Below are 211,427 nucleotides of genomic sequence, written 5' to 3' on the forward strand. Positions count from 1 at the left end.
CCTTTAAGGGGTATAATGGCTTTCCAGGCAGTATATGCACATCCGTCAACGATGAGTTGGTGCACGGGATTCCTGGAAACCGCGAATTAAAAGAAGGAGATATTATCTCTCTGGATATCGGTGCATGTTATGAAGGATATCACGGAGATTCGGCTTGGACTTATCCGGTCGGAAAGATCAGTCCGGAAGCGGAAAGATTGTTGAAGGTTACGGAAGAGTCTTTGTATAAAGGACTGGAGCAAGCCAAAGCCGGGGCCAGAGTGGGTGATATTTCCCATGCCATCCAGACCGTTGCCGAAGAAGCCGGTTTTTCCATCGTACGGGAGTATGTCGGGCATGGTGTGGGCCGGAACTTACATGAAGGTCCGAGCATTCCGAATTACGGGATTCCCGGAAAAGGACCCCGTTTGAAATCCGGAATGACCATTGCGGTCGAGCCGATGGTCAACTATGGAAAACGGTTTGTCAATACACTCGCTGACAATTGGACGGTCGTAACGGCGGATGGTTCTCTCTGCGCGCACTTTGAGCATACCATCGCGATCACAGATGACGGCTATGAGATTCTGACCAAAGCGTAATCCAGGTGAAGGGTGATGGACGTGACAGATGTGGATTGTCTCCCGAGTCCCGGACAGATTGTACGCATTTTGCGCGGACGTGATGCAGGGAACTTCGCAATCGTGGTCGGCTGTCAAGAACCGTATTTCGTTCTTCTGGCGGACGGGAACCGGCGAAAGATGGAATGCCCGAAAAAGAAGAATGTCAAGCACATTCAAGTGACGAATACGATTAATCAGGAGATTGCAGCTGATTTGAAGAAGTATCGTCGAGTGGATAATGCGAAGTTACGATACGCCCTGAACCAATATTTGCTCAAGCAGGAGCATAAAGGAGTGTGAATCGATGGCCAAAGAAGATGTGATCGAGGTAGAAGGGATTGTAAAAGAACCTTTACCGAATGCGATGTTTCGTGTAGAGTTGGAAAATGGTCATGAAGTTCTGGCCCATGTCTCCGGAAAGATTCGCATGCACTTTATTCGTATTTTGCCGGGAGACAAAGTAACTGTTCAACTTTCTCCTTACGATCTATCCCGTGGACGGATCACTTATCGTTACAAGTAAAGACCTGTGAGCAGTTGCTGAAAGACGCTTAAGACAGGAGGGTGCTGAAATGAAAGTGAGACCTTCAGTAAAGCCCATTTGCGAAAAATGCAAAGTGATTCGTCGCAAAGGGGCAGTCATGGTAATTTGTGAAAATCCGAAGCATAAGCAAAAACAAGGTTAATGACGGGAGGTGTAAAGTATGGCGCGTATTGCCGGAATCGATTTACCACGTGAAAAACGCGTAGAAATTGCCCTCACTTATATCTACGGAATCGGTCGTTCCCAATCGAAAAGAATTTTGAAAGAGACGGGGGTCAATCCGGATACCCGGGTTCGTGACCTGACGGAAGATGAAGTAGCAAAATTGCGCAGCTTCATTGACAAAAACCTGGTCATCGAAGGGGATCTTCGTCGTGAAGTGGCATTAAACATCAAACGGTTGATCGAAATCGGATGTTATCGCGGAATTCGTCATCGTCGCGGGCTGCCTGTTCGCGGTCAAAGCTCCAAAACGAATGCACGCACACGCAAAGGTCCTCGCCGCACTGTAGCGAACAAGAAAAAATAAGAATAGCAAGGAGGGAAAATTGTGGCTAAACGTAAAACGACAACTCAACGTGTCAAACGCCGTGCAAGAAAAAACATTGAAGCCGGTACGGCTCACATTCGTTCCACTTTTAACAACACCATCGTAACAATTACCGATCCGCGCGGAAACACCGTTGCATGGGCAAGCTCCGGTACGATGGGATTCAAAGGTTCCCGTAAAAGCACGCCTTTTGCAGCTCAAATGGCTGCGGAACAAGCTGCGAAAGTAGCGATGGAAAACGGAATGAAATCTGTGGATGTTCTGGTGAAAGGGCCGGGAGCAGGTCGTGAAGCAGCGATTCGTTCTTTGCAAGCGGCAGGTTTGGAAGTAAGTCTGATCAAAGACGTAACACCAATCCCTCACAATGGATGTCGTCCGCCGAAACGTCGCCGTGTTTAATTTTTGCTTCCAATCTGTTCCATTGTTTATTTTTGCATGAGATGGTGTATACTGGATAAGACTAATTCTTTTATCCTGTTATACCAAATCCGTGCAATCATGAGGTTGGATTTCGCCCGGAACGCGACGTTCTGAAGGAGGGTTTGTGAGCCGTATGATTGAAATTGAAAAGCCGAAGATCGAAGCTGTGGAGATCAGTGAAGATCATCGATATGGAAAATTTGTGGTGGAACCTCTTGAACGCGGATACGGCACTACCCTGGGCAACTCTCTGCGCCGTGTACTGCTCTCTTCATTGCCAGGAGCGGCCGTTAATTCCATTCAGATAGATGGGGTATTGCATGAGTTTTCCACAATTCCCGGAGTTGTGGAAGATACGACGGAAATTATTTTAAACTTGAAGCAGTTGGCTCTGAAGATTCATTCGGATGAAGAAAAAATCTTGGAGATCGATGTGGAAGGCCCTGGAGATGTAACCGCAGGCGACATTCGTGCAGACAGCGATGTGGAAATTTTAAACCCGGATTTGCACATTGCCACATTGAGCGATGATGCGCATTTGCGCATCCGGATGACGGCGAATCGTGGCCGCGGATATGTATCTGCTGATAAAAACAAACGTGAAGATCAACCGATTGGTGTGATTCCGGTCGATTCGATCTACACGCCGATTGAACGGGTAAACTATCAAGTGGAGAACACACGGGTTGGACAAGTCACCAACTATGACAAGCTGACATTGGAAGTTTGGTCCGATGGAAGCTTGAAACCGGACGAGGCGGTAAGCCTTGGTGCGAAAATCCTGAACGAACATCTCATGTTGTTTGTCGGCTTGACGGAAGAAGCAAAAGATGCGGAAATCATGGTGGAAAAAGAGGAAGACAAGAAAGAAAAAGTCATGGAAATGACGATCGAAGAGCTCGACCTTTCGGTTCGCTCTTACAACTGTCTGAAACGGGCCGGCATCAATACGGTTCAGGAACTGACGCAAAAAACGGAAGAAGACATGATGAAAGTGCGTAACCTTGGACGCAAATCTTTGGAAGAAGTACAAAGCAAATTGGCTGAGCTTGGATTGTCTTTGCGTAAAGAAGACTAATCTCTGAAGGGGGAGGGAAAAGCATGGCATACGCAAAACTTGGCAGAAACAGCAGCGCACGCAAAGCAATGCTTCGTGACTTGGTTACCGATCTGATCATTCACGAACGCATCGAAACCACGGAAGCAAAAGCAAAAGAAGTGCGCTCGATCGTTGAAAAAATGATTACGCTCGGAAAGCGCGGCGATTTGCACGCACGTCGTCAAGCCGCTGCCTATGTGCGTACCAATCGTTCTTACACGGTGAAAGAGGGAGAAGAAGTCACACATCAAAAAGTGAACGCAGTGAAAAAGCTTTTTGATGAGATTGCTCCCCGTTATGAAGACCGGAATGGTGGTTACACACGCATTCTCAAATTAGGACCTCGCCGTGGAGACGGTGCACCCATGGTCTTCCTTGAATTGGTAAAATAATCTTTTTTTGTTGGAAAGGGTGAGGCAGGATCCAGCATTTGGTCCTGACGTTTACCCTTTTTTCTTTTAAGGTGAAAAAATGGAACCGATCATTCAGTATGAACGAGTATGGTTTCGGTATGAACAGGAGTCAGAATCCCCTTGGGTGTTGAAAGATGTCTCGCTTGCCATTGGTTCCGGGGAATATGTGAGCATTGTCGGAAGTAATGGTTCCGGCAAGTCCACACTTGCCCGGTTGGCAAACGGACTGTTGCTTCCGGTAAAGGGCCGGGTCCGGGTGGCGGACATGGATACCCGGTCGGAAGAAGATCTGTGGAATATCCGCCGGAAAGTCGGGATGGTTTTTCAAAACCCGGATAACCAAATCGTTGCGACATCCGTGGAAGACGATATTGCCTTTGGATTGGAAAATATCGGTGTTTCACGTTCGGAAATGAAAAGCAAAATCGATCAAGCGGTGAAAGCGGTCGGACTTCAGGGATTGGAACATGTCCAGCCCCATCACCTTTCGGGTGGACAGAAGCAAAGGTTGGCCATTGCCGGGGTGCTGGTGTTGGAACCGGATGTGATCATTTTTGATGAATCCACGTCCATGCTTGATCCGGTTGGACGGAAGACGTTGCTCCGTTTGATGCAATCGTTAAATGATCGTGGAACCACCATTATCCACATCACCCACTCTGCGGAAGAAGCTTTTCTGGCGGATCGTGTGATTGTCATGTATCAGGGAGAATGCAAATTGGATCAGACGGTGAAGCAGCTGTACCCCCGGGCCCATAGTTTGAAACAATGGGGTTTGGCGGTTCCGATCGAAGTGGAGTTGAAACACCGGCTTCAGAAAAGAGGCTGGCCGCTGGGAGAGATCAACGGTAAAGAAGATCTGGTGAGGGAAATATGGAGATTGTTATCCAAAACCTGAGCGTGAAATATTTGCCGAATACTCCTTTTGAGAAAGAAGCTTTGTCCCGGGTTGGCCTTCGCATTCCGAAAGGAAGTTTTGCCGCTGTGGTCGGCGGAACCGGCTCCGGAAAATCGACATTGATCCAGTGTATTGCCGGGCTGATCCGCCCCGGTGCGGGACACGTCCGGGTGGGGGATCTGGTGTGGGATGCCCGGGGCCAATCGGGAGCGTCGCTCAGGCGGCATGTCGGATTGGTTTTTCAATATCCGGAACACCAGTTATTTGCGGAAACCGTGGCGGCCGATATTGCCTTCGGCTTGAAAAACCGGGGGACAGAGGAACCGGAACGAAGCCGCCGGGTCCGATGGGCCATGGATTTGGTCGGGCTTGCGCCGGAATTATGGGATCGTTCTCCTTTTCATTTAAGCGGCGGACAAATGAGGCGGGTGGCGATTGCCGGGGTTTTGGCCTTGCAACCGGATATATTGATTCTGGACGAGCCCTCGGCCGGATTGGATCCGAAAGGGGAAGAAGAGCTGTTTGCTTTGCTCAAAAAGCTTCATCAGCAGGGGAAGACCATCATCTTGGTGACCCATGACATGAATCACGTCGTGCGCTATGCCGATCAGGTATTTGTGCTGGCAGATGGAAAGCTGGTCTTGTCCGGAACGCCGGAAGAAGTGTTCAGCCAGGAGCAAAAGTGGCAGGAACTTGCTTTGGAATTGCCGCATGTCACGCAGTTGATCCGGAAAATAAACCGGAAACTGGATCCGCCGCTTCCTTTATCCATTTTCACCTTGGACGCGCTTGAAAAAGCTTTGCAAAAACGGTTTGCTTCCGGGGGGAATTCACAATGAAAGGGTTTGTGGTGGGTTCGTATCTTCCCGGCAATTCCTTTGTTCACCGGCTGGATCCCCGGGCCAAACTGGGATTTGTTTTTGTCTTCATGCTATATGTTTTCTTTTTGAAAGCTGTTTTGCCAAGTACCTTGTTCCTGTTGTTCACGCTTGCCGCCGTCCGTGCGGCCAGGATTCCATACAAGCTTTTTTTCAGCGCACTGAAACCCGTCCTTTGGATTATCCTGTTGTCTTCCTTTTTGCATTTGTGGATGAACAAAGGGAGGGACGTGGTCTTCTCTTTTTCTTTCATCACCGTTTATGAAGAGGGCATCCGCCAGGCCGGGATGATCGCCATCCGGCTTTCCTTGCTGGTCGCCATTGCTTCTCTGCTCACGTTTACGACGTCTCCGATGGACTTGACGGACGGGATCGAAAAGATTTTGTCTCCGTTTAAAAAATTCGGGGTTCCCGCACATGAGTTGGCTTTGATGATGTCCATTGCACTCCGGTTCATCCCGACACTGTGGGAGGAAACGGAGAAAATCCGAAAGGCGCAAATGGCGCGCGGAGTGGATTTTGAAGCGGGGAATTTGCTGACCCGGTTGAAAAAATATTTTCCGATCCTCATTCCGTTGTTTGTGTCTTCCTTTCGGAGAGCGGAAGATTTGGCGCTGGCCATGGAAGCCAGATGTTACCGGGGAGCGGAAGGGAGAACGAAATGGCGCCGGCTTCAGCTCACCCCACGGGACGGGTGGCTGGTTGCAGTCCTGATCCTGTTGGGAGGCATTGTGTGGATGTTTGGCCGATAGGGAGGTGCAAAGCCCGGATTGAAAAAGATTAAACTGGTCATCGCTTACGATGGAACGGATTTTTCCGGTTTCCAAAGCCAACCTGGACAAAGAACGATTCAAGGAACACTGGAAGAAGCATTGCGGAAGATTACCGGAGAGGCGGTTTCGGTTCACGGTTCCGGACGGACCGATGCGGGGGTTCACGCTCTTCACCAGGTTTGTCATTTTACGACTTCCAGTCCGATCCCGGTTGAAAAATATCCTTATATCTTAAGGCGCACCTTGCCGCGGGATGTATTGGCCCTTTCGGCGGAAGAAGCCCCCATGGACTTTCATGCCCAAAAAAGCGCAAAGTGGAAAACGTACCGCTACCGGTTGGACTTGAGGCCGATCCCCGATTTGTTTGAGCGCCGGTTTCGCACCCATGTCCCCGTTTCGCTGGATGTGGAAAAGATGCGGGAAGCGGCGGGTTATCTGGTGGGAACCCATGATTTCACCTCTTTTTGTTCCGCCAAAACCGAGATCCAGGATAAGGTCCGCACGATTTACCAATGCCGCTTGGAACAGGAGCCGGGCGGATTGGTCATCGAAGTGACCGGCAACGGTTTTCTTTATAACATGGTGCGGATTATCGCGGGGACGCTGGTGGAAGTCGGGAAAGGGAGAATCCGGCCGGAAGCGATTCCCGGAATCATTCTGGCAAAGGACCGGCAAAAAGCGGGGCCCACGTTTCCGCCGGAAGGACTGGTCCTGGTCAAAGTCGGCTATACACCTTGGAAAAATTCCGGTTTCACCGCGTCTTTTTCTTGACATCGCACCTCATTTGCGATATTATAACGCTTGGTATTTTCCACTCCATGCCCCGGTGGAGTTATGTTCGGCGCAAAATCAGTCACTGATTAATGCTTCTAAAACTTGAAAATGATTAACGGTTTACCGTTTGTTGATAGAGGAGGGAATACGGATGCGTACCACCTATATGGCGAAACCCAATGAAGTGGAACGGAAGTGGTATGTGGTTGATGCCAAAGGCAAAACCCTGGGTCGTTTGGCATCGGAAGTTGCAGCATTGCTTCGCGGAAAACATAAGCCTGAGTTTACCCCGCATGTGGATACCGGCGATTTCGTGATTGTGATCAATGCAAGTCAAATTGAATTGACCGGTAAAAAATGGACCAAAAAGATCTATTACCGCCATTCCCGTTATCCGGGCGGATTGAAAGCGACTGCGGCTCACGAAATGCGTGACAAACATCCGGAACGTATGATCGAATTGGCCGTCAAAGGAATGCTTCCGAAAGGAAGCCTTGGTCGCAAGCAACTCAAAAAATTAAAAGTATATGCAGGTTCCGAGCATCCTCATCAGGCACAACAGCCGGTTGAGTGGGAACTGCGTGGATAATAAAAGGAGGTAACCGATTTGGCACAAGTTCAATTTTACGGAACCGGTCGCCGTAAGGAATCGGTCGCTCGAGTTCGCCTCGTTGCCGGAGATGGACGAATCGTGATCAACGGCCGCAGCATTGATGAATATTTCGGTCTGGAAACTTTGAAAGCCATTGTTCGCCAACCGTTGGTGCTGACGGATACACAAGATCGTTATGATGTACTGGTCAATGTTCATGGCGGCGGCTTCACCGGACAAGCCGGAGCGATTCGTCACGGAATTGCACGGGCTTTGTTGAAAGTTGATCCGGAACTTCGTCCAGCTTTGAAAAAAGCCGGTTTCCTGACACGTGACCCGCGGATGAAAGAGCGTAAAAAATACGGTCTCAAAGGCGCTCGCCGTGCACCCCAATTCTCCAAACGTTAAGCTTTATATTTCAACGTTTTACAAAACCCTTTCCCGGACAATTCGGGAAAGGGTTTTTTCCATTCAAACCAAAACAAAAAAACTAATCCTTTATGGATTCAGTGTTTTTTTGTTTTGATGTGCGCAAAATGGTTTCCATTGATTTTCCACGTGCCAATTCATCGATCAGCTTATCCAGGTAGCGAATTTCCCGCATCGTTGGTTCTTCAATGTCTTCCACCCGCACACCGCAGATCACCCCTTTGATCAAAAACCGCGAAGGATTCAATTGAGGAGCTTCCAAAAAGAAGGTCTCAAGGTCTGTTTGTTTTTCCAAGTGCGCTTCTAATTCTTCTTGGCGGTATCCAGTCAACCAACGGATGATTTCATCGACTTCTTCTTTTGTTCGTCCTTTTTTCTCTGCTTTTTTTACATACAGGGGATAGATTTTTGAAAAACTCATTTGGTAAATCCGGGGTTTGCTCATCATGGATTCTCCTTTTGCAATAGGATGGGATATCGGAGGGAAGTCCGTGTTGGAAACTGAAGAGAAAGAGGCCTGTGGGTTTAAAAAGCCAACCCTCCATACGCCTCTTTCACAACGGGATTATTTGTTTTTCAGCATGGAGATATATTTGCTTACCACGTGATACACATATTCCTGGCAGGCTTCAGCGGTATCGGGGTTGTATTTACCCGCGTTTGTCTTATTGTTGGACAAAATCCGGATGCCCAAAAACGGAACATCATAGGCATCGGCAATTTGCGCGGCGGAGGCACCTTCCATCTCCTCGACGGAGGTTCCGTATTTTTCATGATACCATTGGATCCGGTCCATCTCATTGTTCCAAAGGTCGGCCGAACCGATGGTGCCTTCCACCACTTTGCCGTTTTTGTATTGGTTTTTGACGGCCAGAGCGGCTTTCAGCAATTCCGGATGGCCTTCATAATAACGGATTTTTTCCGCATTTTTGTCTTCCCCGGCACTTCCTTCCGAAGCCATCAGGTCCATCGGTTTCCATGTGGATGGATCGGTTCCTTCGCCTTCTTCTTTGTCCGTGGTTTTAAACGACCCGATGTGAGTCACCCTTTTTCCCAGGACAATGTCAAAAACATGAAGGCCGGGGTCGTGTCCGCCGGAGGTTCCCTGGTTGATGATGGCAACCGGTTGGTACTTCTCAATGGCCAAGGCAGTGGCAGCCGCCGTGTTTTCCATGCCTTTTCCGGTTTTTACGACAATCACCGGATATTGGTTCAGGGTTCCTTTATAAAAAACAAAGTTTCCCGATTTTTCGGTTTGCACGTTTTCCAGGCGGTTGGCCAGTTTTTCCGCTTCAATGGGCATGGCGCCTTGGATGATGACGGGTTTTTCCGGGTTTCGGGGGGACTGAGAGGTTTCTTGTTGCGGCTTTGTGCCACATCCTGCAATCAATAAAATCATGAAGGAAAAAACAAAAATAAGTGCAGGGGAAACCCGTTGCAGAGGCCCGAATTTTTTCATTGATTCACGCTCCTTTTCCACGAAACGATCTGGAGGTATTATGAACTGCACCAAGGCAAATCATTCACTCCACTATCATAGGATGAACCATTTTAAAAAACAAGAAGAACTGTTCATTCCAAGGGGCAGGGAAGATGGCCAAAGGGGATCCTTTCGGGCGGCTTCCGGGAGCCGGAAGCAGGAGAACCGGAAAGGGAACTCCCTTGCCCCAAAGGAGTTCCCTTTGATTCCTCACGAAGCATGGCCGATTTGTTTCAGCCACGCAAACGTATTTTCAGCGGAGAAACAGCGCATTCCCTCTTTGACAAGGAAATCGGCTTTCTGGAAACGGTCAGGCAAAGGCTTTTCCGTCAAGTAAGGAATCGCCACACAATACATCCCGGCCCTTTGGCGGCCTCAACCCCGTATGGGGAATCCTCCACCACCAAACAGCATTCCGGACAGATGGCAAGCTGTCTGGCGGCTTCCAAAAACACATCCGGTTCCGGCTTGCCTTTTTTACATCTTCCGAAGAAACCACCGCATCGAAGAAAGCGGACAACCGGGTCACGGACAAGATCTCCTCAATGATGTCCGGAGAAGACCCCGAAGCCAGGGCCAATTTCATTTTGTTCTCTTGAAGGATGTGCAAAAACTTTTTCATTTCGGGAAAAACATGTGTTTTTTCTTTGCAATCTCTAAATAAATTTTGTTCTTTTTCGCGATCAACACTTTGACGGGATCCGAAAAAGCGTACGTTTTATTCAAGTCTTCCAGCATTTCTTTTGTGCTGATGCCCACATACCGCTTTTTTATTTCAAAGTCAAAACCGGTGATCCCGTATTCCACCAGCAATTTTTTCTCTGCTTCAAAATAGTTGGGTTCGCTGTCAATCAGCGTGCCATCCAAATCAAAGATCACCGCTTGAATCTCCGACATTGGCATCTCCCTCCTCACGGTATGAAACAAAAAATCGAGAGCCGGTTGCATCATTAAATTCTTTTCAGGCGAAGGTTTTCCTGTGTGAAACATCGGTGTTTGCTCTGTGGGAAAGCAGGAATACCTTCGTGATTTTTCGGGGATTTATTAAGTAAAATGCAGCTAAAAGGAGATTGCTTTTCGCCATGTTTGACGCGTTTTATGCTCTTTCCCCGGTGATGAAGGCTTTGATTGCTACGTTGTTCACCTGGTTCATGACCGCATTGGGAGCTTCCTTGGTTTTTTTTACTAAGAGATTCAATGAAAAGTTGTTGGACGGCATGTTGGGGTTTGCAGGAGGAGTGATGATTGCCGCCAGTTATTGGTCGCTGTTGGCCCCGGCCATTGAAATGTCCCGCGGCCATGCGATTGCCGATTGGTTCCCGGCGGCAACCGGCTTTATGGCCGGCGGGATTTTTTTGGGGGCCATCGATAAAATATTGCCCCATCTCCATCCAAACGCGCCTATTGCCGAAGCGGAAGGTTATCTGTCAAAGGAAGTGAAAAAAAGTACCTTGTTGGTGCTTGCCATCACGTTGCACAATATTCCCGAAGGACTGGCGGTGGGGGTTGCTTTCGGCTCCATCACAGGCGGGGGAACGGAAGCGTCCCTGGCAGCCGCCGTGTCGCTTGCCGTCGGAATCGGAATCCAAAATTTCCCCGAAGGAATTGCGGTTTCCATGCCGCTCAGGGGAGAAGGAATGTCCCGCAGAAAAAGTTTTTTTTACGGACAGTTTTCGGGGATGGTTGAACCCGTTGCCGCCGTCATCGGCGCATTGTTTGTCACGTTCATCGGGGTGCTGTTGCCCTATGCTTTAAGTTTTGCAGCGGGAGCGATGATTTTCGTGGTGGTCGAAGAAGTGATTCCCAGCTCGCAAGAAAGAGGGAATAAAGACCTGGCCTCCATGAGCTTGATGGCCGGTTTTGTTGTGATGATGATTTTGGATGTTGCTTTCGGCTGAGTCCGGATGCTTGCCCGGGATCCAAAGAGGTTGGATCCGTTTTTCTTTCCGGAGGCAATCGGCTGTTCTTCCCCCGGTTTTGGTTTTTTCTCATGCTTCTTTGTCAACAATGAAGAAAAAGAGAAGTTCGGACAAAGGAGCAAACCACCGGTGGCACAAATTTTTTACTGGGATGAATGGCAGATTAAAAGAGAGGAACAAATCCGGTTAAAGGCATTGAATCGGTTTCCCTGGTCCCAATTGAAAAAAATCAAGGAAGATTTTGTGGACCCGTTTACCCATTATTGGCCCGAGTCAAGCAAAATTATGCTGTTGGAATTGGTGTACCGCATGGTTTTTGAAGCGTATGCGGCCGGGATGATCGAGCGGAAAAAGGCGGGGAGGCAAAAAGTGACGTTTTCCCAACCGTTTGACGCTGCTTCCCGGACTTCCCACTGCAACCAACCGGAAGAGAAAACGATTTTTCTGTCCGAATCGCTTTGCCTGATCGTCACCCAAAACGACCCGGTGGATGTTTTTATCACCAACCGCGAAAAAATATGCAGCCAATTGACGGATCAGCTGGTGAAGGAATTTTCCATCTTCCGGTGGATGGATGAATGGAATGTGCAATCGGTGATGATTTTGCTGGAAGAATTGAGCCGCATTTGGTTCCAGAAAGGCTGGAGCGAGTGAGCGATGGTTTGTACATATCTGTCCGTTTCGTCCATATACATGAAGATAGACAGGTTTAAGTAAGTGAGGCGAAATGGATGGGAAAATGGTTGAAAGAACACGGGATGTGGGCGGGAATCATTCTGCTTTTGCTCCTGTTGCCGGCTTTGTTTTTCATGTTGAAAAATCTCATCGTATCCACATGGTCCATGCCGTTGAACGGCAAAGTCATTGTATTGGATGCCGGGCACGGGGGAGCGGACGGGGGAGCGGTCAGCAAAACCGGGATCATTGAAAAAGACATCACGTTGCAAATGGTTTTGTATTTGCGGGATTATTTGCAAGAAGCAGGGGCTTTGGTTTATCTGACCCGGGAGAGTGACCGGGATCTGGCTTCCCCGGACACTGACAGGCTCCGTTCCCGGAAAGCAGAGGATCTCATGCGCCGGATTCATTTGGTCAAAGAGAAAAAAGCGGATGCTTTGATCAGCATTCATTTGAATGCCATTCCTTCACCCAAATGGTCAGGGGCCCAAACGTTTTATCATCCGGCGAAAGAAGAAAACAAAAGGCTGGCAGCTTTTATCCAGTCTGAGCTGATGAAACAGCTGGGAAACACCAAACGTCTGGCGAAACAAAAAGGGGATGTGTATATTTTGAATCATTCCCCGGTTCCGACGGCTTTGGTCGAGGTTGGGTTTTTGTCCAACCCCGCGGAGGCCGAACTTTTGTCGCAACCGGAGTATCAAAAGAAAGTGGCGGCATCCATTTATCTGGGGATTCTCCAATATTACACAGGGAAAGAACCGCCTCCAATCGTTGATCAGTAGTGTGTTATAATGGATAAGAAATCGCTTTCGATTGAGGTGTCAGCCATGCTAACCCAGGAAAAAATATTAGAAGCATTAAAAAATGTGAAAGATCCTGAAATTAACCGAAGCCTTGTCGAGTTGGACATGATTCGAAATATCCGGATAAGAGGGAAAGAAGTTTCGCTGGATGTGGTTTTGACCATTCAGGGTTGCCCTTTGAAATTTAAAATCCAGGAAGATGTGGAGAAGGCCATTTACCAGCTGGGAGCCGAAAAAGTGAATGTGCGCTTCGGATCGATGACGGATGAAGAACGGCAAAAACTGGCGGCTAGTTTGCATCAGGAAGGACAAAAAAACCGCCAAAGCCAGGTTCCCCCGTTGTTGGATCCTTCCTCCAACACACAGTTTATCGCCGTGGCCAGCGGAAAAGGCGGAGTGGGAAAATCGACCGTGACCGTGAATCTGGCCGTGGCTTTGGCCCGGAAAGGGAAAAAAGTGGGTATTATTGATGCCGATATATACGGATTCAGCGTTCCGGACATGATGGGCATCGAAACGCGTCCCGTGGTGATTGGCGAGATGATTTTGCCCGTGGAACGTTTCGGCGTGAAAGTCATGTCCATGGGATTTTTTGTTCAAGACAATTCACCGGTGGTTTGGCGCGGACCCATGTTGGGGAAAATGCTGAGAAACTTCTTCAGTGAAGTTTACTGGGGAGACCTGGATTATTTGTTGATCGATTTGCCTCCGGGAACAGGGGACGTGGCGCTGGATATTCACCAAATGATTCCGCAAAGCAAAGAAATCCTTGTGACGACTCCCCATGCAACGGCGGCGTTTGTTGCCGCACGGGCAGGCGCCATGGCACTGAATACGACCAAACATGAACTTCTCGGTGTCGTGGAGAACATGTCCTGGTATCAAAATAAATACGGGGAGCGGGAATACGTCTTCGGCCACGGCGGAGGCAAGAAGTTGGCCGAAGAGTTAAAAGTGGATCTGTTGGCCCAGATTCCGCTCGGGGCTCCGGAGTCCAAAGACATGGATGATCCGGATTTTGCCCCGGCGATCTATGATGCCGATCACCCCAATGGCAAAAGATATGAGGAATTGGCGGAAAAATTGTTGGAAAAAGCACCGGTCGCTGGATGACGGGAGGCGGTTTTCACCGCCTCTTCATTTTCATTATTGGGACTGTCCGCCTTCCTGATTGCCGCCGCCACCTTGTTCGCTTCCGCCTTCACCGCCGCCTTCCTGTCCGCCCTGTTTCTTGCTTTGGGCTTGTTTGAGTTGTTCACCCAGCTTTTTCTGGATGCTCGGCACTTGAATCAGTTCTTCCATGATTTTTTTGGTTTCTTCCCGGTATTGTTGGCTTTTCAGGATTTGCAGGATCTGATTGGACATTTGCGGATCTTTGAAGATCTCGATCAGCATTTTTTGATATTCCGGATCTTTCAACAAGATTTTCATCAGCTTTTTGTTTTGTTCTTCCGTGACCTGAAACAGATTGTTGGCCACTTCCGGCTTTTGTAAAATGGTTTCCCACTCTTTTTTGGTTTTGGCATCGGTAAGGGATTGGGCGAGAGCCTTTTCCATTTCTTGCGATTCCATCATGATTTTTTGTTTGAATTCCGGCTCCTGCATCAGATCCTCCAGCACTTTTTTCCCTTCTCCTGTATGCAAAACGTCCAGCGTGATTTCCTTGATTTTTTGATAATCCGGTTCGGATGGCTGGGACTGATTGGAACTGCATGATACGACCATCAATACAGGGACAATGATGGCAACGATCCATTTTATCTTCTGCATCTTCTTTGATCCTCCGTTTCGCGAGCTTACTCTTTTTTAATATGCGAGTTTGCCGGTGGCTTTATGCCTGACTGTCAAATCAGGATCAATTTTGGTACAATCGGTTAAGAAAATAAAACAGGAGAGACCGCTATGACTTTAAGGAAATTGATTTATTGGTTTTTCTCGACACTGATCCTCGGATGTGTTACGGCAATTATTTTGGGTTTTCTTTTTGAACAGGCGGCGGGGGAAGTGTTGTTCGGTTCTTTGACCAGTCAGCTTTTGCTCGGTTTGACCTTGGCGGCCGTCGCGGAACTCGGCTTCTTTGCCTATCTGGTGTTTAACTGGTTGGCCAAGGGGTTGTTGCGAAAGAAAACGGTTTATGATACGGTGATGCTTTTGTTGATCCTGATTCTGATCGGGAATTTGCTGTACTTGAATTTTGCAAAATATCAGGGAGAAGAATTTTGGCTTCACTTGCTTGTTCCCACGATCATTGTTTTGTCGGCCATCCTGATCGCCGGCCTGAAACAAAAGTGGACGAATCAAAGCGCATACATACCAACGCTTTTTTTTGTCATCGCCGCAACAACGATTGAAGCGATTCCTTCCATCAATCCCAAGAAAGGGGAAGTCCCGCTTCTGATCATGATGCACACGGTGTTGGTCCTTTTGGTTTGCAATGCATGGCAAATTTTGCAGCTGCACCGGTGGGTGCAACCGTCTTCCGCCGAAAAGGAGAAGAAGGGGAAGTCCGCCAAGAGCAAGAAGGCCGGTACAAAAAATGCCCGTAAACCGAAAAAGAAAAAATAAAGGAGTCGGTTGCCGTTCAAACGAACGGAATCGACTCTTTTTTCGTGGGGAAAACGCTGATCTTATGCTATGCTTATGTAGGTGCAACGTTATTCAACGGATTGGGTATCCACCTCGGAGCCGGAGATCAATTCGGACACTGTGACAAATTCATATCCTTTTGACCGCAATCCGTCAATGATTTCCGGCAAGGCTTCGTGGGTTTGGCGACAAGAATCGCTGGCGTGCAACAAAACGATGTCTCCGGGATGGGCTTTGGATAAAACCCGATTGACAATTTCATCTTTGCCCGGATTCATCCAGTCACGGGAATCGGTGTCCCATTGAATGGTTTTATAACCGAGACTGTCGGCAATTTTGAGGACCCTTTTATCAAAGTCCCCGTTCGGGAACCGGATCAGATTCGGTTTTTTGCCTGTGGCTTTTTGCAAAATCTGGTCTGCTTTTAAAATTTGAGTGCGAATTTGTTCTTCGTTGTATTCGCTGTAGTTATCATGCCGGTGACCGTGGCTTCCGATTTCATACCCCATGTTCACAATCCGTTTGACCAGGTCGGGATGGCTTTCCGCCCACGGAGAAGATAAGAAGAACGTCGCTTTTTTCAGCCCTTTTTGTTCCAAAACGTCCAAAATGGGGCCGGTGCGTTCTTCCCCCCAACTGATATCAAAGGTTAAGGCGATTTGTTTTTTATTTGTATCGACGCTGTAAATCGCAGACGGGCCCGGATCCAGCGGCACAAAGACCTGAATGTTTTTGTTTTCCGCATAAAAGATCCCGGCTGCAAAGAATAGAACAAGAAGGATAAGAATACTCCGTTTCAGACGTTTGCCTGAAAGAACAAGAAAAAAATTCATTGTGTCGGTCCCTCCCCCGAATCAACATCTATCCTTAATGTATGCGTGAGGACGAGGGTTATGATTGTTTGTCCATAAAAAGGAGTGGAATTATGAAAAAGTGGTGGTCCGCCATTCGCGCAGAAAGAAGATATTTTACGATGATGGCTGTCGTGTTTGTCACCAGTGCCGTGACCGGTTACTTCCAAGGGGATTCGTTGACAACCTTTCTGAAACAAGCCGGGGTGTTTGAGGAAATTGAAAAAGTGGTGCTATCCATTCAAAGCCAGCCGACGTTTTTGAATGCATTTGTCTCGATCTTCCTGAATAACTTGTTTGCCACGATGATGATCATTTTACTCGGCGCTTTGTTTTTCGGGATCTATCCTTTTTCAGCCATGCTGATGAACGGAATGCTGCTGGGAACCACCCTTCACATCGCATCCCATACTTCCGGACAAAACCCCTGGGCCATCTTTGTTCAGTCGATCCTGCCCCATGGTATTATGGAATTGCCGGCGTTGTTTATGGCCGCCGGTTTGGGGATTCATTTGGGAATGGCAGTGTTGCGGCGGGTTTTATCGGTCTTTTCAAGCGAACGGATGCAGGCCAGCATTGCGGAATGGAAAAGGATTCGCAGCCGGCTGGTGCCCAATCTTACAGCCATTGTGGTGCTGCTGTTTTTTGCGGCCATTGTTGAAGCGGCCTTGATTATATATGGAATGTCCTAGGAGGAATGAAAATGAAAGTGAATGTGACATGGCAAGGTAAAATGCGGTTTGAAACGGAAACGCCGTCAGGACATACGGTGACAATGGATGCTGCACCGGAAGTCGGCGGGGAAAACAAAGGCCCGCGTCCGACTGAAATGGTTTTGTCGGCAGTTGGAACCTGTTCCGCGATTGATATTGTCGATATTCTGCGGAAGATGCGTTTGAATGTGGAAGGATTTGCAATGGAGGTGGAAGGGGAACGGGCAGAAGATCATCCCCGTCGCTTCACCAACGTGCACATGCATTATGTGTTAAAAGGGGATCTTCCCGAAGAAAAAGTCCGCCGGGCTGTCCGGCTTTCCGTTGAGAAGTATTGCTCGGTTTCCAACTCATTAAATGCCCGTATTACTTCCAGCTTTGAAATCAACGGGAAAAGATATGAAATGGATTGATCCGGCTGCTTGGTCGCGGGGATTTTGGGTTCCCCGCGATTTTTTCGATTTTATTTTAAAAAAAGTGTTGACTTGTGTCGGAGAAGATGATAGTATCGTATTTGTCGCCGCGTGAGAGCGACACAAACAAAACGAAATGAAGTGTTCCTTGAAAACTGAAGAGTGAAGACATGACTCGTTAATTCTTGAGAGTACACATCAAACTTTTTTGGAGAGTTTGATCCTGGCTCAGGATGAACGCTGGCGGCGTGCCTAATACATGCAAGTCGAGCGGGAGAATCATCCTCCGGGATGAGGATCCAGCGGCGAACGGGTGAGTAACACGTGGGCAACCTGCCCGCAAGACCGGGATAACTCCGGGAAACCGGGGCTAATACCGGATAGGCCTTTTCCCTGCATGGGGAAAAGGGGAAAGGCGGCTTCGGCTGTCACTTGCGGATGGGCCCGCGGCGCATTAGCTGGTTGGTGAGGTAACGGCTCACCAAGGCGACGATGCGTAGCCGACCTGAGAGGGTGATCGGCCACACTGGGACTGAGACACGGCCCAGACTCCTACGGGAGGCAGCAGTAGGGAATTTTCCGCAATGGGCGAAAGCCTGACGGAGCAACGCCGCGTGAGTGAGGACGGCCTTCGGGTTGTAAAACTCTGTTCTTGAGGAAGAATTCCTTCCAGGCGAACAGCCTGGGAGGTTGACGGTACTCAAGGAGAAAGCCCCGGCTAACTACGTGCCAGCAGCCGCGGTAATACGTAGGGGGCGAGCGTTATCCGGAATTATTGGGCGTAAAGCGCGCGCAGGCGGCCGGTTAAGTCAGGTGTGAAAGGCTGCGGCTCAACCGCAGAGCGGCACCTGAAACTGGTCGGCTTGAGTGCAGGAGAGGGGAGCGGAATTCCCGGTGTAGCGGTGGAATGCGTAGAGATCGGGAGGAACACCAGTGGCGAAGGCGGCTCTCTGGCCTGTAACTGACGCTGAGGCGCGAAAGCGTGGGGAGCAAACAGGATTAGATACCCTGGTAGTCCACGCCGTAAACGATGAGTGCTAGGTGTTGGGGGGCTACGCCCCTCAGTGCCGAAGGTAACCCATTAAGCACTCCGCCTGGGGAGTACGGCCGCAAGGCTGAAACTCAAAGGAATTGACGGGGGCCCGCACAAGCGGTGGAGCATGTGGTTTAATTCGAAGCAACGCGAAGAACCTTACCAGGGCTTGACATCCCGCTGACCCCTCCAGAGATGGAGGTTTCCTTCGGGACAGCGGTGACAGGTGGTGCATGGTTGTCGTCAGCTCGTGTCGTGAGATGTTGGGTTCAGTCCCGCAACGAGCGCAACCCTTGTCGTTAGTTGCCAGCACTTCGGGTGGGCACTCTAACGAGACAGCCGGTGAAAGCCGGAGGAAGGTGGGGATGACGTCAAATCATCATGCCCCTTATGTCCTGGGCTACACACGTGCTACAATGGCTGGTACAAAGGGCAGCGAACCCGCGAGGGGGAGCCAATCCCAAAAAGCCAGTCTCAGTTCGGATCGCAGGCTGCAACTCGCCTGCGTGAAGCCGGAATCGCTAGTAATCGCGGATCAGCATGCCGCGGTGAATACGTTCCCGGGCCTTGTACACACCGCCCGTCACACCACGAGAGTCTGCAACACCCGAAGTCGGTGAGGCAACCTTTTAGGAGCCAGCCGCCGAAGGTGGGGCAGATGATTGGGGTGAAGTCGTAACAAGGTATCCCTACCGGAAGGTGGGGATGGATCACCTCCTTTCTAAGGAGCTCATTTCGAGCAAAAACGATTTTTTCAAAGAGTCATGTCTCACACTCTTTGGTTTTCAGGGAACACTGGGAAAAGCCCCGCAGACATAGTCTGCGGGGCTTTCCTTACATCATGAGACCCAAAAAGGGTTTTCTTTTTCCAGCAGATGGATAAACGCAGGAATCAACAGCCCATAATACGGTTCCGGTTGAAAGGGCAGATCCTTTTCAATCCACAAGGTCCCGTATCCGGATTCAAAAGCCAGTTCCTGGCAATGTTTGGCCGTCTGCACGGGCAAAATGGTCAAGGTGTACGGATGAAGCGTGGGTATCAGAGAGCATAAAACATATTGCAGGGGTTCCAAATAATGGTTGGCTAATTGAAAGAAAAAACGGACATAAGGATGGCTGACCGGGTCCGAAGAAGCGAAATGGCTTTCGTTCCATTTGCCGTCACGGATCACCCATGCAAACCGTTTGGACTTTTTGGCGTGTTTGGTGCTGAACCAGGCGGAGATGAGGGATTCGTCGAATGTGAAAATCAAATTTCGCTGTTTCAAAGAGTGAATCAATGCAAACCAGGGAAGATTACTAAGAGGGACGGAATCCATCATCATCGTGGTTAATAAATATTCTTTGGGATTTTTTATGCAAAAATTGACTTCTTCGACCAAGGTTGGATCATTGGGAAGCAAAAAATGCGCAAGATCCAAAAGTTTTTCAGGCTGATATTGCATAGCGACTCCCCCACCACAAGATATCGAACATATGTTCTGGGATCATTATAAAAAAAGATTGAATCAGGAACAAGGGGAAATGTGAAATTAACCATAAAGAGGTTTGACGGGGGGAGTCCGGGTGGAAAGGTTCATATGGTGACAAAAGAAACATCAATCAAAGGGAGTCTGGTAACATGAATATTTTGCTCCTTGGCGCCAATGGAAAAATCGGCAGGAAATTGGTATCGCTGTTGAAAGAAACGCCTCATCACCTCCGGGCGATGGTCCGCAAAGAAGAACAAGTGCCGGTCATTCAAAGACTGGGCGCGGATGAGGTGGTCATCGGCGATTTGGAAAAAGATTTTTCCCATTGGGCAGAGGGTATGGACGCAATCATATTTTCAGCCGGTTCAGGCGGTCACACCGGTCCGGATAAAACCATTTTGGTGGACCTGGACGGGGCCTTCAAGGCAATTGAGGCTGCTGAACAGCATCAAGTCGGTCGGTTTGTGATGATCAGTTCCATCGGGGCGGATCAACCGGAAAAAGGGCCGGATTCCATCCGCCATTATCTGGTTGCCAAAAAAAGGGCAGATGAACGATTGCGCAACAGTTCCCTCAATTACACCATCATTCGCCCCGGAGCCTTGACAAACGACCCGGCCAAAGGTACGGTCTTGCTCCGTGAACATATCGATCAACCGGCTTCCATTCCGAGGGCTGATGTGGCGAGAGTCGTGGGGGAAGCATTGGAACATGAAAATACTTATCGCCGTTCGTTTGATCTGGTCACAGGGGATCAACCGATTCAAGAGGCTTTAAATAACTTGTGACCCAAAGAAAAGCGCCGGAGTGTGAGCATTCCGGCGCTTACTTGTTTATTCAAAAATCAAATGAAAAATTTAAATCAAAATTATTGATTCCTTAAAAATTATATGCTAAATTAAAGAAACTGATGAAAACTGAATAAACGGATCAGATTCTCTTATCCAGAGAGGTGGAGGGACAGGCCCGAGGAAGCCTCGGCAACCATCTGCTTGAAGCAGAAAGGTGCCAATTCCTGCAGGACACGGAGCGGTTCTGACAGATGAGAGAAGGTGATAATGATAGATCGATTTATCCCTTTTTGCATCTGTGCAGAAAGGGATTTTTTTCATTACCCGGCATAAACGGGCGGGTACCGCTGTATGGTAAAGCATCATTGATTGAGGGATGGTGATGGCAAGTGGCAACCGATCGGGAGTATATCATTGCGACCTATCTGATTCAGGGGAAGCATGATTTCCACAAAAAAGCCAAAAGCATTGCTGTCGGTTTGACGGCGGGAACTTGGACGGAGTTGCCGGAGACCCGGAAAAAACAGATGGCGGCCCATCTCGGTGAAGTGATTGAGGTGACCGGGCTGGCACCGGGAAAGGACGGAGAACCGCGTGCCCTTTGCAAAATCGGGTATCCGCTCCGCAATCTGACACCGGATTTTCCCGCTCTTTTGACCACGGTGTTCGGCAAGTTGTCTTTGGACGGAAAAATCAAGTGCTTGGATATTGAAGCACCCGATTCGTTTTTGGACGCGTTTCCCGGCCCCAAATTCGGAATCGAAGGCATCCGCCAAAAGTTGGATGTATCCGGCCGTCCGCTGTTGATGAGCATTTTTAAACAATGCATCGGCATGACATTGGATGAGTTGGAGGAAGCTTATCAACAACAATTGGATGGCGGGGTGGATCTGGTCAAAGATGATGAGATTTTCTTCCGGGAGGATTATGCACCTGCCGAAGAAAGAGTCCGCATTTTCAAAAGGATCAACCGGGAGAAGGAAGAACGGACCGGGAAAAAAACTTGGTATGCGGTCAACCTGACCGGCCCGGTGACACAACTGGCCGACAAAGCCAAGCGTTTGGCAGAACAAGGGGCGGACTGTTTCCTCTTAAACGCGGTTCCTTACGGGCTGGATATTCTCCACCGGTTGGCAGAGGATCCCGATATCCATGTGCCGGTCATGGCTCACCCGGCTTTTGCGGGAGCGGTTTGCGCCTCTGATGATTACGGTTTGAGTTCGCCGCTGCTGTTGGGAAAATTGTTGCGATGGGCAGGGGCGGACATGGTGTTGTATCCTTCGCCTTATGGTTCGGTGGCCATGCCGAAAGAGGATGCGCTCCAAGTGGCTGAAAACTTGCGTCAACCTTCCACCGTTCACCGGCCATCCCTACCGGCCCCGTCGGCAGGCATTCATCCGGGGTTGGTACCGGCCATGGTGCGGGATTTTGGAACGGATCTCATTGTCAATGCAGGCGGGGGCATTCACGGCCATCCGCAAGGCTCGACGGCAGGGGGAAAAGCATTTGTCGAAGCGATCGGCGCTGCGGTAAAAGGGCGTCCGTTGGAAGAAGCGGCCCAAGATTCCCCGGAATTAAAGCAGGCGTTGGACAAATGGGGGAGTATCACATGACGTCTTCGTTGAAACAGGTGATTTTCTGTGATTTTGACGGAACAATCACCAATCAGGATAACATCGTCAACCTTTTCAAGCATTTTGACCCGCCCGGCTGGGAAGCGCTGAAAGACGACATCCTCGCCCGGCGCATCAGTATCCGGCAGGGGGTGGGGCAAATGTTTTCGCTTCTTTCCACGGCAAAAAAAGAAGAGATTGTGCGTTACGCCGTGGATCAGGCGGAAATCCGCCCCGGGTTTGAAGATTTCATCCGCTTTTGCCGGGCAAATGATATCCGGCTGTTGATCACCAGCGGAGGGATCGACTTCTTCGTGTACCCGATTTTGACCCGCTTTGCGATTCCCGCTGAAGACATTTTTTGCAATGGCAGTGATTTCAGCGGGGAGACAATTCGCATTGTCTGGCCGCATCCCTGTGACGAGCATTGTGACGGGGACTGCGGCATGTGCAAAACCAGTGTGATCCGTTCTTATGATGAAAAGGAGTATGAACGGATTGTGATCGGAGACAGCATTACCGATTTGGCCGCTGCCAAACTGGCTGATTTTACGATTGCCCGGGACTTTTTGCTGGAACAATGCCGTAAGCAGGGGCTGAATCACCAGCCTTTTGACACGTTTTATGATGTGATCGAAATTTTGAGCCATCATCGGGGCCATGGGAGGTGCAAACAATTTGACACGACTGGAACATCCTGAACGGATCCGGGTGGAAATGGAAAAGGTGGAAGAGGCTTTTGAGGAATTGCGAAAGATCAAAGAGCTTTTTGCCCGTCGGGGATGGTTTCCGGCCACCAGCGGAAACCTTTCGGTCCGGATGGACGTCCAAGAGGGGGAGCCGGATCTGATTGCGATTACGGCCAGCGGAAAAGATAAGACCGTCCATACCCCGGAGGATTTTTTGCTGGTGGACCGGGAGGGGAAACCGGCGTTTCCGACCCGGCTTAAACCTTCGGCTGAGACTTTGGTTCACACGGCGATTTATCAAAAAATAAAAGACTGCCGTGCAATCTTCCATATTCATACTGTTCATAATAATCTCATTTCGGAGCAGTGCGGGGATGCCGGGTATGTTTCTTTTTCAGGGCATGAAATTATCAAGGCGTTGAACATCTGGGAGGAAGGAGCCGTGATCCGGGTGCCGATTGTCCCCAATCATGCCTCGATTCCCGACTTGGCCCAAGCAGTCCGCGAAGTGACCGACCCGCGGGTTCCTGCGGTTTTGATCCGCAATCACGGTATTTATGCATGGGGTGACAGCATATTTGCTGCCAAACGTCATTTGGAAGCTTTTGAGTTTTTGTTTGAGTATCAGGTGAAGCTTCAGCTTTTAAATCAATAGACCGACGGAAAGGGGTTTTTCACATGGCGCAAATTTACATCAGAAATTCGGGAAAACGGTTGGAATCAGAAGAAGTCCGTTCCTTTCTCGAAGAACAGGGCGTGTTGTATGAACAATGGCCGACAGAGAAACTTCCGGAACATCTCAGGGAAAAGTTTGTGTTGAATGAGGAAGAGCAAGAAGAGATTCTCAAGGCCTACCAAGAGGAAATCCAATCGCTCGCCAAGCGAAACGGCTATGTCCAATGGGATGTGGTGGCGTTGTCCGAAGCGACTGAAAATCTGGATGAGCTTTTGAAGAAGTTTGAAAATGTGCATACCCATTCGGAAGACGAAGTGCGGGCCATCGTCTCGGGAAACGGGATTTTCACGATTAAAGGAAAAGAAGGAACCGGTTATTTTGATGTGGAGCTTTCTCCCGGAGATGTGATCTCCGTGCCGGAAAACACCCCTCACTTTTTCACGTTGATGGAGAACCGGAAAGTGGTGGCCGTGCGTCTGTTTATCGATCCGTCCGGATGGGTGGCTCATCCTTATCAAGATCCGGAGTTCACGGCTTGACGGTGTCTCGCCCTGTGTGCGGGACTTCCCGGAGGAAGGAGGAAACAACCGATGTTTGAAAATTATAAACCTTTGACGGAAGAAGATGCGGTGCAATATGCCCGCTCGAAAAAAGAATGGTTTGCCCCCGGTGCAGAGCTGGACTGCAGGGAAATCGGCGACGGAAATCTCAATTTGGTCTTTCGCATTGCTGACCGTTCGTCCGGACGGAGCCTCATCTTCAAACAGGCGCTTCCGTATGCCAGGGTGGTCGGGGAGTCATGGCCGTTGACGCTGGAGCGGTCCCGCATCGAGGCAGAAGCCTTGAAGCTGGCGGCCCGACGGGTGCCGGATTTGGTGCCTCGCGTTTATTTCTACGATGATCAATTGGCTTTGACCGTGATGGAAGACTTGTCCGATCACATCATTTTGCGGAAAGGGCTGATCAAAGGAGAGGTGTATCCCCGGTTGGCGGAGGATTTGGCGGAATATCTGGCTCAAACGCTCTTTTTCACTTCGGAATACTACCTGGATGTCAGGGAAAAAAAGGAGAAGGTCCGCCGCTTCATCAATCCGGAAATGTGTAAGATCACGGAGGATTTGGTGTTTACTGATCCTTATTATGATGCCGAAACCAATTCATTCAACTCTTTGATCCGGGAAACGGTGGAAGCGATTTGGAACGATGCCCGCCTGAAAAAAGAAATTGCCCATTTGAAAGAAAGTTTTATGACCCGGGCACAAGCTTTGCTGCACGGGGATCTTCACACCGGTTCCGTCATGGTGAAAAAAGACAGCACCAAAGTGATTGATCCGGAATTTGCTTACTACGGGCCCATCGGCTTTGACGTGGGGGCTGTGATCGCCAATCTCTTCCTTTCTTTTGTTTCCCATGAAGCGCACACCCGGGACCGGAAGCAGAGGGAAACCTACCAAAACTGGCTGCTGGAAACCGCCGAAAAAATTTGGAGCGGCTTTGAACAAACGTTTCGGGCACTTTGGAAAGAGCATGTCAAAGATGAAATGTGGTCCGTACCGGGCTATGTGGATGATGTATTGTACCAGGTGCTTCAGGATGCGGCGGGCTTTGCCGGTTGTAAAATGATGCGGCGTGTGATTGGTTTGGCTCCCGTGGTGGATTTGGAATCGATCGAAGACACGGCTGTCCGCGCCGAAGCGGAAACCAGGGCTTTGGAAATCGGGCGGCAATTGGTGCTGCAGCGTCATTTGGTACATTCAGCGGCTGACCTGATCCGGATTGCCCGGGAAGCCGGGGAAGGGTTGACGGTGAAATGAAGCAGGATTACACAATTCCCCATCCGCAATCGGTTTTTTGGGAAAACGACCATCTGGTTTTGCTGGATCAAAGAAAGCTTCCCCGTGAAACCGTTTATTTGCACCTTTATACCCCGGAAGAGGTTTGGGATGCGATTGTCACATTGGCTGTGCGGGGGGCGCCGGCCATCGGCATCGCCGCTGTTTACGGTTTGTATCTCGGCGTGCGCCACGTCACCGGGCGGGAAGAAATATTCTTCTCCGAGCTGGAACGGATGGTTGACTATTTGAGTTCGGCCAGGCCGACCGCGGTGAATTTGTCATGGGCCTTAAACCGGGTGAAAACCAAGGTGGAATCGTTCAAAGGGAGACCGGTATCCGTTTTGAGGCAGGCAGTATGGGAAGAAGCGAAAGCCATTCATGAAGAGGATGTGAGGGTGTGCCGGAAAATCGGGGAGCATCTGCTGCCTTTTTTGCACGACGGCATGGGCATCCTCACTCACTGCAATGCCGGAGGGCTGGCCACCGGTGCGTACGGGACCGCCTTGGCTCCGCTGTATCTCGCCCGGGAGAAGGGATGGAACCTCAAAGTGTATGCCGACGAGACACGGCCGGTGTTGCAGGGATCGCGGCTGACCGCCTATGAGTTGATGCAGGCGGGAATTGACGTCACACTGATTTGTGACAATATGGCGGGGGCCGTGATGAAACAAGAAAAGATTCAGGCGGTCATTGTCGGAACGGACCGGGTTGCGGCCAACGGGGATGTTGCCAACAAAATCGGTACGTACAGCTTGGCTGTCCTGGCCAGGGCTCACCAAATCCCTTTTTATGTGGCAGCCCCTTCTTCATCGATTGACTTGGCGACGGAAACGGGCGACGGGATCCCGATTGAAGAGAGGCCGGCGGAGGAAATCGTGAGCGGCTGGGGCAAGCCGACTGCTCCCGAAGGGGTCCGTGTCTATAATCCCGCTTTTGATGTGACGCCCGCGGAGTATGTCACCGCGATCATCACGGAGTACGGTGTGATCCGTCCGCCCTACCGGGAAAATTTAAGAAAATGTCTTCGGCAAACGATGACGGTATAAACAAACATTTGAAAAAGGGAATTTCATGTCGGATGAAAAAGGCGCCGGTGAAAAACCGGCGCTTTTTTATGATGAAGATTCAGGGGAGAGGAGAACTCCCAATTCTTGAATGACGGTGGTGAAGGGGACCGTTTCGTCATAAATGCCGTGAATTTCGCCCTCCGGTGTGATCAGGACATCGGTGGGAACCGAGGAGAGACGGTAAGCATCGTAGGTCCGGGTGCCATGGTCGCGCAGCACCGGAAAATGAAAACCGGCTTCTTTGACAAATTGGTATACCCGGTCCGGATCGGGTTCGCGCCCGGAGACATGGATCGTGAGAAAAGCGACCTGGTTGGTTTTTAAAGATCGGTAAAAAATTTCTTTTTTGGCCAGGGCCTCCTGGCAAGCCGCACACCAGGTCGTCCAAAACTCAAGCCAGACTATCCGGCCCTGGTAATCGCTCAGTTGATGGATGTTTCCGTTTAAATCGGGAAGGGAAAAATCGGGTGCTTTCATCGGTCATGAACTCCTTTGCGTAAGGATGCCGGTTAAAAATGGCGCTGAAAGATCCGGGCAGTTCGGGATCCCGGTTCCAAAAGGAAGAAGATCCGCCCGGCGAATCCGGTCACTCACCGGTGATGTAGCCGGCTTTCAAGGCGTACAAAAAGGTGATGAAAAAAATGACCAGGTTGGGATACATGATTTTTTTTCCAAACTTTTCACTGACGGGCCACACCCGGTGCCGGGACCGGGGGGATGGAAAAACCAAAGGTTCATAAGTCATCATGATCCATAAAGATTGCGAAAACACGGACATCATTTTGGCGTCGAAAGTGGGAACGAAGATCACATGGAGAACGGTCACGGCAAGCGATACATACAGCATGATTTTCATGGTCAAAAACGCTTTTTCCCGAAACCGGGTATCCAAAAGAAAGAAACAAACATAATGGATGACACCACATAAAATCAAAAGAAGGATTTGCAATGCCAACATTTCGATCATCAGACAAATCTCCTTGCTTGCATGGATTATACATAAGTAGGAATTAATAATAACAAAAGTTCGAAAAGAATCGAAGGACCACCGGAGAACTTTTTCCCGATTCAAATGCGGATCAGAACCAGTCCGGCAAACAACAGGATCAAAGACACGGATTGCATCAGCGATAAGCGTTCACGAAAAACCAGGATGGATAGCAGCGCAACCACCAGGCTGTTTGTGGAAAAGATCGGGGCAATGATGGATGCAGGGCCAAGATCCAGAGCGATGGCATAGAGTTGCATTCCGGCAAATGAAAAAAATCCTGCTCCCAACCCCCAGACCATTCCCGTGAGACGGCTTTTTTGGCAAAACCCGGCCGGCGACACCTTGCGGAGAATTTGCCATGTGAACCAAACCCATCCGAATAAATAGCTGATCAACAAAATGGATGTGTTGGAAAGATTCATTTCTTCCGTAATCTTTAATCCGCCGTTTCTGAAAAAGAACAACAACATGGCCAGGAAAATCAGCAGATACCAGCGCCTGTTTTGGATCCGTAAGTTTTCATTGGGGTCCACCGGCAACAGCATGATGGCTGAAATCAACAGAAATGCACCGGCCGCTTCGGTTACCGTGATGCTCTCGCCGTAAACGAGCATGGCCATGGCCATGGTTAAAAGGATGTTCGCATTGGCCAAAGGAGATGTAAGGCTGGCAGGGCCGATCAAAAGGGCTTTCATAAATAACAGGTTTCCAAAAGCCGAACCGATCCCCACCAAAGTTCCGGCCACGAGGTTGAGCCATGTGAACCGGATATCACAGGTTTTAACCGCCCACCAACCAAAACCGAGGGAGCCGGTCAAGTATAATCCCCATAACAAAAAGTCATCATCCCCGCTTCGGGCTGAACTGACTTTCATCAAAAATCCGGACAACCCGAAAGTAACGGCACTGGCCAGTGAGATGAGAAACCAGGTACTCATACAGGTTAACCCTTTCTGTTATGATATAAACTTTTATTATTATCGCATTTTTTGTTGATGAAGTTTACAGATAATAATTTAAGTGTGAAACACCAAAACGGTGAAACAAGGATCAATGAGGACGGATGGCGGGGAAAGAGCGGTGATCAATCAAATGAAAAGAAACGGGGAAAGGACACCATGGACTCCGCATGCAGGGAGTCCATGGGATTAAGCATGAGCTTCTTCTTTGGTTTTGCCGGTTTGGTTTTCAAATTCCAGCAAAAGCTCGTTCAATGTCATTTGGTCATCCAAATACAATTGAACAAGTTCCAAAAATAACGTGTGGGCTTCATCCGGAAGCTCCAATATTTGAATCAGTTCATTAAACGGATCAAAGTCACGGGCTAAAATATGTACGCTGCTGGCTTGAAAGATCTTTTCCAAATGAATCGTTTTTCCATAAATTTCTTTGACCATGCGTAAGATGATGCCGATCAATTGTAGTTTTTGCTGATCCATTTTCATTTCCTTTCTGTTATAAAAAAGCTTTCTCAATATTGGTTCAAGATCTTACTCTATTTTAAAATAATATATTTCTTAATGTAAAGATAATAACTGTAGTTACAGAAACAGATTTGAATATTTGTATATTTTTCTTTTTCTCTGGAAAACTAGTCCTGGAAGGAGAGATGAATGATGCAAGAAAACTTTGTCAAGCAATCCCTGACGGATTATAAAAAAGGAATCGGCCAACTCCAAGAGCAACTTCCGCATGTGGTGGAAACGTACAACGCGTTCACGGAAGCTTGCTTTCAAGACGGCGCCCTGTCCAAGAAGGAAAAACATTTGATCGCGCTGGCACTCGGCGTTTATACGAATGATGAATACTGCATTGTTTATCACACCAAGGGAGCCTGTGACCAGGGAGCCAGCGCACAAGAGGTGCTGGAAGCGGCATGTGTAAGCAGTGCCTTCGGAGGGGGAATGGCGATGTCACAAGCTGCCACGCTGGTCCAACAAAACCTCTCCCAGATTCAGGGGCAAAACCTCTCCCACTAAGGTTGACAATCCGGCAAATCGCCGGATTGTTTTTTAATGGCCGTAATATTTCAAGGATCAGCGGCGATGTTATAAAATAAGGTTAAGGAATGGATAAAAGAGTGATAAGAGCGTTGACAGCGGTTTCGGGAACAAGATAACATGGTTGGGGAACTGTTATCATTACAAAAAAGAGAAAAGATTTTGACGGGAAATCGGGCTTATCTTTATCACTCTGTGGTAATGGCCGGAGGGATTACCAAGAGTAAGGGAGTTTTTGCTTATGCAGAAACGGGATCAAAACAATTATTTATTTTCACGCGAGATTACTCCTTACATTATTCCGAAGGAAAAGGTTGTTGTTGTCCACACAGACTGGTCACTGGAGCGCGCTTTATTGGTACTGACCCGCAAGGGAACCAATTCGGTGCCCGTGGTGAATGATCAGGAACAAGTCGAGGGGATCATCAGCAAAACCGACATTCTGGATTTTATGTTAAAGATCAGCCAAGGTAACGAAATTGATTTTTCGCAATTGAAAGGATATACGGTTAATGAAGCGATGAATAAAAATCATTCAGGTATTTTGGCCAATTCCATTTTTTCGTTTGCTTTCGAAGTGCTGATCAACCGTCCCTACATCCCGATCATTGATTTGAAAGGGAAGTTGGTGGGCATTTTGACGAGAAAAGTGATCATGGAACAAGTGATTAACTATTTTAAAGAAGAATATATGATGATGAACAAACTGCAGGGTTCCTGAAAAGTTTTACCAATGAAAAACACCGCCTGACGGGCGGTGTTTTGCCGTTTTATATCTCATCCTGATTCAGGTTGCTTTTGAATGGAATCATACAAAGATGAATGAATGAAGCCTTGTTCATTTGTTTATCATTACACATAGTCATACAGTCCTATTGATCCAGAGACTTGTTTACAGGCCTTTGCTCAAAGAGGTCGGTCAACAAATGGTTTTTGTGACATTGCTGGAAAAACAGCGCCAATTCATCCCATTGCTTTGCATCTTTGGCTTTGCCCGTGATTTGCGCGGTGAGTTTGACATACTGCAACCAGCCGAACAAAGTGAACGGGATTAAAGGGATGTTGAAATCTTCCTCATAGGATTGGATCAAAAGCATTTTTAATTCTTCGTAGATCTGTTTTCTTTCCTGGTTTGTTTTTTCTTCGGACGGGTGTGAAACGGAGAGGATGTGGCGATGTTTTTTCCAAAGCTGCAGCAATTTTTTTTTAAGGAAGCTGTTCAAATACCGTTCTTGATCTTTTTTTTTCAGGGGTATGCTGAAGTTTGACGGCTCTTCGGAAATGATCACGTTGCCAAATAAAAAAGACCGTTGCTTTTTGGTTTTGTATTGTGTGTCTGTGGCAGGTTTGGTGTAAATTCCGATCGGAGAGCTGAGAGATGGGGGCATACAAGATGGTTCTTTCGAAACCCTGTAAGTGCTTTTTTCCATAAAAATTCCTCCTACCAACGCGCTTATTCAAAAAGGTGCGGAAATAAAAAAAGATGATCAACCTGATGATGGCAGAAAAAATCTCCCGAGGCAAAATATTTCGATGAATTCCGAAAAAAACCTCCTAAAGATATTTTGCCTGAAAACGGGCTGAAAAGCAAGGGAAAATTAAAGATTTCGGGGGCATTTGCGGGAAAATGCGACAATTTTGAAAGGGTTTGCATCCGTTTTCCGTTTTCCGGAGAATGAAGTTTCATGTGCGGCGATGAAATGTTATATTTATGAGTAGTTTTGTGCTCATGAAGAAAAAATACCAATAACTTCACATTGAAAGAACAGGACTGAAACCGCACGATTTCCAATCTTCACTTGATATACCCCAGATCGTGAAGTAAAATGAAATGAGAATCAGGTGATAATCACTTTAATTTAGGGTGATTGTCTGATTGGTTTTTCTTTTCACGCCGTCCACACGGGCGGTGTTGAGGGAATATCTCCGGTTGATGACAACCCGTTGCGGTTCAGGAGATAAACAAGGGCAAAAGACATGATGGAGGATGAGACTATGTCGACAGCACCAAAATTGATAATAAAGGATTTGCATGCATCCGTGGATGGGAAAGAAATCCTGAAAGGCGTCAATTTGGAAGTCAATGGCGGAGAAGTTCATGCGATCATGGGTCCGAACGGGACCGGTAAGAGCACCCTGGCTTCCGCTTTGATGGGTCATCCGCGTTACGAGGTCACCCAAGGGAGCGTCACGCTCGACGGGAAAGATGTTTTGGAAATGGAAGTGGATGAAAGGGCGCGTGCCGGCTTGTTCCTGGCGATGCAATATCCGGCTGAAGTAAGCGGCGTGACCAACTCCGACTTCATCCGCAGCGCCATTAACGCCAAAAACGGGGAAGGCAAAGAAATTTCGCTGATGAAGTTCATCCGTGAAATGGATAAAAAAATGGAAATTCTTGAAATGGATGAGAAGTTTGCCACCCGTTACCTGAACGAAGGTTTCTCCGGCGGGGAGAAAAAACGGAACGAAATTTTGCAAATGATGATGTTGAAACCCCGCATTGCCATCTTGGATGAGGTGGACTCCGGACTCGATATTGACGCGTTGAAAGTCGTGTCCAAAGGGGTTAACTCGATGCTGAGCCCGGAATTGGGCGTGATTGTGATCACCCACTATCAACGCCTGTTGAATTACATCAAACCGGACCATGTCCATGTCTTTATGCAAGGACGGATTGTGAAATCAGGAGGGCCGGAACTGGCTGAACGTTTGGAAGCAGAAGGTTACGACTGGGTGAAAGAAGAGTTGGGCATTGAAGACGAAACCGTTGGTCAAAAGGCGTAAGGTTGGTGATTTTGGATGAGTACAGATACCCGATTGCTTTTTGATGAAAATGTTGTAACGGAAGTATCCCAAAAGAATCAGGAACCGGCCTGGATGCTTCAAAGTCGTTTGGATGCACTCAAAAAAGCTGCCCAACTTCCACTGCCCAAAGTACAACAAACCAACATCAGCCGTTGGAACTTCACCGGGTTTGAACCCTTCCGGGAAGAGGCTCCCGTCCAATCTTTGGATGAACTCCCGGAAGGCGTCAAAGAGTTTGTGTTTGGCGAACAGCCCAGTGTGGTGGTGCAAAAAAACGCCAGTGTCATTTTCAAGCAACTGTCCGCGGAATTGAGTGAAAAAGGCGTGGTCTTCACGGACCTGGGCACGGCCGCCAAAGAATATGAGCCGTTGATCAAAAAATACTTCATGACGGACGGGGTGAAGAAAGACGAACATCGTCTGACCGCCATTCATGCTGCGCTTTACAGCGGCGGGGTGTTCTTGTTTGTACCGAAGAATGTGGATGTGCAAATTCCGTTGAACGGATTATTCTGGTTGTCCGGTGAAGGGGCTGCCCTTCTGCCTCATATTCTGATCGTTGCCGAAGAAGGAAGCCGTGTTGATTTTGTGGCCAACTTTATTTCGGATCCGGATGAACCGGGGGCCATGAACAACAGCGTCATCGAGGCATTTGTCGGGGCACAGGCAAAAGTCCGGGTGACCACAATCAGCAACCTGGGTGCTTCTGCGGTGAATGTGGTTTACCGTCGTTCACTGGTCGACCGGGACGGCCATTTGGAATGGATTATCGCGGATTTGAGCGACGGAAAGGTTGTCTCCGACAATACTACCCATCTCAAAGGGGAAGGCAGCCGGGCCGATGTGAAGGCGGTTGTGCTCGGAACAGGTGAGATGAGTGCCAATGTGACGTCATCGGTTTACCATTGGAACCGGCATACCGAAAGCTTTATCAATGCCCGTTCCGTCATGACGGATAAAGCCTCGAGCATTTTGAACAGTATTACCAAAATCGAAAAAGGTGCCAGCAAATCGGACGGGCAACAATCCGGAAAAGTGTTGATGCTTCATCCGGAAGCGCGCGGGGACGCCAACCCCATTTTGTTGATCGATGAAAACGACGTCGTCGCCGGACACGCGGCAAGCGTGGGAAAAGTGGATCCCCTGCAAATGTATTACCTCATGTCGCGTGGAATTCCCAAAAGGGAAGCAGAGAAACTGATTATCCACGGTTTCCTGGATGCAATCATTTCGGATATTCCGTCAGAATTATTGCGTGAACAGATTCATCGGCTGATTGAAAGGAAAATCAAATCATGAATGAATTCCGCAAAGACTTTCCCATATTGGATCAGGAAGTAAACGGCCACCCGTTGGTTTATTTGGACAGTGCTGCAACATCACAAAAACCGTTTCAAGTGATTGAAGCGGTGGAAGCCTATTATAAAAAGGACAACTCCAATGTGCACCGCGGTGTCCACACATTGGGTTCCAGAGCGACGGATGCCTATGAAGGAGCCCGTGAAAAGGTACGCCGTTTCATCAATGCGGATTCAACCAAAGAGATTGTCTTCACCAGAGGAACCACCACATCGCTGAATCTGGTCGCAAGAAGTTTTGCCACTTCCGTGCTGAATCCGGAGGACGAGATTTTGATCACTCCGGCTGAACATCACAGTAATTTGATTCCGTGGCAGCAAGTGGCCAAATGGACCGGAGCGCGGTTAAAATATTTTCCGCTCAAAGAAGACGGCTCCCTGACGATGGATTTGGTGCGCCAAGCCGTGACCGACAAAACCAGGATCATTGCCATCCAGCAAGTGTCCAACGTGTTGGGAACGGTTCATCCCATCAAAGAAATCGCGGAGTACATCCATCAAAAAGGCGGATATATCGTGGTGGACGGCGCGCAAAGCATTCCCCACATCAAAGTGGATGTCAAGGATTTGGATGTGGATTTCTTCGCTTTCTCCGGACACAAGATGTGCGGTCCGACCGGAATCGGCGTTTTGTACGGCCGGGAGCATTTGCTGAATGAAATGGAACCCATCGAATACGGTGGCGAAATGATTGATCATGTGGGCGATTATGAGTCGACATGGAAAGAGCTGCCCTGGAAATTTGAAGGGGGAACTCCCATTATTGCCGGAGCGGTCGGACTCGGTGCGGCCATTGATTATCTGGAATCCATCGGCATGGACCGGATCGAAGAGCACGATCGCAAACTGGCTGCTTATGCTTATGACAAGTTGCAACAGATTGACGGAATCACCATTTACGGCCCCAAAGAAGGGCGGATCGGGTTGGTTACTTTCAATTTGGGTGAAGTGCACCCGCATGATGTCGCAACCGTCTTGGACGCGGAAGGAATTGCCGTCAGGGCGGGGCATCATTGCTGCCAGCCGCTGATGCGCTGGTTGAAAGTACCGGCAACAGCAAGAGCCAGCTTTTATTTGTACAATGATGAATCGGACATCGACCGGTTGGCGGAAGGTTTAATCAAAACGAAGGAGTATTTTGGCCATGTCTTTGGATGATCTGTATCGTCGCGTGATTTTGGAACACTATCAAAAACCGAAGAATCGGGGCAGAATTGAAGACGGAGCAATAACCATCGATCTGAACAACCCGACTTGTGGTGACAAAATCTCTTTGCAGATGCGGATTGAAGACGGCCGGGTCCAAGACGCGAAGTTTTTGGGGGAAGGTTGTTCCATCAGCCTGGCCTCCGCTTCCATGATGACCGAAGCGGTCAAAGGATTGACCGTGGAAGAATCGCTGGAACTGGTTGATCTGTTTTCCCGGATGATGCAAGGAGAAGAAGTCGATCTGGATAAATTTCCGCTGGAAGACATTGAAGCGCTGACCGGCGTTGCAAAATTTCCGGCACGCATCAAATGTGCGACCTTAGCGTGGAAAGCACTTGAAAAAGGGATGAATGAATATCGCGAATCTAAATCATAAGGAGGAGAAAACCGTGACGACAAACAACCAATTGCCGGATCTGTCGGATTACAAGTACGGTTTTCACGATAAGGATGTCTCGGTTTTCCGTTCGAAAAAAGGGCTGAGCCGGGAAGTGGTGGAAGAGATTTCCCGCATGAAAGGTGAACCGGACTGGATGCTCAAGTTTCGCTTGAAAGCATTGGAGCAGTTTTACAAAATGCCGTTGCCCAATGCCGAAAACAGCCAATGGTTTTCCCTTTTGCCCGGAAAACTGGACGATCTCGACTTTGATGATATCACTTATTATGTAAAACCGTCTGAACGCCAAGGAAGATCTTGGGACGAAGTACCGGATGAAATTAAACAAACGTTTGATAAACTGGGAATTCCAGAAGCTGAACAGAAATTCCTGGCCGGGGTTTCTGCACAGTATGAATCGGAAGTGGTTTATCACAACATGCAAAAAGAGCTTGAAGAGCAAGGCGTGATCTTTTGTGACACCGACACAGCCGTTCGTGAGTATCCGGAGCTGTTAAAAGAGTATTTCGGAACGGTGGTTCCGCCTTCGGACAACAAATTTGCCGCATTGAACAGTGCCGTGTGGAGCGGCGGAAGCTTTATTTATGTTCCAAAGGGAGTGCGTTGTGAAGTTCCGCTTCAGGCATACTTCCGGATCAATTCGCAAAACATGGGACAATTTGAACGGACTCTCATCATTGTCGACGAAGATGCTTTTGTCCATTATGTCGAAGGTTGCACGGCTCCGATCTACAGCACGGATTCGTTGCACAGTGCGGTGGTGGAAATTATCGTGAAAGACAATGCCCGCTGCCGTTACACGACCATCCAAAACTGGTCTCCCAATGTTTACAACCTGGTAACCAAACGGGCAGTTGCTTATAAAGGGGCACACATGGAATGGGTGGACGGCAACATCGGAAGCAAGCTGACGATGAAATATCCGGCTGTCATCATGAAAGGCGAAGGGGCCAAAGCGGATGTGTTGTCCATTGCCGTGGCAGGAAAAGGGCAACATCAGGATGCCGGGGCAAAAGTCGTGGCACTGGCACCAAACTGTACTTCCACGATTGTTTCCAAATCCATCAGCAAACAAGGTGGAAAAGTCACCTACCGCGGTTTGTCCAGCTTTGGAAAAAATGCAACGGGATCCAAAGCCAATGTGAAATGCGATACCTTGATTTTGGATAACGAGTCGACTTCGGATACGATTCCTTACAATGAAATCAAAAATGATGATGTGGTGTTGGAACACGAGGCAACCGTATCCAAAGTGAGTGAAGAGCAATTGTTCTACCTGATGAGCCGCGGGTTGACCGAAGACGAAGCCACACAAATGATCATCATGGGCTTCATTGAACCTTTCACCAAAGAATTGCCCATGGAATATGCGGTGGAAATGAACCGGTTAATCCGTTACGAGATGGAAGGCTCCATTGGTTGATCCCGGATCAAACCTGCCACAACTTTAGGTGGCAGGTTTTTTTATGGAAAATGGCTTTTATAAAAAAATCCCCCTTTGGAAAAAGGGGGATTTTTTTGTTTAGTGAATGAACCATTTGGCCACCGGGTACTCAAAGTACTTCTCTTTCCATGCGTAAACCATTCCCTTGACCGGATAATAAAGACCCATGATGGAAAACATAACAAGAAATGGAATACCGATCAAAACAAACGAAAACACAAAAGAGACGGAAATCAGCAGCCAGAACACGGCATGAAACACAATGGCCTGCAGTGACAGACGTTTCAAATCCCGATCTTTAAAGATGAGATAGACAATGAGCGGGAGAAGCACGGGAGCAAACCAAGTGCTTGCATGAACCAAAATTTTGATGCCTTTCTTATCCAAAAACAAAACCTCCACAACATAACAATGTTTCATTATAAAGATTCCCGGCCTCAAGGCATTTAAAACCTGTTTCTTTATCCCCCAAAACCCAAAAACCCGGTACACATGCTTACCGCATCATCCTGAGCGGGAAAAGCGGCACGAATTCTTTGCGGAAAACGTTTGGCTCTTATGAACGAGGTTTGCCCTTCTCTCCAAAAGTATTTCAATATCACTCCACCCTTTCTGAAGACCTCAAATGCCTTGGAATTTCAAAGGATGAAAAGATCCGGGCCGAAATCGACTGCTGTGAAAAAGCCAAATGCAACATACAACAAAACATGAACAGAGAGGGGAATCCGAATTGGATCAACTCAAACAGATCGGAAAAGAAGTCCTTTTATCAATTCTTCCCATGACGGCAGTGATTTTTTTGTTGCAATTCACGGTCATTGGTTTGCCTGTTGAAGTGTTTTTGCAGTTTTTAACCGGCGTGGTCATGGTGGGATTGGGATTGTTCTTGTTTTTTGTCGGGGTGGACATCGGGTTGCTTCCCATCGGTGAAATGATCGGCTCTTCCATGTCAAAGTCCGGGAAACTGAGTGTGGTAGTTTTCATCAGTGTGGTTTTGGGGTTTGCCGCCACGGTGGCTGAGCCGGATGTGATTGTCCTTGCTTCTCAAGTGGATATGGTGACCGGCGGAACGATTCCCAAAGGCATTTTGATTTCCACCGTGGCATTGGGTGTGGGTATGACGGTGGGAATTGCCATGCTTCGCATGATCTTCAACATCCCGATTCTGTATCTGTTGATGGGAGGTTACGCCATTATTTTTGTGCTTTCATTATTTGCTCCCACCGAATTTGTTCCGGTCGCACTGGACTCCGGCGGTGTCACCACCGGTCCGATGACGGTTCCCTTTATCATGGCATTGGGTGTGGGCGTGGCTTCCGTCCTGGGCGGTAAAAGTGCCTCCACGGATGGTTTCGGGTTGGTTGCATTGGCTTCGGTCGGCCCGGTGCTTTCCGTATTGTTGTTAGGGGTGGTGTATGCATGATCAATCCATTGCACGGACTGACAGATGCCATGGTTGAAGTGGCCCTTGCATTGTCTCCTTTGTTTGTGATCTTCTTGCTCTTTCAGTTCTTTTATTTAAAACTTCCTTGGCGCAAAGTGGGGAATATTGCCGTTGGATTTATCATTACTTTCTTGGGATTGGTCTTCTTTTTACAAGGGGTGCATATCGGCTTTATGCCCGTCGGTGAACAGATGGGCTTGATTCTCGGGGATCTTTCGTATAACTGGATTCTTGTTCCCATCGGGCTGTTTCTCGGATTTGCTGCCACTTTTGCAGAGCCGGCCGTAAGAATTTTGAACCAGCAGGTGGACAAAGTGTCGACCGGATCCATTCCGGAAAAGGTCATGTTATATACTGTATCCATCGGGGTTGCCGTATCGGTGGCTTTGTCCATGTTACGGGTCCTTGCTGGAATTCCTTTGTGGTACTTTATTATTCCGGGATACTTGTTGGTGTTTTTGTTGGCCCGCTTCTCAAAAGACAGTTTCACAGCGATTGCGTTTGATTCGGGAGGGGTTGCCACCGGTCCCATGACCGTGACTTTCATTTTGTCCATGGTTGTTGGCGTGGCCACCGTCATTGAGGGGCGGAACCCTTTGATGGAAGGGTTCGGCATGGTTTCGCTGGTGGCACTGGCTCCGATCCTTTCTGTATTGGTTCTGGGGATTTTATACAGAAGGAAGGAGAAAGAAAATGAGCAAAGTACCTGATCACAAATTAATTGTCACGGTGGTGAAAAAAGGGCTGGCGAAAAGGGTGGTGAGAGCCTCCAAACAAGCCGGGGCCGAAGGAGGAACGGTGATGTTCGCCAGGGGCAGCGGAATCCGTGAGTGCGTGTCGTTTCTGGGCATTCACATTGAACCGGAGAAAGAAGTGATTTTGACCTTGGTTCCCGAAGAGAAGCTGCAACCGATTTTGAAAGCGGTGAAAGAAGCGGGGCGGCTCGACCGGCCGGGAAACGGGATCGGTTTTGTCATGGATACGAAAAAAATCGCCGGGATTTCCCATTTGTTTGAACCCGGATCCCGTAAGGAGGACGAAAACAATGACTCAACCGGACATTGAATATGATTTGATTGTGACCATCGTGAACAAAGGGTTTGCACAAGAGGTCGTGGAAGCTTCCAAAAAGGCAGGCGCCGAAGGGGGCACCATCCTGCAGGGACGCGGTACTGGAATCCGCGAAAAAGCCAAGTTGTTCAATATTGTCATCGAACCGGAAAAAGAAGTGATTCTGACGCTGATTGACCGCAAAAAAACTGAACGGGTCCTGGATGCGATCATGAAAAGCGGCCAATTGGACAAACCCGGAAAAGGAATCGCTTTTGTCATGAAAGTGGAGCACACGGTCGGAATCAACCACATTCCTGCTGATTGTTTCTGATTACCGGAAAAGATCGCGATGTTTAGGTGGAACGCCCTGATCCGGCGTTATTTCACAAACGCGGCAACGATCGATTAATGATTGAGGAGCGATAAAAAGAGGCTGCCTGGACGGAGATGAGCGGGCAGCCTTTGTTCGTTTGCAGCCTGATGCCAAAAAGCACACCACCGTCCGGCATGATGTGCTTTCAAGAAACCGGACGGGCCGGAAAAAATTCGCTATTTTAATGGATAAACCATTTGGCAACAGGGTATTCATATGGTTTTTCCCACCAGGCATAAGCAATTCCCTTGACCGGGAAATAGATCAACATGATGCCGAAAATAATGGCAAAAGGAACTCCGATGATTAGAAAGGAAAGAACTTTGGAGATGAAAAACAACGGCAAGAAAATGGCATGAAAGACAAGAGCTTGTAAAGACAATCGTTTGACGTCCCGGTCCTTTACGATTAACCAAGTAATCAGCGGGAGAAGAACCGGTGCAAACCAAGTGCTTGCATGAATCAGGATTTTAATCAGCTTATTCAACGATGCAACCTCCATAACATAACATTGTTCTATTATATAGTACCCTGAGATGATCAAAAGGTAAACCTTTCTTTTCGATTTTGGGCTAAAAAAAAACATCCTCATCAGAGGATGTCATCATGTTTGCGGGCGGTTGCCCAGGTGTTCCAGGTATTTGGTCATGACTGAAACGGCGACGGGAATCGCTTCATCCCGGGGTTCCATTTGGGGATGGTGCAATCCGTACGGGGTCTCCACCCCCAGCCAAAACATAAAGCCGGGGATTTCATTTAAAAAGTAGCCAAAATCTTCTCCGGCCATCGATTCATCGCATTGCACGAGCTCGTAAGGGGTATGTTTGTCGACAAACTCCATGAAGGATTTTGTCCATTTTTCATCATTGTAGACTTGGCAGTAGTTGCATCCCCAATCGATGTCCGCCCGGCATTGAAAGCCGGTTTCGATGCCCCGGACCAATTCCCGGATCCGGCTTTTGACCAAATTCATGGACTCGATGGATTTGGTGCGGATGGTTCCTTCCAGACGCGCATGGTCCGCAATAATGTTTTGTTTCGTTCCGGCTTCGATTTTTCCGATCGTGATGATGGCGGCATCCAAAGGATCCAAATTGCGGGAAACAATGGTTTGAAGTTGTTGGACCAGTTGGGCACAGGCGATGACCATGTCATTGGCCAGATGGGGACGGGCTGCATGGCCGCCGGTCCCGTGAAGATCGATGAAAAGTTCCGATGTATTGGCAAAGAGCAACCCCGGACGCAAGGCAATGGTTCCGACCGGATATTCCGGAGCGACATGAAGCGCAAAGATGACATCCGGTCTCCATTCATTAAATTCGGGGCTTTTTAACATCGGCAAAGCGCCTCCGGGCCCTTCTTCCGCCGGCTGGAAAATGAACAGTAGGTCATCATCCGTCTCATGATGGACAAAATGCGTTAAAATGCCCAAAGCGATTGCCATGTGCATGTCGTGCCCGCATGCGTGCATATAACCTTCGTGAAGCGAGCCGAAGGGATAGGAAGTTTGTTCTTCCATCGGGAGCCCGTCCATATCCGTCCGGTAACCGATGCATTTTTTCGGGTTTTTCCCGGGAACTTTCACCAAAATGCCCGTTTTCCAAGTGCGAATGATCCGCCGGTGTTCTGGCAAGGTTTCCAGATAATTCAACAGATGCTGTTGGGTTTTGAATTCCTGAAAGCCGGGTTCCGGAATTTGATGCAACTGATGCCGCAATTCGATAAAAGGCGAAGCTTGCTTGACATCCAATCTGAACCCTCCTCTCATTGCTTTCTTGCTTGCAGGTGTTTGTTCAACGCGTTCATGAGGGTGTCAATTTCTTCTTCCGTCAGTGTCAGGGGAGGAAGCAGCCGCATCACGGTCCCGGCGGTGATATTGACCAAAATTCCGTCTTCCATCAGATTTTTTTGCAAAGATTGGAGCGCCTCCGGGGAAAGATTGGTCCGGATTCCGATCATCATGCCGCGTCCCCGGATGTTTTTAATCAGGGTTGGAAAGGTTTCTTTGAGTTCATGTAAACGGGACCACAGCAAACCGGCTGTTTTCTTTCCTTGTTCCAACATGCCTTGTTCCAATAAGACATCCAACACCGCATTTCCGAGGGCGGCGCTCAACGGGGAAGGGGCAAAGGTCGTTCCGTGATCCCCGGGTCGGAATTCATTTTGCAGTTTCTCGCCGGCGATGATTCCGCTCAGCGGCAAGCCGCCTCCGATCCCTTTTCCAAACAAAATCAAATCCGGTTTCAGTGAATAAGCCTGATAGGCGAAAAGGGTGCCCGTGCGCCCGAGCCCGGTTTGGATCTCGTCAACCAAGAAAAGCATTTCTTTGGATTGGCAGATCTGTTGAATGGTTTGCAGATATTCTTCCGTCAGCGGGATGATGCCCCCGGATCCCAAAATCGGTTCCACCAGAATGGCGGCGGGCCTGGCTTCTTCACAAACCCGGACCAATTCTTCCGGTTGGTTGGCTTCCACTTCATAAACCGGATAGTCAATCAGCGGATAATCCTGATACACCCCGGGTTGGCGGGTTAATTTTAAAGCGCCCAACGTACGGCCGTGGAAACTGTTTTTCATCACGACGATCCCTTTTTTGTCCGGTGCATGTTTCACCGACCATTTATGGACCAGCTTGATGGCTGCTTCGGTGGCTTCGGCTCCGGAATTGCCAAAATAAACCCGGCCGGTGCCGACGGTGTTTTGGACCAGCCGCTGAGCAAGGCGGATGGCCGGCGGATTGAGAAAAAGATTGGAGATGTGTAAAAAGCGGTGTCCCTGTTCATCCAACGCTTTCATCAAATGGGGATGGGAGTGCCCCAAAATATTGACGGCAAGGCCTGTGAACAGATCCAAATAGCGCTTTCCTTCCGTGTCGATCAACCAATTGTTTTCGGCCGCGGCAATGGTGACCGGCAGCCGCCGGACGGTTGGAAAAAGATACGTTTGATCCAGATGTTGCCAGTCTGACATACTTGTTCCTCCTGCAAATATAAAATGAGCTCCTGAATGGGGCCGGGATGTTTTAAAGTTCGCGCAATGCCTGAATCACTTCAGTTTTGGAACGGGTTTGGCTGTCAATGGATTTGATGACGCGTGCCGGGGTTCCTGCCACCACGCTGTTTGGGGGAACGTCTTTGGTCACGACCGCACCGGCGGCCACAACCGCTCCTTTTCCGACCCGGACCCCTTCCAGAATCACGGCATTGGCACCGATCACGACATCGTCTTCAATTACGACCGGTTTTGCAGAAGGAGGTTCAATCACGCCGGCAATCACGGCACCTGCGCCAATGTGGCAGTTTTTCCCGATGGTTCCGCGGCCGCCGACCACCACGTTCATATCGATCATGGTTCCTTCGCCAATGACGGCTCCGATATTAATCATGGCCCCCATCATAATGACTGCATTTTTCCCGATTTCCACATTTTCGCGGATGATGGCGCCCGGTTCAATCCGTGCCGGAATGTCTTTCAAATCCAAGAGAGGAATGGCCGAGTTTCGGCGGTCGTTTTCGATGACATAGTCTTCAATTTTATCTTTGTTTTCTTCAAGAATGGGTTGCAGTTCTTTCCAATCGCCGAAAACAACACCCACACCGTTTTGGATGAAAGTTTTGGCACCTTTAAAATCAATATGTTCCAAATCCCCTTTAATGTGTACTTTCACGGGAGTCTTTTTTTCGCTTTTTTGAATAAACTCAATGATTTGATGTGCATCCATTTCCTTCATTTGATACATCCTTTCTTTGTCGAAGGGTAAGGGGACACTTTTTTGTGTACCGTATCACATGAACAAAAGTATATCATATCTCCTCATTCATCGAAAACCGAAAGACTTAACGGCATTAAAAAAAGATCCTCTGAAGAGGATCCAATGCATGAATCTTCCAATTTTAAAGTCCGCCCGGCTCGCTTTGAAAAGGAGTTGCCAATCCGCCCGGTTCGCTTTGGGAGGGATCCGCTTCAATGGATAATCCACCCGGTTCGCTTTGAAAGGGAGCGATCAATCCGCCCGGTTCACTTTGAGCTGCATGAACCGCGGGACAGGCAAATCCGGTCAATCCCACTGCAGCAGCCACAACCCCGGAGAAAATAAATTTAGATGTTATTTTCATAATCCTCTACCTCCCATCTATTAAAACCTTTTTTTACATTATACATATTTCGCATGCAATTCTGAAATTCCTTTTCATCATATCCGTCATAACAGCGTGCCAAACTAAACCAAATTTTGAATTCTTTATCCTGATACTTATGTTTTTGAGTTATTTCAAGCGCTTTCTTATAAGTTAAAATTGCCTCATCCCTTTGGTCGCACATCAGGCACAAATCACCGAGAATAATGAGACTGGTGCTTAAGCGGGGAGCGTCGTTAAACTTTTCAGCCAACCTGATCGCCGTTTTTAACGTCTGGCTGGCCTCGTCGTTGCGGCCTTGTTTGATGTAGAGGATGCCCAGGCGGGTGTAAACCGTGGTCAGCCGCTGGTCAGGCGGGAATTTTCCTTCCAGTTTCAAAGCCATTTTGAACGAAGTTTCTGCCATTTCCCATTCTTTTTTCGCGGTGTAAACACTGCCGAGAACCGTCCACAAATCACACATGCTGTCATACTGCTTGTTGTTTCTCGAAATCTCGATGCCTTCTGTCGCATAATCGATGGCTTCATCCAACAAGCCGGACAAGCGGGAAAATTCGGCACGCAACCAATAGAAACTGAGCAGGGTGCTGATGTCGTTGATCTGGGGGATCATATCCCATATATCTTGAACCAGGCGCATCCCTTCGGTGATTCGTCCCATGCGCTGGAGGTAAACCCCTTTGTTGCGGTATAATAAATATTTGATGTGCTGATTATCTCCTGAGTCTTTAAATGCTTCGATGCCGTTGTTTGTCATTTCCAAGGCCTGTTCGATATTGTTTTGTTTGTAACGGATCAAGCCGAGCAAAAGGTAACTGGCTGCCTCCATATTGCTTTCTTTATAAGGGTTTTGCTGTGAAATGCGAAGGGCATTATACAAGGTTCGCTCAGCCTGTTTCCATTTTTGCTTGCTCATGTAGCATTCGCCTTTGTAATAGTATGCCTGGGCGATGAACGGGTTGTTTTCATCCAGATTAAGCGCATCCAGGCGTTTTAATGCTTCATCGATCAGGCCGATTCTTCGCAATGTGGCAATGGAGAGAAGTTCGAACTTAACTTTTTTTAATTTTTCTTGCTCTTTCATGAGCATTTCTGGTAATTTACGCATGGGGAGATTCAATTTTTCCAGAAGATATGAAATTTTCTCAGGACTCACATGAGCGACCCCACGCTCGATGTTGGAAACCGTCGCCGGTGATATGTTTTCATCGGCAAGGTCTTCCAATCTCAAACCGCGGTCTTTTCGAACCTTGCGAATCACTTCACCGATTTCGTGAAGGGCCAATTGTTTCAAACCGATCACCTCACAATCCGTTAATTATTATTATATTACACCTTTTTAAAAAAAATGGGAATGAGTGTTTTTTAAACTTCTTAAATATAAAAGGAAGTTTTTTGCGGGATTTTTAAATTTGTCACTACTAAAGCAGACGGGACAAGGAAATAAAAGTAAGAAGAAAAAGAAGGAGGTTTAAAAAAGCAGAAAAGACGAAAAAAAAATTAAAAAAAGGATTCCGGTGATCCAACCGTTGCAGTTGAAATAAAATGGTTCAGCTTTGGAGGTTAACATGGTGTTTTGGGAATTCATCAGGGAATTGAAACAACGGATCTTAAAAGAAAGGCTTTATGATCTTGCCGCCCAGTTGGCATATTACTTCTTGATGTCTTTGTTTCCGTTTTTATTGTTTACGGTAACCGTGCTGGCATACCTTCCCGTTTCCAGCGATAACATTCTGCGTTTGATCCGGCCTTTTGCGCCGGAAGATACGTATGTGCTTGTGGAGAACAATTTGCGGATCATATTGGATCAACAGCGGGGAGGAATTTTTTCGGTCAGTCTGATCGTCACGTTATATTTGGCTTCCATCGCTTTTCAGTCGGTTATCCGCATCTTGAATAATGCTTATCAGGTCAAACAAACCCGGCCGTTTTTCATCCAGTGGCTTTTGGGGATTGTTTTAATGATGGGGCTTTTGATCGCCATCACGGTTTCTTTGATTTTGCCGGTGTTTGGAAAGATCATCGGAGAGTTTGTGTTCGGTTTACTCGGGTTGAGTGACTTTTTTTATGAAGTATGGATTTGGCTGCGGTGGATTTTAAGCAGTTGTGTTCTGTTTCTGGTGTTTTTCTTTGTGTACAAATTTGCCCCCAACCGGAAAATCGGCACGATGGAAGCTTTGCCCGGGGCCGTTTTTTCGACGATCGGCTGGCAACTCAGTTCGCTGGCTTTTTCTTATTATGCTTCAATCAACAATTATTCACATATTTACGGAAATCTGGGTGCTATTATTGTATTGGTGGGATGGATATATTTGTCTGCGATGATATTGATATTAGGCGGGATGATTAATGCCACCTTTGGACAATTGAAAAAACGGGACAGATGGGAGAGTTGAAAGCTTATGCCGGATACAAAGGCATTTCGGATCGGATATGGGATCATTATTATATTATTGATTATTTTGCTGGCGAATCAAGTGAACTTTATTTTTCAGCCTTTGGTGGTGCTGGTGCAAACCTTGTTTTTTCCCTTTTTGCTGTCGGGGATTTTGTTTTATTTGTTCCGGCCGTTGGTCCGCTGGCTTGAGAAGAGAAAGATTCCCCGTACCATCTCCATTTTGTTGATTTACCTTGCCATTTTTGGCTTGTTGTTTTTGCTCGGCTCGTTGGTGGTACCGGTTCTTCAGGATCAGTTGACCCATTTAATCCAAAATTTGCCGGCGATCACGGATGCGGCCAAAGAAGAGTTAATCCGGTGGAGCCATCATCCGTGGGTGAGTGACAACCTGGATTGGAAGAAAATCATGACTTATGTAACCAACTATTTGAATTCCAGTTATAAAGCAATCGGCGCCAATGTCGCCAACTTTTTCCAGGTGCTCGCCAATATCGTGATGGTTTTTATCACGGTTCCCTTCATTCTTTATTTCATGTTAAAAGAAGGGGATCGCTTTCCCCATTTTATTTTGCAATGGCTCCCTGAAAAAGAACGGGATCAGGGATTGCGGATTTTGTCGGATATGGATTTTGCGCTCAGCTCATACATCAAGGGACAAATATTGGTGAGTGTTTGTGTCGGGGTTTTGGTTTACATCGGATATTTGATCATCGGCTTGGAGTATTCATTGATTTTGGCCATCATCACCATGTTTACCAACGTCATTCCGTTTCTCGGTCCGTTTCTCGGAACCATCCCCGCCGTGATTGTTGCATTGATCGATTCTCCGGGCATGGTGGTCAAAGTGCTGGTGGTCGCCATCGTTGCTCAACAGATTGAAGGGAATCTGGTTTCTCCGCTGGTGATGGGAAAAAGCTTGAACATTCATCCGTTGACCATTATCGTTTTGCTCTTGGTTGCCGGAAGCTTGGTCGGTTTTTTGGGGCTGTTGTTGGCGGTTCCGGTTTATGCCGTCGCGAAGGTGGTGTTGAGCCATCTGTACCGGTTCTTTCTGCTCCGGTGGCGCCAAAAAAGGGCGGAAGGGTGAGATTCAAATCAGTCCATCTTATGATGGGCTGATTTGAAAAAGATGAAAGAACCGCTATCTTTTTTCATATTGTAAAAGGAATAATTTAAATATTGTATAAAATATATTAATAATCACCAATCATTTGCCATCGATCCGTTGGGTTATTTCCATTTCTGATTCGCCATTCATCCAAAAAAAAGGGGGAAAAGGAATGGGAAAAGAATGGGATCCGACAGAAATCAAGATTGAATTACCCGACCCGGAATTCGAGGCGGGAATCAAAGAATTCGAGTTGACTCTCGATGAGGAATGTACTGAATTGGATATCGATATTTAAGCCGGTGGACCGCTCCGAGGAGCGGCTTTTTTATTTTTTGAAATGTAAATTCGAAAAAAATGAATTTTTCTGTTGTTATATAACAGAAACTGTGCTAATATAAATGTTGAAATCAGGATCTGTTATATAATAACAGGTGGCCAAAAATGGGGAGGAATCATGGAATGACTGAGCTGGTGTCAGAGGGAATCAGGGTTTCTAAAGAGGTGCCGCCCTTATATCGGGAAATCTTGTCCGACGATGCGTTGCAATTTATTGCCAAGTTGGCACGTGCTTTCACCCCGATGCGAGACAAACTGTTATTGAACAGGAAGGAAAGGCAGAAACGGTTGGATCAGGGGGAATTGCCGGATTTCTTGCCGGAGACCAAACACATTCGGGAAGGGGATTGGAAGATTGCCCCGTTGCCGGAGGATTTGAAGGACCGGCGGGTGGAGATCACCGGGCCGGCCGGGGACCGGAAATTGGTAATTAATGCGCTGAATTCCGGAGCCAACGTTTTTATGGCCGATTTTGAAGATGCCAATTCCCCGACCTGGAAAAACACCATTGGCGGTCAAATCCATTTGCGGGATGCGGTGAACGGGACCATTGAATATCGCAATCCGGACGGAAAAGAATACCGGCTGAAAGAGAACCCGGCTGTGTTGATCGTACGGCCGCGCGGATGGCATCTGGATGAGACGCGGATTTTGGTGGATGGAAATCCGGTTCCGGGAGGATTGGTCGATTTCGGCCTCTACTTTTTCCACAATGCCAAAAAATTGATCGAAAAAGGGTCCGGTCCTTATTTTTATCTTCCCAAACTGGAGAGTCACTTGGAAGCGCGGTTGTGGAATGATGTCTTTTTGTTTGCCGAGCATGAGCTTTCCCTCCCGAAGGGAACGATCAAAGCCACGGTATTGATTGAAACCATCATGGCCGCATTTGAAATGGACGAAATTCTCTATGAATTGCGTGAGCATTCGGCGGGACTAAACTGCGGCCGTTGGGATTACATCTTCAGCTATCTGAAACGTTTGAGAAACCATGAAAATGTGATTCTGCCGGACCGGGAACGGGTGACCATGACCGTGCCCTTTATGCGGGCATACACCTTGCTGGCCATTCAAACCTGCCACCGCCGGAATGCCCCCTGCATCGGAGGAATGGCCGCACAGATTCCGATCAAACATGATGAAAGAGCCAATGCGGAAGCCATGAAAAAAGTGCGTTTGGATAAAGAGAGAGAAGCCAAAGACGGCCATGACGGGACCTGGGTGGCTCACCCCGGTTTGGTTCCGGTGGCAAGGGAAGTTTTTGATCAATATATGACTACCCCAAACCAAATTCACAAGAAGAGAGAAGATGTCAAGATCGAGGCGAAAGATCTGTTGGCCGTGCCGGAAGGCATGATCACGGAATATGGACTTCGGAAAAACATCCGGGTGGCCATGCAGTATCTGGAGGCATGGCTCAAAGGATCCGGAGCCGCTGCGATTGACCATTTGATGGAGGATGCCGCCACGGCGGAAATCTCCAGGGCGCAGGTTTGGCATTGGATCCGGCATGAAAAAGGAATTTTGTCCGACGGCCGGAAAATCAATGCGGAATTGGTCCGCCAGTGGATTGATCAGGAATTCAACAAATTGCGCAAGAATGCGCAGGATGACAGCGTGTTGAGCCAGGCAAAAGAAATATTTTCAGAATTGGTGTTCGAGGATGAATTCAGTGAATTTTTGACCCTGAATGCCTCCCGCTATCTGGATTGATTTCATCAAGAAGAAAGGATGAGCGTAATGACTCAACAACAAGAAGCGTTGGAATTAAAAAGAGATTGGGAAGAAAATCCGCGCTGGAAGGGAATCAAACGTCCGTATACGCCTGAACAAGTGCTGAAATTGCGGGGATCGGTGAAAATCGAATATACTTTGGCCCGCAGAGGGGCTGAGCGTTTGTGGAAATTAATGGAAGAAGAATCCTTTGTGCGCGCACTGGGTGCCTTGACGGGAAACCAAGCGGTCCAACAAGTGAAAGCCGGCTTGAAAGCCATTTATTTGAGCGGTTGGCAGGTTGCCGCCGATGCCAACCTGGCCGGACAAATGTATCCGGACCAAAGCTTGTATCCGGCCAACAGTGTTCCGCATGTGGTCAAACGCATTAACCAGGCTTTGCAAAGAGCTGATCAAATTGAGCATTCGGAAGGAAAAAGGGAAAGAGAATGGTTTGCCCCGATTGTGGCGGATGCCGAGGCCGGGTTCGGAGGGCCGTTGAATGTCTTCGAGTTGATGAAGGCGATGATTGAAGCCGGAGCCGCCGGGGTGCACTTTGAAGACCAGCTGGCCTCCGAGAAAAAATGCGGGCATTTGGGCGGAAAAGTGTTGACTCCGACACAACAAGCGATTCGCAACCTGATTGCAGCCCGCTTGGCAGCGGACGTTATGGGGGTTCCCACCATCTTGATTGCCCGGACCGACGCCAATGCCGCCAAATTGATCACCAGCGACATCGATCCCTATGATCATCCGTTCATCACCGGTGAGCGGTCTCCGGAAGGGTTTTATTACCTGAAAAACGGTCTGGACACCGCGATTGCAAGAGGATTGGCTTATGCTCCGTATGCCGACCTGATCTGGTGTGAAACGTCCGAGCCCAACCTGGAGGAAGCGCGCCGGTTTGCAGAAGCCATCCATGAAAAATATCCCGGCAAATGGCTGGCTTACAACTGCTCACCGTCTTTCAACTGGAAGAAAAAATTGGATGAAAAAACGATTTCCACCTTCCAGGAAGAGCTCGGGAAGATGGGCTATAAATTCCAATTCGTCACCCTGGCCGGCTTCCATTCACTCAACCACGGAATGTTTGAACTGGCCAAAGGCTACAGTGAAAGAGGAATGGCCGCTTACTCGGAATTGCAACAGGCGGAGTTTGCAAGTCAGGAAAAAGGCTATACGGCCGTCAAGCACCAGCGTGAAGTGGGCACCGGTTACTTTGACGAAGTATCCATGGTCATTTCGGGTGGAACTTCATCGACCACCGCTTTGAAAGAGTCGACCGAAGCAGAACAATTTACGACTTAATCCCAAAAAAGAAGGACCTGCTCCAAAGCAGGTCCTTTTTGACTGATTTTTTTTCACGGGGTGGAATCATCGGATGATTCAGTGTGGCCGTTTTCCTCGGTTTTGATCGTTTGATACACTTTTTGGATCATTTCTTCTTTCGTTTTCCAAAGTTTGGTCGACAAGTTCACATGATATTCTTCAGGGTTTAAGATCCGTAAATATTCTTCCCAAAACTGGGAAAGCTGTTCCCGGTGATAAGCGCGGATCTCGCTGAGTGAAGGGAGATCATAAACCAGTTTTCCGTTTTGAAAAATTGGTTTTAATAACGGAACCGCCTTAAAACGCTTCATTTTTTTGCGGCGGAACGTGTGAACCGGATGGAACAGCGTGAGCGGTTTGTTTTCATCGATTCGTTCATCGGTGAGTGTGAGCAAGTCACCGTGTGCTTTGTTTTTCCGGTCGAGAATCCGGTATACGTTTTTACGGCCCGGTGTCGTCACTTTGGCCGGATTGGAAGAAATTTTGATCGTGGGTTCCCACACCCCGTTTTCATAGCGGGAAACCATTTTATACACGGCTCCCAAGGCGGGGGTGTCATAAGCCGTGATCAGTTTGGTGCCGATTCCCCATGAATCCACTTTAGCCCCTTGCGATTTCAGGTTTAAAATCGTGAATTCATCCAAGTCGCTCGAGGCGACGATTTTTGTTTCCGTCAGTCCGGCTTCATCCAGCATCCGGCGGGCTTGCTTGGACAAATAAGCGAGATCCCCGCTGTCGATCCGGATTCCCTTCAGGGTTTTTCCTTGTTTTTTGAGTTCTTTTCCAACTTGGATGGCATGCGGAAGGCCGCTTCGCAAGGTGTTGTAAGTGTCCACCAAAAGTACACAATGGTCGGGAAATGCTTTGGCATAAGCGCGAAACGCTTCCAATTCGCTCGGGAAATCCTGAATCCATGCATGGGCGTGGGTTCCGCTGGTGGGGATGCCGAATTTTTTCCCGGCCAATGTGTTCGAGGTTGCATCAAAACCGGCCAGATAAGCGGCGCGGGCGCCCCAGATGGAAGCGTCTTTTTCCTGTGCACGCCGGGTCCCGAATTCCATGAGCTGTTCATCGGGTGCCACATGCCGGATTCTTGCCGCTTTGGTTGCGACCAGGCTTTGGAAGCCGATAAAATTGAGAAGCGCGGTTTCGATCAATTGCAATTCAATGATGGAGCCTTCGGCACGCAGCATGGGAACTCCCGGGAACGTAAGGGTTCCTTCCGGGAGGGCATAAATATTTCCGGTGAAACGAAAGTTTCTCAGGTAATCGAAAAACGCCGGGTCAAATGGTTCGTCAAAGGATTTGATATATTCAATGTCCTCTTCCGTAAAACGCAGATTCATCAAATAGTGAACGGCTCTTTCGAGCCCGGCGAAAACCGTATATCCGTTGCCGAAAGGAAGTTTGCGAAAATATAAATCAAATGCCCGCTGATGGTGGTGGGTTCCATTTTTAAAGTGGGCATACATCATTGTCAGTTGGTATTTGTCGGTGTGCAATGCTGAAATCTGTTCATTCATGGTGTAAACTCCTGTTCTACATTCATTCGATGATCTTAAACATGAGCGGAATGGCTTTGCGATCATGTATATAGTAAGCGCAAAATTGCATTTCTTTATCCTTTAAGGACATGATCCACAAGCTTTTGTTTGCAAAACTCCATGCAGACAGATCCCGGTTTGAGGGGTAGGCTTGAGTCAGCGGGTGTGAACGCATGACGCCCAGCCACTCCAATTGATTGGAACGGATTTGTTTAATGATGTCAAAATAGGCGCTGGGTTCCGGTTCCAATGAACAAGGTGTGCGGTTTTGGCTGGGAACGGGAAAAAAATGCGTGATGGTGGTGAGATGTCCCGCTAAAAAACCATACCCTTCGTCAGGGTATTTTTTATAGCAATACTCTTTGATTTGCTCTACGACATGCTGATGAATGGTATAATAGGACGGCATGAATCCGGCCCCCTCATCGGAATTTGCATTTAAAGGAGTCTGCCATTATTTTATATTTCTATAAATAGAAAGTCTATGCCGGATTTCAAAGCGGGAAGCCGCTTGCGCCCCTTTCCCCGTTTTTGGTTGCCGGCGGAGAGGGGGGTTCCGGATGCCTTTCATTTTTTTTGCTTTATACAAATGGTAAAATAAAAGATATTTAGTCTTTTGTTGAATTGGGGAAAGGCGGAGGAAAGATGAGCGAAATCATAAACCCGGTTCAGGTGGGTTTATGCGGGTGGGGCGACCATGACATCTATCCGCCCGGAACCCGGTCCCATGAGAAACTGGCCATTTATGCCGGTCATTTTCCGGTGGTTGAATTGGACAGTACATTCCATGCCATTGCCCCGCCGGACAGGATGGAGCGTTGGGCACAGGAAACACCGGTTTCTTTCCGGTTTGTGGTGAAGGCTTACCGGGAGCTGACCGGACATGGCCGCCTGGAGCGTGCTCCGGTCCGGACGTGGATGGAGCTGGTGGAGGAAATGAAAGATTCGGTGGAACCGTTGATCAAACATGGAAAATTGTCGATGTTGCTGTTTCAGTTTCCACCGTGGTTTGACTGCACCAAAAAGCATGTGAAATATATCCGGCGGGTTCGCGAAGCATTTCGTGATTATCCGGTGGCGATTGAGTTCCGGCATCAAAGCTGGTTTTTACCCCGGTTTAAATCTTCCACCCTTCGTTTTTTGCGGGAGGAAAAACTGATCCATACCATTTGCGATGAACCCCAGGCGGGGGAAGGATCGGTTCCTCCGGTTGTCGAAGTCACCCATCCGCAGCATGCCCTCATCCGCATGCACGGAAGGAATTTGGAAGGATGGAACAACACCGGGCAACCCAACTGGCGGGATGTGCGGTATGCGTACCGCTATTCGGACGAAGAATTGGATGAATGGAAACATATCATCGAGCAGTTAAAGCACCGGACAGGTCAGGTGACCGTGCTTTTCAACAACAACTCACAAGGGGACGCAGCCGGAAATGCCAAGCAGATGATTGGCAAACTGAATCTTACCTTTAGCGGACTGGCTCCGAGACAGCTGACTTTTTTCGAAGAGTTGTGAGAATGTCGCAGCCAAAAACAGGGGTGAGGGGATTTTCTTGAGCCGATTGAAACGAATTCATCTATTGCATACCAACGACTTGCACAGTCATTTGGATCAGGCCGGGAAGATTTACACGCAAGTGGATTTGTTGCAGAAGCAATTCGAAGAAAAAGGAGAACCGCATTTTCTTTTGGATATCGGGGACCATATGGACCGGTTCCGGTTGGAAACCGAAGGGACCGACGGCAGGGTCAACCGCGCTTTGCTGGAGAGAACCGGTTACGATATGGTTACTTTTGGCAACAATGAACTGTTGACCTTTTCCAAAGAACAATTGGGGATGTTGTATGATGATGCGCCTTTTTCGGTGGTGTCCACCAATGTTTTTGATGTAAACGGGGTGGAACGGCCGGATTGGATTGTTCCTTACGAATGGAAAGATGCCGGCGGCATCCGTGTGTGTTTTCTGGCGGCGACGATCCCTTATCCCCGGGTGTATGAAATGATGGGCTGGCAGGTGAAAAATCCTTTTGCCATCCTTGGGCAAATGGTTGAATCATTGCGCAACCAGGCGGACATCATTGTATTGCTTTCCCATTTGGGTTTGGGAAACGACCGGAAGCTGGCCGAACAAATTGACGGAATCGACATCATCATTGGCGCACATACCCATCACTTGCTGGAAAAAGCCGAGAAAGTGCGAAATACATATTTGGCTGCAGCGGGTAAATTCGGGCAGGCGGTCGGCCAAGTGACGGTTTTCTTTGATGAAACCACCCGGTCGGTTCAGGATGTAACCGCATGCTGCCATGATCTGGCAGGGCAGGTGCCTGATGAAAGCATCAATTTGTTGATTCGCCGCTACAAAGAGCGGGCCGAGCAAAACTTGGCCCAACCCGTTGCCCGTTTGGAGGAACCGCTCACCGTCGACTGGAATGCGGAGTCGCCTTTTGCCAATTTGTTGGCGGACAGTATCCGGGATTGGGTCGGGGCGGATGTGGCCTTGGTCAACAGCGGTCAATTATTGTGTGATTTGCCCAAAGGAACAGTTACCTTGGAAATGATTCACCAGACGTGTCCGCATCCGATTAATCCGGTGTTGGTTGAAATCAGCGGAAGGGATTTGAAAAATGCGCTGGAAGAGTCTCTGCTTTCAGAGTTTCAACAAAAACCGATCCGCGGTTTCGGCTTTCGCGGAGAAATTTTGGGGACCCTGAGTGTATCGGGAATCGAGGTGCGGTTTGACCCGAAGCGCAAGCCGTATCAAAAGATTACATCCATCCGGTTTGGGGAAAAAGGGGAATGGAAAGAAGAGGAAACCTATTTGGTGGGCATGATTGATATGTTTATATTCGGGGCCGGTTATCTGTCTTTAAAAAACGCGAGGTTAATCAAGTACTTTCTTCCTGAGTTTTTGCGGGATTTGCTGGCTTATCAGCTTAAGAAACCGGTGGCCGTCGAACGATGCAAAGAACGCAGGTTTTTCAAAGCCGGCAACTGAGAACGAACGTAAGTCCCATGAATTCAATAAGGATTTGGAGGTTGTTGCATGAGTTTTGTGGATGAAGTTTACGATTTGTATCGCGATCAATTAAATGATGATGAAGAAGATGCCGTGGCCATTGTACTCAGCATCCTGGAGGAGCAGTCCCGTGAACATATGATGCAGCTCATTGAGCAGATGGATGATGATGAAATCACGCAAATGCTGGGAGTTTATCTGGTCGAAATGTTGAAGCTGAAAATGGTTCAGGACGGGAAATTGCCCCGTTTGCGTTCGGTTTCCCCGGTCACCCGTTATCATTGATCCGGAAGATTTCCTCACATGCACCGTTTGTGGCACATACATTGTATAAAAACGGTTCGCATGAGGAGGGAATCGGATGATCCAATTGAAACCTTTGGATATTGAAGGAAAGCAAGTTTTGGGAATCGAAGTCAAATTGCCGAAAACAACCTTGTTGGTGATTACGACCGATAAAGGATATATTATGTGTGGTGCTTTGGATGTCGCGTTGTTAAATGAACGGCTTTCGGAGCGGAATATCATTGCGGCGCGGGCGCTGGGGGTCCGAACCTTGGAGCAGTTGTTGGATGCACCGCTGGAATCGGTCACGCATACGGCGGAGGAGAAAGGAATCAAGCCGGGGATGACCGGACGGCAAGCACTGCTGCGGATGATTTGAAAAAAGATGAAAAAAGCACTTTCCATTGGAAAGTGCTTTGTTGTCTGTGTTGAATCAGCGTACGGAGTTCAAACGTACGACATTGGCAGATTGGGGACCGCGGTCTCCTTCCACAATGTCGAATTCAACAGGTTCGCCTTCTTCAAGTGTTTTGAATCCTTCAGATTGAATGGCCGAATAATGAACAAATACATCTCCGCCGTCTTCGCGTTCAATGAATCCATAACCTTTTTCGGCGTTAAACCATTTCACTGTTCCCTTCATCTCAGGGCCTCCTTCTTTCCATTAAAAAGCGGCCAAACTCAAGCACTTGAAAACCTATTGTTTCGAAACAAGAGGCCACAAGATGAAACTTGACTTACGATACCAGCTTTTTAACTCATTATGTACCTAAGTTTACCACGTTGAGCGGGAAGTGGCAAGTTTTTTCCGTGTCATTCCAAAAGATGTTGGTATTTGGAAAGATCAATCTGTTTTTCTTTCAGTTTTTTGATGAGCCACTTGTGGTCCCGTTTCGGGGTGGCCAGAATATAACCGCGGATAATATATTCCTCATTTAATGCCTCGGCTTGGTCTTTCAAAGCCAATTCCCCGATTTTTGCCGCAATCTTTTGTTTGGCCACATCCCGGAACAATTGGGGGACCGGCTGGACAAGTTCGTTTAAAAGTTCTTTTTGCTCCTGATTCCACAAATGAAGGGTTTCTTTTATGTAATATTCCTGCCAATCAAGAACCGATTTTCCATCTTCTTTGGGAAGGGCTTTTAAAAACTTGCGAAACATAAAATAACCGCCAATGGCGAGAAAAACGAGAAAACCAATCCAAAAGAACAAATAGATCCACTGCAGCCAGGCTGGTCCGATGCTCATCGCGGCTTCACCTCTTCTCTGCTTCTATCTAAAGAGTTATTATAAAGGAGAGGAAAAACGGAGTAAATAAAAAACGCCTTCATCCTTGTTTTCCCGGATGAAGGCGTTTATAAGATCCACTGATTATACCAACAAACTAATTCCATAACCGATCAGTCCCCAACATGGAATGCTTAATAACACCGCGTTAAATAATCCTGCCATTGGTTTCATCTGGCATACCTCCCGTGAATTCTCCAGTGAATTGGTTTCTGTGTATGATCAGGTTCAGCCGGCCAGCAAGCGGATGCCGAAGTAAATCATCGTCCAAACCGGAACACTCATCAACACTGCGTTAAATAATCCAACCGATGCGTGATTCATTGGTGTTTTCCCTCCGTGACCTCTTTGTTGATTTTATTATAGCGGCCCCGGGAATGGTTTGTCTTTGATTTCGGGTAAATGTAAAGTACATGTAATAATGGGGTTAAATTAAAGAAACAGATCGACCGGTTTGTTACATACGGAAGCTTTTTGTAAAAATAAGCGGGCATTGCGCCCGAAAGATCGTTGCGTTATATTCATAAACAGTGTTTCATGTATTGCAGGCTGGTTAAAAGGAGCAATGGCCATGATAAGTATGACAAATGAAAAAAAAGAACTGACACCTGATTGGGATCCTTGGGACCCTTGGTATACAAGAGTTGAAAAAGGCAGGTACGAATTGACAAGCGTGGAATTCACAGTGACACAGTTGTGTAATCTTCGCTGTGAACATTGTGCGGTCGGGGAGGAACTGGTGGAAAGGGAAGGCATTCCGATTCCGGTCGAACAATTGATTGCGGCTTTGGAGGAGATCGATACCTTACAAACGGTCAGCATCACCGGCGGCGAGCCGGTTTTAAATCCCAAAGTCGTCCAAAACACCATCCAACCCTTGTTGAAATATTGCAAGGAGCGCGGGATCTACACGCAATTGAATTCCAATCTTACGTTGCCGCTGAACCGGTATCTGGATTGGATTGACGATTTGGATGTCCTGCATATTTCATATAATTACCGGGATGAAAAAGATTTTTACCGGATGGCCTTTAAAAACTTCGGAAAGGAAATCAACCCGAAAGTGGCGGACCGGTTGTATGAACAGATGATCGATAATGCCCGTGAGCTTTCAAAAAGGGGGGTTTTTGTTTCGGCGGAATCCCTCTTGAGCCCGTTTACGGCCAAATATATTGAAAAAATGCACCAAACCGTTGCAGAAATGGGATGCAAACGGCATGAAGTCCATCCTTTGTACCCCAGTGACTTTGCCAAAAACATGGAGCTTTTGAGCCTGGATGAATATCGGGAAACCGTGTGGAAACTGTTGGACCACCGGCATCCGGACGTATGGATTTTGTTTGGAACCCTTCCTTTTTATCCGTGCAGTGACCGGGAAGAAGACCGCGAATTGTGGAGGCGTCTGCATCAGGAGGACAACGTGACCGTCCGCCAAGATCCGGACGGACGCAACCGGTTGAATGTGAATGTTTTCACCGGGGATGTGATTGTGACCGACTTCGGGGATGTTCCTCCGCTCGGAAACATTCATCGGGACCGGCTCAGCGATGTGTTTGACCGTTGGCTCAACAGTCCGGTTGCCAAAGAAGTTCATTGTTTTTGCAAAGAAGCACGTTGTGCCGGGCCCAATCTGCTGGTGAAAAACGCTTACTATCCCCGTTGGGATTTCCAAACCCGGCAGGCCAAAGTCAGGGTGGATCGCCGTGAAACATCAGATCTTCTGTAGAAAACCATCTTAAAAAAGGAATATAATAGAAGTGAGGGCCGAACAAAGTTCCGGCCACCGAAAGCGAATGTCCGGCAAGGCATTCTTGTCACCGGGTGAAAATGAGGGAGGCATTCGTTTGCACGATACTTTTTCCAAAGAGGAACAGGAAGTGATTTACCGGGTGATCCGCGCCCGTCGGGACATCCGTCATTTTTCAGGTAAGCCGGTTCCCAAGGATGCGTTGAAGAGAATTTTAGAGGCGGCTCATTTTGCGCCTTCAGTCGGGTTTATGCAACCGTGGAATTTTATTTTTGTAAACTCTTATGCATTGCGCCGGTCCATTAAGGATCAATTTATCAAGACCAACCATGAACAATTGGAGAAAATCCCGGAAGCCCAGCGGAAAAAGTTGTACCGGGATTTAAAGTTGGAAGGGATCATGGAAGCGCCGGTGAATGTGGCAGTCACCTGTGACCGGAATCGCGATGCCCCTTTTGTGTTGGGACGCGGGCCCATGCCGGAGACCGATTTGTTCAGCACGTGTCTGGCCATCCAAAACATGTGGCTGGCAGCCCGTGCCGAGGGCATCGGAATCGGCTGGGTCAGCATTTTGGATCAAGAGAAAACGGAGAAACTTTTGAAGCTGCCGGAAGGCGTCCGGTTGGTTGCCTATCTTTGCATCGGGTATCCGGTTGAATTCCGGCCCAGGCCCATGCTGGAAGAGAAAGGCTGGAAAAACCGCTTGGATTTGTCCAAACTGATTTATGAAAACGAGTGGGGAAACCCGTTGGATCTGGAGCAGATGGAGTGAGACCCGGAAGCCAAATTTCTTGTTTTGGAAGTTTGGCTTTTCTTTTTACAAGAAAGGGGGAAGCTATGATGGATGTTTTTCAACGGTTTGTACAGCAAAATGTGGATCAGGTTCAAACGGCAAAGTCGGAACGGGTGGTGATTTTGCCGAGGGAGTTGGAAAGGTCGTTTGAGCATTATTGCCGAAAAAGGAACCTGAGTTTCAACGAAGCCCTTGTAAAGTTGATGGAAGAAGCGTGCAAATCGGAGCAAAAAGGAAAAAAAGATCAAAAGAAAGATGAACAGGAACCCGATGCGGCTTTGTTTATGAATGACGCTTTATAAAGCGGTGTAAAGGGCTTGAAAAGGAGAGGCTTCGAATGATCGTCAGAAAACGGGGGAAGTATTTCATTCTGATTAAACAACATGACCATGCGTTGATCGCAGGGGAAATGGCGGCGCACATCGATGAGCCGATTCAGCCCCTCGCCAAAACGCTGTTTGCCATTTCCCACCATGATATCGGGTGGGAAGAGCTGGACCGATCCGTGCTTTGGGATGAAAAAACCAATCATCCGGTCAGCTTTTACGAATATCCGTTATTGCCCAAATTGGAAGCCTATACCCGGGGGATTTCCAAAGTGGTTGCCAATGATCATTATGCCGGTTTTTTATGCAGCAAGCATTACGCTTCTTTTTTTACCAATGAGACCGATCCCGCCTGCCGCAGGTTCCGGGAACAGGAATTGGCCAGACAAAATCAGTTGCGGGAATATTTCACGGAAACCGAAGAAGAAAATATCGCGCGCAACTTCCGGTTGCTGCAATTTTGTGATCAGTTGTCGCTTTTTGTTTGCCTCAATGAACCCGGGGAAAATACCTTCCCGTTGTATAAAGACGGGATCTTCTATCAGGGGAAGCGGTATGAGTGGATCTGGGAAGGAAAAGACCGGTTGCGTCTTTCCCCCAACCTGTTCAAACAGTCCTACTCCATTGAAATCCCCTATCAAATGGTGGATTCCTACCGCCGCCTGGTCGGAAGCCAGACATACACACTGCATGTGACGGTGTGACGGAAACGGAGGAGAAGGGCGGATGAACGTCAGCGGTTTCAATCACCTCACCCTGAGAGTGAGGGACTTGGAGCAAAGTCTTCGGTTTTATTGCGGTCTTTTGGGAATGAAACTGGTGCACAAAGGCCGGAAGGACGTTTATCTGGAATGGGGGAATGCCTGGATATGCTTATTGGAAAGGCCGGATGATGGTTCCATCGCAGCCGGCCCGGGAATGGACCATGTGGCTTTTTCCATCCGGGAACCGGATTTTTTTCGAGCAGTTTCCCTGTTAAAAGAGCATCGGGTGGAGATGGTGAGGGAACCGGTTTACCGGGGAGGAGGATGGTCCGTTCAGTTTAAAGATCCGGATGGCATCGTGCTGGAGCTTTTTACAGGAAATTTAGAGAAAAGAATGATTCATTGGACAGCTTGAATCACGCAGGGAAAGGCCGGTTCACAAAAATTGCCGTTTTTTTTGGTCTGCAATGTCGCAGATGAAAAAAAACGGCTTTTTTAATATAAAAAATTTAATAATATATTAATAAAAATAATGTTTTGCTTGTAATCATTTATTTTTATAAATAATAACACCGTCAAAAAAACAAGTCCCGGCTGAAAAAATGTGTGCAAAAGAATAAAATTGATAAAAAATTCGCATCTGCAAATTTTACAAAATTGTGTTGAAAAAAGTACGATTTATGTAATATTATATGGAAAAGGAAGAGTTATGACGACGGTTTTTACAAGGGGGGAGGATGTCTGCTCCCATTTTTGATAAAGAAGTGATTGGAGCCGGGCGGATGAATGGCCGCCTGATGCTTGACTGAACCGGTTTGGCATGGAGTTTTTCTTTCGCTGTTTATTTTTAATGAGGGACAGGAGGGATTGAAGTGAAAGATCCCAAACAAATTTTAGAGTCGTTTCGTACAGATGTTCAGTCGCGAAACCTTTACTCCAGCCTGTTGAGGCAGTTTGACCTTGAATATCCCAATCCGAGGGGAAACCGGCGCAAACCCAAGCCGTTGGCGGGAAAAAACGTGAATCAGATGGCGGCGGCGTTGTCGGTTTGCCTTGTGACGGGCTTGTCGGCAGGAGTGGGAACCGCTTTTGCCAACAGCGATTTCGGACCCGGCCAACATCCGCTGGATGAGCCTCCGAGCAAGTTGGACCGGAAAATCGAGCAACCGCAGTTTGAAGGAAAAGAATTGGAAAGAAATTTGTCGGACCAACCGGTGGAATTGGAAAATAAGCAAGAAACCCCGAAACCTGAAAAGGATCATCAACCAACAGAGAAAGAATTTCCCTCCATGAAAGAAATTCCTGAAGACATCGGCAAAGCGGTCATTCCATCCGATTCCCCAAAAGTGAAGGAAAAAGAAGCGGTATCATCCGATAAACCATCAGACATGGAAAATTCATCCTCTGACGAGAAGCGTCCGCCCGTGTCGAATCTTCAAGAAGTTCCCAAAGCATCCGCACAACCCGAATCCCGACAGCAAGAGGAAGTGAAACCATCCGAAGTACGGAAAGAAAACCCGGTGGCAAACCAGGTTGTCTCCGAAGTGACGAAGCCAAAAGAGTCCATCGAGGAGAAGCAATATTCGCCCAAAGCGGCAAACGCTGAAAATAATGAAAACGACGGGTCTGAGACCAAACAGTTGGCGGCAGCCGGTGACGGGGAACAAAATCAGAAGCAAAACCGGCCGCAAACGGAAGAAGGAGGGGTTTTGCCGGATACCGCCGGGAATGACTTGAACGGCGTTTTGTTGGGAAGCGCTTTGTCCATGCTGGGCTCTGTTTACGTTCTCCGCAAGAATAAGGTGGAATCGTCTTGAAATGGGACAAAGCCGTCGCGCTCTCGATCGTGATTCTGGGAGCCTTTTATGCCGGTTATTCAGGGGTTTCGTATTTCCTGAAACGGCAAACGGTGGAAACCACGTCGGAGGCCGTTTCCCAAGCGGTGGTGGAGACCGGAAACGTTTCTTCCCCGCAAGAGGATTGGCTGATCGTCCCCGAGGAGAAAAGGCCAAAGAAAGGGGAACATTTTGCTGATTTGATCATTCCCGGGTTGGAGGCCAAAATGCCGATCATTGAGGGAACGCATGAGGATGAGCTGGACAAAGGAGTCGGGCATTTTGCCGGGAGTGTGCTTCCGGGGGAACCGGATAACGCCGTTTTATCGGGACACCGGGACACGGTGTTCCGTAAAATCGGCCGGTTGAAACCGGGAGATTCGTTGATCGTCCAATCTGAATACGGCAAATTTGCATATACGATTACCAAAACGTGGATCACCACCCCGGATGACCGCACGGTGATCGTTCCGCATGAAAAACCGGTACTCACTCTGACAACCTGCTATCCGTTCACATATGTCGGGCCGGCTCCAAAACGATACATTATCCAGGCAGAAAAAATGATAAAACTTGAGTGACTTCTCAGATCATTAAGGAGGAGAAAAATGGAACGGCCGATCATTCGCCGCAAGATTCCGAGGATTTTGTTTTGGCTGCTCATTATTTACACGGCATGTGTTTCCACGGTGGTTTTGGCCATTCAATTCGGCTTGATTCAATTGCCCCCGCGCCAATTGGAAGCAGCCGGAGAACCTGCACAGAAAAACACGCAGCCTGTCATCGGGGAACTGGCTTTTGCAGAACAATTCGCCAGAGAATATCTCTTTTGGACGCAAGGCAAAGAGGAATCCAGGGCAGAGCGGTTGAAACCCTTTTGGAAACCGAATATGGATGTGCAAGGGGGGCTTGATTTTAAACAGGTTCAGTGGAATTCTTATGCCCGCAACGTGAGTGCATGGGCGGTCAAAGAAAGGGATGACCGGTCCGGTGTGACGGAAGTGACGGTGTATGCCGAAACCATTCTGAGCAACGTGAACAATCCCAATGACCAAAAGAGAGTGGACCGGTATATGATTGTTCCCGTCAAGAAAGCCGGTGAGTCCTATCTTGTCGTGGGATACCCCCGTTTTATCCCGCCGCCGGTTGCCAAGGCACCCGCTGAGGAGGAAGAGAACCGGAAAGAAAGTGGCGGGGAAGCGGTGGATCAAAAGGTTCGTGACGAAGTGGAACAGTTCATGAAATCTTTTTGGAAGGTGTATACCACCGGAACATCTGAAGAAATCGCTTATTTTGAAAAAAATAATCAATCTTTGCCGGGTTTGACCGGAATCTTGTCATTTTCCGAGATGAAACAGCTTACCGTCCGCAAAAAACAGGATGTCTATCTTGCCGATTGTGATGTCTTGCTGGAGGATCTGGCTTCGGGAGCCAAGATCACGGATCATTACCGCTTTGAGCTCGTCAAAGAAGGCGGACGTTGGTATGTAATCAGTATGGAACAAGGAGAGGTCTGACGAGATGACACACATGATGTTACTGGTAGCAGGCCCTGGCGAAAAACTCCAGGAAACGCTCGGGGCGGAAATTGGATCGTTGTTTTTTCTGGCAGTGATTTTTATCAGTTTGACACTGTTTTGGAAACGCGCATTTACTGCATTCATCGGTTTTGCGTTGTTTGCGATGCTGGTCAGCGTCTTCATTTTCCAACCTGAATTGATTTCATCACTGGGCTCCGACGGATTTCGCTGGTTGTTCGAGGCCTATTTGAAATGAAGCAAATTCGTGTGTACAACCAGGTTTTTCGCATTGAAAAAACCGTCTATTCCATACAGGGAATCCATTTACCATTACCGGTATCTTACCGGCAAATGGCGTTTTTTGTCGGAGCCTTGATTGTGATGGTGATTTTAAACAAATTTCCGCCGGTCAGCTGGATCGATTTTTTTCTTGTGAAATTTGTGGGGATTCCGGCCCTGGTTTCTTGGTTTTTCACAAGAAAAACGCTGGATGGCAAAGCGCCGCACCGGTTTATCATACGATGGATCGAACATTTTTTCAGTCCGCATCACTTTGCGCGTTACAAGGAAATTGAAAAACCCAGAGATCATGTTTATCAATACGAAGGGGAAGTATCATACCGATTTGCATCCAGGAGGGAGTTGCCGTGACGCGCATACCTTTTCCCGTGAAATATTTTGAAGACAACTTGGTTTTCGGGCAAGATGGAGCCGTTTACGCTTATTACGAATTACAGCGGTTTAACTATGATTATCGGTCAATGGATGATAAGCTCAGCCTCCATGCGAATTTGGAGGCTTTTTATTGGAATATCCATGCGGATACGCACGCATTGGTGGTGCCTCAGTACCAAAGCCTGGAAGAACAGCGCCGGGTGATGGAGGCAGGTTTGTGTGACGAATTGAAAGAGACGGGAAAAAAGCATATTCAGGCGGCAGTGGAACATTTACGCGGAAAAGAAATACACCAAAATCGTTTTTTTATGGGGGTCAAGTTGAAACCGGCCACGGTCAAAGGGCTTTCTTTTTTAAATGAGCTCCGGTATATCTGGAAAGATTTTAAAAGGTATTTAAACAATCAGGCCGGAACGGATGCCCCGGAAATTTTTGAAGAGGAAATCCAGGCGTATCGTGTGCAGGAGGAAATGATTTTTTCCAGGATCAATGGTTATTTGCGTGCCAGACGTGTGGATACCGCTGATCTGGAATGGCTGATCCGACGGGGATTTTATCGCGGGATCGGGGAAGCGCCGCGGCGGAAAGACTGGAAACCCAAGGCCCTTCCGGCAGAAGTCAAAGGGAAAAAAGGAATCCGTCCGGCCAGGGATATTTTGACATTGGCGGAAGGCCGGTTTGATGATTCACACGGCCGGAATTTGATCGTTGAACAACACGTGTCGGGAAAAACCAAAAAAGGATATATGGCTTTTCTGACGATTTCCCACATCCCTGATAAATCGCCTTTCCCGGGATTGGAATGGTTATATCACCTGCAAAACCTTTCGTTTCCCGTGGAGGCCTCGGTCCGGACGGAGACGATCGAATACGCCAAAGCGTTATCCCAGGTGTTGAAGAAGAAAAAAGAACTGAAAGCCGAGGACGAACACGCGGCGGAAAGCGGCGTGGAAACCGCATATCACATTTTGCACAGCCGCCAGGATGCCAATGAACTGGAAAACCATTTGCGTACCGACAAATTTCCATTAATCACAACTTCTGTCGTTTTATGTGTCTACGCTTCTTCACCCGAAGAGTTGAATTTACGGATTCAGCTGGTGAAGGATTTGTACAGCGACATGATGATTCAGGTGGAAGTTCCCTATGGAGACCAATGGCGTGGGTTTAACGAATTCATTCCCGGTGCGAAAAGGTACATCCATGACTATATTCATTACATGGAACCGGCTGCCGTGGCCGCCGGCATGATCGGAGCCACCCGACAGCTCGGGGACGGACAAGGTCATTTTATCGGGATGTCCCGCAATTTGCCGGTCTTTTTCCAACATGACCGGGGACCCAAGGATAAAAAGTTAAGCACGACGGCATCCGCCGCATTTATCGGGGCGTTGGGGGCCGGAAAATCGCTGGGTGCCAACTTGCTTGCCTATCAAGCACTGTTAAACGGCGCCAAAGTGCTGATTTTCGACCCCAAAGATGAACGGGCGCACTGGGTGGATGTGCTGCCGGAATTAAAGGACATGACCCGGGTGGTCACCCTGCGGGCAAGCCGTGAAGACCGCGGGAAGCTGGATCCGTTGGCGGGCGTGGTCAGTCCGTCCGAAAAACAAGCGGCGGGCGAGACCGCCAAAAAAATATTGCAGTTTCTGGCGCGGTCTGAAGACGGCACATATGAGGCGATTGTGATCGGAAAAGCTGTCGATGAAGTGTTGAAACATCCGGAACCGAGCATGATGAAAGTCATTGATCAATTGCGTGAGGTGACCAAAGAAGCTCCGGAAAAACGGCAGGACAGCCTGGAAGAGATTGTGGATGTGTTAAGTTATCTGGCGACGTCCGGGCAAGGCCAACTGTTGTTCGGGGACGGCACGCAAAAGGCCATTGATCTGTCCATGCGTTTGACCATTTTGCAGGTGGAGGATTTGAAACTTCCGGATGAAAGCAAATCCGATTATGGCCGGATGGCCATTGCCCTCTTGATGGCGATTTCCGATTTTTCCCGCCGCTTTTCCAACCAGTCTTCAAATGAGTTTAAGCTGGTGTTGTTTGATGAATCATGGCGGTTGGCCAAAGTCAGTGAAGGAAGAGCGATTTTGGAAGAATTGGTACGGACCGGACGCAGCAAAAACGCCGCCATTTACTTAATCAGCCAGAACGCCAAAGATTTGTTGGGAGAAGAGATTCGGTCCAATCTGGGGTGCCGGTTTGTTTTCCGGTGCCGGGATGCGAAAGAGGCGGAAGCGGCCTGCCACATCCTCGGCATTGAACCGAATGAAGAAAACATTGAAACGATCCGGAGCTTGCCGACCGGAACCTGTTTAATGTCCGATTTGGAGAAGCGGGTGAATGAAGTCGAAATCCGCGTGCTGGAAGAGCGGCTGTTTGAGGCTTTCGACACCCGTCCCGGTTTCAGGAAGCAAAAACAACCCGAAGATGTGCAACCGGATGCATATCAATCTGTCCCATAAAGGGGTTTCCGATAAAGAATAAAGCGGAGGAGACCTGCTCGATGAACAGAAGACAAAATCTGCTAAGATTTCTTGTCGTTTTCATACTGATCGCCGGCATGTTGGGAAATCATCCCGTCACCATGGCGCAGGAAGAGCAAGAGCAGCAGCAAAAATCGGATGGCTACAGCCTGATCACCGATTTGTTGACGATTTTCCCGAAGGAACAAGTTGAAAAAGCCAAAGCCAAAGGATATGACGTACGGTTTGCCAAATATCAGCCCAGCCAGTACAACCTTGAAATTTATACCGAAGAGACGTCCATGTTTGAATGGGATGCCAAAATATCCAATCAGGCGTACATTCTGCTCAATGAGATTAACAACTTTATCTGGCAAGCGTTGTTGTCGTGGAACTTTACCGTGATTTTGATTGTGGAGAATGCCTTTTCCCTTGATGTGGTCGACCAGTTTGCCGATGCCGTGGAAAAAGCGGTTCAGCAATTGGCCGGTTTTACCGGGGCAGGTTACGGAGACACAGGGCTGATGGGCAACTTTATGACATTGATGATCATTATTGCCGGTGCCTGGATTGCTTACAAAGGATTGATTAAGAAAAACACGACGGAAGCGCTGACCGGCATGCTCACCAGTGTGGCTGTATTGATCCTGGGGATCGCTTTTTTTGCCAATGCCGGCAGTGTGATGAAATATTTGAATGAAATCAGCAGCGGACTGAGCCAGGAGTTGATGGGCGTCGGCATTGAATTTCAGGAAGACCTCGATGAAGACGAGATGAATTATCCAGCGGAGGTTTCGTCCCTGGTCATTTCCGACAAGCTCTACAATATGATGGTTTATGAGCCTTACATCATGTTGCAGTATGCCAAAACTTCCAATGATTCCGAGTTGACCCAGGGAAGAATCGAAAAGATCCTGGCCTTTAAACCCGGAAGTACGGCGCGGGAACAGGCCGTGGAATACGAGGCCAAAGAAATGAACAACCCGATGGTGAAAAAAGACGGGGTATTCCAACGCTTAACCTTGTTGATCCTGCTCTGTGTTTCCCATTTTATCCTGGGATTGCTCTTTTTCATCATTGCTGGGGCGATGATTGTGTATCAATTTTTGTTCGTGCTGATTGCCTTGTTTGCCCCCTTCGCCTTTTTGATCGCGTTAAATCCGTCTTGGTCAAGTGTGGCCGTCAGTTGGTTTAAAAAGTTTGTCGGTTACCAGTTGATCAAATTGATCATCGGTGTTTTCTTCAGCATGTTGCTTACCATCTCGCAATTCCTCTATCAAATGAGTCCGCCGGAACGGGTGGGTTATATCTGGACCATCGCCATGCAACTGATCTTGGTGATTGGAGTCATTTGGAAACGGGAGGAATTGTTCAGCATCATGAAAGCCCCCATGGGCAAAATCGATGACAGCTTAAAAGGGCAATTCAATATTCAAATTCCGATCCAACAGATGACCAAGTACACCCAAACACTCGCACAACAAGCCGGAAAAATCAAAGTGCGGAAATAGCTGCTGTTTTGCATCGGCGGTTTTGGCAAGCAGGAGGGAAAATGATTGTTTAACACAAATTTGCCCAGTGGACGCCGTCGCCTGTTTTTACTGGTTTTGTTTGTTTTTGTGGTTACCGGGTTTTCAGCCAAGTATTTGCTGATCCATCTTGGCTGGGTGGGAAATGCCGGTCAGCAGGAAAAAAATCCCCAGGCCCGGCCGGAGCAAACCGCAAATCCGGCGGAAGTGTTGCCCGCTTTGTCACCGGAAGAGCTCCAAAAGGCGCGACAAACGGCAGATGCTTTCATGCGGGCTTATGCGAACCGCAATACGGATGAAGCGGACCGGTGGCTTCAGTCCGTGAAGCCTTATGCCTCGGATTCCTTGTTGGCCTTGCTCAAGGAGGAGACAAATTTCCTGAAAGAAAAAGGTGTGAAATTCATCAGTGCGTTGAAAGAAATCCGCAATCTCCAATGCCAGGAGCAATCGGGTGAAGTCCGGTGTTTGGCAGAAACCGTCACCGAAGAAAGCGAGAACGGAAAAACCATTCCCATCGAGCGGGTTTATCAGGTGACATTGACGGAGCAAAACGGAAATTGGATTGCACAGGAGGTGGAAGTGCGTGGAAGTTTTGACTAGACCGGAACTTTCCGCCTTCCGCCGCCGCAAGCCCCGGAGAAAACAGGGGATGTCCCGGAACGTCAAAGGGTTTGCCTTGCTTTGCTTGTTGGGGCTGGCCACATTTGTTTTCTTTTTCATTTCCGTTTTGGGAGCAGTGTTTGTCAGTTTGTTTTCATCTTCTTCTTCCGAAACAAACCGGATGGAACAATGGGACGTGGCGGAAAGTTTTCCGAAAGAGGCGGAAGCCTATTTGCCCATCTATCAGGAAGCCGGAAAAAAATACGGCGTGCCTTGGCAAATCCTTGCTGCCATCCACAAAGTGGAGACCGATTTCGGCCGGGATTTGAGTGAAAGTTCCAAAGGGGCGCGGGGCCACACCCAATTCATGGATAAGACGTGGGTCGGATGGGATTACCCGGGCGGAACGCGTTTGGGGGATTTGCCGGATTCCGTGGATATCACGGATCCGAAGTTGATTGAAAAATACGGGGGATATGGGATTGATGGGGATCAGGACGGCAAAGCGGATCCGAACAACCCTGTCGATGCCATTTATTCCACCGCCTATTATTTAGCGAGAAATTATCAGGAGGGAAAAGATTGGTTTGCCCGGGGCGGACCCGTCTGGCAATACAATCATGACTATGAGAATTATGTGCTGAAAGTCAAGGAATATGCTGAATCCTTTGCCAAGCCGGTGATTTCGAAAGCAACCGGCCTTGCTTCCGGAGGGTTTCTCTGGCCGGTGGAAGGGGGAGAAGTGACGTCCCCGTTTGGGCTCCGCTTTCACCCCTTGAAAAAGGTGTACCGAAAACACGAAGGAATTGATATCGCCAAACCTTTGGGATCCCCCATTTATGCCAGCAATGGCGGTGTGGTGGTGGAATCGGGGAAATCCAGCGGGTATGGCTGGAAGATTGTGATTGATCACGGAAACGGCTACCGGACCTTGTATGCCCATATGTATCCGCAAGATGTTCAAGTCCGTGTCGGACAGGAAGTCAAAAAAGGGGATGTGATTGCTAAAGTGGGTTCCAATGGGTGGAGCACCGGTCCCCATTTGCATTTTGAAATTTTGAAAGACGGGCAAGTGGTTGATCCGATGAAAATTGTGAAAAAATGAATCCTTGCTCCGGTTTGGGGAAGGAAAAGAAGGACAACGGGAGAATGCCTGATACAGGACTGGACGGAGTGAAAAGAAAGGTGGGGTTGGATTGTTTCCTTGGAATAATGTTCCCAAGGGCGGTGAAGAGCAGATGCGACAGGTCGCCAAATGGTTTTTTTACGCGATTATCGGCGTTGCATCTGTGATCGGGATCTTGTATTTGTGGAAGTTTCTTGCAGAGTTGTTCGGGGAAAGTGATCAAGCCAAAACGGCGGGAAAAGCGACCAACTGGGCATGGGATACACTCTCATCCATCGGAATCTGGGCGCTTGCCGTGCTTCCCTGGTTGATTTTACTCGTGATTTTGATTGTCATTGCCATTTTGGCCGGGCGTTGGTCCACCAAATCCCATTATCGGAGCCGGGCCAAAAGGGGAGTGAAATATTTACGCATTCTGCCTTCGTACGACACCGAACTCGATTTGGATAAAATCTCAGAATTGACAAGAACTTTCGGGAGCATGATTCGTCCGATCCGTATGCGGATCCAATACGGGCGCCCTTGGTTCCGCTGGCGATTTGCCATTCCGGAAGGCAGCAACCAAATTGGCATTTACCTGGCTTACCCCGAGGACAAAGAGAATAGTGTAAAGGACACCTTGCGCAGTGTTTATCCTTCTGCAGAGTTGCATGATATCAAGGAAGAAGAATTCCCCACCCCGAAAAAAGGGGGAATCGGCGGACACTTCATCTTTAAATTCAAAACCAAAGGGTATCCCTTGACCTCGTTGCTCCAAAGCAAACAGAGCCAATTGGGAAGCATTTTAAACTGTCTTCGTTCCGGAACCTATTTGGATTTGCAATTTTCCCCGGTCAGCTGGCGGGCTGTGGAGGAACGTTCGGGAAGTGCCCGGAGCCTGTTGACCAGCAAAAAGAACAAAGACATGGGACCGGAAGAGCGGATCCGTCGCGCCGGGTTGATTCAACGCTTGACCGGGCGTGAACTTTCCTTTCAAGTGCGCCTTTCGATCTGGTCCAATCACGAAAATGCGGAAGCGGTGGTCCGTTCCACGGCAGAGTCGGTTCAAACCGCGATGAAGTATGACGGGGAACTCCGTTTTATCCGCCAACCTTGGTGGAATCCCATGAAAGACAACAACCTGGTTCCGATTCCCTGGCCGTTGACCTTGATGGCTTGGACGTCGGATGAGATTTCGAGCTTGTTCCATTTGCCTCCGGCCAATCATTACATTTATCGTCCTCCGGCAGAAGATGGCCCCAACGCGCGGGGATATGTGGCGCATTTGCAGGAAAACGAAAGGACATTGGAGCCGGGCGAATTGACCGAGGGCGTGAAAATCGGAAAATTGAAACATCCTTTTGATGACCGGGAAGTGCGCGTCAACTTCGAACAGCTGAACAAACATTTTGTTTTAACGGGTGCCAGCGGCATGGGGAAATCCAGTGTCGCGATGGATATGGTTCAGTCGCTTTTGGATGAGTGGTTTGACAATCCGGATGAAAGCCCGGGATTCACTATTATTGACCCGGCCAAAGAGTTGGTGGCGATCATTGAAAACCGTTTGCGCATCGCAGAAAAATTCGGTGTGAAGTTCCCCCGGGAGAAAATCCATCACCTGAATCTGTCGGATGATACCACTCAACTTCCGGCATTGAATATGCTTCATCGTCCGGAAAACGTCACGCCCGGACAGATGGCCCATCAGTTGGCCGCCATCTTGGTGGACTTTGAATTTAAAGAAGAATCCATTGAACGCTCGCGCCGGCTCGTTGAAATTGCGGTGCAGAGCCTGTTGGAAGATGAGGAAACCCATACGATTTTGGGCATCGATGATCTGTTCAGAAACCATCAGTTCAGGGAAAAAGTGGTCAAAAACGTGCAAGATCCTTATATCAAACGTTTCTGGGCCAACACCGATGAGCAGGAAATCAGAAGAGAAGTGGAGCCGGTATTGTACCGGTTGGACCGGATCTTGCAACATTCCACGCTCCGCCGTCTGTTCTGCCAAAAAGGGTTGAGTCTGGATCCCCAAAAGTATATGGATGAAGGGCATATTGTCCTGATTGACACCAATGGAATCAAGGACTACAACTTGCGGGTTCTGGTCGGTTATTTGATCAACCTTTACTATCAGGCAGCGCGAAAACGGAGCACTTCTTCCAAATTCCATTTAATGTTGGTGGAAGAAGCCCATATGATTCAAATTCCGCTCATTACCGAGATTTTGCAAGAGGATAAAAAATATCCGTTTGGACTGGGGCTTGTGACCAGGGAGATCGATCACTTCGAAAACCACGAATTGATGCAAGCGATCCGTTCCTATATCGGGATGGTCATCAGTTGCGGCCAGACGGAAGGTTCGGATGAAGTGGAAAGCCTGACGCGGAAATATATCAAAACCAGTCTGGTGGAATCGTTGCCTGAACGAAATGCCGCGGTCTACATCCGCTCCAAGCGGAAAGGCCGGAGCGATGTAACGACATGTGTGGTTACCAATGAACCGCCGGTCGTGTACCGGCCTGACGGCAAGCCGGCAGACCATCGCACGGCGGAGAAAGATGAAGCCATGAATTGGGGATTGGAATGGGGTTTAAACGCTCTTCACCATGACGGGGAGACCCGTCCCATTGAGCAAGTGGACAAAGAAATTTCGGATTATATGGATCGTACTTTATATGAAAATCCGCCTTCGGAAAATGCCAACTGATCGTAAGCATAAGGGAACCGGTCCGGTTGAAGGATCGGTTCTTCTCCACTTTTCGACAGAGAGGAAGACAGAAATTGGGCAACCTGATCAAAGCAATCTTTGGGCTTTTTGCCAATCTGATTCCTATTATTGAAACGCTTTTTTTGACGTTTGTGATTGCCAGGTATTTGGAGTCGACTTCCACCGGGATCATTTTGTTTATCGTGTTGATGATCGGTTCGTTTATCTGGCATTCCCTGGTCAAGGGGATTGCCTGGGGGGCCATGGTTTATTTGACGATGACCCAAGGGGATTCCTCCGGCATGCTCTTTGCCGTCATCTTCGCATTGGTGGTCGGGGTTTTGCGTTTTTTCTTGGAAAAATGGTTGCGAAAATAACCGCCAACGTCTTTATTGGATCGTATGTTTTGAAGGGAAAAGTAGAAGAATACTCCTAAACAATTTCACTTGTTTAGGAGTGTCTGTCATGCCCAAAATCCTTGCCGTGGGAACTGCAGTCCCCCCCTATTCCGTGAAACAGGAAGAAGCCCAGGCGTTTGCCAGGGAATTATTTGCCCCGTCTTTTCCGCAAATCGAACGTTACATGTCCGTTTTTGATCACGCTTCCATCCACAACCGGTATATCAGCCAACCGATCTCTTGGTATAAACAACAACACCCGTTCACGGAAAAAAACCGGATTTACGTCGAAACCGCGACCGAACTGGGGGAAAAGGCCATCCGGACGTGTCTGGATAAGCAAGGATGGACTCCAAAGGACATCGATCATTTGGTGTTTGTCTCGACGACCGGGATAGCAACGCCCAGCATGGATGCCCGTTTGATCAACCGGTTGTCGATGAAAAGCGATGTGAAGCGTACCCCGGTTTGGGGCTTGGGCTGTGCCGGAGGGGTGGCGGGACTGGCCAAAGCTTATGAATTTGCCAGAGCTAATCCGTCGGAAAAAATATTGCTGCTGGCCGTGGAATGTTGCAGTTTGACCTTTTGTCCTTCGGATCATTCCAAAAGCAACTTGGTGGCCACTTCGTTGTTTGCAGACGGGGCGGCCGCCGTTTTGATCTGCGGGGATCAGGTATCTCTTCCGGACGGGACATTTCCGGAAATTGCCGCGACTCAAAGTTTTTTGTGGCCGGAAACGGAAGAGGTGATGGGATGGGATTTGACCGCAGACGGATTGAAAGTCATTTTTTCCCGCAGCATTCCCGAACTGGTGCTGAAAAAAGCGAAGCCGGTGGTGCAACGGTTTTTTGATGAAGCCGGGGTCCCTTTATCACAAGTTGATGTGTTTTTAACCCACCCGGGCGGGAAAAAAGTGTTGGAAGCTTATCAAAAAGCGTTGAATCTCCCTCCCGGGAGCCTGGACGGAGCCTTTGAAATATTGGCCGGTTACGGCAACATGTCATCAGCGACGGTCTTGTTTCTTTTGGAACGGGAGCTCATGCAACCACATCCTGCGGGAAGTTACGGCCTCATGGCAGCGATGGGCCCGGGTTTCAGCCTGGAATTATCTTTGTTGCATTGGGAAAAGGAGGGATGATCATGCCGATCTGGGGAAGTTGGCTGTTATGGATCCTGGTCATTGTGCAAAGGCTTTATGAACTGCGGATTGCACAAAAAAACGCCCGGTGGATCCGGGAACAAGGAGGCGTTGAATACGGCGGAAAACATTATCCGTGGCTGGTTTTGATTCATGGATGCTTTTTTCTCAGTTTGCTTTTGGAGGGGCGATGGGGAAGGACAGAGCCGGTTTCATGGTGGTGGGTGCCGTTTCTGTTGTTTTTGGGGGTGCAGGGGTTAAGGATATGGGTGATGCGATCCCTGGGGAAATACTGGAACACCCGGATTTATGTGATTCCGGGCAGAAAACCCCAAAACCGCGGCCCTTACCGCTATATAAGGCATCCGAATTATGTTGTGGTCCTGTTGGAGTTTGTTTTGTTGCCGCTTTGTTTTGGAGCCTACGGCACGTTGATCGTTTTTCCCCTCGTAAACTTCCTGTTTTTGTATTTAATCCGCATTCCGGCGGAGGAAAAAGCTTGGCAAATGTATGGGGAAGACCCGGATGAAATCATGAAGAAACACCGTTTTTTCCCTTCGTTTCAGAAATAAAAAATCCCCCGGGCGGGGGATGATGTCAGCCTGTCCGACGGGCGGACCCGCTTTTTTCCCAGCAATCGGCATTGGTCAGGTCTTGGATCTGATCGCTGGTGAAACTCGGGTTTTTCCCTTCTTTCAGTTGTTGATGATAGTTTTGGAGCACGGCAAACGCCACTTTTCCCAAGAGGAGGATGGCAATCAGGTTGAGTATCGCCATCAAGCCCATAAATAAATCGGCCAAATCCCAAACGACTTGAACTTGAGTGACAGAGCCCCAAATGACCATGGCAACCACGGCCAAACGGTAAATCAAAAGCCAGGTTTTGTTTTCGCGAATAAATTCGATATTGGTTTCCCCGTAATAGTAGTTCCCGATCAAAGAGGAGAAAGCAAACAGGAAAATGCTGATGGTCAAAAAGTGTTCCGCCCACACGCCTACTTGCTGGTTCAAAGCCAATTGGGCAATTTCAATGCCGGAAAGGTTGTCGTGAGTAAACGCGCTGGAGAACAAGACAATCATGCTTGTACAACTGCAGATGATCAACGTATCCACAAAGACGCCGAGAGCTTGAATCATCCCTTGTTTGGCGGGATGTGAAACCGTGGCGGTTGCCGCCGCGTTCGGTGCACTTCCCATCCCGGCTTCATTGGAAAAGAGTCCGCGCTTGATTCCCTGCATCATGGCCGCACCGATTCCGCCGCCGACGGCTTGTTCCAGCCCGAAGGCACCAGCGAAAATTTGCTTGAATACGGCCGGCAACTGCGTAATGTTTGTCAACACGACATAAAGAGCGAGCAAAATATAGATGACTGCCATGACCGGAACCATCCACTCCGTGATACGGGCCACCCGTTTGACACCACCGAAAATAATAACCGCAAAAACCAAAGCAATAATGAGTCCGAGTACGGCCCGGTTGATGCCGTAGGTGGATTCAAAAGCCACCGTAATGGTGTTGGCCTGTACGGAGTTGAAGACAAGCCCGAAGCACAGGGTGATCAGGATTGCAAACAAAATCCCCATCCACCGTTTGTTGAGTCCTTTTTCCATATAATAAGCGGGTCCGCCGCGAAACGTATCCCCGTCCTTCACTTTATAAACTTGCGCCAGGGTTGCTTCGATGAATGCGGAGGCACTGCCGATGATGGCAATCAGCCACATCCAAAAAACAGCACCCGGACCGCCGATTGCAATCGCCATGGCGACACCGGCAATATTCCCGACGCCGACACGGGACGCCGTACTGATACAAAATGCCTGAAACGATGAAATCCCGTCTTTTTTTCCCATTCCTTCGCCGAGCAAACGAAACATTTCTTTGATAAACCGGAACTGGACAAAGCGGGAACGAATGGTAAAATATAAACCCGCAACAATTAACAAAGCCACAATGACATACGTCCATAACACATCATTGATTGCCAGTACATACTTGTCTAATAGATCGACCATCCGATCACCTCTGTTCAAGAAATTTACACATTTACACAATTTATTTTATATCACAAAAAAATACATTTCGTCATTGGATGAATATAACAATCCAAATGAACAGAGGTGATTAATTGGAAGATGAATTGTTTTCAAATCCTTCCGACAAATCTCTTTTCTTGGTTCGTTGGTATACATCATGGGGATTGCGGGGCTTTTGGGCGATGCGAAATCCGACGGCAACAAAATAGATGGTTTTTTTTTCGGGAATATACCGGTAGATCAATCGGAGATCAGGGCGTTGTCTTTTGCGGGGTCGTGCGACGGAAAAAAATTTTTTCTTCCGGAATCCGGTCAGCGGGGGATATTTCAACCGGGCGGCTTTGTAAGGGTTTCGGATGACTTGGACAATGGCGCGGTCCAGTTGGATCAAAAATTCCTTGAATCGTTTTCGTCCCAACCTGCTGGCGATGAATAACAAGTCGTCGCGAAATTGCGGGTGATACTTTTCAATCATGAGGACGATGATCCTTTGTCGATCGTTTGTTCAAAGAAGGCAAGGCGGGACATTTGTTCCGGCTTTTCCAGCCATTGGGTTTCCGGAAGCCGGCTCCGTTCCTGCAACATTTCGTTCCATTTCATGTCCTCCAAAATTTCCTCCAGTTCTTCCAAACGGTGCATCAGCTGTTCATACGTCTTTATATCCAGAATCACGGCCCGCAACTGATTGTCATGGACCAATCCGAGCTTTTTGCAGGTGTTCAACAGATCATCAAAGAGATGGCGGTTATTCATTTCCTTGAGCTCGCTGGTGGAAATCAGTTCATTTTGAGCAAAAGGTTTGGACACGGGATCGAACACCTCCGTTTCTGTTATAAGTCTATTATACCTTTTATCGGGTAATTCATGAATATTTTGCTTTTACTGAAACAGAATAATACATCACGGCATGAAAACGGGTTCCATGCCGTGACAAACCGGTCAGTTGCCGATCCGGCGCTGTGCATATTTGGCCAGTGCCGGATGATGGGTTTTCAGTTCTTCAAACAAAGATAAAAACGTTTGGCGAATATCCCATTGCGCTTCCGGGGATGTTCGCAAATTGATCAGGTGGTACAGCTCCCACAAACTGGCCGTGGCGGTGACTTGCCGGTGGTGCGCGTTCGTCACCACATAGGCGGCGGCTTCCGGATTCCATGACTCGATGTCTTGGTAGACGTTTTCCGCTTCATGGAGGAAGGATTCAAAACGTTCTTCCAGTCCGGCTTCCCGGATGTGGGGAGGGATGGTATATCCGAGATGAATGGTTGGCAAGCCGTGGCTGAAGTGTGTACGACGGTTGTGACGGAGCAGTTGGTGCCAATTTGCCTCGGAAATGAGCAATTCAAACTGGTAATGAATATGATCAAATTCCCATCGGGGATTGTCAAAAAAGCGCAGTTCGCTTAACGCCGTTTCGGCAATATGTTCCTTTTGTTCTTTGGAATACGAACGGGCTTGTTGCTGTGCTTGCTCATAAGAAAGAGCTGTTTCGCTGATGAGCAGCCGGGTGACCAGTTCCGTCAACGCTTCTTCATAGTCCGGAATGTGAACCATGCGGGCGCGCGGGCCATGAACCGGTTGCAAAGACGGGACTTGCCCGGAGAAAAGTTCTTTCAGCTTTTCTCTGGTGTGCAGCAGATAATCGTTCGGTTTTACATATTTCAACAGCGTCGGGATCACCTGGCTGATTTCACGTTCCATTTCTTTGGCCAGCTTGCGGCATTCGTCGTAGGGGCTGGACAGAAGCCGGACCAAAGTGTCCCGTAACGCACGTCCGTTGCCGGTCATGCCCAGGTTGGTGAACGTGGCCAAAGTGAGGACATAGCGGGCATCTTCAAACGCGATTTTTTCAATCCGCATCTGGCAGGCGCGTTCCGATTCGCCCGGGTTTTGCGGGATCACCTTCACCAAATATGAGATCAGGCCATCGAGCAATTGCTCATATGTGTCATAAGCTTTGTCCTGCAAAGACAAAAATTTTTCTTTCAACCCGGGGTTTTGTTCCAGAACGGGAGGTACATAAAAATCGCCCCGTTTCGGCCGCTGATAACGCTGGCTGTATTCGGTGAAACTGTTAAACGGGTTGGCCAATTCCAATTCCGCCGATGCCAGCCGGCTGATCTTTTCAATTCCGATGTGTGCAACGGCGTGTTCCGCCACGCTGCTGTGGCCGTAACCGACAACCCATTTTTCATGAAAGCGGGCCGCTTTTTCCGAATGCTCCCGGGCGGCACCGGTCGTCTTCAGATTGACGTTTAATTCTTCATCGGACAACAACTTTCGCAAATTGTCGCGGAAGCTGGCTGAAGAGCGGCTCACATAGGCAAAAATGACGGCAATCACTTCTTCAGGCAAATTAAAAATGGTGTATACATTTTTATCAAGATTGGATACATAATGGGATAAATCGATTTTTTGCTCCTGTTTCATACTTCCACCCTCCCTGTCATTGCCTTACATTCTAGCAAAATTCCTGCCAATGGAAAATGGAGAAAAATGTTGTGAAATGATGTGAGAAAGTTTAAGCTAATTTTGAGCTGACGAAAGGTAGGAGGATGAAGATGACAACCAGATACAAAGTCCTGACGATTGCAGGTTCCGACAGTAGCGGAGGCGCAGGAATCCAAGCAGACTTGAAAACATTTCAGGAACGCGGCGTCTATGGAATGTCAGCCATCACCACCATTGTGGCGATGGACCCGGATCATCAATGGAATCACAAGGTGTTCCCCATTCCTTTCGATACATTTCAGGATCAATTAAAAACGATTTTGCAAGGGATCGGCATCCATGCGTTAAAAACGGGCATGCTGGGATCAGTGGAGATCATTGAATATGTGGCCCAAACCATCCGATCCCAAGATGTCCCGGTGGTGATTGATCCGGTGATGGTATGCAAAGGGACGGATGAGGTGCTCAATCCCGAAACAGCCGATGCATTGAGGGAAATCCTGATTCCGCTGGCGACCGTGGCAACCCCCAACTTATTTGAAGCCGGCCAGCTGAGTAAAATGCATCCGATCCGCACGGTGGAGGAAATGAAAGAAGCGGCGGCGCGCATTCACGACCTGGGGGCAAAAGTGGTCATTATCAAAGGCGGAAGCAAGTTGGAGCACGAAAAAGCAGTCGATGTCGTCTATGATGGCCATACCTTCGAAGTGATGGAAGAAGAACGGGTGGAAACCCCTTATGTTCACGGGGCCGGTTGCACATTTTCCGCAGCCATTACCGCCGAATTGGCCAAAGGAAAAACGGTTCCGGAAGCCATTCGCTTGGCCAAAGCCTTCATCACCGAAGCCATTCGCGGCGGATTTCCGTTAAATGAATATGTGGGTCCCGTGCTTCATATGGGTTACCGGCTGAAAAACGGGAACGAGGATTTGAAATAACAGGGCAGATGGACCAATCTGCCTTGTTTTCTTTTATTTTTAATGGAAAAAACAAGGGTTTATTTTCCATTTCGGGAAGGAAGTATCCAAAAGTAGAAAGGAAAGGATTTATTTTTTAAAAGGGATTTTTGATTATACAGAGAATATAAGGAATTGATAATATTTTTATTCAAAATAAAAAATAATTAATCGGAAAAATGGGAATCAAAAGAAGAAATCCGCTTATGATCGGATTTAAGAGGTTTTTAACAAATCGAGGTGATCCATTTGACTCAGCCCGTGTTGGATATCCGGCAATTGAAGCTGCATTTTTTTTCGGAAAAAGGAGTGGTCAAAGCCGTTGACGGGATTGACCTGACCATCCGCCGGGGAGAAATCGTCGGTCTGGTGGGAGAATCAGGATGCGGAAAAAGCGTGACCTCGCTGAGCATTATGGGGCTGGTTCCGCAACCGCCCGGAAAAATCGTCAATGGTTCCATTTGGTTTGAAGGACAAGACCTGACCAAACTTTCACAGAAAAAAATGCAGAAAATTCGCGGTAGAGAGATTGCAATGATTTTTCAGGAACCGATGACCTCCCTGAATCCGTTGTTTACGATTGGAAATCAATTGGTGGAAGCGGTACGGGCGCATGAAAAATGTTCCAAAAAAGAAGCGGAAGCCCGTGCTGTTGAGATGTTGGAAAAAGTGGGGATCTCCCGGAAGGGGATTTTGCGTGATTATCCCCATCAGTTGTCCGGCGGAATGCGCCAACGGGTCATGATTGCCATGTCCATGATCTTAAATCCGAAGTTATTGATCGCTGATGAACCCACGACCGCACTGGATGTCACCATTCAGGCACAAATTCTTGATCTGATGAAACAATTGAATGAAGAATATCAAACGGCGATTTTAATGATCACTCATGATTTGGGGGTTGTCGCGGAGATGTGTGACCGCATTGTGGTCATGTATGCCGGGCAAGTGGTGGAGGAAACCGACCGCCACCGTCTGTTCAGAGATCCGAAGCATCCTTACACCCGGGGATTGTTAAAGTCGATTCCCAAGTTGAATGAGAGGAAAAAACGGTTGTATGCCATTCCCGGCCAAGTGCCGACTCCCCGGAACATGCCCGCAGGATGTCGGTTTGCTCCGAGGTGTGAGTTTGTCATGGATCGTTGCCGCAAAGAAACACCTGAACTGACCGAAGCAGACAAGAACCATTACAGCCGCTGTTTTTTGCATCAGAGGGAGGAAACGGCACATGGTACTGATTAACGTGAAAAATTTAAAGAAAAGTTTCCCGGTTTACGGGGGATTGTGGAGCAAAAAAGTCGGGGAAGTCAAGGCGGTGGATGACGTCAGTTTCACCATTGAAGAAGGAGAAGTGTTGGGGATTGTCGGGGAATCGGGCTGTGGGAAATCGACAACCGGGAGAACCATCATCCGCTTGTATGAACCCAGCGGCGGCGAAGTGGAATTCAACGGGAAAAATTTGTTTGCCCTGGGCAAAGAGGAGATGAGAAAAACCCGCAGAGACTTGCAAATGGTTTTTCAGGATCCTTTTGCATCCCTCAACCCCCGGCAAAAAGTACGGGAAATCCTGGAAGAACCTTTGATTGTCCATTCCATGGGGACGCCCAAGGAAAGAAAAGAACAAGTGCAGGAATTGCTCCGGGTGGTGGGGCTCAATGCATTTCACGGTGAACGGTATCCCCATCAATTCAGCGGGGGGCAGCGGCAGCGGATCGGAATTGCCCGCGCACTGTCGACCAAACCCAAACTGATTGTTGCTGATGAGCCGGTATCGGCATTGGATGTGTCGATTCAGTCGCAGGTTTTGAATCTGATGATGGATTTAAAGGAACAGTTCTCATTGACCTATCTCTTTATTTCGCATGATTTAAGTGTTGTCAAACATATCAGCGACCGTGTCGGCGTGATGTATCTGGGGCGCATGGTGGAAATATCCCCGCGCGACGAGCTTTATGAAAAGCCGCTGCATCCTTACACCCAGGCCTTGTTGTCGGCCATTCCCGTTCCGGATCCGACGGCCAAGCGGGAACGCATCATTCTTGAGGGGGATGTGCCGAGCCCCGAAAATCCGCCGCAAGGCTGCGCGTTTCATCCGCGTTGTCCATATGTGACGGACCGTTGCAAGGAGGAACGTCCGGAATTGAAAGATGCCGGCGGCGGACACATGGTTGCCTGCCACTTGGTCCATGAGGGGTGAAAAAAGATCCTTTTTTGACTTGATGGGGGAGGTGGTTGGTCGGGAAAACGTGATGATGCAATCAAACAAGAAACTTATAAAGGAGGATGAAAGATGAAAAATCGTTTTTGGATTGTCAGTGTGATGGCTATTTTCCTTCTTTCCACCATCCTGGCCGGATGTGTCGAAAAAGATTCGGCGAAAAGCGGAAAGACATTGATTTACGGGCGGGGAGCCGACTCCAAGTTGTTGGATCCCATCCAGGTGACGGATGGAGAATCGTTTAAGCCGACAGACCAGATTTTTGACAATTTGGTCGAATATGACCAAAAAACAACCGAAGTGGTGCCAGGACTTGCTGAAAGTTGGGAAACCAGCGAAGACGGGCTCACATGGACGTTCCATTTGCGAAAAGGCGTAAAGTTTCATGATGGCACCCCGTTTAACGCCGAAGCGGTGGTTTATAACTTCCAACGTTGGATGGATCCGGAACATCCCGAGCATAAAGGCGGGGAATTCCCTTACTACGGATATATGTTTGGCGGGTTTAAAGGGGATGAAGGTCACGTGATTGACAGTGTGAGTGCCCTGGATGAATATACGGTGGAATTTAAACTGAAAAAGCCTTTGGGGCCTTTCCTCAGCAATCTGGCCATGTCTCCGTTCGGAATTGCATCCCCGACGGCCGTGAAAAAAGATCCGGTGCAGTTTGCGCAACATCCGGTCGGAACCGGTCCCTTTAAGTTTGAAAGCTGGAAGAAAAATGACACGGTCGTGCTCGTGAAAAATGAGAACTATTGGAAAAAAGGGCAATCGAAACTGGACCGGGTGATTTTTAAATCGATTCCGGATAATGCGGCCCGCTTTTCTGCATTGAAATCAGGGGATATTGACATGATGGACGGACTCAATCCCAATGATGTCCAACTGGTCAAACAGGATCCAAACTTTGAACTGTACGCACAAGAAGGCATGAATGTGGGTTATTTGGCTTTAAATACCGAGAAGGAACCGCTGAACAATGTCAAAGTGCGGCAGGCGATCAACCATGCGGTGAATAAAGAAGCCATTATCAAAAACTTTTATGCAGGCCAGGCCGTGCCGGCGGTCAACCCCATGCCTTCCATGATGTGGGGATACAATGACCAAGTGAAAGATTATGAATATGACCTGGATAAAGCGAAGCAATTGCTGGAAGAAGCCGGATATCCGGATGGCTTTGAAGTGGAATTTTACGCGATGACCGAACCCCGTCCGTATATGCCGAACGGAAAGAAAATTGCGGAATTTATTCAGGCGGATTTGGCCAAAATCGGCATCCGGGCCAAAATTGTGACTTATGACTGGCAAACGTATTTGGACAAAACCGGAAAAGGGGAACATCAAATGGCGTTGATGGGTTGGAACGGCGACAACGGAGACCCGGATAACTTCTTGTACGTCTTGTTGGATAAAGACAACACGCGGACGCCGGACGCCGGAAACATTGCTTTTTATAAAAGCGATGACGTGCATGACCTTTTGATTCAGGCACAAAGCTTAACCGATCAGGAAGAACGTGCCAAACTTTATGAACAAGCACAGGAAATCATCAAAGCGGATGCGCCTTGGGTTCCCATAGCGCATGCGACTGTCAGCTTTGCCGGGCGGAAAGAAATCACCGGCTTTGTTCCTCACCCGACCACACAGTTGAAATTGGAAGTTGTTGATCTGAAGAACTGAAAACAGGTGTAAAGGCGGCATTGCGGGGAGTCCGCAGTGCCTTCTTATTCATTGCAAGAGTCAGGTGGTGAATGGATGTTATGTTGGCTTACACGATACGCCGGATTTTGATGTTGATTCCTGTGTTGATCGGCATGTCGCTCATTACCTTTTCCATCGTGCATGCCATCCCGGGGGATCCGGCCAAAACGATCGCGGGTGACAAAGCGACACCGGAACAATTGCAGGAAATCCGGGAAAGTCTGGGATTGGATCAACCGTTTTACATTCAATATTTCAACTATGTCAAAGGACTGTTGCATGGGGATTTGGGGACATCCTTGATCACCAACACCCCCATTTCCGAAGAAATCGTTCCTTTTTTGGCCGCCACGGCGGAACTCACCTTGGCCGCCATGTTGATTGCCGTCTTTTTCGGGGTAAATCTCGGGATTTTATCGGCTTGGAAGCAAAATTCATGGCTGGACTATGGATCGATGCTGATTGCGTTGGTCGGGGTTTCCATTCCCGTGTTCTGGCTGGGGTTGATGGAACAGTGGCTTTTTGCCCAGGTTTTGGATTGGTTGCCGTCCAACGGGAGAGTGGATCCCCGTCTCGGTTTTGAGCCGCTCACCCATTTTTATATCTTGGATTCCTTGTTATACGGGGATTTTGAGTGGCTGGGCGATGTGTTGAAGCATTTGATTCTGCCGGCGGTTGCACTGGGGACCATCCCGATGGCGATCATTGCGCGGATGACGCGCTCCAGCATGTTGGAAGTCATGAGATCCGATTATATTCGTACGGCCCGGGCCAAAGGATTATCCGAGTTTTGGGTGATTTACAAGCATACGTTAAAAAATGCATTCATCCCGATCCTGACCGTGATGGGGCTGCAGATGGGCTTGTTGCTCGGGGGAGCGGTTTTGACAGAGACCATTTTCAGCTGGCCGGGAGTGGGCCGATATATTTATGACGCCATCACACAAAGAAATTATCCGGTGATTCAGTCCGGAATATTGGTGCTTGCAACGATTTTTGTCGTGATCAATCTGATCGTCGACCTGTTGTATGCATGGATTGATCCCCGCATCCAATATGGGAAGGAGTGATGAAGGTGCAGCAAATTTCATCCGGGATTCAGCCGCCCGCGCCGGATGCGGCCGCTCATTCGGGGCTGGAAGAAAACATGGAAACCCATTCCCTTCGTGATTTTTTTCAAGCTTTTGTCCGGCACCGTTCGGCATTGATCGGCACTTCTTTGGTGATGATCTTTATCTTGCTGGCGATTTTTGCCCCGGTCCTGACTCCTTATGATTATCAATCTTCCAGTCCGGATACATTACAGCCCCCGTCGTCGTCCCATTGGTTTGGAACGGATGATTTGGGACGGGATATTTTTACCCGGGTGGTGTATGGTGCGCGGATTTCCTTGTGGATCGGTTTTGTGGCGATCACCGGGTCCATCGTGATCGGGAGTTTTTTGGGATTGATTGCCGGTTATTACGGCAAATGGGTTGATTCGGTTATTTCCCGCTTGTTTGATATTTTGCTCGCTTTTCCGAGTATTTTGCTGGCCATTGCAATTGTGGCCATGCTGGGGCCGAGTTTGAACAATGCTTTGATTGCGATTGCCATCATCAATATCCCCAACTTTGGCCGGTTGATGCGTTCTAGGGTGTTAAGCGTCAAGGCGGAAGATTATGTCCTGGCGGCCAAAGCTCTCGGGATGAAGAACAGCCGCATTTTATGGAAACATATCCTGCCCAACTGCTGGACACCGATCATGGTGCAAGGGACGCTGGGCTTTGCCACGGCGGTGATTGAAGCCGCGGCACTCGGGTTTTTGGGATTGGGAGCCCAGCCTCCCCAGCCGGAATGGGGAACCATGTTGTCCGATTCGCGTGAATTTATCCAGCTCGCACCTTGGACCATGATTTTTCCGGGAGTGGCCATGATGTTGACGGTTCTCGGGTTTAATCTGTTGGGAGACGGCCTCAGGGATCTTTTCGATCCGCGGATGAAACAGTAAGAAAACGGTGTGCCCGGTTTCGGGACACACCGTTTTTGCATTCTCAGGAACCAAAATATTCTTTCCAGCGTTCGTCCACTTTTTTTGTGATGGAGGGGGCGGGCACCAGTTCATCGGGGTATCCCGGCTTCATCCGTGCATCCACGATGAAGGGGAATTGGTAATGTGGATGGTGGTGCTGAAACCTGGTTTGTGCATGGATGTCCGTTGCCGGGTTGAACCGGGTGAAAATGGTCCACAAAAATGCGGTTTGCCCGCCGGCCGCCCGGATGTCATCAACCAAAAAGACAAAGGGCCATCCGGACAAGTCCTCTTTATGGTTGCGGAGGATCTGTTCTGCCAGTTCCGGATTTTGTTCATAAGGCTCCGCTTCCAGGACAAGGGCGCCTTTGCAATATACCCGGGCGTCGCGGATGCCTTTCATCTCCGGCCCGTCAAAGGATGCCGGCAACGTGCGTTTCGGTTTCCCGGTGCCGATCAGCACGGCTTTGCTTCCGTGATTGAGCCGTTTGCCGGTATAATCAAGGGTGTCCATCGAAGTGTGGTTAAAGATGAACAAATCGGTGGCCGGATCCATCCGTTCAAGAACAGTTTCAAATAATGTCGGGAAATCTTCGAGCGATAACGACTGATCGGTTAAGATCAGGAACTTGGTGAGTGTCAGCTGCCCTTCGCCCAAGATCCGGAAAGCATTGGCCAGCACCTCGCGCTGGTAGCTTTCCCGTACGACGGCAGCCGCCAGCGAATGGAAGCCGGTTTCAGAATACGTCCATAAATCACGCACACCGGGCATGACCATGGGGAAGGCCGGGGACAACAAACGCTGCAAAAACTCACCCATGTAATAATCTTCCTGGCGGGGTTTGCCCACAACCGTGGCGGGATAAATCGCATCTTTGCGATGATAAACTTCTTTCACATGGAAGACGGGGAATTCATGCGCCAGGGAATAGTAGCCGTAATGATCCCCAAACGGCCCTTCCAACCGGCGCTCATGCGGGGGGACCATCCCTGCCAGTACAAATTCCGCTTCCGCAATGAAAGGATAGCCGTTTTTACCGGTGACGACCGGCAGTTTTTCGCCCATGATCAAAGAAGTCAGGATCAATTCAGGCAAAAATTCCGGAACCGGTGCAATGGCCGAGGCAATCAGTGCCGGAGGCCCGCCCAGGTGAACATGGACCGGCAACGGCTCGTTAAGTTTTTCGGCTTCATAATGGTGAAATCCCCCGCCTTTATGGATTTGCCAATGCATGCCGGTGGTTTGTTTGTCAAAAATTTGCATGCGGTACATGCCGAGATTGTGTTGTTTGCTTCGGGGATGCTGCGTATACACGAGCGGAAGCGTGATGAAAGGCCCGCCGTCTTCCTGCCATGAAGTGATCACCGGAAGCCGGGTGAGATCGGTTTTGTTTTGTTTGGTTTCCAAAACCGGCGCTTTGTTTGCCGGCACGGTTTTAAGGCCGACTTTCAACAGCTCCTTGAAGACGTTCCGTTCGTTCCAAATCGCTTTTGGGGTCGGGGGCATCAACTTGTCCATGAGCGACACAATTTGTTTCATCAATTGCTCGGGACGCGGGCCAAATGCCATTTCCACCCGCCGGGGGGTGCCGAATAAATTGGAGACCACCGGGAAGGAACTTCCTTTTACCTGTGTAAATAATAAAGCAGGTCCGCCTTCTTCGATTACGCGGCGGTGTATTTCTGCCAACTCGAGGAAGGGATCCACTTCGGCATGGATTTCCACGAGCTCGTTTTCAGCTTTTAATTTTTGGATGAACTGACGTAAATTTCTATACAAATTGCATCTCTCCCAGTTTGATGGACTATTTAGGCTCTAGCCACATTATAACGGAAAACGGACGGTTTGCTTGCGCGGGATCATGAGGAGCAAAGGAGTGTCAGACATTGAAAGTGATCGTATATTCGAGGCCCCATTGTTTGGAATGCAATGTGCTGAAGCGGTTTTTGAATGACTATAAAATCCCGTATGAAGAAAGAGATTGCTCAAAAAATCCGGCCTACTTGGAAGAAGTGAAAAAAATGGGATTTTTGGGCGTTCCGGTGACAGTCGTGCATGGCCGGGCCATTGAGGGATTACAACCGGATGCGATTTTAGCCGCTTTGGAAAAACAAGACAAAAATGTCAATGTGGATTAAACCGGACGAAGGATCAACCCCCTTTGGAAACCAACGGTTTCAAAGGGGTTTTTTCTTTGATAAATTCTTTTGATTAAGCAAGAATTTATTATTTAATTTTACAAAAATTTAATATATAATATATACACAGTTTTATTTTCAAAATAATTTAATAAGAGAGATTTTTCGAAATCAAAAAGGGTTAGGGGGTTTCTGAGTGGAGATTTTCCGTAAGAAGAGTATTCAAGAAATGATTCAAACAACTCAACAAGGCACCACGCTCCGTAAAGAATTAAACGCGGTGGATCTGGCGATGCTGGGCGTTGGGGCGATTATCGGGACGGGGATTTTTGTATTGACGGGACTGGGATCCCTGGTCACCGGACCGGCACTGCCTCTCTCTTTTATTATTGCGGGATTTACGTGTTTGCTTGCCGCATTTACTTATGCTGAATTTGCCTCATTGGTCCCCGTGTCCGGATCCACCTACACCTACAGTTATGCCACATTGGGAGAATTTTTTGCCTGGGTGATCGGTTGGGATCTGATTCTGGAGTATTTGCTTGCCGTCAGTTCCGTCTCGGTGGGTTGGTCCGGCTATTTCCAGTCATTGCTGGCCGGGTTTGGAATCCAAATTCCTCATGTGTTAACCCAGTCACCCCTGATTGACGGCACAAGCATCATGAATTTGCCGGCCTTTTTGATCATTCTCTTCATTACTTGGTTGCTTTCCATCGGCGTGAAAGAATCGAAACGAGTCAACAATATCATGGTTCTGATCAAAGTGGCAGTGATTTTGCTCTTTATTCTGGTGGGTGCCTTTTATGTGAAGCCGGAGAACTGGACCCCCTTCATGCCGTTTGGAATCAAAGGCGTCTTTCAAGGAGCCGCACTGATCTTCTTCGCTTATCTTGGATTTGATGCAGTGAGTACGGCGGCAGAGGAAACCAAAAATCCGGCAAAAGATTTGCCGAAAGGGATTTTGTGGTCGCTTGGGGTCGTCACCCTGCTTTATATGGTTGTGTCTGCATTGATGACCGGAATTGTTCCGTTTCAACAATTTGAAAAGCATGCCGATGCTCCGGTTGCTTACGCCATCAGCATAACCGGACAGGATTGGCTGGTCGGGATTGTCAGCTTGGGGGCTGCCATCGGCATGATCACGGTCATGCTGGTCATGTTGTACGGCCAAATCCGGATCATTTTTGCGATGTCCCGGGACGGATTAATGCCGAAGTTTTTGTCCAAAGTGCATAAAAAATACCGCACGCCGTATGTTTCCACCTGGACGTTGGGGTTGATTGCCGCATTCCTCGGCGCGTTTGTTCCGTTGGATCAGCTTGCTGAACTGGTCAACTTGGGAACATTGGCGGCTTTTGTTCTCATCTCGGTCGCCGTGATTGTCCTGCGTTACAAACAGCCGGATTTGCCCCGGAAATTTAAAACCCCGTTGGTTCCGTATGTCCCGGTTTTGGCCATTATCTTCTGTTGTGTGTTGGCATTCAATCTCGAGGTGATGACGTGGGTCCGTTTTCTGATCTGGTTTGCTGTGGGGCTCCTCTTTTACCTCGTGTACGGATATGAACATTCGAATCTTCGCAAAAAATCGAATTCCAATTCGGAATGAATAAGGGAATGGATTTCAAGCAAGCATGGTGTGGGAAATCACACCATGCTTTTTCCATTTATTCCTCAATCGATCCATCTCCAAGTGTTTTTGAACGAAGCAGATTTTTTCTTTTTTTGCTTTTTTTGTTTGTAAGCTTCCCGTTCCCATTTTTTCAGTTGGGGATAGGGGTCAAATGAAAAAGTGTTTTCCCCGTTGAAACGGTAAATGCCATAATGCAAATGGGGAGGGAACTTGCCGGAGGTTCCCGGGGGTCCGTATCCGGAAGAGCCCACCGTGCCGATCAACTCTCCGGGTCGGACGATATCCCCTTTTTTCAGCCCTTTGCGGAAATGGTTCAGATGGGCGAAATAGTGATAGTTGTTATGGATGTCGCGAATTCCGATCCGCCAACCGCCATAGCGGTTCCAACCGATTAATTCCACATAGCCGTAGCAGGTGCTTAAAACCGGGGTCCCGTAACCGGCAAAAATATCCGTCCCTTCATGAATGCGCAACCCGCCCCAACCACGGCGGTCGCCCCAGGTATCATGGTATGTGTAATTATACCGGATCGGAATCGGAAAATTTTTTTCTTCCAGATCCAATCGGTTGAATTTTTGATAAATTTTCGCAATATGGGTGATCACATCCACTGCCACGGGATGTTGGTAATAGTCCCATAATCTGGCCCGGATCTGGTCTTCTTCCACTCCGTTTCCGGACAGGAAAAGAGCGACGGAATACAGGACGTCGATATCATTCTCCCGATTGGCCAGATGGTCGCCGTTCCCGTCTCTGCCGATGCCTTGAAAAAATGATATCGACTCCGGGATGTTGTCATCCGGATCCGGATTCAGCTTTCCGGCCCAACGTTCTTCCGGGATTTGAATGGATAATAATTTACGGTCGGGGTTTTTTTCTTTGTCGTCTTTGGCTTGGTTCCGGTTTTTCCGGATATTTTTTTCATACTGGTTCATCGCCGCCAGATAATACCAAGGAACCCCGGATATGGATTCCATGGCTTCAAACAGATGAAGAAGTTCCTCTTGGCCGGCTTGATCCCGGCCGGTGGCGACGGCGGACGGGGAAGGAAAGAGAAATGCAAGAAAGAGAGCGAGTGTGATCAACTGTTTCATCATGAGAATCACCATGTGTCTGAAGTGAATGATAAGGATAGTTTGCACCGACCGGAAAAATTTATGTACGGATAAAAAAACAGCCCGGTGGCAGGCTGTTTACTCCGATGTGGCAGATTCTCTTTGTTTGATCATATTGATGTGCTGATTTAACTGATCCAGCATCAAGAAAGCGGCTTTGGCTCCTCCCGCAGTGTTCCAGATCACATCGTCCACTTTAAAAACCATGTTGTTTTTTACGGCTTTAAAATTTTTCCAAAGCGGATCGGACGTAAATTCTTTTTCCTGGGCATCGCCTTGGGTATCTCCGAAGTTATAAGTAAAGTAGAAAAGAATATCCCCGTCCGCCTGAGGGATTTGTTCTTTGGTGATCACGGTGGCGAAATCGTTTTTGTTTTGGATTTCCGGACGTTTAAAGCCGATATCTTTTAAAATGACTCCCGAAAAACTGTTCAATTGGTAAAGACGGGTGTTTCCCGCTATAAAACGGACGACGGATACTTCTTTGTTGATCAGATCCCCGGCATTTTTCCGTACGGCTTCCACCTTTTTGCGATACTCATTCAAAACTTCTTGTGCTTTCTTTTCCTGTCCCACGGTTTTCGCATACAACAAGAAGTTTTGTTTCCAATCCCCTCTCAGATCTTCAGAGAAGACGGTGGGGGCGATGGCACTCAATTGATTATATACTTTTTCCTGACGCATTTTATTGCCGATGATCAAGTCTGGTTTTAAACTGGCGATGGTTTCCAGATTGGGCTGAAGTTCCGTTCCCACGGATTTCACACCGGACAATTCCGATTCCAGATGGTCATACCACAGATCCCCGTCCGGGGTAAACCCTTGAACCGCACCCACGGGTTTGATTCCGAGTGACAAAAGGGCTTCCAAGCCTTCATTGGTCAGCACCACGATGCGTTTGGGATGCTCAGGAACGGGAGTGGTTCCCATGGCATGCTTAACCGACCGGGTGGGTGAGTTGTTTTCTGTGGTGGTGGAGAAGTTGGCGCATCCGGTGACGATGAGCGTCAGAAGCAAGCAAACGAGGATCCCGTTTTTGATCCAGCGAGGCATGTCCTTGACTCCTTCCTAATTGAAAATGATTATCATTTACCATGTATTTTTAATATAGGGGAGTGTGACATTCTTGTCAAACCTTTTTTGATAATGATTTTCAAAATCGTTGACACCTTTTAATGGATCACATAGACTAAAATTGATTTTTAAAAGAATATGTGCGTGTTTAACGGGGGAATGGGTTGGATAGAAAGGGGACGGGCATGGAGGAAATTTTTGCAACCAAGGGATGGAAATGGACGGGACTTTTTCTGGGAATATTTTTGGCTGGTTTCCTCATTGTGGTAAGTATCAGTGTCGGGGTGACGCCGGTTCCTTTTGAAACGGTGATTGAATCCTTCACCAATTTTCAGAACACGAATGAACATTTAATCATCCGGACAACCCGGGTGCCAAGGACGATCATTGCCGTTGCAGTGGGAGCCAGTTTGGCCGTTGCCGGCGCGGTGATGCAGGTTTTGACCCGGAACCCGCTGGCCTCGCCCTCGACTTTGGGCGTGAACCAAGGAGCTGGTTTGTTTATTGTTTTGGCGGTGTCGTTGTTTTCTGTCACCGCGATGTCATCCCTGATGGCGATGGGTTTTGTCGGGGCCGCGTTTGCCATTTTCATCGTGTATGTTTTGGGATCGGCCGGCCGGGACGGGATGACGCCGGTGAAGTTGACTTTGGCCGGCGCTGCGGTGATGGCGCTTTTTTCGTTGCTTACACAAGGATTTCTGACCATGAATGAAAGAAGTTTGGAAGAATTGTTGTTTTGGCTGGTCGGATCGGTGGAAGGAAGAAGTTTGGATTTGGCCATTCCGGTTTTTCCGTTTCTTTTGGCCGGCGCGGTGATGGCGCTTTGTCTGGCACGGACTTTCAATGTGCTCATGATGGGGGAGGACGTGGCCAGAGGACTGGGAATGAATGTCGGAATCATTAAGCTTTTGGGTGTGGTCATGGTTGCATTTTTAGCGGGCGGATCGGTGGCCATTGCCGGTCCGGTTGTTTTTGTCGGGCTGATTGTGCCGCATTTGGTTCGTGTGCTGGTCGGGAACGACCATCGTTGGCTCTTCCCTTATTGTTTGGTGTACGGTGCCATTTTGCTTTTACTTGCGGACATATCGGGACGGCTGATCATGCAGCAACAGCCCATTCCGGTCGGCGTGATGACGGCACTGATCGGAACGCCGTTCTTTATCAGTTTGGCCAGACGAAAAGGGAGGGAGCGGGGATGAAGCATTATTTTTCCGTGCGTTGCGGCTGGTTTTCCGTCATGATGGACAAAAAAGCGGTGTGGATCATCAGCTCGTTTGCCGTGCTGACGGGATTGGTTTTCACTTTCGGGTTGATGATCGGGGAAACCCCGGTTTCTTTGCCGGAAGTGATTCAGGCTTTTTTCGGCCGGGGAGAAAATGCTTTTGTCATCCTGACGCTGAGATTTCCAAGGATCTTGATCGCCATGATGTCCGGGGCGGCACTGGCCTTGTCCGGAGCGATCTTGCAGGCGGTGATCCGAAATCCTTTGGCTTCTCCGGATATTATCGGGGTCACCGGCGGCGCTTCCGTGGGTGCGGTTGGCGTGATCACTTTTTTCAGCGATTGGTCCAGCAACTTGTCCATTCATTTGTTTTGGGTTCCGTTTGCCGCTTTCATCGGAGCTTCCGTGGTTGGAGCGCTCATTTATTTGCTTTCATGGAACCGGGGGGTTTCCCCGCTTCGTTTGGTCCTGATGGGAATCGGCTTTTATACGGCAACCCAGGCATTGACCAATCTCATTATTTTATTCGGCCCCGTTTTCCATGCCAGCCAGTCCAAGATGTGGATCACCGGAACGGTTTACGGGAGCAATTGGGACCAAGTGGCGGTCTTATGGCCCTGGCTTTTGCTTTTGATTTCGGTCGCCTTGCTGTTTGCCCGCCATCTGAACAGCGGTCAGTTGGGAGAAGAAGTGGTCAAAGGGCTGGGGGGAAACAGTGACCGGATCCGGATCGGGTTCTTGTTGTTGAGTACCGGTCTGGCCGGATCGGGAGTGGCTTTTGCCGGGGGAATCAGTTTTGTCGGCTTGATTGCGCCGCATTTGGCCCGTCGGCTGGTGGGGGCTTCGTATGGGGCGATGTTGCCTCTGTCCGGATTGTTGGGGGCCGTTTTTGTGATGGTGGCCGATATCATCGGCCGGACTGTCCTGGCGCCGGCAGAGATCCCGGCAGGCGTGTTTACCGCTGTGATTGGTGCCCCTTATTTCATTTATCTTTTGATCCGGCAGCGCCGGTGAAAGGCCGGCTTTGTACACGGCTGGTCTTTTGATTATGCAAAAATGATTTTTTGCGTTATAGTATAAAGGAACATCGATTTTGCCATTTTAAGTGAAAATGATAAAAACACTTGTGGAAAAAACATTTTTTTGCAATGGTGAAAACGGAAACGATCCGGCTGTTCCCTCTTGTACTTTGTGAAATTTTTTGCAAGGTTGGGAAAGGCGGTTTGGTGTCGATTTTGATTGTGGAGGGATTCAAGTGGCAAGCGATAACCAAGCAAAAAACCGGCAGCGGAAACCAGAATGGCTGAAAGTGCGTTTAACCACCAATGAAAATTTCCGCGAATTAAAGAAGATGATGCGGGGAAAAACCTTGCACACGGTATGTGAAGAAGCGCGCTGCCCGAACATTTATGAATGTTGGGCGAACCGCACCGCGACTTTCATGATTTTGGGGGACATTTGCACCCGGGCCTGCCGTTTCTGCGCCGTGAAAACCGGGCTTCCGACCGAACTGGACTGGGCTGAACCGGAACGGGTGGCGGAAGCGGTGGAACAGATGGGAGTCCGTCATGCCGTTGTCACATCCGTGGCCAGGGATGATTTGAAAGATGGCGGGGCTGCCATTTTTGCCGCAACCATCAAAGCCATCCGCAAACGGAATCCATTTACCAGTGTGGAAGTGTTGATCCCTGATTTCCAAGGAAATTGGGATGCTTTAAAAGTCGTGATGGATGCAAAACCCGATATTTTGAACCACAATATTGAAACGGTTCGCCGCCGTTCCGACCGGGTCCGTTCCAAGGCAAAATACGACCGTTCTTTGGAATTGTTGAAACGGGCCAAAGAAATGCAACCGGATATTCCCACCAAATCCAGCCTCATGGTCGGTGTGGGGGAAACCTTTGAAGAAGTGGTGGAAGCGATGCAGGATCTTCGCGATCACCAAGTGGACATTGTCACCATCGGACAATATTTGCAACCGACGAAAAAGCACCTGAAAATCGAACGGTATTACACGCCGGAGGAATTTGAAAAATGGAAAGAAATCGGGTTGGAAATGGGCTTTTCCCACGTCGAATCCGGTCCGTTGGTGCGCAGCTCTTATCATGCGCATGAACAAGTCCGGTCTGCCAAACAAAATAAAGAAAAAATGGCTTGAATCTGCAAAAGCAGTGCCGTCCTTTACGGGATGACACTGCTTTTGTTCATTTTTCCAGCGGGTTGATATCCCGAAGCCCGTTGGGTTCGATTTGTTCGTTCACATCCGGTGGGGTGTCGTCTCCCAGCCGGCGCAACAAATCTTCCAAATCTCCCCGGACACCTTCCACATCGTTATTGGTGGACATCCGCATCCCGATATCGGTGATTTTCTCATTCAGGTTTTTGTCGCTGGTGACATGAACCCGGTAATAACGGGGGGTTAAGCTTTCGGCCGTGCGTTTCGCTTCTTTGACTGTCTTCGGGTCGACTTTCCCGTTTTTTGTGTTCACGCCGATGAACACCCGGTCATCCGTGACCAGTGCGGTGGCTTCTTTGACATTGGGCAGGTTGGTCACCATTTCCGCAATATGTCTTGCCAGCAAAGGACGGTCCACAAACACATCGGTTTTTCCCGCGCTTTTTTCGTCATAATTTTGGGGGGTGTATTTGAAATATCCGATTTCGTTTTGTCCCCCGCCGCGTGCTTCTTCATTCCCGTTGATCGAATCGTTGCTCGTTCTGCCGATGCGTGTGTCATTGTTTTGTTCGCGGTAAAGCGGTTCTTCATCACTTTGATTTTCCATTCCCTGATTTCTGTGGTTTTCTCCCCGGTTGTCAGGAGAACAAGCGGTCAGCGAAAAAGCAAAGATGCCAGAGAGTAAAAAGATGATCCATCGATTCATGCCATTCCCTCCTTTTGTTTTATAAACTGCCCAAAAGGAGTCCGTCATAACGGGGCTAAATTTTTCCGGAAAATAGGAGGGATATGGTAACATATAAGTAGAGATTTGTAATGGAAAAGGTAGGTCGTTATGGAGCGAATTTATATACATGGCCATGAGTATGAGTTATTGACCAACCATCGGGAAGGTTGGGATCCGGAAGCGTTTAAACGCCGTTTTAGCGAAATTCTGGAAAAATACGATTATATTGTCGGGGATTGGGGGTACGGACAACTGCGGTTAAAAGGATTTTTTGCCGATCACCGGTCACGTGCCACGGCTGAAACCAAAATCAGTTATTTGGAAGAATACCTCAATGAATTTTGCAATTTTGGCTGTGCCTATTTTGTGTTGAGAAAAGTGAATTCAAAAGCAAAAAGTTAACGTCAAACCGGCCCGTCGTGATTGAAGAGACGGGCCGGTTTTCGATGGAAAGCGGGTTGATTCATTGATCATCGGGTTCATCATGGGTCGGATGGCTGCCTGGAAACTGTCGTTGCAACCCTTCATGAAACTCCCGCATTTCATATGTAAAACGGGGAGAAGCGTGTTGTGCGGGCCGCCAGGGAGATGATTTTCCCGGCTTGCCGCTTACAGCCGCCCCGTAAGGTCCTTCGGGAAATTCTTCCGGAACCAGCTCGTTTTGTTGGGATTCCACCGTTTTCAGTTCCCGGAAATTCTGCTTTTTTTTCATGCACTGTTCCTCCCTTTGGGATTAAGGTGTGTGAACCAAAGGAAGGTTATACATTTAAACAAGGGTATGCAAAAATTGCCGTAATTCGTCCGCTTCGTCTTCTTTCAATTGATACACTTCTTCCAGATAACCCGGCTCATCCACGTCGTCCGGGCCGATGATGGCAAACCGGTTGGATTGGAGGTCCAAAACCAAAAGTTTGCCGTAGAAACGATCCGTAAAGGTAATGGCAAGGTCAAACCGGTTGGTGTTTCCGACAAAACTGACAAAACGGGTTCGGGTGTTTTCCTTTTCATCATATAAAACCATGAGGTCCTGATTTTCCATCTTTCTGCTCCTTTGTTGTCGTTTGACCCCATTATACATGAAAAGGATCCATTATAAGAGTCCGAAAAAACGGGCTTTTTTCTGCCGTCTGGGCAACAGTCCCTGTTCCCCGGTTGCCGCTGTCAGCCGTTGGGTGAAGGTCACATTGCGCAGCTCCATCCGCAATTGATCCTGTTTTTTTCGGATTTCATCGAACATTTGGTGAACTTCGTTGGCAGAGGCGGATTCGTATTGGACCGACAACAGTTTATGTTGCATTTCGTCCAGGGAATTAAACAAGCTCATCATATGCTTTTCGATATGATTGATCCGGTTCATCATCTCTTCCAGTAAATCGGTCATGCCATCCATCATCTCCATCATGTCTTGCAAGCTTCTTTCCGTCTCTTCCATGAACTCCTGGGAAGGGGAAGCGGGATAAGGGCTCATTTTCCCTTCCTGGATCAATTCCTCTTTGACTTGTTTCATGGAACGGTGCGGTTCTTGCAGCCGGCTTTTAATGTGGGACAGGCGTTGAAAGCTTTCTTTGGATAACAGATAATGTCCCCGTTCGTTAATATCGGGTTGAATATATTCTTCAAAAGTATCAATCCATTTCCGGATGGTGCGGGCATGGACTTGCAGTTGTTCCGCGGCTTCTTTGGTGGTCATGTGTGACTCTGCCATAACCGAATCCTCCTTTTTGCGCTGTATATTTGTTAACGATTTCGAGATCTGTAAATAAATTCCTTCCCTCTGACAAAGGAAGTCATTTGCTGACAATTTCCTTGTTCAACGGACAGAAAAAACCTCTCCGCTTTAAGAGGCAGGAGAGGTTTATCCTTCAGGAATAGGGGAATTGTGTACGGTAGTTGCTGAATTGCTGGAATTTCTGGCTGATTTTATCAGGTTGTGCCGCTTCGAGTTTGTACCATCCTTTTTGATGCATCAGATTGAACAGGTCGCGGCTTGCTTTTTGGACATCCGACAAACACTGCATTTGCAATTGAAACAATCCTTCTTGGCTTGCTTCATGGCAGGCTGTGTTGTAACCGTATGCCAAATATTTTTCCGTGGCCAGGATATCATTGATCCGGTCCTGGTCATTCAATTCCGGACCTTTGACTTTCGGCAATCCGGTTGATTGCTGAGGTCCCATGTTTTGTTGGGGTGTGGATTGCATCAATCATTCCCTCCCTTATTGTGTGACCGACGGATTTCCGGCGCCGGGCGCTCCGGTCGGTCCTGTGGCTTGTTGTAATTGATTTAAAAGCATTTCGTAGTGATTTTGATGCATTTGGCCAACTTGGTGAAGCAGTTGGCGAACTTGTTCATCTTGGCACTCTTGGGCGAAGTGATAGCATTTTTTCATCGCCAAAAGTTCCCAGGACATTTCATCGCTCAAGTACGAAAGATCTTTGGTGGAGATCTGCATCACGGATCCTCCTTTACAGGAAATTTACTATTAATCTTTGTTGGATCGTTTTCATTTATTCTTGAACAGGCTTCCCTTATAATTTTTGTTTGAAGGATTCATTTATCGCGGTTGGAAACCGGCAGAAAGAGGGGAAAATCATGGTTTATGATGTGGATGTGGAGCGGATTGAAAAGCAGTTGGAACATTTGGAGCAATGCGCCATCGTGTTGGAACGGTTGGGAAAAGAACCGTCAAACACGGAAGACCGCTTTGCGTTGGAGCGGGCTTTGCACTTGGCCGTGGAATGCATGATTGATGTGGGAACGGTCATGATTGACGGATTTATCATGCGGGATCCCGGCGGATATCTGGACATAGTCGACATTTTGCTGGATGAAAAAGTGATTGATTCAAAAGTGGGCAACCGGGTAAAGGAGCATGTTCATTTGCGGGACCGCTTGGTCCGGTATTATACTGAGGTCGACCTGGACGAGCTGAAGCCGTTTCTCAAAGACAGCGGCCTTTACCGTGAGTTCCGCACGCAAGTGCAGGAATATCTGAAAAGAGAGTTATAACGGAGCCATTTGGCGGGGAGGGGGTGGAAGAAATGAATGAAACCGGATCGACACGAATGCAGATCATGACGATGCTTAAAACCGAAGGGGGCTTGACCGTCAGCGAAATCGCCGAGCGGTTGGGTGTTACGGAAATGGCGGTCCGCCGGCACATGAACCAATTGGAGCGGGACCAATTAATTGTGCCGCAACTGCTTCGAAAGTCCATGGGGAGACCGAGCAACCAATACTTCCTCACGGAACGTTCCGAGCAGTACTTTCCAAAAATGTATGCCGGGTTTGCGATGGAGATCCTGAAGGATCTGGAAGAGAATTACGGGGAGGAGATGATCCAATCCGTCTTCAAAAACCGGGAAAAGCGCCTTTTGAACGAACACTTGTCTGATTTTCAAGGAAAGAGCCTGGATGAAAAGGTGAGACAGCTGGCTGAACTTCAGGACGAAAAAGGATACATGGTGAAATGGGAAAAAGAAGGAGAAGGGGTTTACCGGTTTGTCGAATGCAATTGTCCCATTTCACAAGTGGCCAGTGTATACAATCAGGCATGCCAATGTGAAATGAATTGGTTTTGCCAGCTGTTGGATGCCGAGGTGGAACAGGAAGAATGCAAAGCGATGGGCGGTCAAAATTGTGTCTATGTGATTCGTGAGCGGAAGGAATGAAAACAGGGAAACTGTTAAAACGGCACGAGGATCGGCGTGTCGTTTTCTTTTTCGAAGTTTCTGGTACTTGTGATACAATTTAAAAGGAGAATAGTTCCTTTTACACAAGCAGGAGGGAAATCCATGCCGCAATGGTATGAAGAAAGTTTTGGAGAAGATTATCTCATCGTATATAAGCACCGGAATCAGCAGGATGCATCCAAGGAGGTGGAACAAGCCGCCAAATGGCTGAATTTGACCCGGGATGATTTGATTTTGGATTTGTGCTGCGGAATGGGCCGTCACAGTATATCGCTGAAGAGAAGGGGTTATCAAGTGGCCGGCCTTGATTTGTCCGCGGTGTTGCTGAAAAAGGCCCTGGAACAATCGGAAGGCTTGGCGATTCCGTTTATCCGGGCGGATATGCGGACGCTGCCTTTTGTTGACGGGTCTTTTGACGTGGTGCTCAATTTGTTCACCTCGTTCGGGTATTTTCAAGAAGACGCGGATAATGAGCGGGTTTTGTCGGAAATTGCCAGGGTGTTGAAACCCGGTGGCCGCTTTTTGATTGACTTTTTAAACCGGACATCGGTGGAGAAAAACCTGGTTCCGGAAAGCCGGCGGCAGGTCGACGGACGATGGATCAAGGAAAAACGGTGGATTGAAGGCGATTTCGTCTGCAAGTCGATCGAATTGAGCGATGAACGTGGAAAACGCACCTATCAGGAACGGGTCAAAATGTACGACTATGAACAATTGATTTCCATGTTGGAAAAATACTCATTAACGTGTCAGCAAGTCTATTCGGATTTTAACGGGGAACCTTATTCTCCTGAAGGAAAAAGAATGATTGTGACAGGTTGTGTGAAAAAATGAAGCAATACAAAGGATATTTAATCGATCTGGATGGAACCTTGTACCGCGGGGATCAAGTGATCCCGGGAGCCTTGGAATTTGTGAAACAGCTTGACGAGGAACAAATTACTTATCTTTTTTTGACCAATAATTCGACGCGTTCGCCGGAACAGGTGGCCGAAAAATTGCGCCGCTTTGGTTTTCCGGCAGAAGCGGAGCAGGTCTATACCTCATCGTTGGCCTGTGCCCGCTATCTTGAGGAAAAAGAGGATGTGAAGTCAGTTTATATTGTCGGGGAAGAAGGGCTTTACCAAGCGATCACACAAGCCGGGTTTGTGGTGACCGATGACCATCCCGATGCGGTGGTGGTGGGATTGGATCGCGATTTCACTTACGAAAAAATGAAAAAAGCCTTTTTGGGCATCCAGGCTGGAGCCGAATTGATCGGAACCAATGCGGACCGCGCTTTGCCCACTGAAGAAGGTTTTTGGCCGGGATCCGGTTCGCTGGCGATGGGCATCGCCGCAGCGGCGGGAGTGGAACCTCGTTTTATCGGAAAACCGGAACCGGTGATCATGCGCTACGCCCTTGAAAAACTGGGTTGTCAGAAAGACGAAGTGCTGGTGGTCGGCGATAATTTGCAAACCGATATTTTGGCAGGAGTTCGTGGCGGGATGGATACGCTTTTGGTTTACACGGGAATCACGACCCCGGAAATGGCAAAACGTTCGGAGATTCAGGCCACTTATGCGGTGGATCGCTTGACAAGCTGGATGAAATGAAAAGAGAGGAGACAACCCCATGAAACAGTGGGAGGACATCATCGAAGTACCGATTCCTTTGCCGTTTGCTTTAAAGATCATGAATGCTTATTTGATCAAAGGAAAGACGGGATACACCATTGTGGACACCGGCCTTCATGACGAAGCCGGTCTGGCTCGGTGGGAGCAGGCGCAAAAAGAAGGGAACTGGTCGTGGGCGGATGTGGAAAAAATTGTCCTGACCCATTATCATCCGGATCATTACGGTCTGGCCGGACTGCTGCAACAAAAAACGAAAGCTCCGGTGTATATGTCCAAAACCGACTTTGATCAGGCGCAGCTTTTCTTTTCCCGGGAAAGCAACATGCCGGAGCAGTTGGCTGATTTTTACGCGAAACACGGGCTGACACCGGATCGGATCGCGCAAATTTCCGGCCACATGCAAAGCTTTTACCCGTGGGTGGAGCCTCACCCTGAACCGGAATTCATTGAGGCCGGAGAAACGATTCGACTGGGGGACCGTGAATATGTCATCTGCCATACCCCCGGCCATGCGGACGGTCATTTGAGTTTCTACGATCCCGAACGCGAATTTCTCATCGGCGGGGATTTCTTGTTGCCCAAGATTACTCCCAATATCAGTTTATGGCCGGCTTGCCACCCGAATCCCTTGCAAGTTTATCTGCAAACTTTGGAAAAAATGAAAAGCTTGCCGGTGAAACGGGTGTTTCCGGCCCACGGATCATCGTTTACCCATTACCGGGAACGGATTGACGCATTGATCCGGCATCACAAAAAACGGTTGGCTTCCATCAAGGACAAGCTGAAAACGCACGGGCGTTGCACTGCTTATGATCTGTGCAGGGATTTGTTCGGAACCAACTTGAACATCCACAATTTGCGGTTTGCCCTGGCAGAAACGTTGGCTCATTTGGAATACTTGAGAATCAACGGAGAGATTGGCCGCGAGTGGTCCGAAGACCAATACCGGTATTTTGTGAACTGAGAAAAAAGGCACGGAGCGATGGAAGAACCCTTGCTCCTTGCCTTTTCCGTTACAGATCAAAGCTCTGGCTGTGTGCGATTCTTGCGGATGCGGAAGCGGCGATGGCCCCCACCAGATCGTCCAAAAAGGTGTGCGTTTGTTTGCCGTCATGATTGTTTAACCGGGCAAGCACACCGGGTTTGACCCGGTCGATGTACCCGTAATTGGTCAGGCCGATGCTCCCGTAAACGTTTAAAATGGCAACGGATAAAATTTCGTCGATTCCGTATAATCCTTCATCATTGTTGATGATACTCAGTAAAGGTTCTTCAATCTGTTTTTTTTCAGCGAGCATATCCAGTTGAATGCCGGTCATCACGGCATTTTGGACTTCTCTTTTGGTCAGGACGTGACGGACGCTTTCAAGACATTTCTCCATGGTCAAATCCGGGATATAGTCCTTCTGCAGGAAAAAAGTGAGTTCTGCAATCTCTTCAAGGCGGACGCCCCGTTTTTGAATCCAATCCAGTGTGGCTTGGTAACACTTTTCATCAGCAACCGGTGGAAATGCTTCTTGATCCATGCTATCTCTCCTTTCAGGAGCTCGTGAAAATTATTTTTTCCGTAACCGATCGAAATATGAGTTTGATAAAGGAAGGAGACCCTTCAGGAATGAGTCACAAGAAAGTGGCATTGATAACAGGAGGATCCGGTGGTTTGGGAAAAATGGCCGCCGTGGTTTTGAGTCAGGACCAATGGTCTTTAATGGTGAATTGCCGGCGCCGGAGAAAAGAAGTGGATGAATGGGCGGATCAAATGGCCCGCCAGGGGACGGAGATCGGGATCAGTGTCGGAGATCTCCGCCGGCGGGAAACGGCCCGTCAGGTTGTTTCGGAGACCATGGAACGATACGGGCGGATTGACGCCTTGATTCATGCGGTCGGCCCGTTTATTCGGGAACGAAAATGGTTTATTGAACATACCCCCGCCGAGATCGAAGAAATGGTGGAAGGGAATTTGTTAAGTGCCATGTGGATGGCGCATTCGGTGATCCCGGTGATGCGCAGGCAAAAGTGGGGAAGGATTTTGTTTTTTGGATTTGGCAGGGCGATGGAGGCCCCGGCCTGGCCGGACCGCTCGGTATATGCCGCGGCTAAAACCGGATTGGTTTCCTTTGCCAAAACGTTGGCGGTGGAAGAAGCGCCGTTCGGAATCACGGTCAACATGATTTGTCCGGGGGATATCGTCAAGGAACGGAAAGAAATGTGGATCGATGAGGTCAAAGCGCTGGACGACGGGGAAACGCCGCGTGGACGGCCCGGTTCGGGGGAGGATGTGACCCGGCTGATCCAATTTTTGCTCGAAGAAAAATCCGATTTTGTGACGGGAAACATCCTGCAAGTGACGGGCGGGTTGGATGTCATTCATCCGACTTCCAAGCGCGAAGCGTGACAGGGAACCATCCCTTACCTCCGCACATATCATGGTGGATGAGAGGTGAGGGATCAATGCCTGTATTGAAAAACAAAGAGGAGTGGGCCTTCTTAACCGGGGAAGAACGGCTGGATGACTGGATCCGCTATCATTACGGACTTGACTTGGTATCGGTGGAACCGGTCGGAGGCGTGTTAAAGTTGGAAACCGACCAAGGTTTTTTTGTATTGAAACGGGTCCGGATGAGGGAAAAAGACCGTTGGCAACAGATTGCCCGGCTGGCTGATTTCTTGTCGCGGCAAAAAGGGCTGTCGTTTACGATGCCAAAGCCGGTCCGGACGAAACGAAAAAAAATTTCTTTTGATGGTTACCGCTATCCGTATGTTCTCCTCCCGTGGCTGGAAGGAGAGGCTCCGCAGCTGAACAAGGCGGAGGAGTGGCGGCAATTATCCCGGGGAATGGCTTCTTTTCATTTGGCAACCGCCGGGTTTGAAACCTGGAGAATGCCTGATCCGTGGAACCGGATTGGGAAATGGGGAGATTGGTGGTTGCAAGTGTATAAAGAAATGGAAATTTTCCATCTGGCGGCCCGATGGACATCGGTTCCCACGGAACTGGATGAAATCTGGCGGAAAGTTTCCCATTATTCGCTGGGCTTGATGAAAAATTTGTTGAAATATTCGGGGAAAACGGAGCTTGACCGGTTATGCCTGGAAACGGCAAAGTACGGGAACATCAGCCACGGACGCTGGCACCGGCGGAATCTGTTGATCCGACCGGATGGGGATTTTGCCTTCATTGATTGGAATGAAATGGTTGCCGACGTCCGTGCGGCCGATCTCGCCGACTGGTTAATGTATGCCTATGGAAGAACCCAAAGCCCGGAAGTGATCAAAACCATCCTGAACGGTTATCAGGAGGCATCGGAATTGACTGACGCCGATTATGCTTTGATTTATGCCCGGTTGCTCTTTCCCGGGCGATTGGTCCGACATCTGCGGAATGTTTATCTGAATGAAAAAAAACCGGGGAATTTCACCGTCCGGTTGGTACATCAGGCTATTTTAACCGAACAAAAAAAGACGAATTTGCTGAAGTGCTATGCACAATTGGTGCGTGACCATTTTCACGCATCCATCCCGGAAATTGATTGGATTCATAAAAAAGAGGATCCGGTGCCGGAAGGAGGGGATCGTTTCCGGGAAAATGACAACGGTTGGGAAGAGGATTCATTTTTCAATGATCCGTACTCCTGAGCAATCCAAACAAGTATTCAAGCCAAAACGGGTCATCCATTGGACTCGATTCCAATGATGACCCGTTTTGACCAGTCAGCCATTCTTTTGAACCGGACGTTTGAAGAAAGCGACCAAACGATTTCCGTGGGGAACAACAGACACCAGTTCCCAGCCGTTTCTTCCCCAGGCGGCGAGGGCATGGTCCAGATAGGATACCTCCACTTCCCCGCGCCCGGCATTCAGGTAATCGCCGAGGCCGGTTTCCACACTGTATTCCCAGCCGTCGGTTCTTTGCTCTTGCCAGACCCCGCGGTATTTTTGGTTCAGGCGGATCGAAGCGTTGCTGATGGCATTCAGGATCGCTTCTCTTTCTGTTACCTCCAGACTGAACACATCCGGAGCGTGTGGAACGTTAAACCGGACATGGGAGTGGAACACGCGGAGGACCAAGGTTCCCAATGGGGTTCCGGTTTGATCCTTCACCACACACCACATGCATCTTTCCCGCTCTTCCGGCGGACCCCAGTGTTCGATGGAGTTGGGGAGGATAAAGCCCGGTTTGGTGACAAAGCCGGCTTCCGAGAGTTCATGAAACACGGGGATTAACACTTTGCCCAAATACACTCCGTACACCGGTTCCCCGATTTCATAAAATTTCCGGTTCAGCTCTTCGCGATGTTCCTTCAAAATCACTTCCCATTGTTCTTGGATCACGTGCTGAAAATATTTTGCGATCCCCTGGATGGTGATCGTTTGCTCCGGTTTGAAAAATTCGTTCCATGACTTCATTTGGATCATCCTTTCCGCGTACAAGAAAAGAACAACCGGGCTTTTTACCCCCGGTGATCCTTCCGTTCAAATCTCCCAACGATTATCGTGCGGCAATAAAATCGTTTAAGAGGTGTTTTTACCTGATCGAATACTTTCATTCAAATCATAGAATTTTATTCGCAAGCGATCAAGATGGATGTTCTTGCTTCTTCGCGCCGGGTTCCAGGGTGGAGGCCAGAAAGTCAACGAGGTGCATGACTTTGATTTGATTTTGCAATCCGGCTCTTTTCACTCCCAATGCCATTTGCAGAAAACATCCCGGATTGCTGGTGATCAACAGATCCGCCTGCGTGTTTTCAACATGATTCATTTTTTCGTCCAACAAACGGTTGGCCATTTCCGGTTGCAATAAATTGTAGATGCCGGCAGACCCGCAACACCGGTTGGCTTCTTTCAATTCGACAAACGTGGTGTTTTTGACTTGCTTTAACAACGTTCTCGGCGCAAAGACCCGCATGCCGTTGATTAAATGGCAGGAATCCTGATAAGTGATCCGTTGGTGCCGGTCGGAGGAGAAGGAGATGGAGCCGGACTCCGCTTGTTCCAGAATCAGTTCGCTGACATCTTTCACTTTGCGTTGGAATTCGAGGGCTTTTTCGCGCCACTTGGGTTCTTTGAAAAGCTCTGCATACTCGGCAAGCATGGCCCCGCATCCGCCTGCATTGGAGCAGATGAAATCCACCTTCGCATCTGCAAAAGCCCGGATATTTTGTTTGGCCAGCCGGACGGCTTGCTCCCGGTCCCCGGCATGGGCATGCAAAGCGCCGCAACAATTTTGGCCGCCGGGAACAACGACTTCATAACCCGCCGATGTCAACAACCGGATGGTGTTACGATGGGTCCTGTTGAAGAGGACATCCATGACGCAACCTTGAAACAGACCGACCCGCCCGGCTTTTTTACCGGAAGATGGGTACACCCGGATCCCGGGGGAAACTTCGGGGGATTCCACGTCCGGCAGGATCTGTTCCATTTCCCGGACCGGCTCCGGCAACAGGCGGTAAAGAGGCACCTTGTGGATCCATTGGGACATTCCGGACCGCTGATACAGACGGAGCAGGGAACCCAATGCTTTTAAGCGGCGGGGATGCGAAATCACTTCCCGCAATAAAATGTGTTGCAGGATGCGGATTTTTTTGCCGGCCGGCCGTTCCATACGGATGGCCGCGCGCGTGTGTTCCAACAGTTGCCCGTAGGGGACCCCGGCGGGGCAGGCCGGTTCGCAGGCACGGCAACCCAGACAAAGGTCGATTTGGTTGATGAAGTTTTGGTCCGGCTTGATTTGACCGTCATAAACCGCTTTCATCAATGCGATTCTTCCCCGGGGAGAAGCGCCTTCAAAACCGGTTTCCCGGTAAGTGGGGCAAGCCGGGAGGCAAAAGCCGCAACGCATGCATTGGGTCAGTTGGTCTTCATCCAACGTGTTTTGCAACTGTTTGGCAAGCGAATCGTTCCATTTGTCCATGATCATTCCTCCTCGGATGGCCGCAAAATTTTCCCCGGATTCAGGAGATGGTGAGGATCAAATGCCTCTTTGATGCGTTTTAACAGCTCCATGCCTGCTTTTCCCCACTGTTTTTCCATGTAAGGGGCTTTGGCCAGTCCGACCCCGTGCTCCCCGGTGATGGTGCCCCCCAGTTTCAAAGCCGTTTCAAAAATTTCGTCAAATGCTTTATGGACCCGCCGGATTTCTTCTTTGTTGCGGGCATCCGTCATGCATGTCGGGTGCAGGTTGCCGTCTCCTGCATGGCCGAACGTACAAATGCGTATATTGTATTTTTTCGATATCTCGCTAATTTTGCGAACCATCTCCGGAATCGAAGCGCGCGGAACGGTGGCATCCTCCAAAATGGTGGTGGGGGTGGACCGGGCCAGGGCGGAAAGGGCCGTCCGGCGTGCTTCCAACAGCGATCCCCTTTCTTTTTGTGTACGGGCGATGTCGATCTTGGTGGCTTGAAGCCGGCGGCAGATCTCAGCCATTTGCTCCAGATCCCGTTCCACCACTTCCTGCGGGCCGTCCTGCTCCAGAATCAGCATGGCTTTTTGATCCGTCGGCAGCCCGATGTTTGTGAAAGCTTCCACCACTTCCATTGTCCCTTGATCCATAAATTCCAACGTGCATGGAATGATCCGGGAGGAAATGATGTCGGAAACGGCTTCCGCAGCCAAATCCAGCTCCGGGAAATAAGCGACCATGGTTTGTTGGAAAACCGGTTGGGGAAGGAGTTTCAACGTTGCCTCGGTGATAATGGCAAGAGTTCCTTCGGAGCCGACCAAAAGTTTGGTGACATCATAGCCGGAAACATCTTTGGCCAATTTTCCTCCCGTCCGGATGACTTCCCCGTTGGCGAGTACGGCTTCAAGGCCGAGCACGTAATCTTTGGTGGTCCCGTATTTTAATCCTCTCAATCCGCCGGCACCCTGGGCAATGTTTCCGCCAATGGTGGAAATGGACATGCTTCCGGGATCCGGCGGATAAAAAAGCGAGTGGGCTGAAACGGCTTCATGCAAATCCCGGGTGATCACGCCGGGCTGCACCGTGGCCGTTAAGTTTCGGGTGTCGATTTCCAGGATACGGTTCATTCGGTTGAAAACCATGACAATGCCGCCATTTACCGGTACGGCGGAAGCGCTGAGATTCGTTCCGGAACCGCGGGAAATGACGGGGATTCGGTATCGGTTTGCCACTTTCATGACGGCTTGGACTTCTTCTGTGCTTTTCGGATAAACAACGGCATGGGGGAAGGCTTGAAACAGCGGAGTGGCGTCATAGGAATGGGTGAGACGGGCCTCTTGATCCGTCCGGCAGTATGGTTGCCCCACAATTTGTTCAAGTTCACGGATGATTTGAGGATCCAATGACATCTTTTCACTTCCCATCCAAACTAAATGAAAAGGCTTTAACAGAAGATTTATCTTTATGCTATCACAATCTTTGTTTTGCTGGTATCCGCCTTCATTGCCGGGATAATATAAAATATTTAATAAATTTAATTTTTTCAAAAAATAACAAAGTGGATAAATGCCATTGTTTTCAGAGTGGATAGGAGTGGGCGGACGATGGGCAGTTGATGTAACAGTGATAATTTTCTTTTTTAATAAAAAACGTTTAATAAATTTCGGTTTCCATGTTATGATGAACTAGGTCATGCCATTTTACTTAAATTGTCAAATGATATACATCAAAGGCGGTGAAAAAAGTGTCAAAAAACAAACAAAAGTTTGTCCCTTATATTCCAGCATCCAAGTCATTGCCGGAATTAACGGTTGTGGCAATGATTCTCGGAATTTTGCTGGCCATTGTTTTTGGCGCGGCCAACGCTTATTTGGGGCTGAAAATTGGATTGACGGTTTCCGCTTCCATTCCTGCGGCTGTGATTTCAATGGCCATCTTGCGCGGATTGTTCCGCAGAAAATCCATATTGGAAAACAATATTGTGCAAACGATGACCACGGCCGGGGAAGCAGTGGCGGCCGGTGCGATTTTTACCCTGCCGGCTCTTTACTTGTGGGATTTGAGTCCAAGCCATGTCATGATTGCTTTTATCGTTGTGACCGGTGGGATGCTTGGCGTTTTGATGATGGTTCCTTTGCGCCGTTTGTTGATCGTCAACGAGCATGAAGTGCTGCCGTATCCGGAAGGAACCGCATGTGCAGAGGTTTTGAAATCGGGCGAAACCGGCGGAACCAATGCCAAACTGATTTTGTCCGGGTTTATTGTCGGCGGCTTGTTCAAAGCGTTGGGAGACGGTTTGCGGTGGTTTAAAACTTCAGTGGAAGCACAAATCATCGGTTATAAAAATGCTGTGCTCAGCATGAGCACCATGCCTGCCTTGCTCGGGGTGGGATACATCATTGGTCCGCGCATCGCGGGACAAATGATTGCCGGAGGGCTTCTGGCTTCCGTTGTTTTCATTCCGATGATCTCCTTTTTTACCCAAGGGAGTCCTGCGGTCTTTTTCCCGTCGGAAGATCCCGTGGGAAAAATGGATGCTTCTGCGATCTATTCCAGTTACATCACATACATCGGGGCCGGTGCGGTGGCCATGGGCGGTTTGATCACGTTGGTGAAGACGTTGCCCATGTTGTACACTTCCGTGCGCGATACGCTGCAAGGTTTGTTGAAGCATGACCGCAATGCGGCCTTGCAAATCGAAAGAACCGACAAGGATCTGCCGATGCATTATATTTTGGGCGGTTCGATTTTGTTGATATTGATCATTGCCTTTGTGCCGGTAACGGAAGTCGGCATCGTCGGTGCGATTTGCATCACTTTGTTTGGGTTCTTGTTTGTGGCGGTTGCTTCCCGGATTGTCGGGATTGTCGGAAGTTCATCCATGCCTGTGTCCGGCATGACCATTGCCACCTTGCTGATCACCACCTTGATTTTTAAGGCGATCGGCCTGACCGGTCAAACGGGAATGATTGTTTCTCTGACCACCGCTGCCATCGTTTGTGTGGCTATTGCCGTTGCGGGGGATATTTCCCAAGACTTAAAAACCGGTTATCTGGTGGGAGCGACTCCGTGGAAACAACAAATCGCCATGATGATCGGGGTGCTGGCCAGCGGTTTGTTGATCGGATACGTTTTGTACCTCTTTGATCAGGCTTATGAAATCGGAAGCGAAGCCTTGCCGGCTCCCAAACCCATGTTAATGAAGATCATCGTGGAGGGCCTGATGCAAGGAAACTTGCCGTGGGAACTCATCATGATGGGGGCGGCAATGGCGATTACGATTGAATTTTTGGGAATCAATTCCTTGACGGTGGCCGTCGGATTTTATCTGCCGATTTCCATCAGTGCGCCGATCATGGTCGGAGGCATTGTCCGCTGGCTTACGACCCGGTTCAGCAAAAGCGAAGCTGAAAAGCAAGGCCGGGAAGAAGCAGGAACGCTCTTTGCTTCCGGTTTGATTGCCGGGGAAGCGCTGCTCAGCGTTGTCGTTGCCTTGCTCATTGTGCCGGGCATCATTGATCCGGAAGCTCCGTTTAAAGTGGATAGCCAGCTCTTGCCATTGGTGCTCTTCCTTGCATTGGTCGCCTTGTTGGGATTTGTTGCAGTGAAATTTGCCAACAAAAATGCGAAAGGATCTTCTTCTTCCAAATGATGAAGAAGAAAAAAGAAAATCTGCTGGAATTAATCCCGTGTTTAAAGCCGCATCTTTCCCTGCAACCGGCAAGGGAAGATGAGGAGCTGGTTTGTGTGGTGATCCCCCGGACCAGCTGGATCGAACGCTTTTCCATCCGTTTTTTGAAACAGCCGGAAACCATCAAGGTGAAACTGGATGAGTTGGGAAGCTTTGTGATCCGGCTGTGTGACGGGCGCCATACCGTGGATGAAATTCAGAAAAAGCTGGAGGCGGCATTCGGGGAAAAGGCTGAACCGGTATTGCCCAGATTGGCGACGTTTTTGCAAATGGTGGAAGAAAACGGATGGATCCGGTGGGAAAAATCCGGCGAAAAAAAAGGCTGTTGATGTTCAACAGCCTTTTTTATTTGGGATTGGAAATGATTATTGAAAAAAGAGGAAAAGAAGCGATGCCAAAATGAGGATGATTCCAACGTTCAGACAAACGAATTGCAGGTTTTTGTAAAAAGCCCTCCGCTCCTCTTTGGCCAAGGGGGAATCATCTTCGTCTTCATCGTCCCGCTTCTGTCCGGGGAGTTTGTTAAATTTTTTAAAAGTGCGCAAAAAGACGGAAAAGAAACCGCCTTGGACGACAAAAATGCCGGCGGCAAGGATCAAAAAGAACAATCCGGTCAAAAAGGATTGATCGATAAAGGCAAGCACGTTTCCTTTGGAAATGAAGCCGAGAAACAAAAACAGGACCAGCGTGATGAAAATGACGGACCAAACACGTTTCTTTCGCATCATCATGGCGTTCCTCCGTTTAAGGTCTGACATGGAAATATGGTTTATTTTGGACAATATCCATATAGTCTTTTCTAAAGCTAGCAATTCATTTATAATGTTACAAGTTAACCTGGTCCAGATCACGATCTGAAGGGGAATTGTCAGAAAAGAAAGTATCCAAGGTTCGACTGCAGGGAGGGGGAGTCATGCTCAAGACAGGGAAAGTATTGTTGGCAATCGCAGCCTCTTTCAGTTTAGTATTGAGCGGGTGCGGTTTTCAAGCAAACAGTGGTTCCAATACGAAATTGAGTGACAAGCAGGTGCTGAGGATTGCCGAAGAAGGCGGCATCACGACACTGGACACGGTCAAGGCCAATGATGCGATCACGTTTAATGTCCTGAATAATGTGAATGAGGGCTTGATGCGATTGGGAAGGGAAAAGCAACCGGAATACGGGATTGCGTATGAATATGAAATCAGCCCGGACAAAACCAAGTATACCTTCAAACTGCGGGAAGACGCCAAATGGAGTGACGGCGAACCCGTGACGGCGCGCGATTTCGAGTATGCATGGAAACGGGTGCTCAATCCTCAAAGCGATTCCGGGTATGCCTATGTCTTTTTCCCGATTAAAAATGCCAAACAGTATAACCAGGGGCAAGTGGATGCGTCGGCTGTCGGAATCAAGGCGGTGGATGATCACACCTTGGAAGTGCAATTGGAAAAGCCGACGTTGAACTTTATTCAACGTACGACCATGATCGCCTTCATGCCGCAACGAAAAGATGTGGTTGAAAAGTTTGGGGATAAATACGGTACATCCGCGGAAGAAACCATTTATAACGGACCATTTAAAGTCGTCAGTTGGACACCGCAAAAAGTGTTGTTGGAGAAAAACGAAAATTACTGGGATAAAAACGGGGTGAAATTGGAAACCGTTGAAATTAACGTGGTGAAGGATTTGGCAACGGGAATCAATCTGTACAACTCCGGGCAAATTGACACCGCCACACTGAACCAGGCGTTTGTGGATGCCTTTAAAAATACAGAAGAATACGTGGAAGCGGAAAGAGCAAGAAACTATTATATTCTGTTCAATCATGACGATCCTTTTTTTAAAAATGAAAAAATCAGGAAGGCAATCAATCTGGCGATCGACCGGGGAACCATTGCCAATGATATCATGAAAGGCGGATCCAAACCGGCGGATGCTTTGATTCCTTCATCGATCAGCGGGGTGGGCGGCAAAAACTTCCGTGAACTTTCAGGATCCTACGTCAAAACCGATGTTGCCCGTGCCCAAGCCTTGTTTCAGGAAGGTTTAAGGGAGTTGGGAATGTCCGAACCGCCCAAGGATATCGTGATGGTCAGTTATGACGCAACCCCGCTGAGGGATGTGGCGATCAACATCAAAGAGCAATTGCGGAAAAAGCTGAATTTGGAGATCAAGCTGGATTCCCCGACTTGGAAAACCCATGTCAACAAAGTGAAAAACGGAAACTTTGACATGGCCATGCTGGGTTGGGTGGCCGATTACAATGATCCGTTCAATTTCTTTGAAATTTGGGAGTCGGACAATGAAATGAACTTCTCCCATTACAAAAACCCCAAATTTGACCAGTTGATGGATCAGGCAAGGCAAACTTCCGACCCGAAAGCGCAGTTTGAGTTGTTAAAACAGGCCGAAGCGGTCCTCTCCGGAGTGGATGATCAGGGGAGTGCCGGTTTTGTGCCATTGATTTACTACTCTAAAGCGTTTGTGCAAAAGTCTTATGTCAAAGACTTGTACCGCCATCCGTTTGGTCCGGAATACAGTTTGAAATGGGCATATATTGTGGAGAAAAAAGAAGAATGATGAAAAGCTCAAGCCTCTTTTGACAAGGGCTTGAGCTTTTTTGTGCAGCTTGTTTTCAAAAGCGAAAAAAGGATATTTCTTTATTGTAGACTTTTATTTAATATAACAAAAGATAAACCCCTTTACAAATCATTGAAATATGAGTTAAATATAAATAACGCCTAAAATTTGATAAAATTAGAATAAAAAATTGTTAGAAATTTGAGTTGACTTCTCGTTCGATTTTCTTGGTGAACCGCTCATCTTGCCTTAAAATAACAGATGAATTATTTATTTTCAGATTATTGGGCGGGAGGGAACCACCAATCTTTTTCCATTCAGGGTTTATGACCATTTTTTGGTCTAAACTATATACCTTATTTTAAAAAAGGGGGCAGACGTTTTGAGGCGGAGAATCAAATTATTTTCCATGCTGTCATTGGTTTTGGCTTCAGCGATGGTGTTGACGGCTTGTTTTGGCGGGGGGACCGAGACCAAAAACAGTCAGGTGTTGAACTTGGTTGAAAGACAAGAACCGCCAAACTTGGACAGTGCCAAATCGACGGATGTGGTGTCTTTCATGATTTTGGGAAACACCATGGAAGGGCTTTATCGTTTGGATAAAGACAGCAAACCGGTTCTCGGGATGGCAGCCAAGGAGCCGGAAGTGAGCGAGGACAATTTAAAATGGACTTTTACATTGCGTGATGCCAAATGGAGTGATGGAAAGCCGGTGACGGCCCATGACTTCGAATATGCATGGAAGCGGGCGCTGGATCCCAAAACGGCATCCGAATATGCCTATTTCCTCTATCCCTTGAAAGGAGCTGAAGCTTACAATACCGGAAAAGGATCAGCTGACGATGTGGGAGTAAAGGCTTTGGATGACAAAACGTTGGAAGTGGTTTTGGAGCGTCCGATTCCCTACTTTAAAGACATCTTGTGTTTTGCGACTTTCTTGCCGCAGCGTCAGGATATTGTTGAAAAGTTCGGAAATAAATATGCTTTGGAAGCCGATGCGTTGGTTTACAACGGACCGTTCGTTCTTTCCGATTGGAAACACAACCAAAGCTTCCAAATGAAAAAGAACCCCGAGTATTGGGACAGCGGGGTTGTCAAATTGGAAGAAATCAACTGGCAGATTGTAAAGGATAATGCGACACAAGTCAACCTTTATAACACGGGAAAATTGGATTTTACGTACCTGTCTTCGGAATTTATAGACGCTTTTAAAAACGATCCCAACACTTTTAACATTGACGATGGTTCCAGCTGGTATCTGGAAATGAACCAAACCAAAGATTTCTTTAAAAATGAAAAAATCAGAAAAGCGATCAGTTTGGCAATTGACCGCAAAACATTAGTGGAGAATATATCCAAAACCGGATCGGTTCCATCCGGTGCTCTGGTTCCGCCGTTTATCAAAGCCAGCGGTGTGGATGACAACAAAAAATACCGTGATTTGGTGAAAATGGACCCGCAGCATGATCCGAACAAAGCCAAACAGTTATGGCAAGAAGGATTGAAAGAGTTGGGATTGTCCCAAGCACCGTCCATCGAATTGGTTGGAGATGATGTAACGACGGCCAAGCAAGAAATGCAATTTATTCAAGAACAATTGCGTGTCAATTTGGGAGCGAATGTACAAATCACCTCGGTGCCGTTTAAAGAGCGTCTGGAAAGAGGGAAAAACCAACGGTTTGATTTGTTATATTCCGGATGGGGACCCGATTACAACGACCCGATGACTTTCCTCGACCTCTTTACCAGCGACAACTCCTTTAACCGCGGGAAGTACAACAATCCGGAATACGATCAGTTGATTAAAAAGGCAAAAGAAAACGGAAACTTCAAACAACGTTTTGAAGAAATGCAAAAAGCCGAAGAATTGCTGATTAGCGAACAAGCCATTGTTCCGCTTTATTATCGCACGCAAAAAGCTGTGAAAAAACCATTTATTAAGGACTGGTACTGGAGCCCGATTGGTCCGGAATACACTTTGAAATGGGCATCGGTGGATACCGGAAAATAAGATCCGAGTTTTGCCGGGAGAAGGTATATGTCACCTGTTTGACATATACCTTCATCCATGCTGAATCAAGAAGGAAAGGAAGTGAAGCGGTATGCTGCGATATATTCTGAGCCGGTTGGGTTATATGGTGCTTACGCTTTGGATTATTGTCACGGCTACTTTCTTTTTGATGCACTCTTTGCCGGGAACTCCGTTGAAAAATGAAGAAAAATTGCCTCCATTGATCCGGGATCAAATCATGGAAACCTATGGCCTGAAGGATCCGCTCCCGGTGCAGTATGTAAACTTTATGAAGCGTTTGGTGCAGGGGGATTTTGGTCAGTCCTTATCGTATGACGGCCGCTCCGTGACTGAAATGTTGTTGGAAGGATTTGAAGCGTCTGCTTTTATCGGGGCGCAGGCACTGGTTTTCGGAGTTTTGGTCGGACTGTTACTCGGAGTGGGTGCGGCGCTCCGGCGCGGAGGTTGGTTGGATAATGTGGCCACAGTGATTGCCGTCGGGGGAATATCAATCCCAAGCTTCGTTCTGGCGGCTCTTTTATCCTATTGGGTTGGCGTGAAATGGCAAATACTTCCGGCGGGGTTGTGGGGAACTTATGAGCATACCATTTTGCCGTCATTGGCTCTTTCTTTCACCGTCATTGCACAGATTTCCCGTTATGTGAGGACCGAAATGGTGGAAGTGATGGATCAGGATTATATGAAAACGGCCAAAGCCAAAGGATTGGGAAGACAGGCCATCGTTTTCCGCCATGCTTTGCGTAATGCGCTCATTCCTGCGATTACCGTGTTGGGACCTTTGGCGGTGAATATTATTACCGGTTCGTTGATTGTGGAAACCATCTTTGCCGTACCCGGAATCGGGGAATTCTTCGTTCAGTCGATCCAGGTCAATGATTATACCTTGATTATGGGGGTTACCATTTTTTACTCCATTTTGATTCTTGCCACCATCTTTCTTGTCGATATCTTATACGGAGTTATCGATCCCCGGATTCGACTAACGGGTGCAAAGGAGTGAATCAGCGATGAGTGAGAAAACAATCAACGAGATCACACCGGAAATGTTTGAGCCGATTGGAGCCGATGAATCAGGCGGGGAGCAGCTCACCCGGGAGCGGGTCGGTTTTTGGAAAGATGCGGCACGCCGTTTTCGTTCCAACTGGGGAGCGATGATCGGCCTTGTCATTATTTTGGTTATTGGATTTTTCGCTTTTGCCGGTCCCATGATGAATGATTATGATTACCGGACACAGGATTACTCTGCTCAAAACAAGGAGCCGTTTGCCGACCATTATTTCGGAACCGACAATTTTGGCCGTGACTTGTGGCAACGGACATGGTACGGGGCCCAGGTTTCCTTGCAAATCGCTTTTTTGGCTGCTTTGTTTGATCTTTGCATCGGTGTGACCGTCGGAAGTGTTTCCGGATATTTCGGCGGCCGGGTGGACATGATCTTGCAGCGGGTGGTGGAGATTTTATATTCCATTCCCAACCTGATCATCATTATTTTGATGCTTCTGATCTTTGAACCGGGGATTATCCCCATTGCGTTGGCGTTGTCAGTCACGGGATGGGTGCCGATGGCCAGGGTGGTTCGTGCACAGATCCTGAAACTGAAATCCCAGGAATACGTGTTGGCGGCCCGTACGTTGGGGGCCGGACACCGGCGCATTTTGCTCAAACATTTGATCCCCAATGTGATGGGGCCGATTATTATTGCGGTGACGTTTGCCATTCCTTCAGCCATTTTCTTTGAAGCATTTTTGAGCTTTATCGGCCTGGGGATCCGTCCGCCGCTGGCAAGCCTTGGATCACTTGTAAATGACGGCGCCAGATATTTGCAGATTTTTCCGTATCAAGTGTTTTATCCGGCAACGATTCTCTGTTTGATCATGCTCGCGTTCAACCTTTTGGGAGACGGCTTGAGGGATGCACTTGATCCAAGAATGCGCAAATAAAGGGGGGAATCAGTATGGAGAAATTACTCGATGTGAAAGACTTGCATGTTTCATTTAAAACGTATAACGGCGAAGTGAAAGCGGTAAGAGGTGTGAGCTTTCACGTCAACAAAGGGGAAACCGTGGCTGTTGTGGGAGAATCGGGATGCGGGAAAAGCGTGACCTCGCAAACCATTATGCGCTTGATTCCCCAACCCCCGGGCATCATCAAAGAAGGAGAAATCCTTTTTGAAGGAAAAGATTTGACAAAACTCAGCGACAAAGAGATGGAAAAGGTTCGCGGGGCCGAAATCGCCATGATTTTCCAGGATCCCATGACTTCTCTCAACCCGACCATGACGGTGGGACGGCAAATCACGGAAGGGTTGATGAAACACCAGAATCTGAGTGCGTCGGAAGCCAGAGAAAAAGCGGTGGAAATGTTGAGATTGGTCGGAATTCCCAGCCCGGAATCCCGGATCAAGCAGTATCCCCACCAATTTTCCGGAGGCATGCGGCAACGGGCCATGATTGCGATTGCCCTGGCTTGTCAGCCCAAACTGCTGATTGCGGATGAACCGACAACGGCTTTGGACGTAACCATTCAGGCGCAAATCATTGAGTTGATGAAAGAATTGCAACGGAAAACAGGAAGCTCCATTATTTTGATCACCCACGATCTCGGGGTGGTGGCCGACATTGCCGACCGGGTCGTGGTGATGTATGCGGGACAAGTGGTGGAATCCGGCACTTTGGAAGAAGTGTTTTATCACCCCCGCCATCCGTACACCTGGGGGTTGATGGATTCCATGCCACGGCTGGACTTGTCGCATGAGCAGGAATTGCTTCCGATTCCGGGCTCCCCTCCCGATTTGATTTCCCCTCCGAAAGGGTGCCCGTTTGCAGACCGTTGCAAGCATGCGATGAAGGTTTGCAAGGAATATATGCCGGAAGTTACCGAGGTGTCATCCACGCATCAGGTGACTTGCTGGCTGGAACATCCCATGGCTCCGAAGCCAAATGTCCAGAAAGGACCGATTGGAGGGGAGAAAAGTGAGTAAGCAGGAAAATAAAAATCAAGGGATACGGCCGGAAAAAGATGTGATTTTGTCGGTGAAGGGATTGAAAAAACATTTCCGGCTCAGTAATGGTCAAGTGGTCAAAGCGGTGGACGGGGTTACTTTTGACGTTTACCGGGGAGAAACCCTCGGGTTGGTCGGTGAGTCCGGTTGCGGAAAGTCCACCATTGGCCGCACCTTGATCCGGCTGTACCATGCGACGGAAGGTTCGGTTACGTTTAACGGGGACGATGTGTATCAATTAAAAGGAAAGAAACTGAAAGAATTTAACCGGAAAATGCAGATGATTTTCCAGGATCCGTATGCTTCGCTCAATCCACGCATGACGGTCATGGATATCATTGCGGAAGGGATCGACATCCACGGGCTGGCTCAAGGGGAAGAACGGAAAAAACGGGTTTTGGACCTGTTGAAAGTGGTCGGGCTCAATGAAGAGCATGCCAACCGTTTCCCGCACGAGTTCAGCGGGGGGCAACGGCAGCGGATCGGAATTGCCCGGGCCTTGGCAGTCAATCCCGAGTTTATCATCGCCGATGAACCGATTTCGGCGTTGGACGTTTCCATTCAGGCACAAGTCGTCAACTTGATGCGAAAACTCCAAAAAGAAAAAGGGCTGACTTATCTGTTTATTGCCCATGATTTGTCGATGGTGAAATATATTTCGGATCGTGTGGGCGTGATGTATCTGGGAAGCATGGTGGAGCTTGCAGACAGTGAGGAACTGTATGACAAACCGTTGCACCCGTATACGGAAGCGCTGCTCTCTGCCGTTCCCATTCCGGATCCGGATGTTTCCAAAAAACGGGAACGCATTATTTTGGAAGGAGACGTCCCCAGTCCCATTGATCCTCCCAGCGGCTGCCGGTTCCGGACCCGGTGCCCGAAAGCGATGGACATCTGTGCCAAGGCCGTTCCGGAATGGAAAGAAGCCGAGCCCAAACACTGGGTGGCTTGCCATTTGTATAATGAACAATAAAGAAAACCCGGTTTCATACCGGGTTTTCTTTTCACAATGATTTTAAGGATGGTCAGACCATATCCATGATTTCGTTGACCGCAAGGATGGCAAACAAGACCAGGCTGATGATCAGAACGGCATTGGCCCACCAACGGTTCCGGTAGGCCGGATCCAATTTTTTGGAATTTAACAAAATCAACAAAGTGACGGAGATAAAAGGCATGAACAAGGAGCCGAGAACTCCGTACAAAATCACAAGGCCGACCGGTTTTTCCAAAAACAAGAGCAACATCGGAGGGAATGTCATCCACAAGAGAAAGCCGCGGTAGAAAGGGTCCCGCACAGAAACAGGAGCGGGTTCCTTTGTTCCGGGGACTTCTTTTTTGAAATGGCGAACCAAGTCGGCGAAAAGATAGGGAACGCCGTTAAACACCCCTAAGACCGATGTAAATGACGCAGACCAAAAACCAAGCAGGAACAACCAATAGACCGGGGTGCCAAATTCTTTGCCCAAAAGGACGGCAAGGTGGATCAATCCTTCTTCGTTTTGCAATTCGATGCCCGATCCGTATAAAAATTCAGCTCCCACGATCAAAAGCGAAAGGGTGAAGATGGCGGTCAGCGTGTAAGCGACACAGGTATCCAGGCGCATGACCGGGATCCAGGGAGGACCCGACCAGTTTTTTTCCCGCACCCAATAGCCATAGGAAGCGATGGTGATGGATCCGCCAACGCCGCCGATCAATCCCAAGGCATACGTGATGGAGCCGTTTGGCGTACGGGGGATGAGTCCCATGGCGATTTGATCCAGCTGGGGAAGAACGATGACAGCGGTCCCGACGACGGTGATGAACATAATACCGGTCAGCAGGGACATCACTTTTTCAAAAAACTGATATCTTCCGATCCATGCGAATAGTAAGCAAATAATGGCGTGCAGGATGGCCCAGCTTTTCAACGGGATCTGTGGAAAAATGGCGGTGGCGGCCAGCGCGGCGGAGGAAGATCCGGCGGCTCCGTATATGAATCCCCATATCACGATATAAATTCCAAAGTAGATCAATGCCCAGCGTCCCAGAGATTTCCATCCCTGCAAAATGGTTTGCCCGGAGGCAAGCTGGAAGCGGCCTACTCCTTCATTCAGGAAATACTTGATGATGGCCCCGGCAATAATGGCCCAGACAAAAACCATTCCAAACTTGGTTCCGGCCACTAGGGCGGCGACCAGGTCCCCGGCTCCCACACCGGTGGCGGCGGCAACCAGCCCGGGTCCGATCAGTAAAAAACGTTCTTTTAGTGTTTTGGGAGGCGTTTTGGTTTGTACGGGGGATCCCTCCTTCATCACAATTGTATTTATACAATAAATAAGTTTCTTTTTTTGTTTTCGAGATGAATATAAAAAATCCCTCTTTACAAAAAGTAAGAGGGATTTAAGAAAGAGCTTATAATACCTGCTCGACTTCGCGAACTTCCGGTACTTCTTCCATCAACGCCCGTTCAATTCCGGCTTTCAGTGTAATGGTGGAACTGGGGCAGCTTCCGCAGGCACCGAGCAAACGTACGCGCACGATTCCGTCTTCGACTTCGACCAATTCCACGTCTCCACCGTCACGCTGAATGAAAGGGCGCAATTTGCCCAATACTTCATTAACGCGTTCTTCTACTGACACAACCATAACCCCTTTCCAAATAGGAGTAACAAACCACGCAGATATCTCAATATCAAATTTATTGTAGGGGGTTTTTCAGGCAAAATCAATGTTTAATTCACGGAAACCGGCGGGGAAAAACGAGTCTTTTTTCCAAATCAGAAAATTGATATGATGGATATGTCTCAGTTTCATTTCAAAGGAGTATGTATATGAAGAAGCGTTATGAGGACGTAAAGGAATTGATTGGTCAAACCCCGATGTTACGTCTGAAACGGATGGGAACTCCGAAGAATATAAAGCTGTATGCGAAGTTGGAGTTTTTTAATCCCGGCGGCAGCGTGAAAGACCGCTTGGGAGTGGCGTTGATTCGAGAAGGGGAAAGAACGGGGAAACTGAAACCGGGCGGGACGATTATCGAGCCGACAGCCGGGAACACGGGCATTGGCATTGCTTTGGCCGCTGTGGGGACGGACTATCGGGTGATTTTTGTCGTTCCGGAAAAGTTTTCAGTGGAAAAACAAGAATTGATGCGCGCGTTGGGAGCCGAGGTGATCAATACGCCGACCGAGCTCGGGATGAAAGGGGCCATGGAAAAAGCGAAAGAATTGGAACAATCCATTCCCGGCGCCTATTGCCCTCAACAATTTGTCAACCCGGCCAATCCAAGGGCGCATTATGAAAGCACCGGCCCTGAAATCTGGGAACAGATGGACGGCCAAATTGACGTGTTTGTGGCCGGGGCAGGTTCAGCCGGAACGTTTATGGGGACGGCCCGCTACCTGAAAGAGAAAAATCCGGCGATCAAAACGGTGATCGTGGAACCGGAAGGGTCCATCATCGGGGGCGGAAAGCCGGGCCCGCACAAGACAGAAGGAATCGGCATGGAAATGTTCCCGGATTACTTTGACCGGTCTTTGATCGATGAAGTGTATACTGTAAAGGACGAAGATGCCTTCCGGCTCGTCAAAGAACTGGCGACCAAGGAAGGGTTGCTGGTGGGAAGTTCTTCCGGGGCCGCTTGTCATGCCGCTTTGGAAGAAGCCAAAAAATGCTCCAAAGATGCACGGATCGTGGTTATTTTTCCTGACAGCAGCGAACGTTATCTCAGCACAAAAATTTACCAAGGTGGGGTGTAAACGATGAAAACGGATACAAAACTGATTCACGGAGGCGTTTTTGGCGATGCCCAAACCGGAGCCGTCAGCGTTCCGATTTACCAAGTGTCAACCTATAAACAAAAACGGGTGGGTGAACATTCGGGTTATGAATATTCCCGGACGGGAAACCCGACCCGGGCGGCTTTGGAACAACTGATTGCAGAATTGGAAAATGGTGCGGCCGGGTTGGCTTTCAGCTCGGGAATGGCAGCCATTTCGACCGTCCTTTCTTATTTCAATCAAGGAGACCATTTGGTGATCGGGGATGATGTTTACGGCGGGACGTACCGGGTGGTTACCAAGGTGTTTAACCGCATGGGGTTGAAAGCCACGTTTGCGGACACCAGTGATCCCAAGCAAATTGAAGCGGCCATTCTTCCCGAAACGCGGGCCATTTATATGGAAACACCGAGTAATCCGCTCTTAAAAGTATCTGATATTCGGGCGATCGCACAGTTGGCCAAAGAAAAAGGGTTGTTGTTGATTGTGGATAACACGTTTTTGACTCCTTACTGGCAAAACCCGCTGGATCTTGGGGCTGATATTGTTCTTCACAGTGCCACCAAATATCTCGGGGGACACAGTGACGTGGTCGCCGGGCTGGTTGTCACCAAAGAAAAATCCCTCGGGGAGGAACTCCACTTTTTGCAAAACTCGATCGGCGGCATTCTCGGACCGCAAGATTCCTGGCTTTTGATAAGAGGAATGAAGACGCTGGGATTGAGAATGCGCCAACATGAACAAAATGCCCGGCGGATTGCCGAGTGGTTGAATGAGCATGAGCAAGTGGAGAAAGTGTATTATCCGGGATTGGAAAGCCATCCGGGGCATGAAGTGGCATCCGTGCAAGCCAAAGGTTATGGCGGGATCATCTCATTTGATGTGGGCAGTGCGGAAAAAGCGGATCAATTGTTGGAGAACACCCGCTTCTTCACCCTTGCGGAAAGCTTGGGAGCGGTGGAAAGCCTGATTTCTGTCCCGGCCCGCATGACCCATGCATCGATTCCTGCCGAACGCAGGGCGGAACTCGGAATCACGGACGGATTGGTCCGCATTTCCGTTGGTGTGGAGGATGTGGAAGACTTGATCATGGATTTGGATCAGGCGCTTCGGTAATTGAAAAGAGAAGCGGAGGGAAGCCGGTGAATCAGGTCGTTGTATACGTCTATGGTGCGGAAGAAATTTGTGCCAGTTGCGTCAACCTGCCTTCTTCCAAGGAGACCGCAACCTGGTTGGAAGCGGCCCTCGGGCGAAAGTATCCCGGGCAAGTGACGGTAAAATATGTGGATATTTTCCATCCGCAGACAGAAAAAGAAAAATCATTCAGCAAACGGGTTATTGAAGAAGATTTATGGTATCCCGTCGTCGTCATTGATGATGAAGTGGTTGCGGAAGGAAATCCGAAACTGAAAAAAATCTGTGAAGTGATCGACCGCTTGATTGCTGTGTAGAGGCTTCTGCACAGCATTTTTTTGTTTGTTTGCGGGGATCAAGGTTTTCATCAGTAACTCAAAAAGGTTTAATATTTTTGTGCTATTTTTGCTACGAGTTCCGGCGGGTTCGTGATATCTTATAATGTGTCTGCTATTTGCCGTTACAGTAAAATCTTATTAATTGTCATTAATAGTATAATATAAACAGATAAAAAATGGATGTTCCGGATGGGTGATGAAGTGGCCATCACCGCTTGGATTACGGAGGAACCGAGGAGTTGATGGGTATGTGGTTGATCCCCCTGTCGCTTGGGGCGCTTTTTGGCCTGGGGGTCTGGGAAAAGAGAAAACACCAAAAAAATATTAATTCCATTCCATTAAGGATCAATGTGAACGGCATTCGCGGGAAATCCACGGTGACCAGACTGATTACCGGCGTCATGATTGAAGCCGGATATCGCGCGGTCGGGAAAACCACGGGAACGGCCGCCAAGATGATCTATTGGAATAAAAAGGAAGAAAAGCCGATTCGCAGACGTCTGGAAGGGCCCAATATCCGGGAACAAAAAGTGGTTGTGGAAGAAGTGGCCAAGCTCGGGGCCAATTGTCTGGTCAGCGAATGCATGGCCGTGAATCCGGATTATCAGATTGTCTTTCAGGAAGAAATGTTGCAAGCCAATGTCGGCGTGATTGTCAATGTTTTGGAAGACCATATGGATGTGATGGGGCCGACGTTGGAAGAGGTGGCGGATGCTTTTACGGCGACGATTCCGTACAAAGGATATCTGATTGTATCCGAAGGGCCTTTTGTTCCCTTTTTCAAAAAGGTGGCCCGTCGCCGCCGCACGCGTGTTTATGTTGCAGATACTTCCAAGATCTCGGAAAAGTTTTTGCGCCAGTTCGATTACATGGTGTTTCCGGAGAATGCCGCATTGGCATTGGCTGTTGCCGAAGCGTTGGGCATTGACCAGGAAACGGCTTTCCGGGGTATGCTGAAGGCAAATCCCGATCCGGGAGCCATGCGGATCCTTCCGCTGAGTGCGGATGAACATCCTGCTTATTTTGTCAACGGATTTGCAGCCAATGATGCTTCATCCACCCTGAATATTTGGGAACGTGTCGGGATGCTGGGATATCCGGTCAAAGATCCCGTGGTCATTATGAATTGCCGTCCGGACCGGGTGGATCGGACTGAACAATTCGCAAGGGATGTTTTGCCGCATATGTCCATCGATACGCTTGTCGTCATCGGACAAACGACACAGCCGATCGTGGAAGCCTGCCAAAAAGGCCTGATCCGGTGCCGGGAATTGCTGGATTTGGAAAATCAGCCGTTGGAACAAATTATTCAAGCCATTCAAGGCAAATTACATAACCGGTTGGTTTACGGCGTCGGTAACATTCACGGGGCTGCGGAGCCTTTGTGTGAATGGTTTGAACAGATGAACCAAAAAGCCAAAAAGCAGTTTACCGCCCGGCTGGAGTCTGAATCGAATCAACCCGAAGATGAACAAAAAGCGGTACAAAACAAGAAAATGGCACATATTGTCAGCTAGGAGGAAAGTTCGTTGTTTGGATCAGACTTATACGTATCGTTAATTATCGGAGTGGTCCTCAGCCTGTTGTATGCGGAAAAAGTGGGGGTTATGCCTGCAGGACTGATTGTTCCCGGATATATGGGATTGGTTTTTGATCAGCCTGTTTTTATTTGTGTGATTTTGTTAATTAGTTTTTTAACATTTATAATTGTGACAAAAGTCGTCGGGCGCTTTACCATTTTATACGGGCGGAGAAAGTTTGCCGCCATGTTGTCCGTCGGAGTTGCCCTGAAGCTGATTTTTGACTATTTCGCCCCCATGACCTTTCCTTATTTGCCTTTTGAAATGCAGGAATTCCGGGGGATCGGTGTCATTGTTCCCGGGCTGATTGCCAACACCATTCAAAAACAGGGCGTGATTCCGACCGTCGGAAGTACGTTGTTGTTAAGCGGGGCGACTTTCGTCATCATGTTTTTATACGAATTTGTGTTGCTGAAGTTTTTCTAAACATCAAAGAGAAGCCAAACCATGCGGGGGTGGAGAAAGAGACAGGCTCTAACCCCGAACTTTATTTTTTATGCAAGGTGTAAGGATGGATTCTACATGTTAACTTGGAAACAAAAATTTCAACGCTATATCAAAAGGCAAAAGAAAAAAACGATGCAGCACGCGCTGATTGCTCTGGGCATCACCGCTTTTTTCATCGTCCTCAGCCAGGTTTTGGATTCGCCGCCAAAAGTGGAGGAACAAGATGATCATAGCCTTTTGACCATCAGCATGGCCGGGGACATGTTGTTTGGGCGGTATGTCGATGACGTGGTGGTCCCCGATCAGGGATATCACTCGTTGTTTCAGTATGTGCGGCCTTATCTCAAGAAATCGGATTATATTACCGGAAATTTTGATCAGCCCGTCATCGAAGACGAAGATTACCCCAAAGCGGACAAACGGGTGCATATTTCCACCAAACCGGAAATTGCCAAAGTGTTGAAAGAAGAAGGCTTCACGACTGTCAACCTGGCCAACAACCACATCAAGGATTACGGGAAACAAGGCTTGTTGGATACCGTTCGGGTGTTTCAAAACCAAAAGGTGAACACGGTCGGAGCCGGCTACAATATCCAAGATGCTTCCACCGTTTCCTATCAGATGGTCCGGGGCATCAAAATTGCCACCCTTGGATTTTCCGATATCCTTCCTAAAGATTTTCGTGCTTTGTCCGACCGGTCCGGTGTGGCCCCGGCGGATCCGGACGTGTTTTTTTATGATGTGGCCAAAGCCAAAAAAAATGCCGATCTGGTGATTGTCCATATGCATTGGGGTGAAGAGTATGACAGCACCTTCCACCCGAGGCAGCAGGATTTGGGACGGTCGTTGATCGATGCCGGAGCCGATATCGTGATCGGTCACCATCCCCATGTGTTGGAACCGGTGGAAGTTTACAAACACGGGGTCATCTTTTACAGCCTTGGGAACTTTATTTCGGATCAGGGGTGGTCCCGGACCCGGGAAAGTGTTTTGGCTCAGTATAAAGTGATGAACGGAAAGGTGAATTTGGTGATTCGCCCGCTTGTCATCCGGGATGGAACCCCGAGGCCGCTGACCGGGTTCGGTTCTTTTTACCGTCGGGAGAGGATTTTTATGCAAATCACCGATGAACCGATTTTTTCAGAAGAATGGAGCCGTTTGTGGAAACGGGAAGGAGAAGCGTTGGTGCGCACCATCGATCTCCCGCCGAAATTAAAAGCTAAATTGGCTCCGTCGAGATAAAGGAAATTTTCTTCCATTTGAAAATGATTTTGGTTAAGATTACATCGTGAAGGGACGAATGGAGGAAATGTTGACTTATCGGCAGAGGTTCCAACGATATCTGAAACGCGAGAAAAAAAAGGCCGTGTTCCATTCGTACATTGCTTTGTTCCTCATTATTGTGTTGATGACGGGATGGACGGTCTTGGATCGCGTGAAAGCCGTATCCGTTCGGGAGGATCCCGACAGCCGGCTGACGGTTACGCTTGTGGGGGACATGATGTTCGGACGGCATATCGAGGATGTGATCGTCAAAAACTACGGCTATGAATATTTATTTCATTATGTTCGTCCTTATTTTCAGTATTCGGATTATGTGACGGGAAACTTTGAGAATCCCATCGTAAACCGGCGGGGTTATCCCAAGGCGGACAAATTTATTCATCTGAGCACAAAACCCGAAGCGGCCAAAGCATTGAAAAAAGTAGGTTTTTCCACCGTCAATCTGGCTAACAACCATATGAAGGATTATGGGAAACAAGGGTTGTTGGATACGTTGAAAGCTTTTCGGGATGCCGGAGTGGAGACCGTCGGGGCCGGCAGTCATTTGGACGAAGCCGTTGAAGTGGTGTATCAAACCGTCAACGGGATAAAAATTGCCACCTTGGGCTTTTCCGATGTGATGCCGGTCGATTTCCGCGCGACACATCAACGCTCCGGAATCGCTCCGGCGGATCCGGATGTTTGGTTTCCGCAAGTGGCCAAAGCCAAACAAAATGCGGATTTGGTGATTGTACATATGCATTGGGGATTGGAATATGACAGCCGCAATCATCCGCGGCAGAGGGATCTGGGGCATGCTTTGATCGATGCCGGAGCGGATCTTGTGGTCGGCCATCATCCCCATGTGTTGGAACCGGTCGAGGTGTATAAAAACGGCGTGATTTTTTACAGCTTGGGCAATTTTGTGTTTGATCAGGGTTGGACCCGTACCCGCGAAAGCGTGCTGGTGCAATACAAGGTGTTAAACAATGATACAGCCCGGTTGGAAATTTATCCGTTAATGATCCGGGAAGGGCAACCGCGTCCGCTTTTGGGATGGAGTCAGGTGTACCGGCGTGAGCGGGTGTTTATGCAAATGACACAAGAAAGGATTTATTCGAATCTGTGGAATCGCACATGGAAACGGGAAAACAACATTCTTGTCCGAACGGTTCCGCTTCCGCCCGGGCTGAAAGGAGGGAAAAAGGTTGAACAATAAGAAATTTCATGTCATCTTGGCTGTTTTTGTGATTGTCGGTACGATTTTTGCTTATTTTTATAAAAGCAATGAGTATGATTCCAAAGCTTTTGAGCAAACCGTCGACCAAAAGAACAAGCATAAATACGGAGTGGCTGCGGCGCATCCGGAAGCGGTCAAAGTGGGGATGCGCATTTTGGAACAAGGCGGCAATGCGGTGGATGCGGCGATTGCCGTCGGATATGCATTGGGAGTCGTTGAGCCTTACGGATCGGGGCTTGGCGGCGGCGGAACAATGTTGATTGATTTTTACAGCAAGGAGAAAGACCCCGTGGTTATCGATTATCGGGAAACGGCACCATATACCGGGATCATTCCGGATAACGGAGTGGGGGTTCCGGGGTTTGTGAAAGGAATGGAACTCGCTCATCAACGATACGGCAAATTGCCGATGGAGCAGTTGATTCAACCTTCAATAGAGCTGGCGGAACAGGGGTTTGAAGTCACCCCGATTTTAAACAGCCGCTTACAGGCGGCCAAATACCGGTTGCCGGTCAACGATCTGAAGCACATGTTCCCGGACGGGGAACCGATTCAGGCACACCGCTTGCTGGTCCAAAAAGATCTGGCCAATACACTGAAGGCGATTCAAAAGGACGGATCCAAAGCGTTTTATGAAGGCTTGATCGCCAAAGATATCGAGAATAAATCCCAAGGCGTGAAAGTCAGTGATTTACACAAGTATCAGCCATTGGTCAAAGAACCGCTTGTTGTAAAATACGGGAACTATGAAATGATCACCCCTTCTCCGCCAACCGGAGGAATTATGTTGGCCGAGTCGTTGAAAATGGCTGACAAACTCAAGGTGGGCAAAACCCGGGACTTGTCTGCCGATCAAATTCATTTGCTCGGGGAAATTGACAAAAGGGTGAACCATGCGCGGCGCCAAAACGTGGGAGATCCGCAGTTTGCCAAGGTTCCGGTAAAGGAGATGCTGGCGGATCAATATATTCAACAATTAACAAAGGATGTCAACCTCAAACAAATTTCGAGCCAGTATCAAACCGTGGCCGATTCGCTCGCGGATAAAGAGGAGCATGACAATACGACCCACTTTGTGGTTGTCGATAAAGACGGAAACATGGTGACGGCCACCAATACCCTGAGTAACTTTTTCGGATCGGGGATTTACGTGGATGGCTTTTTCTTAAACAACCAGTTAAAAAACTTCAGTCTCATCAAAAGCTCTCCCAATCGTCCCCAATTGGGGAAACGGCCCGTCAGTTATACGGCTCCGACCATTTTTGCCAAAAACGGACGCCCGGTTTTGGGAATCGGAAGTGCAGGGGGAAGCCGGATCACGCCGGTGTTGACACAAGTGGTATTGCGTATTTTGGAATATGATCTGCCGGTCCAGTCGGCCATCAACCGCCCCCGGTTTATCGTGGAGGATAATATCGTTTATGTCGAAAGAGCGTTGCCTGCCAATGTCCAGAAAGAATTGGAACAAAAAGGATATCAGGTGATTGTGAAACCGACGGGCATGTATTACGGGGGAGTGCAAGGCATCCGGGTGAACCGGAGTAAAAACAAGATGGAAGGAGGGTTTGACGGACGACGGGACGGAGCCTTTCGCTTTGGTGCAGACTAATGGAGACGGGTTGGAGGCATGGGTATGAAGCGTTTGTTGCAAATACTTACTCCTTTTTTGATCATTGGAGCCATATTGTTTTTTTTAATGGATTTTCGTCATGTGGAACAGCTGAGTCCTGAAGAAAAACAAGCGATTGAAAAATATCGGGAACAGCTGGTGAAAGGAACCTTGCTGGACAAGCCGGATGAAGGGATTTTCCGACGGGAAGATTTCGATGCGATTGCCAGATCTTTGGACGCACTGCATCAGCATGATCACTATTATGTGTTCGGGCCGGAATGGGGGGCTCCGCTTGATCATCCGGAAAGCGAATTTCAAAACATTGAATCCATCATCAATCAACCCGAATATGTAAACAACGGAAAGTACTTTGCTTTTTTCCAGGCTTTTCGTCAGGATTTGAACCAGGCAAAGAATAACTTGGGAACGAGAGCTTCCCATGACATTTTGGACGACTTGTCCACTTTGGTTTTTACGGATGAAATTGTCGAGGACCGGCAATGGAGCCAATCGGAGACGATCCGGGTCATGAAAGAAACCGGCCTGAAATTAATCAAAGAAGAAAATCAGAATGCACCAAACTCCGGGTGAATCCATGACCCGGAGTGCTTTTTTTTCTGGAAATGGGAAAAATCATGGAATCGTTATATAATAACAACCAAAAGATGAAGTCAATCATGATGGAGTGAATATAAATGATCCCTCTTGTCGAGTTTTGCATCAATAATTTGACGGATGAAGTGCTGGCCGTAAAAAACGAGCTGGAAAAAGACCCGGGGATCGATGTGTTGGAGTATGACTGTTTGGGAAACTGCGGAATCTGTGCGCAAGGTCCCTATGCATTGGTCAACGGGGAAATCGTCACGGCAGACAGCGGAAAAGAACTTCTCAAGAAAATTTATGAGGAGATTGAAGACATGGAAATTCGTTATTAAAAAAAGCATCCGGTTAAAACAACCGGATGCTTTTTTTAGTAAACCGCAATTTCGTTGTAGAACGTGTCCCGTTCGACCGGTGTGCGGTTGGCGCCTTTGATCAGCCAGATCAGTTCGTCTTTGGTCAATGCTTGTTGCGTCAAAGCGCCGGCGGCATGGCTGATTCGTTCCTGAACCAGGGTTCCGTGCAGATCGGAAGAACCAAATTGTGTGGCCAATTGGGCCAGCTGTGTTCCAATATTAATAAAATACGCCTTGATATGCGGGAAATTATCCAGCATCAGCCGGCTGATGGCAATGGTTTTCAGATCGTCCATCGCCGAAGTGCGGCGTTTGATGGAAGCATTGACGCTTTTGGGTTGCACCGCCAGGGGAATAAATACCAAAAAGCCGTTTGTTTCGTCTTGCAATTCACGCAGGCGGATCATGTGAATCAACCGTTCTTCCTTGGTTTCAATCGATCCGTACAGCATGGTGCTGTGTGTTTTCATTCCCAGCTTGTGCGCGGTGCGGTGGACGTTCAACCAGTCGTCGGTGCTTGCTTTGTCAGGGCTCATTTTTAAGCGGTAACGCTCGGTCAGGATTTCCGCACCGCCGCCGGTCAGGGAGCTGACACCGGCGTCCATCAGTTCTTTCAAGACCGTTTCGACCGAACGCCCGGACAAGCGGGAGAAAAATTCCACTTCGGCCGCCGTGTAAGCTTTAATGGTCACATGCGGATAGTGTTTTTTCAAGATGGCCACCGTTTCAAGATAATAGTCAAACGGCACCGTGTGGTTATGTCCGCCGACAATGTGGAATTCCCGGATTCCTTCCGTGTACCGCTCGCCGACATGTTCCAGCAATTCCTCGGGCGACATGGTGTAAGCCCCTTCTTCCCCGGGATCCCGCCGGAAAGCGCAGAATGCACATCTGGCTTCACAAACGTTTGTCGGGTTTAAGTACATATTTTGGATAAAGTAAACACGATCCCCGTTCTTTCTCCTGTTTACTTCATTGGCCAATTGACCGATGGTGAGCAGGTCCGGCGATTCGTATAAGGTGAGCCCGTCTTCCAATGTAAGGCGTTCCCCGTGTTTCACCTTCTCCACAATCGTATCCAAATTGCGGTCTGAAACCGTGGTGGTTAACGACATGGAGGGTTCCTCCTCTCATTACTGATCAAACAAACAACCAATGATATCTGAAATTATTTCGAATGTCTAAATAACCAATCGAACTTATATTATTCTACCACAAAGGATAATCATTGGAAAACAAGCGGGAAGGCATCTTCCGGCCGCCCGGATTTTGTCAATTTCCCGGGAGGGAAGGGGTTTACAATTTTTTACATGATGTCTCAAAAAGTTTGGAAAGGATGGAGATAACAAGAAGATGTGTCTAAATAATATATTTAATTGAATAATTTGTAAAAAATGCAGCTTTTCTTTTCAGTTTTGTCATTGTATACTGAAAATAACTGGCAGATTTCGAACAAATGTGCCTTGTTTTGTGAGAGATGGGTCAAGATAGGGAAGAGGAGGTCATGAGATGAGTGGGGGTCCGGCGTTAAAAGATCAGTTGGAAAAAGCAAGAAAACGCATGGAAGAAGCGGCGGATCGTTTCGGTTTGAATCATCCGGCCGTTTATGAACTGAGCCGGGAGCTCGATGAACTGCATAATTTGTGGGAACAGGAAACGATTCTTCACCAAAGGGAAGATGAAATCATCTATCCGCTTCGGATGCAAAGAACGAAAAAACGATCCAAACAGGCGATGATGGAAGCGATCTGAGCTCATTGGTTGTATCAGGGGAAGATTCCCTTGTATACTGTAAGAGAAGGAGGGAATGCCCCGTGATTAAATTGACGGAACAAGCCGCTTTAAAAGTGAAAGATATGTTGAGCGAGCAAGAGCATCCGGAAAATCTCTATCTGCGCGTCGGCGTGGAATACGGCGGATGCAGCGGTTTTTCATATAGTATGGGATTTGATGAAGAAAAGAAAGAAAATGATCTGGAACTGGACCAGTTCGGTGTCCGGATTTTGATCGACCAACGAAGCCAACCGTTGCTGAAGGGAACGGTGATTGATTACAAAGAAACCGTCATGGGCGGCGGATTCAGTATTGATAATCCGAATGCAACGGTGACTTGCGGTTGCGGCTCTTCATTCCGGACGGCAACGGAATCCGGCCGGCCCGACGAGAATTGCTGAAAAAAACCCGTCTCCATGTGAGATGGGTTTTTTTCAGGATATCGGGATTTCATCCACCATCATTACTTTGGAATGCCCGCAAGCGGGACAGGTGAGTGCATGGGGACATTGACGGGTTTTCAGATCAGTCAGCCCGTCGGTCATTTTCAGATCATCAATCTCACGATACGGGCTGTAGTCACTGAACAGATCGGTCAACCGACCGTTGTCTTCCAAAACATGCCCGCATCCGGGGCAACGATGATCTTCGAGGGCGGAAAACCCGTTACATACGGGACAAGCATAATGAGTACCCAAAAAAATCCCTCCTTTGATTTTATCTTTATCGTTTCAAATCAAAGGAGGGATCATGCAACCATTTAGCGGTCCAATTTTAAATTGGAGCTGTGTTGAGGCTGAACGCGGGCATCCGGATCGATGTATTGTTTGGCATGGTTGACGGCGATGGGAGCCTCCCCGAAACCGACGGTGATCAGTTTGACTTTTCCTTCATAGGTGGCAATATCGCCGGCGGCGTAAATGCCGGGGATGTTGGTTTCCATTTTGGAATTGACGAGGATGGCTCCTTTTTCGATATGAAGCCCCCACTCTTGAATCGGCCCCAAGGAAGAGACAAATCCAAAGCTGACAATCACTTCATCCACTTTCAATTCCTCGGAAACCCCGCTTTTTTTATCAGAAATCGTCACTTTTTCGATGTGGGTGTCTCCTTCGATCGCGGTAATTTCCCGCGGGGTTAACACCCTGATGCCGGAATTCATCATTTTTTCGACACTGTGTTCATGAGCGCGGAATTTGTCCCGGCGATGGATCAAGGTCACACTTTTTGCGACCGGTTCCAACATCAAAGCCCAATCCACCGCGGAATCTCCCCCGCCGGCAATCAGTACATCTTTTCCTTCAAACTGCCGTTTGTCTTTGACAAAGTAATGAATGTGGGTGTTTTCAAATTTTTCGGCTTCCGGCAGTTTCAATTTGCGTGGTTCAAAAGCTCCGCATCCTGCGGTGATAATCACGGAACGACCCAAATGCACTTGTTTTTGGGTGACAACCTCAAATAACCGTTCTTCTTTTTTATGAACTTGTAAAACCTTTTCATCCAAACAATAGGTGGGATGAAAAAGGTCGGCTTGCTCAATCAGATTATCCACCAGGTTTTGGGCGGTGACTTTGGGAAAACCGGCGATGTCATAAATATATTTTTCCGGATAGAGTGCAGACAATTGGCCTCCCAATTGCGGCAGGCTTTCGATGACCTTGACGGAAGCTTGGCGCATTCCGGCGTAAAAAGCAGCAAAGAGACCGGTTGGCCCTCCGCCGATCACGATGATATCGGTTATGTTTTGTTCAACTTGTTGTGTTGTCACAAGCGCACCTCCAAAATATTATTGCGAAAATGGAGAAAATTATATAATAATCATATAACACGATGTGATGATCGAATCCATAGCTTTAAAAAATTTACCAATTCGTTTTTGCCGGATAGACTGAAATGAAGTGGAGAAAATGTGAACAAAAGCTCTTGCTAAAAGTTCGTGAAAATAATATCATAATCAATGGCATGATTCAATGATCACGAAGCGTTCGAACCTTTTCAGATTGTGAGAAATCAATCATACTAAATAATACTTTAGATGGATGTGATTTGTGATGAGTATACCGAAAATCGTGATCCTTGGAGCAGGGTATGGCGGACTGATGACAGCCAAAGGATTGGCCAAAAATCTGAATGCGAACGAAGCAGAAATTACCCTGGTCAACCAAAACAGTTACCACTATATCACGACGAAATTGCATGAGCCGGCGGCAGGAACTTCCCATCATGATCACGCACGTGTTTCGATCCCGTCGGTCATTGACACCAACCGGATCCGTTTTATCCAAGACCGGGTGACCGGAATGAAGTTGGACGAAAAAACGGTTTTGTTGGAAAACAATGACCCGATCCAATATGACTACCTGGTGGTTGGATTGGGAAGCGCACCGGAAACGTTTGGTATTAAAGGTTTATTGGAAAATGCGTTCTTTATTCGCAATATCAACAGCGTGCGCATGATTCGCGAACACATGGAATACATGTTCTCGCGATATGCCATTGAGAAAAAAGAAGAATTGATCACGATCGTGGTCGGGGGAGCCGGATTCACCGGAATTGAGTACGTGGGCGAATTGGTGGATCGCATGCCCGAACTGTGCCGGGATTATGACATTCCGCTTGAAAAAGTCCGTATCGTGAATGTGGAAGCGGCACCGACAGTTTTGCCGGGATTTGACAAAGAACTGGTGGACTATGCAGTGAAATATTTGGAAAATAAAGGTGTTGAATTCATTGTCAACACACCGATCGAAGAGTGCACCAAAGACGGTGTCATCCTGAAAGGCGGACGTGAAATCAAATCGGCCACCGTGGTTTGGACCGGTGGTGTGCGCGGGAATAAACTGGTTGAAGAATCCGGCATTGAAACAATGCGCGGCCGTGTGAAAGTGGATGAATATCTGCGTGCTCCCGGCCATGAGAATGTGTTTATCGTGGGAGACAGCTCCCTCGTGTTCCCGGGAGAAAGTGAAAATGAGCGTCCTTACCCGCCGACGGCCCAAATCTCCACACAGCAAGGCCAATATCTCGGCCAACAATTGGCCAAAGTGGTTCGCGGGGGTCAATTTGACCAACCGTTTAAATATCAACCGAAAGGAACCGTTGCTTCTCTGGGAAGAAAAGAGGCCATCGGTGTGGTCGGAAATAAAAAATTGACCGGCGGAACAGCTGCGTTCATGAAGAAAATCATTGATCTTCGCTGGCTCTTCTTGTTGGGTGGCGTTTCTTTGGTTCTTCGCAAAGGAAAACTGTAATCATTTATGATTTTTACAAAAAACCCTTCTTGTTTAAGAAGGGTTTTTTGTTATGGAATAAAGCAATTTTCCGAAAGAAAAGGCATCATTCCGATGGTATCGCTTACATGGAGTGTGAACGCGTTTCCCGCTCCTGAATGGAATTTTTCATTTTGATTAGAATATTATATCATTTCTGAAACTGATACCACAGGGGGGCGATTCCATGAAAAAATTTATGTCGGAACTGTCGGAAAATAATTGCCATTATTGCAGCGGAAAAGGGTATTTGGAGCTTTTGCTGGGCGGTACGGAAGAGTGTTATGCCTGTCACGGAACCGGAAAAGAAGATAAAAAATGAAGTGAACCCGCGTTTGGCGGGTTTTTTTATATCGTTGACCTTCTGAAAGATATTCAGTAAAATGAGTGGGAACTTTGCGATTTGGAGGCGATGACTCAAGTGACGCTCGCCCAATTGATCATTTCCATTCCGTTGTTATTTGTTTTATTTTTTGGATTGGGCTTTATTTTGAATATGATTTTAAAAACTACTTGGTTGCCGCTCGCCCTTTTTTTCGGGGTTGTTTTGTATGTGGGGCGGGATGTGACGCAAATTTTTACCATTGTCAATGCTGTCTTGTTCTTTTCGGGTTTTTTGGGAGTCCTTGGCGGGATTTTTACCATTCGTACGTTGCGCTTAAAAGGATATCGGATGTTCTAGAAACCAGGGATGCACCCTGGATTTTTTTTAGCATGCATTCGGACAGAAGGTGAGAACATGATTTTATTTGTGGTGAATCCGGAATCAGGTAAAGGAAAAGGGAAAGTTTTCTGGGAAAAAGCGGAAACATATCTCAAGGCCCGGTCTGTTGCTTACGAAGTCTGGCATACGAAGCAAAACGAGAAACTGACTTCTCAGATTCTTGATGGAGCCAAACAGAAAAAGTGGCAAGCGGTGGTTGCCATCGGCGGCGACGGAACGGTGAACGAGATCGGGAGCGGATTGATTGGCGGAGCGGTTCCGTTCGGGATTATTCCATCCGGAACCGGAAATGATTTTGCTTTTGCCCACGGCATCCCTTCCCGGCCGGAGAAAGCGCTGGCGCGTATCTTGAATTTTCAACCGGAACTGGTGGATACGGCGACCGTGAACGGACAACCCATGTTCGGATCCACAGGAGTGGGATTTGATGTCAGTGTGGTGGATCGGGTGAACCGGTCCGGTTTAAAGAAGTGGTTCGGATCGTTTTCATACGGGATGGAAGCGATGAAATGCCTGTTTTCTTACAAAGCCCGGTCCATGACACTGAAGATGGACGGAAAAGAATATCGGCTGGAGAAATGTTGGATGGTGTCCGTGGCCAATATCCGCCAATACGGTGGAGGGATCCGGATTTGTCCGCAGGCGGACACCCAAGACGGATATTTGGATGTGTGTTGTGTGCAAAATCTGAGCAAAGGTCAGTTTATTCGCGCTTTTCCATTAACTTATTTCGGTTGGCATACCCGGCACCCGGTCATCCGGTTTGAGAGGGCACAACAAATTGAAATACCGGGACCCGAATCTTTTCCTTATCATATTGACGGGGAAGTCAAGGGGACGACTCCGGTCCGGATTAAAGTGCAACCCCGTTCCTTACTCCTCCTGTAAGGGGAAAGGGTGATCCGGATCCGGCGTTGAAAACGTTTCCGGATATAACAAGTGCGCCAAATGGTAAAGGCCGGTCAAAATCCGGGGGGAGGGTCGGCAATACCATCCTTCGTCCAACAGAAAAATATTTTGCTCCTTTGAAAGCGGCGTTCCTTGCCAGGGCGGACGGGATTGGATCATTTCTTTTTTGATCCGCTTCAGCGGAACCCCGGTCCAGACGACCAAAATATAATCGGGTTTTTTATCCCGTACGGTTTCCCAATCCGTCTGCACGCTTTCTTTGTCAATGTCGGAAAAGATGTTGACGGCCCCGACCAATTCACTCACCTCGGTGAGCCAGTTTCGTCTGCCCGGGGTGAAAACCGGCTTTGGCCACCACTCCCAATACAGGCGCGGCTTTTTTTCTTTGCCGGGAATCCGGGATTCGAGCCGTTCGATTTGATCTGTAAACCGGCGGGAGGTTTGTTCCGCTTTGGTTTGGAGGCCGAGGACGTCTCCGAGCCGGATCAAATCTTGTGCAATATCCCGGAGGGTTTTGGGGTTCAAAACGATAAAGGGGAGATTTTCTTGTTTTAATCTTTCGATATTTTTCTCCATTCCCGGGACACTGAGGGAAGCGATCACCAGATCCGGATTCAATGCTTTGATTTTTTCGATATCCACATTTAAATCCGGACCGACGCGGGGAAGGTGTTGGCAGGACGGGGGCCAGTCCGAGTAATCATCCATTCCGACAAGCCATGTGTGCGCTCCCAGAAAATAAAGCATTTCCGTATTGCTGGGACAAATGGAAACCAGTCGCATCCTGATCCTCTCCTTTGAGTGCATTGCGCTTCTTCGGAAATGTTGAAGCGGGCATTGTTTAAATGTCCCGCTTCACTTAATACCAGAGAAAGTACATCGCGACAGAAACCAATATGCCCAACCAGGCACCGGTAAAGACTTCGATGGGTTGATGGCCCAGGATTTCCTTCAAGCGGATCCGGGTTTCCGAGGTCGGCTTTTCTTTGATGTTCCTGAGTTCCTTCAACAGTAAAGCGAAGTCGTCAGCCAACTGGTTAAGAGCCTGGGCATGCATGCCGGCCTGTCGGCGGACACCGGTGGCATCGTACATCACAATGATTCCGATGATGGTTGCAATGGCAAAGGCGGAAGAATCCCATCCCTCCGTGATTCCCAGGGAGGTTGCCAGTGCGGTCACAGCGGAAGTGTGTGAACTGGGCATGCCCCCGGAGCTGACCATCCAGTTCCAATCCCAATGATGCGTGATAAAAAAATTCCAAGGGACTTTTAACAGTTGTGCCAAGACAATGGCAGTGAGAGATGCCCAAAGAGGAAAATTGGCCATGAGTTCAGCCGGTATCAATGCCTGGTCATCCTTTCCATTCGGTGTCGGTTCTATTTCATCCATGCGTTGTTTTCGATTCCTTTGTGAAACTATTTTATTATATCTCATCAAGAGACGATTTTTAAATGATTCTTGGCAAATTGTTGCAGGAAAAACCTGAGTGTTTTTCGAAGGATTAATATGAAAAAAGCAAACATCGTTCATTGTCTCCAAAAAACGTTTCATTAAGGAGTTTTTTTATGAGGGACTATTTACCGGATCCGTTGCCAGTCAGCCATCGTTTGCAATGCCGGGAGTGCCGGGAACAGTTTAAAACGTTACATTCCGGGCCGCTCGAAGAAAAAATGGTGTGTCCGTCCTGCGGCTGGTCCGGGACATTATCCGAATGGATGACGGAAGAAGCCGTCCTCCGTGAACTTGCTTTGGCACGCAAGAAATTGGAAAAAGTTTTTTTCAAGATGAAAAGCTCCCATAAAAGCTGATGACGGGTTTTTGACCGTTCTTTGTTTTTACCTGTTTTAAAAAAATCGTTGACATTTATTCTTATTGCTGATATGATATTTTTTGTCGATTCGATAATGATTTTTCACCTCAAGCCGAAGTGGCGGAATTGGCAGACGCGCACGACTCAAAATCGTGTTCCTTTATGGAGTGTGGGTTCGACTCCCACCTTCGGCACCAAGCATGCTGGGGTGGCGGAATTGGCAGACGCACAGGACTTAAAATCCTGCGGTGGGTGTACCACCGTGTCGGTTCGAGTCCGACCCTCAGCACCAAAGTGTGAATCGGCCCGTGAAAAAAGCTCCGCTTGAAAAAGCGGAGCTTTTTTTTTGCGTGGTTTGACCTGTACATGAAAGATGCCCCGCTCTTCACGGGACATCTTTCATGTTATGAACTGAGAAGAGGAGTGGATGAAGAAGGTTGGTCTTCCAACCGCAGGACCTCTTCTTTGTCCGGAAGTTCATAAACTTCCTCCAATACATGTTTTAACACCAAATAAGCGGAGTAAGGCTTTTTCAGGTAGTTTTCGGTAAAAAAACGTTTTGTTTCGGGACAGAAGATAAATGCTTTTAACTCTTCCAGTTCCTCAATTCGTTTTTTAATCACTTCCAAAACTTCGGGACAGTCGCTGAATAATTCTCCTTCTTTCCACGTCAAAGTGATATGTTCATATAACCATCCTTTGATGGTAAATTGACGTAACATGTTGTACCACCTCCAGAGGTGATAAATCAAAGACCTGCTCTTTTTTTATACGTCGTATGGCCGGAAAATCCTGCCGCTTGACTGTATCCGCAAACATTCGAAAATTTTGACCGTAAGTCTCCGGCGATGGAAGCCGGAAACGGAAAAACAGGTTTCCAATAATCAGGAAGGATAATTTCCGATTTTTTACCTGTCATTTTTTCTTTTTAATATCTCAATATTTGAATGTTTCGCATTTGCTTATTTTTTTATCCGCTCCCGTTTTTTCCCCTCCTTCCCCTGTGTGTCCCGGTGATTGCCCGGGATGCTTGTGGTTTTTTAACATTTTTCCCCCGTCAGGTGACGGGGATGGATCCGGTTGAAAGCATCATGATTTGATGAAAAGAAAGGTAGTAGATCCATACTTGATCAATTAATATAAAAATAATTATAATCTTTGTATGATTGTTTTTGAATTAAAATACAAAGGTGCTTGAATTTTGAACACTAGAAAACAGGGTGAAGCCGGATCATGTTAAATGAACAACATCATCGCCAGTTACAAATGATTGCTTCCTATTTGCCAAGTATTCAATTTGATTGGGATAAGGAGCAAATGGTTCATTCATTCTCTGTACTAGCCGAACTCTTGGATTATCGCATGATGTGGGAAAAGGAAGAAGGTGTGTGTTTTTGCAATCATTTGGACGGATATCCCCGCATTCTGTTGGAGAAAAAGGAAGGGCGCATTCAATCGGTATGGCTGGATATTGATACATACCGGGAAATGGATGAGATCCTGAAGGATCCCGGTGATGACCGGATGAACGAATTAACCATGGAAATGTTGAGGAGTTTGGACGTTGTTGTGCGCTTTTTGTCGGCCAATTGGGGAGCTCCTTTTTTTTATGGGGAATTTTGGGATCCTCATTTTCCGCGTGACCAGTATGTCAGCATCCGGATGGCATTGTGGAAAGTGCAAGATGCCCACATCGCCGTGCAAGTGGAACATCAGGACCGGGAATACCCCATCAGCCTGAACATGCTCATCACACCTGAACAAGAATTGAGTTCGCACCGGTTTGATGCATTGATGAAGCGGAAATGAACCTCCTTTCCAATATTCTACAATTTCAATGCTTCGGATTTATGTTAGACTGTGAAGCAAGTTGAAGGGAAAGGGGTTGCATTATGAGTTTTCAATTGATTCTCGCCGGATTGACGGCACTGTTGTCCACGGTTACCGGTTGGGGGTTTTTGGGAAACCAAAATCAAGCCGATCCCAAGGAGACGTTGCAACCACAGGAGGCAGTCCGGGAAACGCAACCGTCTTCTGCAGCGGCAACCGGTGATCAAAATGCAGAGATTCTGCCCGTTGAAAAAGAGGTTTTGACCTTGGTGAATCAGGAACGGGAAAAGCACGGCTTGAAACCGTTGCAACTGGATGCCGCGGTTTCCAAAGCAGCGGACATGAAATCCAAGGACATGAGGGATCATCATTATTTTGACCATCAATCCCCGACCTACGGTTCTCCTTTTGAAATGATGAAACAGCAAGGCATTGATTTTAAAGCGGCCGGAGAAAATATTGCGGCGGGACAAAAAACGGCGGAAGAAGTGATGGACGGCTGGATGAACAGTGAAGGACACCGGGCCAATATCTTGAATCCTGATTTTACCCATATTGGAATCGGTTATGTTCAAGGTGGAGATTACGGCACTTATTGGACACAATTATTTATTCAAAAATAAAGAGACAGAGTGAACCCCCTGCATGAGCAGGGGGTTTTCGTTTAAAGGAGTCCCAATTGTTTTTGCTCTTCTTCGGTAAACAAACGGGAACGAATGATAAACCGGACCCCGAGCGGGATTTCCAGGGAGAAAGACGCACCGCGGCCTTTGGTGACATCGATGGTCAGGTGGGTGTGTTTCCAGTATTCATATTGGGCCCGGGACATATAAAAAGGGCAACCGGCCACATCCCCGAGGTAGACATCGTTGGCTCCGACCCGGAAGGTTCCCGCTTTGAAACACATCGGGGAAGATCCGTCACAACAACCGCCGCTTTGGTGAAACATTAAATCGCCATGTTCTTTCCGCAAAGCCTCAATCACTTTGGCGGCTTCTTCCGTCACAGACACCCGCTCCACTTGTTTCATTCCGGTCACCTTAAAACAATCCGGTGGGGTTTTGATCGTAGGAGATCAGCATGTTTTTGGTTTGCTGGTAGTGTTCCAACATCATTTTGTGGGTTTCCCGCCCGATCCCGGATTGTTTGTATCCGCCGAAGGCAGCGTGTGCAGGGTAGACGTGGTAACAGTTCACCCACACGCGGCCGGCTTCAATTTTCCGGGCGATCTGGTAAGCTTGGTGAACGTCTCGGGTCCACAATCCGGCTCCCAGGCCATAGAGCGTGTCATTGGCAATTTCCAACAGTTCCTGTTCATCTTTAAATGTGGTGACGGAAACAACCGGCCCGAAAATTTCTTCTTGGAAAATGCGCATTTTGTTGTTTCCGACAAAGACGGTCGGTTCAATATAAAAGCCGTCCGGATATTTCGGGTTGTCATACGGCTTTCCGCCGGTCAGGCATTGTGCCCCTTCTTCACGCCCCAATTCGAGATAGCTCAGGATTTTTTGAAATTGATCCGATGAAGCCTGTGCCCCCATCATCGTTTCCGGATGCAAGGGATCCCCCATTTTGATTTTGCGCACCCGCTCGAGGGCCCGATCCATGAATTCTTCATAGATCGATTCCTGGATCAGGGCACGGGACGGACAGGTGCAGACTTCCCCTTGGTTTAACGCGAACATGGTAAATCCTTCGATGGCTTTTTCCAAGAAGCTGTCATCTTGCCGCATGACGCTTTCCGTAAAAATATTGGGGGATTTTCCGCCCAACTCCAGCGTGACCGGAATGATGTTTTCAGAAGCATATTGCATAATAAACCGGCCCGTGGTTGTTTCGCCGGTGAAAGCGATTTTTCCGATCCGCGGGGAGGTGGCAAGCGCTTGGCCGGCCTCGGGACCGAAACCGTTTACAATATTGAGGACGCCGGGAGGAAGCAAATCTTGAATCAACTCTGCAAATAACAGGACGGTGACGGGCGTTTGTTCAGCGGGTTTCAGTACGACACAGTTTCCTGCGGCCAGTGCCGGTGCCAGTTTCCATGCGGCCATCAACAAGGGGAAGTTCCAAGGGATGATTTGTCCGACCACACCGATCGGTTCCTTGATGTGAACCGAAAGCGTTTTGGCGTCAATTTCGGAAACGCTGCCTTCTTCTCCGCGGATGACGCCGGCGAAATACCGGAAATGGTCAACAGCAAGCGGGATGTCTGCCGCCAGTGCTTCACGGATGGGTTTTCCGTTGTCCCATGTTTCCGAAAGTGCCAGTTTTTCTTTGTTGGCTTCAATCCGGTCGGCAATTTTAAGGAGGATTTTGCTTCGCTTGGCAGGCGGGGTGTTGGCCCATTTTTCCCTGGCTTGGTGCGCTTTGTCCAAAGCCAGTTCGATATCTTCTTTTTGTGAACGCGGAACTTTGGTGAACACCTTGCCGTCAACCGGAGACGGGTTGTCAAAATACTCGCCGTTTACCGGAGGCACCCACTCGCCGCCGATAAAGTTTTCATACCGGGGTTTGTAGTGAAGCAGGCTGCCTTCCGTGTTGGGGGCTTTGTAACCGGAAAGTTTGACGCTCATGGCCTCATCCTCCTTATGTTTTTTGAAAAATATAAATGTTCCATATATAAATTTCTTGAAAGATGATTTGATTCCTGCTTGACCGCCGGGTTTTATCCTTTTAAAACGGCCTTACAAAAATCGCCTCTTTCTCTCTTTGTATATGTTCGATACAATAAGTAAATGACTCGAATCATTCCAATGTGGTACGGGAAGAGAAACCAAGTATTTGGAGGTCTTTAGCAATGAAGGGGAGGCAAGCACTGGTTAACCTGTTCCATGAAGCCGAATTGCCGGAAGAATGGCTGAATCATGCCTTTCGGGATGGTGTGATTAAAGAAGTGCAAGTCCGTCTCCAAGACAGAACATGGAATATTCACCTTCATTTGGTGGAGCCGATGGATGCGGAGTTATGGCAGGATTTTCAGATGCGCGTGAAAAAACATTTTCAGCCGTGGGTCCGGGTGAATATGTACTTCACCTATGACCGCTTGCAACATGAAATCGTTCTGCAAAAATATAAATATTTTATCCAAAAATGTTTGCAAGAACAGGTCACACCCGCCGCCGCCACTTGGTTCGGACAGGCTGAATGGCGGGTGGAAGGGGACCGGATTGTTGTCGTCTTCCCCAACCCGGCGGTTTTGAAAATGGCTAAACAACGGGAAACGGACCGCTATATCATGAAGTATTACGAACGCATCACCGGAACCAAACTCCCCGTCATTTTATCAGCAAAAGAAACCGAACCGGAGCAGGCCGCCGAACAATTCCGCGAGCAGAGAATCCAAGAGGAAAAGACCTTGATGCAAAAGGCGTTGGCCGAACAAAAAGAGCGGGCCAAGAAACAGAAAGAAAAGAGCGAGCATCCGGAGGAACCGGTTGTAAGCAAAAAATTGGGCTACAGCATCAAGGGAGAACCGGTGAAAATCAACGACATTGTCGAAGAAGAGCGGAATGTGGTCATCAAAGGCAAAGTGTTTAAAAGCGAGTTGAAAGAGTTAAAAAGCGGTCGGAAGTTGTTAACCTTCAATTTGACCGACTTTACCAATTCCATTTCGTGCAAAGTGTTTGCCCGTGACAAGGAACAAGCCGCCGTTTTGGCCATGATCCAAGACGGTGATTGGTTAAAAGTGCGCGGAAGTGTTCAATATGACACGTTTTCCCGTGAACTGGTCGTGATGGTGAACAGCTTGGAAGAAACCGAACCCGATTCGTTTGTGCGCCGGGATACGGCGGCAGAAAAACGGGTTGAGCTTCATTTGCACACCTCCATGTCCGCAATGGATGGGATTGCCAGTGCGGGGAAAATGATTCAAAGAGCGGCAGAATGGGGGCATCCCGCCGTGGCGATTACCGACCATGCCGTGGCGCAAGCCTATCCGGAAGCATACAAAGCGGCCGGCGAACATGACATCAAAGTGATTTACGGAGTGGAAGCCAATATCGTCGATGATGGCATTCCCATTGTGATGAATGAAGTCGAGATGGATTTACTCGAGGGTACATATGTCGTCTTCGACGTGGAGACCACCGGGTTGTCCGCCGTTCACGATGTCATTATCGAACTGGCAGCGGTCAAGATGAAAGACGGAAAAATCATCGACAAATTTTCCTCCTTTGCCAACCCTCACCGCCCGTTGTCCAAACACATTGTCGAGCTGACGCATATCACCGACGACATGTTGAAAGACGCACCGGAAGTGGATGATGTGGTGGCGGATTTTCTGGAGTTTATCGAAGGCACCGTGCTGGTGGCGCACAATGCGCGATTTGATATGGGATTTTTGCAGGAAGCGGTGAAACGGATCGGCAAGGAGCCGGTGAAAAATCCGGTGCTGGATACCTTGGAACTGGCACGGATGTTGTTCCCCGACATGCGGAACCACCGCTTGAACACCCTGTCGGATAAGCTCGGCATCAAACTGGAACAGCACCACCGGGCGATTTATGATGCGGAAGCCACCGGCCATGTGATGTGGAAAATGTTGCAAATTGCGGTGGAGAAAAAGAAAATCACCCATTTGCACATGTTGAATGAAAACCGCGGGGAACGGGATTTAAAAAGGGTCCGTCCTTTCCATGCCATTTTGCTTGTGCAGAACCAGGAAGGGATGAAAAACCTGTACAAGCTTATCTCGATGTCCCATTTAAAATATTTTTACCGGGTGCCGCGCATTCCCCGCAGCGAGCTCGTCAAGCACCGGAACGGCCTTTTGGTCGGGTCGGGCTGTGAACGCGGAGAATTATTTGAAGCGGCGTTAAACAAGTCGCCTTCCGAAGTGGAAGAAATCGCGCGTTTTTATGATTACCTGGAAATCCAACCGGTGGAGTACAACATGCATCTGGTGGAAAAAGGCTTGGTGGAAAATGAAGAGCGGTTGCGGCAAGCGAATCAATTGATTGTCGAGATCGGCGAGAAGCTGGGCAAACCGGTCGTCGCCACTTCCAACGCCCATTATTTGGACGAACAGGATGCCATTTTCCGCGAAATCATCGCCGCAAACCAAACCGGTGCGAAACCGCAAGGGCCTTTGCCGAAAGCGCATTTTCGGACGACGGACGAGATGTTGCGGGAATTTCAATATTTGGGCGAGAAAAAATGCAAAGAAGTGGTGGTGGACCATCCCCGGGCGATCGCGGAGCAGATTGAAGTGGTCAAGCCGTTCCCGGATGAAACGTACACGCCCCATTTGGAAGGAGCCGAAGAAGAGTTAAAACGGATTTGTTACCAAACGGCGCACGAATGGTACGGGGAAGAGTTGCCGGAAATCGTGAAAAACCGGTTGGAACGGGAGTTGAACTCCATTATCAAACACGGATTCAGCGTGCTGTACATGATTTCGCAAAAAATCGTCAGCAAATCGCTGGAAGACGGATACCTGGTCGGTTCCCGGGGATCGGTCGGTTCTTCGGTCGTTGCCTGTTTGAGCTATATTTCCGAAGTGAATCCGTTGCCTCCCCATTACCGTTGCAAAAAATGCAAGTACAGCGAGTTTATTACCGACGGTTCTTATGAAAGCGGGTTTGACCTGCCTGACAAAAAATGTCCCCGGTGCGGGGAAGAGCTGTGGAAAGACGGGCATGACATCCCGTTTGAGACGTTCCTCGGCTTTGAAGGGGACAAAGCGCCTGATATCGATTTGAACTTTGACGGTGAATATCAATTGCGCTCGCACCAGTACACCGAGGAACTTTTCGGGAAAGAGTACATCTATCGTGCAGGAAGCATCAACACGGTGAAAGAAAAGACCGCGTTTGGTTATGTGAAAAAGTATGCGGAACAACATAATTTGAATTTGCGGCGTGCCGAAATCGAGCGCCTGGCGCAAGGTTGCGTCGGGGTGAAAAGGTCCACCGGGCAACACCCCGGAGGGCTGATGGTGGTACCGCAGGAACGGGAAGTCTATGATTTCACGCCCATTCAGCACCCGGCGGATGACACCAAATCCGGGGTGATCACGACCCACTTTGATTACAAAGCCATCTCCGGGAAAATTTTGAAACTGGATTTGCTCGGGCATACGGGACCCACCATCCAACGCCTGTTGCATAAACTGACCGGTGTGGATCCCACCAAGGTTCCGCTCGGGGATCCCAAGGTGATTGAACTGTTCCGCAGCACCAAAAGCATCGGGGTCCGGCCCGAAGACATTAACGGAATTGAACACGGCACGCTGGGGATTCCGGAATTTGGCACCTATTTTGCGCGTGGGATTTTGCAGGATGCCAAACCCAGTTGTTTCAGTGAATTGGTGCGTGTGTCCGGATTGTCGCACGGGACGGACGTCTGGCAGGGCAATGTGCAGGATTTGATCAATGACGGCGTTTGTACCATTTCAGAAGCCATCTGTTGCCGCGATGATATCATGTTGTATCTGATTCGCATGGGATTGCCGTCCAAAGCGGCATTTAAGATCATGGAAAAAGTGAGAAAAGGAAAAGGGGTTTCCGATGAAGAGGAAGCCTTGATGAAGGAGCATGGCGTGCCGGATTGGTACATTGAATGTTGCCGGAAGATCAAATACATGTTCCCGCGTGCGCACGCCGCGGCTTATGTGACGGCGGCCGTTCGCATCGGGTGGTTTAAAGTGTATCATCCGGAAGCTTTTTATGCGGCATTGTTCAGCACCCGCGTCAATGAATTTGACATTGAGCTTGTTTTAAAAGGATATGATGCGGTCAAACGGAAACTGAATGAGATCAACGAGATGGGCTTCCAGGCATCGGCGAAAGACAAGGCCATGGCGGCCACCTTGGAATTGGTGATGGAAATGTATGCACGGGGAATTGAATTTGCGCCCGTGGACTTGTATCAGTCGGATGCCGTCAAGTTTTGGCTGGATGACCAAAAACGCCTGATCCCTCCGTTTGCTTCGATTTCCGGAGTCGGGGAGAGCGCGGCGCAAAACATTGTCCAAGCCCGGGAGCAAGGAGAGTTTTTGTCGATCGAGGATTTGCAAAAGAGGGCCCGTTTGTCCAGCACGGTGATCGAAGTGCTGGAGCGGCTGGGTTGTTTGCAGGGGCTTCCGGAAAGCAACCAGTTGGCATTGTTTTAAAAAAGGAGCCGGTTTTTTCCCGGCTCCTTTTTTGGTCAAAATTATTTTAATTTCTTTAAAAACTCCCGCATAAATCCGGGAAGATCCGGCCAAGCATGAGCCGAGACCAAGTTGTTGTCCACATGAAGCTCTTTGTTGACGTACTCGGCTCCTGCGCTTTCCACTTCCGGCTTACAAGTGGTGAATGCCGTCATCGAACGGTTTTTTACGGATTCCGGAATCACGCTGAACACCAGTGCGGCATGGCAGATGGCCCCCACCGGTTTGTTGTTTTCGAAGAAATGGCTGACAATTGCAGGGACTTCTTTTTCCATGCGGATGTATTCCGGAGCCCGTCCCCCGGGGATGATCAAACCATCATAATCGGCCGGATTGATTTCGGAAAATGAGGCGTGGGAGTCAATGCCGTATGCCAATTTTTCCGTGAATGTTTCCATGTCCACAAAATCATGGCAAACCGTTTGCAATTTCTTTTTATTCGGGGACGCGATGGTGACTTCGTGCCCTTCTTCCAGCAACCGGTAATACGGATAGAAAATTTCCAGGGCTTCCACGGCATCACCGGTCAAAATCAACACTTTTGCCATAAAAAATCCCTCCATCTTGTGATCATAAGTTACTTACTATTTTATTGTACATAATTTATTTTAAAACAAATAGACCTGCATGTAAAAATTTATCTTTCTTTTAAAAAAGTTGAATCCATTGAAGGAAACCATACCCTGCTCCGGTTTCCAAGGCGACGGATGGAATTTTGCCCACGGCAGTGGAACTTGAGAAGATGAAAAAGCGGGTTCCCGCCCATACGGCAAAAAGGTTTACGGCTCCCGTCGGAATCCATGGCACCAACCGGGCAGCGGCAAGCAAGGTCCATTGCCGCCACAGCGGCTGTGCTTGGATGGATTCCAGCCAGCGCCAGCGGTTTCGGTATTTTTTGGGAAGAATGCGCATGCCCCGCTGATAAATCACAAAGGCAAGCATGGCTCCCAAAACTTCGGCGGTCCAGGACAGAACCCCGCCCCACCAGGCTCCCCAAAGCCAGACGTTTGTTGCCGTCATAAAGACTGAAGGGAGAAATCCGGTCAGGTTGACAAGCGTATTGACCAAAAGGCTGACAGGAATGGCCCAAATGCCGAGTTCCAGCAAAATGTTTCTCCACATCTCTTCCATGCAACGTTCTCCCTTGCTTCGAATTAAGTTTATTATACCGGGAATTGCAAAAACCACCCGGTTTCCGGGTGGTTTTTAAAAAAATCCTCATCTTTTCAACACCCTCAAGGCGGCGGCAACTTTTCTGGCAAAGGTGATCGGATTTTCTACGGATTCAAAATGAATGTAAAATAAACGGGGGTTTTCAAATAACCAGTGGTTGTGAAGAGCGGTTACAATTATTCCCCGTTTTCGCAATTCGGAGATAAACGGATTAATTTCTCTTTGTAAAATCACCGTTTCTCCCAAATTGAGCGCGCGGCCCCGGCGGTCAAGGCTCTCAAAACTGAAAAAGGTGGGAAGAACCAGCGGGGAACGGGATCGTTTGCCCAAAATGGTGACGGGGATGTTCCGGAATTTTTGAATAAAACAAATCCCGTTCATGGTGCTTGGCTGGCCGTTGACAATCCGTGCGAATTGACGGCACAAGCGCTCAAGCGATGACATGGAATCACCTCCCGTGCTTTTCAAATCGCTATAGCATATGAAAGGAGAACCGGGGGGGAAGGGTCAGTACCCAAGGGAAAGGAAGTTTCAATGCAAAAAGAGGCGTTTGGGCAGAGGAAGGCCTTTTGGAACCAAAGCAGGGAGAGGAACTAAAAGTGAATAATCCGTGACAAAAAAACTTTTTTCGTACAAAAAGACCATAATTTAGAAAGTCCGTCCGAATAAATCATCAGATGGACTCCCTATTAAATCTCTTCGAATCCCCATTCGAACCGGGTTTAGATCAGGCCAGGGCAATTGCCCTGGTTTTTTTATGAGGTTTTTGTGAAAAATCATTGACGATGGTCCTTTCTTGTCATTATAATAGAGTCAATTCAATAAAATAATACTATTCTTATCAGATTTTGCTCTTATCCAGAGAGGCTGAGGGACTGGCCCAATGACGCCCGGCAACCCCGGATGAAGATCCGGAAGGTGCCAATTCCTGTAGAAATCCTTTGGGATTTCTAGAAGATAGGAGAGACTTCGATGAGTGATCAAGCCTCTTCTCTGGATCAGAGAAGAGGCTTTTTTACAACAAAAGGGGGAAAAAGACCAATGAGTGAATCCACGAACTATCGAAGCGAAACCATTGCCGTACACGGAGGACAGGTGCCGGACCCGGTCACGAAATCAAGAGCCGTGCCGATTTACCAAACGACCTCGTATGTGTTTGACAATACGGAACATGCCGCCAATTTGTTCGCGCTGAAAGAAACGGGAAATATTTATACCCGCATCATGAATCCCACCCAGGATGTTTTTGAAAAACGGGTGGCGGAATTGGAAGGCGGAGTCGGAGCGTTGGCAACCAGCTCCGGGCAGGCAGCCATCACTTATGCCATTTTGAACATTGCCAAAGCCGGAGATGAAATCGTCGCTTCCAGCGCGTTGTATGGAGGAACTTATAATCTCTTTTACCATACTCTTCCCAAAATAGGGATTAGCGTGAAATTTGTGGATCAATCGGATCCGGAAAACTTCCGGAAAGCGATCACCGACCGGACCAAAGCCATTTTTGCCGAAACCATCGGAAATCCCCAATTGGATGTGCTGGATTTTGAAGCCGTTTCGAAAGTGGCTCATGATCACGGAATTCCGCTCATTGTGGACAATACTTTTGCCTCCCCGTATTTGTGCCGTCCTTTTGAGCACGGGGCCGACATTGTCGTTCACTCGGCCACCAAATTCATCGGGGGACATGGAAACAGCATCGGCGGAGTCATTGTGGATTCCGGAAAATTTGACTGGACCAACGGCAAGTTCCCGGATTTCACGGAGCCGGATCCGAGTTATCACGGAGTGGTGTATAGCGAAGCGCTCGGACCGCTTGCTTACATCACCAAAGCGCGGGTGCAACTTTTGCGTGACACCGGAGCGGCAATTTCCCCGTTTAATGCCTTTTTGTTGCTGCAAGGATTGGAAACATTGCATCTGCGGATGGAACGGCACAGCGAAAATTCACTGGAAGTTGCCAAATATCTGGAAAAACATGAGTCGGTTGAATGGGTCAATCACCCGGGGCTTCCGAACCACCGGTCTTATGAATTGGCTCAAAAATATCTTCCGAAAGGTCAAGGAGCGATTTTCACTTTCGGCATCAAAGGCGGATTGGAAGCCGGCAAGAAGTTCATTGAAAGCCTGGAGCTCTTTTCACATTTGGCCAATGTCGGCGATTCCAAGTCCCTGGTGATTCATCCGGCCAGCACCACACACCAACAATTGACGGAAGAAGCGCAAAGAAGCGCGGGAGTGACTCCGGATCTGGTTCGTTTGTCCATCGGAATTGAGTCGGTGGATGATATTATTGCCGATCTGGATCAAGCCTTGAAAAAAAGCCAACAATAACCGTTAAGCCAACCCCCTTTACCCGTCAACCCCTTTCCATTTTTTATGGAAAGGGGTTTGTTTATTTTAATAATGTCAACAATTAGAAGGACAAAATAGGATTTTCTATAAATTGAACCGGATTGGACCGACGTCTTATGATAAAAGTAACCAGATGTTCACAAAATATAAATATATATTTCAATAAGAGAAAGGAGAGAAGAACATGGCGGAATCGGGTCAGGCAAATCCCGGATTCAAAATGAAGGTACAACGTTTCGGAAGTTTTTTAAGCGGAATGATTATGCCTAATATCGGTGCTTTCATTGCCTGGGGATTGATCACGGCTTTATTTATTCCTTCGGGATGGTTCCCGAATGGGGATTTGGCTAAACTGGTCGACCCCATGATCCAATATCTGCTTCCGGTATTAATCGGATACACCGCCGGAAAAATGATTTATGACGTGAGAGGAGGCGTGGTGGGAGCCACAGCCACCATGGGTGTCATCGTCGGTTCCGGCATTCCCATGTTTTTGGGAGCGATGGTGATGGGACCGCTTGGCGGTTACTGCATCAAAAAGTGGGACCAATTGATCGAAGGAAAAGTGAAACAAGGCTTTGAAATGCTGGTAAACAACTTTTCCGCCGGGATCATCGCCGGAATTTTAACCATCCTCGGTTATAAAGCCATCGGTCCGGTGGTACTGTTGTTGAACAGCACGTTGGCAGCGGGGGTTCAAGCCATCATCGATGTGCATTTGTTGCCGCTTGCCAGTTTGTTTGTGGAACCGGCAAAAGTCTTGTTTTTGAATAACGCCATTAACCATGGAATTTTAAGCCCGATCGGGATCGAACAAGTGACCGAATCCGGTAAATCCATCTTATTCTTGTTGGAAACCAACCCGGGTCCCGGACTTGGCATTTTGCTTGCTTATATGTTGTTTGGCAAAGGAACAGCCAGACAATCCGCTCCGGGTGCGGCAATCATTCATTTCTTCGGGGGAATTCATGAAATTTATTTCCCTTATATTTTGATGAAACCCTTTCTTTTGGTTGCGGCCATTGCCGGCGGAGCCACCGGCGTCTTCACCTTCTTGATGACGGATGCCGGATTGATCGCCGTGCCGTCACCGGGAAGTATTTTCACCTTGATGGCCATGACGCCGAAAGGGCATTATGTCGGTGTCCTGGCGGGGGTCATCGCCGCGACGCTCGTTTCTTTCCTCATCGCATCCTTGATTTTGAAAACATCCAAACAAAACGGCGAAGACTTGGACAAAGCCGTTGAAAAAACCAGTGAATTAAAAGGAAAAGAAGGCAGAGCGGCCGAGCTTTTGAAAAAAGAAGAAAAACCGGCAGACGAAGAGCCGAAAGCCGAATCGGTTGAGTACGACAAAGTGAAAAAAATTATTTTTGCCTGTGATGCCGGAATGGGTTCCAGCGCCATGGGGGCGTCCATTTTGAGAAACAAAGTGCAAAAGGCCGGTCTGGATCTGTCTGTGACCAACACATCGATCAACAACCTGCCGGATGATGCCGACATTGTGGTGACACACAAAGACCTGACGGACCGGGCCAAAGCCAAGATCCCCCATGCTCATCATATTTCCGTGGACAACTTCTTGAGCAGCCCGAAATACGATGAACTCGTGGAGGAATTGAAAAAGGCCAAAGAATAACGGGAAAGCGCGGTTTGTCCGAAGCTTTCCGGGCGACGTCGTTATAATGGAGTGGACAAGATGTATATCACTGCAAGGGAAAGGTTGATTTTAAAACGTTTGCTATCCACCCGGCCGGAAAATTTGACCACGAAGCAACTGGCGGAAGAACTGGATGTCAGTGTCCGCACCATCCACCGGGATTTGAAAGGGATCGAACAATTGCTTCAAAAGTATGACCTGGAACTGGTCAAAAAGCCGGGGGTCGGCATTCAGCTATTCGGTGCGGCCGGCCAAAAGGAGGCGTTAAAACGGGATCTGTTCCGCCAATCCCGCCGGGAGTATACGCCGGAAGAACGGAGGATCCTGATTTTATGCACGCTTTTGGAAGCAAAAGAACCGGTGAAACTGATTTCGCTGGCAAGTGAACTGGACGTCACCATGGCAACCGTCAGCCATGACCTGACCAAGCTGGAAAGCGGGCTTGAGAAGTTTGATTTGTCGTTGATTCGAAAACGCGGGTACGGGGTTGAAATTGTCGGAAGCGAGTCAGCCAAGCGGCGGGCCATGAGCAATCTGATTGCCGAAAATATTGATGAAGTCCAGTTCTTATCCCTGATCCGCGAAAACATTCAAAACAAGACGAAAAAAACACCGGAATCCCTTTCCGGAAGATTGCTGGGTCTGGTTGAAAAGCGCAAGCTCATCCTGGTGGAGAAAGTGGTCGAAGAAATCAGCAAACAACTGCCTTATTCTCTTGCGGACAGTGCCTACATCGGATTGGTCGTCCACTTGGCGCTGGCGATCGAACGCATTATGCAGGGGGAAAACATTGAAATGGATCCCGTGCATCTGAACCGGTTAAAAAACGCACCGGAGTATGCGTTCGCCCGGCAATTGATCGCCCGGTTGGAAACGGTATTCCGCCTGTCGATCCCCGAAGCGGAAGTCGGCTATATCACCATGCATCTGCAAGGGGCCCGGCTGAGACACGATCAGGAATACACGATCGAGGAAGAGGATTATCCCGTTCTGCTTTGGACCAAAAAGCTGATCCGGTTTGTGGAAGAAGAGCTGCATTGCCGGTTGTCGGATCAAACGTCGTTGGTTCAGGGGCTGATTTCCCATTTGAAACCGGCCCTTTACCGCATCCGGCGAAACATGAAAATCACCAACCCCATGTTGCCCAAAATCATGGAAGATTACAGGGATTTGTTTGCGGTCGTCAAAAAAGGGGTGGCGGCCGTCTTCCCGGATGTTTCCGTTCCGGACGAAGAAATCGGGTACTTGGTGATGCATTTCGGTTCGGCATTGCTCAACAAACAAGAGCAGGATTTGCATGCGCTCATTATTTGTTCCAGCGGGATCGGCACATCCAAGATGCTGGAAACCCGGATCCGGCAGGAGATTCCGGAGATCAAAAACCTGACCAACCGGTCGGTTTTTGGAATCGATCAGGAGGATCCGGAGGCGTTTGACCTCATCATTTCCACCATCCAACTCCCTTATTTCCAAGGGGATTATCTGGTGGTCAGTCCCATTTTGACCCGCGATGAGGTGGAAAAGATCCGGGCCCGTATCCGGGAAAAGCTGCGCAAAAAGAGAACGGGCTTCAAAACTTCTCCCGGGAATCCGGATCCGGCTCCTTCCCCGAAGCTGGAACAAACCATCTCCAACATGCAAAAGATCCATCAGTATTCGGGAGGGATCGCCACCATCCTCCGGGGATTCCAATGCTTTGTTGCGGAAGAGGCCGGCTCTGTCCCGGAAGCTTTGGAAGCCGCCTGTTTGCGGTTGCGGGAGGAAGGGGTGATCCAAAGGGTGGCGCCGGTGGTGGAAGCTTTGTTAAAGCGGGAGGAAAAAGGGGGACTGGGAATCCCCGGAACACGGCTGGCGCTTTTCCACACACGGAGCCAACAGGTGGTCCGTCCCTCTTTTACGGTTTGTTTCCTGAAACAGCCGTTTGTGATGAAGGGCATGGACCAGTCGGACATCCGTGCCGATACGTTGCTCTTGTTGTTGGCACCGGAGAAGGTTTCCGGTCCGGTGTTGGAAGTCTTGAGTTACATCAGTTCCCTGTTTATTGAAAACGACGAGGGGATTGCCTTGTTCCAGTCGGGAGACCAGCAGGCAATTTCCGCTTACCTCGCCAAACGGTTTGAACGATTCTTTGAAGAAAAATTAAAAGAAACAAGGAGTGTTTGACATGGCATCATCGATCTTATCCCCGGAAAACATCCGCTTCAATGCAAGCGTGGACAGCAAAGAAGAAGCGATCCGCTTGACGGGTCAATTGTTGGTGGAAAGAGGTTACGTCAAACCGGCTTATGTGGATACCATGCTGGAGAGGGAACAATTGACTTCGACGTATATGGGCAATTATGTTGCGATTCCGCATGGAACGGAAGCGGGCAAGGAAAACGTCATCGAATCCGGTATTGTGATCGTACAGGTTCCTGACGGTGTGGACTTTGGAGACGGCAACATCGTCAAACTTTTGATCGGAATTGCCGCAAAAGGCGATGAGCACTTGGAGATTTTATCCAAGATCGCCTTGTTGGTTGCTGAGGAAGAAAACGTGCATCAAATCGTTCAAGCGGAAACAGACGAAGAAATCATGAAATTCTTTTAAGAGGTGGACACACATGCTGGCAGTACATTTTGGAGCTGGAAATATCGGACGCGGATTTATCGGCAGCCTGCTTCACCAATCCGGATATGAAGTATGCTTTGTGGATGTGAACCGGGAGATTGTGGATTTGATCAACGAGCGGAAAAGCTATTCCATCGGGTTGGCCGATGATTCCAATGAAGAAATTATCGTCAAAAATGTTTACGCCATTCACAGCGGAGATCATCCGGAGCAAGTGGTGGCCGCCATTGCCGGTGCGGATCTGGTCACCACGGCAGTTGGTCCCAATGTCTTGCCGCTGATTGCCGGACTGATTGCCGAAGGGTTGAAAAAGCGGATGGAAACCGGAAGCAAGCCCTTCAATGTCATTGCTTGTGAAAACATGATCGGCGGCAGCGCCCTGCTGAAAAAAGAAGTCTATGCCAAACTGGATGATGAAGAGAGAAAAAACGCTGATGAGATAGCCGGTTTCCCAAATGCCGCAGTGGACCGGATTGTTCCCAACCAGTCTAATGAGGATCCGTTAAAAGTGGTGGTGGAACCCTTTTATGAGTGGGCGGTGGACCGTTCCCAAGTGGTGGGGGAACTTCACGTGACCGGCATGACTTTGGTGGATGATTTAATGCCGTATATTGAACGAAAGCTGTACACCGTCAACACCGGCCATGCCGTGGCCGCATACTTCGGCTACCAAGCCGGTTACCAAACGATTGATGAAGCCATGGCGGATCCAAAGATCCAAAGCCAGGTGAAAAACACGTTGCAGGAAACCGGAAAACTGTTGGTTGAAAAGCACGGGTTCAATCCGGAAGAACATCAAAAATATATCGACACCATCATCCGGCGTTTTGTCAACCCGCATATTTCCGATGACGTGACCCGGGTGGGCCGTTCCCCCATGCGTAAACTGGGACCCCAAGACCGTCTGGTCAGTCCGGCCACCCAATATATCACGTACCTGAAGGAGCAGCCGGTTTCGCTGGCCAAAGCCATTGCCGCCGCCCTGCGGTATGATTACCAGGAAGATTCCGAAGCCGTTCAAATTCAGGAAAGCATCCGGCAAAAGGGATTGGAAAACACCATTCATGAGATTACCCAAATCCCGGTCGAAAGCGACCTCATGAAACGGATTGCCGGGGAATATCGCCACTTTGCGCTTTAAAGAAAAAAACGGAGCTTTGTCCGCTCCGGTTTTTTTTGGAAGCAATCTTAATGAAGCCGATTATTTAAAATAAAATTAAAAATATTCATTCTAATCAAAATGAAATGTGAGTTTGTGTAATGAATGAATCCTGTTGCATGATTGCTCAGAAAAAAGGCAAACACAGGAATGTTGCAATTCGATGCTTCTTCCGTTCAAACGGATCCATTCACTCATTGAAAGGGAGTTGGAAAATGCAAAAAGCGGTAAATGTGATCATTTACGTGATTCTGGTTCTGTTGACGATAGCCCTTTTCTCTGAAATTTTTTCATGACCGGATCCTAAATGGAAGACGGAGAAGTAATGCCGGACCATGTCCGGGGCCGGCGGATAAGCAGCCGGTCTCACAGGAAGTGAAGAAAGAGAGTCCTTCTTCCGAAAAATCGTGTAATACGATTGAAAAAGGATGGAATTGGTTTAAGGGAGAAGTAAAGGGAGCTTGGGAAGGAACGAAGAAATTTTTTGGGGACTTATGGGACTGGTTCACAGGAGTTTGTGCCAAGATGAAAGAAGTGGTGGTGGACAAATTGTCCACTGCCTGGAAATGGGTTAAGGAGAATATCGGATATATCGCGGCCGGAGTGGTGTTGGTTGTCGGAATGGTGGTATGTTTTGTCGCTCCTCTGCTGGGGGTTTCGGTGTTAATCGGGATGGGCCTTTCCTTCGGGATGAGCTGGTTGATGAATGGTGAAATCACGCAGGACACCTTTTTGGAAGCAGCTCTCGGCGGTGCGTTGGGGGGGCGATCGGGATGGGGATTGCCGGGGGAGCGGACCGGGTTCATTGGGAAGCCGGTTGATTGCATCCATCACCGGTTCGAGGTTGTTGGGGCCGCTGGCTTCCGGGTTTCGGAATGTGGTTACGAAATTGCCGGGGCCGCTTCGTTCCATTTTCTCCAGAGCCGGCATCGGCGGTGCGGCGTTGGTCGGGGTCACCGCTTTTGCCGTGCCTGTGTTTAACAAAGTGAAACAGCTGGATCTCGGCATACCGACGGTCAAAGCGGAAACGGATGAACTGTTTGACAGCTTTAAAAGGTGTTTAAAAGCCCGCTCCACTGACCGGTACACGGCAATGATCGAGTTGCCTTGCGGAAACCGCACACCGGATCCCAAAACGCCCAAAGTGGAAAAAGACACCTCATTGGTCCCGGGAACCCCGGAACACAAACAAAACCGGTGGGAAGTTTACAAGGCAAACGGCGGCAAATGAGTTATGAACAGTGGAGCAAAACGTATGTTGCCAACATGAAAAAAGCAAGCCGGTTGCACCAATTGGTGGAAAATTACCGGAAAACCCTCAACTGAGAAAACTCCACCACGCAATAAAGTGTGGACACTCCATCCGGTGTGCGGATTATTGACATTGCCGATCCCAAAACATTAAGAGCGGTTGAACATAAAACCACGACCAAAACCGATGGAAGCAAAGGTTATTTTTCAAAAGATGCGCACATCCGGGAAGAACTGGAAAAAGACGAATATCTGGTGCAAGTGGAAAATTGGGAAATCACCTGGGTGTTTGAAAATGCCGATGCCAACCAGCCGTGGATCAATGAATTAAAAGCGGCAGGAATTCATGTGGAGTTCCGGTAATTAACCGTAAAGGAGGGAAAAAGGTGGCAGAGGAAAATCAAAGAGACTGGTTTGAAGAATGGCTGATGATCCATCGGGATGAACTGGAAAAACTGCAAAAGAAGCTGGGGCATTTGGATTTGGATTACACCCCGGAGTCCCTGCTGAGAGTGGAGGCATGGGTGTTGGAAAATTACTCATCGCCGGATGAGATATTGAAAGAGGAAGAAAAAATGACGTTGGACGGCCTGTTAAGGTATGTGGGCGAAGTTTTTAAAATGCATCTTCAAGGGTGGTGGAATATCCATCAGGAGGATCCGGAGCATCTGTTTTACAACCTGCCGGTGATCAGTTTTCCGGGCAACATTCCGGATACTTCCCCGCTGTCGTTCATCACGGCCAGCCTTGACCGGAAATCGGGAAACTTTTTTTATGATTCGCTGAACCGGAAAAAGAATTTTATGGAAAGCCAGGGCATTTTGTCTTGACGGAAGCCGGACGGAAAAAAGGAACTACCTTTGGACCGTCCGGTTTTGCTTTCGGAGGCGGGCACGCGATGCAAACCTGTACGGAGGAAGAACGGGGCGGTGGCTGTGGGATCGGTTGATGAGCCAAAGACCGGTGATGTAAAATAAAAAAGCTGTATACGAAAGATTCCGAAGTCGTTTGCATTTAAAAAAACAAAAAGAAATTCAACAACAAGAGATAAAAGGATGTTTGGGGATGAAAATACTGTTCATTCTGCTTGCGGTGATGGTTGGAATCATTGGTTTGGGAATGTGGTTCCGGTTCAATCGTTTGCCCCGGCCGCCATTGAAAAAGCCTGAAAAGATGCTGAAACCGCAGGAATGGAGCCGGGAAGAAGTCACGGTGGGCTGGGTCGGGCATTCCACGGTTTTGATGCAACTATATGATACACGCATTCTCACCGATCCCGTCTTGGGAAAACGTGTGGGAGAGTCCATCAAATGGTTGAACCGGCAGATCGGGATGAAACGCCATACCGAGCCGGCGGTTTCTCTTTCCGATTTGGAAAGGGTGCAGTTGATCCTTTTGTCCCATGCCCATTTTGACCACTTTGACGTTCCCAGCTTGTCGCAATTGGCCCATGAAGGGTGTTACGTGGTGACGCCCAAAAACACGGCCTGTCTGATCAAACACTTGCCGTTTAAGAAAGTTTTTGAGCTGGGATGGGATGAACAACTGGAGATTGAAGAACTGGGAGTCAAGATCCTGGGTGTCCCCGTCAAACATTGGGGGAACCGTTACCCTTGGAACCGCCGGTACGGCTATAACGGTTATTTGATAGAGAAAAAGGGAACCCGCATCTTTTTTCCGGGGGATACGGCTTTTACGGATCAATTTCGCAAGTTGTCTGAAACGGGGCCGGTGGATCTTGCCTTTATGCCGATCGGAGCCTATTCCCCCGATCATTTGCGGTGGGCGCACTGCACGCCGGAAGAGGCTTGGGCCATGTTTCGCGATACGGGTGCGAAATGGCTGGCTCCCATTCATTGGGACACCTTTGTATTGTCGGCCGAACCTTTGGAGGAGCCGATGGAACGGTTGATGCAAGCCGCCGGGCAAGAAGAGGGGCGGATTGTTTTCCGCAAGCACGGGGACACATTCATGCTGCCCGAAGGAAGCCGGGAAAAGACAGATTCTGAAGCACTCAACAGGTAACGGGCGGCAACGGCACAGCGGGTGATCAATGATTTTATGAAAGTGAAAATGGATCAGCAGGTTTGAATGGAGTCTGGAAAATCCTGCTTTTCGATCGGGAGACCATCATATGGTACCCGGCAGTGAAAGGAGTCGATCAGATGGCATCTTCGATGAATTTGACACCGGAGCAAAATCAATTGCTCCGTTCGCGATTGGAAGCTCTTTTAACCAGTATGGATCAAGATGAGAAGATCAAGCCCCGTCCGGCCCGGAAAAAAGCCAAAACCGATCAGGGTGACGGATTCAAATACGGGCGGGCGATTCCCCGGGCCAGACATTATTATCAAGAAGACAATGTGATCTATCTCCAGAGTGCTCTGAAGCTGAAAGAAAGCACGGAACAAGCCCTCAATGAAATGAAAGAGCAAAAGATAAGGAAAGAAACGATCCGGCAGCTGAAAAAACAATGCAATGAATTCGTAAAAGATTACGGCGGCTTGATCACCCTGACTGCCACACTCGCTTCTTTGGTCAGCAGTGCCAAAGATGTTCTTGAAGCATTAAAAATTCTTGATTAGTTTCATCCGGATTTCCCGCCATCAGCCGTTTGGCGGACGGGTGCGTATTGTTTTTGCCAAGGACAAACGGATTTGAATCAAACCAGGATGCGGAGGCGGGTTGCATGCCTCCGTTTTTTTTGTGCTAAACTACTTGGGGAGACAAGAATTTTATGGAAATCCCGACGGATGACATACATGACATTTTGGAGGACTGATTTATGAGTGTTCATCAATCCAATCAGCGAAAGTCCAACCGGTTGATCCGGGAAAAATCGCCTTATCTTCTCCAACATGCCCATCAACCCGTGGATTGGTTCCCATGGGGGGAAGAAGCTTTCCAAAAGGCCAAAGAAGAGGATAAACCGGTCTTTTTAAGCATTGGTTACAGCACCTGCCACTGGTGCCATGTCATGGCGCGTGAATCGTTTGAGGATGAAGAAGTGGCTGCCATTTTGAACCGGGATTTTGTCCCGGTCAAAGTGGACCGGGAGGAAAGGCCGGATGTGGATCAAGTATACATGACGGTTTGTCAGGCAATGACCGGCCAGGGAGGATGGCCGCTCACCATCATCATGACGCCGGAGCAAAAACCTTTTTTTGCAGGCACTTATCTGCCCAAGCAAACCATGTACGGGCGCATGGGCCTGATCGATTTGTTGAAACGGGTTTCAATGCTGTGGAAAGAGGAGCGGAACCGGGCCAATGAAGTCGGGGACAAAATCGTCCATGCGGTCAAGTCTTATTTAAATCCGGCGGAAGCCGGGGAAACGGACCTGGGGGTCATCGATCATGCGTATGAACAGTTTGCCAGCCAGTTTGATCCGGATTTTGGCGGTTTCGGCGACGAGCCGAAGTTTCCACGCCCGCATGATTTGCTGTTTTTGCTCCGGTACCACAGGCTGACGGGAGAAGAGGAAGCCCTCCAGATGGTGACCCGTACGCTCACAGCCATGCACAGTGGAGGGATTTATGACCACTTGGGCCATGGCTTTGCCCGGTACGCCGTGGACCGGGAGTGGCTGATTCCCCACTTTGAAAAAATGCTTTATGACAATGCTTTGCTGGCTTTGGCATATCTGGAAGCATACCAGGTGACCCGCGAGGAACGGTACGCCGAAGTGGCACGGGGCATTTTCCGTTATGTGACAAGAGACATGCAGGCGCCGGAAGGCGGTTTTTATTCGGCGGAGGATGCTGATTCCGAAGGGAAAGAAGGAAAGTTTTATGTTTGGACCCCGCAGGAAATTGCGGAGGTGTTGGGGGAAAAAGAGGCCGAAATCTTTTGTGCGGCTTACGGCGTGACCGAAGAAGGAAATTTTGAAAACGGGAAAAGCGTTTTAAACCAAATCGGGGTTCGTCTCGATGAGATCGCCGAAAGGTATCAAGTGCCGCTGAAGGAATTGGAGGAAATGCTGGCCAGAGGGCGCAGTCAATTGTTTGAAGCCAGAGAGCAACGCGTACGCCCGGGAAAAGACACCAAAATCCTCACGTCCTGGAACGGATTGATGATTGCGGCATTGTCCCGGGGCGGCCGGGTTCTAGGAGAGACGGAATACACCGATGCCGCGGTCAAAGCGGCCCGCTTTCTTTCGGACCGGTTAATCGATGAGAAAGGCCGTCTGTTTGCCCGCTATTGTGACGGGGAAGTGGCCTATCCCGGCTATCTGGATGACTACGCCTTTTTCACCTGGGGCTTGACGGAGTTGTACGAAGCCACTTTTGAGCCCCGGTTTATTGAGCAGGCCTTGGTGTTGACAAGGCAAATGCTGGCGCTGTTCAAAGACGAAAAACAGGGCGGATTTTATTTTACCGGAAAAGATGCCGAGTCCTTGTTTGTCCGACCCAAAGAGATTTATGACGGTGCGACTCCGTCCGGCAACTCGGTGGCGGCCTATAATCTGATCCGGTTGGCCAAGCTGACATCGGATGAAGCCTTGCTTCAAGAGGCGCGGGAACAAATCCGGGCTTTTGCCAAAGCGGTGGAAGCTTCACCGATTTCCCATTCCTTTTTCCTGATGGCGGTGATGTTGGTGCAGGGGAAAAGCAAAGAAATTCTCATATCCGGTTCGCCCAATGATGTGAAAACCAAAGAAATGATCCGGCTGATCCAAAGGGCTTACCTGCCGGAAGCGGTCATTTCCCTGGATCCGCTCGGAAGTGATGCCACCACCATCAAATGGTTTGTTCCCCGGCCTGAAGAAGAGGCATCCCCGACGCTTGGCCCCAAAGTGTACATTTGTGAAAATTATGCCTGCCAATCGCCGGTGACCGATTTGGAAGAGCTGAAAAAACAATTACAGTAAAAAAGCAGCATGACAAGCTCCAAAAAAGATTTTTGGAGCTTGTTTTTTTATTCTTTTTCCAGGATGACGGTCAAGTGGACGGGCTTTCCGGCATCTTTGGCTTGAACCGGAAGATGGCGCGGTTTGTAGCCTTCTTTTTCGATGACAAATTCGTACGATCCGGTGGGCACATACCATGTAAAACGGCCTTTTTCATCGGTATATCTGGCGATTTCCGGGATGGGTCCGCTGACGTCTTCTTTCGGTTTCGGGACGACCAAAGCGCCGGAGACAGGTGAATGGTTTTCATCCGAGACGGTTCCGGTGACTTTCACTTTGGACACGGGGCCGGCTGCCGGTGTTTTTTCACAGCCGAAAAGAAGCGGGAAACAAAGGGTGAACAGCAAGATGGTGAATCCGCATTTCCATTTCATCAGGCAAAATCCCTCCTTGCATAAAAAGAGAGAGGATGAATCCTCTCTGAATGGTACAGTTACTTTATATGACTTTTTTTCCGGGATAAAAGTTCCAACCGGTTGGAATCTATTGATCTTTCCAAGTGTTCAGGTTATCGAAAACTTCTTTGGTGATGCGGGTGCCGCGGTTGCTCTTTTTATTTCCGTATACGCCGTTGGTGTGGATGGCAATGCTGCAAACCCCGCAATTCTGATATTGCTCCTGGTAAACGGGCGATCCGCTTTGTCCGGCATACGTGTCGTTGTCATACAGCAATTTGTATGGGGTGGTTTCCCGAATCCGGTCTCTGTGTTCCCATTGGGTGCCTTGCGGTTTGTCACCGGGATAACCGCTGATGTTCACCTGCGTGCCATTTAACGATCCGCTCTGCCAGCGGTATCCGAACCAGCCGGTTTGGTTTCCCACGTTTTGATCCAATTTGACGGCTCCGTAATCATAATTGGTGTTGCCTTGCCGGGTCCATCCGATAACCGAGTAAAAACGGGAGGCTTTTGCATAACCAAACGGCAAACGGTTGCCGTCCCGTCCGGGATAGACTTTTGCCCACGAGGCCCATTTTTTCTCATCCGGGTCAAAGACGCAGTGCCCGGCTGTTGCAACGGTGTCCGGCCCGATCAGCCAACCGGTGCAGTTTCCGAGATCGCTTTGGATCTGGACGACGGCGCTGTAGGGGTATTTGGAAGTGTCTTTCACCCGCGTCCGGTTATCCGGCCCGATGACGGATTCGGCCGATGCGCCGTTTGGGGAATGGTTTTTTTCACGCACTTTCAGCATGTTTCCTTCAAACCCTTTGCTGTAGGCGCCCCCGGAGGTTTGGACAATGTCTCCCGACTGCGTGGATTGTCGGATGCTTTTGCCGTCGCTGGCCACGGGGGTATGGGGGGAAGTTTCGGCAAACACTGCATCGGCTTTGGCAAAGGACCAAGAAGCGGGAACCATCAGCAAAAGGGTTGACAAAAAGGAAACTGTCATTCGCAAACCATTGGCATGTCGCATGGATATCCTCCTTCGGCGATATGTAAAGTTACGAGAATATTATAAATAAATGGAATAATTGTTACAATCAGGGAACGGGTGAGACAAAAGCCGATTCAAAGTAAAAAACCGAGGATTCCGGCTTTTATCACGATGAATGAATGGAAGATGGGAATCTTGCAGTCCCGTTCCTGAGAGGAAGGAAAAGCCTGAAAGATGATCTCTTTCAGGCTTTGTTGGATGAAGCATTTCCCCGGTAGGGATGCGGTTTGAAGGAAACGAGACGTCCTGTCACATGGAATATGCGGTGAGGTTTATCTTGATGGCCGTTTTCGGAAATCCAGGCATAGCCCAGTTTTTTGGCTTCGTCGTCACTTGTGGCATTGATGGGACCATCATACAGCAGTTGGCCATCCATATCATATACCGTCATGTGATACACGGATTTGGATCACCTCGAATGAAAATTTAAAAGTGTAACTTTATTATATCATTTTTAATGGTTATGTGGTTTCGGTCAATAAATAACCGGCTTTGTCGGTGGCTTGGACCAATTCTTTGCGCAACCGGCGTTCCACTTCACCTTGTTTCCCGTTTTCTGCCCGTGCTTGGATCCGGACAATGGACGACTGCGGGGTCACATCCACCACGCCCAGCACGTTTGGACCGTCGATCACGCCCGGCAACAATTCCCGGAGAAGCCGGCATTGTTCTTCCAGATAAGCGAGGGCCTGATCCAGATCGGTTTTGGTTGAAAGGGGAAGATCCACTTTGGCCAGCATGTGCCCGCGGGAATGGTTGGTGAGGGATTTGATATCCCGGTTTAAAATAAAGTGCAAATCCCCTTCCGGATCGCGGATTTTCAGGACGCGGAGGCCCACATGCTCCACGGTGCCGGAAAATCCGTTGACGGTGACATCTTCCCCGACTTGCACTTGGTCTTCCAGCAAAATGAAAAATCCGGAGACGATGTCGGAAACCAGATCTTTTGCGCCAAAACCGATGGCAAGCCCCAGGACGCCGGCACTGGCCAAAATGGCAGAAATGTTGATGTGAAATTCGGCCAGGATGGAGACCAAAGCGATGAAGATGATTACATAGGTGGTGACATTGATCAGGATGCTTTGAATGGTTTTTAACCTTAACTGCGTCCCTTTGCTGAGGCGGCTGTGGGTGGTCAGGCGGATGATCAATTTTCTGGCGATGATGATGCTGATGATCGAAAGCAAAATGATGATCCCGATTGCGATGACGGATGCAAGAATCGATCCCCAATCGAGTTTCAATATCATGTTTATCATTTGCGTGTCCCCCCTTCTGATGTTGAGCAATCATGATTAAAACCAATATAATGGTTTGGGAAGATTTTGAAAAGGGGGCGTAAACATGGCCTGGTCTCTCCGGACTTTCAGAGGAATGATCTGGATGATTTGCGTGGCCGGGATGACCCAGGGGTTATTGATTCCGCTGTTGACGATGTTTCTGGAAGAAAGAGGCGTGCAAGCCGATTTTAACGGGCTGAGTGCCTCTGCGCTTTATCTCGGCATCTTGCTCGCGGCTCCCCTCGGTCCGGCCATGGTCCGGCGAATCGGTGTGAAGAAATCGATCCTCGCCGGGTTGTACATTGTCACCGTTGCCGTTTGTTTTTTTCCGTTTTTTCAAAGTTTCTGGGTATGGACCGGGCTTCGCTTTCTGGTCGGCATCGGCGACAGTTTGTTGCACTATGCCACCCAATTGTGGATCACCATCCATGCGCCCGTGAAAGAAAGGGGGCGCCGGATTTCCCAATACGGGTTCGCTTATGGATTGGGATTTGGGATCGGTCCGCTGGGACTGAATCTGGTTCATTTTGGAGAAACGGTTCCGTTTCTCTTTGTTTTGTGTATCCTCCTTTTTTCCATTTACTTAACCGGCCGTTTAACGATCGCCGGATCTTTGGACAATGAAGAGAAAGAGACCGGAACGCACGGCAAAAGTTCATTGAGAACGGTCTACCGGCTTGGCTTCATCGCTTTTTGCTCCCCGTTCATTTACGGGTTTTTGGAAACGGCGTTGACGGGGAATTTCCCGGTGATCGGCATGCGGGAAGGCATGGGCCAAAGCTTTATCTCCCTTTTGATTTCTGCATTTGTCTGGGGCAGTTTGCTTTTTCAGGTGCCGCTCGGGGTGTTGGGGGACCGGATCGGCCGTAAAAATCTGCTGATTGTGGTTTGTTCGGCCGGGGCGGCCGGCATGTTTGTCATTCCGTATTTTTTGTCCAACGGGATTTATCTTTTTGTTTCTTTCGTCCTGATTGGCGGTTTGGTCGGCTCCCTTTACTCCATGGGACTGGCCTGCGCCACGGATTTGCTTCCGGCCCGCTTCTTGCCGGCAGCCAATGCCATCGCTTCGGTTCATTTCAGTGTCGGCAGCATTCTCGGCCCTTCTTTGGGCGGTTTTTCCATTGAAAAAGCAGGCGGGGAAATGTTGTTCATCACCATCGGATGTATGCTGACGGGATATGTGTTGATGATTTTGTTGGAGAAGATGAGCAACCGGATGAATTCGTTCAAATCCAAAGAAAAACAAGCGGTGTAAACCGGTCCGCCGGACGAATCAATAGGTCCGGCGTTCCCATCCTTCCCCCTGCCAATGAAGCGGGATGGTTTTTCCGCGGGTTTCGATGACCGGATCTTTGACGTACCAGCCGCGCCCGTTGACACTTTCATTGGTCTGATAATGGAAGCGGACAAAACGGGCTTGTTCGGGAACCAAAATGGCGTAAGTCTTCCAATTTTTGCGGTTTCCGCTGAATTGTTCCGCCGTGAACCAATGCCGGCCGTCGGCGGAAAACTCCACCGTGGCTTGATCATGGTCCGGTTCAATCCGGTGCCAAGTCGTAAATACAAGGGTGCGGTCGTCGGACGAAAGCGGCAGGGATGCCACCAGCGAACGGGACAATTGGTCGCCGTAACCGGAAAACCAAGCCGGCACTTTGCCCGGGATTTTCACGGGGATGGCGTCCGCCGCCATGCGTGCCACTTCCCTTCGCAGCGGATTGATGGATGCGGTTTCGCGGGTCGGGTGGACGCGATTGGTCAAAAGGATGGCGATCGTTCCCTGGCTGCGGTTGATCACCAGCGAAGTTCCGGTGAATCCGGTGTGGCCCATCGCATCGGGCCCGCTGAGTGCGTCCATGTACCAGCCTTGGTTTAATTCCCAGCCGAGACCGTGGTCATCGCCGGGAAATTCCGTGTTATAGTTGTTTTCCATCAGACGGACGGTCTCTTTTTTTAAAATCCGCATGGATCCGTATTTTCCGTCCATCAAGATCATATGGGCGAAGACAGCCAAATCGCGGGCTGTGGAAAAAACCCCGGCATGTCCGGCCACTCCGTCCAGTGCCGCCGCATTTTCATCATGCACGGTCCCCCACACCAACCCCCGGCCGGTCCACGGTTGATACTCCGTGGCGGCAATCCGGTGTTTCAACTTTTGCGGAGGGTTGTAAAAGGTGTCATGCATGTGAAGCGGGCCCGTGATTTCTTTTTGGATAAATTGATCCAGCCGCTGTCCGGAAAGGCGTTCGACAAGAACCCCCAGCGCAATCATGTTGAGATCACTGTAGGTGTAAGTGGTTCCGGGCGGATGGTCCAGCGGGTAAGTCAAAGCGATTTGCAACCGTTCTTCCCGGCTGTTTCCCATTTGATAAAGCGGAATGCCGGAACGAAAGCCGGATGTGTGCGTCAGAAGCTGGCGGATGGTGACCGATTGCTTTTTGTTTTGAGCAAACTCGGGGATGTATCTGGCGACGGGGTCATCCAGCCTGAACCGTCCCTTTTCATACAATTTCATCACTGCCACGGACGTGAAAATTTTGCTGATGGATGCGAGGTCGTAGATGGTGTCTTCCCGTGCGGGGATCGGAGGATGAACCGGAGTCTGCCGGTCGTCGGCATAACAGACGGCATATCCATAAGCTTGGTGTTTCACGATGGTTCCTTTGCGCGCGACAAGAAGGACGGCTCCCGGGGTCATGTTTTCCCGGATGGCCTGACGGATGATGGTGTCCATATGAAGAAGCGGTTTGGATACCATGCCGCCGGATTCGGGAGATCCCGGTTGAAGAACCGGACGGATCGGGCGAGCATCTCCCCAGACCGGGTTGTTGTCCGGGCGGCGGTCGGAGGCATAAAGTTGCGCGGGAGTTTTTCCGTCGATTCCGTTTCCCCAAGCGATAGCCGGAGCCAAGGCGGGGAAGATCAGTGAAGTGACCAGCAACAGATGGATGCCGGTTTTTTTGTACACGGCCCACATTCCTCCTCTTTGATCGGTTAATTTTATTTTAATCCATTTTGACAGGAGAAAGACACCGGAAACAAAGGAAAAGTGTTTCCGGTCAGGAAGCGCCGTGCGGAGGCAGGGTGTAACTCCATCGGTCCCGTGCCAGATCGGTCGACGGGAAAACAGCTCTGGCTTCCTGGAGCAAAGCTTTGCATTCTTCTTCTTGAAACCGGGTGCTGATATGGTTCAGGATCAAATGTTTCACCCCGGCTTCTTTGGCGACGGCGGCGGCTTGCGTGCAAGTGGAGTGAAAGTATTTGCGGGCCAGATCTTCCTGATCCCGGCGGTAAGTTGCCTCATGAATCAGCAAATCGCACCGGTTTGCCAGGATGCAGGCTTCGGGAGTGTACCGGGTGTCTCCAAGAATCGCCAAGGTTCTTCCTTTTTTCGGGGAGCTGACATAATCTTCCCCTTTTAATACCCGTCCGTCGGGAAGGTTGACGGTTTTCCCTTCTTTTAACAAGCGGTAATGAGGGCCGGGCGGGATCCCGGATTTTTCTAACTTTTCCACATTCAATCTGCCGGGTTGATCCGGTTCTTCCAGACGATATCCGTACGAAGGGATGCCGTGATCCAGCTTTTTGGCCCGGATGGAAAAAGGCGGCGCTTCAAATTGGCAATCATCGCCTTCCATTTCGACGATCTCCAGCGGATACCGGAGAAAGGTGCGGCTTGTCTTTAAAGAGATTTCGACAAACGCTTGAATCCCTTTCGGACCGTACAAGGTGAGGGGGGAGGTGGCGCCTTGGAACGAACGGCTTCCCAAAATCCCCGGCAGACCGAAGAGATGGTCGCCGTGCAAATGAGTGATGAAAATCCGGTTGATTTTGGCGAGTTTCACCGGCGAGTCCCAGATTTGATGCTGTGTGGCTTCGCCGCAGTCAAAAAGCCAAATCTGCCCGTGATACTCGGGCATGATCAATGCCAGGGAGGACACGTTGCGGTTCCGGGAGGGAACCCCGGCACCGGTCCCCAAAAAATAACATTGCATCGTGCAACCCATTCCTTTCTTATGAAGACTGGTTATATTGAAGAACCCATTCGCAGGCTTCGCGGACGGAAGAAACGACCCGGCCGGCTTTTTGTTTTACTTCTTCCGGGGCATGGCGCATGGCAAAGCTGTGGGGAGTCCATTCCAGCATGGAAACATCGTTAAACGAATCCCCGACGGTTGCGATTTCCTCCGGTTTCAGGCCGAGTTCATCCGCCAGTTTTTCCAGCGCATTCCCCTTGGAAATGCCGGTCGGCATGAAATCGAGGCAATCGGTGTCCGAAATAAAGGAGTCGACTTGGGAGGGGAACCGTTGGTGAATATGTTGATCCAACCGTTTTAAATCGTTCAGTTCCCCAAAGAAGCAAACCTTGCTGGGAAACAGTGATTTTCCGATTTCTTCATGCAATTGGGGGCGGGAATGAACAGGCATCTTCATCCTTTCTTCAATGGCCCGGGCTTTTTCCGTCTTTTCGGCGACAAACATTTCGTTTTCCTCGCTGACAAAGCAAACAAGCCCGAAAGGACGGGCCGCTTCATAGATTTGTTTGGAAATGTTTCCGGGAAAGGTGACCCTTTGCAAACATTTTCCTTCTTTGGTATAGATGAAAGCCCCGTTTTGGCTGATCCGGTGAAAACGGGCTTGAATCCGGTTCATCACCTGAACGAGTTCAAAGTCCATTCTTCCGGAAGCCAACCCGATTTCAAGGCCTGCATCCATCAGTCTGTGCAAGGCGTTTTGGTCTTGCGGATGGATTTGTTTTTCATGGTCGAACAGGGTGTTGTCCAAGTCGCTGATAAATAGTTTAATCATTGCTCTCACTCTTTCTTTTTATACTCTTTCTGGTTTTCCTGTGGGTATCATATATGATGCTTGGCTCCGGATGCAATCGTGGTGGCTTTGGATGCGGAGTGACTGGTATAAAAATACGGACGTTTGGAGGAAAAAGGTCATGATATCGGACGGGCGGGTTTTCCTGAAGGAGGAAGGACAGAGAAAAGACAGCTTCATTCCAACGCACATTCATGGAATGAAGCTATTTTTTCAAAGCTTGTAATCTTTCTCTTTTGGCAATGGCTGCTTTAATGGCCATATAATCCACGGCTTCCGGCAAAGCTTCTTTGATGGGACGTAATTTTTGGGCGCCCAGTTCTTCCACTTTTTCCATGATCAATGCTTCATATTCTTTGGGAATAAAAGCATCCCAGTCGAGTTCCAAACCTTCCAAGCCGGCGCGCAATAAGTGATCCTCGATGGTGCCGCGCGTTAAGTTGCGCTCTTTGGCGATTTCGGGAATGGATTTGCCTTGCAGGAACATTTGATAAGTGATGAAATGGCTGGACGGTTTTCCCGTAGTTTTTTCCCGGGCCGGCTTTTCCCCGTGCTTTTGGACATATTCTTGGATAATTTGCAAAAAATGAGCCCCGTATTTTTGAAATTTCATTTCCCCGACCCCGGAGATCGCTTGCATCTCCTCTTCTGTGACGGGCAAGCGGCGGCACATTTCTTTTAAAGTGCTGTCCGGGAAGATCATGTATGGTGGAAGTTTTTCGGTTTCGGACAACTGCTTGCGCAAGGACACCAGTTCATCCAGGAGACGGTTGGTTTTGGTTTCGGGGGTTTTGGTTTTGAGCCATTTTTCGGTCTCTTTGTGCAGATACACCGGTTCCTTTCCTTTCAGCACCGCAATGGCTTTCGGGGTCAGGCGGACCAGCGGATAGGGACGCCCTTCGTAGATCAGGGAGAGATAACCATCCGAGGCCAAAAGTTGGCACAACCGCTGAATTTCTTTCTCCGTGTACTCCCGCATGGTTCCGTATGTAGAAATCCGGTCCAGCTTCCATTCCTTCAGCCGCTTGTTTTTGGATCCTCTGAGGACTTTGGCGATGATGGTGAGTCCGTACTGTTCGTTCAACCGTTTGATGCAGGAGAAGATTTTTTGTGCTTCAATTGTATAATTGACCAAATCCCCCATCTTTTTGCGGCAGTTTCCGCATGTTCCGCAAGGTTGCATGGTGTCGGCCCCGAAGTACCGGACGATTTCCTCTTGAAAACACCGTTGGGTGTGACAATAGTTGACCAGCTTTTGCAACTTGCTGAATTCCAGCGTTTTTCTCTCCGGGGAAAGATCGGAATGCCGGATCAGGTAGCGTTGCATGGGGACGTCTTGCGGTGAATACAACAAAATGCACTCGCTTTTTTCCCCGTCCCGGCCGGCTCGTCCCGCCTCCTGGTAATAACATTCCAGATTGCGGGGCAATTGATAATGAATGACAAACCGGACATTGGATTTATCGATGCCCATGCCAAAAGCATTGGTGGCGACAATGGTTTGCACCCGGTCATACGAAAATTGCTCCTGTGCTTTTTCTCTTTCTTCATCGGTCAGTCCGGCATGGTACTTGGCCGCGGAAAAGCCGGATTGCACCAATGCTTCATAAACATGATCGGTGTCTTTGCGGGTGGCACAATAAATGATCCCGTTTTGGCGGGGATGCTCTCTTAAATATTGTTTGATGTAATCCAGCCTGTTTTCTTCATGTATGACTTGAAAGGACAAATTCGGCCGTTCCAACCGGGTGGAATAGATCCGCGACGGATCGATTTGCAAAAGCCGGGAAATATCTTCTTTCACATCCGGCGTCGCGGTGGCGGTTAAAGCGGCAATGAGCGGCCGGCGGGGCAGGGATAAGAGCTGTTTGGCCATGGACCGGTAGCTGGGCCGGAAATCGTGTCCCCACTGGGAAATGCAGTGGGCTTCATCGATGGTGACCAGATAAACCGGCAGGGTGGCAAAAATCTCTTGAAAGGCCAGGGATTCCAAACGTTCCGGAGCAATGTAGAGCAGTTTGTAAGCCCCTTCTTTCAACTTTTTCAAGCGCCGACTGATTTCGGCAGACGAAAGCGAACTGTTGATGTAGGTGGCTGAAATGTTGTGTTGGCGCAGACGGTCCACTTGATCTTTCATCAATGAGATCAACGGAGAGATCACCAGCGTGATCCCGGGAAACATCAGAGCCGGGATCTGATAACAGATGGATTTCCCTCCGCCGGTCGGCATGATGCCCATCGTATGGTGGCCGGATAAGATGCTTTCGATGATTTTCTTTTGTCCGCTTCGAAACGAAGAGTAACCGAAGTATTTCTGCAACAACAATTCCGCTTGTTCCATCGACATGACGGATCCCCCTGCTCGCTCTTCTCTCTGTTCTCTTTCATAAAGGTATAATAAAACCGGAATTTGCTCAAATTCGCCCAGACGTGATTTTGGCCCGGGAAACGGGTACAATGGTCAATGGAAACAGAGGAGCTTGGATCCGTCTCAGGATGTCCGGGCGAAAACAGGAGGAATCAACCATGTTATTCATAGATAACCAAAACATAACCGATCCGCGCATGAACCTGGCGATCGAGGAATATGCGCTGAAACATTTGGATATTGATGAAACCTATTTGCTTTTTTATATCAATGAACCTTCCATCATTATCGGAAAACACCAAAATACGGTGGAGGAAATTCATGTCGATTATGTCAGGGAAAACGGAATCCATGTGGTCCGCCGCTTGTCCGGGGGAGGTGCCGTATACCACGATCTGGGCAATCTGAATTTCAGTTTTATCACGAAAGATGACGGGAAAAGCTTTGCCAATTTCCGGAAGTTTACGGAGCCGGTGATCGAGGCGCTCAAATCGCTGGGGATTGATGCAGAATTAAGCGGGCGGAATGATATTTTGGCAAACGGGAAGAAAATCTCGGGAAATGCCCAGTTTTCAACCAACGGGCGGATGTTCAGCCACGGAACGCTGATGTTCGATGTCAATCTCGATCATGTCACCAAGGCATTGCAAGTGAAAAAGGAAAAGATCGAATCCAAAGGCATCAAATCGATCCGCAGCCGGGTGGGCAATATTGTTGACTTTTTGAAAGAGCCCATGACCATTTTGGAGTTTCGCCAATTGTTGTTGGAACATATCTTTCAGGGGCAAAAACCGGTTCCCGAGTGTGTATTGTCCGAAAAAGACTGGGAAAAAATCCGGGAAATCTCCGAGTCGCGCTATCAAAAATGGGAATGGAATTTCGGCGAGTCGCCGGCATTTAATGTCAAGCACAGCCGCCGTTTTCCGGTTGGAAGCATTGACGTGCGTTTGAATGTGCAAAAAGGAATCATCCGGTCCTGCAAGATCTATGGCGATTTCTTTGGAATCGGCGATGTGAAAGACATTGAAGACCGTCTGACGGGAATCCGGTATGAACGGGATGAAATTGAAAAATCTTTGGACGGCCTGGACATCAAGCACTATTTCGGAGCCGTCTCCAAAGATGACTTCATTGACCTCATTTACTAAACCGGTTGAATGCAAGACGGAGGAAAGGGGTTCCTTTCTTCCGTTTTTTTTCGCTATTTTTCCACGGTCTCTTCTTCCTCTTCGGTTTCCAACTGGCGCCAATGTTCCAATGTTTTTTTGACAATTTTTTGCACCACGGCCGCCGGATCGGTTTGGTGGTCGCGTGCAATGGCTTCCAACTGCTCGATCTCCTCCAGGGTTAACCAGAAATGAAAGGACATAAAGGCATCTTCGCTTGCAGGATGAGATCTCTTTTTAAATAACACGAATGTGCCCCCTTCTTTCCCGCTTCAAAAATATGGGATATCATTTTATCTAAAACTTAGATAAAAATGGACAAAATCCTTTTTCAGGAAAGATCCATTTTTGGTGACGGGGAAAGCCGGCGCATGATCGGGAAACCGGCCGGAGGCTAAGAGGAGGATAACATTCTCTAAAATAAATAGATTCTTGACAAATATCTGAAATTTCTATTATTATGAAAGCGAACAAGCGCTTGTTTCGCAGGAGAGATGAAACATGACAAAGCAGGAACGCAAGGAACAAATTTTGAGCACGGCTTGCCGTCTTTTCAGCCGGAAAGGATATCACGGGACAACGATCCGGGATATTTCGGAAGCATGCGGGATTTTATCCGGGAGTTTGTATGCGCATATCCGCACGAAAGAAGATTTGTTATATGAAATTACGAACAGAGGCGCTGAAGCTTTTTTGAATTCCCTTCGGCCCATTGTCGAGAACGATGCACCGGCAGTGGAAAAGTTAAGACAAGCGGTCATTGCCCATATCAAGGTGGTGGAAGCCAACTTGGAAGCGGCAACCGTTTATTTTCATGAGTGGAAGGGATTGTCCGAGGAAAGGTTTTGTGAAATTCAGGAAAAACGGGACCGGTATGAGAAAATGTGGGCCCGGCTTGTGTCCCAAGGGATTCAGGAGGGGGCCTTCCGGCAGGTGGATGAAAAATTTGTCCGGTTACTCCTCCTGTCCGTGGGAAATTGGCTTTATCAGTGGTACCGTCCCGAAGGCGAATTGCCGCCGGAGGAGATCGCCGACCGGTTTATGGATTTGTTTCTGGACGGACTGGCAAACCGGGAACAAGGGGAAATACCGGATCCGGCGCGTTGACATAAAGGACGGGACGGGGAAGAAGCAAAAAAAAAGATGGATCTTGGCAGGAACCGGGTTCCATGTTGAAGGGGGTTGTTTGATGAAACCGGGTCTTCACCGGGGATACCAGGAAAAAATGATCGTGACGGTGACGGAGGAGATGGTTGCTTCGTTTGACGGCAAAATGATTCATCCGGTCTTGTCCACCGTGTCCATGGTTTATTATATGGAATGGGTCGGAAGAAAAGTTATCGAGCCGTTTTTGGAAGAAGGGGAAGAAGGAATCGGAGCCTCCATCAATGTCCGCCACCGCTCGCCGGCCCCGGTCGGGAAAACCGTCACGTTTGTGGCCACAGTCAAAGAATGGACTCCGCAAAAAGTGGTGTGCGATGTGATTGCCGAACATGACCAGGCGCTGGTGGGAGAGTCCGAGTTTATCCAGGTGATCTGGCCGAAAGAAAAGCTTCAGGCGCATATTGAGCGAATGAAATAAATTTGGAAAAAGAGGAACTGAAATTTCAACCGGTTTGCGAATAAGTCAGTAAGGGGGCTTACGTTTGTTTCATAGATGCTTTGAAAACCTTTGAATCAGAAGGTGGTACCTTGTGGAAAAGCTTGCTGACAATGGTTTTTGACGGGTTGGCAAGCTTTTATTTTTTATATGACCGGGAAAAGAAAATACGGATCCATCAGGTTTGATCCATAAAACAAAGTGTGTGGAGGGATCGGTGAATGAAGCGACTTTTGCTGGGGATGGAACGGGAATTATTGGTGGCAGACCTGGATGACGGGGAAAGTGCCGGGACAACTTCGCGTCTCAAAGGGATGCAACCCACTTGCATTGCCCAAGATCCGTTCCGGCCGGAGAGGTTGTACTGCGGGACGTTCGGCCGCGGCTTGTGGTGTTCGGACGATTTTGGCGACTCATGGTACCCGGTCGGGGATGGATGTGATTATTTTGAGCCGTTAAAAGAAAAAGGAATCCTTTATGAAAAAATCACAGCCGTGGCGGTGAGTCCTCATCAAAAAGAAAATGGTTACGGAATGGTGTATGTCGGAACCGAACCGAGTGCGCTATTTTCATCGGAAGACGGAGGCAAAACCTGGCGGGAACATAAAGAGATGAAATTCGTGCCATCGCATCGGACTTGGAGTTTCCCTCCCCGGCCGCACACGCATCATGTCCGCTGGATCACGCCGGATCCGGAGCAATCGGAGCGGATTTATGTTTCGATCGAGTTTGGCGCCGTGCTGCGGAGTCTGGACGGGGGAAAAACCTGGGAAGACAAAAAATTTCAAGGCCCGCTGGACGCCCATACCCTGTTGATGCATCCCGGGCAACCGGATCGTTTGTATGCGGCATGCGGCGATGGATTGTTCCGGGAAGGTTGCGGCTACATGGAAAGCCGTGACGGGGGCCAATCTTGGATTCCTTTGGGCCAAGACCTGAAACATCCTTATTTATATGGTATGGCGGTCGATGCCAAAAAACCGGATTGGGTGCTTGTCTCTGCCTCCATCCATCCGAATCACGCTCACCACGCCAGAATGGAACAGGCTTCTTCCACAATTTATCGAAAAGAAGGGGATCGTTGGCTGGAAGCGGTTGACGGCTTGCCAGGACCGGAAGGAATGCTGATTTCTGCATTGGCAAACGACCCGTCGGAATCCGGCGTTTTTTACGCGTTGAACAATTTGGGGCTTTTCCGGTCTGTCGACGTCGGAAAGACATGGGAGAAGATCAATCTTGGGTGGAAAGAGGAATATCGGTCTCAACATCCGCATACCTTGTTGGTCGTTGATTGTTAATCTGGACCAGAAAAACATGAGCAGGCCTTTCGGGTGCCTGCTCATGTGAGACAACGCCGTCTCGACAAGCGCTGCATTTTAAATGGTTTCGACTATGAAATGCATCGTAACGATGGTACCGTCTGCAGAAAGCCAAACTAACCGGGGGGGATCGTTCATGGATGGATGCCGGCTGAAAGTTTTCTTGCGGGGATCAAGCCGTCGTGCTATGAATGCTTGTCCCGAGTGTCGCCCGATCTATTGAAAAAACTCGAAAAGTTCCCGCGCTATTCGGTTCATCCCGGCTATGACATTTTCTTCCGGGATGAGCCGGCGCATGACGGTTTTGCCAAAGAAGTCAAAAACCTTTCCCGCGACAGCGAAGCGTTTCATCGCATGTTGGGTCTTGCGTTGGGATTTCCGCCGCGGTCTGTTGATTTTTACGTCAAGAGGATTAGCGGGGAACTGAATCGGGAACAATTTTATGAGCAAAAGGTCGGTTTGTATCATGCCGGCGTTTGGTGCGCAGGGCATAAACGCGATATTATCGAAAACATGAACTGGTTGTGGAAGCAATATCCATATTACGATCAGTCAAGAGTCGCCACTTACTACAACAACGATCGCCAAGTCTATCCGGTCGAATATGGCGATGATGAAGCTTTGCACCACCTTGCGGAAAAGCTGAATAAAGCGTCTGCCCGGTGACGGAACGGCATGAGGTGACACTGCCCAAAAAATATATTTTTAATATTGCGTAAATAGCCGGAGCCGGTTGGGGACGAACCGGAAGGGTGGGCCGAAACCCGCTGTTTATCCGGGTTTTTCGCGGTTTGTGGATCTTCGGTTGGTGTCCGGGATTCTCTAAAAATTTTATTTGACATTCGAGAATAAAGTGTATATAATAAAAATCGTTCCAAGCGAGATTGAAATTTTTCAATCCATCACCCATCATGCCGAAGTGGCGGAATTGGCAGACGCGCACGACTCAAAATCGTGTTCCTTTATGGAGTGTGGGTTCGACTCCCACCTTCGGCACCAAAGCGAAACGGTTTCCTGCATCAGGAAGCCGTTTTTTTGTTTGATGATCCGGGCTGAAGTTAGTTGGCGCCCGCGGAGGGATTCCGGTGGATCTTGGACGGACGTCTTTTTTTACCGAATGGGTATTGATCAGAAAATGTTTTTCTTTTCCCTGCATATGATGATGCTGAAGCTGGCTTTTCAGCCGGCTTACATTCAGGGAATGGGGGCGAATCGGGATGGATTGGTTGACTCGGTTTCGCAACTATGGTTTCTGGTTATCATTGTTGGCATTTGTTGCCGGAGGGCTACGGTATGCCGGTTTTGACTTGGGGCTCCCTGAGGGGAACACGATTGTGGATCTGATTATCGCCATTCTGGTGGCGCTTGGGATTATCAATGATCCCACCACGGAAAGCAAATGGTACAAAGATGATTCCAAATCATAAGAGAAAGGATTTTTTTGAGACGTTCACACGGATGCTTCCGTGAACGTCTTTTTGCATTTTGAAGGCAACCGTTCCGGCATCCGGACAGAAAGAATTGGATTGACATTGGAAAGGATGGCATGTTAAAATGGACCTCGTCGTTTGAAAATTAAGTTCATAAAATAACCGAATTATCGGGATGTGGCTCAGCTTGGCAGAGCACCTGGTTTGGGACCAGGGGGTCGCAGGTTCGAATCCTGTCATCCCGACCAGTCAGCGGGACGTGGCTCAGCTTGGTAGAGCACCTGGTTTGGGACCAGGGGGTCGCAGGTTCGAATCCTGTCGTCCCGACCAACGATATCTGGACGGATTCATGGTATGTGCGCAGGTCTTGAGGAGAGGACCTGCGCTTTTTATTTGCTTGGAAAAGGAAGGTTCCGGAAGGTCAAGCTTTTTTTAAACCGGCGGCAAAAAAAGGCCCGTTCACAGTGATGGTGGATAAGATGCGCGCCATTTCCTCCGGGGATTCTTTCCTGCCGCTGTTTAACCATTGTTGAACCACTCCGATATGGGCGGAAGCAATATAAGACACCAGGTAATGTCCCGGAACCAGCAAATTTTCTTCTTTTAAGACAGAGTTTGGATTGTTTTTGATGAGTGCATTCCACATGAATTTTTTCAATCGGTTTTGAAACGCCAAGTCTCCTTTGGGGCCCAACAACGTTTTCATAAACCGGTGATTTTGATCAATATATTCCAAAATGGAAACAACTGTGCTCACCGGTTTTAAAGTGGGGGATGAAGCATTGATTTCGGAAAGGGTATTCGGCAGATTGCGCTTGGCAATCTCTGTGATCTCCGTCAGGATTTCTTCCTGGTATTTGTCCATGAGATCAAATTTATCCTGATAGTGTGCATAAAAGGTCCCCCGGTTGATGCCGGCTCTCGTGGCGATGTCTTTCACGGTGATGGCGTCGAAGCCTTTTTCCTCCATCAATTCCACAAATGCCTCTTTAATCATTTTCCGCGTTCGGACGACACGCAGATCCGCTTGATTTTTTCGCATCGGGTTCCTCCTTTGCTTTTTGGACGACACGGAGTCAAAAAGTGTTCCATAAGCGACAGGTTCCGCCGTTTTGATTATTGTTACGGATAAAATCCCAAAATTATAATGAAAATGAACAACCTGTTGTTTATTATACAGGAAGTAAAAAGCGTCGTGACAAGCGGATTGGTCGATCTTAAGCGGAAAGAAGGGAAAGGAATGAAACCCCAAGTCCTCATTGTCGGTGCCGGCCCCACCGGCTTGGCACTGGCCGTTGCGCTTCAAAAACAAGGGATTCCTTTTCGGATCATTGATAAAAACCGGGGGCCGGGCACGCTTTCCAGAGCCATGGCGGTTCATGCCAGAACTTTGGAATTATACAGCCAGTTCGGTCTGGCGGACCGGTTGATCGAAGCCGGCATCAAGGCGACCGCGTTACAAATTTTTAAAGATGCCAAACGGGTATCCCGGGTGGAATTGGGCGAGAAACTGGCGGAACACATCAGTCCTTATCCTTATCTCTTAAGCCTCGCTCAAGATGAGCATGAAGCCATATTAATCGAATATTTGCAAGCCAAAGGCGTCATGGTCGAATGGGAAACCGGGCTGTTGGATTTAAAGGAAACGGATGGCCGGGTTCATGTCACCATCCAAAGACAAGGGGGCGAAGAGGAGCTTTTTTATGATTATGTGTGCGGGTGTGACGGAGCGCACAGCACGGTGCGAAAAGCGTTGGGACTCGGCTTTCCGGGCGGAACTTACGAGCAAGTCTTTTTTGTGGCAGATGTCAAAACCAAACATCCTTTGCCGGGAATGGGCCCTGCATTTTCAGACAAAGAGTTTTGCCTGGCACTCACGCTCCGCGATAAAGAAATTTTAAGCCGGGGCATTCCTTCTGCATTGGATCCCCTGATTCCGTATATTGAGAAAATGGTGCCGGTAAAAATCGAAGAAGTCAACTGGTACTCTTCTTACAAAGTCCATCACCGTGTCAGTGAAAAGTTTCGCGTCGGCCGGGTTTTTTTGACCGGGGATGCGGGGCATATTCACAGTCCGGCAGGGGGACAAGGCATGAACACCGGCATCGGGGATGCGATGAACTTGGGATGGAAGATTGCCGCGGTTTTGCAAAAGAAAGCGGCCGAACGGATTTTGGATTCGTATGAAGAGGAGCGGTTGAGCTTTGCCAAAACCTTGGTCGCCACCACGGACCGTCTCTTTAAGGGATTGGTTCAGGTGATCGAAGGAAAAGGCCTGGCTTCTGCCATTTACAAAGAAGTGATCATCCCGCATATCCTGCCCAAACTGGTAAAATTTCCGGGGGTCAGAGAAAAGCTTTTTAAAACCATGTCCCAAACACAAATCCATTATCGGGGCAGTTTGCTCAGCGCCGGAAAAATCGGAACCATCCATGGTGGCGACCGTTTGCCATGGGTGCAAACCGACGGCGGGGACAATTTTAAGCCATTGCAATCAGTGGATTGGCAACTTCATCTTTATGGCGAAACCACCCCGTCCCTGCGAAAGTTTGCAGAAAAGAACGCATTGGCTTTGCATGAAGTGAAATGGACGCCGGACGTGGGCCGGTCGGGCATTCAGAAAAACTCGGTTTTTCTTGTCAGGCCGGACGGCTATATCGCCGTGGCCGTCACCCCTCAGGAGGTTGGCAAAATGCAAGCTTTTCTGGATGAATACCGGATTGTCCCGTTTGGGAACAAACCGTTTTCGCGTTAAAGAATTGAAACCAAAAGAGAGACGACAGGATTTCCGTGTCAGCCTGTCGTCTCTCTTTTCTATAACGATGCTTTGGCTTTGTTGGGAAGCAAATGGTGTTGGATGAAATGTTGCACCCCGTCCTGGTGATGCGGCGGCACATGGACCGCGGCTTGTTGCAACACGAGCGGATGGGCGTTGGCCACAGCGGCCGGCAAACCGACGATTTCCAGCATGGACAAGTCATTCAAGTGATCTCCGATGGCGGCGGCTTGACCGGCTTGGAGGTGAATGCTTTCCAACAGTCGCAACACGGCATTTCCTTTTGAGATTCCGGAAGGCAGGATTTCAAAGTATTCATCCGAAGACAAAATGCAATCCAGCGGGAATGCATCCGCCCGTTGTTTGGACCAGTCAAGCATGGACTTCATCTCTTCTTTTTCGGCGATCGCCACCAATTTTAAATATGGAATGTCCGGCAATTTGTCAAAAGAAGAGATGATTTCCGGTTCAAATCCTTCGTCGATGCTGGCTTGGGTCACATACCCGATTTTGGTCCCGTAAACCCGGTCCAACCCGTAGACAAAAATGTCCACTTGGGGCGGAATGGTTTTCTTCCATTCTTCCAACAGTTGGAGAATCATTTGGCGCTCAAAGGTTTTGACCGGGATTTGTTTGTTGGAAACCGGATCGTACATGGCGGCGCCGTTGCACAAAATGACAGGGACCTGAATCTCCAATTCTTCAATAAACCGTTTGGCTTCCAAGTATGTTCTTCCGGTGGCGAGGGTGAAAACGCCCCCTGATTTCTGGAAGGAAGTGATGGCATTTTTATTGGCTTTGGAAATTTGTCTTTTATCGTCAAGCAGGGTGCCGTCAATATCTGAGACAAAAAAAGGATAAGGTAATCGTTCCAATGATTTTCAACTCCTTTGCTATTCCCAGAATAAAGCAGAAAGATCAACAGGAGGTTGAGTTTTTGTTAAAGCTTTTGAAATGGAATTCCTAAGAGTATAACATATTTCTTGACAGAGGAGAAACCGGAAGAAAAGGGAGAGAAGAGAATGGACCTTGAGACATTGGCGAAAAGATATGAGCAGTGCACCATGTGTCCTTTACACCAAAGGAGAACCCAAGTAGTGATGGGAGAAGGAAATCCCCGTTCGCTTTTGATGATTGTCGGTGAAGGACCGGGTGCCGATGAGGATCGCCAAGGCCGCCCTTTCGTCGGCAAAGCGGGACAACTGTTGAATAAAATTTTAGAAGCGGCAGAAATTCCCCGTCAAGAAATATTTATCACGAATATTGTCAAATGTCGTCCCCCGGGAAACCGGACGCCCCGGGATGAAGAAATGAATACATGTATTTCCATTTTACGGCAACAATTTGTATTGATTCGTCCAAAAATAATTGTTACGTTAGGTGCAGCACCCACCCGGGCTCTGATTGACCCGTCTGCCCGGATCACCCGCGTCAGGGGGAAATGGGTCCGGCGCAAAGGGGTGCTTTTCATGCCAACCTATCATCCGGCCTATCTGCTCCGGAACCCGAGTGCCAAAAGGGAGTCTTGGGAAGATTTCAAGCAGATCCGGGATGTATACAAAAAACTGTTAAATAACGTTTCAAGACAGGACGAGCATGAGGATGGTGAACCGCAATGAAACAGTTGTGCCAAATTTTAAAACGCATTGACGGAAAAGGGTACAAAGCCTACAAAGACTTGCAAGGAACGTATCAATTTCCGGATTTTCAATTATTTATCGATTATGTTCAGGGAGATCCTTTTGCCACTCCGTCCCGAGTGCGGGTGCGATTGGAGCGGAAAGAGGTTCCCGTCGATCTGTCCTGGATTCAAACACGGGAGAGAAAAGTGGCATTGGAAGACTGGTTGGCCCGGAAATGGTCGCGTGAGTTGGGCAAGTATTCGTTTAAAGCTTCCGGAACGGGCAAAAGCGGATTGATGACCATGGATCGGCCGGGACAGGAAATTTTGGAGAGAACGGCCGTGGTGGTGGAACCGGAATATATGGAAGCCCGGATACATATCGGATTGCCGGCCCGGGGACGAACGGTTTTAGGCAGGCAGGCGGAACAAATGCTGCTTGATTTCCTGCCCCGGATTGTCCGTGAAATGAAGCTGTCAGAGACGGACAAAAAACAGATTGAAGACCGGATGAAACTGACAGACAACCAGCAGGCGATCCGCAAAGCGCTGAAAGAAAACGGGTGGGTTGCGTTTGTGGCGGATGGAGCGGTTTTGCCGCGTGAAAGCGGGATCAGCAACCGCCCCTTAAAAAGCGGACAAGTGGTTCCGTTCCGCTCACCGGAGTCATTGCAAGCGGTGATACCGGTGCCGCACGGCGAGCCGATTTCCGGCATGGCGATTCCCGAAGGCATCACCCTCATCGTGGGAGGGGGATATCACGGAAAAAGCACCTTGCTCAAGGCCATTGAGCGCGGGGTGTACAACCATGTTGCCGGAGACGGAAGGGAATATGTGATCACCGTGGAAGATGCCGTCAAGATTCGGGCCGAAGACGGACGCCGGGTGGAAAAGGTGAACATTTCCCCGTTTATCAGCCGGCTGCCTCTGGGCAAAGACACGGATCAATTCTCCACTGAAGATGCCAGCGGAAGCACTTCCCAAGCGGCCAACATCATGGAAAGCCTGGAAATGGGAAGCACCTGCCTGTTGGTGGATGAAGATACCAGTGCCACCAACTTTATGATCCGGGATGCACGGATGCAGTCCCTAGTGGCCAAAGGAAAAGAACCGATCACCCCGTTCATTGACAAAGTGCGCCAGCTTTATGAAGAAAACGGGGTGTCCACCATTTTGGTCCTGGGCGGATCCGGGGATTATTTCGATGTGGCGGATTATGTGATCATGATGGATCATTACCTGCCGTATGATGTGACCCGTCAGGCCAAAGAGATTGCCGGTGTCCATCAATCGGGAAGAGCACTGGAAGGCGGCGAGTCCTTCGGGGAGATTTCCCACCGCAATCCGGTTGCCAAAAGTTTCGATGCAAGAAAGGGTCGGAAAGAAAAGGCGGAAGCCAAAGGATTGAAAAGCATTCTTTTGGGTTCCGGCACGATTGATCTGACCTGCTTGGAACAGTTGGTCGATCCCAGCCAAACCCGCGCCATCGCCCAAATTTTGCGTTTGCTCGGAAAGCGCGCGGATGGCAGGAAATCATTGCGGCAATTGCTGGAGGAAATCGAATCGGAAATCAAGGAAAAAGGATTGGACTGGATTTCCCCGTTCCGCGGGCATCCCGGAGATTTGGCACTTCCCCGCAAATACGAAATTGCAGCGGCCGTCAACCGGATGCGGACGCTGGCGGTCAAAGGAGAGAATGGGCGTTGAAAGAAGTGATTGTCTATACCGATGGGGCCTGTTCCCACAATCCCGGCCCGGGGGGATGGGCGGCCGTATTGATGTATAAAGAACACCATAAGGAAATTTCCGGTGGCGAGGAAGTGACCACCAATAACCGGATGGAGCTGACCGCCGTCATTGAGGCGTTATCCCGGCTGAAAGAACCTTGCCGTGTCAAAGTGCATTCAGACAGTGCATACATTGTCAACTGCATACAACAAAAATGGTATGAGAAATGGGCAAAAAACGGTTGGATGACATCCGGGAAAAAACCGGTGGAAAATCAAGATCTGTGGAAAAAATTGCTTGCGCTGATGGAAAAGCATGACGTGGAGTTTGTCAAAGTCAAAGGGCACAGCAATGTGACGTGGAACAATCGCTGCGATGAACTGGCCCGTGCGGCTGTACCCAAGTGATGGAATAAACTGATGGATCAAATGGATAGATAACAGTGATATAATAACAGGTTAAAAAGGGGGTGAGAAAGGTGAATGCAGAGGAATTGAAGCAACGGTTGAAGGAAAAAGCAAAGGAAATCGGAATCGACAAAATCGGGTTTGCCAGCGCCGATCCGTTTACAGAGCTCAAGGAGAGACTGAAGGAGAGCCGGGAAAAAGGATATGCATCCGGTTTTGAAGAGCCGGACATCGAAAAACGGGTGGATCCCGGTCGCTCTCTTCCTCAAGCAAAAACAATCATTGCCATTGCCCTGAGTTATCCCTCCCGGCTAAAAAATGCCCCGCGTTCGGAAGAAGGGGCTTATCGGGGGTACTTTTGCCGGGCTTCCTGGGGGCAGGACTACCATGATGTGTTAAAAGAACGGCTCCGCCAATTGGAAGCGGCATTCAAAGAATGGGTGCCCGAAGCGCGGACCATGATCATGGTGGATACCGGCGCGTTGTCGGACCGGGCCGTGGCAGAAAGAGCAGGCATCGGCTGGAGCGGAAAAAACACCGCGATCATCACGGAAGAATTTGGTTCCTGGGTTTACTTGGGGGAAATGATCACCGATGTGTACCTCCCACCGGATGAACCGGTGACGGATGGATGCGGCGATTGCACACTTTGCCTCGATGCCTGCCCGACCGGGGCGCTGGTGCAACCGGGGCAACTGAATGCCCAATCCTGCATTGCTTATCTCACCCAGACGAAAGGTTTTTTGCCGGATGAATACAGGGGGAAAATCGGAAACCGTCTTTACGGGTGCGATACCTGCCAAATCGTCTGCCCGAAAAACCGGAAGATCGATTTTGACCATCAACAGGAATTCCGCCCGGATCCGGAAAAAGTGAAGCCGCTTTTGAAGCCGCTGCTTTCCATCAGCAACCGGGAGTTTAAGGAAACGTACGGATCGATGGCCGGTTCATGGCGGGGGAAAAAACCGATCCAACGAAATGCGATTTTGGCTTTGGCCCACTTCAGGGATCGTTCCGCCGTTCCCGATCTTATCCGGTTGCTTCGGGAAGACCCGCGACCGGTGATCCGGGGAACGGCAGCATGGGCGTTGGGCAAAATCGGGGGAGAGGAAGCGAAAGAAGCATTACTTGGAGCCAAAGAAAAAGAAACCGATCCGGAAGTTTTGCGGGAAATTGACAAAGGCCTGGAATTCTTTGCCGGGAACCCGGTTGTTTCTTGAAAGAGGAGTTTTTGCAGATAAAGAGAATTCATTCTAAACACGAGAGAATAATGTATACGAAACAGACTTTTAAGGATCTCCGGTTTCAATCATCCGGAAGATGCGATGGTGGGTATTCCTTTTTGATGACGGCAGCATCCCTTTGCATATGAATTTATTTTCTTGCAACATTTTGCAAATCGATTCGTCTATAATCTGAAGATGTTTTTTGTCAAGTGACGAAATCCCGGATGGGAGGTTTATTTCATGGCCTCAGGGACGCAACATTTGGTTTGGAGTCATATGGAAAGTCCGGTCGGTTTGATCACCCTGTTGGCGAATCAGCGGGGACTCATTTACTTGGACTTTTGCAAACAAAACGATCCCGTTTTGGGAGCCGAGATCTGGTTGAATCATTGGTTTCGCCATTACACGCTGGAGAAGAACGAGCAGGCATTGCTCCCGTATATGGACGAAATCGATGAATATTTTCAGGGAACCCGGAAGACCTTTGAGATCCCGTTTGATTTGTACGGAACCCCGTTTCAAAAAAGGGTTTGGCGGCAGCTTTCCACCATTCCCTACGGCGAAGTCCGGACTTACAAAGAGATCGCGTCCGCCATCGGGTCGCCGAAAGCAGTCCGGGCGGTGGGCGGTGCCAACAATAAAAATCCGTTGTCCATCGTCATCCCTTGTCACCGGGTCATCGGTTCAAACGGTTCGCTGGTCGGATACGGAGGCGGCCTCCATATTAAAGAATACCTGCTGACGCTGGAAGGTTGGTTAAAACCATAAACAAAAAAAACACGGATCCTGCGGATGGAAACATCCGTTTTTCTTTTTGAATGGGGGAATTCATATGATTTTACAACACAGGAAAAAAAAGAAAAAGATCCGGGGCTGGAAAAGACAAATCCGGAAAATCGAGCATTGGAAACAAGCGGCGATGGCATTACACCTTCGGGAATTGGAAGAAAACGAGCGCGTTCCCCCGTTGCATGCATTAAAGAGAAGAAAGCTCCCTTTGTGGTATCAACAATTATTTTTGGAAGCATTGCTGGACGTCAGTGAATACTGGCAGCAAAAACTGCAGCAAGCCCGGAAAGATTGTGAATTGCAGCTGTGGCTTTTCCTTCCCTACATGACGGAGTCGCAAATTGTCGTCTCGACGGGTGAATCCCGTCCGCCGTGGGGGATGTTTGACCCCGATCCGGATCCGAAACCTTTTCCCGGCAATTGTTTTCCCCGGTTGAAGGCGCGATTGGAGCAACTGGATTGGAATCTCCATATCGAAAGCGATGTGTTTACAAAAAGTGATTTAAAAAAAAGCGCCCTCGCTTCCCAAGAGATCAAAAAAATTTTGGGCAAAGTTTATCAGCAGACCGAGCTTCACTTGTGCGAAGGAAAGAAAGAAACCATTTACAGTATCAAAGTGGGGGAGGTTTGGGTGGGCAGCTTTAAATAGGGAATGATCCCGTTGCCGGCTTCATAGGATGTTTGTAAAACCGATGAAGGAGCGTTGTGGATGACGAGCATGGTTTACAACCGGCAACGGGCTGTAGCTTATGCCAATCGCTACTGGAACGGCCATCATCCTGCATATCTGCTTTTTGACGATGATTGTACCAACTTTGTTTCCCAGTGCCTGTATGCAGGTGGAATGCCCATGGTTTTCGGGAGCAGGAACCAAGGATGGTGGTACCGGAGAGATCACGGGAACCACCAATGGAGTTTCAGCTGGGCGGTGGCCCACAGTTTGTATCAGTTTTTGAAAAAAGGGGGTTCCACGGGCAGATGCCGGATGGTCGGCTCGGCCGGGGAGCTTTTATTGGGGGATGTGATTTGTTATGATTGGGAAGGAGACGGGCGTTTCAATCACAATACGATTGTAACGGCGTTTGATGCAGACGGACAGCCTCTGGTCAATGCGCATACCCAAAACAGCCTGCATCGCCGTTGGGAGTATCGTGATTCCCCCGCCTGGACACCACAGACCCGTTATGTGTTTTTCCACATTGAATAGGATAAGTTGAAGCGGATTTTCTTTTTCGGGTAAAATAGACAGGAAGTTTGGACAGATGGAAGTGATGAAACTGTGCCGTTTCATATCGTGCTGGTTGAACCGGAAATTCCGCAAAATACAGGAAACATTGCCCGCACTTGTTCGGTGACCGGGGCGAAATTGCATTTGGTTCGTCCGTTGGGGTTTGAGATCGATGACAGCAAATTAAAACGGGCCGGTCTCGATTATTGGCATGAACTGGATATCGAATATCATGATTCCTTTGACGAATTGAAGGAAAAGTACCCGGACGGGCGCTTTTTTTGTGTGGAAACCTTTGCGAAAAAACATTATACCGAACCGGTTTACCGGGAAAATGATTTTTTTGTTTTCGGCAAAGAAACCAAAGGATTGGCACCTGAAATTTGGGAGGCGCACAAGGATACCATGATCCGGATTCCCATGCGGCCAGTCTCCCGTTCGTTAAATTTATCGAACTCCGTTGCCATCGTTTTGTATGAAGGATTGAGGCAAATCGGTTTTAAGAACCTAGTCTGACGGAGATTCACACAGAAAGAGGGACACCTTATGATCAAAGCATGTTTGTTTGATTTGGACGGCACGCTTCTGCCGCTTGACACGGAGTCTTTCGTGCGCATTTACTTGAAAGAACTGGCGGGAAAGGTGAAGCATCTGATCGCACCCGATCAGCTGATCCAAACCATTTGGGAAGCGACAGAAGCCATGATGAAAAGCGGGGACGGGACAAGGACCAACGAACAAATTTTTGAACGGGAGTTTCTCAAACGTTCCGGGCTGGACCGGGAAATCATCTGGCCTTTATTCAATCAATTTTATGAACAAGATTTCCCGAAACTTTCCAAATATACAAAGGTGAGTCCTTTGTCCCGGAAAGTGGTACAAGCCGCGGTGGATCAAGGGTATAAAGTCGTGGTGGCAACCAATCCGGTATTCCCGAAGGCCGCGATCATGGAGCGGTTGAAATGGGCCGGAATCGATGATCTTCCCTTTCAATGGGTGACCGTGTATGAAGAGGCCCACTATTGCAAACCCAATCCGGAATATTATCTGGAAGTTGCCGCGCGGATCGGAGTCCGGCCGGAAGAATGTGTCATGATCGGCAACGATATGCAGGAAGACATGGTGGCTTCCACCACGGGGATGAAAACATTCTATTTAAAATCCGAATGCCAAATCGACCGGGGCAAACCGACGTATCCGGTTGATGATGCCGGGGATCTTCAAAGCTTGTTGGAATCGATCCAACAGCAAACGGGCGTATTTGAAAAAAGAGATTTTGAGCCATCCATCCGCTGAAGATTTTTGAAAAACCTCAGATTTTTCCTGAGGTTTTTCTATCTTTTTCCTTTAAATTCTGATAAAATAGAAGTAACAACTTTCTAAATAGCGCATATATATGATAGAAAATCATGCCTTAGTCTCTTTTCCTTTTTCAGATTGTTAGTCACCAGGGATTTGAAAAGTCAACGGTTTGGTTTGAAAGTTTAGAGAGGAGGCTTTCCATGGATCATTTCCTCAGACGCCTTGAGGAGTATCGCAACCGCGAGAAGAGCTTGGAATGGGAAGGAACCTTCATTGACTATCTGGACATCGTGAAGAAAAATCCCCGCGTGGCTCAAACCGCTCATTCCCGAGTTTACGATATGATTATAAAAGACGGTGTTTCAACCGATTCACAAGGAAATAAAAAATACCATTTCTTCACCAAAGAGCTGTTCGGGCTGGATCAGGCCATCACCCGCTTGGTCGAAGAGTATTTTCACTCCGCCGCCCGGCGCTTGGATGTCAGAAAACGGGTCCTACTGTTGATGGGACCGGTCAGTGGAGGAAAGTCCACCATTGTGACGCTGTTGAAAAAAGGGTTGGAGAAGTACTCCATGACCGACGAAGGGGCCGTTTACGCGATCAAAGGATGCCCGATGCATGAACAACCGCTCAACTTGATTCCCGAGGAGTTGAGGCCCGAATTTGAACAAGAGTTTGGCGTGAAGATCGAAGGGAAACTTTGCCCGTCTTGCCGGTTCCGGCTGAAGGAAGAATTCAACGGACGGATTGAAGACGTTCCCGTGAAACGGATCATCCTGTCCGAGGATGAACGGGTCGGAATTGGAACGTTCAGCCCGTCGGACCCCAAATCACAAGATATCGCCGATTTGACGGGAAGCATTGACTTTTCCACCATCACTGAATACGGTTCGGAGTCCGATCCGCGCGCTTACCGGTTTGACGGCGAGCTGAACAAAGCCAACCGCGGGTTGATGGAGTTCCAGGAAATGCTCAAGTGTGATGAGAAGTTTCTGTGGAACTTGTTATCACTGACCCAGGAAGGCAATTTCAAAGCCGGTCGTTTTGCATTGATCTCCGCGGATGAAGTGATTGTCGCCCACACCAATGAAGCCGAGTACAAAGCGTTTATTGCCAATAAGAAAAATGAAGCGTTGCAATCACGGATCATCGTGATGCCCATTCCGTATAATTTAAGCGTGACGGAAGAAGAAAGAATTTATAAAAAATTAATTGGACAAAGTGACCTGGCCCACATCCATATTGCTCCCCACTCGCTCAGAGCCGCAGCGATCTTTTCCATTCTGACCCGGTTGAAAGAATCGAAAAAAGTGGATCTTTTGACGAAAATGCGCCTGTATGATGGGGAAGTGGTCGAAGGATCCAAAGACATCGACGTGGATGAATTGCGCAATGAACACCTCGATGAAGGCATGTCCGGCATCGATCCCCGCTATGTCATCAACCGGATCTCCAGTGCACTCATCAAGACGGAAACCAATTTTATCAACGCTTTGGATATTCTTCGTTCCCTCAAAGACGGTTTGGACCAACATCCTTCCATTACTCCCGAGCAGCGCGAGAAATACCTCCATTTCATTTCCATCGCCCGGAAAGAATACGACGAAATCGCCAAAAAAGAAGTGCAAAAAGCGTTTGTCTACTCTTATGAAGAGTCGGCGGAAACCCTGATGGAAAATTATCTGGATAATGTGGAAGCTTATTGCAACTGGAACAAAATCCGCGATCCAATCACCGGGGAAGAACTGGAGCCGGATGAAAAGTTGATGCGCTCCATTGAAGAGCCAATCGGCATCTCGGAAAATGCCAAAAAAGCGTTCCGCGAAGAGATTTTGATTCGCATTTCGGCTTATGCGCGCAAAGGGAAAAAGTTTGATTATAAACAGCATCCCCGCCTGCGTGAAGCGATCCAGAAAAAATTGTTTGCCGATCTCAAGGACGTGGTGAAAATCACGACATCCACCAAAAACCCGGATGAAAACCAATTGAAAAAAATCAATGAAGTGATTAACCGGCTGGTGACCGAATACGGATATACGCCTGCCAGTGCCAATGAGCTTTTAAGATACGTGGGCAGTTTGTTAAACCGCTGACGGTCAAAAAATTGCGGCAAGGATTCTTCTGTCGGAAAGAGAGTCCTTGCCGCAACAGTCTAAAGGGCTTTATTTTCAGGGAGGTGAAACCCATGGCGCACCCCCCGTTTATTGTCTCTGAGGAAGACTGGTCCCTTCACCGCAAAGGATATCAGGACCAAATGCGGCACCAGGAAAAAGTGAAAGAAGCGATCCGAAAAAACCTGCCGGATTTAATCAGTGAAGAAAGCATCATTATGTCGGACGGGAAACAGATCGTGAAAATCCCGGTTCGCTCCATTGAAGAATACCGTTTCCGCTTTAACTACAACAAAGGGAAGCACGTGGGACAAGGAAATGGGGACAGCAAGGTGGGAGATGTGTTGGGGAAAGAACCCGGTTCCGGCAATCAGGGGCCGGGAAAAGGACAGGGAGCCGGCGATCAAGCAGGGCACGATTATTATGAAGCCGAAGTCTCCGTGGAAGAATTGGAAGGAATGTTGTTTTCCGAGTTGGAACTGCCGCACCTGGAGAGCAAAGAAAGCCAGGATATGTCGGTGGATGACATCCGCTTCAATGATGTGCGCAAAAAAGGATTGATGGGAAACATCGATAAAAAACGCACGTTGCTGGCGGCCATTAAACGAAACGCACTGAAAGGAAGCAAAAAAACCCAAATTTCCGTCGATGATCTCCGCTTTAAAACATGGGAAGACATCGTCGTGCCGCATTCCAATGCGGTCGTGATTGCCATGATGGACACCAGCGGATCGATGGGGGTTTTTGAAAAATATATTGCCCGCAGTTTCTTTTTCTGGATGACCCGTTTCCTTCGCACCAAGTACGAAAATGTCGAGATTGTGTTCATCGCTCATCACACGGAAGCCAAGGAAGTGAGCGAAGAACAATTTTTCACCAAAGGAGAAAGCGGCGGAACCATTTGTTCCTCGGCCTACCGGAAAGCTCTGGAAATCATTGATTCCCGCTATCCGCATGACCGGTATAACATTTACCCGTTCCATTTCTCCGATGGAGACAATTTAAGTTCGGACAATGAACGCTGCGTCCAATTGGTGCGCGAAATTCTCAAACGTTCCAATATGTTTGGCTACGGGGAAGTCAACCAATATAACCGGCATTCCACCTTGATGAGTGCCTATCGCCATTTGAAAGTGCCGCGCTTTGCCCACTTTGTCATCCGGGAAAAAGGGCAAGTCTATGATGCGCTGAAGCACTTTTTCGGAAAGAAAGAGGCTTGAATCCAAAAACGCCTTCTCTTTGAGGAGGCGTTTTTCTCGTTCAGAACGACAAAAAAGGCCAATGGTAAAAACAATCCAAAGAAGATCGCTGATTTCAGAAGACGGATTTTGTGATCCAGCTGAAGAGATATGCTTTTTTGCGAAATGATTTTAGATTTCAAGAAGGGGATTCTTTAGCGTTTGCTGAATTAAATTACTCTGTTAAAGAAACAGAAATCTGAAAGTGATCCGGAAAGGAAAGCAGTATAAAATGGTTCAAGCCGTAATTCATGGCATCATTTTGTCTTTCGGGCTGATCTTGCCGCTCGGGGTTCAGAATGTTTTTGTATTTAATCAGGGGGCTACGCAACCTAAGTTTTTCCGGGCTTTGCCGGTGGTGATTACTGCATCGGTTTGTGACACACTCCTGATCTCTTTGGCTGTTTTGGGCGTATCGGTTGTGGTTTTTGGCGTATATTGGGTCAAGTTGATGCTGATCCTCGCGGGCACCCTCTTTTTAACCTATATGGGATGGGTGACTTGGAAAAGTCGATCGGATCCGGATCAGCCGCAAAAATCATCGCTTTCCCCCAAAAAGCAAATCGCTTTTGCCGTTTCCGTTTCATTGCTCAATCCGCATGCCATCATGGATACAATCGGGGTGATCGGCACCAGTTCCCTTTCCTATACCGGTGCCGAAAAGTTTGCTTTTACACTTGCCTGTGTCGCCGTATCCTGGATCTGGTTCTTTTCCCTGGCATGGGTGGGAAAGCAAGTGGGAAGGTTTCATCAATCCGCCGGCGTGATCAACATGTTGAACAAAGTGTCGGCTTTCATTATGTGGGGCACCGCTTTGTACCTGCTGTTTACCATCTGAAGCCCGGATCCTTTTCATCAACCTGGTGGCAAACCAACCGTCACCGGGTTGATTTTTTAATTGGGGAAATTTACTCCACGATGGCACCAAACGAGCGGGCCAGTTGAATGGCTTGGGCAAGGTCGATGCGGGTTCCTTTTAGGTTGGAGCTTTTCGGATCCAATCCTTCCAAAATGGCGCCTCTCAAATCGGATCCTTTGAAAGAAGCCCCTTGGATGTTCGCATAAGATAAATCCGCCTCTTTAAAATTGCATTGTTCAAACTCCGTACCGTATAAGTCGGCCTCTTTGAACCGGATTCCGGAAAGGTCGCATCGCTTGAAATGCTGGTTTCTAAGCAAGGTGTAAGACCAGTCTCCGCCTTGGATGGAAGCACCGGTGAAATCAGCCTCGCCGAAGGAAGATCCGGTCATTTTGCAGTTTTCAAAAACCGAAGCAAACAACCGGGCGTGTTCAAATTGGCAATTGAAAAAGGCTGATCCGCGATGTGTGGAGCCGTTCAGGATCGCATGGGCAAAATGGCATTCTTCAAAGACGCAACGGGTTGTGCTGATTTCCTTCAAAAACGTTTGTCTGAAACGGCAGCGGAGAAAATGGCATTCTTCCATGGATACGGCGGGAAAGCGTTGATGGCTGAAATCTTCATCGACGAACTCTTTTTTTGTCCACTTCGTCATATCCATTCTCCCTTGTTCAGGCTGTTACAAAGAATATACAACAGTCCGGCGGATAAAGACAGGAGTGTTCACACTTTCTCGAAACATCCAGCCGCCGTGCTTTTATAATAAAAAGGAAGGGGGAAAGTCCAAATGGCCATTGAATTTGAAGCCAAAGTCCTGGAAATCGATCCGGCCGAAATGATGGAACGAATCTTCAAAGCAGGCGGGGAAAAGGCCGGCGAATTTTTGATGCGGCGTTATGTTTATGAGATCACTCCGGGAGACCACAGCAAATGGATGCGCCTGCGCGATACGGGCGAAGAAGTCACACTGGCGGTGAAAGAAGTGCACCATGACGGGATCGGCGGAACGGAAGAGATTGAGATCACCGTGAGCAGCTTCGAGGAGGCCGGCCGGTTGCTCGGAAAATTGGGGTATCGTCCCAAGGGGTATCAGGAAAACCGGAGAACCCGTTTTTTGCTCGGTGGTGCGAGACTGGAGATTGACGAGTGGCCGGGTATTCCTCCGTATCTGGAGATTGAGGGAAAGTCCAAAGAACATGTGATCCAAGTGGCTTTACAGCTCGGGGTGAAGGAAGAACAATTAACCGGCGAAAGCACGGTCAAAACATTGGCCCGGTACGGGATCGGGCCGCAAGCTCTTCAATCATTGCGGTTTGAATGAGGGGGAAATTTTTGGTGAAGATGAAACTTCTCAGATCGTCCGGGAAAACTCCCGAACCGTTTCATGCGGATAGACTGGCAGACTTTCTTTCTCCTGAAGAAAACCGGTATCATCATATCTTGGGCGTTGTCCGTTTAATGAAAGAGATTTTGCCAAAGCTAAATTTCAATGAGGAAGTGAAAAAAGAACTGATTCAAGCCGCTTATCTCCATGATATCGGTTATAGTCCCAAGTTAAACAAAACCAACTTTCATCCCTTTGACGGAGCTTGTTTTGCTTTTAAGGCCGGTTTTAACAAGCCGGTGATTGCCGCGGTTCTTTTTCATTCGGAAGCTTATGAAACGGTAAAGGAAAAAAGAAGCGATTTGCTTCCGGCCTATTCTTTGAATCATGATCTGTTGGACGAGCAAGACCGGCTGTTTACAGACTTGGTCACATATTGTGATGTTCAAACTTCGCCGCAAGGGGAAAAAGTCAGTTTGGACGAAAGGGTCCGGGATGTGGTAAAGCGATATGGAGAGCATCATCCGGTCAGCCGGATGATGATTCAGTGCAAACCGAAATATCAAGACATCATCAACCGCGTTAACCGGTGGATCTGTTCATAAAGCCGAGACTGGTTTCCGGATCAAAATCGTCTTAACATGAATGGGAGAAGGAGGGTAAGGGCATGAGAGAATGGGTGAAAAAGGTTCAAAATGCCAAACATCTCGTGGTTTTGACCGGGGCGGGGATGTCCACGGAAAGCGGTCTTCCGGATTTCCGCTCGCAAGGCGGGCTTTGGAGCGGCAGGGATCCCAATGAAATTGCCACCCCGGGTGCCATCGGGACGAAAGATTTTTTTGAGTTTTACCAGATGCGGGTGGAAGAGTTGTTGAAACATCACCCCAATATCGGCCATTATGTGTTGGCTGAACTGGAAAAAGAAGGCATGGTGAAAGCGATCCTGACGCAAAACATTGACGGTTTCCATCAGCGGGCGGGAAGCCAAAAAGTGATCGAGATTCACGGGCACATGCGCCATCTGGTTTGTTCCGGCTGCGGAAAAGCGTATCCGGCCACTTCGTATCGTGAAGGCGCTTATTATTGTACCGATGAGCAGTGCCGGGCTCCTCTCCGGCCGCCGATTGTGCTGTTTGGGGAACCGCTGGACACGGCTTCCTGGAATGAGGCGGTCCGGGAAGTGGAGCAAGCGGATCTGATTCTCGTGATGGGCACGTCCTTGCAAGTGTATCCTTTTGCCGGGTTGGTGGAAATCGCCCATGAAACCGGTTCAGACATTATCCTCATCAACAAAAGTACCACGCCGCTTGATTCCCTGGCGGATCAACTCATCCGCGACAGCATCGGGCTGGTGCTGAGCGAAGGCGGGAGAGTTCTGTTGGGAGAAGAGCGGTTGCGGAAATTGGAGGAAAAGGTGCAAGGTTAAAGGCTGGGATGTGGATCATTTAAAACGATGGACAGGTAGAAAATATGTTATAGTAATAAAGACAAACATTGCTGATATCCCAATAAGAACACCTCCCCGGTTGAGGCCGGGAGGTGTTCGTGTTTTAAGGGGAATCGGCGGGGAGAGCATTGGATTCAATTATAATTTTTGGTGTTAACAGAAGAAATGTTTTATATATAAAATTTATATTATTGAATATATTTAATGGATTTAATAGAATGAATATATCTTTAATCAATATCTTTGTGTGGTTTGTCGTTATATATCGGAGAACTCAATGTTTACACATAAACTAGAAAGAGATGATAAAACGTTGTCTCTTTTGTGAAGGAAGAGTCGATGTGTCATGAAACAAAATAATCTGGTTGTCACCTTGGCTTCGGGAACCATTGCATTGCTGATTGCCATGGGAATTGGACGGTTTTCATATACCCCGCTTCTCGTCTTGATTTCAGGCATAGTTTTGGATCGGCTGGCCAATCAACAGCGAATGAGCTGGGCTGGTTTTTTCTATGGTGGGGTTGGATGGGGGATCTTCTTCAGCGGTTTGCTCGTGCCTTATTTTGTCCAATGGTTGCAATGGGATGGAGCGTGGCTCGGTTTGATGGTATTCAGTATTCTGTTGGGTTTGGTTTCGTGGTTTGGTGTGACAGAAGGAAATGAATCAGCCGGGTCATCGGAGTCCCATCCAACTGCTGTGGAAGTTCAGAACAATAAAAAACAATTCATTTGGCTGATGACTGCTTATGGGTGTGAAGGTTTGGGTTATATCGTGACGGGAACCTTTCTGGTGGCAATGGCGGCGCAAATTCCTTCCTTGTCTCAAAATCCCGCCGTCAGCTGGATGATTGCAGGGCTTGCCGCAATCCCTTCCTGTATTTTTTGGGCATGGATTGCGAATTGCTGGGGATACCAAATTTCCCTGATGGTTACATATTTATTGCAAGCAGTCGGTGTCCTTCTTCCTGCCATTTACCCTGATGCCATCGGGATTTATTTGGGAGCTTTTCTGTTTGGCGGGACTTTTATGGGGATCACCACGCTTGCCACTTCCATGGGGCGGGAGATTTATCCTCAACAAAGCAGTCGCGTGATCGGTTATATGACTGCGATTTATGGATTGGGTCAAATTCTCGGCCCGATCGGTGCCGGGATCCTTGCGGAGAAAACAAACAGTTATACTTCTTCCTTGGTATTCGCCACCGCAATTCTGTTGTTGGGGGCAATTTTTCTAATGAATAATGTTATCGCACAACGAAAAAATACTCTGTTATGAAGGGGATGTCCTTTCACTTGGCGATGGACAAACATTGCGGATATTCCAAGAAGAACACCTCCCGGGGATGAGCCGGGAGGTATTCGTGTTTTAAGGGGAGTCGGCGGGGAGGGTCACGGGCAGGGGTTCTTTCTTCTCCCGGCTTTTGACATGGGAATGGAGGAAATCCAAGGCAAAGGCATGGGTATGGCGTTCTCCCAGTTTGTCGAGATGCGTGCCGATCAGAAGATGGAGCCGGTCGGTTAAGTCGGAAAATGAATGCTGTGTCGCGATTTGGAGTGCCTGCTTCAATGTTTGAAAAGCTTTGTGGTTTTCGTTTTGCAGAAAAAAGCTGTTTGCCATGAGCATCAAGGCTTCGCATTCATGGTAAATCAGGCCCGCTTTTCTGCTGGATGCAAGCGCCTTGAGGGAATAGTTGCGGACCGGTTCCGCTTGTTTCCTTTTTTCATGCAACGTGGCCAGCTGTATGTAAAGATAAGCGGACAATCCCGCCTTGCGCACCTTTTTTTCCAACTGTTGCGCCGTTTCCAGACAGATTTCCGCTTGATGAAGCTGTCCGGATTCGATGTAAATCCGGCCCAGCATTCCCCAAAACTTCATCAGGCGATCCGCCATCTTGTCCACACGAGCCAGCTCAATCCCTTTCAATGCCGACTGGATGGCCATGGAATGCATCCGGGCTTTGGCCAAGATGGAAGAACGGACGTCATAATGATACAGGAGTGCTTCTTTGCTGAGATAGCCGGCTTGCTCTTTTTTCAATTCATTCAGGGTGTTTTGCGCTTCTTCCAGGCGGTTCAGTTTTTCGAGATAAATGGCCTGATTGACCAGAATGATTTCTTTTAAATACCTTCTTTCCCCCTCTTCCTGAAAACATTCCCGTGCCTGTTTGGCATACCGGAGTGCTGTACCGTATTGGTCCGTCATGTACTCCAGCAGGCTTAACCCGTTGTAGCTGGCGGAATGCAAGTTGCTTTCAGCCATTTCCGGATATTGTTGTTCCAGTCGCAAAATCGCCTCCGTGAAATGTTTCTGCGCTTTTTTCCCTTTCTTTTTCCCGGCGTAAGCTTTGCCTTTCAAATAATGCGCCCACACAGAGAGCGGATGGTCATCGTGAATGTTCAGTTCCCTTAATCGTGCCAGGCCCGGGTCCGGGCTGATCAGATCGATGATCGTTTCGACGGCCGTCAACTGCAACCGGATGGTCTCATTGATCTTTTCTTCTTTTGTCTTTTGCATGGAAAAACACGTTAAGTCTTCTTTCACTCCCAGCTTTTTCAGGACGTATTCCAATTTTTCCACGCTGACTTGCCCTCTGCCGTTTTCAATCGAGCTTAAAACGGGTTGGGTCAACTTTTCATCCGTCAGGTCCGTCTGGCGGAGCTTTCGTTTCTTCCGCTGCTGGCGGATAAACCTCCCGAGTGCCACGCGATCGATTTGTTCTTTCATTCCATTCACCTCAAAAAATTTTCCGTCCGGTTTTGTCGATATATTTGGGGGAATTCCGTTTATTTGGTTTGGTGCACCAAATATCCGGAGGGTTTGTTTAAATATTTCGTGTATATTTAGAAATATCAGGAATAATTGAATGAATATAACCATTTTTGTTAAATTTGCAAATATTTTTTGTAAATTATATACTATTTTCGGACAAATCATCAACCATTTCATGGAAAATCCAAGGAAGGGGACAGTGAACCGTGTTGAAGTTAAACATCGAAGGAACCGAAAGCGAAGTGGAGAAATTTTTGGAAGACATGCAAAAAATGTACTTTTATGTCGCGGTCAAACGCGACGGCAATGAGGAAAGAACCGAGGTTTGTTGTGAAGCCAAAAAAGTGAAACACACCCGGGTCCGGATTCAGACCGAAGACGGGAAGACGATTGAAATTCCCTGTTGGGATTTGGAGGTTTTCAAAGAAGAGAAAAAATCAGTGTGGAAATTTAAATCCTACGATATTTTCGCGTAAATCCGACCGGATGGAGAAAAACGGGGGACCGCGATGCTTAAAAGGGCTGGAAATGCATAGGATATAGTATTCTATGTCCTTGGAGGTAAATCATGAATCCTTTTATTCCCTCGTTATCCAATGAAGAAATGATCTCCATCATCCAAAAAGGACTCGGCCGGACATCCCAACCGAAACGGATCATTGTGGTTGGAGCGGGAATGGCCGGACTGGTGGCTGCTTCTTTGCTGAAAGAAGCCGGGCATGAAGTGATCCTTTTGGAATCTTCGGATCGTGTGGGAGGAAGAGTGTATACAATCCGGTCACCGTTTGAGAACGGGGAGTATATGGAGGCCGGAGCCATGCGCATTCCCAATACCCATCATTTGACATTGGAGTATATCCGGAAATTCGGGCTGATGCTCCGGCCGTTTGTGAATTCCACTCCCAACGATCTGATTTTTGTCAATAATGTGTTGGTACGGCTGAAAGAGTACGAACGAAATCCGGATGTCCTGAGGTTCCCGGTTAATGACTTTGAAAAAGGGAAAACCATCAGCGATTTGCTCAATCTGGCCGTTTCCCCGATCACTCAGTTCATCGAAGAAGACCCGGATCAGCGTTGGATCACAGTGATCAAAGAATTTGACAAATATTCCGTCGATTCGTTTTTCCGTTACAATCCGGTGGGCTGGACCCTGTCGCCGGCCGCGATTGAACAAATCCTGGTGCTCGCGGATTTGGAAGGGCTTCCCGAATTGTCTTTTCTTGAGGCATTGCGTGAATTGATTCTTCTTGAAAGCCCGGATGTTTCTTTTTATGAGGTGGCCGGAGGGTTGGATCAGTTGCCGAAAGCTTTTTTGCCGCAACTCCGGCCCAACATTTTGTTCCGGCACAAGATGACCCGGATTGTGCAAAACGAACGGGAAGTCACCATTTATGCCCTGGATCAAAATTCCAAGATGGTTCATGTGACCGGAGATGCCGCCATCATCACGATTCCTTTTTCCGCTTTTCAATATGTGGACGTCGAGCCGTACGATTCTTTTTCGCATGCCAAATGGAAGGCGATCCGGCAATTGCATTACGTGGCTTCCACCAAAATCGGAATCCAGTTTAACAAACGGTTTTGGGAAGACGCGGGTTTGTTTGGCGGGAAAATGATCACCGACCAGCCGATCCGCTTCACCTATTTCCCCAGCCATGGGTTTGGCAGCGACACCGGCGTGGTGCTGGCCAGTTACACATGGGAGGATCATGCATTGATTTGGGACGGATTGTCCCTGGATCAACAAATCAAAGAATACATGGATGAGCTGATGAAAGTTTTCGGCCCCTCGATCGAAAACCATGTCGTGACGGGCGCTTCCTTCAGTTGGCAAAAATATCCGCATACCAACGGTGGATTCTCAATGTTTAAACCGGAACAGGAAAGCGAATTGTTCCCGGCCGTTATCGCGCCGGAAGGAAGGGTGTACTTTGCAGGGGAACATGCTTCCTACACGAGAACATGGATCCAGGGGGCGATTGAATCCGGAATCCGGACAGCCCGCGATGTCCACCGGCGGGATGAACCTTAAGCCTGCATGGGATTGACAGGCTTATTTTTTTTTGCCCGTTTTCCAAAAAGGGGGATGCAAACTGGTACTCTGCCGAAAACAGTGGTAGAGTGAGATTGGTAAACTTTTTTGCGTGGATTGAAAGGATGTAAAGAGTCAAGATGAAAAAATCAGTGGTACTTGCAGAAAAACCTTCCGTCGGCCGGGATCTTGCCCGTGTCCTCGGTTGCCGCAAAAAAGGAAATGGCTTTATGGAAGGAGACAAATATATCGTGACATGGGCATTCGGCCATCTTGTCACATTGGCGGAACCGGAAGCCTATGACAAAAAGTACAAAGTCTGGCGGATGGAAGATCTGCCGATTTTGCCCCAACCCTTGAAACAAGTGGTGATCCGGAAAACGAGCAAACAATTTCATCAAATCAAGAAGCTGATGTCCCGTCCGGATGTCCAAAACATTGTCATTGCCACCGATGCCGGCCGGGAAGGGGAACTGGTGGCCCGGTGGATCATTGAAAAAGCCCGGGTCAAAAAGCCAATCAAGCGTTTGTGGATTTCTTCCGTCACCGACAAGGCAATCAAAGAAGGTTTTAAAAAACTGAAGGACGGGAAGCTGTACGAAAACTTATACCGTTCCGCGGTGGCCCGGGCGGAAGCGGATTGGGTGGTCGGCATTAATGCGACCAGGGCGTTGACCAGCAAGTATAACGCTTCACTCTCATGCGGGCGGGTCCAGACCCCCACGTTGGCCATGATTGCCCGCCGTGAAGAGGAGATCAAAAACTTCCGGCCGAAGCCGTTTTACGGGGTGGAAGCGGTCACGGACAAAGGGTTGAAATTCACTTGGAAAAAAGGCCGGAGCTTTCGCAAAGAGGTTTGCGAAAACATCGTGGCTGCAGGCAAAGGCCAGAAGCTTTCCATCACCCATGCCAGCCGGAAAAAGAAAAAGAAATGGGCGCCCGCCCTTTACGACTTGACCGAATTGCAACGGGAAGCCAACCAGCGGTACGGATTTTCCGCCAAAGAAACCCTGTCGACGCTTCAGCAATTGTACGAAACGCACAAAGTGGTCACCTATCCGCGCACGGATTCCCGTTATTTATCCTCCGATATCGTGGATACGTTAAAAGAACGGATTGAAGCCTGCCGGGTGGGTCCGTATGCGGAGTTTGCCCGGCAAGCGAAACAAGGGGTGAAAGCCGGCGCCCATTTCGTGGATGACCGGAAAGTTTCCGATCACCATGCCATCATTCCGACCGAAGAGCCGGTCCGGTTGGAAGACCTCAGCCCCCGGGAACGAAAGATTTTTGATCTGGTGGTGCGAAGGTTTTTTGCCGTGTTGTTCCCGCCCTTTGAATATGAGGAGATCAAGTTGGAGGGAACCATCGGAGGGGAACCATTCATCGCCGGTGGAAAAACCGTGTTGTCTCCCGGCTGGAAACAAGTGGCCGGCAGCGAACCGGAAGCCGACATGAACCCGGCATTATCCCGGGTTCAGCCCGGCGATGAGCTGACCATCCGGTCTTTGAAGTTGACGCAAGGCGAAACGGAGCCACCGGAACGCTTTACCGAAGGCACCTTGATCGCCGCCATGGAAAATCCGGTGAAATACATGGAAACCGACCGGAAAGATTTGATCAAAACGATCGGGGAAACGGGCGGGCTCGGAACCGTGGCCACCCGGGCGGATATCATCGAGAAATTGTTTGACAGCTATTATATTGAAAAGAAAGGAAAATACATTTACCTCACCTCCACCGGCAGACAACTGCTCGATTTGGTCCCGGAGGAGTTGAAATCGCCGGAACTCACTGCGAAATGGGAACAAAAACTGCAGTCGATCGCAAACGGGAAATTGAAAAAAGAAAGCTTCTTGCGTGAGATGAGGGATTATGCCAAACGGGTGGTCAATGAAATCAAAGCCAGCGAACGCACCTTCCGCCATGACAACCTGACAGCCACCCGCTGTCCGGACTGCGGCAAGCGGCTGCTTGAAGTCAAGAACAAAAAAGGAAGAATGCTGGTTTGCCAGGACCGGTCCTGCGGTTACCGGAAAAACCTGGCTCGCATCACCAATGTCCACTGCCCCGAATGCAGAAAGCGGATGGAACTGCGCGGGGAAGGAGAGGGGCGCATCTTTGTCTGTTCTTGTGGTTTCCGGGAAAAATATGCCTCTTTCAAAGAACGGATGGAAAAAGAGCAAAAAAGCAAAGTCTCGCGCAAAGAAATTAATCGCTATCTCAAACAACAGGAGGAACTGTCCAATCCGGCTCTCAAAGAAGCCTTGTCCAAACTCTTTTCCTCCAATGAATGAGAAATTTCCCCGTCTTTTCAACCCTGCTGAAAAGGCGGGGTTTTTTATGTGACGGAGTGGAATTACAATTCAGAAATTTTAAAATATGTGTTGAACAAAAAAATGGTAATTTATATAATTTTATAGTAGTTGTTTAGTTTTGCGAAATCATATTTTTTGGAGTCATCCACAATTGATGCTGTTAAGTGAAGAATGTGTTGATTATGTAAAAGAGGTGAAAAGTTAAAGGAATGAAATTTTTATATTACGGGGGTCTTTTTTTTCTATTTGTTTTGGTTTCAAGTGTATTGAGCACTGGTCCGGTTTATGCAACCGGTGGCGGAGGTTTTGAGATTCCTGAAATTAATGAGGATTTTAATAAGGTAAAACCGGCTCCGGCTCCCCCGAAGGAGACAAATATTGCTGAAACGAAGCAAGAAAAAGGCTTTTGGAAAAGCATGAGCGATTCAATCGTAAGTTCATGGAACCAATTGAAAAAGGGAGTGTCCGACTCGTGGAACCAATTAAAAAACGGAGTTTCCAACGCATGGAACAAACTTCAAAACGGAGCCGTGAAGTATTGGAATAAATTAAAAAACGGTGTCAAAAATACATGGACAACAGCCAAAACGGCCGCCAAAAAGTTGGTCAAAGGGACATGGGATTGGATTAAATCCACTACAGGCAAACTGATAATGGGTACTGCTCTTGTTGTTTCTGCTCTGACCGGACTATTCAGTAAATTTGGTGAATTCATTTCGGAAAGAGTCCGGTCGGCATATGCCAGTGTGAGTATGTGGATGAAAAATTTTTTTGCAAGAAGCAAATCGCTACTCCAAAAATTAGTGGCCAGTCTGATCGGTATCGGAACTGCAAGTGGTACGAGTCCGGGACATCCGGACTGGAAGCTGAGAGATATAAAGATTTCGGATAAACAGTTGGCTGAAATATCGGATTTGGTTTATTCCGATAAAAATGTCGTCGCCGCTGAGTTGGAAAATATCTTGGGGAAAGGGTGGCAGTTAGATGAAGAAATGAGTCTCGATTTAAACAATGGATTACAAATGTATGTGCTTAAAAATCCTCTCACAAACGAAATGATTGTCGCATTTCGGGGAACAGAGCCAACGCAGTGGCAAGATATTGTGATTGGAGATGGGCCAATTGCATTTGGATATGATATTAATCCGCAGGCGATGAGAGCAAGGAAGCAAATTGAAAAGATTTTGGCGAATCCAAAATATCAAGGCTATAAAATGGTCTTGACAGGTCATTCGCTCGGAGGATATCTGGCATTGGATTCAGCAACCAAATACCGGATTCCTGCAGTTACTTTTAATGCTCCCGGAAAAAACTTGTTTCCAAATGTGAATGCTAACACTCTGAAAGGATTATTTTTAAAAGGACCAGTGGGGGCCATTACAGATACAATGGCTGGTTATTTAAGAAACATTTTAAATCCGGAAGTCCGGGAAATAGCGGCCAATGAAATAGCAGGCAAATATGAGGGGTTAATTCGAAATTATCGATATAATGATGATCTTGTAGGCACATTGGGATATCGGCCGGGTGAGACTTATGAGATTGAATCGGATGGAAGCGTGAGAAGGGTGGACGAGTTAACCGGATTGGATAATCAAATCGGACTTGGATTATCCAGTCACGGGATTTCCAACTTTACCGGATATGACAGAGGCGAAAGAAAAACTGTAGACACCCCCATTCCAGATATTTATGATGAGGACGGAAATATTGTAAAAAGATGAGGTGGGGACAAAATGTTTTTTGGTAAAAGATGGTGCAGTGTAATCGTTCTGTTTGCCTTATTGCTTGCAGGCTGTCAGACACAATCCACAGAAATGCCGGAGGGAGAGGGGAAAACAATGACCCAAGAAGAAGAAAAACAACTCAAAGAAAAGGCTGTTCAATACATCAAGGACAAATACCATCAAGCATTTGAGGTTCGTGAGGTAACCAAGGGGCAAGCGGCCGGCCTCATCCGAGTGCGGGGAATTGTGAAAGACGGAAAAGATACGGAAGCGACGGTTTTTTGGAAAAAAGAAGAGGAAATGGATGACACCTATCTCACGGAATTATGGACGAAAGAATTGACCCCGAGAATCAAAGATATGTTGAACAAACATATGAGTGTGAGAAGCGTTGACCATGTTTCCTATAATGACGGAACTGCCAAAGACACGAGATATACCGGAAATGTTCCTTCCATCTTTGACGTGTTGAAGAATGGAGGGAATGAAAAGTATATCTTGGAGGTGACCGGTGAAATATATGAAAACGGCGGACAGTCTCCCGAAAATATCAAGTCATTTCTAAAGGAATTGAAGGATATGAATTTTCATGAGATCGGATTCGAATTCCATGTTTACGATGACCGGTTAAACGCTGATCCCGCCAAAGATGAAAATAAATATTTGTTATATCGCTACAACATTCACATCCCGGACATCCAAAAAGTGAATATCGAAAACCTTGATTTGGATCAATATAAAACCGTGATCCAACATTAAAAAAGATGGGCAGAATTTGTTCTGTCCATCTTTTTGCCTTATCGCAAGGCGACAAAGGATAATTTATCAAGTTATTCCTTCATTTTTAAACTCAAATATGGAATTTTTTATTATAATTATTAATATTAGCAAAAGGAGAAGGAAGAAAATCCATCGATTTCAAAGTCTTTAATGAAACGGACTCACAGGTAAAGAGGTGAAAGGTTGCCAAGATGAAAAGATTACGTGACGGGAGCCTTTTGTTCTTGTTTCTTTTCGCTGCCATGGTTATTTTTCCGGTTTCAGCCCATGCCGGCGGCGGAGGATTTGAGGTTCCCGAAATCAATGAGGATTTCCATGAGATCAAAGAAGGACCGGCTCCCGCCAAAGGGACACCGACGGCAGAAACCGGGGAAGCGAAAGGTTTTCCGGATCGTGTGGCGGACGGGATTGCCGGCTTTTTCAACCAATTCAAAAGCGGAGTCAAAAAGGCATGGGATTCCGCCGTCACGGCCATCAAAAAAGTGGCCCGGCAAACATGGGACTGGGTGACATCCACTGCCGGTAAAATAACGGGAGGGATGGCGCTGGTGGTCATAGCCCTCGCCGGATTGTTCGGCAAGTTCGGCCGGCAGATCCAAAGCACCGTCCAAAGAGCATACAGCAGTTTGAAACAGAGGATGCAGAACCGGCTGTATCCGAACGGCACCTTGAAAGACCGGAAAGTGACCGATCGGGAGTTGGCGATCGCCGCCATGGCATCCAAGGGTGGAAACGCCGGGCAGAAAACCGTGGACAAGCCGGGAAAAGATTGGGAGGCTGTTTCCGGTTTAAGGGAAGAACTTCCGTACGGCTTGCAAGCCGATGTGTTTGTCAACCCCCGCACCAACGAGATGATGATTGCTTTCCGGGACACGGAGACTTTCCCGGGAAAAACGGGTAAAGGTGCTGCGGGATTTGATCAGGATGCCGTCAATGCGCAAGTGATTGCGGCCCGTAAATATTTGCAAGAAAAGATCTTCAACGAAGAAAAATACTGCCATTACGACAAGATCCTGACGGGACATGCCTTGGGAGGATATGTCGCCGCGGACTGTGCCGCCAGATACAAGATCCCGGCCGTGACGTTTAATGTTCCAAAGTTGCCAAACGTAAGTGAGAAAACATTGTTGGGGGCATTGGGCGGGTCCAAAGGAGCCGTGGGAATGGCTCCCATGGGCAATTATGCGGTCAAAATCACAGAGGGTTCCCGTGCGGCAAAAGTCGTCAAAGAATCAACCGGTGCATACGACAAACTGATCCGCAACTATCGTTTTCCGGAAACAAGCGGGAATGATTCCGGCGGACGGTTCGGGAAAAAGGGCACACCCCTTTTTGAATTTTTCGGAAAAGCAAAGGGGAATCTTGTTCCAAGATAACTTTTGTCTTATGGGGCGGTTGGAAAGATGCATTTTCAAGGGGAAAACAAGGCGCATGTCCCGCCCTTTGTTTTTTTACTTGGTAAAATTTCAATATCCCCATTTGAACTTGATGTAATAAATCGGTCAAATAATTTGTGAATAGTTTATGAAAAAGAAAGGAGTATTGAAAATAATGTCATATATTATATAATTTCATAGGATTTTCAGAATTCCCCTTCAGCAAGGGGACGCATCATGTAAAAGAGGTGAAAGGTTGCCAAAATGAAAACGATACATCATGGGAAACTCTTCTTATGCTTCATTTTGGTTGCATGTGTACTGGCCACACCAACTGCCTATGCAACCGGTGGCGGGAGTTTCGATGTTCCGCAGATCCATGAGGATTTCAACCAGGGAAAACCGGCGCCGGCTCCCAAGCCGACGGAGGAGCTGAACGTTGCCCCGTCCAAGCAGGAGAAAGGCTTCTTCAGCCAAGTGGGAGACTTTGTCTCCGGTTCTTGGAACAAATTAAAAAACGGGGTCTCCAACACTTGGAACAACCTGAAAAACGGCGCGAAAAAGGCTTGGGACACCGCCGCATCCGCCACCAAGAAAGCGGCCCAAAAAGCCTGGGATTGGATGACCTCCACAGCAGGCAAAATTACCGGGGGAATTGTCCTTGGAATCACAGCCCTTACCGGATTGTTGAGTAAATTCGGACAACCCCTCGCCAGAGGAATCCAATTGGCCTATACGAGTTTGAAAAATCTCTTTGCAAGCATAAAAGGAGAAAATCTGACAGCCAGTCTGGGGAATGCCGGAATGGCAAGGGGAAACAGCCAATATCCTTATGGAAAGCTGAGTGATTTAAATGTAACTGATCAACAATTAGCGTTTGCAGCACAAATGGCTTATGAAGATGAAATACCTTCTATTGAAGTATTTGATAAATTAGGGGAAGGTTGGAAAGAAGAAAAAAATATTATATTGATCACTCGAGTGGGTTACAAGCACATGTATTTAAAAATTCAGCAACTCAAGAAATAATAATTGCTTTTCGGGGAACTGAAGAGACATTTAAAGATTTATTGATAACAGATGGCGGATATATTGCTAGGGGAGATGACATAAATAATCCCCAAGCATTAGAGGCACGAAAATATTTAGAGAATATAATAAATGATCCAGATTTTCAAGGCTATAACATTGTGCTAACTGGTCACTCCCTTGGCGGCTACTTGGCTGCGGATTGCGGTGCCAGATATAAGATCCCTACGGTAACATTTAATGCAGCCGGAATGAATTTATATGATAATCTTAACACCAGCAAGTTATCAGAGATTATATCCGAGAAAATGAAAAATTCGTGGTTCGTGCCAGTCAGCGTAAAGAAAGCATTGATATGGTTGGAAGGTGATATTAAGGTTGGAGATCAATACAAACGAAACATATCTGATCCCCAAATACGAGAGATTGCTGAAAACGAAAAGGCCGGTGCTTATGATGATTTGATACGGAACTACAGATATAAGGATGATCTTATTGGCTCATTTGGGTATCGTCCAGGGAAAACATATAATATTCAATCGGATGGAAGTATTAAATTGGCAGAAGATGCCAAGGGACTGGATAATAAAAAGAGTCTCAGTTGGGGACATAGCATATCGAATTTTACTGGATATGACGAGGGCAAAAAAGTAGACACACCCATAGTTGATTTGTACGGTAAAGATGGTAATATCGTTCCGAGAAAAAAGGAGTGAACTGGGATGAGATGGGGCAAAAAATTAATACTGGCAGTATGTATGGTTTTCTTTTTATTAACCGGTTGTACTGGGGGAGTGGAAGATATGAATCAAGCAGAAGAGAAAGAGATTAAGGAAAAAGCGATTCAGTATATTAAAAACACGTACAATAAGGATTTTAAAGTTTCCGAAGTAAGTAAAGATCGTTTTACAGGACAGAATTATACAGTTAGAGGGAATATAAAAGATGAGAAAAATACACAAGTATCAGTTCTTATGGAACAAGGCGAAATCAGAGATACATATGTAGGTACGTTATGGACGGAAGAATTAAAACCAAAAATGACTACCTTGGCTCAAAAACATTTTGATGTAAGAGAGTTGGAACATATTGTTTTTTCTAATGGAAGAAAAAGAGATAAGTATACCGGTGACATTCCCTCTGTCTTTCATGTATTAGAAAATGGAGGAGATCCTGATTATACATTGGATTTAACATTAAGGGTTTATGAACAAAATGGTCAATATGAACAAGGAGTTAGAAGTTTTTTACAAGAGATTGAGAAATTAGGGTTTAATAAAGTGATTATAGAGATCTATGTGTCTGATGATAAATTAAAATCAATAGCTGAGGAAACTAAAGAAAGTGAATACACATTATATCGATACAATATTGTGATTGATGACATTCAAAAAGTAGATATTGATAGTCTTGATCTGGATCGATACAAAACAGTAATCAAACATTAAAAAATCAGGGATGGGCAGAAAGATATTGGCCCATCCCTAAATTTATGGCTAAGTCAACGGGACAGCGGAACTTATATAATGACCTTAGGGATTGATGATAGGAAGGGAGTAGAAAAAAGGTGAATATCCAAAGAATCTGGATTGTTTTCATCCTGTTGTTTGTATTCCTGTTGGCCGGATGCACAGGAACGGGAGGAGAGGGAGATATAGATCAGGCAGAAAAGAAAAAAATCAAAGAAAAAGCCATTCAGTATATCAAGGATACATACAATAAAGATTTTAAAGTATCCGAGGTAAGTAAGGACCGTTTCACAGGACAAACTTATACAGTCAGAGGGAATGTCAAAGATCAAAAGAACACTCAAGTATCCATTATTATGGAACCGAATGAAATCAGGGATACATACGTGGCAACATTATGGACGGAGGAATTGAAACCCAAAATCACGTCATTGGTTGAAAAACATTTTGATGTAAGGAAGATTGAACATATTGCATATTCAAATGGAACCGAAAAAGATAAGTATACCGGAGAAATACCATCTATTTTTACTATCTTGGAAAATGGAGGGGAGCCAGAATACGAGCTGGCTTTAGTGTTTAATATTTATGAACAAAATGGTCGATACGAACAGGGAATCAAAAATTTCCTAAAAGCTTTGAAAGGGATGCATTTTAATGAAGTTGTGATGGAGATTTTTGTTTTAGAGGATAAATTTAAAACAACACCCGAGGGTACCAATGATAGTAATCATATTTTAAGCCGTTATAATATTTATTTTGAAGATATCCAAAAAGTAGATATCGATCATCACGATCTGGATCAATATAAGACAGTCATCAAAGAATAGAGAAACGGGGATGGGCAAAAGAAAATCATAGGATTTTCAGAATTCCCCTTACAGCAAGGGGACGCATCATGTAAAAGAGGTGAAAGGTTGCCAAAATGAAAACGATACATCATGGGAAACTCTTCTTATGCTTCATTTTGGTTGCATGTGTACTGGCCACACCAACTGCCTATGCAACCGGCGGCGGGAGTTTCGATGTTCCGCAGATCCATGAGGATTTCAACCAAGGAAAACCGGCTCCGGCTCCCAAGCCGACGGAGGAGCTGAACGTTGCCCCGTCCAAGCAGGAGAAAGGCTTCTTCAGCCAAGTGGGAGACTTTGTCTCCGGTTCTTGGAACAAATTAAAAAACGGGGTCTCCAACACTTGGAACA

Annotated in this window: 225 protein-coding genes, 5 tRNA genes, 1 rRNA gene, 3 pseudogenes and 2 riboswitches (1 of these 236 only partly in view); of the genes and pseudogenes, 167 read left to right on the top strand and 67 right to left on the bottom strand. The window is 48.4% G+C overall.

What is annotated here, in order from left to right:
- The 14 genes from map to rpsI all read left to right on the top strand — a co-directional run.
- On the top strand, positions 1 to 581 hold the 3' portion of the coding sequence (map, locus tag I8U21_RS04865; protein WP_198053397.1) for a type I methionyl aminopeptidase. The gene continues 166 nt to the left of window position 1, outside the view; 581 of the gene's 747 nt are visible here — the last part of the coding sequence; its start codon lies beyond the left edge, outside the window; its stop codon occupies positions 579 to 581.
- Between the two features lie 15 nt (positions 582 to 596).
- On the top strand, positions 597 to 902 hold the full coding sequence (locus I8U21_RS04870) for a KOW domain-containing RNA-binding protein (protein ID WP_181732424.1): 306 nt from the start codon (positions 597 to 599) through the stop codon (positions 900 to 902).
- 4 nt (positions 903 to 906) lie between these two features.
- A complete protein-coding gene (infA, locus tag I8U21_RS04875) occupies positions 907 to 1,125 on the top strand; it encodes a translation initiation factor IF-1 (protein WP_037997807.1) in 219 nt (72 codons plus the stop codon).
- Between the two features lie 49 nt (positions 1,126 to 1,174).
- Complete coding sequence (rpmJ, locus tag I8U21_RS04880; protein WP_022738894.1) at positions 1,175 to 1,288, top strand: 50S ribosomal protein L36; 114 nt, start codon at positions 1,175 to 1,177, stop codon at positions 1,286 to 1,288.
- 18 nt (positions 1,289 to 1,306) lie between these two features.
- The gene (gene rpsM, locus I8U21_RS04885; RefSeq protein ID WP_037997804.1) at positions 1,307 to 1,675 is read left to right on the top strand and encodes a 30S ribosomal protein S13; all 369 of its coding nucleotides are present in this window, start codon (positions 1,307 to 1,309) and stop codon (positions 1,673 to 1,675) included.
- Positions 1,676 to 1,696: 21 nt separating this feature from the next.
- Positions 1,697 to 2,095, top strand: a complete 399-nt coding sequence (rpsK, locus tag I8U21_RS04890; RefSeq protein ID WP_037997801.1) for a 30S ribosomal protein S11 — start codon at positions 1,697 to 1,699, stop codon at positions 2,093 to 2,095.
- A gap of 154 nt (positions 2,096 to 2,249) precedes the next feature.
- Positions 2,250 to 3,194, top strand: coding sequence for a DNA-directed RNA polymerase subunit alpha (locus I8U21_RS04895; RefSeq protein WP_049720822.1), 945 nt, complete (start codon positions 2,250 to 2,252; stop codon positions 3,192 to 3,194).
- Between the two features lie 23 nt (positions 3,195 to 3,217).
- Complete coding sequence (gene rplQ / locus I8U21_RS04900; RefSeq protein WP_181732425.1) at positions 3,218 to 3,607, top strand: 50S ribosomal protein L17; 390 nt, start codon at positions 3,218 to 3,220, stop codon at positions 3,605 to 3,607.
- A gap of 79 nt (positions 3,608 to 3,686) precedes the next feature.
- On the top strand, positions 3,687 to 4,526 hold the full coding sequence (locus I8U21_RS04905; RefSeq protein ID WP_198053398.1) for an energy-coupling factor transporter ATPase: 840 nt from the start codon (positions 3,687 to 3,689) through the stop codon (positions 4,524 to 4,526).
- Positions 4,502 to 5,365 carry an energy-coupling factor transporter ATPase gene (locus tag I8U21_RS04910; RefSeq protein WP_198053399.1) on the top strand — a complete coding sequence of 288 codons (864 nt, stop codon included), beginning with the start codon at positions 4,502 to 4,504 and terminating at the stop codon, positions 5,363 to 5,365. Before I8U21_RS04905 ends, I8U21_RS04910 begins: the two co-directional genes overlap by 25 nt.
- Positions 5,362 to 6,156, top strand: a complete 795-nt coding sequence (locus I8U21_RS04915) for an energy-coupling factor transporter transmembrane component T family protein (protein WP_198053400.1) — start codon at positions 5,362 to 5,364, stop codon at positions 6,154 to 6,156. Before I8U21_RS04910 ends, I8U21_RS04915 begins: the two co-directional genes overlap by 4 nt.
- An 18-nt stretch (positions 6,157 to 6,174) precedes the next feature.
- Positions 6,175 to 6,948, top strand: a complete 774-nt coding sequence (gene truA / locus I8U21_RS04920) for a tRNA pseudouridine(38-40) synthase TruA (RefSeq protein WP_181732429.1) — start codon at positions 6,175 to 6,177, stop codon at positions 6,946 to 6,948.
- 154 nt (positions 6,949 to 7,102) lie between these two features.
- Positions 7,103 to 7,540 carry a 50S ribosomal protein L13 gene (gene rplM, locus I8U21_RS04925; RefSeq protein ID WP_198053401.1) on the top strand — a complete coding sequence of 146 codons (438 nt, stop codon included), beginning with the start codon at positions 7,103 to 7,105 and terminating at the stop codon, positions 7,538 to 7,540.
- 18 nt (positions 7,541 to 7,558) lie between these two features.
- Positions 7,559 to 7,951, top strand: coding sequence for a 30S ribosomal protein S9 (gene rpsI, locus I8U21_RS04930; protein WP_181732431.1), 393 nt, complete (start codon positions 7,559 to 7,561; stop codon positions 7,949 to 7,951).
- Positions 7,952 to 8,033: 82 nt separating this feature from the next.
- On the opposite strand, the gene I8U21_RS04935 is transcribed toward rpsI, so the two are convergent.
- The 4 genes and pseudogenes from I8U21_RS04935 to I8U21_RS15265 form a co-directional block, all read right to left on the bottom strand.
- Positions 8,034 to 8,417, bottom strand: coding sequence for a DUF2200 domain-containing protein (locus I8U21_RS04935; protein ID WP_198053402.1), 384 nt, complete (start codon positions 8,415 to 8,417; stop codon positions 8,034 to 8,036).
- 120 nt (positions 8,418 to 8,537) lie between these two features.
- Positions 8,538 to 9,431 (bottom strand): 5'-methylthioadenosine/S-adenosylhomocysteine nucleosidase, encoded by an 894-nt coding sequence (locus tag I8U21_RS04940; RefSeq protein ID WP_198053403.1) that lies wholly within the window; start codon positions 9,429 to 9,431, stop codon positions 8,538 to 8,540.
- Between the two features lie 231 nt (positions 9,432 to 9,662).
- Positions 9,663 to 9,800: a hypothetical protein gene (locus I8U21_RS04945; protein ID WP_198053515.1), complete on the bottom strand. Its 138-nt coding sequence runs from the start codon at positions 9,798 to 9,800 to the stop codon at positions 9,663 to 9,665.
- Positions 9,782 to 10,442 (bottom strand): annotated as a pseudogene (locus I8U21_RS15265) (HAD family hydrolase). Before I8U21_RS15265 ends, I8U21_RS04945 begins: the two are co-directional and overlap by 19 nt.
- A 92-nt stretch (positions 10,443 to 10,534) precedes the next feature.
- Here I8U21_RS15265 and I8U21_RS04960 point away from each other — a divergent pair.
- The 4 genes from I8U21_RS04960 to I8U21_RS04975 all read left to right on the top strand — a co-directional run bounded on the left by I8U21_RS04960 (position 10,535) and on the right by I8U21_RS04975 (position 13,968).
- Positions 10,535 to 11,350 (top strand): ZIP family metal transporter, encoded by an 816-nt coding sequence (locus I8U21_RS04960; RefSeq protein WP_198053405.1) that lies wholly within the window; start codon positions 10,535 to 10,537, stop codon positions 11,348 to 11,350.
- 150 nt (positions 11,351 to 11,500) lie between these two features.
- Positions 11,501 to 12,025, top strand: a complete 525-nt coding sequence (locus I8U21_RS04965; protein WP_198053406.1) for a hypothetical protein — start codon at positions 11,501 to 11,503, stop codon at positions 12,023 to 12,025.
- Between the two features lie 77 nt (positions 12,026 to 12,102).
- On the top strand, positions 12,103 to 12,834 hold the full coding sequence (cwlD, locus tag I8U21_RS04970) for an N-acetylmuramoyl-L-alanine amidase CwlD (protein ID WP_198053407.1): 732 nt from the start codon (positions 12,103 to 12,105) through the stop codon (positions 12,832 to 12,834).
- Between the two features lie 45 nt (positions 12,835 to 12,879).
- Positions 12,880 to 13,968 carry an Mrp/NBP35 family ATP-binding protein gene (locus I8U21_RS04975; RefSeq protein WP_198053511.1) on the top strand — a complete coding sequence of 363 codons (1,089 nt, stop codon included), beginning with the start codon at positions 12,880 to 12,882 and terminating at the stop codon, positions 13,966 to 13,968.
- 33 nt (positions 13,969 to 14,001) lie between these two features.
- Here I8U21_RS04975 and gerD read toward each other — a convergent pair whose 3' ends face one another.
- Positions 14,002 to 14,625, bottom strand: a complete 624-nt coding sequence (gerD, locus tag I8U21_RS04980) for a spore germination lipoprotein GerD (protein WP_198053408.1) — start codon at positions 14,623 to 14,625, stop codon at positions 14,002 to 14,004.
- 132 nt (positions 14,626 to 14,757) lie between these two features.
- Here gerD and I8U21_RS04985 point away from each other — a divergent pair, with 132 nt between their 5' ends.
- Entirely contained in the window at positions 14,758 to 15,420 is a 663-nt protein-coding gene (locus I8U21_RS04985) for a KinB-signaling pathway activation protein (protein WP_198053409.1), read from the top strand.
- Positions 15,421 to 15,509: 89 nt separating this feature from the next.
- Here I8U21_RS04985 and pdaB read toward each other — a convergent pair whose 3' ends face one another.
- Positions 15,510 to 16,274 carry a polysaccharide deacetylase family sporulation protein PdaB gene (gene pdaB, locus I8U21_RS04990; protein ID WP_181732440.1) on the bottom strand — a complete coding sequence of 255 codons (765 nt, stop codon included), beginning with the start codon at positions 16,272 to 16,274 and terminating at the stop codon, positions 15,510 to 15,512.
- 92 nt (positions 16,275 to 16,366) lie between these two features.
- On the opposite strand from pdaB, the gene I8U21_RS04995 reads away from it, so the two are divergent.
- The 4 genes from I8U21_RS04995 (at position 16,367) to I8U21_RS05005 (ending at position 19,172) form a co-directional block, all read left to right on the top strand.
- The gene (locus tag I8U21_RS04995; RefSeq protein WP_198053410.1) at positions 16,367 to 16,984 is read left to right on the top strand and encodes a stage II sporulation protein M; all 618 of its coding nucleotides are present in this window, start codon (positions 16,367 to 16,369) and stop codon (positions 16,982 to 16,984) included.
- 11 nt (positions 16,985 to 16,995) lie between these two features.
- Positions 16,996 to 17,418: an OsmC family protein gene (locus tag I8U21_RS05000; protein ID WP_181732442.1), complete on the top strand. Its 423-nt coding sequence runs from the start codon at positions 16,996 to 16,998 to the stop codon at positions 17,416 to 17,418.
- Positions 17,405 to 17,533 carry a hypothetical protein gene (locus I8U21_RS15155; RefSeq protein ID WP_255516932.1) on the top strand — a complete coding sequence of 43 codons (129 nt, stop codon included), beginning with the start codon at positions 17,405 to 17,407 and terminating at the stop codon, positions 17,531 to 17,533. The genes I8U21_RS05000 and I8U21_RS15155 overlap by 14 nt, the downstream gene beginning before the upstream one ends.
- A gap of 90 nt (positions 17,534 to 17,623) precedes the next feature.
- Positions 17,624 to 19,172 (top strand): 16S ribosomal RNA (locus I8U21_RS05005).
- 118 nt (positions 19,173 to 19,290) lie between these two features.
- Here the strand turns inward: I8U21_RS05005 and I8U21_RS05010 are convergent.
- Entirely contained in the window at positions 19,291 to 19,896 is a 606-nt protein-coding gene (locus I8U21_RS05010) for a DUF6630 family protein (RefSeq protein ID WP_198053411.1), read from the bottom strand.
- Positions 19,897 to 20,072: 176 nt separating this feature from the next.
- On the opposite strand from I8U21_RS05010, the gene I8U21_RS05015 reads away from it, so the two are divergent.
- From I8U21_RS05015 to mtnA, 7 genes are all read left to right on the top strand, one after another.
- Positions 20,073 to 20,711 (top strand): SDR family oxidoreductase, encoded by a 639-nt coding sequence (locus tag I8U21_RS05015; protein WP_198053412.1) that lies wholly within the window; start codon positions 20,073 to 20,075, stop codon positions 20,709 to 20,711.
- 149 nt (positions 20,712 to 20,860) lie between these two features.
- Positions 20,861 to 20,972: riboswitch (SAM riboswitch) on the top strand.
- Positions 20,973 to 21,103: 131 nt separating this feature from the next.
- On the top strand, positions 21,104 to 22,327 hold the full coding sequence (locus tag I8U21_RS05020) for a 2,3-diketo-5-methylthiopentyl-1-phosphate enolase (protein WP_198053413.1): 1,224 nt from the start codon (positions 21,104 to 21,106) through the stop codon (positions 22,325 to 22,327).
- Entirely contained in the window at positions 22,324 to 23,028 is a 705-nt protein-coding gene (locus I8U21_RS05025) for a 2-hydroxy-3-keto-5-methylthiopentenyl-1-phosphate phosphatase (protein ID WP_269747559.1), read from the top strand. Before I8U21_RS05020 ends, I8U21_RS05025 begins: the two co-directional genes overlap by 4 nt.
- Positions 23,029 to 23,044: 16 nt before the next feature.
- Positions 23,045 to 23,671, top strand: coding sequence for a methylthioribulose 1-phosphate dehydratase (gene mtnB / locus I8U21_RS05030; protein WP_232337529.1), 627 nt, complete (start codon positions 23,045 to 23,047; stop codon positions 23,669 to 23,671).
- Between the two features lie 23 nt (positions 23,672 to 23,694).
- Positions 23,695 to 24,231: a 1,2-dihydroxy-3-keto-5-methylthiopentene dioxygenase gene (locus tag I8U21_RS05035; RefSeq protein ID WP_181732198.1), complete on the top strand. Its 537-nt coding sequence runs from the start codon at positions 23,695 to 23,697 to the stop codon at positions 24,229 to 24,231.
- Between the two features lie 51 nt (positions 24,232 to 24,282).
- Complete coding sequence (gene mtnK / locus I8U21_RS05040; RefSeq protein WP_198053415.1) at positions 24,283 to 25,506, top strand: S-methyl-5-thioribose kinase; 1,224 nt, start codon at positions 24,283 to 24,285, stop codon at positions 25,504 to 25,506.
- The gene (gene mtnA / locus I8U21_RS05045) at positions 25,503 to 26,573 is read left to right on the top strand and encodes an S-methyl-5-thioribose-1-phosphate isomerase (protein ID WP_181732200.1); all 1,071 of its coding nucleotides are present in this window, start codon (positions 25,503 to 25,505) and stop codon (positions 26,571 to 26,573) included. Before mtnK ends, mtnA begins: the two co-directional genes overlap by 4 nt.
- 66 nt (positions 26,574 to 26,639) lie before the next feature.
- Here mtnA and I8U21_RS05050 read toward each other — a convergent pair whose 3' ends face one another.
- From I8U21_RS05050 to I8U21_RS05065, 4 genes are all read right to left on the bottom strand, one after another.
- Positions 26,640 to 27,071, bottom strand: coding sequence for a TlpA disulfide reductase family protein (locus tag I8U21_RS05050; protein ID WP_181732201.1), 432 nt, complete (start codon positions 27,069 to 27,071; stop codon positions 26,640 to 26,642).
- A gap of 109 nt (positions 27,072 to 27,180) precedes the next feature.
- Positions 27,181 to 27,561, bottom strand: coding sequence for a hypothetical protein (locus I8U21_RS05055; protein ID WP_181732202.1), 381 nt, complete (start codon positions 27,559 to 27,561; stop codon positions 27,181 to 27,183).
- A gap of 101 nt (positions 27,562 to 27,662) precedes the next feature.
- Positions 27,663 to 28,523: an EamA family transporter gene (locus I8U21_RS05060; protein ID WP_198053416.1), complete on the bottom strand. Its 861-nt coding sequence runs from the start codon at positions 28,521 to 28,523 to the stop codon at positions 27,663 to 27,665.
- A 210-nt stretch (positions 28,524 to 28,733) separates the two neighbouring features.
- On the bottom strand, positions 28,734 to 29,024 hold the full coding sequence (locus I8U21_RS05065) for a hypothetical protein (protein WP_181732204.1): 291 nt from the start codon (positions 29,022 to 29,024) through the stop codon (positions 28,734 to 28,736).
- A 174-nt stretch (positions 29,025 to 29,198) separates the two neighbouring features.
- On the opposite strand from I8U21_RS05065, the gene I8U21_RS05070 reads away from it, so the two are divergent.
- Both I8U21_RS05070 and I8U21_RS05075 read left to right on the top strand, forming a co-directional pair.
- The gene (locus I8U21_RS05070) at positions 29,199 to 29,564 is read left to right on the top strand and encodes a carboxymuconolactone decarboxylase family protein (RefSeq protein ID WP_037994793.1); all 366 of its coding nucleotides are present in this window, start codon (positions 29,199 to 29,201) and stop codon (positions 29,562 to 29,564) included.
- A gap of 262 nt (positions 29,565 to 29,826) precedes the next feature.
- A complete protein-coding gene (locus I8U21_RS05075; RefSeq protein ID WP_198053417.1) occupies positions 29,827 to 30,306 on the top strand; it encodes a CBS domain-containing protein in 480 nt (159 codons plus the stop codon).
- A gap of 151 nt (positions 30,307 to 30,457) precedes the next feature.
- Here I8U21_RS05075 and I8U21_RS05080 read toward each other — a convergent pair whose 3' ends face one another.
- Positions 30,458 to 31,015: a hypothetical protein gene (locus I8U21_RS05080; RefSeq protein WP_181732206.1), complete on the bottom strand. Its 558-nt coding sequence runs from the start codon at positions 31,013 to 31,015 to the stop codon at positions 30,458 to 30,460.
- Between the two features lie 565 nt (positions 31,016 to 31,580).
- Between I8U21_RS05080 and sufC the strand changes: the two genes are divergently transcribed.
- The 5 genes from sufC to sufB are packed head-to-tail and all read left to right on the top strand — an operon-like array spanning position 31,581 to position 36,777.
- The gene (gene sufC, locus I8U21_RS05085) at positions 31,581 to 32,369 is read left to right on the top strand and encodes a Fe-S cluster assembly ATPase SufC (RefSeq protein ID WP_181732207.1); all 789 of its coding nucleotides are present in this window, start codon (positions 31,581 to 31,583) and stop codon (positions 32,367 to 32,369) included.
- A gap of 15 nt (positions 32,370 to 32,384) precedes the next feature.
- Positions 32,385 to 33,689, top strand: a complete 1,305-nt coding sequence (gene sufD / locus I8U21_RS05090) for a Fe-S cluster assembly protein SufD (RefSeq protein ID WP_198053418.1) — start codon at positions 32,385 to 32,387, stop codon at positions 33,687 to 33,689.
- On the top strand, positions 33,686 to 34,906 hold the full coding sequence (locus I8U21_RS05095) for a cysteine desulfurase (RefSeq protein WP_198053419.1): 1,221 nt from the start codon (positions 33,686 to 33,688) through the stop codon (positions 34,904 to 34,906). Before sufD ends, I8U21_RS05095 begins: the two co-directional genes overlap by 4 nt.
- Positions 34,893 to 35,333, top strand: coding sequence for a Fe-S cluster assembly sulfur transfer protein SufU (gene sufU, locus I8U21_RS05100; RefSeq protein ID WP_220215033.1), 441 nt, complete (start codon positions 34,893 to 34,895; stop codon positions 35,331 to 35,333). The genes I8U21_RS05095 and sufU overlap by 14 nt, the downstream gene beginning before the upstream one ends.
- A gap of 13 nt (positions 35,334 to 35,346) precedes the next feature.
- Positions 35,347 to 36,777, top strand: a complete 1,431-nt coding sequence (gene sufB, locus I8U21_RS05105) for a Fe-S cluster assembly protein SufB (protein WP_309544830.1) — start codon at positions 35,347 to 35,349, stop codon at positions 36,775 to 36,777.
- Positions 36,778 to 36,876: 99 nt separating this feature from the next.
- On the opposite strand, the gene I8U21_RS05110 is transcribed toward sufB, so the two are convergent.
- Positions 36,877 to 37,185, bottom strand: coding sequence for a DUF4870 domain-containing protein (locus I8U21_RS05110; RefSeq protein ID WP_181732211.1), 309 nt, complete (start codon positions 37,183 to 37,185; stop codon positions 36,877 to 36,879).
- 107 nt (positions 37,186 to 37,292) lie between these two features.
- Between I8U21_RS05110 and I8U21_RS15270 the strand changes: the two are divergent.
- From I8U21_RS15270 to I8U21_RS14925, 5 genes and pseudogenes are all read left to right on the top strand, one after another.
- Positions 37,293 to 37,469, top strand: a pseudogene (locus I8U21_RS15270) (site-specific integrase); the annotation flags it as partial.
- Positions 37,470 to 37,528: 59 nt separating this feature from the next.
- On the top strand, positions 37,529 to 38,221 hold the full coding sequence (locus tag I8U21_RS05115) for a DUF1538 domain-containing protein (protein WP_181732212.1): 693 nt from the start codon (positions 37,529 to 37,531) through the stop codon (positions 38,219 to 38,221).
- A complete protein-coding gene (locus I8U21_RS05120) occupies positions 38,218 to 38,952 on the top strand; it encodes a DUF1538 domain-containing protein (protein WP_181732213.1) in 735 nt (244 codons plus the stop codon). Before I8U21_RS05115 ends, I8U21_RS05120 begins: the two co-directional genes overlap by 4 nt.
- Positions 38,936 to 39,307, top strand: a complete 372-nt coding sequence (locus I8U21_RS14920; protein WP_232337522.1) for a P-II family nitrogen regulator — start codon at positions 38,936 to 38,938, stop codon at positions 39,305 to 39,307. The genes I8U21_RS05120 and I8U21_RS14920 overlap by 17 nt, the downstream gene beginning before the upstream one ends.
- The gene (locus I8U21_RS14925) at positions 39,288 to 39,626 is read left to right on the top strand and encodes a P-II family nitrogen regulator (protein ID WP_181732215.1); all 339 of its coding nucleotides are present in this window, start codon (positions 39,288 to 39,290) and stop codon (positions 39,624 to 39,626) included. The genes I8U21_RS14920 and I8U21_RS14925 overlap by 20 nt, the downstream gene beginning before the upstream one ends.
- Before the next feature lie 223 nt (positions 39,627 to 39,849).
- On the opposite strand, the gene I8U21_RS05130 is transcribed toward I8U21_RS14925, so the two are convergent.
- From I8U21_RS05130 to I8U21_RS05155, 6 genes are all read right to left on the bottom strand, one after another.
- Positions 39,850 to 40,155, bottom strand: coding sequence for a magnetosome magnetite crystal formation protein family (locus tag I8U21_RS05130; protein ID WP_232333995.1), 306 nt, complete (start codon positions 40,153 to 40,155; stop codon positions 39,850 to 39,852).
- A 117-nt stretch (positions 40,156 to 40,272) separates the two neighbouring features.
- On the bottom strand, positions 40,273 to 41,418 hold the full coding sequence (locus I8U21_RS05135) for an N-acetyldiaminopimelate deacetylase (RefSeq protein WP_232333994.1): 1,146 nt from the start codon (positions 41,416 to 41,418) through the stop codon (positions 40,273 to 40,275).
- 14 nt (positions 41,419 to 41,432) lie between these two features.
- On the bottom strand, positions 41,433 to 42,638 hold the full coding sequence (locus tag I8U21_RS05140; RefSeq protein WP_181732218.1) for an aspartate aminotransferase family protein: 1,206 nt from the start codon (positions 42,636 to 42,638) through the stop codon (positions 41,433 to 41,435).
- A 52-nt stretch (positions 42,639 to 42,690) separates the two neighbouring features.
- Positions 42,691 to 43,398, bottom strand: coding sequence for a 2,3,4,5-tetrahydropyridine-2,6-dicarboxylate N-acetyltransferase (gene dapD, locus I8U21_RS05145; protein ID WP_181732219.1), 708 nt, complete (start codon positions 43,396 to 43,398; stop codon positions 42,691 to 42,693).
- A 163-nt stretch (positions 43,399 to 43,561) separates the two neighbouring features.
- The gene (locus I8U21_RS05150) at positions 43,562 to 43,783 is read right to left on the bottom strand and encodes a hypothetical protein (protein WP_181732220.1); all 222 of its coding nucleotides are present in this window, start codon (positions 43,781 to 43,783) and stop codon (positions 43,562 to 43,564) included.
- Entirely contained in the window at positions 43,767 to 45,098 is a 1,332-nt protein-coding gene (locus I8U21_RS05155; protein WP_198053420.1) for a helix-turn-helix domain-containing protein, read from the bottom strand. Before I8U21_RS05155 ends, I8U21_RS05150 begins: the two co-directional genes overlap by 17 nt.
- Before the next feature lie 277 nt (positions 45,099 to 45,375).
- Between I8U21_RS05155 and I8U21_RS05160 the strand changes: the two genes are divergently transcribed.
- The 5 genes from I8U21_RS05160 to aceA all read left to right on the top strand — a co-directional run bounded on the left by I8U21_RS05160 (position 45,376) and on the right by aceA (position 50,667).
- Positions 45,376 to 46,200 (top strand): YihY/virulence factor BrkB family protein, encoded by an 825-nt coding sequence (locus I8U21_RS05160; RefSeq protein WP_181821671.1) that lies wholly within the window; start codon positions 45,376 to 45,378, stop codon positions 46,198 to 46,200.
- A 6-nt stretch (positions 46,201 to 46,206) separates the two neighbouring features.
- Positions 46,207 to 47,289, top strand: a complete 1,083-nt coding sequence (locus I8U21_RS05165; RefSeq protein WP_198053421.1) for an AI-2E family transporter — start codon at positions 46,207 to 46,209, stop codon at positions 47,287 to 47,289.
- A gap of 193 nt (positions 47,290 to 47,482) precedes the next feature.
- Positions 47,483 to 47,608: a hypothetical protein gene (locus I8U21_RS15160; protein WP_255516933.1), complete on the top strand. Its 126-nt coding sequence runs from the start codon at positions 47,483 to 47,485 to the stop codon at positions 47,606 to 47,608.
- Positions 47,609 to 47,772: 164 nt separating this feature from the next.
- The gene (gene aceB, locus I8U21_RS05170; RefSeq protein WP_181732224.1) at positions 47,773 to 49,359 is read left to right on the top strand and encodes a malate synthase A; all 1,587 of its coding nucleotides are present in this window, start codon (positions 47,773 to 47,775) and stop codon (positions 49,357 to 49,359) included.
- 27 nt (positions 49,360 to 49,386) lie between these two features.
- Positions 49,387 to 50,667 (top strand): isocitrate lyase, encoded by a 1,281-nt coding sequence (aceA, locus tag I8U21_RS05175; RefSeq protein WP_198053422.1) that lies wholly within the window; start codon positions 49,387 to 49,389, stop codon positions 50,665 to 50,667.
- 53 nt (positions 50,668 to 50,720) lie between these two features.
- Here the strand turns inward: aceA and I8U21_RS05180 are convergent, their stop codons facing one another.
- The gene (locus I8U21_RS05180) at positions 50,721 to 52,211 is read right to left on the bottom strand and encodes a nicotinate phosphoribosyltransferase (RefSeq protein ID WP_198053423.1); all 1,491 of its coding nucleotides are present in this window, start codon (positions 52,209 to 52,211) and stop codon (positions 50,721 to 50,723) included.
- Positions 52,212 to 52,233: 22 nt separating this feature from the next.
- The gene (locus I8U21_RS05185) at positions 52,234 to 52,641 is read right to left on the bottom strand and encodes a M67 family metallopeptidase (RefSeq protein ID WP_037994753.1); all 408 of its coding nucleotides are present in this window, start codon (positions 52,639 to 52,641) and stop codon (positions 52,234 to 52,236) included.
- Between the two features lie 236 nt (positions 52,642 to 52,877).
- Here I8U21_RS05185 and I8U21_RS05190 point away from each other — a divergent pair, with 236 nt between their 5' ends.
- The 4 genes from I8U21_RS05190 (at position 52,878) to I8U21_RS05205 (ending at position 55,918) form a co-directional block, all read left to right on the top strand.
- Entirely contained in the window at positions 52,878 to 53,750 is an 873-nt protein-coding gene (locus I8U21_RS05190) for a DUF72 domain-containing protein (protein ID WP_181732227.1), read from the top strand.
- 37 nt (positions 53,751 to 53,787) lie between these two features.
- Positions 53,788 to 55,233, top strand: a complete 1,446-nt coding sequence (locus I8U21_RS05195) for a bifunctional metallophosphatase/5'-nucleotidase (protein ID WP_198053424.1) — start codon at positions 53,788 to 53,790, stop codon at positions 55,231 to 55,233.
- Positions 55,234 to 55,281: 48 nt separating this feature from the next.
- Entirely contained in the window at positions 55,282 to 55,539 is a 258-nt protein-coding gene (locus tag I8U21_RS05200) for a DUF6154 family protein (protein WP_049719637.1), read from the top strand.
- Positions 55,540 to 55,615: 76 nt separating this feature from the next.
- Positions 55,616 to 55,918 carry a YunC family protein gene (locus tag I8U21_RS05205; RefSeq protein WP_181732229.1) on the top strand — a complete coding sequence of 101 codons (303 nt, stop codon included), beginning with the start codon at positions 55,616 to 55,618 and terminating at the stop codon, positions 55,916 to 55,918.
- A 54-nt stretch (positions 55,919 to 55,972) separates the two neighbouring features.
- On the opposite strand, the gene I8U21_RS05210 is transcribed toward I8U21_RS05205, so the two are convergent.
- The gene (locus I8U21_RS05210) at positions 55,973 to 56,182 is read right to left on the bottom strand and encodes a cold shock domain-containing protein (protein ID WP_037994743.1); all 210 of its coding nucleotides are present in this window, start codon (positions 56,180 to 56,182) and stop codon (positions 55,973 to 55,975) included.
- Between the two features lie 170 nt (positions 56,183 to 56,352).
- Entirely contained in the window at positions 56,353 to 56,787 is a 435-nt protein-coding gene (locus I8U21_RS05215; RefSeq protein WP_198053425.1) for a DUF2621 family protein, read from the bottom strand.
- A 610-nt stretch (positions 56,788 to 57,397) separates the two neighbouring features.
- Here I8U21_RS05215 and yfkAB point away from each other — a divergent pair.
- From yfkAB to I8U21_RS05305, 18 genes are all read left to right on the top strand, one after another.
- Positions 57,398 to 58,552: a radical SAM/CxCxxxxC motif protein YfkAB gene (gene yfkAB, locus I8U21_RS05220; RefSeq protein ID WP_232333993.1), complete on the top strand. Its 1,155-nt coding sequence runs from the start codon at positions 57,398 to 57,400 to the stop codon at positions 58,550 to 58,552.
- Between the two features lie 118 nt (positions 58,553 to 58,670).
- Complete coding sequence (gene bluB, locus I8U21_RS05225) at positions 58,671 to 59,345, top strand: 5,6-dimethylbenzimidazole synthase (protein WP_198053426.1); 675 nt, start codon at positions 58,671 to 58,673, stop codon at positions 59,343 to 59,345.
- 68 nt (positions 59,346 to 59,413) lie between these two features.
- A complete protein-coding gene (locus I8U21_RS05230; RefSeq protein WP_181732231.1) occupies positions 59,414 to 59,668 on the top strand; it encodes a hypothetical protein in 255 nt (84 codons plus the stop codon).
- Between the two features lie 35 nt (positions 59,669 to 59,703).
- Entirely contained in the window at positions 59,704 to 60,396 is a 693-nt protein-coding gene (locus I8U21_RS05235; protein ID WP_181732232.1) for a DUF3891 family protein, read from the top strand.
- Between the two features lie 22 nt (positions 60,397 to 60,418).
- The gene (locus I8U21_RS05240; protein WP_181732233.1) at positions 60,419 to 60,811 is read left to right on the top strand and encodes a VOC family protein; all 393 of its coding nucleotides are present in this window, start codon (positions 60,419 to 60,421) and stop codon (positions 60,809 to 60,811) included.
- Between the two features lie 457 nt (positions 60,812 to 61,268).
- Positions 61,269 to 62,213 carry a hypothetical protein gene (locus I8U21_RS05245; protein ID WP_198053427.1) on the top strand — a complete coding sequence of 315 codons (945 nt, stop codon included), beginning with the start codon at positions 61,269 to 61,271 and terminating at the stop codon, positions 62,211 to 62,213.
- A complete protein-coding gene (locus I8U21_RS05250; protein WP_232333992.1) occupies positions 62,210 to 62,812 on the top strand; it encodes a class D sortase in 603 nt (200 codons plus the stop codon). The genes I8U21_RS05245 and I8U21_RS05250 overlap by 4 nt, the downstream gene beginning before the upstream one ends.
- 27 nt (positions 62,813 to 62,839) lie before the next feature.
- Positions 62,840 to 63,748 (top strand): conjugal transfer protein, encoded by a 909-nt coding sequence (locus I8U21_RS05255; protein WP_181732235.1) that lies wholly within the window; start codon positions 62,840 to 62,842, stop codon positions 63,746 to 63,748.
- A 4-nt stretch (positions 63,749 to 63,752) separates the two neighbouring features.
- On the top strand, positions 63,753 to 64,007 hold the full coding sequence (locus I8U21_RS05260; RefSeq protein WP_181821586.1) for a hypothetical protein: 255 nt from the start codon (positions 63,753 to 63,755) through the stop codon (positions 64,005 to 64,007).
- Entirely contained in the window at positions 64,004 to 64,402 is a 399-nt protein-coding gene (locus I8U21_RS05265; RefSeq protein ID WP_181732237.1) for a TcpE family conjugal transfer membrane protein, read from the top strand. Before I8U21_RS05260 ends, I8U21_RS05265 begins: the two co-directional genes overlap by 4 nt.
- Entirely contained in the window at positions 64,399 to 66,897 is a 2,499-nt protein-coding gene (locus I8U21_RS15275; RefSeq protein WP_198053428.1) for an ATP-binding protein, read from the top strand. Before I8U21_RS05265 ends, I8U21_RS15275 begins: the two co-directional genes overlap by 4 nt.
- A gap of 41 nt (positions 66,898 to 66,938) precedes the next feature.
- Positions 66,939 to 68,408 carry a CD3337/EF1877 family mobilome membrane protein gene (locus I8U21_RS05275; RefSeq protein WP_181732239.1) on the top strand — a complete coding sequence of 490 codons (1,470 nt, stop codon included), beginning with the start codon at positions 66,939 to 66,941 and terminating at the stop codon, positions 68,406 to 68,408.
- Positions 68,409 to 68,453: 45 nt separating this feature from the next.
- Positions 68,454 to 69,026, top strand: coding sequence for a hypothetical protein (locus I8U21_RS05280; protein ID WP_198053429.1), 573 nt, complete (start codon positions 68,454 to 68,456; stop codon positions 69,024 to 69,026).
- A complete protein-coding gene (locus I8U21_RS05285) occupies positions 69,010 to 70,131 on the top strand; it encodes a peptidoglycan DD-metalloendopeptidase family protein (RefSeq protein WP_181732241.1) in 1,122 nt (373 codons plus the stop codon). Before I8U21_RS05280 ends, I8U21_RS05285 begins: the two co-directional genes overlap by 17 nt.
- Before the next feature lie 91 nt (positions 70,132 to 70,222).
- Positions 70,223 to 72,841, top strand: coding sequence for a helicase HerA domain-containing protein (locus I8U21_RS05290; RefSeq protein WP_198053430.1), 2,619 nt, complete (start codon positions 70,223 to 70,225; stop codon positions 72,839 to 72,841).
- Between the two features lie 74 nt (positions 72,842 to 72,915).
- Positions 72,916 to 73,218: a hypothetical protein gene (locus tag I8U21_RS05295; RefSeq protein WP_181732243.1), complete on the top strand. Its 303-nt coding sequence runs from the start codon at positions 72,916 to 72,918 to the stop codon at positions 73,216 to 73,218.
- 88 nt (positions 73,219 to 73,306) lie between these two features.
- Entirely contained in the window at positions 73,307 to 74,377 is a 1,071-nt protein-coding gene (locus I8U21_RS05300; protein WP_181732244.1) for a type III polyketide synthase, read from the top strand.
- A 2-nt stretch (positions 74,378 to 74,379) separates the two neighbouring features.
- A complete protein-coding gene (locus I8U21_RS05305; protein ID WP_198053431.1) occupies positions 74,380 to 74,949 on the top strand; it encodes an isoprenylcysteine carboxyl methyltransferase family protein in 570 nt (189 codons plus the stop codon).
- Between the two features lie 25 nt (positions 74,950 to 74,974).
- Here I8U21_RS05305 and I8U21_RS05310 read toward each other — a convergent pair whose 3' ends face one another.
- The 4 genes from I8U21_RS05310 to I8U21_RS05325 form a co-directional block, all read right to left on the bottom strand.
- The gene (locus tag I8U21_RS05310) at positions 74,975 to 76,390 is read right to left on the bottom strand and encodes an alanine/glycine:cation symporter family protein (RefSeq protein WP_198053432.1); all 1,416 of its coding nucleotides are present in this window, start codon (positions 76,388 to 76,390) and stop codon (positions 74,975 to 74,977) included.
- 109 nt (positions 76,391 to 76,499) lie between these two features.
- Positions 76,500 to 76,886 carry a hypothetical protein gene (locus I8U21_RS05315; RefSeq protein WP_198053433.1) on the bottom strand — a complete coding sequence of 129 codons (387 nt, stop codon included), beginning with the start codon at positions 76,884 to 76,886 and terminating at the stop codon, positions 76,500 to 76,502.
- A complete protein-coding gene (locus I8U21_RS05320) occupies positions 76,883 to 77,218 on the bottom strand; it encodes a hypothetical protein (RefSeq protein WP_181732248.1) in 336 nt (111 codons plus the stop codon). Before I8U21_RS05320 ends, I8U21_RS05315 begins: the two co-directional genes overlap by 4 nt.
- Before the next feature lie 132 nt (positions 77,219 to 77,350).
- Complete coding sequence (locus I8U21_RS05325; RefSeq protein ID WP_181732249.1) at positions 77,351 to 78,841, bottom strand: FAD-dependent thymidylate synthase; 1,491 nt, start codon at positions 78,839 to 78,841, stop codon at positions 77,351 to 77,353.
- A gap of 131 nt (positions 78,842 to 78,972) precedes the next feature.
- Here I8U21_RS05325 and pdxK point away from each other — a divergent pair, with 131 nt between their 5' ends.
- The 6 genes from pdxK to nikC all read left to right on the top strand — a co-directional run bounded on the left by pdxK (position 78,973) and on the right by nikC (position 85,727).
- Positions 78,973 to 79,800 carry a pyridoxine/pyridoxal/pyridoxamine kinase gene (gene pdxK, locus I8U21_RS05330; RefSeq protein ID WP_198053434.1) on the top strand — a complete coding sequence of 276 codons (828 nt, stop codon included), beginning with the start codon at positions 78,973 to 78,975 and terminating at the stop codon, positions 79,798 to 79,800.
- Positions 79,801 to 80,067: 267 nt separating this feature from the next.
- Positions 80,068 to 81,060, top strand: coding sequence for an ABC transporter ATP-binding protein (locus I8U21_RS05335; RefSeq protein ID WP_198053435.1), 993 nt, complete (start codon positions 80,068 to 80,070; stop codon positions 81,058 to 81,060).
- Positions 81,047 to 82,015: an ABC transporter ATP-binding protein gene (locus I8U21_RS05340; RefSeq protein ID WP_198053436.1), complete on the top strand. Its 969-nt coding sequence runs from the start codon at positions 81,047 to 81,049 to the stop codon at positions 82,013 to 82,015. Before I8U21_RS05335 ends, I8U21_RS05340 begins: the two co-directional genes overlap by 14 nt.
- A gap of 93 nt (positions 82,016 to 82,108) precedes the next feature.
- Positions 82,109 to 83,716, top strand: coding sequence for an ABC transporter substrate-binding protein (locus I8U21_RS05345; RefSeq protein ID WP_198053437.1), 1,608 nt, complete (start codon positions 82,109 to 82,111; stop codon positions 83,714 to 83,716).
- 80 nt (positions 83,717 to 83,796) lie between these two features.
- On the top strand, positions 83,797 to 84,807 hold the full coding sequence (locus I8U21_RS05350) for an ABC transporter permease (protein WP_181732326.1): 1,011 nt from the start codon (positions 83,797 to 83,799) through the stop codon (positions 84,805 to 84,807).
- 77 nt (positions 84,808 to 84,884) lie between these two features.
- Positions 84,885 to 85,727, top strand: a complete 843-nt coding sequence (gene nikC, locus I8U21_RS05355) for a nickel transporter permease (protein WP_181732327.1) — start codon at positions 84,885 to 84,887, stop codon at positions 85,725 to 85,727.
- A gap of 43 nt (positions 85,728 to 85,770) precedes the next feature.
- Here the strand turns inward: nikC and I8U21_RS05360 are convergent, their stop codons facing one another.
- Positions 85,771 to 87,528 carry a menaquinone biosynthesis decarboxylase gene (locus tag I8U21_RS05360; RefSeq protein ID WP_181732254.1) on the bottom strand — a complete coding sequence of 586 codons (1,758 nt, stop codon included), beginning with the start codon at positions 87,526 to 87,528 and terminating at the stop codon, positions 85,771 to 85,773.
- A gap of 113 nt (positions 87,529 to 87,641) precedes the next feature.
- Between I8U21_RS05360 and I8U21_RS05365 the strand changes: the two genes are divergently transcribed.
- Together I8U21_RS05365 and bcaP are read left to right on the top strand one after the other, a co-directional pair.
- Positions 87,642 to 87,887, top strand: coding sequence for a glutaredoxin family protein (locus tag I8U21_RS05365; protein ID WP_309544797.1), 246 nt, complete (start codon positions 87,642 to 87,644; stop codon positions 87,885 to 87,887).
- A 196-nt stretch (positions 87,888 to 88,083) separates the two neighbouring features.
- Positions 88,084 to 89,493 carry a branched-chain amino acid transporter BcaP gene (bcaP, locus tag I8U21_RS05370; RefSeq protein WP_483316384.1) on the top strand — a complete coding sequence of 470 codons (1,410 nt, stop codon included), beginning with the start codon at positions 88,084 to 88,086 and terminating at the stop codon, positions 89,491 to 89,493.
- 65 nt (positions 89,494 to 89,558) lie between these two features.
- On the opposite strand, the gene I8U21_RS05375 is transcribed toward bcaP, so the two are convergent.
- Both I8U21_RS05375 and I8U21_RS05380 read right to left on the bottom strand, forming a co-directional pair.
- Positions 89,559 to 90,611: a M23 family metallopeptidase gene (locus I8U21_RS05375; RefSeq protein WP_181732256.1), complete on the bottom strand. Its 1,053-nt coding sequence runs from the start codon at positions 90,609 to 90,611 to the stop codon at positions 89,559 to 89,561.
- A gap of 99 nt (positions 90,612 to 90,710) precedes the next feature.
- Complete coding sequence (locus tag I8U21_RS05380) at positions 90,711 to 91,685, bottom strand: ABC transporter substrate-binding protein (protein ID WP_198053439.1); 975 nt, start codon at positions 91,683 to 91,685, stop codon at positions 90,711 to 90,713.
- A gap of 206 nt (positions 91,686 to 91,891) precedes the next feature.
- On the opposite strand from I8U21_RS05380, the gene I8U21_RS05385 reads away from it, so the two are divergent.
- From I8U21_RS05385 to lipA, 3 genes are all read left to right on the top strand, one after another.
- Positions 91,892 to 92,905, top strand: a complete 1,014-nt coding sequence (locus tag I8U21_RS05385) for a FecCD family ABC transporter permease (RefSeq protein ID WP_198053440.1) — start codon at positions 91,892 to 91,894, stop codon at positions 92,903 to 92,905.
- Positions 92,902 to 93,942 carry a FecCD family ABC transporter permease gene (locus I8U21_RS05390; RefSeq protein WP_198053441.1) on the top strand — a complete coding sequence of 347 codons (1,041 nt, stop codon included), beginning with the start codon at positions 92,902 to 92,904 and terminating at the stop codon, positions 93,940 to 93,942. Before I8U21_RS05385 ends, I8U21_RS05390 begins: the two co-directional genes overlap by 4 nt.
- Positions 93,943 to 94,183: 241 nt before the next feature.
- A complete protein-coding gene (gene lipA, locus I8U21_RS05395; protein WP_181732260.1) occupies positions 94,184 to 95,086 on the top strand; it encodes a lipoyl synthase in 903 nt (300 codons plus the stop codon).
- A 46-nt stretch (positions 95,087 to 95,132) separates the two neighbouring features.
- Here lipA and I8U21_RS05400 read toward each other — a convergent pair whose 3' ends face one another.
- Positions 95,133 to 95,810 carry a YhcN/YlaJ family sporulation lipoprotein gene (locus I8U21_RS05400; RefSeq protein ID WP_181732261.1) on the bottom strand — a complete coding sequence of 226 codons (678 nt, stop codon included), beginning with the start codon at positions 95,808 to 95,810 and terminating at the stop codon, positions 95,133 to 95,135.
- Between the two features lie 129 nt (positions 95,811 to 95,939).
- Here I8U21_RS05400 and I8U21_RS05405 point away from each other — a divergent pair, with 129 nt between their 5' ends.
- Complete coding sequence (locus I8U21_RS05405; RefSeq protein ID WP_181732262.1) at positions 95,940 to 96,233, top strand: YutD family protein; 294 nt, start codon at positions 95,940 to 95,942, stop codon at positions 96,231 to 96,233.
- A gap of 61 nt (positions 96,234 to 96,294) precedes the next feature.
- On the opposite strand, the gene I8U21_RS05410 is transcribed toward I8U21_RS05405, so the two are convergent.
- The 5 genes from I8U21_RS05410 to I8U21_RS05430 all read right to left on the bottom strand — a co-directional run bounded on the left by I8U21_RS05410 (position 96,295) and on the right by I8U21_RS05430 (position 98,284).
- Positions 96,295 to 96,543, bottom strand: a complete 249-nt coding sequence (locus tag I8U21_RS05410) for a hypothetical protein (protein ID WP_181732263.1) — start codon at positions 96,541 to 96,543, stop codon at positions 96,295 to 96,297.
- Positions 96,544 to 96,597: 54 nt separating this feature from the next.
- Positions 96,598 to 96,870: a DUF3055 domain-containing protein gene (locus tag I8U21_RS05415; RefSeq protein WP_181732264.1), complete on the bottom strand. Its 273-nt coding sequence runs from the start codon at positions 96,868 to 96,870 to the stop codon at positions 96,598 to 96,600.
- Positions 96,871 to 96,921: 51 nt separating this feature from the next.
- Positions 96,922 to 97,536, bottom strand: coding sequence for a MerR family transcriptional regulator (locus tag I8U21_RS05420; RefSeq protein ID WP_181732265.1), 615 nt, complete (start codon positions 97,534 to 97,536; stop codon positions 96,922 to 96,924).
- Positions 97,537 to 97,693: 157 nt separating this feature from the next.
- Positions 97,694 to 98,032: a spore coat protein gene (locus I8U21_RS05425; protein ID WP_198053442.1), complete on the bottom strand. Its 339-nt coding sequence runs from the start codon at positions 98,030 to 98,032 to the stop codon at positions 97,694 to 97,696.
- A 15-nt stretch (positions 98,033 to 98,047) separates the two neighbouring features.
- Complete coding sequence (locus I8U21_RS05430; protein WP_181732267.1) at positions 98,048 to 98,284, bottom strand: hypothetical protein; 237 nt, start codon at positions 98,282 to 98,284, stop codon at positions 98,048 to 98,050.
- A gap of 140 nt (positions 98,285 to 98,424) precedes the next feature.
- Here I8U21_RS05430 and I8U21_RS05435 point away from each other — a divergent pair, with 140 nt between their 5' ends.
- The 5 genes from I8U21_RS05435 to I8U21_RS05455 all read left to right on the top strand — a co-directional run bounded on the left by I8U21_RS05435 (position 98,425) and on the right by I8U21_RS05455 (position 102,104).
- Positions 98,425 to 98,841 carry a DUF86 domain-containing protein gene (locus I8U21_RS05435; RefSeq protein WP_181732268.1) on the top strand — a complete coding sequence of 139 codons (417 nt, stop codon included), beginning with the start codon at positions 98,425 to 98,427 and terminating at the stop codon, positions 98,839 to 98,841.
- A gap of 32 nt (positions 98,842 to 98,873) precedes the next feature.
- A complete protein-coding gene (locus I8U21_RS05440) occupies positions 98,874 to 99,503 on the top strand; it encodes a helix-turn-helix transcriptional regulator (RefSeq protein WP_181732269.1) in 630 nt (209 codons plus the stop codon).
- Positions 99,504 to 99,626: 123 nt separating this feature from the next.
- A complete protein-coding gene (locus I8U21_RS05445) occupies positions 99,627 to 100,358 on the top strand; it encodes a class I SAM-dependent methyltransferase (protein ID WP_198053443.1) in 732 nt (243 codons plus the stop codon).
- Positions 100,355 to 101,119, top strand: coding sequence for a TIGR01457 family HAD-type hydrolase (locus I8U21_RS05450; RefSeq protein WP_198053444.1), 765 nt, complete (start codon positions 100,355 to 100,357; stop codon positions 101,117 to 101,119). The genes I8U21_RS05445 and I8U21_RS05450 overlap by 4 nt, the downstream gene beginning before the upstream one ends.
- A gap of 19 nt (positions 101,120 to 101,138) precedes the next feature.
- Positions 101,139 to 102,104: an MBL fold metallo-hydrolase gene (locus I8U21_RS05455; RefSeq protein WP_198053445.1), complete on the top strand. Its 966-nt coding sequence runs from the start codon at positions 101,139 to 101,141 to the stop codon at positions 102,102 to 102,104.
- A 49-nt stretch (positions 102,105 to 102,153) separates the two neighbouring features.
- On the opposite strand, the gene I8U21_RS05460 is transcribed toward I8U21_RS05455, so the two are convergent.
- Positions 102,154 to 102,666 carry a phosphatidylglycerophosphatase A family protein gene (locus tag I8U21_RS05460; protein WP_198053446.1) on the bottom strand — a complete coding sequence of 171 codons (513 nt, stop codon included), beginning with the start codon at positions 102,664 to 102,666 and terminating at the stop codon, positions 102,154 to 102,156.
- An 89-nt stretch (positions 102,667 to 102,755) separates the two neighbouring features.
- Between I8U21_RS05460 and I8U21_RS05465 the strand changes: the two genes are divergently transcribed.
- Both I8U21_RS05465 and I8U21_RS05470 read left to right on the top strand, forming a co-directional pair.
- Entirely contained in the window at positions 102,756 to 103,535 is a 780-nt protein-coding gene (locus tag I8U21_RS05465; protein ID WP_198053447.1) for an SDR family oxidoreductase, read from the top strand.
- A 56-nt stretch (positions 103,536 to 103,591) separates the two neighbouring features.
- On the top strand, positions 103,592 to 104,773 hold the full coding sequence (locus tag I8U21_RS05470) for a phosphotransferase (protein WP_198053448.1): 1,182 nt from the start codon (positions 103,592 to 103,594) through the stop codon (positions 104,771 to 104,773).
- Between the two features lie 75 nt (positions 104,774 to 104,848).
- On the opposite strand, the gene I8U21_RS05475 is transcribed toward I8U21_RS05470, so the two are convergent.
- The 3 genes from I8U21_RS05475 to I8U21_RS05485 all read right to left on the bottom strand — a co-directional run bounded on the left by I8U21_RS05475 (position 104,849) and on the right by I8U21_RS05485 (position 108,451).
- Positions 104,849 to 105,544, bottom strand: a complete 696-nt coding sequence (locus I8U21_RS05475) for a DUF6022 family protein (protein ID WP_181732276.1) — start codon at positions 105,542 to 105,544, stop codon at positions 104,849 to 104,851.
- 169 nt (positions 105,545 to 105,713) lie between these two features.
- Positions 105,714 to 107,051: a (Fe-S)-binding protein gene (locus I8U21_RS05480; protein ID WP_181732277.1), complete on the bottom strand. Its 1,338-nt coding sequence runs from the start codon at positions 107,049 to 107,051 to the stop codon at positions 105,714 to 105,716.
- Positions 107,052 to 107,053: 2 nt separating this feature from the next.
- Positions 107,054 to 108,451, bottom strand: coding sequence for an FAD-binding oxidoreductase (locus I8U21_RS05485; RefSeq protein ID WP_181732278.1), 1,398 nt, complete (start codon positions 108,449 to 108,451; stop codon positions 107,054 to 107,056).
- A gap of 326 nt (positions 108,452 to 108,777) precedes the next feature.
- Between I8U21_RS05485 and I8U21_RS05490 the strand changes: the two genes are divergently transcribed.
- Together I8U21_RS05490 and I8U21_RS05495 are read left to right on the top strand one after the other, a co-directional pair.
- The gene (locus I8U21_RS05490) at positions 108,778 to 110,694 is read left to right on the top strand and encodes an OPT family oligopeptide transporter (protein ID WP_370527027.1); all 1,917 of its coding nucleotides are present in this window, start codon (positions 108,778 to 108,780) and stop codon (positions 110,692 to 110,694) included.
- Positions 110,691 to 111,062, top strand: coding sequence for a PqqD family protein (locus I8U21_RS05495; protein ID WP_181732280.1), 372 nt, complete (start codon positions 110,691 to 110,693; stop codon positions 111,060 to 111,062). The genes I8U21_RS05490 and I8U21_RS05495 overlap by 4 nt, the downstream gene beginning before the upstream one ends.
- Positions 111,063 to 111,098: 36 nt before the next feature.
- Here the strand turns inward: I8U21_RS05495 and I8U21_RS05500 are convergent, their stop codons facing one another.
- Positions 111,099 to 111,458, bottom strand: coding sequence for a DUF3899 domain-containing protein (locus I8U21_RS05500; RefSeq protein ID WP_181732281.1), 360 nt, complete (start codon positions 111,456 to 111,458; stop codon positions 111,099 to 111,101).
- Positions 111,459 to 111,646: 188 nt separating this feature from the next.
- Between I8U21_RS05500 and I8U21_RS05505 the strand changes: the two genes are divergently transcribed.
- The 6 genes from I8U21_RS05505 to I8U21_RS05530 all read left to right on the top strand — a co-directional run bounded on the left by I8U21_RS05505 (position 111,647) and on the right by I8U21_RS05530 (position 119,302).
- Complete coding sequence (locus I8U21_RS05505) at positions 111,647 to 113,296, top strand: peptide ABC transporter substrate-binding protein (RefSeq protein WP_198053449.1); 1,650 nt, start codon at positions 111,647 to 111,649, stop codon at positions 113,294 to 113,296.
- 382 nt (positions 113,297 to 113,678) lie between these two features.
- Positions 113,679 to 115,307 (top strand): peptide ABC transporter substrate-binding protein, encoded by a 1,629-nt coding sequence (locus I8U21_RS05510; RefSeq protein WP_232337523.1) that lies wholly within the window; start codon positions 113,679 to 113,681, stop codon positions 115,305 to 115,307.
- Positions 115,308 to 115,398: 91 nt separating this feature from the next.
- Positions 115,399 to 116,328 (top strand): ABC transporter permease, encoded by a 930-nt coding sequence (locus tag I8U21_RS05515; protein ID WP_181732283.1) that lies wholly within the window; start codon positions 115,399 to 115,401, stop codon positions 116,326 to 116,328.
- A gap of 7 nt (positions 116,329 to 116,335) precedes the next feature.
- Complete coding sequence (locus I8U21_RS05520) at positions 116,336 to 117,268, top strand: ABC transporter permease (RefSeq protein WP_181732284.1); 933 nt, start codon at positions 116,336 to 116,338, stop codon at positions 117,266 to 117,268.
- A 14-nt stretch (positions 117,269 to 117,282) separates the two neighbouring features.
- Complete coding sequence (locus I8U21_RS05525; protein ID WP_181732285.1) at positions 117,283 to 118,308, top strand: ABC transporter ATP-binding protein; 1,026 nt, start codon at positions 117,283 to 117,285, stop codon at positions 118,306 to 118,308.
- On the top strand, positions 118,301 to 119,302 hold the full coding sequence (locus I8U21_RS05530; protein ID WP_309544796.1) for an ABC transporter ATP-binding protein: 1,002 nt from the start codon (positions 118,301 to 118,303) through the stop codon (positions 119,300 to 119,302). Before I8U21_RS05525 ends, I8U21_RS05530 begins: the two co-directional genes overlap by 8 nt.
- Positions 119,303 to 119,354: 52 nt before the next feature.
- Here I8U21_RS05530 and I8U21_RS05535 read toward each other — a convergent pair whose 3' ends face one another.
- On the bottom strand, positions 119,355 to 120,626 hold the full coding sequence (locus I8U21_RS05535; RefSeq protein ID WP_198053450.1) for an Nramp family divalent metal transporter: 1,272 nt from the start codon (positions 120,624 to 120,626) through the stop codon (positions 119,355 to 119,357).
- 100 nt (positions 120,627 to 120,726) lie between these two features.
- Positions 120,727 to 120,954, bottom strand: a complete 228-nt coding sequence (locus tag I8U21_RS05540) for a NifU family protein (RefSeq protein WP_181732635.1) — start codon at positions 120,952 to 120,954, stop codon at positions 120,727 to 120,729.
- Positions 120,955 to 121,145: 191 nt separating this feature from the next.
- On the opposite strand from I8U21_RS05540, the gene cysK reads away from it, so the two are divergent.
- The 10 genes and pseudogenes from cysK (at position 121,146) to I8U21_RS05590 (ending at position 130,642) form a co-directional block, all read left to right on the top strand.
- Complete coding sequence (gene cysK, locus I8U21_RS05545; protein WP_198053451.1) at positions 121,146 to 122,072, top strand: cysteine synthase A; 927 nt, start codon at positions 121,146 to 121,148, stop codon at positions 122,070 to 122,072.
- A gap of 3 nt (positions 122,073 to 122,075) precedes the next feature.
- A complete protein-coding gene (locus I8U21_RS05550; RefSeq protein ID WP_198053452.1) occupies positions 122,076 to 123,209 on the top strand; it encodes a bifunctional cystathionine gamma-lyase/homocysteine desulfhydrase in 1,134 nt (377 codons plus the stop codon).
- A gap of 26 nt (positions 123,210 to 123,235) precedes the next feature.
- Positions 123,236 to 123,544: a YuzD family protein gene (locus tag I8U21_RS05555; RefSeq protein WP_198053453.1), complete on the top strand. Its 309-nt coding sequence runs from the start codon at positions 123,236 to 123,238 to the stop codon at positions 123,542 to 123,544.
- Positions 123,545 to 123,813: 269 nt separating this feature from the next.
- Positions 123,814 to 124,980 (top strand): annotated as a pseudogene (gene pgsB / locus I8U21_RS05560) (poly-gamma-glutamate synthase PgsB); the annotation flags it as partial.
- A 114-nt stretch (positions 124,981 to 125,094) separates the two neighbouring features.
- Complete coding sequence (gene pgsC / locus I8U21_RS05565; RefSeq protein WP_181732640.1) at positions 125,095 to 125,571, top strand: poly-gamma-glutamate biosynthesis protein PgsC; 477 nt, start codon at positions 125,095 to 125,097, stop codon at positions 125,569 to 125,571.
- 96 nt (positions 125,572 to 125,667) lie between these two features.
- Positions 125,668 to 126,834 (top strand): CapA family protein, encoded by a 1,167-nt coding sequence (locus I8U21_RS05570; RefSeq protein WP_198053455.1) that lies wholly within the window; start codon positions 125,668 to 125,670, stop codon positions 126,832 to 126,834.
- Positions 126,835 to 126,901: 67 nt separating this feature from the next.
- Positions 126,902 to 128,074 carry a CapA family protein gene (locus tag I8U21_RS05575; RefSeq protein ID WP_181732642.1) on the top strand — a complete coding sequence of 391 codons (1,173 nt, stop codon included), beginning with the start codon at positions 126,902 to 126,904 and terminating at the stop codon, positions 128,072 to 128,074.
- Positions 128,064 to 129,704: a gamma-glutamyltransferase gene (ggt, locus tag I8U21_RS05580; RefSeq protein WP_198053456.1), complete on the top strand. Its 1,641-nt coding sequence runs from the start codon at positions 128,064 to 128,066 to the stop codon at positions 129,702 to 129,704. Before I8U21_RS05575 ends, ggt begins: the two co-directional genes overlap by 11 nt.
- A 24-nt stretch (positions 129,705 to 129,728) precedes the next feature.
- Positions 129,729 to 130,298, top strand: coding sequence for a hypothetical protein (locus I8U21_RS05585; RefSeq protein WP_181732644.1), 570 nt, complete (start codon positions 129,729 to 129,731; stop codon positions 130,296 to 130,298).
- A gap of 104 nt (positions 130,299 to 130,402) precedes the next feature.
- The gene (locus tag I8U21_RS05590; RefSeq protein ID WP_037997390.1) at positions 130,403 to 130,642 is read left to right on the top strand and encodes a DUF1450 domain-containing protein; all 240 of its coding nucleotides are present in this window, start codon (positions 130,403 to 130,405) and stop codon (positions 130,640 to 130,642) included.
- A 35-nt stretch (positions 130,643 to 130,677) separates the two neighbouring features.
- Here I8U21_RS05590 and mqnE read toward each other — a convergent pair whose 3' ends face one another.
- A complete protein-coding gene (gene mqnE / locus I8U21_RS05595) occupies positions 130,678 to 131,778 on the bottom strand; it encodes an aminofutalosine synthase MqnE (protein WP_181732646.1) in 1,101 nt (366 codons plus the stop codon).
- A 394-nt stretch (positions 131,779 to 132,172) separates the two neighbouring features.
- On the opposite strand from mqnE, the gene I8U21_RS05600 reads away from it, so the two are divergent.
- On the top strand, positions 132,173 to 132,415 hold the full coding sequence (locus tag I8U21_RS05600) for an aspartyl-phosphate phosphatase Spo0E family protein (RefSeq protein ID WP_181732647.1): 243 nt from the start codon (positions 132,173 to 132,175) through the stop codon (positions 132,413 to 132,415).
- 62 nt (positions 132,416 to 132,477) lie between these two features.
- Positions 132,478 to 132,837 carry a HesB/IscA family protein gene (locus tag I8U21_RS05605; RefSeq protein WP_181732648.1) on the top strand — a complete coding sequence of 120 codons (360 nt, stop codon included), beginning with the start codon at positions 132,478 to 132,480 and terminating at the stop codon, positions 132,835 to 132,837.
- A 33-nt stretch (positions 132,838 to 132,870) separates the two neighbouring features.
- Here I8U21_RS05605 and I8U21_RS05610 read toward each other — a convergent pair whose 3' ends face one another.
- Positions 132,871 to 133,134 (bottom strand): TFIIB-type zinc ribbon-containing protein, encoded by a 264-nt coding sequence (locus I8U21_RS05610; protein WP_181732649.1) that lies wholly within the window; start codon positions 133,132 to 133,134, stop codon positions 132,871 to 132,873.
- A 62-nt stretch (positions 133,135 to 133,196) separates the two neighbouring features.
- Positions 133,197 to 134,204, bottom strand: a complete 1,008-nt coding sequence (locus I8U21_RS05615) for an NAD(P)/FAD-dependent oxidoreductase (RefSeq protein WP_181732650.1) — start codon at positions 134,202 to 134,204, stop codon at positions 133,197 to 133,199.
- Positions 134,205 to 134,487: 283 nt separating this feature from the next.
- On the opposite strand from I8U21_RS05615, the gene I8U21_RS05620 reads away from it, so the two are divergent.
- From I8U21_RS05620 to I8U21_RS05635, 4 genes are all read left to right on the top strand, one after another.
- Complete coding sequence (locus I8U21_RS05620) at positions 134,488 to 135,687, top strand: NAD(P)/FAD-dependent oxidoreductase (RefSeq protein WP_198053457.1); 1,200 nt, start codon at positions 134,488 to 134,490, stop codon at positions 135,685 to 135,687.
- 205 nt (positions 135,688 to 135,892) lie between these two features.
- Positions 135,893 to 136,027 carry a YuiA family protein gene (locus I8U21_RS05625; RefSeq protein ID WP_232337524.1) on the top strand — a complete coding sequence of 45 codons (135 nt, stop codon included), beginning with the start codon at positions 135,893 to 135,895 and terminating at the stop codon, positions 136,025 to 136,027.
- Positions 136,028 to 136,117: 90 nt separating this feature from the next.
- Positions 136,118 to 136,387 carry a YuiB family protein gene (locus I8U21_RS05630; RefSeq protein ID WP_082240761.1) on the top strand — a complete coding sequence of 90 codons (270 nt, stop codon included), beginning with the start codon at positions 136,118 to 136,120 and terminating at the stop codon, positions 136,385 to 136,387.
- 57 nt (positions 136,388 to 136,444) lie between these two features.
- On the top strand, positions 136,445 to 137,317 hold the full coding sequence (locus I8U21_RS05635) for a diacylglycerol/lipid kinase family protein (RefSeq protein WP_198053458.1): 873 nt from the start codon (positions 136,445 to 136,447) through the stop codon (positions 137,315 to 137,317).
- Here I8U21_RS05635 and I8U21_RS05640 read toward each other — a convergent pair.
- Positions 137,303 to 138,121 (bottom strand): cobalamin-binding protein, encoded by an 819-nt coding sequence (locus I8U21_RS05640; protein ID WP_198053459.1) that lies wholly within the window; start codon positions 138,119 to 138,121, stop codon positions 137,303 to 137,305. The two genes, I8U21_RS05635 and I8U21_RS05640, sit on opposite strands and share 15 nt — an antisense overlap.
- Positions 138,122 to 138,197: 76 nt before the next feature.
- Positions 138,198 to 138,728, bottom strand: a complete 531-nt coding sequence (locus tag I8U21_RS05645) for a divergent PAP2 family protein (RefSeq protein WP_181732655.1) — start codon at positions 138,726 to 138,728, stop codon at positions 138,198 to 138,200.
- Between the two features lie 176 nt (positions 138,729 to 138,904).
- Here I8U21_RS05645 and I8U21_RS05650 point away from each other — a divergent pair, with 176 nt between their 5' ends.
- From I8U21_RS05650 to I8U21_RS05660, 3 genes are all read left to right on the top strand, one after another.
- Entirely contained in the window at positions 138,905 to 139,147 is a 243-nt protein-coding gene (locus tag I8U21_RS05650; protein ID WP_181732656.1) for a hypothetical protein, read from the top strand.
- A 113-nt stretch (positions 139,148 to 139,260) separates the two neighbouring features.
- Positions 139,261 to 139,346 (top strand) — tRNA-Leu (locus I8U21_RS05655).
- A 5-nt stretch (positions 139,347 to 139,351) separates the two neighbouring features.
- Positions 139,352 to 139,441 (top strand) — tRNA-Leu (locus I8U21_RS05660).
- 112 nt (positions 139,442 to 139,553) lie between these two features.
- On the opposite strand, the gene I8U21_RS05665 is transcribed toward I8U21_RS05660, so the two are convergent.
- Complete coding sequence (locus tag I8U21_RS05665) at positions 139,554 to 139,871, bottom strand: hypothetical protein (RefSeq protein WP_198053460.1); 318 nt, start codon at positions 139,869 to 139,871, stop codon at positions 139,554 to 139,556.
- Positions 139,872 to 140,382: 511 nt separating this feature from the next.
- Here I8U21_RS05665 and I8U21_RS05670 point away from each other — a divergent pair.
- Together I8U21_RS05670 and I8U21_RS05675 are read left to right on the top strand one after the other, a co-directional pair.
- Complete coding sequence (locus tag I8U21_RS05670; protein ID WP_198053461.1) at positions 140,383 to 140,958, top strand: hypothetical protein; 576 nt, start codon at positions 140,383 to 140,385, stop codon at positions 140,956 to 140,958.
- Positions 140,959 to 141,041: 83 nt separating this feature from the next.
- Entirely contained in the window at positions 141,042 to 141,602 is a 561-nt protein-coding gene (locus tag I8U21_RS05675; protein WP_198053462.1) for a CAP domain-containing protein, read from the top strand.
- 41 nt (positions 141,603 to 141,643) lie between these two features.
- On the opposite strand, the gene I8U21_RS05680 is transcribed toward I8U21_RS05675, so the two are convergent.
- Both I8U21_RS05680 and exaC read right to left on the bottom strand, forming a co-directional pair.
- Positions 141,644 to 142,009 (bottom strand): DUF779 domain-containing protein, encoded by a 366-nt coding sequence (locus I8U21_RS05680; protein WP_198053463.1) that lies wholly within the window; start codon positions 142,007 to 142,009, stop codon positions 141,644 to 141,646.
- Between the two features lie 10 nt (positions 142,010 to 142,019).
- Positions 142,020 to 143,552: an acetaldehyde dehydrogenase ExaC gene (gene exaC / locus I8U21_RS05685; protein ID WP_198053464.1), complete on the bottom strand. Its 1,533-nt coding sequence runs from the start codon at positions 143,550 to 143,552 to the stop codon at positions 142,020 to 142,022.
- A gap of 224 nt (positions 143,553 to 143,776) precedes the next feature.
- Here exaC and I8U21_RS05690 point away from each other — a divergent pair, with 224 nt between their 5' ends.
- The gene (locus I8U21_RS05690) at positions 143,777 to 148,090 is read left to right on the top strand and encodes a PolC-type DNA polymerase III (RefSeq protein ID WP_198053465.1); all 4,314 of its coding nucleotides are present in this window, start codon (positions 143,777 to 143,779) and stop codon (positions 148,088 to 148,090) included.
- A gap of 41 nt (positions 148,091 to 148,131) precedes the next feature.
- On the opposite strand, the gene I8U21_RS05695 is transcribed toward I8U21_RS05690, so the two are convergent.
- From I8U21_RS05695 to I8U21_RS05705, 3 genes are all read right to left on the bottom strand, one after another.
- On the bottom strand, positions 148,132 to 148,677 hold the full coding sequence (locus I8U21_RS05695; RefSeq protein ID WP_198053466.1) for a DJ-1/PfpI family protein: 546 nt from the start codon (positions 148,675 to 148,677) through the stop codon (positions 148,132 to 148,134).
- A 100-nt stretch (positions 148,678 to 148,777) separates the two neighbouring features.
- Complete coding sequence (locus I8U21_RS05700; protein WP_198053467.1) at positions 148,778 to 149,260, bottom strand: TVP38/TMEM64 family protein; 483 nt, start codon at positions 149,258 to 149,260, stop codon at positions 148,778 to 148,780.
- A gap of 87 nt (positions 149,261 to 149,347) precedes the next feature.
- On the bottom strand, positions 149,348 to 149,746 hold the full coding sequence (locus tag I8U21_RS05705) for a DUF1259 domain-containing protein (RefSeq protein WP_198053468.1): 399 nt from the start codon (positions 149,744 to 149,746) through the stop codon (positions 149,348 to 149,350).
- 407 nt (positions 149,747 to 150,153) lie between these two features.
- A riboswitch (SAM riboswitch) is annotated at positions 150,154 to 150,266 on the top strand.
- 77 nt (positions 150,267 to 150,343) lie between these two features.
- On the opposite strand from I8U21_RS05705, the gene I8U21_RS05710 reads away from it, so the two are divergent.
- From I8U21_RS05710 to I8U21_RS05760, 11 genes are all read left to right on the top strand, one after another.
- Positions 150,344 to 151,633: a homocysteine synthase gene (locus I8U21_RS05710; RefSeq protein ID WP_181732666.1), complete on the top strand. Its 1,290-nt coding sequence runs from the start codon at positions 150,344 to 150,346 to the stop codon at positions 151,631 to 151,633.
- A 205-nt stretch (positions 151,634 to 151,838) separates the two neighbouring features.
- Positions 151,839 to 153,293, top strand: a complete 1,455-nt coding sequence (locus I8U21_RS05715) for a PTS mannitol transporter subunit IIBC (RefSeq protein WP_198053469.1) — start codon at positions 151,839 to 151,841, stop codon at positions 153,291 to 153,293.
- 60 nt (positions 153,294 to 153,353) lie between these two features.
- Positions 153,354 to 155,477 (top strand): BglG family transcription antiterminator, encoded by a 2,124-nt coding sequence (locus I8U21_RS05720; protein WP_198053470.1) that lies wholly within the window; start codon positions 153,354 to 153,356, stop codon positions 155,475 to 155,477.
- 1 nt (position 155,478) lies between these two features.
- Positions 155,479 to 155,904: a PTS mannitol transporter subunit IIA gene (locus I8U21_RS05725; protein WP_198053471.1), complete on the top strand. Its 426-nt coding sequence runs from the start codon at positions 155,479 to 155,481 to the stop codon at positions 155,902 to 155,904.
- A gap of 13 nt (positions 155,905 to 155,917) precedes the next feature.
- On the top strand, positions 155,918 to 157,066 hold the full coding sequence (locus I8U21_RS05730) for a mannitol-1-phosphate 5-dehydrogenase (protein WP_198053472.1): 1,149 nt from the start codon (positions 155,918 to 155,920) through the stop codon (positions 157,064 to 157,066).
- 724 nt (positions 157,067 to 157,790) lie between these two features.
- Positions 157,791 to 158,315 carry a hypothetical protein gene (locus I8U21_RS05735; RefSeq protein WP_198053473.1) on the top strand — a complete coding sequence of 175 codons (525 nt, stop codon included), beginning with the start codon at positions 157,791 to 157,793 and terminating at the stop codon, positions 158,313 to 158,315.
- Between the two features lie 137 nt (positions 158,316 to 158,452).
- A complete protein-coding gene (locus tag I8U21_RS05740; protein ID WP_181732673.1) occupies positions 158,453 to 158,698 on the top strand; it encodes a hypothetical protein in 246 nt (81 codons plus the stop codon).
- 23 nt (positions 158,699 to 158,721) lie between these two features.
- Entirely contained in the window at positions 158,722 to 159,165 is a 444-nt protein-coding gene (locus I8U21_RS05745) for a hypothetical protein (RefSeq protein WP_370527029.1), read from the top strand.
- A gap of 235 nt (positions 159,166 to 159,400) precedes the next feature.
- Complete coding sequence (locus I8U21_RS05750) at positions 159,401 to 160,360, top strand: MBL fold metallo-hydrolase (RefSeq protein ID WP_198053474.1); 960 nt, start codon at positions 159,401 to 159,403, stop codon at positions 160,358 to 160,360.
- Between the two features lie 140 nt (positions 160,361 to 160,500).
- Entirely contained in the window at positions 160,501 to 160,920 is a 420-nt protein-coding gene (locus I8U21_RS05755; protein ID WP_181732676.1) for a hypothetical protein, read from the top strand.
- Between the two features lie 200 nt (positions 160,921 to 161,120).
- Positions 161,121 to 163,205: a thioredoxin domain-containing protein gene (locus I8U21_RS05760; RefSeq protein ID WP_198053475.1), complete on the top strand. Its 2,085-nt coding sequence runs from the start codon at positions 161,121 to 161,123 to the stop codon at positions 163,203 to 163,205.
- A gap of 47 nt (positions 163,206 to 163,252) precedes the next feature.
- Here I8U21_RS05760 and I8U21_RS05765 read toward each other — a convergent pair whose 3' ends face one another.
- From I8U21_RS05765 to I8U21_RS05780, 4 genes are all read right to left on the bottom strand, one after another.
- Complete coding sequence (locus I8U21_RS05765) at positions 163,253 to 163,618, bottom strand: carboxypeptidase-like regulatory domain-containing protein (RefSeq protein WP_181732678.1); 366 nt, start codon at positions 163,616 to 163,618, stop codon at positions 163,253 to 163,255.
- 109 nt (positions 163,619 to 163,727) lie between these two features.
- Positions 163,728 to 164,657: a trypsin-like serine peptidase gene (locus tag I8U21_RS05770; protein WP_198053476.1), complete on the bottom strand. Its 930-nt coding sequence runs from the start codon at positions 164,655 to 164,657 to the stop codon at positions 163,728 to 163,730.
- Positions 164,658 to 164,862: 205 nt separating this feature from the next.
- A complete protein-coding gene (locus I8U21_RS05775) occupies positions 164,863 to 165,069 on the bottom strand; it encodes a YhzD family protein (RefSeq protein WP_069201535.1) in 207 nt (68 codons plus the stop codon).
- Positions 165,070 to 165,139: 70 nt separating this feature from the next.
- Positions 165,140 to 165,937 carry a mechanosensitive ion channel family protein gene (locus I8U21_RS05780; RefSeq protein WP_232334003.1) on the bottom strand — a complete coding sequence of 266 codons (798 nt, stop codon included), beginning with the start codon at positions 165,935 to 165,937 and terminating at the stop codon, positions 165,140 to 165,142.
- Positions 165,938 to 166,022: 85 nt separating this feature from the next.
- Here I8U21_RS05780 and I8U21_RS05785 point away from each other — a divergent pair, with 85 nt between their 5' ends.
- On the top strand, positions 166,023 to 167,213 hold the full coding sequence (locus tag I8U21_RS05785) for an MFS transporter (protein ID WP_198053477.1): 1,191 nt from the start codon (positions 166,023 to 166,025) through the stop codon (positions 167,211 to 167,213).
- 18 nt (positions 167,214 to 167,231) lie between these two features.
- On the opposite strand, the gene I8U21_RS05790 is transcribed toward I8U21_RS05785, so the two are convergent.
- The 4 genes from I8U21_RS05790 to recQ all read right to left on the bottom strand — a co-directional run bounded on the left by I8U21_RS05790 (position 167,232) and on the right by recQ (position 173,129).
- Positions 167,232 to 168,932 carry a serine hydrolase domain-containing protein gene (locus I8U21_RS05790; RefSeq protein WP_198053478.1) on the bottom strand — a complete coding sequence of 567 codons (1,701 nt, stop codon included), beginning with the start codon at positions 168,930 to 168,932 and terminating at the stop codon, positions 167,232 to 167,234.
- An 82-nt stretch (positions 168,933 to 169,014) separates the two neighbouring features.
- A complete protein-coding gene (gene rnz / locus I8U21_RS05795; protein ID WP_198053479.1) occupies positions 169,015 to 169,950 on the bottom strand; it encodes a ribonuclease Z in 936 nt (311 codons plus the stop codon).
- Positions 169,951 to 169,969: 19 nt separating this feature from the next.
- Complete coding sequence (locus I8U21_RS05800; RefSeq protein WP_198053480.1) at positions 169,970 to 170,764, bottom strand: HAD family hydrolase; 795 nt, start codon at positions 170,762 to 170,764, stop codon at positions 169,970 to 169,972.
- Positions 170,765 to 170,987: 223 nt separating this feature from the next.
- Complete coding sequence (gene recQ, locus I8U21_RS05805; RefSeq protein ID WP_198053481.1) at positions 170,988 to 173,129, bottom strand: DNA helicase RecQ; 2,142 nt, start codon at positions 173,127 to 173,129, stop codon at positions 170,988 to 170,990.
- 179 nt (positions 173,130 to 173,308) lie between these two features.
- Between recQ and lplA the strand changes: the two genes are divergently transcribed.
- Positions 173,309 to 174,298, top strand: coding sequence for a lipoate--protein ligase (lplA, locus tag I8U21_RS05810; RefSeq protein ID WP_198053482.1), 990 nt, complete (start codon positions 173,309 to 173,311; stop codon positions 174,296 to 174,298).
- Between the two features lie 53 nt (positions 174,299 to 174,351).
- On the opposite strand, the gene I8U21_RS05815 is transcribed toward lplA, so the two are convergent.
- The gene (locus tag I8U21_RS05815; RefSeq protein WP_181732687.1) at positions 174,352 to 174,564 is read right to left on the bottom strand and encodes a hypothetical protein; all 213 of its coding nucleotides are present in this window, start codon (positions 174,562 to 174,564) and stop codon (positions 174,352 to 174,354) included.
- 253 nt (positions 174,565 to 174,817) lie between these two features.
- On the opposite strand from I8U21_RS05815, the gene I8U21_RS05820 reads away from it, so the two are divergent.
- The 8 genes from I8U21_RS05820 to I8U21_RS05855 all read left to right on the top strand — a co-directional run bounded on the left by I8U21_RS05820 (position 174,818) and on the right by I8U21_RS05855 (position 178,995).
- Positions 174,818 to 175,423 carry a TetR/AcrR family transcriptional regulator gene (locus I8U21_RS05820; protein WP_181732688.1) on the top strand — a complete coding sequence of 202 codons (606 nt, stop codon included), beginning with the start codon at positions 174,818 to 174,820 and terminating at the stop codon, positions 175,421 to 175,423.
- Between the two features lie 82 nt (positions 175,424 to 175,505).
- Positions 175,506 to 175,898 (top strand): thioesterase family protein, encoded by a 393-nt coding sequence (locus I8U21_RS05825; RefSeq protein ID WP_198053483.1) that lies wholly within the window; start codon positions 175,506 to 175,508, stop codon positions 175,896 to 175,898.
- 239 nt (positions 175,899 to 176,137) lie between these two features.
- Positions 176,138 to 177,214: a WD40/YVTN/BNR-like repeat-containing protein gene (locus I8U21_RS05830; protein WP_198053484.1), complete on the top strand. Its 1,077-nt coding sequence runs from the start codon at positions 176,138 to 176,140 to the stop codon at positions 177,212 to 177,214.
- Between the two features lie 240 nt (positions 177,215 to 177,454).
- Entirely contained in the window at positions 177,455 to 177,901 is a 447-nt protein-coding gene (locus tag I8U21_RS05835; protein ID WP_181732691.1) for a hypothetical protein, read from the top strand.
- 247 nt (positions 177,902 to 178,148) lie between these two features.
- A tRNA-Leu gene (locus I8U21_RS05840) sits at positions 178,149 to 178,234 on the top strand.
- Positions 178,235 to 178,452: 218 nt separating this feature from the next.
- Positions 178,453 to 178,662: a phage holin gene (locus I8U21_RS05845; RefSeq protein WP_181732692.1), complete on the top strand. Its 210-nt coding sequence runs from the start codon at positions 178,453 to 178,455 to the stop codon at positions 178,660 to 178,662.
- Between the two features lie 174 nt (positions 178,663 to 178,836).
- Positions 178,837 to 178,913 (top strand) — tRNA-Pro (locus tag I8U21_RS05850).
- Between the two features lie 5 nt (positions 178,914 to 178,918).
- Positions 178,919 to 178,995 (top strand) — tRNA-Pro (locus I8U21_RS05855).
- A gap of 91 nt (positions 178,996 to 179,086) precedes the next feature.
- On the opposite strand, the gene I8U21_RS05860 is transcribed toward I8U21_RS05855, so the two are convergent.
- On the bottom strand, positions 179,087 to 179,707 hold the full coding sequence (locus I8U21_RS05860) for a TetR/AcrR family transcriptional regulator (RefSeq protein ID WP_181732693.1): 621 nt from the start codon (positions 179,705 to 179,707) through the stop codon (positions 179,087 to 179,089).
- 198 nt (positions 179,708 to 179,905) lie between these two features.
- Here I8U21_RS05860 and I8U21_RS05865 point away from each other — a divergent pair, with 198 nt between their 5' ends.
- The gene (locus I8U21_RS05865; protein ID WP_198053485.1) at positions 179,906 to 181,420 is read left to right on the top strand and encodes an FAD-dependent monooxygenase; all 1,515 of its coding nucleotides are present in this window, start codon (positions 179,906 to 179,908) and stop codon (positions 181,418 to 181,420) included.
- A 59-nt stretch (positions 181,421 to 181,479) separates the two neighbouring features.
- On the opposite strand, the gene I8U21_RS05870 is transcribed toward I8U21_RS05865, so the two are convergent.
- Positions 181,480 to 182,316 (bottom strand): HAD family hydrolase, encoded by an 837-nt coding sequence (locus tag I8U21_RS05870; RefSeq protein ID WP_181732695.1) that lies wholly within the window; start codon positions 182,314 to 182,316, stop codon positions 181,480 to 181,482.
- A 147-nt stretch (positions 182,317 to 182,463) separates the two neighbouring features.
- Here I8U21_RS05870 and I8U21_RS05875 point away from each other — a divergent pair, with 147 nt between their 5' ends.
- From I8U21_RS05875 to I8U21_RS05930, 12 genes are all read left to right on the top strand, one after another.
- Positions 182,464 to 183,060, top strand: coding sequence for a uracil-DNA glycosylase (locus tag I8U21_RS05875; RefSeq protein WP_181732696.1), 597 nt, complete (start codon positions 182,464 to 182,466; stop codon positions 183,058 to 183,060).
- A complete protein-coding gene (locus I8U21_RS05880) occupies positions 183,057 to 184,769 on the top strand; it encodes an ABC-ATPase domain-containing protein (RefSeq protein WP_198053486.1) in 1,713 nt (570 codons plus the stop codon). Before I8U21_RS05875 ends, I8U21_RS05880 begins: the two co-directional genes overlap by 4 nt.
- Positions 184,766 to 185,197 carry a ribonuclease HI gene (gene rnhA, locus I8U21_RS05885; RefSeq protein WP_181732698.1) on the top strand — a complete coding sequence of 144 codons (432 nt, stop codon included), beginning with the start codon at positions 184,766 to 184,768 and terminating at the stop codon, positions 185,195 to 185,197. The genes I8U21_RS05880 and rnhA overlap by 4 nt, the downstream gene beginning before the upstream one ends.
- Before the next feature lie 71 nt (positions 185,198 to 185,268).
- A complete protein-coding gene (gene queG, locus I8U21_RS05890) occupies positions 185,269 to 186,417 on the top strand; it encodes a tRNA epoxyqueuosine(34) reductase QueG (protein ID WP_198053487.1) in 1,149 nt (382 codons plus the stop codon).
- A 246-nt stretch (positions 186,418 to 186,663) separates the two neighbouring features.
- Positions 186,664 to 187,191 carry a methylated-DNA--[protein]-cysteine S-methyltransferase gene (locus I8U21_RS05895; protein ID WP_181732700.1) on the top strand — a complete coding sequence of 176 codons (528 nt, stop codon included), beginning with the start codon at positions 186,664 to 186,666 and terminating at the stop codon, positions 187,189 to 187,191.
- Positions 187,192 to 187,255: 64 nt separating this feature from the next.
- Entirely contained in the window at positions 187,256 to 187,861 is a 606-nt protein-coding gene (locus I8U21_RS05900) for a hypothetical protein (protein WP_198053488.1), read from the top strand.
- A gap of 60 nt (positions 187,862 to 187,921) precedes the next feature.
- Positions 187,922 to 188,419: an amidase domain-containing protein gene (locus tag I8U21_RS05905; protein ID WP_181732702.1), complete on the top strand. Its 498-nt coding sequence runs from the start codon at positions 187,922 to 187,924 to the stop codon at positions 188,417 to 188,419.
- Positions 188,420 to 188,491: 72 nt separating this feature from the next.
- Entirely contained in the window at positions 188,492 to 188,956 is a 465-nt protein-coding gene (locus I8U21_RS05910) for a tRNA (cytidine(34)-2'-O)-methyltransferase (protein WP_181732703.1), read from the top strand.
- Positions 188,957 to 188,986: 30 nt separating this feature from the next.
- Entirely contained in the window at positions 188,987 to 189,736 is a 750-nt protein-coding gene (locus tag I8U21_RS05915; RefSeq protein WP_198053489.1) for an HAD family hydrolase, read from the top strand.
- Positions 189,737 to 189,942: 206 nt separating this feature from the next.
- On the top strand, positions 189,943 to 191,838 hold the full coding sequence (locus I8U21_RS05920) for a PrkA family serine protein kinase (protein WP_198053490.1): 1,896 nt from the start codon (positions 189,943 to 189,945) through the stop codon (positions 191,836 to 191,838).
- A gap of 92 nt (positions 191,839 to 191,930) precedes the next feature.
- Positions 191,931 to 193,076, top strand: a complete 1,146-nt coding sequence (gene yhbH, locus I8U21_RS05925) for a sporulation protein YhbH (RefSeq protein WP_181732706.1) — start codon at positions 191,931 to 191,933, stop codon at positions 193,074 to 193,076.
- Between the two features lie 250 nt (positions 193,077 to 193,326).
- Positions 193,327 to 193,932, top strand: a complete 606-nt coding sequence (locus I8U21_RS05930) for a LysE/ArgO family amino acid transporter (RefSeq protein WP_198053491.1) — start codon at positions 193,327 to 193,329, stop codon at positions 193,930 to 193,932.
- A gap of 70 nt (positions 193,933 to 194,002) precedes the next feature.
- Here the strand turns inward: I8U21_RS05930 and I8U21_RS05935 are convergent, their stop codons facing one another.
- Positions 194,003 to 194,608 carry a pentapeptide repeat-containing protein gene (locus I8U21_RS05935; protein ID WP_198053492.1) on the bottom strand — a complete coding sequence of 202 codons (606 nt, stop codon included), beginning with the start codon at positions 194,606 to 194,608 and terminating at the stop codon, positions 194,003 to 194,005.
- 132 nt (positions 194,609 to 194,740) lie between these two features.
- Here I8U21_RS05935 and I8U21_RS05940 point away from each other — a divergent pair, with 132 nt between their 5' ends.
- The 4 genes from I8U21_RS05940 to I8U21_RS05955 all read left to right on the top strand — a co-directional run bounded on the left by I8U21_RS05940 (position 194,741) and on the right by I8U21_RS05955 (position 198,000).
- Positions 194,741 to 195,274 carry a class IV adenylate cyclase gene (locus I8U21_RS05940; RefSeq protein ID WP_181732710.1) on the top strand — a complete coding sequence of 178 codons (534 nt, stop codon included), beginning with the start codon at positions 194,741 to 194,743 and terminating at the stop codon, positions 195,272 to 195,274.
- Between the two features lie 20 nt (positions 195,275 to 195,294).
- Complete coding sequence (locus I8U21_RS05945; protein ID WP_232334006.1) at positions 195,295 to 195,882, top strand: HD domain-containing protein; 588 nt, start codon at positions 195,295 to 195,297, stop codon at positions 195,880 to 195,882.
- Positions 195,883 to 195,944: 62 nt separating this feature from the next.
- Positions 195,945 to 196,703: an NAD-dependent deacylase gene (locus I8U21_RS05950; protein WP_198053493.1), complete on the top strand. Its 759-nt coding sequence runs from the start codon at positions 195,945 to 195,947 to the stop codon at positions 196,701 to 196,703.
- Positions 196,704 to 197,070: 367 nt separating this feature from the next.
- Complete coding sequence (locus tag I8U21_RS05955; RefSeq protein WP_198053494.1) at positions 197,071 to 198,000, top strand: YbfB/YjiJ family MFS transporter; 930 nt, start codon at positions 197,071 to 197,073, stop codon at positions 197,998 to 198,000.
- A gap of 90 nt (positions 198,001 to 198,090) precedes the next feature.
- Here the strand turns inward: I8U21_RS05955 and I8U21_RS05960 are convergent, their stop codons facing one another.
- Complete coding sequence (locus tag I8U21_RS05960; protein ID WP_198053495.1) at positions 198,091 to 199,449, bottom strand: helix-turn-helix domain-containing protein; 1,359 nt, start codon at positions 199,447 to 199,449, stop codon at positions 198,091 to 198,093.
- 251 nt (positions 199,450 to 199,700) lie between these two features.
- Between I8U21_RS05960 and I8U21_RS05965 the strand changes: the two genes are divergently transcribed.
- The 11 genes from I8U21_RS05965 to I8U21_RS06015 all read left to right on the top strand — a co-directional run.
- Positions 199,701 to 199,970 carry a hypothetical protein gene (locus I8U21_RS05965; RefSeq protein WP_198053496.1) on the top strand — a complete coding sequence of 90 codons (270 nt, stop codon included), beginning with the start codon at positions 199,701 to 199,703 and terminating at the stop codon, positions 199,968 to 199,970.
- 89 nt (positions 199,971 to 200,059) lie between these two features.
- Positions 200,060 to 201,529 (top strand): flavin monoamine oxidase family protein, encoded by a 1,470-nt coding sequence (locus I8U21_RS05970; RefSeq protein ID WP_370527032.1) that lies wholly within the window; start codon positions 200,060 to 200,062, stop codon positions 201,527 to 201,529.
- A 140-nt stretch (positions 201,530 to 201,669) separates the two neighbouring features.
- On the top strand, positions 201,670 to 203,823 hold the full coding sequence (locus I8U21_RS05975) for a DNA topoisomerase III (protein ID WP_198053498.1): 2,154 nt from the start codon (positions 201,670 to 201,672) through the stop codon (positions 203,821 to 203,823).
- Between the two features lie 230 nt (positions 203,824 to 204,053).
- A complete protein-coding gene (locus I8U21_RS05980; RefSeq protein WP_198053499.1) occupies positions 204,054 to 205,568 on the top strand; it encodes a Tle-like phospholipase domain-containing protein in 1,515 nt (504 codons plus the stop codon).
- Between the two features lie 117 nt (positions 205,569 to 205,685).
- On the top strand, positions 205,686 to 206,330 hold the full coding sequence (locus tag I8U21_RS05985) for a hypothetical protein (protein ID WP_198053500.1): 645 nt from the start codon (positions 205,686 to 205,688) through the stop codon (positions 206,328 to 206,330).
- Between the two features lie 212 nt (positions 206,331 to 206,542).
- Positions 206,543 to 207,727: an alpha/beta hydrolase family protein gene (locus tag I8U21_RS05990; protein ID WP_198053501.1), complete on the top strand. Its 1,185-nt coding sequence runs from the start codon at positions 206,543 to 206,545 to the stop codon at positions 207,725 to 207,727.
- A 264-nt stretch (positions 207,728 to 207,991) separates the two neighbouring features.
- On the top strand, positions 207,992 to 208,756 hold the full coding sequence (locus I8U21_RS05995; RefSeq protein ID WP_198053502.1) for a hypothetical protein: 765 nt from the start codon (positions 207,992 to 207,994) through the stop codon (positions 208,754 to 208,756).
- Positions 208,672 to 209,472 carry a YqiA/YcfP family alpha/beta fold hydrolase gene (locus I8U21_RS06000; RefSeq protein ID WP_198053503.1) on the top strand — a complete coding sequence of 267 codons (801 nt, stop codon included), beginning with the start codon at positions 208,672 to 208,674 and terminating at the stop codon, positions 209,470 to 209,472. Before I8U21_RS05995 ends, I8U21_RS06000 begins: the two co-directional genes overlap by 85 nt.
- A gap of 6 nt (positions 209,473 to 209,478) precedes the next feature.
- Complete coding sequence (locus I8U21_RS06005) at positions 209,479 to 210,204, top strand: hypothetical protein (protein ID WP_198053504.1); 726 nt, start codon at positions 209,479 to 209,481, stop codon at positions 210,202 to 210,204.
- Positions 210,205 to 210,323: 119 nt separating this feature from the next.
- Positions 210,324 to 211,055, top strand: coding sequence for a hypothetical protein (locus I8U21_RS06010; RefSeq protein ID WP_198053505.1), 732 nt, complete (start codon positions 210,324 to 210,326; stop codon positions 211,053 to 211,055).
- Positions 211,056 to 211,150: 95 nt separating this feature from the next.
- Positions 211,151 to 211,427, top strand: a 277-nt coding sequence (locus tag I8U21_RS06015; RefSeq protein ID WP_198053506.1) for a hypothetical protein, incomplete at its 3' end; no start/stop codon positions are given.

The organism is Thermoactinomyces sp. CICC 23799, from assembly GCF_016055145.1.
Classification (GTDB): domain Bacteria; phylum Bacillota; class Bacilli; order Thermoactinomycetales; family Thermoactinomycetaceae; genus Thermoactinomyces; species Thermoactinomyces intermedius.

Excerpts from the sequence above, each read along its gene's own strand:
- I8U21_RS04870 (WP_181732424.1), top strand. The coding sequence starts at position 597 with ATGGACGTGACAGATGTGGATTGTCTCCCGAGTCCCGGACAGATTGTA.
- infA (WP_037997807.1), top strand. The coding sequence starts at position 907 with ATGGCCAAAGAAGATGTGATCGAGGTAGAAGGGATTGTAAAAGAACCT.
- rpmJ (WP_022738894.1), top strand. The coding sequence starts at position 1,175 with ATGAAAGTGAGACCTTCAGTAAAGCCCATTTGCGAAAAATGCAAAGTG.
- rpsM (WP_037997804.1), top strand. The coding sequence starts at position 1,307 with ATGGCGCGTATTGCCGGAATCGATTTACCACGTGAAAAACGCGTAGAA.
- I8U21_RS04895 (WP_049720822.1), top strand. The coding sequence starts at position 2,250 with ATGATTGAAATTGAAAAGCCGAAGATCGAAGCTGTGGAGATCAGTGAA.
- rplQ (WP_181732425.1), top strand. The coding sequence starts at position 3,218 with ATGGCATACGCAAAACTTGGCAGAAACAGCAGCGCACGCAAAGCAATG.
- I8U21_RS04905 (WP_198053398.1), top strand. The coding sequence starts at position 3,687 with ATGGAACCGATCATTCAGTATGAACGAGTATGGTTTCGGTATGAACAG.
- I8U21_RS04910 (WP_198053399.1), top strand. The coding sequence starts at position 4,502 with ATGGAGATTGTTATCCAAAACCTGAGCGTGAAATATTTGCCGAATACT.
- I8U21_RS04915 (WP_198053400.1), top strand. The coding sequence starts at position 5,362 with ATGAAAGGGTTTGTGGTGGGTTCGTATCTTCCCGGCAATTCCTTTGTT.
- rplM (WP_198053401.1), top strand. The coding sequence starts at position 7,103 with ATGCGTACCACCTATATGGCGAAACCCAATGAAGTGGAACGGAAGTGG.
- I8U21_RS04935 (WP_198053402.1), bottom strand. The coding sequence starts at position 8,417 with ATGAGCAAACCCCGGATTTACCAAATGAGTTTTTCAAAAATCTATCCC.
- I8U21_RS04940 (WP_198053403.1), bottom strand. The coding sequence starts at position 9,431 with ATGAAAAAATTCGGGCCTCTGCAACGGGTTTCCCCTGCACTTATTTTT.
- I8U21_RS04960 (WP_198053405.1), top strand. The coding sequence starts at position 10,535 with ATGTTTGACGCGTTTTATGCTCTTTCCCCGGTGATGAAGGCTTTGATT.
- cwlD (WP_198053407.1), top strand. The coding sequence starts at position 12,103 with ATGGGAAAATGGTTGAAAGAACACGGGATGTGGGCGGGAATCATTCTG.
- I8U21_RS04975 (WP_198053511.1), top strand. The coding sequence starts at position 12,880 with ATGCTAACCCAGGAAAAAATATTAGAAGCATTAAAAAATGTGAAAGAT.
- gerD (WP_198053408.1), bottom strand. The coding sequence starts at position 14,625 with ATGCAGAAGATAAAATGGATCGTTGCCATCATTGTCCCTGTATTGATG.
- I8U21_RS04985 (WP_198053409.1), top strand. The coding sequence starts at position 14,758 with ATGACTTTAAGGAAATTGATTTATTGGTTTTTCTCGACACTGATCCTC.
- pdaB (WP_181732440.1), bottom strand. The coding sequence starts at position 16,274 with ATGAATTTTTTTCTTGTTCTTTCAGGCAAACGTCTGAAACGGAGTATT.
- I8U21_RS04995 (WP_198053410.1), top strand. The coding sequence starts at position 16,367 with ATGAAAAAGTGGTGGTCCGCCATTCGCGCAGAAAGAAGATATTTTACG.
- I8U21_RS05000 (WP_181732442.1), top strand. The coding sequence starts at position 16,996 with ATGAAAGTGAATGTGACATGGCAAGGTAAAATGCGGTTTGAAACGGAA.
- I8U21_RS15155 (WP_255516932.1), top strand. The coding sequence starts at position 17,405 with ATGAAATGGATTGATCCGGCTGCTTGGTCGCGGGGATTTTGGGTTCCC.
- I8U21_RS05010 (WP_198053411.1), bottom strand. The coding sequence starts at position 19,896 with ATGCAATATCAGCCTGAAAAACTTTTGGATCTTGCGCATTTTTTGCTT.
- I8U21_RS05015 (WP_198053412.1), top strand. The coding sequence starts at position 20,073 with ATGAATATTTTGCTCCTTGGCGCCAATGGAAAAATCGGCAGGAAATTG.
- I8U21_RS05025 (WP_269747559.1), top strand. The coding sequence starts at position 22,324 with ATGACGTCTTCGTTGAAACAGGTGATTTTCTGTGATTTTGACGGAACA.
- mtnB (WP_232337529.1), top strand. The coding sequence starts at position 23,045 with ATGGAAAAGGTGGAAGAGGCTTTTGAGGAATTGCGAAAGATCAAAGAG.
- I8U21_RS05035 (WP_181732198.1), top strand. The coding sequence starts at position 23,695 with ATGGCGCAAATTTACATCAGAAATTCGGGAAAACGGTTGGAATCAGAA.
- mtnK (WP_198053415.1), top strand. The coding sequence starts at position 24,283 with ATGTTTGAAAATTATAAACCTTTGACGGAAGAAGATGCGGTGCAATAT.
- mtnA (WP_181732200.1), top strand. The coding sequence starts at position 25,503 with ATGAAGCAGGATTACACAATTCCCCATCCGCAATCGGTTTTTTGGGAA.
- I8U21_RS05050 (WP_181732201.1), bottom strand. The coding sequence starts at position 27,071 with ATGAAAGCACCCGATTTTTCCCTTCCCGATTTAAACGGAAACATCCAT.
- I8U21_RS05055 (WP_181732202.1), bottom strand. The coding sequence starts at position 27,561 with ATGATCGAAATGTTGGCATTGCAAATCCTTCTTTTGATTTTATGTGGT.
- I8U21_RS05060 (WP_198053416.1), bottom strand. The coding sequence starts at position 28,523 with ATGAGTACCTGGTTTCTCATCTCACTGGCCAGTGCCGTTACTTTCGGG.
- I8U21_RS05065 (WP_181732204.1), bottom strand. The coding sequence starts at position 29,024 with ATGGATCAGCAAAAACTACAATTGATCGGCATCATCTTACGCATGGTC.
- I8U21_RS05070 (WP_037994793.1), top strand. The coding sequence starts at position 29,199 with ATGATGCAAGAAAACTTTGTCAAGCAATCCCTGACGGATTATAAAAAA.
- I8U21_RS05075 (WP_198053417.1), top strand. The coding sequence starts at position 29,827 with ATGCAGAAACGGGATCAAAACAATTATTTATTTTCACGCGAGATTACT.
- I8U21_RS05080 (WP_181732206.1), bottom strand. The coding sequence starts at position 31,015 with ATGGAAAAAAGCACTTACAGGGTTTCGAAAGAACCATCTTGTATGCCC.
- sufC (WP_181732207.1), top strand. The coding sequence starts at position 31,581 with ATGTCGACAGCACCAAAATTGATAATAAAGGATTTGCATGCATCCGTG.
- sufD (WP_198053418.1), top strand. The coding sequence starts at position 32,385 with ATGAGTACAGATACCCGATTGCTTTTTGATGAAAATGTTGTAACGGAA.
- I8U21_RS05095 (WP_198053419.1), top strand. The coding sequence starts at position 33,686 with ATGAATGAATTCCGCAAAGACTTTCCCATATTGGATCAGGAAGTAAAC.
- sufU (WP_220215033.1), top strand. The coding sequence starts at position 34,893 with ATGTCTTTGGATGATCTGTATCGTCGCGTGATTTTGGAACACTATCAA.
- I8U21_RS05120 (WP_181732213.1), top strand. The coding sequence starts at position 38,218 with ATGATCAATCCATTGCACGGACTGACAGATGCCATGGTTGAAGTGGCC.
- I8U21_RS14920 (WP_232337522.1), top strand. The coding sequence starts at position 38,936 with ATGAGCAAAGTACCTGATCACAAATTAATTGTCACGGTGGTGAAAAAA.
- I8U21_RS14925 (WP_181732215.1), top strand. The coding sequence starts at position 39,288 with ATGACTCAACCGGACATTGAATATGATTTGATTGTGACCATCGTGAAC.
- I8U21_RS05140 (WP_181732218.1), bottom strand. The coding sequence starts at position 42,638 with ATGTCAGACTGGCAACATCTGGATCAAACGTATCTTTTTCCAACCGTC.
- dapD (WP_181732219.1), bottom strand. The coding sequence starts at position 43,398 with ATGAAGGAAATGGATGCACATCAAATCATTGAGTTTATTCAAAAAAGC.
- I8U21_RS05150 (WP_181732220.1), bottom strand. The coding sequence starts at position 43,783 with ATGAAAATAACATCTAAATTTATTTTCTCCGGGGTTGTGGCTGCTGCA.
- I8U21_RS05165 (WP_198053421.1), top strand. The coding sequence starts at position 46,207 with ATGCCGGATACAAAGGCATTTCGGATCGGATATGGGATCATTATTATA.
- I8U21_RS15160 (WP_255516933.1), top strand. The coding sequence starts at position 47,483 with ATGGGAAAAGAATGGGATCCGACAGAAATCAAGATTGAATTACCCGAC.
- aceB (WP_181732224.1), top strand. The coding sequence starts at position 47,773 with ATGACTGAGCTGGTGTCAGAGGGAATCAGGGTTTCTAAAGAGGTGCCG.
- aceA (WP_198053422.1), top strand. The coding sequence starts at position 49,387 with ATGACTCAACAACAAGAAGCGTTGGAATTAAAAAGAGATTGGGAAGAA.
- I8U21_RS05180 (WP_198053423.1), bottom strand. The coding sequence starts at position 52,211 with ATGAATGAACAGATTTCAGCATTGCACACCGACAAATACCAACTGACA.
- I8U21_RS05185 (WP_037994753.1), bottom strand. The coding sequence starts at position 52,641 with ATGCCGTCCTATTATACCATTCATCAGCATGTCGTAGAGCAAATCAAA.
- I8U21_RS05190 (WP_181732227.1), top strand. The coding sequence starts at position 52,878 with ATGAGCGAAATCATAAACCCGGTTCAGGTGGGTTTATGCGGGTGGGGC.
- I8U21_RS05200 (WP_049719637.1), top strand. The coding sequence starts at position 55,282 with ATGAGTTTTGTGGATGAAGTTTACGATTTGTATCGCGATCAATTAAAT.
- I8U21_RS05205 (WP_181732229.1), top strand. The coding sequence starts at position 55,616 with ATGATCCAATTGAAACCTTTGGATATTGAAGGAAAGCAAGTTTTGGGA.
- I8U21_RS05210 (WP_037994743.1), bottom strand. The coding sequence starts at position 56,182 with ATGAAGGGAACAGTGAAATGGTTTAACGCCGAAAAAGGTTATGGATTC.
- I8U21_RS05215 (WP_198053425.1), bottom strand. The coding sequence starts at position 56,787 with ATGAGCATCGGACCAGCCTGGCTGCAGTGGATCTATTTGTTCTTTTGG.
- yfkAB (WP_232333993.1), top strand. The coding sequence starts at position 57,398 with ATGATAAGTATGACAAATGAAAAAAAAGAACTGACACCTGATTGGGAT.
- I8U21_RS05230 (WP_181732231.1), top strand. The coding sequence starts at position 59,414 with ATGGATGTTTTTCAACGGTTTGTACAGCAAAATGTGGATCAGGTTCAA.
- I8U21_RS05235 (WP_181732232.1), top strand. The coding sequence starts at position 59,704 with ATGATCGTCAGAAAACGGGGGAAGTATTTCATTCTGATTAAACAACAT.
- I8U21_RS05240 (WP_181732233.1), top strand. The coding sequence starts at position 60,419 with ATGAACGTCAGCGGTTTCAATCACCTCACCCTGAGAGTGAGGGACTTG.
- I8U21_RS05255 (WP_181732235.1), top strand. The coding sequence starts at position 62,840 with ATGGAACGGCCGATCATTCGCCGCAAGATTCCGAGGATTTTGTTTTGG.
- I8U21_RS05260 (WP_181821586.1), top strand. The coding sequence starts at position 63,753 with ATGACACACATGATGTTACTGGTAGCAGGCCCTGGCGAAAAACTCCAG.
- I8U21_RS05265 (WP_181732237.1), top strand. The coding sequence starts at position 64,004 with ATGAAGCAAATTCGTGTGTACAACCAGGTTTTTCGCATTGAAAAAACC.
- I8U21_RS05275 (WP_181732239.1), top strand. The coding sequence starts at position 66,939 with ATGAACAGAAGACAAAATCTGCTAAGATTTCTTGTCGTTTTCATACTG.
- I8U21_RS05300 (WP_181732244.1), top strand. The coding sequence starts at position 73,307 with ATGCCCAAAATCCTTGCCGTGGGAACTGCAGTCCCCCCCTATTCCGTG.
- I8U21_RS05305 (WP_198053431.1), top strand. The coding sequence starts at position 74,380 with ATGCCGATCTGGGGAAGTTGGCTGTTATGGATCCTGGTCATTGTGCAA.
- I8U21_RS05310 (WP_198053432.1), bottom strand. The coding sequence starts at position 76,390 with ATGGTCGATCTATTAGACAAGTATGTACTGGCAATCAATGATGTGTTA.
- I8U21_RS05315 (WP_198053433.1), bottom strand. The coding sequence starts at position 76,886 with ATGATTGAAAAGTATCACCCGCAATTTCGCGACGACTTGTTATTCATC.
- I8U21_RS05325 (WP_181732249.1), bottom strand. The coding sequence starts at position 78,841 with ATGAAACAGGAGCAAAAAATCGATTTATCCCATTATGTATCCAATCTT.
- pdxK (WP_198053434.1), top strand. The coding sequence starts at position 78,973 with ATGACAACCAGATACAAAGTCCTGACGATTGCAGGTTCCGACAGTAGC.
- I8U21_RS05340 (WP_198053436.1), top strand. The coding sequence starts at position 81,047 with ATGGTACTGATTAACGTGAAAAATTTAAAGAAAAGTTTCCCGGTTTAC.
- I8U21_RS05345 (WP_198053437.1), top strand. The coding sequence starts at position 82,109 with ATGAAAAATCGTTTTTGGATTGTCAGTGTGATGGCTATTTTCCTTCTT.
- I8U21_RS05350 (WP_181732326.1), top strand. The coding sequence starts at position 83,797 with ATGTTGGCTTACACGATACGCCGGATTTTGATGTTGATTCCTGTGTTG.
- nikC (WP_181732327.1), top strand. The coding sequence starts at position 84,885 with ATGGAAACCCATTCCCTTCGTGATTTTTTTCAAGCTTTTGTCCGGCAC.
- I8U21_RS05375 (WP_181732256.1), bottom strand. The coding sequence starts at position 90,611 with ATGAAACAGTTGATCACACTCGCTCTCTTTCTTGCATTTCTCTTTCCT.
- I8U21_RS05380 (WP_198053439.1), bottom strand. The coding sequence starts at position 91,685 with ATGCCTCGCTGGATCAAAAACGGGATCCTCGTTTGCTTGCTTCTGACG.
- I8U21_RS05385 (WP_198053440.1), top strand. The coding sequence starts at position 91,892 with ATGGAGGAAATTTTTGCAACCAAGGGATGGAAATGGACGGGACTTTTT.
- I8U21_RS05390 (WP_198053441.1), top strand. The coding sequence starts at position 92,902 with ATGAAGCATTATTTTTCCGTGCGTTGCGGCTGGTTTTCCGTCATGATG.
- I8U21_RS05400 (WP_181732261.1), bottom strand. The coding sequence starts at position 95,810 with ATGAATCGATGGATCATCTTTTTACTCTCTGGCATCTTTGCTTTTTCG.
- I8U21_RS05405 (WP_181732262.1), top strand. The coding sequence starts at position 95,940 with ATGGAGCGAATTTATATACATGGCCATGAGTATGAGTTATTGACCAAC.
- I8U21_RS05410 (WP_181732263.1), bottom strand. The coding sequence starts at position 96,543 with ATGAAAAAAAAGCAGAATTTCCGGGAACTGAAAACGGTGGAATCCCAA.
- I8U21_RS05415 (WP_181732264.1), bottom strand. The coding sequence starts at position 96,870 with ATGGAAAATCAGGACCTCATGGTTTTATATGATGAAAAGGAAAACACC.
- I8U21_RS05420 (WP_181732265.1), bottom strand. The coding sequence starts at position 97,536 with ATGGCAGAGTCACACATGACCACCAAAGAAGCCGCGGAACAACTGCAA.
- I8U21_RS05425 (WP_198053442.1), bottom strand. The coding sequence starts at position 98,032 with ATGCAATCCACACCCCAACAAAACATGGGACCTCAGCAATCAACCGGA.
- I8U21_RS05430 (WP_181732267.1), bottom strand. The coding sequence starts at position 98,284 with ATGCAGATCTCCACCAAAGATCTTTCGTACTTGAGCGATGAAATGTCC.
- I8U21_RS05435 (WP_181732268.1), top strand. The coding sequence starts at position 98,425 with ATGGTTTATGATGTGGATGTGGAGCGGATTGAAAAGCAGTTGGAACAT.
- I8U21_RS05440 (WP_181732269.1), top strand. The coding sequence starts at position 98,874 with ATGAATGAAACCGGATCGACACGAATGCAGATCATGACGATGCTTAAA.
- I8U21_RS05445 (WP_198053443.1), top strand. The coding sequence starts at position 99,627 with ATGCCGCAATGGTATGAAGAAAGTTTTGGAGAAGATTATCTCATCGTA.
- I8U21_RS05450 (WP_198053444.1), top strand. The coding sequence starts at position 100,355 with ATGAAGCAATACAAAGGATATTTAATCGATCTGGATGGAACCTTGTAC.
- I8U21_RS05455 (WP_198053445.1), top strand. The coding sequence starts at position 101,139 with ATGAAACAGTGGGAGGACATCATCGAAGTACCGATTCCTTTGCCGTTT.
- I8U21_RS05460 (WP_198053446.1), bottom strand. The coding sequence starts at position 102,666 with ATGGATCAAGAAGCATTTCCACCGGTTGCTGATGAAAAGTGTTACCAA.
- I8U21_RS05465 (WP_198053447.1), top strand. The coding sequence starts at position 102,756 with ATGAGTCACAAGAAAGTGGCATTGATAACAGGAGGATCCGGTGGTTTG.
- I8U21_RS05470 (WP_198053448.1), top strand. The coding sequence starts at position 103,592 with ATGCCTGTATTGAAAAACAAAGAGGAGTGGGCCTTCTTAACCGGGGAA.
- I8U21_RS05475 (WP_181732276.1), bottom strand. The coding sequence starts at position 105,544 with ATGAAGTCATGGAACGAATTTTTCAAACCGGAGCAAACGATCACCATC.
- I8U21_RS05480 (WP_181732277.1), bottom strand. The coding sequence starts at position 107,051 with ATGGACAAATGGAACGATTCGCTTGCCAAACAGTTGCAAAACACGTTG.
- I8U21_RS05485 (WP_181732278.1), bottom strand. The coding sequence starts at position 108,451 with ATGTCATTGGATCCTCAAATCATCCGTGAACTTGAACAAATTGTGGGG.
- I8U21_RS05495 (WP_181732280.1), top strand. The coding sequence starts at position 110,691 with ATGATGAAGAAGAAAAAAGAAAATCTGCTGGAATTAATCCCGTGTTTA.
- I8U21_RS05500 (WP_181732281.1), bottom strand. The coding sequence starts at position 111,458 with ATGCGAAAGAAACGTGTTTGGTCCGTCATTTTCATCACGCTGGTCCTG.
- I8U21_RS05505 (WP_198053449.1), top strand. The coding sequence starts at position 111,647 with ATGCTCAAGACAGGGAAAGTATTGTTGGCAATCGCAGCCTCTTTCAGT.
- I8U21_RS05515 (WP_181732283.1), top strand. The coding sequence starts at position 115,399 with ATGCTGCGATATATTCTGAGCCGGTTGGGTTATATGGTGCTTACGCTT.
- I8U21_RS05520 (WP_181732284.1), top strand. The coding sequence starts at position 116,336 with ATGAGTGAGAAAACAATCAACGAGATCACACCGGAAATGTTTGAGCCG.
- I8U21_RS05525 (WP_181732285.1), top strand. The coding sequence starts at position 117,283 with ATGGAGAAATTACTCGATGTGAAAGACTTGCATGTTTCATTTAAAACG.
- I8U21_RS05535 (WP_198053450.1), bottom strand. The coding sequence starts at position 120,626 with ATGAAGGAGGGATCCCCCGTACAAACCAAAACGCCTCCCAAAACACTA.
- cysK (WP_198053451.1), top strand. The coding sequence starts at position 121,146 with ATGAAGAAGCGTTATGAGGACGTAAAGGAATTGATTGGTCAAACCCCG.
- I8U21_RS05550 (WP_198053452.1), top strand. The coding sequence starts at position 122,076 with ATGAAAACGGATACAAAACTGATTCACGGAGGCGTTTTTGGCGATGCC.
- I8U21_RS05570 (WP_198053455.1), top strand. The coding sequence starts at position 125,668 with ATGTTAACTTGGAAACAAAAATTTCAACGCTATATCAAAAGGCAAAAG.
- I8U21_RS05575 (WP_181732642.1), top strand. The coding sequence starts at position 126,902 with ATGTTGACTTATCGGCAGAGGTTCCAACGATATCTGAAACGCGAGAAA.
- I8U21_RS05585 (WP_181732644.1), top strand. The coding sequence starts at position 129,729 with ATGAAGCGTTTGTTGCAAATACTTACTCCTTTTTTGATCATTGGAGCC.
- I8U21_RS05590 (WP_037997390.1), top strand. The coding sequence starts at position 130,403 with ATGATCCCTCTTGTCGAGTTTTGCATCAATAATTTGACGGATGAAGTG.
- mqnE (WP_181732646.1), bottom strand. The coding sequence starts at position 131,778 with ATGTCGTTAACCACCACGGTTTCAGACCGCAATTTGGATACGATTGTG.
- I8U21_RS05600 (WP_181732647.1), top strand. The coding sequence starts at position 132,173 with ATGAGTGGGGGTCCGGCGTTAAAAGATCAGTTGGAAAAAGCAAGAAAA.
- I8U21_RS05620 (WP_198053457.1), top strand. The coding sequence starts at position 134,488 with ATGAGTATACCGAAAATCGTGATCCTTGGAGCAGGGTATGGCGGACTG.
- I8U21_RS05625 (WP_232337524.1), top strand. The coding sequence starts at position 135,893 with ATGAAAAAATTTATGTCGGAACTGTCGGAAAATAATTGCCATTATTGC.
- I8U21_RS05630 (WP_082240761.1), top strand. The coding sequence starts at position 136,118 with ATGACTCAAGTGACGCTCGCCCAATTGATCATTTCCATTCCGTTGTTA.
- I8U21_RS05635 (WP_198053458.1), top strand. The coding sequence starts at position 136,445 with ATGATTTTATTTGTGGTGAATCCGGAATCAGGTAAAGGAAAAGGGAAA.
- I8U21_RS05640 (WP_198053459.1), bottom strand. The coding sequence starts at position 138,121 with ATGCGACTGGTTTCCATTTGTCCCAGCAATACGGAAATGCTTTATTTT.
- I8U21_RS05645 (WP_181732655.1), bottom strand. The coding sequence starts at position 138,728 with ATGGATGAAATAGAACCGACACCGAATGGAAAGGATGACCAGGCATTG.
- I8U21_RS05650 (WP_181732656.1), top strand. The coding sequence starts at position 138,905 with ATGAGGGACTATTTACCGGATCCGTTGCCAGTCAGCCATCGTTTGCAA.
- I8U21_RS05665 (WP_198053460.1), bottom strand. The coding sequence starts at position 139,871 with ATGTTACGTCAATTTACCATCAAAGGATGGTTATATGAACATATCACT.
- I8U21_RS05670 (WP_198053461.1), top strand. The coding sequence starts at position 140,383 with ATGTTAAATGAACAACATCATCGCCAGTTACAAATGATTGCTTCCTAT.
- I8U21_RS05675 (WP_198053462.1), top strand. The coding sequence starts at position 141,042 with ATGAGTTTTCAATTGATTCTCGCCGGATTGACGGCACTGTTGTCCACG.
- I8U21_RS05680 (WP_198053463.1), bottom strand. The coding sequence starts at position 142,009 with ATGAAACAAGTGGAGCGGGTGTCTGTGACGGAAGAAGCCGCCAAAGTG.
- exaC (WP_198053464.1), bottom strand. The coding sequence starts at position 143,552 with ATGAGCGTCAAACTTTCCGGTTACAAAGCCCCCAACACGGAAGGCAGC.
- I8U21_RS05690 (WP_198053465.1), top strand. The coding sequence starts at position 143,777 with ATGAAGGGGAGGCAAGCACTGGTTAACCTGTTCCATGAAGCCGAATTG.
- I8U21_RS05695 (WP_198053466.1), bottom strand. The coding sequence starts at position 148,677 with ATGGCAAAAGTGTTGATTTTGACCGGTGATGCCGTGGAAGCCCTGGAA.
- I8U21_RS05700 (WP_198053467.1), bottom strand. The coding sequence starts at position 149,260 with ATGGAAGAGATGTGGAGAAACATTTTGCTGGAACTCGGCATTTGGGCC.
- I8U21_RS05705 (WP_198053468.1), bottom strand. The coding sequence starts at position 149,746 with ATGTCATCGCTTGAGCGCTTGTGCCGTCAATTCGCACGGATTGTCAAC.
- I8U21_RS05710 (WP_181732666.1), top strand. The coding sequence starts at position 150,344 with ATGAGTGAATCCACGAACTATCGAAGCGAAACCATTGCCGTACACGGA.
- I8U21_RS05715 (WP_198053469.1), top strand. The coding sequence starts at position 151,839 with ATGGCGGAATCGGGTCAGGCAAATCCCGGATTCAAAATGAAGGTACAA.
- I8U21_RS05720 (WP_198053470.1), top strand. The coding sequence starts at position 153,354 with ATGTATATCACTGCAAGGGAAAGGTTGATTTTAAAACGTTTGCTATCC.
- I8U21_RS05725 (WP_198053471.1), top strand. The coding sequence starts at position 155,479 with ATGGCATCATCGATCTTATCCCCGGAAAACATCCGCTTCAATGCAAGC.
- I8U21_RS05730 (WP_198053472.1), top strand. The coding sequence starts at position 155,918 with ATGCTGGCAGTACATTTTGGAGCTGGAAATATCGGACGCGGATTTATC.
- I8U21_RS05735 (WP_198053473.1), top strand. The coding sequence starts at position 157,791 with ATGGTGAAATCACGCAGGACACCTTTTTGGAAGCAGCTCTCGGCGGTG.
- I8U21_RS05750 (WP_198053474.1), top strand. The coding sequence starts at position 159,401 with ATGAAAATACTGTTCATTCTGCTTGCGGTGATGGTTGGAATCATTGGT.
- I8U21_RS05755 (WP_181732676.1), top strand. The coding sequence starts at position 160,501 with ATGGCATCTTCGATGAATTTGACACCGGAGCAAAATCAATTGCTCCGT.
- I8U21_RS05760 (WP_198053475.1), top strand. The coding sequence starts at position 161,121 with ATGAGTGTTCATCAATCCAATCAGCGAAAGTCCAACCGGTTGATCCGG.
- I8U21_RS05765 (WP_181732678.1), bottom strand. The coding sequence starts at position 163,618 with ATGAAATGGAAATGCGGATTCACCATCTTGCTGTTCACCCTTTGTTTC.
- I8U21_RS05770 (WP_198053476.1), bottom strand. The coding sequence starts at position 164,657 with ATGCGACATGCCAATGGTTTGCGAATGACAGTTTCCTTTTTGTCAACC.
- I8U21_RS05775 (WP_069201535.1), bottom strand. The coding sequence starts at position 165,069 with ATGACGGTATATGATATGGATGGCCAACTGCTGTATGATGGTCCCATC.
- I8U21_RS05780 (WP_232334003.1), bottom strand. The coding sequence starts at position 165,937 with ATGATAAACATGATATTGAAACTCGATTGGGGATCGATTCTTGCATCC.
- I8U21_RS05785 (WP_198053477.1), top strand. The coding sequence starts at position 166,023 with ATGGCCTGGTCTCTCCGGACTTTCAGAGGAATGATCTGGATGATTTGC.
- I8U21_RS05790 (WP_198053478.1), bottom strand. The coding sequence starts at position 168,932 with ATGTGGGCCGTGTACAAAAAAACCGGCATCCATCTGTTGCTGGTCACT.
- rnz (WP_198053479.1), bottom strand. The coding sequence starts at position 169,950 with ATGCAATGTTATTTTTTGGGGACCGGTGCCGGGGTTCCCTCCCGGAAC.
- I8U21_RS05800 (WP_198053480.1), bottom strand. The coding sequence starts at position 170,764 with ATGATTAAACTATTTATCAGCGACTTGGACAACACCCTGTTCGACCAT.
- recQ (WP_198053481.1), bottom strand. The coding sequence starts at position 173,129 with ATGTCGATGGAACAAGCGGAATTGTTGTTGCAGAAATACTTCGGTTAC.
- lplA (WP_198053482.1), top strand. The coding sequence starts at position 173,309 with ATGTTATTCATAGATAACCAAAACATAACCGATCCGCGCATGAACCTG.
- I8U21_RS05820 (WP_181732688.1), top strand. The coding sequence starts at position 174,818 with ATGACAAAGCAGGAACGCAAGGAACAAATTTTGAGCACGGCTTGCCGT.
- I8U21_RS05825 (WP_198053483.1), top strand. The coding sequence starts at position 175,506 with ATGAAACCGGGTCTTCACCGGGGATACCAGGAAAAAATGATCGTGACG.
- I8U21_RS05830 (WP_198053484.1), top strand. The coding sequence starts at position 176,138 with ATGAAGCGACTTTTGCTGGGGATGGAACGGGAATTATTGGTGGCAGAC.
- I8U21_RS05845 (WP_181732692.1), top strand. The coding sequence starts at position 178,453 with ATGGATTGGTTGACTCGGTTTCGCAACTATGGTTTCTGGTTATCATTG.
- I8U21_RS05860 (WP_181732693.1), bottom strand. The coding sequence starts at position 179,707 with ATGCGAAAAAATCAAGCGGATCTGCGTGTCGTCCGAACGCGGAAAATG.
- I8U21_RS05865 (WP_198053485.1), top strand. The coding sequence starts at position 179,906 with ATGAAACCCCAAGTCCTCATTGTCGGTGCCGGCCCCACCGGCTTGGCA.
- I8U21_RS05875 (WP_181732696.1), top strand. The coding sequence starts at position 182,464 with ATGGACCTTGAGACATTGGCGAAAAGATATGAGCAGTGCACCATGTGT.
- I8U21_RS05880 (WP_198053486.1), top strand. The coding sequence starts at position 183,057 with ATGAAACAGTTGTGCCAAATTTTAAAACGCATTGACGGAAAAGGGTAC.
- I8U21_RS05895 (WP_181732700.1), top strand. The coding sequence starts at position 186,664 with ATGGCCTCAGGGACGCAACATTTGGTTTGGAGTCATATGGAAAGTCCG.
- I8U21_RS05900 (WP_198053488.1), top strand. The coding sequence starts at position 187,256 with ATGATTTTACAACACAGGAAAAAAAAGAAAAAGATCCGGGGCTGGAAA.
- I8U21_RS05905 (WP_181732702.1), top strand. The coding sequence starts at position 187,922 with ATGACGAGCATGGTTTACAACCGGCAACGGGCTGTAGCTTATGCCAAT.
- I8U21_RS05915 (WP_198053489.1), top strand. The coding sequence starts at position 188,987 with ATGATCAAAGCATGTTTGTTTGATTTGGACGGCACGCTTCTGCCGCTT.
- I8U21_RS05920 (WP_198053490.1), top strand. The coding sequence starts at position 189,943 with ATGGATCATTTCCTCAGACGCCTTGAGGAGTATCGCAACCGCGAGAAG.
- yhbH (WP_181732706.1), top strand. The coding sequence starts at position 191,931 with ATGGCGCACCCCCCGTTTATTGTCTCTGAGGAAGACTGGTCCCTTCAC.
- I8U21_RS05930 (WP_198053491.1), top strand. The coding sequence starts at position 193,327 with ATGGTTCAAGCCGTAATTCATGGCATCATTTTGTCTTTCGGGCTGATC.
- I8U21_RS05935 (WP_198053492.1), bottom strand. The coding sequence starts at position 194,608 with ATGACGAAGTGGACAAAAAAAGAGTTCGTCGATGAAGATTTCAGCCAT.
- I8U21_RS05940 (WP_181732710.1), top strand. The coding sequence starts at position 194,741 with ATGGCCATTGAATTTGAAGCCAAAGTCCTGGAAATCGATCCGGCCGAA.
- I8U21_RS05945 (WP_232334006.1), top strand. The coding sequence starts at position 195,295 with ATGAAACTTCTCAGATCGTCCGGGAAAACTCCCGAACCGTTTCATGCG.
- I8U21_RS05950 (WP_198053493.1), top strand. The coding sequence starts at position 195,945 with ATGAGAGAATGGGTGAAAAAGGTTCAAAATGCCAAACATCTCGTGGTT.
- I8U21_RS05955 (WP_198053494.1), top strand. The coding sequence starts at position 197,071 with ATGAAACAAAATAATCTGGTTGTCACCTTGGCTTCGGGAACCATTGCA.
- I8U21_RS05960 (WP_198053495.1), bottom strand. The coding sequence starts at position 199,449 with ATGAAAGAACAAATCGATCGCGTGGCACTCGGGAGGTTTATCCGCCAG.
- I8U21_RS05975 (WP_198053498.1), top strand. The coding sequence starts at position 201,670 with ATGAAAAAATCAGTGGTACTTGCAGAAAAACCTTCCGTCGGCCGGGAT.
- I8U21_RS05980 (WP_198053499.1), top strand. The coding sequence starts at position 204,054 with ATGAAATTTTTATATTACGGGGGTCTTTTTTTTCTATTTGTTTTGGTT.
- I8U21_RS05985 (WP_198053500.1), top strand. The coding sequence starts at position 205,686 with ATGACCCAAGAAGAAGAAAAACAACTCAAAGAAAAGGCTGTTCAATAC.
- I8U21_RS05990 (WP_198053501.1), top strand. The coding sequence starts at position 206,543 with ATGAAAAGATTACGTGACGGGAGCCTTTTGTTCTTGTTTCTTTTCGCT.
- I8U21_RS05995 (WP_198053502.1), top strand. The coding sequence starts at position 207,992 with ATGAAAACGATACATCATGGGAAACTCTTCTTATGCTTCATTTTGGTT.
- I8U21_RS06005 (WP_198053504.1), top strand. The coding sequence starts at position 209,479 with ATGAGATGGGGCAAAAAATTAATACTGGCAGTATGTATGGTTTTCTTT.